Genomic DNA, 220,152 nt, shown 5'->3' on the forward strand with positions numbered 1-220,152 from the left:
AACGGCAAGGCCCCGTCCGCCGTGACGGGCACCGAATTCGGCTCGGACGGCGTCGTCTACGCCACCTATGCCGACGGCACCCGCCTCGGGGCCTTCAAGATCCCGCTCGCCGAGGTGAAGAGCCCGGACAACCTCAACCCGCGCGCCGGCAACGTCTTCCAGACCACCCTCGAATCCGGCGACCTCCAGATCGGTTTCGCGGGGCTCGGTGGTCTCGGGAACGTGAAGTCCAGCGCGCTCGAGCAGTCGAACGTCGATGTCAGCTCCGAGCTGACCACGATGATCGAGTCGCAGACCGTCTACACCGCCAACTCGAAGGTGTTCATGACCGGCAACGAGCTGCTCGAGACCCTGATGAACCTGAAGCGCTGAGCGCGCTCCGCAGGGTTCTCCCTCCGAGGGTCCATGCACCGAACTCCTACCGCCGCCCGGCCCGGGCGGCGGGCCGCGCCGCCCGCACCAGGACACGACAGATGGGCCTCGCCCTCGCCCTCAACTCCGCCCGCACCTCCCTCGCCGCCACCTCGACGCAGATCGCCGTGACGGCGCGCAACACGGCCGGCGCGAGCGACCCGTTCTACACCCGCAAGATCGCCAACCTCGTGGCGGCCGGCGGCGGCAGCGCGGTCTCGATCCAGCGCGCCACCGACACGGCCCTGTTCGACCGCAAGCTCGCCGGCACCTCCTCGGTCGCGGCGAGCGAGGCGGTGCTCGACGGGCTCACGACCCTGCAGAACACCCTCGGGGATACCGCCGACGGCACCTCGCCGGCCGCCCGCCTCGGCGCCCTCACCGCCGCCCTGAAGATCGCGGCGAACCAGCCCGACGACGCGGCCCTCGCCCGCAGCGCGGTCGACCGGGCCCGCGATCTGGCGGCGAGCCTCAATGCCGGGGCGGACGCCGTCCAGACCGTGCGGGCCCAGGCCGATGCCGGGCTCGCCGACTCGGTCACGCGGATCAACGACCTCCTGAGCCAATTCGAGGCCGCCAACCGCATCGTGACCAGCGGTACCGGGGCCGGCACCGACGTGACGGACGCCCTGGACGACCGCGACCGCATCCTCGCCGGCCTCTCGGAGGAGATCGGGATCTCCACGGTGGTCCGTGCGGGCAACGACATCGCGATCTACACCGACAGCGGCGTCCCCCTGTTCGAGCGCGGCGCCCGTAAGGTCTCCTTCTCGCCCACCGCCGCCTTCGCGTCCGGGACCACGGGCGCCGCCGTCATGGTCGACGGCGTGCCGGTGACGGGCGCGGCTTCGCCGATGCCGGTGCATTCGGGCCGCATCGCCGGCCTCGCCGAACTGCGCGACAACCTCGCGATCCGCTACGAATCCCAGCTCGACGCCATCGCCGACGGCCTCGTGGATGCGTTCACGGAAACCGGCCTGTACGCGTCGGGCCAGGGCGGCAGCGTGGTCGCGGCCGGGACCGCGCTCACCGGCACGTCCGTCTTCCGGCCCCTCGCGGCGCCCGGGACGGCGGGCACGGCGGATTTCAGCGGCACGAACCAAGCCGCCTTCACCCTGACCCTCGCCGACGGCTCCACCGCGAACATCGTGATCGACAAGGCCGCGATGGCCGCGCGGGCCGCCGACCCCGCGAAGGTGACACCGGCCGAGTTCCTCGCCGCCATCAACGCGCAGATGTCCGCCGACACCGCGACGACGCCGCTCGCCGGCAAGGTCACGGCGTTCCTCGACGTCTCCGGGCGCCTCGCCTTCGCCACCGACGCGACCTCCGGAGCCGCGGCGCGGCTCACGGTCGGGAATCTCGCGGCGACGCCGGGCGCGACCCCGGTCAATATCGGCTTCAGCACCGCCTCGGGATTGCCGCCGCGCGCGGCGGGCCTGTTCACCGCTTCCGACGTGAGCTCGGCGGGCCTCGCCGCCCGGATCCGGGTCAACGGCTCCGTCGATCCGCAGCAGGGCGGCGACGTCACGCTCCTGCGCGACGGCGGCATCGCCGGCACCGGGTACCAGTCGAATCCGGCCTCGTTCGCCGGCGCGGGTTTCCCCGACCGGCTGCGCGCCCTGTCCACCGCCCTGGCGGCGGACCGGGCCTTCGACCCGTCGAGCGATCTGGCGAGCAACGGCACCCTCCAGGACTTCGCCTCGGCCTCCACCGGGTGGCTCTCGGCCAAGCGTCAGGCCGCGACCTCGGAGTCGAACTACCAGTCGACGCTGCTCGCCCGCGCCTCCACGGCCTATTCGAATGCCACCGGCGTCAACATGGACGACGAGACGGCCACCACCCTCGAACTCGAACGGTCCTACACCGCCTCGGCCAAGCTGCTGACGGTGATCAACGACCTCCTCAAGACCCTGATGGATGCGGTGCGCTAGACATGAGGACCAATGCTCTCTCCACCCTGAGCCTCTGGAGCACGCCGCGCACCGGGGTCTCCCGCATGCAGGCGGACATCGCCCGCGCCAACGAGGAACTCGTCACCGGGCGCTTCCAGGATGTCGGCCTGGAACTCGGCAGCCGCACCGGCCTCGCCGTGGGCCTGCGCCAGAAGACCGCCGAGCTGTCCGCCCTGCGGGACAGCAACGACGCCGCCTCCCTGCGCCTGAGCACGAGCCAGGCCGCCCTGAAGCAGATGCAGGATGCGGCCGACGGCACGCTCAAGGTTCTCCTGGGCGCGCCCGAGGACAAGCGCGCCGGCGTCCTCAAGGACATGGCGGCCGCCCAGCTCACGACGCTGACCAGCCTCCTCAACACCTCCGCCGCCGGCCAGTTCGTGTTCGGTGGGACGAACACGGCGCGCGCGCCGCTGGAGGCCTACGCGACCTCGCCGGCCTCGGCGGCCAAGACCGCCCTCGACGACGCCTTCCGCCTCGCCTTCGGGACCACGCAGGACAGCGCCTCCCTCGGCGCCATCTCGGCGGACGATCTGTCGGCCTTCCTCGACGGCCCCTTCGCGGACCTGTTCGACGACGCGTCCTGGTCCGCCGACTGGTCCGATGCCGGAAACGCGCCCCTCACCAGTCAGATTTCCTTAAGCGAGACCGTGCAGACCTCCGCCAGCGCCAACGCGCCGGCCCTGCGCAAGCTCGCCATGGCCTACGTCATGGCCTCGGACCTCGGGTCGTCCTCGTTCTCGGCGGCGGCCCAGACGGTCCTCACCGAGAAGGTGGCGAAACTCCTGGGCGAGGCGAGCCAGGGCCTCGTCACCCTCCAGGCCGACCTCGGCCGTTCGCAGGCGGCGATCACCGGGGCCAACACCCGGATGGAGGCGCAGAATTCCGTGCTCACCAAGCAGATCGGACAGATGGAGAGGGTGGACACGGCCGAAGCCAAGACCCGGCTCGACCAGCTCACGACGCAGGTCCAGATCTCCTACGCGCTCACGGCGCAGCTGCGTCAGCTGAACCTCGTCGCCTACCTCTGAAGCCGGCTTCGCCGGCGCCACCGGCCCGGATCCGCGCTGGCGCGCGGCGGGTCGCGGATCCACGGGACAGGACCGTCATGTACCAGTTTTCCTACGCCGAAATCCTGGAGGAGGCACCCGCCGTCGAGCGCGAGCGCGAGCGCGCCGCCTTCGACCGGGCGATCGACCTGCTTCGGATCGCCGACCGGCCGGATGCGCAGCAGTCGGACCGCGCGACGGCAGCCGGCTACCTGCAGAGCCTGTGGGGCGTGCTGATCGATGACCTCCGGAGCGAGGAGAACGCGCTCCCGCCGGAGCTGCGCGCCGACCTCGTCTCGATCGGCCTGTGGAGCATGCACGAGGCCAACGCGGTGATCGCCGCCCCCGAACGGGGCCTCTCCGCGCTCATCGCGGTCAACAGCTCCATCCGGGACGGCCTGCGGTGAGCCGACCGCTGCGCCTCTCACTGCGGGCTGGCGAGCGCGTCTACGTGAACGGCGCGGTCCTGCGCGCCGACCGGAAGGTCGCCCTCGAACTCCTGAACGACGCGAGCTTCCTCCTCGAGGCGCACGTGCTCCAGGCCGAGGCCGCGACCACGCCCCTGCGGCAGCTCTACTTCGCGGCGCAGACGAGCCTGATCGAGCCCGCCCAGGCCGAGCGCGCGCGGGCCCTCTTCCACACCCTGCGGTCCGGTATCCTGGCCGCCGTCGCCGATCCGGCCATCCGCGATGGCGTCGTCGAGGCGGGCGGACTGATGGAATCCGGGCGGCTGATCGAGGCGCTCAAGCTGATCCGCGGTCTCTATCCGGCAGAGGCGGCGCTGCTTGCGAACCCGGCACCGAACGAAACCGTACCGGCCGCTCCGGCGCGGGCGCTATCCCCCACCTGTCCGGCCTGAGGGCCACCCTACCGAGGAGGCCCGCCGATGAGCGTCGCCAGCGTCACCAGCACGGCCACATCCCAGACCGCCACCACCGCCGCCGCGACCAAGACCGCGACGAGCGTCGCCGCCTCCATGAACGCCGACACGTTCCTCACCCTGCTGATGACGCAGCTGAAGAACCAGGATCCGACCAAGCCGATGGATTCCACGGCCTATGTCAGCGAACTGGCGACCTTCTCGCAGGTGGAGCAGGCGACGAAGACGAATACCAAGCTCGACTCGCTGCTCTCGTCGAGCTTCCTCTCGCAGGCCGACCAGATCATCGGCCGCACCATCACGTCTTCCGACGGCACCACCACCGGCGAGGTCCAGTCGGTGAAGATCACCGGCGAGGGCGCGCTCGCCCGCCTCACCAACGGACAGGACGTGCTGCTCACCGAGGGCATTTCGCTGTCGCGCTGAGGGCTTGCCGGGTTAAAGAGCCCTGACGCAGACCCTCGCAGGATAAGGCCACTTCCCGGATGAACGAGGTCGACGCCCTCGAACTCGTGCGCGCCGCGATCTGGACCGTGATCGTCGCGGCCGGCCCCGCCATCGCCGCCGCGATGCTGATCGGCATCGCCGTGGCACTCCTCCAGGCGCTCACGCAGATCCAGGAGGTGACGCTCACCTTCGTGCCCAAGATCGTGGTGATCCTGCTGGTGCTGCTCGTCACCAGTTCGTTCATCGGGGGCCAGATCTACGCACTCGCCGAGGCCACCTACGGGCGCATCGTCACGGGTTTCTGAGGAGGCCCGCCCGACCCGCCGCGCGGCGCCCCGTCGGCCTCGGCGGTCGGCACGCGATTCGAGCATCGCGCGCACCGTACCGCCATTCCCGACAAGGCTCTCCGGCAGGCGGACTCAGGCCTGATCGAGGCCGCCGACACCGTGTAACCATTCCGCGCGACTGCACCCCAGGGGCGAGTTGGCTGACAATCATGCCGCTGCTGACAGGCATTCGTCCGGTATCGCCCCGATGGCGGCAACGGACCCGGTCAGATTGACATATGATGGTTTCTGGCAAAGAGTTTTCCCTACGAATCGTAGCTTGCGGAAAACATTCCTGTCCGTGGCTGACCACGTCGTCTCGGAAGACAACAGAAACCTCAATGAAATGACTCAACCTATGGTAGAGTTGGAGGCGTGTTTCTCCCTGTTTCCGCGCGAAGATCGGGCTGAGGATACGAGGCTGGGAGACAGCGTCGCCTCCCATGCCGACCCGGCCGCCTCGGGCGCCGGAGCGGGCGATGCGCCTGCGCCGACATGCGCGTCGGCTGTCCCGGGAGCATCCGTATCGGATCGCGACATTCCGGACCCGACGTCAGGGACCGGCGCCGGCGAGCTGGGACCGGACCCGGACGATCCGCGGACCCCGGTGACGGCCTCCCGTGTCGCCGAGCCATGCCGGAAACCCGGCGCGGCCTTCGCCCACCGCGACGAGGTCTGTCAGGCGACCCCGACCGTGCTGCTGGGCTACGACGCCACGAGGGCCATCGACAGCCACCACCTGCGTGCCGCCCGCGCCCTGCTCGGCTGGGCGATGTCCGATCTCGCCCGGGTCAGCGGCCTATCCCTGTCGACGATCCGGCGCCTGGAGCAGAACGCCCAGGCCGTGAGCGTGCGCAACCATCAGGCGGCCGTCGATGCCCTGCGGATGGGGGGCATCCGCTTCCTCACCCTGGATGACGGGACGACGGCCGTCGCCGAACTCGGTCACATGCCCGCGCTGCTGCGGGTGGGAAGCCCGCGCGGGGATTCCTCGCCGCGTTGAGGCTCCGCGCGGTCCCCAGCGGCTACCGCGTTCCCTTCTCGCGCCTGTAGGCGCTGATCGCCTGGGCGCAGGGGGGCGAGAGCTTGCGGAGATTCGCCTTGAAGCAGGCCTCGACCTCAGGGCCGCCCGGCGCATGCATGCTGCAATGCTCGAGATAATCGCCGGTGCAGGACAGCTTGAGGAGTTCGCGGATCGAGGCGGGCTCGGCGCTGGCGGCGACCGGCATCACGAGCGCACCGAGGAGGACGAGGACGAAGGGGGTGTCGGACATGGGCCGCCGATACTCTGGAAGGGGACGTCGGGAACCCGACAACGCCGGAAGGGCGCATCCCGTCGCATCGGTAGGCGGCCGGACCGGTGAAAGCCAGCGGCCCGGGGCCCGGGACGGGGCCGCCCGGCGATCCCGGATGCCCTTATCCCACGTAAACCTGCGCGGACCACGGGAACGCCGCCGGACCAGCCGCCGGGCAGAAGCGCCGCCGCGGCGTCACACCAGCGCTGGTGCGCACCCACCGGCCCATCGGCCGCGTGGCCCGGAGGGGGCCGGGGTTGTCCAACGGGATTCAGGCCGTCGCGACCGCCCCGTTTTCGCCGGGCGACCCTCGCGCAAGCTTGCCGCGCGACAAGCCCCCGTTCATTCACGGGGTTGACCAACCGCCATGGCGGCAAGCGAAGCGATCGCACCGGAGCGCCGCTCCCAGCGGGATATCGGGTTCGCGGCGGGCATCGTCGCCATCCTGGCGATCCTGTTCCTGCCCGTACCGGCGATCCTGCTCGATATCGGGCTGGCCTTCTCGATCGCCCTGTCGGTGCTGATCCTGATGGTGGCGCTCTGGATCAAGAAGCCGCTCGAATTCTCGGCGTTCCCCACCGTGCTCCTCATCGCGACGCTGCTGCGTCTCGCGCTCGGCATCGCCACGACCCGGCTGATCCTGGCCAACGGCCAGCACGGCGTCGCGGCCGCCGGCCACGTCATCCAGGGCTTCTCGCAGTTCGTGATGAGCGGCGACTTCGTCATCGGGATCGTGGTCTTCCTGATCCTGATCACGGTGAACTTCCTCGTCATCACCAAGGGCGCCACCCGCATCGCCGAGGTCGGCGCCCGCTTCACCCTCGACGCGATCCCCGGCAAGCAGATGGCGATCGACGCCGATCTCAACGCGGGGCTGATCGACGACAAGGAAGCGCAGCTGCGCCGCCGCGAACTGGAGGAGGAGAGCGCCTTCTTCGGCTCCATGGACGGTGCCTCGAAGTTCGTGCGCGGCGAGGCCGTCGCCTCGCTGATCACCATCGCGGTCAACGTCTTCGGCGGCATCATCATCGGCACCACCCGCCACGGCATGCCGCTCGGCCAGGCCGCGGAGGTGTTCACCAAGCTCTCCGTGGGCGACGGCCTCGTCTCGCAGATCCCGGCGCTGATCGTCTCCCTGGCCGCCGGCCTCCTTGTCTCGAAGGGCGGCACGCGCGGCACCGCCGAACAGGCGGTGATGGGCCAGCTCGGGGCCTACCCCCGGGCGCTCTCGGTGGCCGCCGCGCTGATGTTCCTGTTCGCCCTGGTGCCGGGCCTGCCCTTCCTGCCCTTCATGGTCCTGTCCGGCCTGATGGCCTTCATCGCCTACGCGATCCCGAAGAAGCTGGCGGCGCAGAAGGCCATCGTCGAGGCGAAGGCGGTGGCCGACGAGGAGAAGAAGCAGGTCGCGGTGCGGGAATCCGTCAAGGAGTCGCTGAAGACGCCGGAGATCGAGCTCTGCCTCGGCCGGCAGGTCTCGGCGCAGCTCCAGGGCGTGCAATCCGACCTGTCGCACCGGGTCGCCAAGATGCGCCGCAAGTTCGCGCGCCAGTACGGCTTCGTGGTGCCCGACATCAAGCTCACCGACAGCCTCGCCGTGCCGCCGAAATGCTACCAGATCCTCATCCACGGCACGGTGGTGGCGTCCCAGGAGCTGCGCCCCGGCGAACTCCTCGTGGTGGTCGGCGACGGGCCCGTGCCCGACGTGCCGAGCGACGAGGTGCGCGAGCCCGCCTTCGGCATGAAGGCGCGCTGGGTGCTCGATGCCTATGCGGGCGAGGTCCGGCGCGGCGGCTTCGAGCCCATCGACGGCGACTCGGTGCTCCTGACCCACCTCTCGGAGGTCATCCGCAACAACCTGCCCACGCTGCTGTCCTACAAGGACATGCGCAACCTGCTCGACCGGCTCGACCCCGAGTACAAGCGGCTGCTGGACGAGATCTGCCCCTCGCAGATCTCCTATTCGGGGCTGCAGGCGGTGCTCAAGCTCCTGCTCTCCGAGCGGGTCTCGATCCGCAACCTGCACCTCATCCTCGAGGCTGTGGCCGAGATCACCCCCCATGCCCGCCGGGCCGAGCAGATCGCCGAGCACGTCCGCATGCGCATCGCCCAGCAGATCTGCGGGGATCTCGCCGAGAACGGCGTGCTGGCGGTGCTGCGCCTGGGGAGCGCCTGGGACCTCTCCTTCCACCAGAGCCTGAAGCGCGACGGCAAGGGCGAGGTCATCGAGTTCGACATCGATCCGCGCCTCGTGGAACAGTTCGGCACCGAGGCCTCGGAGGCCATCCGCAAGCAGATGCGCGAGACCCGCAACTTCGCCCTCGTGACCGCGCCGGACGCGCGCCCCTACGTGCGCATGATCATCGAGCGGCTCTACCCGACGCTGGCGGTGCTCTCCCACCTCGAGATCGCGCGGGGGGTCGAGATCCGCTCCCTCGGGACGATCTCGTGAACGTGCTGGCGGCCGCGAGCATTCTGGCGCCCGAGAGCGTCCTCGGCGTCTTCCTGATCTTCTGCCGCGTCGGCGCCTGCCTCCTCGTCGTGCCGGGTTTCTCCAGCCCGCGCGTGCCGGCCCAGGTCCGCCTCCTGATCTCGCTGGCGGTGTCGCTGGCCCTCAGCCCGCTGCTGCTGCCCCTGTTCCAGGGCAAGCTTGGGGCCCAGGACCCGGGCGCGACGCTCGGCTGGATCGTCACCGAGAGCCTCACCGGCCTCGTCCTCGGCTTCCTCGGCCGGATCTTCTACGTGGTGCTGGAGACGGTGGTGAACGCCGCCGTGACGATGGTGGGCTTCGGGGGCATGCCGGGGTCCGTCGCCGAGGGCATGGACCCGGTGCCGGCGGTCGAGGCCATGATCATGATGGCGGCGGCCGCGCTGCTGTTCGCCGCCGACCTGCACTGGGAGCTGTTTCGCGGGCTCATCGATTCCTACGCGCGCATTCCCCCCGGCGAGGGCATCGGTTCGCAGGCGGCCCTCGTGCGGATCGTCGATCAGATCACGAGCGCCTTCGTGCTCGGCCTGCGCATCACCTCGCCCTTCCTCGTCTACGCGGTGGCGGTGAATCTCGCCGCCGGCTTCATCAACAAGCTCGTGCCGCAGATCCCGGTCTACTTCATCGCCACGCCCTTCATCATGGCCGGCGGGCTGCTGCTGCTCTACGCCATCACCAACGAGTTCCTGATGCAGTTCGTCATGGGCTACTTCGACTACCTGCGCCGGGGCTGAAGCGGATGACCACGCGCCTGCGTCTCCAGCGCGCCCAGCGCCTGCTCAAGGTCCAGGAGCAGATGCGGGGACTGGCCGAGCGGGACCTCGCCCAGACGCGCGCGCGGGTTGCCAAGGTGGAGGCCGACCGGGCCGCCATGCTGGCGACGCTCGCGGGCGAGACCCTGCACGGCCTGTTCCTCGAATCCGCCGCCCGCCGCCTGCGGGCGCTGGCCGGGGAGGCCGGCGACCTCGCCGCCACCGCTGCCCGGCAGGCCGAGACGGTGCGGGAGCGGGGGCTCGCCGAGAAGCGGGCCGAGCGTCAGGCGGAGGGGCTCGCGACGCTGCGCGCCCGCGAGCGCGAGCAGGCCGAGATGCGCGACCAGCTCGACCTCATGGTCGCCCGCGCCGGAACGCGTCCGGACTGACCCCGTCCGCCGACGCAAGCCTGCCGAAAGCCACGCGGTCTATCCCTTCCGGCAACCGGCACCTCTCGAACCCCCGCCTGCCATGAGCATCTCGCCCCCCACCGATATCGTCCTCGACGTGGCCCGCGCCGCCGATCCGGGCCGCGTGCAGGAGGCCGCCGCCAAGCTGTCGGCGCCGGGCACCGATCCGGCCGCGTTCGGCGACGCCTACCGCATGGCCGGCACTTCCGTGCACATGCCGCTCGACGCACGGGGCGCGCTCACCGCCCTGCAGACCGACAATGCGGTCTCCGGCGCCGGCAAGGCCGGCGACCCCTACAAGCAGTTCGAGGCCTTCGTGCTGCGCCAGTTCGTCGAGACGATGATGCCGTCGAAATCCAATGCCGTGTTCGGCAAGGGCAATGCCGGCGGCATCTGGAAGTCGATGCTGGCCGACCAGGTCGGCACCCAGATCGCCAAGGCCGGCGGGCTCGGGATCGCCCGGATGCTGGAGGCGGCCCGTCCGCTGACCCCGCCCGCCGCGACCGTGGCCCCCGCCGCCAAGACATCCGCCACCAAGACATCCGAGGTTTGAGGCGCCCCCCATGCTGATCGCTTCCCTGAAGCGCCTCGAAGCCACCGTGGTGGCCGAGACCGAGGCGCTCTTGGCCCATCGCCCCATCGACCAGGAGGCGGTGAACCGGCGCAAGAGCCAGAGCCTGCTCGAACTCACCCGCCTGACGCGGGGTCTCGACCCCGACCTCCTCGACCCCGCGGCGGTGGACCAGCTCCTGCACCTGCGCGGCGTCCTGGAGCGCAACCAGGACGCGGTCGGGCTGCACCTGCGTGCCGTCGAGGAGATCTCCGGCATCGTCGCGGATTCGATCCGCGAGGCGGAATCCGACGGCACCTATTCCGCCCACGTCCGGCGCTGAGGTCCGTTGCCCCCCATGCGCATCCTCATCAGCGGCCTGTGGATCTGCGGCCTCACCATCCTGTCCTGCTACGGCGCGGTGACGTGGGGCGCCGGGTTGTTCACCAAGAAGGCGGAGCCCTACCTCGAAGGTCTGCAGTATCAGAAGCTGCCGCCCATCAACGTTCCGATGGTCGTGGACGGGAAGATCCAGGGCTACATCATCGCGGTTCTGGTCTTCACGGCGGATGCGCGGCTGATGCACACGCTCTCGGTGCCGCCCAACGCCTTCGTGGTGGATGAGACCTTTCGGCAGATCTACACGGACCCGGCGATCGATTTCAAACGTCTGTCCCGCTACAACGTCACCCAGCGCCTCGCCGAGATCCGCAAGCAGGTCAACGCGCGCCTCGGCTCCGAGGTCGTGAAGGACGTGCTGGTGGAGGAGTTCAACTTCGTCCCCAAGCGCGAGGTGCGCTCGTAAGGAACGTCCGCCCGCGGCTCGGTTGACCGGCTCCCGGACGACCCCTATCACGCCCCCCGCGAGGCCACGTCCTCCCCCGTTCGCGGGTCCAAGTCCGGGACGGCCCGGCCCTTTCAGGAGGGTCGCCATGGCCTGGTTCTATCTCATCGTCGCCGGCCTCCTCGAGGTCGTCTGGGCCTATGCGATGAAGCTCTCGGACGGCTTCACGCGTCCCTGGCCGACCCTGCTCATGGCGGTGGCCATGGCTGGCAGCGTCGGTCTCCTGACGCTCGCCATGCGGACCCTGCCGCTCGGAACGGCCTACACGATCTGGACCGGCATCGGCGCGGTCGGCGCCTTCGTGGTCGGCATCGCCGTGCTGGGCGAGCAGGCAAGCGCCACCCGGCTCGCCGCCGCCGCCCTGATCGTCTCCGGCCTCGTCCTGATGAAGCTGTCGAGCGCCCACTGATCCGGCCCGATCGGCGCGCGTCGGGGGCGGCTCAGACCACCGGCGCGATCCCCTCCAGCAACGCGGTCAGGCGCCGGTCGGCATCGGCGTCGGCCGCCAGGGCGAGGCCGCCGCAGACCGTCCCCGTTCCGGCGAAGGCGTAGCGCAGCACGCTGGTGGGCTGGAGGCCGCCCTTCGGCGCCGAGACGAAGCCCCGCAGGGCGCCCGGATGCGCGTTGCAGCCGTTCTGGATCGTCAGACCGGCGGCGCGCCCCGCCAGGGTCACCGGCGAGAGGGAGAGGCGGGCGCGGCCCGCCTGCGCCATGGCCCGGCGCGGGCCGGCCAGGGCCACCAGGATCTCGGGCGACAGGTGGACCGCGCCCTCGAAGGCGACCGGCCGGTCCGCCACGGCGAAGCGGTCGATCACGGCGAGGCCCGAGAGGTCGTCGAGCACGAGGAACAGGCGCCGGTGCACGTAATCCGGCCCGTGCACCCCCGTGGCGAGGCGGTGGAGCGTGGCGCCGGTCAGGCGCTCGGCGCCCAGATAGCGGGCCGGGCCGGAACCGGCCGGGCGCTGGTCCGGCACCGCCACGTTGTGGCCGGCCTCCGAGAGCAGGTGGTGGCGGGCGGCGCCGGCCTCGATCAGGCTCGAACCGCCGGCCTCGACGATCCAGCGGACCCCCTCGCAGGCATAGGTGAAGGAGCCCGCATCGCGGTGGCCCGGCCCCTGGCCCTGGCTCGCGAAGGTGCAGGCGAAGTGGCCCCAGCCGCGTCCCGGCGCGTCGTTGCGCAGGGCGATCATCCCCGCCGCCGGATCGACGCGCCCGCTCGGGGCTTCGGTTTCGGCACGCGGCTGGCTCGGCCGCTCGCGGCTGGGCCGCGCCTGCCCGGACCAGCGCTCCGCCGTCAGCACCAGGTTCGCGCCCGTGCCGAGGCGTCCGATCCAGCCGGCGGCATCCTCGCCGTGGGGGGTGTCGCCGAAGGGCGGCAGGCGCCCGCCCGGATCGAGCATGCCCGAGACGCGGGGAAGTCCCGCCGCCACCGCTCGCTCGAGGCGCGCCTTCAGGGCGGCCTCGCCCGCCTCCGCCGGATCGAGGGCGAGGCCGAGGGCGCGCAGCAGCGTCAGCAGTTCGAGGCGCTGGTGCAGGGACGGATCGGCGAACCGGCCCTCCTCGTCGAGGAGGGGCGCGATGCCGGTCCCCAGGGCGGCCCGTGCCAGGGAGAGCCAATGCGCGGAGAGGGGCAGCAGCGGCAGGGCGAGGGCCACGAGCCTCAGGGTCGCGGCCGCCTGGACCTGATGGATCGAACGGCCGAAGGTGTTCTGGCCCACGATCTCGGCCAGCGCGAAGCCGTGGCGCACAGCCTCGCCGGTAAGGGTGAGGGAAGCCGGGCCGCCGGGCCGTCCGGCCCTGGCCAGCAGCCGCACGAAGGTTTCGGTGCGCGCGCTGAGGGCCGAGGGATGCAGGGCGAGCCCGTCCGCCGGCGCGCCCCAGGGATTCGCCCGCGACCACGAGAGGGCGAGCGCGAGGGCGCCGGTCGCGCCGCCCGGCGCCTCCGCCATGGCCCCGAGCCAGCCGAGCGACTGGTACTCCAGCCGCCAGGGCACCGAGCGGAACGGGTCCTCGCGCCAGTCCGGCGCGTCGGGCAGGGTCCAGGCCGGGCCCGCGCCGAGGCGCAGGACCCGGTCGAGGCCGGCGGCGCGGTGGCCCTCGCCGCGCTGGAGCGCGCGCGCGCGGGCCAGCACCGGGGCGAAGGCCGCAACGGCGTCCGGCTGCGGGCACCAGCCCGCCAGCGCCGCGCCGGGCAGCGACAGGCGCTCGGCGAGGCGGGCGAGGAAATCCGTCGCGTCGAGGAGGTCGTCGGCGCACAGGCTTTCCAGCCGCATCCGCTCGTCCAGGGCGACCTCGGGCGCGGCGAGCAGTTCCGCCTCCGGGCCGTCCGCCTCCCAGGTGGCGAAGCCGACCGCCACCCGCGCGGCCCCGGCCGGGGGCTGAAGTTCCAGGGTGAAGCGGCGCGCCTGCTGATGGGCGGACAGGTCGATGAGCGCGCCGAGCGCCGGCACGGAGATCGTTCCGGGATAGGGCGGGGGGAGCTCCGCCCCGGCCCGGTCGCGGTAGACGATGCGCGCCAGCGCCGCGTGGCTCCCCGGTTCCGGGGTGTAGAGCTGGCCTCGCAGCACGAGGCCGCAGCCGGGGACCAGGGCGTGGTCGATCCAGAGGGGCTCCGGGCCGAGCCGGTGCCGGGCTCGGGGGATCTGGGTGGGAGCGGGCGGTTCCGCGGCCCCCTGGCGCAGCGTCGCCTCCGACACGCAGAAGGCGCGCGTGTTGCGCCAGGACCGGATCGTGACCGTGACCCGGCTCGCCGGCGCCGGCACCCGAAAGGCGAACTGGACGAGGCCGGCCCGCGCTCCCTGCGCCTCGGCCGGCAGGTAGGCAGGACCTGCGATCCAGACGCCGTGCGGATCGAGCAGGGTCCGGTCGAGACCCGGCACATGCTCGAAATCGAGGCTGGATCCGTCCTCGGACAGGACATCGATGCCCGCCAGGGCGAAATCGAGGGCGGCCCCGGCGGCTTCGTCCGCATCCCAGGCGAGGCGGAAGGCGAGGTGGCACCACGCCTCCGGCACGAGGCCGTCGAACGGCAGGACCACCCGCGACCAGCGGTTCTTGGCCGGCACGCGGTGCTCGCCCTCGCCGGGGCCGGGTCCGGCGCCGCCGGCATACCGGACGGAGTCGGGCGATAGGATGCGCACGGTCGCGTCCGCCTCGCTCAAGGGGCAGGCCCGGTCTGGAGCGGGGAATGGGACATCGGCGGATCGGGCGTGGGAGTGGGAGCGGGAACCGCCCAGTCAGGGTCACTGAGGGGACCGGGCCACGCCCTGTCAAGCCGCGCCGGACCGGCGGGACCCGTCAGCTTCGGACAAGATTGGCTCCCTAAGGATCGGTCATGAACGATCGGGACCGGAGCCGGCTGTGACGGGCATCTATCTCCTCAACCTCGCCTCGCAGCAGGCCCGCTACCTGGGCGTGCGCCAGGCGACCATCGCGAGCAACGTCGCGAACGCCAACACGCCCGGCTTCAAGGCGCGCGACGTGGTGCCGTTCTCCGAGGTGATGGCGCAAACCGCCTCCACGGGCATGACCATGACGGCGGCCATCCACGTGACCGAGGGCGTGGGCCGCATCCCGACCAAGCCGATCCCGGGCACCGAATCCTGGGACGCGCTGGCGACCTCGAGCAGCGTCAGCCTGGAGCAGGAGATGCTCAAGGCCGGTGAGGTCAGCCGCCAGCACAATCTGAACATGGGCATCACCAAGGCCTTCGACCGGATGCTCAAAGCCGCCGTGAGGGGCTCCTGATGATCGACCCGCTCTCCGCCTCGACCCGGCTCGCCAGCGCCGGGCTGGAGGCGCAGTCCCTGCGCCTGCGCATCGCCGCCGAGAACGTCGCCAATGCCCAGTCCGTCGGCGACGGGCCCGGCGCCGACCCCTACGTGCGCAAGACCGTGACCTTCCGGGCGGCGATGGACCGCGCCCTCGGGAGCGCCTCGGTGGCGGTCCAGAAGGTCGGCACCGACGACGCGCCCTTCCGCATCGAGCGCGACCCCGGCAACCCGGCCGCCGATGCCGAGGGCAACGTGAAGCTGCCCAACGTGAACATGCTCGTGGAGATGGCCGACATCCGCGAGGCCAACCGCTCCTACGAAGCCAACGTGCAGGTGATCAAGCAGGCTCGCGCCATGGTCGCCAGCGTCATCGACCTCCTGCGAAACTGAGCCTCCCGATGATCGACGCCCTCACCTCGCTCGCCGCCTTCGACCGCGCCGCCGGCATCACACGCGCCGATGCGGCCGCGCCGGTCGCCCGGGCCAGCTTCCCCGCGATGCCGGCCACCGCCGGCGCGGGCACCGATTTCGGCGACGTCATGGCCCAGCTCGCCACCGGCCTGCGCACCTCGCTGCGCACCGGCGAGGCCGCCGCCATCTCGGGGATCCAGGGCAAGGCCACGACCCAGCAGGTCGTCGAGGCGGTGATGGATGCCGAGCAGAGTCTGCAGACGGCCATCGCCGTGCGGGACAAGGTGGTGGCCGCCTATCTCGAACTCAGCCGCATGCCGATCTGACGCCTGATCCGAACACGTCTCGCAGAATCTGACAGAAGCGACGGGAATCCGCCGACATGAGAGCGCTCGCCATCGCGGCCACGGGCATGAACGCCCAGCAGATGAACCTCGAGGTCATCGCCAACAACATCGCCAACCTGAACACCACGGGGTTCAAGGGCGCGCGGGCCGAGTTCACCGACCTGCTCTACCAGGCCGAGCGCCAGCAGGGCGTGCCGAACCAGGCCGGCCAGGAGCCGGTGCCCGAGGGCGCGATGCTGGGCCTCGGCGTGCGCACCGCCGCCATCCGCAACCTGCACCGGCAGGGGCCGCTGGCCAACACCGCCAACCAGCTCGATCTGGCGGTGAACGGCCGGGGCTACTTCCAGATCACGAACCCCAACGGCGAGATCAACTATACCCGCGCGGGCTCGTTCAACCGCAACAACACCGGCCAGATCGTCACTCTCGAAGGCTATGCCCTCGACCCGGCGATCCTGATCCCCAACGGGGCCGTGGACGTGGTCATCAACCAGTCGGGCCAGGTCTTCGCCAAGATCGACGGACAGGTCCAGGCCCAGAACCTCGGCCAGATCACCCTGGCCAACTTCGCCAACGATTCCGGCCTGGAGCCGCTCGGCAACGGCCTCTACCGTGAGACGGCGGCCTCCGGCCAGCCGGTCACCGGCGTGCCGGGCGACCCGAGCTTCGGCAAGCTCCAGCAGGGCTACCTCGAGAGCTCGAACGTCGATCCCGTCAAGGAGATCACCAACATGATCACGGCCCAGCGCGCCTTCGAGATGAACTCGAAGGTGATCCAGGCCGCCGACGAGATGGCCGGTACGGTCTCCAAGGGCATCCGGTAGCCAAGGGCCTCCGGTAGCAGAGCATCGTTCGTCGGGGCCTTCACCGGGCGCCATCCGACTTCTCCGAACCCCACATCCGCGCGGCGACGACGGGAGGCACCTCGCCCCCGCCGGACCTCGCGGCCGCCCGTCCGGGCATCCTTCAAGGGCGCGACTTCGTCATGGGTTTTCTCAAGCGCGCCGGGCGGCACCTCGCGGCCCTCGGTCTCGTCCTCGGCGCCGGCGCGGCCAGGGCCGACGACCTGCTGCTGCCGGTGCCGACGGTGACGATCTATCCCGGCGACACGATCAAGGCCGCGATGCTGCGGATCCAGGCCTATCCGGAGACCTTCAAGGCGCGCTCCGCCGTGGTCGATGCGCCCATGGCGATCGTCGGCCGGGTCGCGCGGCGGATGCTGCTGCCCGGCGAGCCCGTGCCGGTGAACGCCATCGACGACCCGCGCCTCGTGAGCCGGGGCACGCCGACGCAGATCGTGTTCGAGGAACAGGGCCTGCTCATCACCGCGGTCGGCGCCCCGCTCCAGAACGGCGGGCTCGGCGACGTCATCCGCGTGCGCAACACGGACACCAACCGCATCGTGCTCGGCACCGTGATGGCGGACGGGCGAATCCGGACCGGGGACCGCTGATGCGCCGCTTCCTGGCGCTTCTCGCGGCCCTCCTCCTCGCGCTGCCGTCGCCCGCCCACGCGGGCACCCGGATCAAGGACATCGCCACGCTGAAGGGCGTGCGCGACAACCAGCTCGTGGGCTACGGCCTCGTCACCGGCCTCCAGGGCACGGGCGATACGCTCCGCAACGCGCAGTTCACCGAGCAGTCGCTGCAATCGATGCTCGACCGCATGGGCATCAACGTGCGCGACGCCCGCCTGCGCACCCGCAACGTCGCCGCCGTGATGGTGACGGCCGACCTGCCGCCCTACACCGGCATGGGCTCGCGCATCGACGTGACCGTGACCTCGCTGGGTGACGCCACCTCGCTGAAGGGCGGCACCCTGCTGATGACGCCCCTGATGGGGGGCGACAGCCTCACCTACGCCGCCGCGCAGGGGCCGCTGGCCGTCTCGGGCTTCACGGTCGCCGGCCAGGCCGAGAGCGTGACGCAGGGCGTGCCGACGGCGGGGCGCATCCCCAACGGCGCCCTGATCGAGCGCGAGGTCCCGGGCACCTTCCGCGACCTGCCCGAACTCGTGTTCGAATTGAAGAACCCGGACTTCAAGACCGCCACCATGGTGGCCGACGCCATCAACGCCTACGCGGTGAGCCGGTTCGGCCGCCGCGTCGCCGCCCCGCGCGACCAGCGCGCCATCGCGCTGACGCGCCCGCACAACATCGCCCAGACCCGCTTCGTGGCCGAGATCGGCGACCTGACCATCAACCCGGACACGCCGGCCCGCGTGGTCGTGGACCAGCGCACCGGCACGGTGGTGATCGGCCGCAACGTCCAGATCTCCACGGTGGCGGTCACGCACGGCAACCTCACCGTGCGGGTGACGGAGGCGCCCGAGGTCTCGCAGCCGGCGCCGTTCTCGAACGGGCAGACCACGGTCGTCCCGCGCACGGAGGTGGCGGTGAACGAGCAATCCGGCCGCATGGCGATCATCGGCGGCTCGGATCTGCAGACCCTGGTGCGCGGCCTCAACAATGTCGGGCTGAAGCCCAGCGACATCATCTCCATCCTCCAGGCGGTGAAGACCTCCGGAGCCCTCCAGGCGGAGCTCGTGGTGCAATGAGCCGGGTGACCACCCTGAGCCTTCCGGGCGAGCCGGCCCGGCTCGTCGTCCACGGACGGATCCAGACCGGGACCGGTCGCTGGCTCGCGCTGATGGCCTTGCGCGTGCTCGTGGTCCTCGCGATCCTGGCCGCCGCCTCCCTCGCGCTCGGGACGGCGCGCGCCGTCGACGGGCCCCGGGTGGTCTCGGGCACCAATCCCGGACCGTTTCCGAAGGCTGCCACGCCGAAGCTCTCCGTCGCGGCCAAACCCGTCGACAAACCCGTCGAGAGATCCGTCGAGACCACGGGCGCGATCGAAGCCCGGGCCGACGCGGCGAAGCCGGCCGAGCCGGCGCAGGCGGCCGAGGTCAAGGTCGCGGAGGTGAAGGTCGCGGAGGCGGAGCCGGCTAGGCCGGTCGCCGGTCCCGCGCCCAAGCCCCCCGCCTATTGCGCCAGCATCGCGGATGCGGCCGCCGATGCCCGTTTCACCTGGCAGAAGGAGCAGCTCAGCCTCCTGGAGAAGCAGGTGGAGGAGCGCATCGCCAAGCTCGAAGCCAAGCGCGCCGAGTACGAGACCTGGCTCGCCCGCCGCAACGCCTTCCTGGCCAAGGCCGACGAGGGCGTGGTGGCGATCTACACCAAGATGCGCGCGGATGCCGCCGCGCTCCAGCTCGCCAACATGCCCGACGAGGCCGCCGCCGCGATCCTGACCAAGCTCAACGCCCGCACCGCGAGCGCGATCCTGAGCGAGATGGAGGCCGCGCGCGCCGCGCAGCTGGCCCGCATGATGACCGAGATGGGCAAGAACGATTCGGGCAAGAAAGCCCGCGAGAGCGAGAAATCCTGATGATCTCCCCCAAGGCGGTACGGGCCGGCTGTCTGGCGGCGCTCCTCGCGCCGGCGCTCGGCGCCTGCAATTCCAACCTCGACCGGATGGGCCAGCCGCCGCTGCTGACCCCGATCGGCACCGGCCTGCAGCCGCCCCGCGAGGCCCTGCCCACGACCTACGGCGCCCTCGGGCGGCGCAGCTACCACTCCACCTGGTCGCCCACCAGCGCCGAGATGTTCCAGGATCCGCGCGCCCGCAACGTCGGCGACGTCATCACGGTGTCGATCCTCATCGACGACAAGGCGCAGTTCGGCAATTCGAGCGACCGCTCGCGCAGCCAGAAATCGAGCCTCGGCTTCGATTTCAGCTACGGCGTCTCGGCCCTCACGGACACGGCCACCGCCGATACCGGCATCCGCTCGGGCACCGAGACCAAGGGCGCGGGCAACATCGACCGTTCCGAGGTCCTGCGCCTCCAGGTCGCCGCCATCGTCACCGAGCAGATGCCCAACGGCAACGTGGTCATCAGCGGCTCGCAGGAGGTGCGGGTGAACAACGAGGTCCGCGTGCTCACCGTGGCGGGCATCGTCCGGCCGCGCGACATCTCGCGCAAGAACACCATCGACTACGACAAGATCGCGGAAGCCCGCATCTCCTACGGCGGGCGCGGCCGCATCACCGACGTGCAGGGCCCGAGCCTGGGCCAGCAGGTCTTCGAGACCCTGGCGCCGTTCTGACGGCGCGGACCCGGGACGGAGGACGCGCGCATGGCGGCCAAGGACACCAAGACCGACGACAAGACGGATGGGAAGAAGGGGGGCGGCAAGGGCTGGATCGCCGCCCTCGCGCTCACCAGCCTGGTCGCCATCGGCACCGGCGGGGGCTTGGGGATGTACCTCCTCTCCACCGTCGAGAAGGCAGTGGACGTCAAGAAGAAGGACGAGGAGGACCGGGCGGTGAAGGTGTTGAAGTACACCGGCGACGTGGCGCTCCGCAGCGTCGGCTCGGTGGTGACCAACCTCGCCGACAGCAGCGACGCCTGGGTCCGCCTCGAATCCTCCGTCGTGTTCCAGGCCGGCGCCGTGCCGAACCCGGACGTGGCGCTCGCCGAGATCCGCGCCGACATCGTGGCCTACCTGCGCACCGTCACGATGCGGCAGATCGAGGGCGCCAGCGGCCTGATGCACCTGCGCGAGGACCTCAACGAGCGCGTCGCCCTGCGCACCAAGGGGCAGGTGCGGGAGCTGATCGTCGAGATGTTGGTGGTGCAGTGATGGCGCGCGATCCGCACCGCGACCTCCCGAAACTTGCTGGGCCTTCGTGCTGGCCCGGCGACGGTCTTCGCGCACCGCGTGGTGCCGTGCGGCCTGCGCTGCGACGGGCGGGAACACCCCTGAAACGCCTCATTCTCGCGGGCCTCGCCCTCACCGCCGCCCTGGCGCTGACCGGCGCGGCCGCCGCCCAGTCCGCGACGGGTCTCCCGGCCCTCGACGCCCTGCTGCCGGCCGGCAACGGGGCGGCGAGCGGGCGCATCCTGCAACTCGTGGCACTGCTCACCGTGCTGTCGCTGGCGCCGGGCCTGCTCGTGATGGTGACGAGCTTCACGCGCTTCGCCATCGCGTTCTCGTTCCTGCGCTCGGGGCTCGGCCTCCAGAGCACGCCGGCCAACATCTTCCTCGTCAGCCTGTCGCTGTTCATGACGTTCTACGTCATGGCGCCGACCTTCGACCGGGCCTACAACGAGGGCCTGAAGCCGCTCACCGAGAACCGCATCTCCGAGGAGGAGGCGATCCCCAAGCTCGTGGAGCCGTTCCGCGAGTTCATGGTGCAGCACGTGCGCCCGAAGGACCTGCAGACCTTCACCGATCTGGCGAGCCGCAACATCCCCAAGGCCGAGGGCGGCGAGAAGATCGACCTGCGCATCCTGATCCCGGCCTTCATGATCTCGGAACTGCGCCGCGGCTTCGAGATCGGCTTCCTGATCGCGCTGCCCTTCCTCGTCATCGACATGATCGTCTCCACCATCATCATGTCGATGGGCATGATGATGCTGCCGCCCACCGTGATTTCGCTGCCGTTCAAGGTGCTGTTCTTCATCCTCATCGACGGCTGGAACATGCTGGTGGGGGGATTGGTGCGATCGTTCTTCTAGGGTCTGGGTCGAGCGCGCTTGGCGGAGTGCGGGCGGGTTTCGACCCGTTGCGGAAGCCTGGACCGTCCGCTTGCAGGCTGCAGGGTGAGACAGTGCCCTACGGTTGGAATGGTTAGATTCTCGTCGGCCGCTTCCGAGTACGGGTGGAGAGCGTGCCGCAGGGACCGGCGTTGCGCGGTCGCAACGCGGCCGACGAAGCGCATTGATGTCAGGCCGCGAAGGCAAGCTCAGAGGTGGTGGCGGCCTTGCAGGCGCGGACGCAGGCACGGGCGAGCGCCTCTGTCGCGTCCACCAGCTTCGTGCGCAACGTCTCTTCGACCGATGCCAGTGCCACGGGGATCTCCGTGCAGGCCATCACGACTTGGCTGCAGCCTGCATCAATCAAGGCTTCAGCCTGCACCTGAAGGATATCCGCGGCCCCGGCGATCTGCCCCGCCTTCACCAGACGGATCGCCTGCATCACCGCGTCCTGACCGACCGCGTCAGGCACGCGGCACGACAAGCCTTTGCAGGATAGACGCTCCTCATAGAGCCGGCCCTCGATGGTGCTGGTTGTGCCCAGCACACCAATGGAGTCGCCCTTCTGCGCGATCAGCTCGCAGGTCACTGCGTCCACGATGTGCAGGATGGGAAGCGGCGTCTCATACTGGAGGTCGCGGTGCCACATGTGCGCGGTGTTGCAGGGGATGGCAATGCAGGTCGCACCTGCAGCCTCCAGCCGCCGCAGGGCGTCGCGCATGGCAGGAAGCGGATCGGCTCCCTCACCCCGGAGCGCGGCGTTGCGGTCCGGGATGTTCGAGGCGGAGCACACAACCATCGGGATGTGGTCCTGATCGCAAGCCGCAGGGGTATTACGAACGACCTTCGCCATGAAATCGACCGTCGCCATCGGACCCATTCCACCAAGCACACCGAGCATCGCCGCCTCCTGTTGTGCAAGCACGATGCGCGGCGCCAACGGGCGGGTCCAATGCCGTCTCAGTCCGGCCTATTCCGATCCTGCATAGTTCCGGCGATAGCCTCTGCCGCCTCCCAGACGGCCGACACAGCGGCGCGGCGATGACCGGCATTCCTGTAGAGGCGCACCTCGAGAGGCATGGCCTCGCCCAATGCGATCAGCCTGCCTTCGGTCAGTTCAAGCCCGACGAGGCTACGCGGTAGCCACGCCAGTCCATGACCCTCCAGAGCCATGAACTTTAGCGCCTCGGCCATCGCATTTTCGTTCGTGTGGGCGATCACTGCGGCCGGTCCGCCGGCCTGCGCCTGGGCGAAGGTCGCCACGCGGCCCAAGAAGGAGTTCTGCGAGTAGCTCAAGAGCGGCAACGGCGCGTCCGCCGCCGCCGGGCTCCGCACGGCCACAAGGCTGTCGGCCCCGACCACCCGGTGTGGGAACTGCACAGGGTCGAGCAAGATCGGCACGCTCGGATGGTGGAAGGTTAGCAAGAAGTCGTAGCCGCCCTCAACAACGGCCTGGATGCATGTGTGGAAGTCGTCGGGCAGCAGTCGGCTTCCCAAGGGCCCGGTCCGAGCCTCGATCTGCCGGAACCAGCGGGGGAAGAAGCTCAAGGCCAGGGTGTGAAGCGCGGCAACCGCTACGGTCTGCTTGTTCGGTTGGACGCTGGCCTGCAAGGCGGCGCGGCTGCCGTGAAGCATGCGCACGGCTTCCTCGGCCGTCTCGCGGAACTCCCGCCCGGCTGGCGTCAGCGAGGTCGGATAGGTGCTTCGGTCGATAAGGGCGACCCCGAGCCAGGTCTCCAGTGCCTGGATCCGACGGCTGAAGGCGGATTGGGTGATGTGGCGCTCCCCGGCCGAGCGCGAGAAATTGCCAGTGCGGGCGAGGCTGACGAAGTCCTCAAGCCATTTCAATTCCATGATCGTTCGAGACTAACGCGATGGCGGGGCTGTGACCAACCTCCTGCCGTGCCCAGGAGTCAGGATGATCGACCTCGCACGAATGACTGCTTGCGGAACAGAGGCCAAAGCCCGCTTTCCCACCCAGGCCGGACCTCGACAGGGTCAAGCTGAACAGGACCAACGCGGAGAAATCTCGCATCTGAGCCCGCCCCAGGGTAGCGGGGCGCTTCGGATCCGGGTCCACCGCCTCTGGTCCGGCCCCCGCCATCGCACCACGGCGCAACCTTCACGCAAGGCTGGCGGGTGAGAGGACTGGATCGGATCGCGGATCCGAAGGGGAGCAGCCCACCGAATGTCCGGTCTTCAGCACGCCGAACGGCTCTGGAACAACATCCTCGCGCTCGGCGGACGGCGCATCGCCGCCCTGTCGCTCATCGGCGTGGTGGTCTTCCTCGCCGTCGGCCTCGGCGCCTATTACCTCAGCCGTCCGGCCCAGGAGCCGCTCTATACGGGCTTGAGCCGCGAGGATGTCGGGCGCATCGGCAGCGTTCTGAAGGACGCCAACATCCCCTTCGACGTCAGCGCCGACGGCGCCGCCGTGCTCGTGGCCTACGGCCACACCGCCAATGCCCGCATGCTGCTGGCCGAGAAGGGCCTGCCGCAGAGCTCGAAGTCCGGCTACGAGCTGTTCAACGATCTCGGCTCGCTGGGCATGACCTCGTTCATGCAGGAGGTGACGCGGGTGCGCGCCCTCGAGGGCGAGATCGCCCGCACCATCCAGGGCATGAAGGGCGTGAAGGCCGCCCGCGTCCACATCGTGCTGCCCGACCGGGGCTCGTTCCGCCGCGACCAGCAGCCGCCCTCGGCCTCCGTGGTGGTGCGCACCGAGCCCGCCGACGACATCAGCGGCGCCCAGTCGATCCGCCACCTCGTGGCCTCCGCCGTGCCCGGCATGAAGCCCGACCGCGTCACCGTGATCGGTTCGGACGGTTCGCTCCTGCTCTCGGGCGACGACGCCAACGCGGTGCCCACCGGCAAGATGGCCACCCTGGAGAAGACCATCGGCAACGAGGTCCAGGACAACATCCGCCGGACGCTGACCCCCTATCTCGGCGTGGGCAACTTCGAGGTCAGCGTCGCGGCGCGCCTCAACACCGACAAGACGGTGCAGAACGAGACGATCTTCAACCCCGACCAGCGCGTCGAGCGCTCGACCCGCGCCGTGCGCGAGACCGAGAATTCGCAGAACCGCAACGCCGCCCAGCGCCCGACCTCGGCCCAGGCGAACCTGCCCGACCAGCGCGCCCGCTCGGATGGCAACGACTCGGCCAGCAACGAGACCCAGAAGCGCGAGGACCTCACGAACTACGAGATCTCCTCGAAGACCATCCAGACGGTGAGCGACGGCTACAACATCAAGCACATCTCCGTGGCGGTCCTCGTCAACCGGGCGCGGCTGGCCTCGCTCGCCGGTCCCGAGGCGAGCAAGGCCGCCATCGACGCGCAGGTCGCCGAGATCGAGCAGCTCGTCGGCTCGGCCGCCGGCTTCAACAAGGAGCGCGGCGACAACGTGAAGGTCGCCGCCGTCGGCTTCGTCAACGACGGCCAGCCCCTGGAGCCCGTGGCGCCGCTGAGCCTCACCGAGGTGCTGATGCGCCAGTCGGCCACCCTCATCAACGCCGGCACCATCCTGCTCGTGGCGGGCCTGCTGATCTGGTTCGGCCTGCGCCCGGCCATGCGCGCCATCCTGGAGATCCCGGCGGCGCAGCAGGAGGAGGCGCTGGCGCTCGCCGCCACGGAGGCGCAGGCGCTGGCGGCGAACGGGCCGAACGCGGCGCTCGCCGCCCCCGGCGCCCCGGCGCAGGTCGGCCTCAACGGCGACGCGCCCGGCCTCCCCGCACCGGGCCAGAGCCCCGTCGCCAGCATGATCGAAGACCTCGCCGAGAAGCTGAACCGCACGCCGCAGAAGAGACTGGAGCAGATGATCGAGTCCGACGAGGCCCAGGCCGCCGAGATCCTGAAGCGCTGGCTCCAGCGTGAGGCCGCGTGATGGCCGCCGCGATCGCACGCTTCCTGCCCGACTTCTCCGACGCCGCCGCGCCGGCGCCCGCCAACCCGCTCGCCCGGCCCGCGTCGCGCGCCACGGACGGGCTCGCCGCCCTGCTGCGCAAGCCGCCGGCCCCCGTCGAGGCGCCCGAGGACCGCGCGGCGCAGCTTCGCGCCGCCGAGGCGAAGGGCCTGGAACGCGGCCTGGAGCGGGGCCGTGAACTCGGCCGGGCCGAGGCGGCCGCCGAGGCCGCTTCCCTGCTCGCCGGCCTGCAGGCCGACCACGACGCCCGCCTCGCGGAGATGCGCGAGGCCTGGTGCACGCAGGAGGGCGACCGCCTCGCGAGCGGCTTCGCCGACGCCCTCCAGGCCCTCGGCGCCGGCCTCACCGACCGCGTCGGACACCTCCTCGTGCCCGTGCTCACCGAGTCGCTCCGGCGCCAGGCCGTGGACGAACTCGCCCAGAGCCTCGCCCGCATCCTCGGGGATGCCCGCGCGCCCGTGCGGGTGAGCGGTCCGGCGGACCTTCTCGACGCGGTGGCGGGCCGGCTCGGGCCCTTCGAGCCCGCCGTGGAATTCGTGGCCGCCGACACCGCCGACGTGGCGGTCCAGGCCGACCAGACCGTGATCGAGACCCAGCTCGGCGCCTGGGGCAGCCTGATGGCGGACGCGGTGCGGGGATCCTGAGGCATGGCCGACGACGCCCACCACGAGATCATCATCATCCGGCGCCACGGCGACCACGAGGACGGGCACCACGGCGGCGCCTGGAAGATCGCGCTCGCCGACTTCATGACGGCGATGATGGCGCTGTTCCTGGTGCTGTGGCTGATCGGCTCCACCACCAAGGAGACGAAATCGGCCATCGCCGAGTACTTCAACCCGGTCAAGCTGGCCGATGTCAGCTTCGACCGGAAGGGCCTGCGCGATCCGCAGAACAAGCCCGGCGAGGCGACACCCGAGGAGGGCAAGCCCGATGGCGGAACCGGCGAGGGCCGCACGGAGGGCAAGGGCGCGTCCGGGCCGCCCGGCAGCCGCTCCCGCGAGGCCGCCCTGTTCCAGGACCCCTACGCGGTGCTGGCCAAGCTCGCGGCCGAGGTCGAGCCCGGTCCGGAGACCGCCTCCGCCGATGCGGTGGTGACCGAGAACGGAGAGGCCGGCATCCGGGGCGGCGAGGCCGCGCGCGATCCCTTCGACCCGCTCTACTGGCAGGTCGCGCCGCTGGCCAAGACCCGCACCGAGCAGGCCGGCGCCACCGGCACGGTGACGCCCCAGCCGCAGGAGAGCCGCCCCGACGCCCGCTCGGCCTCGCCCGGCGCGAAGCCGGCGCCGATCAAGCTCGCCTCGGCGCTGCCCGGCGAAGGGGACACCAAGATCCTGGCCCTGCTGCCCAAGCCGGCGCCCAAGCCCGAGGCGACCCCCGCCGCCAAGGAGGCGAAGGCCGACACGGTCTCCAAGGAGGCGAAGGCCGACACGGCAGGCAAGGAGGCGAAGGCCGACACGGCGGGCAAGGAGGCGAAGGTCGATCCCGTCACCAAGGAAGCCAAGGCCGATCAGGCCGTCCGGGACGCCAAGACGGCCACCGACGCGGCCGAGGACGCCGCGATGGCCGAGATCAAGGCCGAGATCGCCCGGATCCTTCCGACGCAGGGCACCCCCGCACCCCGGGCCGAGGTCCGGCGCACCGGCGAGGGCATCCTCATCAGCCTGACCGACGAGGTGAACTTCACCATGTTCGGCGTGGGCTCGGCCGAACCCCAGGCCAAGGTGGTGCGTGCCCTGGAGCAGGTCGCCCGCATCCTCAAGGACCGTCCCGGCCGGATCGTCGTGCGCGGCCATACCGACGCGCGCCCCTTCCGCTCGGAGGTCTACGACAACTGGCGCCTGTCCTCGGCCCGCGCCCAGATGGCGTCCTACATGCTCGTGCGCGGCGGCGTCGCGGATGCGCGCCTGGAGCGCATCGAGGGCTATGCCGACCGCCAGCCGCGCAACCCGGCGGACCCCAAGGCCGCCGAGAACCGCCGCATCGAGATCCTCCTGCGGGGACGGCCCGAATGATGCGCGCCGCCCTGGAGGGCCTGGTGCGGATCCTCGGCGCGGCCTGCCTGATCGCGGCGGTCGCGGGCCCCGCCCGGGCCGCCGATTCCCACGGGAGCGGCGCCGGCGAGGCCGCGGCCCCGATCGAACCGCTTCCGGTCAAGCCCTATCCGGTCCCGGTCGAACTCCTGCGCACCCTGCAACTGCTGCAGGACCGGATCGCCCAGGGCTCGGCCCAGGCGCATCACGGCCAGCGGGCGCTGCTGGCCCATGCCGAGTCGCGCATGCTCGCCCTCGAGCCCGAGACCTGGGCGGAGGTCGTGAACCTGCGCGCGGCCGTCACCTTCGCGCTCAGCGGCGGCGGGCCGACCCTGCTGCGCCACCTCGTCGCCTCGGGCAAGGTGCAGGAGCCCGAGACGAAGCTGCTCTTCGGCGCGCTCGCCTACCTGGAGGGGCGCGAGAAGGAGGCCCGCGCCCTGCTGGTCAAGATCGACCCGCTCTTGATGCCCGTGAGTCTCGGCGCGCAACTCGCCATGGCGCAATCCGCCCTCGTCGTGCGCGACGACCCGACCCAGTCGATCCGCCTCCTCGACCTCGCCCGCCTGCTCGCGCCCGGCACCCTGGTGGAGGAGGGCGCCCTGCGCCGCGAGATCTTCGTGCTGGCCCAGGCCAACGACCTCACGAAGTTCGAGGCGCTGTCGATCCAGTACCTGCGCCGCTTCCGCCACTCGGTCTATGCGGGCAACTTCCGCCAGCGCTTCGCCGCCGCCCTGACCCGCCTCGACTTCACCGGCGAGGACGCGCGCTTCGGCCGCCTGCAGGCCATGCTCGACGAGGTCGAGGTCGAGGGCCGGCGCGAACTGTACCTCCTCGTCGCCCGCGCCGCCGTGGACCAGGGCAAGACCGGAACGGCGGTGTTCGCCGCCGAGCGCAGCCTCACCCTCGCCGGGACCGGCTCCGTGGAGGCGATGCGCGCGCGGCTCTACCGGGCCGCCGCCCTCATCGTGACGGAGGGGCGCTTCGAGGAATGCGTCGAGACCCTGCGCATGACCGACCGCGGCCTGCTGGAGCCCGCCGACCGCGACCTCCTCGACGCGGCCCTGTCCACCGCCCGCGAGATCCGCGCGGCGGCCCCCGGCCTCGCGGGCTCCGAGGGCGAACCCACCGGGCCCCGCGTGGTGCCCGTGGCGCCCGCCATCGCCCGCGCCCAGGGCGCCATCGGGCGCATCGACGAGATCATGCGGAGGAGCGAGCGTTGAACACCCTCGGTGCCACCAACCCCGGACGTAACCCCACCCTGGAGATCGCGGCCGCGCGCGGACCCGACCCGGAGGCGGGGGAGGGCGCCTCCGGCGTCTTCGGGGCCGTGCTCGGGGCCCTGCGGAGCGCGGCCGCGTCGGACCCGGCGGCGGTTCCCTCGAATCCCGACCGCCCCGCCGGACGGCGCGAGGAGGCGGCCGAGGCCGCGGTCCCGCCGGGGCCGGGTGAGGCGGTGGATCCGCTGTTCCTGCTCGCCGCCGTGGCGCCGTTGCTGCCGGGCGCCGCCGCGCCTCAGCGTCTGCCGGATTCCCTCGCGACCCTCGTCGCCCGCGCCGTGCCGGCCGGCCTTCCGGGGGGCCCGCCCGCCGCAGGGACGCCCGCCGCGACCGGTTCGACGGCTCTGCTCCCGACCTCCGCGGAGGCCGTGGGCACCGTGGCCCAGGAGACGCGGACCCGCGTCACCGTCCTGCGCCGGGAAACGCATTTCGCGCCGGTGCTGCCCCAGACCCTCGCGACCCCTTTCGCGACACCCTCGCCAGCCTCCTTGTCGGCCTCCTTGGCGGCCCCCGCACAGGCCGGTGCCACGATGCCGGTCCTCGGCGGGCCGCCTGAAGGGCTCCTGCCATCCTTGCCGCAACGCGCCGGCCTCCTGCCAGAGGCCGGAGCCGATCCGCTGCCGATGCCGGCCGCGATGCCGGCCCTCGCGCAGCCCGGACCGGCCGCGTCGGCGGCGCTCGGGGCCCGCGTCGCGATCCCGGCCGCCGCTGGATCGACCGAGGCTACCGGGGACACCGCGGCGACGCTGGCTGCCGGCGTGCCGATCCCGCCCGTGACACCGCCCTCGAACGCGTCCGCCACCGACGCGGGCGCGACGCGGGATCCGCGTTTTCCGCCGGTGGCCCATGCTTCTCCGATGTCCGCATCCCCGATGTCCGCCTCCCCGATGTCCGCATCCGCCACGGCATCCCTGGCGCCCGCATCCCTGGCGCCGGATGGGCGGGCAACCGCGATGTCCCCCGGTTCGCCGGAGAAAGCCGTCCCGGAATCCGTGCCTGCCGAACTTGCTTCCTCCGGGGACGCATCGGACCGGGACGCGGCCGCGCACCTGACGGGGATCCGGCCCTCGACCGTCGCCGGCCCGACGCCTCCTCCGAGCGCCACTCCCACCGAGCCGCCGGCCGTGCTTCGGTCGGCGTTCCCCCAGACCGAGCCGGCAGCAGCTCCGGCGACCCTCGGATACGGGCCCGTGCCGGGCTCCGCAGACGCCGCCACCGCCGCGCAGGATGCACCGGTCGGGGATGTGCCGGTTCCGGCGCCCGGCGTGATGCGCCACGCCGATGCCGTCCCGGTTCGCCCGCCCGGCCAGATCGTGAGCGGCGTGCCGGCGCCCGCCTCACCATCGCACGGCCTGGACGTCGGCTCGCGCCGCTCCGCCGAGGCCGGATCCGCGACGCCGGCTGAGACCGCCGCGACCGTTCCGGCACCGGGTGGCGCCTCCGGCCAGCCGGCCGCGACCCTGCTCGATGCGGCGCCGGCCCTGAGCCTGCCCGGGACCGCGCCCGCCGCGTCGGCGCCGGCGCAGCAGGTCGCGGCCGCCGTGCTGGGGCAGCTGCCGCGCGGGCTCGCCGCTGCGACGCCGGGCGCCTCGGGCCTCGACGGCCCCCTGCGGCTCCTCACGCTCCAGCTTCATCCTGCGGATCTCGGGACCGTCCTGGTGCGGATGCGCCTGCGCGACGGCCAGCTCGAGATGAGCCTGCAGGCCAGCCGCGAGGACACGGCGGCCCTGCTGCGGGAAGGGGGCGAGATCCTCACCGAACTCCTGCGCCAGGGCGGCTACCAGCCCGAGCGCCTGACCATCGTGGGCGGCCCGCCGCCACCCACCGTGGCGAGTGAGGCGCAGGCCTTCGCGCCGCGCGCCGATGCCGGCCCGAACCAGTCCCTGCCCGACCCGTCGGGGCGCCGCCAGCCCGAGGGCCGTCCGGCCCCCCCGTCCGAAACCCGAGAGCGGATCCATGAGAGCGTTTCGACTAACCCTGACCGCAGCGGCGTTTACCTCTAGCCTCGCGGGGGCCGCGGCCAACAGCGCGCCGCCGGTCCCGCCGAAGGCGGCGGCCCTCCCGGCCTCGGCCAACATCTGCGAGCGCGAGATGGCCGGCGCCTCGGCCCGGCACGGCGTGCCCCTCGGCGTGCTCTACGCGGTCGGGCTCACCGAGAGCGGCAAGCGCGGCTCCCTGCAGCCCTATGCGATGAACATCCAGGGCCGGGCCTATTTCGGCAGCAGCGCGGCCGACGTGATGGGGCAGCTCGCCCAGGCTCGGGCGAGCGGGATCAAGCTCGTGGATCTCGGCTGCATGCAGATCAACCACCATTACCACCGCGAGAAGTTCGCCAGCCTGGAGGCGATGATCGATCCGCGCCAGAACGTGGACTACGCCACCCTATTCCTGAAGCAGCTCAAGGCGCGCGAGGGCAGCTGGACCCTGGCGGTGGCGCGCTACCATGCGGGGCCGAACAACAACCCGGCCCAGAAGCTCTACGTCTGCCGGGTCATCACCAACATGGTGGCCTCGGGCTTCGGGGCCTGGACGCCGGGCGCGCGCAGCTTCTGCCAGTGAGCGGGGCGCGCCAGGGCGTCACCGTCGGTCCAAGCGAGGTTCTCGGCTCACGCGAGCTTCTCAGCCGATGAAGGTGTAGCCCATGAAGCGCTTGGCCTCGATCGGGTCGTAGCCGAGGCGCTCGCTGAGCTTCTTGCGCAGCTTGCTCACGTGCCCCTCGATCACGCTCTCCTCGACGCCATTGCTGTAGACCCCGTAGACGATGTTGTAGATCTGGGCCTTCGTCATGCGCCGGCCCCGGTTGCGCACCAGGCATTCGAGGATGTGGCGCTCACGGCGGGGCAGGGCCAGCTTCTCGCCGTCCACCTCGGGGTCGCGCCCGTCGAAGTGCACCTTCAGGCGCTCGGCCTGCGCCGGGGCGGCGGGGGCGGCCTGCGCGTTGACCCGGCGCCAGATCGCCTCCGAGCGCGCGAGGATCTCGCGGATATGCACGGGCTTGGGCAGCACGTCGTCGATGCCGGCCTCGAACAGCTGGAGCGTCTGGTCGAGGGAGCGCACGTCGCTGAGCGCGATGATCGGCGCGCGCGACATCTTGCGGATCAGGCTCGCGCATTTCGCCCGGCCCTCGAAATCGCCCAGCAGGAAGCCCTGGATCGCCTCCCGGTCGACGCGCGAGGAAGATTGAAACCAGTGGGTGAATTCCTGCGGGTCGAGGCCGAGGGACGAGATCCCCTCGCGATCGAAGCTGGCCTTGTACCCGGAATTCACCGATGGCCGGGCATCCACCAGGACATACATCTCTCTAGGCTCCCGGGCGTCCCGCGTAAGCCGGAGGATTAGCGAATCCGGCGGTAAACGCAAGACAACCGCAGGTTTGATCCATCTTTAACCTATCGCGAGCTTGCAACTACACAAGATGTAGTTCAACAATCGTGTCGACAGATTTCAAACTTGCGATGCATTGGCGATGATCTCGCATTCGCACGAACCCGTGATCGAACGCGGGCGGTTGCATGAAGACGATGCAGGCCAGCGATGGGGGCCCTGTTATCTCGCCCGATGTGAGAGTCCGCCATCACGAAGACTTCTACCGCAGCCACCCCGCCTTGCGAGGGACGTGGGCTGCGCCGTGCTCTTGCTTCAGCGAGCGGAATCCAACGCCCATTCGGGCATCACATGCAGGATGTCGCAGGCTCCGGCCGAAGCGGGCGAATCCCGGATCAGGCCGAGGCGTGGGAGAGGCGGGCCCCGGCGAGCGCGGTCTCGAAACCGCCGAGGCAGAAATCCGGGCCGACCTGATCGGCGAGGATTCGCTGGATGGCGACGCCGACATAGACCCCGTCGAGGATGAGCTTGAAGAACACGGTCACGGGTTCGGTGACGAACTCCATGTCGAGGACGACGGTGAGCGAACTGCCCCACTCGAAGCGCATGTCGGCCCCGTCCGCGTAGGCGATGGTGGCTTCCTTGAAGAAGGGTTCGGCGGAGGAGGCGACGAGGTCGGCGATGTTGCCGTGGCGCGCCGCCTGGACCCAGCCGATCAGGATACCGCCGTCGAGGAGGCAGAGTTCGGCGATGAAGTCCCGGATCGCCGTGGCGAAGACACGCTCGGCGTCGGCAAGGATGCCGGCTCCGGGTGCGAATTCCGTCGCAGGAAACGCCTCGGTCATCATCGGGCCTTCGAGAACAGGAAGAACAGGATCTGAGCCACTGCGCTGTAGAACTCCGCCGGAATCATCTGGTCCACCTCGACACTGTCGTACAGGGACCTTGCGAGAGGCTTGTCTTCCACGACAGCGATGCCGTTCGCCTCGGCGATTTCTCGGATGCGCAGGGCCACGAGGTCCTTGCCCTTGGCCATGACCAGGGGGGCGGGCTGCTCGTCGCGGGCGTAGCGCAGGGCGATGGCGTAGTGCGTGGGGTTCGCGATCACCACCGTGGCCTGCTTGACGTTGGCGAGCATGCGCTTGCGCGAGCGGTCCTGCGCCAGCGAGCGCAGGCGGCTCTTCACCAGGGGATCGCCCTCGGTCTGCTTGTGCTCGTCCTTGAGGTCCTGCTTCGACATGCGCAGGGAGCGCTGCCAGCGCATGCGCGACCAGACGAGGTCGGCCGCCACGATGACGATCGTGGCGATGCACACGACCGAGATGAGCCGGACCGAGACGGTCAGGATGAGATCCGGGATCTGGCTCGGGTCGGCGAACATGGCACTCACGGCTTTGCCGCCCTCCGAGCGCAGGAGTAGCAGGGCGATGAGACTGACACTTAAAAATTTAAGGAGCGATTTCAGGAACTCGACCTGACCCGCCTTTCCGAAGATCCGTCCCCAGCCCGCCGCCGGCGAGATGCGCGACCATTGCGGGCGGATCCGCTCGCCGACGAGGCTCGGCACGTTCTGGATCAGGGACGCGACGAGCCCGCAGCCCCCGATGATCAGCACGATGGGGATGAGGAAGCGCGCGGCCGCCATCGCGGTCGCTTCGAGGAGGCGCGCCACATCCTGGTTGTTCTCCAGGGCGAAATCGCGGGGATGGTCGAGGAAGGGCGCGAGCGCCTGGAGCAGGGGGGCGACCCCGTCCCGGACCACGAAGCTGAGGGCGATCAGCAGCCCGAGGATCGAGGCGAAGACCGGCGCCTCGCGGGAGAACGGCACGTTGCCCTTGTCGAGGGCCTCGCGGATCTTCCGCTCGGTGGCGTCTTCGGTCTTGCTCTCCTGGTCTTCGTCGGACATCGCAGCATCAAGCCGGCCACGGTGGCGCTAGCGCACCAGGGCTTCGGCCTCGCCCCCGCCGTTGATCTCGATGTCGCCGCGCCCCGCCATCTCCAGGGCGAGGTCGGTGATGCTGCGGCGCGCCTCGGTCACGTCCTTCTGGGCCGCCGGCTCGCCGCCGTTCAGTTCGTGCTCCACCATGCGGCGTACACGGGCCGAGAGCGCCCCGAGGATGACCCCCCGGAACTCCGCCTCGGTGCCCTTCAGCGCCAGGATCAGGCGGTCGTTGGGCACGGCGTCGAACAGGGTGGTGCGGGCGCGCGGCGCCAGCTTGACGATGTCGTCGAAGGTGAAGAGCAGCCCCTTGAGGATCTCCACCGATTTCGGGCGCGATTCGGAGAGGCTGGAGAGCACCTCGTCGATCTGGGTCCGCTCCATCTTGTTGATGATGTCGGCCATTTTGGCATGGGTGTCGGCCCCGGCGTTGCGGGCGCCGTTGGCGAGCAGGTCCTCGTGCAGGGCCTGCTCGATGATCGCGATCACCGCCTCGCCCACCGGCTTGAAGCTCAGCATCCGCCGCATCACCGTGTTGCGGGTGGGCTGGGGCAGGTGGGACATCACCTTGGCCGCCGCCGCCGGCTTCAGGCGCGACAGGATCAGGGCCGCCGTCTGGGGGTGTTCCTTGACGACGTAGCTCGCGATCACCGATTCGCCGACCTCGGACATGCGCTCCCAGACCGAGCGCGTGGCGCCGCCCCGCGCGTCGGCGAGCATCTCGGCGACCTGATCCGCCGGGAGCAGCCCGGAGAACAGCTTCTCCACCTCGGAGGCGGTGCCGACGAGGCGGCCGTCGGCGGCGAATTCGTGGGAGAACATCTCGACGATGTCGTCGAGCTGGCCCGCGCTCACGGTGCCGAGCTGCGTGGCCGAGCGGGTGATGCGCTTGATCTCATCCGGCTCGAAATACTTCAGCAGGCGGCCGGCGGCGGGCTTGCCCATGGCCAGCAGCAGGGTCGCGACCTCGTCCACCGGCTTGAGGGACCGGTGGGGGCCTGGAGCCCGGAGGGGGATCGGCACGCTCGCCACGCCGGGGTCCTCAGCCGTTCTGGCCGGCGTCGGCCGGGCCGACGATCTCGGTCAGCGAGACTCCGAAGCGCGAATTGTCCTCCTCCACCACCACGATCTCGCCGCGCGCCACCACCCGGCCGTTCACGGTGACGTCCACGGGCTCGCCGACCCGGTGGTCGAGGGGCACGATGGCGCCGCGCCCGAGCTTCATCAGGTTCGCCACCGGCATCGTCGCCGAACCCAGGACCACCTGGATCAGGACGGGGATGCGCAGGATCGAATCGAGGTTGCGGCCGTCGCCGATCCGCGCGTCGGGCGACGCCGCCTCGGGGGCCGAAGCGGCGGCCGAGACGGTCGGGAAGACCGGCGGGGCAGCGGAGGACGCGAGGTCCGCATCGTCGAAGGGGCTGTTGCTCATCATCCGCTCGTGAGGGGCTGCGATCGAACGTCGGGGGAGGGATTCGGCCGTCAGCGGAAAGGGGAAGGATCGGGGAAACGCGGTCGCGGCGCAAGCGGATCAGCGCCGTTCGGCTGACCCCTCACCGCACGTGGCGCTCGTGTGTGGCGACAAGATCGCGCCGGCTGGCCTCCAGCTCCGCGAGGGTCTGGCGCGCCTCGCCGATGCGCTGGTCGAGGGCCTCCAGGATCTCGCGGCCCTCGGTGCTGAAGCTGCGCACCGCGTCGCCCGCCTGGGTGAGCGCGTGGCCGGACCGGGTGAGGATGCGGCCGTACTCGGCCTGGGTCCGGTCGAGGCGCTTCAGCTTGAGGTACATCGGCACCACGCAGGCGCTCGTGCCCACGAGGGCCAGGAGGAGGATGGTGTCAGCCCACGGCGTCATCGCCCGCGCCTTCCTTACCCGGAGTGATGGCTTCGTCGACGCGCAGGACGTAGGAGCCCTGCGCCTGCCCCATATGGCACCAGAACAGCGGCCTGTCGTTGCCCTCGAGCTTCACCCGCGTCGCGGGCGTCGCGTCGAGGCCGATGACCTGGCCGACCTTGAGGCCGGCGATCTCGCCCAGGGTCAGGGTGCGTTCCTCGAGCACCGCCCGGAGGGTGACCTGCGCCTTCTGCACCTCGGTGGCGATCTGCTGCGTCCAGGCCGGGTCGCGGGCGGCGGAATCGCCGGTCAGCACCTTGGCGAGGGCGGGGCGCATCGGGTTGAGGACGGATTGGGGCAGGATCAGGAAGAGTTCGCCGCCGCGATTGAGGGCCTGGATCGAGAACTTGGCCTCGACGGCCTTGTTGCTGCGGCCGCCGATTACGGCGAATTCCATGCGGGTCTCGGTGCGCTCCAGCCGGAACGGCGTCGCGGAGACCAGGGAGAACGAGGATTCCAGGGCCTTGCCGACCTGTTCGAGGATGGTCTGGGCGAGGCGGATCTCCAGGGCCGAGAAGGCGCGCTCGTCCTCCACCGGCGGCTCGGCTCCGTCGGCGCCGAACAGGGCCTCCACCATGGTGAAGAGGAAGTCCCGGTCGAGGCCCACCAGGATGTGGCTGTCCCATTCGGGGGCGTGGAAGATGCCCGCCACCGCGTTGCCCTCGTAGGCGTCGAGCATCTCGCCGAAGCGACCGCTCGCGAAGCCGTTGAACGCAAAGTAGACCGGTGAGGAGACGAGCGGCTTCAGGTTGTCCGAGCAGCCCGAGGTGAGCCGGTCGAACACCACGTTCAGCATCGGCATGCGGTCGAGGGAGAGCCCCCCGGCCTCGATCAGGCGGGCGCGGATGTCGGCGGCGTTGCCGGTGGACGCGTCCATGCTCAGGCGGCCTCCCTCTGCGCGCCGCCGTTCACGGTGGCGTTCTCGACCTCGTCGATGGTGGGCCGGTCGGCGAGCGAGATGCCCTTGCGGCCATACTCGACGGCGATCTGCGGCACCGCCCCGCTCATGTAGGCGATCAGGGTCTGCTTGACGACGACGTAGACGTGGTTCTGCTTCTCGCGGACCGCCTTGATCTTGATCGCGAAGGGGGCGAGCACGCCGTAGGACATGAACACCCCGAAGAAGGTGCCCACCAGCGCCGCGCCGATGAGGCCGCCGAGGATCTGGGGCGACTGGTCGAGGGCGCCCATGGCCTTCACGATGCCGAGCACCGCCGCCACGATGCCGAGCGCCGGCATCGCCTCGGCCACGGTGGTGACCGCCGCGTAGGGCTTGAGCCGGTCCTTGCGGTAGCCCGAGATCTCCTCCTCCATCAGGGCCTCGATCTCGTGCGCGCGGGCGTTGCCGATCAGGATGAGCCGGGCGTAGTCGCAGATGAACAGGACGAGGTCGGCATCCTTGGCCACGTCCGGATAGGCCTTGAAGATCTCGGAATTGGCCGGGTCGTCGAGGTGCGGCTCGACCTCGTTGCGGGGCTTCGTCTTCAACTCGCGCACGAGGGCGTGCAGCAGGCCGAGCAGGGCGAGGTAGTCCTTGCGCTTGGGCACCTTGCCGGTGAGCGCGTCCATGCTCGCCTTACCGGAATCCACCACCGTCTTCATCGTGTTGGCCATGATGAAGCCGCCGGCTCCCATGCCCCCGATGATGACGAATTCCCACGGTTGCCAGAGCACGACGAGGTGGCCGCCCATGGCGACGAAGCCGCCGAGCATGCAGGCGATTGCGATGACGAGGCCGATGAGAACGCCCAAGGCTCGACGCCTCCGCTGGGGACAGAATGGATCGTTGTGGCGGACCTAAGCCGGGAGGCTTGCGCGGGGCTGGATCGCTCTTTCGCCCCGCCGCGCGTTGACGCGCAGGGAGCCCGCGCGGCGCGGGCCCGACCCCATGAGGAGCCACATGAGCAGCAGCGCGACATCGGGCAACCAGCACCAATCGAGCAACGAGCACGAGCCCGCCACCGTCAACGTCTCCGAGCCCTGGACCCTGGCCTACTGGGCGCGCCGCTTCGAGGTGCCGAGCGAGGACGTGCAGGCGGCGGTGGAGGTCGTGGGCCACGAGCCCGCGCGGGTGGCCGCCCATCTCGGCCGGCCCTGGCCGTTCGAGGGCAGCGGCATCGTCTGAGCGCGCCTCAGCGCCGCCCCGTGGAGCCGAAGCCGCCGCTGCCGCGCCCGCCGGGCGCCTCGACGGCCTGGTCCTCGGTTCGTGGCGCCTCGGCGGCCTTCACCGTCAGGGTCGGCCGCGTCACCCGGGTGAAGACGAGCTGGGCGATGCGGTCGCCGGGCTCGATCCGGATGCCGGCCCCGCCGGGGTTGCGGTTCCAGGCCGAGATCAGCAGCGGTCCCGCGTAGTCGGCGTCGATCACTCCCGTGCCGTTGCCGAGGACGAGGCCCTCGCGATGGCCGAGACCGGAGCGCGGGAAGATCAGCCCGCACCAGGCCGGATCGCCGATCGCCAGGGTGAAGCCCGCCGGAATCAGGGCCGGCGGCCCCTGCGGCGGCAGGTCCAGTGCCGCGTCGAGGCAGGCGTGCAGGTCGAGTCCGGCGGCGTCCGCCGAGCCCCAGCGGGGAAAGCCCCAGCCGGCGAGGCGGGCATCGAGCAGACGGATCTCGACGGAGAGGTCGCGGCTCACGCGCCTCGCGCCGCGATGGCGTCGGCGAGCGCCACGGTCCGTCCGGCCTCGACCGCGTGCAGGCGCTCCACCATCTTCCCGTCGAGGGCGATGACGCCGCGCGCCCGGTTCTCCGGCTCGGCGAAGGCGGCCAGGATGCGCCGGGCCCAGGCGACTTCGTCCGGGCTCGGGCCGAAGGCCGCGTTGGCCGGGCCGATCTGGTCCGGATGGATCAGCATCTTGCCGTCGAAGCCGCAATCGCGCCCCTGCGCGCACTCGCCTGCGAATCCCTCCGCATCGCGAAAATCGTTGTAGATGCCGTCGATCACGTCGATCTCGTAGGCCCGCGCCGCCGCGATCACGCTCATCAGCCAGGGCATCAGGGCCGGGCGGCCCGGCACCCCGAGGCGCAGGCGGCTGGCCTTGGCGAGATCGTTCGGCCCGACCATGAGGCAGGCGAGCCGCGTGTCCACGTCGCGGGCCGAACTCGCGATCTCGGCCAGATGCAGGATCGCCATCGGGCTCTCGATCATCGCCCAGGTCCGGGTCCGGTCGGGCGCGCCGAGGCGGCGCAGGCGCGAGCCCACCGCCACCAGGGCGTCCGGCCCCGTCACCTTCGGCACCACGATGGCATCCGGGCCGGCCGGCGCGATGGCGGCGAGGTCCGCCTCGCCGTAGGGCGTGTCGAGGGCGTTGATGCGCACCAGCACCTCGCGCGGGCCGAAGCCCCCTTCCGCGACCGCGCGGGCGACGGCCTCGCGGGTCGCGGCCCGGGTCTCCGGCGCCACGCCGTCCTCGAGGTCGATCATCACGACGTCGGCCGGCAGGGTGCGGGCCTTCTCCAGGAGCCTGGGATTGGAGCCCGGCATGGCGAGGACGCTGCGGCGGGGGCGGATCTCGGTCATGGCGCATCCCTTGGCGTCGGTTCGAGGATCGAGCCCCGGGGGAGGCCGGACCCGGCGGCGATGTCGGCAGGGGCGATGCCCCGGCCCACGACGACTCACATCCCCAGAGCCCGGCGATAGCGCCCCGGGTTTGCGGATTCAAGGCGGCGGGGCCCGCCCGCGGCCGCTCCGGATCGGCGCGCCCCGTCCCCGGGAAACTGCGCAGATCGCGGTGCGCCCACCGACGGCCCCGGCGGATGTCATCGAACTGTCGCGCAATCGTCATACCGCCTTGCCTGAACCGGACGTATGGCGCGGTGCACAACGGAGGGCGGGCTCAACCCCGGCCTCTCGCGCACGCTCCTCCAGGAGACCAGCACATGAAGTTCACCACCCTCGCTGCCCTCGTAGGCCTCGGCCTCGCCACCCTCGCGCCCGCCCAGGCGGCCGACATCACCGGCGCCGGCGCGACCTTCCCGTTCCCGGTCTATTCGAAGTGGGCCGAAGCCTACCGCAAGGACAGCGGCATGGGCCTCAACTACCAGTCGATCGGTTCGGGCGGCGGCATCAAGCAGATCCAGGCCAAGACCGTCGATTTCGGCGCCACCGACGCGCCGCTGAAGGGCCCCGCCCTCGAGAAGGACGGCCTCGTCCAGTTCCCGACCGTCATGGGCGGCGTCGTCACCGTGGTGAACATCCCGGGCGTCGAGCCGGGCAAGCTGAAGCTGACCGGTGAGATCATCGCCGAGATCTATGCCGGCAAGATCGCCAAGTGGTCGGACGCCAAGATCGCCAAGCTGAACGAGGGCCTGAAGCTCCCCGAGGCGAACATCACCCCGGTCTACCGCTCGGACGCCTCCGGCACGACCAACATCTTCACCACCTACCTCTCGCAGGCCTCCGAGGCCTGGAAGAAGGAATTCGGCGCCGCCACCACGGTGAGCTGGCCGGTCGGCCAGGGCGGCAAGGGCAACGAGGGCGTGACCGCCACCGTCAAGCAGGTCCCGAACGCCATCGGCTACGTCGAGTCGGCCTACGCCAAGCAGAACAAGCTCAGCCACACCCTGATCCAGAACAAGGCCGGCAAGTTCCCGCAGCCCGACGACAAGGCCTTCCAGGCCGCCGCCGCCAGCGCCGACTGGAAGTCAGCCCCGGGCTTCGGCATCTCCCTGACCGACCAGGCCGGTGACGATGCCTGGCCGATCACCGCCGCCACCTTCATCCTGGTCCACAAGGACCCGGCCGACCCGGCCAAGACCGCCGACGTGCTGAAGTTCTTCAACTGGGCCTACAAGAACGGCGACAAGCTCGCCATCGACCTCGACTACGTGCCGCTGCCCGACGCCGTCGTCGGCCAGATCCACGACGCGTGGAAGGAGATCAAGGGCAAGGACGGCAAGCCCGTCTTCAACATGTGAGCCCGACCCTCGCGGGCTCCGGCCCGCGAGCCCGGGGACGAGCCATCGCGTTCCCGCGCGACCGAAACGAACGGGCCCGGCGCCGATCCGCCGGGCTCTACCCCTGGCAGCGACCCGGCGATCCCCTCTCGCGTCGATGATCGGCGCGCGCTAGGACGCCGCACGGTGAAGAGAAGACATTCGGATGGCCGCCTTGACTGATCAGATCGCCCTGACGCGCGACGGCGCCTCGGCCCGCAAGAAGCCCGGCGGCCTCGGCGACAGCCTGTTCCGCGCGGCCTCCTACGGCTCGGCGCTCCTGGTGCTGCTGGTGCTCGCCGGCATCCTGGCCTCCATCGCCTACGGCGCCTGGCCGGCCTTCAACGAGTTCGGCTTCGGCTTCATCACCTCCAGCGCCTGGAACATCGGGCAGGAGCAGTACGGGGCCTTCGTCGCCATCGTCGGCACCCTGGCCTCCGCCTTCCTCGCCCTGCTGATCGGCGTGCCGCTCTCGCTCGGCATCGCGGTCTACCTGACGCAGCTCTGCCCCGGCTGGGCGCGCAAGCCCGTCTCGATGACCATCGAGCTCCTCGCCTCGGTGCCGAGCATCATCTACGGCATGTGGGGCCTGTTCGTGTTCGCGCCGCTCTTCGCCCGCTTCGTGCAGGTGCCGGTCTCGAACGTGGTCGAGGGCATGCCCATCGTCGGCACCCTGTTCTACGCCCGCGTCCCCTCGGGCGTCGGCATCCTCACCGCCGGCATCATCCTCGCGATCATGATCGTGCCCTTCGTGGCCTCGATCACCCGCGACATGCTGGACCAGATCCCCACCGTGCTGCGCGAGAGCGCCTACGGCATCGGCTGCACCACCTGGGAGGTCGTGCGCCACGTGCTCGTGCCCCAGGCCTCGGTCTCGATCATCGGCGCGATCATGCTCGGCCTCGGCCGCGCGCTCGGCGAGACCATGGCGGTGACCTTCGTGATCGGCAACGCCAACCGGCTCTCCGGCTCGGTCTTCGATCCGGGCTCCACCATCGCCTCCCGCATCGCCAACGAATTCAACGAAGCCGACGGCCTGCAGCTGAACTCCCTGATGGCGCTGGGCTGCATCCTCTTCGTCATCACCTTCTTCGTCCTGATCATCGCCCGCATCCTCACCCGCCGCGCCAAGGTCGCCTGAGACCTCCCCCTCACCGAGACGTCAGGAACCGCATCATGGACGCCGCCAACCCCATCGCCACCACCGCCGCCCCGGCCCATGTCAGCCGGGTCCGGTCCGGCCGCCGCATCGCCGACCGCACCCTCATCCTGGCGAGCACCCTCGCCACCCTGATCGGCATCGTCGTGCTCGGCTCGATCCTGTTCATGCTGGTGGTCGAGGGCGTGAAGGGCTTCTCGCCCCTGCTGTTCACCGAGCCGACCCCGGGCCCCGGCTCCGAGGGCGGCGGCATCGCCAACGCGATCCTCGGCAGCCTCGTGCTGACCTTCCTCGGCATCATGGTGGCGACGCCCGTCGGCGTGATGGCCGGCACGTTCCTGGCCGAGTACGGCCGCAACTCGAAGCTCGCCGACGTCATCCGCTTCCTCAACGACATCCTGCTCTCGGCGCCCTCCATCCTCATCGGCCTGTTCGTCTACACCCTGATGGTGCGCCCGATGGGGACCTATTCGGGCTGGGCCGGCGCGGTGGCGCTCGCGATCATCGCCACCCCGGTCATCGTGCGCACCACCGAGGACATGCTGCGCCTCGTGCCCTCGACCCTGCGCGAGGCCGGCGCGGCGCTCGGCGCGCCCCCCTCCATCGTCATCAAGAGCATCACCTGGCGCGGCGCCAGCGCCGGCATCGTCACCGGCATCATCCTGGCGCTCGCCCGCATCGCCGGCGAGACCGCGCCCCTGCTGTTCACCGCGCTCAACAACAACAGCTGGTTCCGCGCCGACCTCATGGGCGGCATCCCGAACCTTCCGGTGATGATCTACCAGTTCGCGCTCTCGCCCTACCCGAACTGGCAGCAGCTCGCCTGGGCCGGCGCCCTCCTCATCACCATCACGATCCTCGCCCTGTCGGTCGTGGCCCGCTTCGTCATCAAGACCGATCGGTCGCGCTGACCCTCAGCGCGCCGCCTTGCCCTCTCCCATCTTCGATCGACAGGATGCCGAACCGATGAACGCCGCCCCCGCGATCACCCAAGCGCAGCTCACCGGACGCCACAAGGCCGACGAGAATTCCCCGGTCCGCATCGCCGTCAGGGACCTGAACTTCTACTACGGCAGCTTCCACGGCCTGAAGTCGGTCAACCTCAACTTCCACGATCGCCAGGTCACGGCGCTGATCGGCCCGTCGGGCTGCGGGAAGTCGACCCTTCTGCGCACCTTCAACCGGATCTACAGCCTCTATCCGGAGCAGCGCGCGGAAGGCGAGATCCTCCTCGACGGCCAGAACGTCCTCGATGCCAAGGTCGACCTGAACGAGTTGCGCTCGCGTATCGGCATGGTGTTCCAGAAGCCGACGCCCTTCCCGATGTCGATCTACGACAACGTCGCCTTCGGCCTGCGCCTCTACGAGAAGCTGCCCAAGGCCGACCTCGACGTCCGCGTCGAGGAATCCCTGCGCAAGGCCGCCCTCTGGGACGAGGTCAAGGACAAGCTCAAGCAGTCCGGCATGGGCCTGTCCGGCGGTCAGCAGCAGCGCCTCTGCATCGCCCGCACCGTGGCCCAGCGCCCCGAGGTCATCCTGTTCGACGAGCCGACCTCGGCCCTCGACCCGATCTCGACGGGCCGCATCGAGGAGCTGATCGAGCAGTTGCGCTCCGAATTCACGATCGTCATCGTGACGCACAACATGCAGCAGGCCGCGCGCATCTCGCAGTTCACCGCCTTCATGTATCTCGGCGAACTCGTGGAGTTCGGCCCGACCACGCGCATCTTCATGAACCCGGAGAAGCGCCAGACCCAGGACTACATCACCGGCCGGTTCGGCTGATCCACGGCGGCCCGTGGCGGACCTTTCCCCGGTCCGCGCCCGACCCCATCGCCCTGGCGGCCCCCGGACAGGCGGGCCCGATCGCGGAGTGCGACCCCCATGTCCGACCACATCGTCAAGTCCTACGACACGGACCTTGAAAATCTGCGCCGCTCGATCTCCGAGATGGGCGGCATCGCCGAGAAGATGATGGCGGAAGCGAGCCAGGCCCTGGTGCGCCGGGACGCCGTCCTCGCCCAGGCGGTGATCGGCGCCGACGTGCGCCTCGATATCCTCCAGCGCGAGATCGAGGAGCGGGCGATCCTGCTCATCGCCCGGCGCCAGCCCCTGGCGATCGACCTGCGCGAGACGGTCACGGCCATCCGCGTCTCGAACGACATCGAGCGCATCGGCGATCTCGCCAAGAACATCGCCAAGCGCGTGGTGGCGATCGCCGACCAGATCCAGCCGCAGAAGATCGTCATCGGCGTCCAGCACATGAGCGACCTGGTGCAGGAGCAGCTCAAGGACGTGCTCGACGCCTATGCGGGCCGCGACACCAAGGCGGCGCTCGACGTGTGGGAGCGGGACGACGCCATCGACGCGCTCTACAACTCGCTGTTCCGCGAGCTCCTGACCTACATGATGGAGGATCCGCGCAACATCTCGTTCTGCACGCACCTCCTGTTCGTGGCCAAGAACATCGAGCGCATCGGCGACCACACCACCAACATCGCCGAGACGATCCACTACCTCGTCACCGGCGAGAACCTGCTGGCGGAGCGGGAGCGTCCGAAGAACGACGCCTCCAACTACGCGACGGTGGAGATGCCCGGCGCGGTCTGAGGATCGCGCCGCACGGAAAGCACACGGATGAGTACGCGTATCCTGATCGTCGAGGACGAGGAGGCCCTGACCCTCCTCCTCCGCTACAACCTCGAGGCCGAGGGCTTCATCGTCGACTCGGCCGCGCGGGGCGACGAGGCCGACCTGCGCCTGCAGGAGCAGGTGCCCGACCTCGTCCTCCTCGACTGGATGCTGCCGGCCCTCTCCGGCATCGAACTGTGCCGGCGCATCCGGGCGCGGCGCGAGACCGAGCGCCTGCCGGTGATCATGCTCACCGCCCGGGGCGAGGAGGGCGACCGCATCCGGGGCCTCGGCACGGGGGCGGACGACTACATCGTCAAGCCGTTCTCGGTGCCGGAACTGCTCGCCCGCGTGCGCGCGCTGCTGCGCCGGGCGAAGCCCGCGCACGTGGCCAACCTGCTGGTGGCGGGCGACATCGAGCTCGACCGGGTCAGCCACCGCATCCGTCGCGAGGGCCGGGAGATCCATCTCGGACCCACCGAGTTCAAGCTCCTCGAATTCCTGATGCAGAGCCCCGGCCGGGTCTTCTCCCGCGAGCAACTCCTCGACGGGGTCTGGGGCCACGACGTCTACATCGACGAACGCACCGTGGACGTCCATGTGGGCCGCCTGCGCAAGGCGCTGAACCGCCCGCGCCAGAGCGACCCGATCCGCACCGTACGCGGCTCGGGCTACTCCTTCGACGAGATGTTCGAGGGGGAGTAGGCGGCAACATTTCCGGCTGGCGTTGACCCCCGCGGCCGGACCCTGATCCCGCGTGCGCGGAAAAAGTCCGGCATCGGGCCCGTCCGCGTTCAGACGATGCTGCGCACCGTGCCGCCATCGACCCGCAGGGCCGCGCCGCTGGTGGCGCTGGCGGCCGGGCTGCAGACGTAGGCCACCATGCTGGCCACCTCCTCGACGGTGGCGAGCCGCCCGATCAGCGAGGTCGGGCGGTGTTCGGCCACGAAGGCCCGGCCCGCCGCGTCGAGATCGACCTCGCCGCCTCCCGATGCCGGCGCCATGCTCCGCATGAAATCGGCGACGCCCTCCGAGAGGGTCGGCCCGGGCAGGACGCTGTTCACGGTGACGCCGCTGCCCGCGACCGTCTCGGCGAGGCCGCGCGCGACGGCGAGTTGGGCCGTCTTCGTCATGCCGTAATGCACCATCTCCACCGGGATGTTCACGCCCGATTCGCTGGAGATGAAGACCACGCGGCCCCAGCCGCGCTGGACCATGCCGGGCGTATAGGCACGCGACAGGCGCACCCCGCTCATCACGTTGGTCTCGAAGAAGCGGTGCCAATCCTCGTCCGGGATCTCGAAGAAGGGTTTCGGCTCGAAGATGCCCGTGTTGTTCACCAGGATGTCGATGTCCGGCAGGCCCGCGACCACGCGGGCGGTGCCGTCCGGGTTGGCCACGTCGCCCGGCGCGCCGATGAAGCCCGCATGGCCCGTCTCGCGCTTGAGGCGGTCGATGGCGTCGCGGACCCGGTCCTGCGTGCGCCCGTTGATCGCCACGGTGGCGCCCATCTCTGCGAGCGCCCTCGCGATGGCGTAGCCGATGCCGCCCGTGGAGCCGGTGACGAGGGCGCGCCGGCCCGACAGGTCGATGTTCATGGACTCGTCCTCGCGTGGGAATTGCCGGGTCAACGCCCGGCGCGACCGTTGGTGCGATCGGCGGTCATGCCTCCGGCGCAAAGCCTGCGCGCTCCGCCGTCACCCCTCCGGCTGGCGCCGCAGCACGCTCGCCACCGCGCCGAAGGCGGCGAGCCCCACGGCGCACCACAGGGTGGCGGAGACCGGCCCGGCGGGGGGCGCCCCCTGGTGCAGGCCGAAGATCACCGCCACCAGGGCGGCCCCGAAGGACTGGCCGGTGAGGCGGGCGGTCGATTGCATGCCGCTCGCCCCGCCGCTGCGGTCGCGGGGCGCGCTCGTGATGATGACCTTGTTGTTGGGGGATTGGAACAGACCGAAGCCGAGGCCGCACAGGGTCAGGCGCCAGCCGATGTCGAGGTGCGAGGCGCCCTCCGGCAACAGCGCGATGGCGGCGAGCCCCGTGGCCATCAGGGCGAGGCCGAGGCCGCCGAGCAGCCCCGGCGCGTAGCGGTCGGCGAGGCGCCCCGAGATCGGCGCCGTCAGCGCGATGGCGATGGGCCAGGGCGTCATCAGGAAGCCGGTCTGCGTCTCGGAGAGGCGCAGCACGTCCTGGAAATAGAAGGGCAGGGCGACGTAGGCCATCATCTGCGCTCCGAACGCGGCGATGGAGGTCGCCATCGAGAGGGCGAAGGCGGGAATCCGCAGGAGGTCCACGGGCAGGAGCGGGCGGGCGAGACGCGTCTGCGTCCAGACGAAGACCGTGCCGACGGCGAGCGCCGCGCCGATCTCCGCCAGCGCCAGGCCCCGCGTGGCCGGATCGCCGAGGCCGTCGACGCCGATGATGAGGAGGCCGAAGGTCAGGGCGTTGAGGAGCGCGCTGCGGACATCGAAGCGGCCCCCGCTCCGGGGCGTCACCGGCAGGGTGCGCGCGCCGACCGTCAGGGCGATGAGCCCCACGGGCAGGTTGACGAGGAACAGCCAGGGCCAGCTCGCCACGGAGAGGATGCCGGCCGCCACCGTCGGCCCGGCCGCCGAGGCCATCGCCACCACCAGGGCGACGTTGCCGACCCCCCGCCCGATCAGCCGGTGCGGGTAGATGAAGCGCACCAGCGCGATGTTGACGCTCATGACGCCGGCGGCGCCCAGTCCCTGCGCGATCCGCGCGGCCACCAGCCAGTCGAGGGAGGGCGCGACGGCGCAGGCCAGGGACGCCAGCGTGAACAGGACCAGACCCGTGAGGTAGACCCGGCGATAGCCCAGGATGTCCCCGAGCGAGGCCAGCGGCAGCAGGGAGGCGGTCACGGCGATCTGGAAGCTGTTGGTCACGAAGATCGCGGCCGAGGGCTCCACCCCCAGATCCTTGGCCATGACCGGCAGGGCCACGTTGACGATGGCCCCGTCGAGCACCGCCATGGTCATGGCGAGCCCGATCGCCAGCAGCGCCAGCATGCGCTCCCGCACCGGCAATCCGTCCATCGCGGGTGGCGGGACGGGCTTCGGGGAATCGTCGGTCATGCATGGACCCCTGGGACGCCGCCGCGTGTTTCGCAAGGGATGCGGGTCTCGCAGGTGTCCTATGTCACCTCGCGCCCGTCGCCGCGCGCTAAACCCTGCGGACCCTTCTCGCGCGCGCGTCGCGCCTCGTCGCCAGGATCGCCCATGATCGGATCTCGTATGACCGGATTGCCCGCCGCGCTCGTTCGCCTGTCCGTCCTGCTCCTGGCCGCCCAGATGTCGCTCGCGCCCCTCGCCGCCCGCGCGGCGGACGACACCACGCCGCTCGGCATCGGTCTCGAGGGCTTCGCCTACCCGTATCCGGTCCGGTTCCTCGAGCGGACCCGCGACGGCGAGCGCCAGCGGCTCGCCTACATGGACGTGCCGGCGCAGGGGCAGCCCAACGGGCGCAGCGTGCTGCTCCTGCACGGGCGCAACTTTCCGGCGAGCTACTGGCAACCGGTGATCCAGGCGCTCGCGGGCGCCGGATACCGCGTGGTGGCCCCCGACCAGCTCGGCTTCGGCAAGTCGTCGAAGCCCGTGAGCCCGTTCAGCTTCGACACCATGGCGGCCGACACCGTGGCGCTCCTCGACGCCCTCGGCCTGCCCCGCGTCGACGTGGTGGCGCATTCCATGGGCGGCATGCTCGCGGTGCGCCTGACCCGCAACGCGCCGACCCGCGTCAACAGCCTCGTCCTCGAAGCGCCGATCGGCCTGGAGGATTACCGCTTCACGGTGCCGCCGGTCCCCGACGCGACCCTGCTGCGCCTGGAGGGCGATGCCACGGCCGAGTCCTATCGCCGCCAGCTGATGACGAGCTATTCGCTCTCGCTGCCGGCCTCGGCCATCGAGCCCTTCGTGTCCCTGCGCGAGCGGGTGAAGGGCTCGGGCGAGTACCCGCGCTGGCTCCAGTCCTTCGTCAATTCCTACCAAATCATCTGGGGCCAGCCCGTGGTGCACGAGATCCCGCTGATCGCGGTGCCGACGCTGTTCGTCATGGGCGAGAACGACCACAACGCTCCCGGCAAGCCCTTCGCGCCGGAGGCCCTGCGCGCCGGCATGGGCCGCAACGCGGAGCACGCGCGGGCGCTGGCGGCGCGGATGCCGAATGCCCGCGCCGAGGTGCTGCCCGGCATCGGCCATCTCGTCCACATGGAGGCGACGGACCGCTTCAACGGGCTGACCCTCGAATTCCTCAACGGCCATTGAGCGCCGCGCGAAGACAGGAGCGGATATGCAGGCGGACAGGATGGATGTGGGTGTGATCGGCCTCGGCCGGATGGGACGCGGCATGGCGGCGAGCCTGGTGCGCGCCGGGCACCGGGTGCGGGTCTGGAACCGCTCGCCCGGCGCGGCCGAGGGGCTCGCGGGCGCGATCCCGGTGGCCGAGGCCGCCGAGGCCTTCGCCGGGGATGCGGCGATCACCATGCTGGCCGACGACGCGGCCCTGCGCGCGGTGATCGTCGAGGGCGGCCTCCTCGACAAGGCCGATCGCCCGGGGCTCCATCTCTCGATGAGCACGATCTCGGTCGCTCTGGCCGGTGAGCTCGCGGCCATCCATTCCCGGGCCGGCGTGCCGTACATCGCCGCGCCCGTCTTCGGGCGGCCCGACGTCGCCGAAGCGGGCGCGCTCAACATCGTGGCGGCGGGCGATCCCGAGGGCATGGCCCGGGCCCGGCCGCTCTTCGAGGCCATGGGTTCCCGGACTTGGCCGTTCGGCGACGCGCCGCAGCGGGCCAACGCGGTCAAGCTCGCGGGCAACTTCATGCTGGTCTCGGCCATCGAGGCCATGGGCGAGGCGGCGGCCTTCGCCGAGGGGCACGGCGTGTCGGGGGCCGACCTCCTCGACCTCCTCACCAACACCCTGTTCGCCAGCCCGGTCTACAAGAACTACGGCGCCCTGATCGCGGCGCAACGCTACGAGCCGCCGGGGTTCAACCTCAAGCTCGGCGCCAAGGATATCGGTCTGGCGCTCGCGGCGGCCGAATCAGCGGGCGTGCCGATGCCGTTCGCCGAGGTTCTGCGCGACAACCTCGTCGCGGCGATGGGCCAGGGCGACGCCGACAAGGACCTCGCAGCCCTGGCCGAAGTGGCCCGACGCGCCGGCGGGCCGCGAAGCCCTACCGGTTGAACAGGAACAGCGAGACGCCGACCACCACCGGCACCATCGCGGCGAGCCCGATGAAGAGCGGCATGATCCAGCGGTTGTGCCCCTCCGGCTTCGCGGCCTCCCGCACCTTGGGCGGCGCGGCCTCGGTCTTCCGGGCCAGGGCGATGCGCTCGTGGGAGGGGGCGTTGCCGGCCGCCTCGTCGTCGGTGCCGAGCTGCGACAGGCCGGTGTCGTAGTGGGAGATCTTGTCGCCGGTGCGCCCGCTGTCGATGTCCGCCTTCAGCATCGCGGTGGTCGGCTTGTCGGAGTCCGGCGGAGGCTTCACCGCGAGGTTGGCCGGGGCGGGCGGAGTTTCGGATCGCAGTGCCATCGGGGCCTCCTCGCATCTGTGGCGCACCAACGCGTCATCCGTCCGGGTGTTCGCCGACGCCGCACGACCGGGCTGCCATGACGCAGCCCGGCCGCACGTTACGCCCGGACTGTAGGGCTCAGCGGCCGCCGCTGCTGCCGCCCGCGCTGCCGTTCGGGATGGCCCGCTCCGGCAGGTTGGCGTTGCCGCCGGCCGCCGAGTTCGTGGTGGCGGTGTCGGCGCCGGTGGCGCCACGGGCGATCACCAGGTCGGAATCGTTGCCCGTGGTGTTGGGCTGCTGCTGGATGATGGTCCCGCTGCGGGGGCCGCTGCCCGGGACGGGCACGGACTGGGCCCAGGCCGGCAGGCCGGCGGCGGTCAGGAGAAGTGCAGACGCGAGAAAGGGCTTCATGTGCTTCATGATGGTCTCCGTATTGTCGGGTATACGGAGAGAACCGGAGTGCAGGGCCCGCGTTCCGAAGTCTTTCGGTCGCACGGGGCTTCGTCCTTAATCGTACGATGATGAATTCGTTCGGGTTTCGCGGCCGGAACAGGCGTCGAAGAACCGGGGTTCGCCTGTCGTCAGGGAACGACGATTCAGGAGCGACCGATGACCCAGGGACACCCGAGCGATCGCAACGCCGCGACGCCCCCCGCGAAGCCCGGTGACGAGGCGACGCCCGGCGCCCCCGGGACGGGCGAGAACGTCTGCCGGGCCTGCGAGGGCCGGGGCACCGTGGAAGCCGGGACCTGTCCGGAATGCCAGGGCACCGGGATCGTCACCAGCGGCATCGGCGGCGGGTAGGGGCGGGCCCTATTGCGGGGGAAGCGCCGCGGGGATGCTCACGAAGTAGATCGTGTAGGCGATCAACGCCGCGACGAGCAGGCCGCCCATGATCAGGCCGTAGCGGTTGGTGCGGACCGGGCTGGGCTTGTGGTCGATGGGTGGCACGACGGGACGACTCCTCGGTTGTCCTGGGGATCGGCGGCGGTGGGACGAGGCCGGCTAATGGGTCAGCGCGGTCAGGCCGACCGCGAGCACCGCGCCGACGACGGCGAGCCCCAGCAGCGTGACGCTGCTGACCTGATCGACCCGGTCGACGGTCTGGCCATGATCGTGGGACGGGGCCGGATCCGGGTTCAGAACCTGCGTCGTGGTTTCCATTCGGTGATCCTCTGCCGGGTGATGTTTCGCGAAGGGTGTTCCGGGGCGCGACGATCCCGTGACGGAATCGTCGTGCCGGTCGGTCAGGTCAGTCCTTGGTCTGGCTGGCGAGGCTGCTCTCGGCTCCGGAGAGGTCGGTCTTCGGGCTCGCCAAGCCCGTGGTGTTGCCCGAGACGCCGGATTCGATCGCGTCGGGGTCGATCTCGCGATTGCCGGCGTGGTCCTGGTACTGCTCGGTCTGGACCATCTTGCTGTCGAGGCCGCGCTCGTCGTTGTGACGGGACTTGTCGCGGTTGCTCAGCACCATGTTCTCTTCCAGGATGCCGTCGGGCAGGTCCGTCATCGCACCGGTCCCGGTGCCCTTGCCCTGGGCGGCGGAGCCCATCTTGTGGCGGTCGGCATTGGCCATTCTGGCTCTCCCTCGGATGGCTGGAACCCGCCCGCGTCAGTGCGAGCGGTCGGCGGATTTGCCGGCGGCGTCGTGCGTGTGGTGACGGTCGCGCTCGCCGCCGCCGCCGGAGACGTGCGACTTCGAGTCGTTGGTGGGGCTGCCGGGCGTCGGGCCGGAATGCGCCTCCACCTGCGGCTTCGAGGCGTCCTGATGACTGCTGCCGGGGCCGCCGTGGTGACGGTCGGCGGCCGGCGTCTTCTTCGAGGTGCTCATTAGCGATCCTGCTGATAGCCCTGGTGCGTGGTGTTCACCTTGGAATTGCCGGCCTGCCCGACCTTGTCGGGATTCTGGGTCTGGGACCCCTTCGCGCCCGTGGCGACCGGCGTCTCCGGCGCGCTGCCGGGGCCCTTGTCGGACTGGTTGGCCGGAGGAACGGGCGGTGGCTTCGCCGTCATGCGGGGCTCCTGTCGCTGTTGGTGTATCGCAGGTATCAATCGCGCCCGGCGAAAGCTGTTCCGCCGGCGGGAGTGTTTGTCGCGGCGAGGCTATAGCTTGCGAATTCTGTCCTCGATACGTTTGGCCTCAGCCTCGTCGACCTGGACGGGTTGGCCGCTATCGTCGGGAATACCTTCGCCGGTCTGTGCGATGGTGGTGTCGCGCGGCCGGGAATTCGGTCCGGTGGAATCCGGCTTCTCCGGGGGCGGTTCGGCGGGTTCGCGTGGCATGGGGGCTCCTTCCTGGGCTCCTGTCTGGGCATCGCCGCCGACGTGGAGGCCGGTTCGGCGTAGCGCCTCTGAAGAACGATCGGCGCTAGTGCCGATGCGCGCTCCTGAGGGTGGCGTCGCGAGGCGCGTCGCGGTCGCTCGCCGCGATGAGGGCGAGTTCGGCGAGCCCCAGGGCCGCGAGCAGGAGGCGGTCCCGGGCCGGCTCGTCCTGGAGGAGGGCGGCCGCCCCGACGAAGGTGAGGGCGCCCACCGCGTCGCAGGCGAGATGCGTGCGCATGCCGAGGGCCGGGACGAGGCCGCCCTCGTAGCGGGTGAGCAGCGTGTAGCCGTAGTGCCAGACCGGGCCCACCCGCATGATCCGCCGCGTGGCCCGGCCGCGCCGTGGCGCGAGCGAGAGGGCGGCGATGCCCGCCGGAAACAGGTAGTCGGTCAGGGCGTGCAGGCGGGTGGGGATCATCGCGGGCAACCTCGTGTCAGGACGCGGCCTTCGGCGTCGGGCTCGGATCGGAGATGTGGCGCAGGTTCTCGGCCGGGGTCTCGGCTTCCGTCGCCTCGACGCTGGCGATGCTGCCGCCGCCGGTGGAATCGAGGCGCTGGAAGTCCGAGGCGACCCGGGCGGTCTCGGCCTGCCAGCTCGGGTCCGATTCGAGCTCGCGCTGCAGGGTCTCGGGCCGGCCCACGTCGCGGGCCTCGTCCTGGCCGAAATCCTGGCCGTTCCGGTCGGTGTAGGGATCGAAGTCGCGCAGGTTCGGGCGCTTCGTCCCGGCCGCCTCGGCGCGGGGCTGATCGGGTTGGGGCTTGTCGGTCTCGTCCATGGTCGCTCCCGCATGGTTTCGGAGGATCAGGAGATCACAGGATCAAGGGATGTGCCTCAGATGATGGGCTTGCCGCCCGTCACCGCGATGGTCGCGCCGGAGACGTAGCTCGATTCCGGGCTCGCCAGCATGACGTAGACGGGGGCGAGCTCGCAGGGCTGGCCGGGGCGCTGCATCGGCACCTGCGAGCCGAAGCTCCGGACCTTCTCCATCGGCATGGTGGAGGGGATCAGCGGGGTCCAGACCGGGCCGGGCGCCACGCAGTTCACACGGATCTCGCGCTCCGCCAGCATCTGGGCGAGCCCCCCGGTGAAGTTCTGGATCGCCCCCTTGGTGGTGGCATAGGCCAGGAGTTGCGGGCTCGGGGTGTCGGCGTTCACCGAGGTGGTGTTGATGATGGCGGCGCCCGGCTTCATGTGCGGCAGGGCGGCCTTCACGAGGTAGAACATCGCGTGGATGTTGGTGGCGAAGGTGACCTCCCACTCCTCGTCCGAGATGTCCTCCGGCTTCGCGAAGGTCTTCTGGTGCGCGGCGTTGTTGACGAGCACGTCCACCTTGCCGAACGCGGAGACCGCTTGGTCGATGATCGCCCGGCAATGCTTGGCGTCCTTGATGTCGCCCGGCACCGGCACGGCCGTGCGGCCGGCCTCCTCCACGAGGCGGCAGGTCTCCTTGGCGTCCTCGTGCTCGTCGTAGTAGCTCACCAGCACGTCGGCCCCCTCGCGGGCGAAGGCCAGGGCGACCGCCCGGCCGATGCCGCTGTCGGCGCCGGTGATCACCGCCTTGCGCCCGGTCAGGCGCCCCGAGCCGCGATAATGCGCCTCGCCGTAATCCGGGCGCGGATCCATGTCGGCGTCGCGGGCCGGGGGCGTGAGCTGGCGCTGCCGGTCGAAGGGCGGCTTGGGGAAATCCGTCATCGCGGCGGGTCCTCATGAGATCGAGTGCGGGATGGGGGCGTGGCGCGGACGCGTCCGGGCGTCCGGCCCAGGTGTCAGGGCGTCCTGCTCAGGGTCAGGGTGCCTTGGAAAGGCGCGCTCTGCTTCGAGACGCTGGTGCAGCCGTAGGGATACTGCCCCTCGGCCAGCGTCCGGATGCGAAGCATGCCCTTGCCGTTCTGCTTGATAAGGTAGCCGTCGTTGCTGGCCACGTGGACGAGGTCGCCGTCATGGTGAAGCACGTGCCGGTTCTCGAACTGGCGCGGCGCCGTCAGGGTGACCTGGTTCCTGGTGGTGTTGTGGATCGTGAGTTCGACGTTGCTGTCGGCGGGCAGGCGCAGGTCCGCCGGCGAACATCGGACGGCGCCGTCCGCCTCTTCCACCGTCAGGGCGACGGGGGGCAGCGCGTCGGCGTTCCGGGGCGCGCCCGTGGGTTTTTCCTCGGCCATGGCCGGGCCGAGGAGCAGGAGGCCGAGAAGGACGAAACGGGGCAGCATGGGTGGCATGGAGGGCAGGTCCGGAATCGTTCGGTCTGGGATCGACCGCGACGGCGCAGGGCAAGGCTCCCGACGAAGCCGTCCGGCGCATCACGGTCGCAAAGGTGTCGGCTCTGACACGACAACCGGGCCCGGATGGGTTTGTTTCGAGATCCTTCGGAACGACGCTCCCGGATCCGCCCGAGGGCGGGACAATACGCTCAAGCTCTTCGGGCGGTGCCATGTGGAGGACGAAGAGGACTTGGCCGACGAGGGCTTGGCAGGCGAGGACTTGGCAGTGGCACGCGGTGTTTCGCGCGCGCCCGGCCGTCGTGACGGCACCGGTTTGCCAAAGGGCGTCGGCAAGGCCGATTCCGCAGGCCGCGCCGCGTTATTCCCGAGGTTGCATTGCCTTGCGGATGGCCCTTGGGACGTGCAGGAACGGCTCTGGTCCCGCTCATGCTTCCCGGCAGCCGGGACGGGCACGGAGGATCGAGGCGGCATGCGGGGCGAGAACGCGGGAGGCGGGGAATCGCGGCCGGCCGGCGCCGGCCGGGAGGGTGCGCAGGACGGGATCGCGCGGGAGACCCGGGACCGGGTCGGCGCCATCTGCCGCTCGCTGCGCCGGGCGATCGTCGAGCAGGCGATCCGCCCTGGAGACCGCCTGCCGGAGGATGCGCTGGGCGAGCGCTTCGGCGTCAGCCGCACCATCGCGCGTCAGGCGCTCGGGCAGCTCGCCGGAGAGGGGCTGGTGGAGCTGCGGCGCAACCGCATCGCCGTGGTGGCGACCCCGAGCTGGGACGAGGCGCGCGACACCTTCGATGTCCGCATCAGCCTGGAGCGGCTGGTGGTCGCCCGCCTGGCCGGACGCCTCACGCAGGCGCAGCAGGCGGAACTCGCGGCCCATATCGCGCGGGAGGAGGCGGCCCGGGGCGGCTCCGAGGCGGCCTCGATCCGGCTCGCCACCGAGTTCCACCTGCTCCTGGCGCAGATGACCGGCAGCCCCGTGCTGGAGCGCTACGTGGCCGAACTCGGCTATCGCTGCGCCCTGGTGCTCTCGCTCTACAGCCGGCCCCATTCGGCCGAATGCGGCGTCAGCGAGCACCGCGCCCTGGTGGCGGCCCTGGTCGCGGGAGACGCCGAGCGCGCGGTCGCGTTGATGGACCATCACCTCGACGCGGTGGCCGAGCGCGCCCGCATCGTCGCGGCCCCGCCCCGCGAGCGCGACCTCGGGCGGCTGCTCGCCCCCTATGTCGAGGCCGCCGAGGGCTGACGACCGCTCAGGTGTTGAGGTCGTGCCGGCTCAGGATGCGCTCGGCGCTGTCGTTCCAGACCTCCATGGTCACGATCAGGCCGTCGCGCACCGTGAAGCGGTCGACGTAGCGGTTGCCCTCGAAGGGCGTCCCGTCTGGCCAGGCGCCGTAGAGGGTGCCGAGGCTGTAGACCGTGGTGACCCCGTCCCCGGGCACCACGTCGAGGCGCTCCATCCGCTTCTTCACCCAGGCATAGCGACCCGCGTTGAAGGCCGTGACCTCGCGCGGATGCGCGAAGCGGCGCCCGCCGGTGAACACGATGGTGATGCCCGGCGCCATGTAGGTGGCCGCCCGCTCCGGGTCCGGCACCATCGAGGCTTCGAGATAGGCGGTGACGTTGGCCGCGTCGCGGGCGGTGGTGTCGGTGGGCGTGGCAGCAGTCATGGGCGGGACTCCGTGGGACCAGGGTTCACTGCCGCAAAGGCGCGGCAAGTGCATGCAACAAGTGTATGCACTTTGGCGCATCGGCAGGCAGTGCAGGCCGGGTGCGCGGAATTCCGTCAGCAATTTCAAGGCCGAAGCGGCTGGCACGGGCATTGCGCGAGTCAGCGCAGATCCGCCGCCGGAGAGACCCCATGCCCACCCGCGTCCTGCCGCCACTCACCCGCCGCCTCGCCCTGGGCGCCTGCCTGCTCCTCGGCCTGCCGCTGGCGGACCCGGCCCGCGCCGCGGAGCCGATCCGGATCGGCCTCGTCACGGCGCTGAGCGGACAGTCGGCGAAATCCGGCGAGGCGATCTCGCGGGGCATCGGCCTCGCGATCGACGAGATCAATGCCGGGGGCGGCGTCCTCGGGCGGCCCCTCGAACTCGTGGCGCGCGACGACGAGGCCAACCCGTCGAAGGGCGTGCTCGCCGCCCGCGAACTCATCCAGCGCGTCGGCGTCGTCGCCCTGGTGGGCGGGCTCGACACGCCGGTCTCCATGGCGCTGGTGCCCATCGCCAACCAGATGAAGGTGCCGTTCCTCGGGCCCTGGGCCGCCGGCACCGGCATCACCCGCAACGGGGCCGCCGACAACTACGCGTTCCGGGTCTCGGCGGTCGACGCCCTCGTGGACGAGGCTCTGGTGGCCTACGCGGTGAAGACCCACGGGGCGAAGAAGCCGGGGATGATCCTCGTCAACAACGCCTGGGGCGAGTCGAACCAGCAGGGCCTCACGGCGGCCTTGAAGAGCGCCGGCCTGCCCGCCGCCGGCATCGAGAAGTACGAGGCCGCCGACCTCGACATGGTGCCCCAGCTCACCCGCCTGCGGGAGGCCGGCGCCGACACCCTGTTCCTCGTGGGCAATGTCGGCCCCTCGGCCCAGGTGGTGAAATCCCTCGACCGGATGGGCTGGAGCGTGCCCGTGGTTTCGCATTGGGGCCCGGCGGGCGGACGCTTCGACGAGCTCGCCAGCCCGGGCGCGGCCCGGGTCCACTTCATCCAGACCTTCACCTTCGCGGGCAACACGAGCCCGAAGGCGCTCGCCGTCCTCGACGCGCTCAAGGCGAAGTACCCGGCCATCAAGTCCATGGCCGACGTGACCCCGGCGGTCGGCATCGCCAACGCCTACGACGCCACGCACCTGCTGGCGCTGGCGATCAAGGCCGCCGGTTCCACCAACGGGCCGGAAGTGCGCGACGGCTTCTACAAGGTCGCGACCTATCCGGGCCTGATCAAGACCTACGACGCGCCCTTCGCGCCGGGCCGGCACGACGCCCTGGGGCCGCAGGACTACGTCTTCACCCGCTTCCAGAACGGCGAGATCGTCGCCGTGGCGAACTGAAGGCGTCGCGATGCTCACCGGCACCCTCATCACCGGCCTCGGCCTCGGCAGCATGTACGGGCTGGTGGCGCTCGGCTTCCACATCACCTTCGCGGTCTCGGGCACCGTGAACTTCGCGCAGGGCAGCGCCGTCACCCTCGGGGCGGTGCTGGGCTACGCCCTCGGCGTCACCCTCGGCTGGCCGATGCCGGTGGCGATTCTCGGCGCGCTCACCGGTTGCGCGCTCCTCGGCCTCGTCGTCGAGCGCCTGCTGGTGCGCCCCTTCGTGGAGAAGGGCTCCGATGCCTGGCTGCTCGCCACCGTGGCGGGCGGCATCGTCCTCGACAACGCGATGCTGTTCACCTTCGGGAAGGAGCCGCGCAGCCTGCCCTCCGCGCTCGCGGTGAAGCCCATCGAGATCCTGGGCACCGGCATCTACCCGCTCCAGCTCCTCATCCCCGTGGTGGGGCTCGGCGTGGCGATCGCGATCCGGACCCTGTTCCGGCGCACCGACCTCGGCCGGGTGCTGCTGGCCGTGGCGCAGAACGCGGATTCCGCCCGGCTGATGGGCATCGATGTCCGCCGCACGGTGGCCTACGCCTTCGCGCTCTCGGCCCTGCTCGCGGGGGCGGCGGGCCTCCTCATCGCGCCGCTCTTCTCGGTCTCGGCCGAGATGGGGGCCCTGTTCGGGATCAAGGCCTTCGCGGTGGCGATCCTCGGCGGCATCGGCTCGGCCACGGGCGTGGTGCTGGCCGGCCTGCTCTACGGCGTCCTGGAGGCCGGCGTCACCGCGACCCTCGGCTCCACCTACACGCAGCTCGTCGTGTTCTCGGTCATCATCCTGGCGCTGGCCCTGCGGCCGGACGGGCTGCTCGGCCGCGCCGCGATCAACAAGGTCTGACGCCCGATGCACGCGTTCCACGGGCGGGCCGCGATGCCCCTCGCCATCCTGGCGCTCACGCTGGCGGGGCTCGGCCTCGTCGGCGCGACGGGCGGCTACAGCCACTTCGTCATCGCGCTGGTGGCGCTGACCACCGTGGCGGGGACCGGGCTCAACATCCTCCTCGGCCTCACCGGGCTGATCTCCTTCGGCCATGCGGGCTTCTACGCCGTCGGCGCCTATGCGAGCGCGATCCTCACCGGGGCGGGCCTGAGCTTCTGGCTCGCCCTGCCGGTCGCCGGCCTGCTCTCGGGGCTCGTCGGGGCCGCGCTCGCGGTGCCGGCCATGCGCGTGAAGGGGCCCTACCTCGCCATGGTCACGATCGCGTTCGGCTTCATCATCGAGCACGCGCTGATCGAGGGCGGGGCGCTCACCGGCGGCCAGAACGGCCTCGTCGTCACCGCCGGGCCGAGCCTGTTCGGCTACGCCCTGGTCGAACGCGACCTCGCGATCCTCGCCGTGCTCGGCGCGGGCGCGAGCCTCTACGGCTTCCACCGCCTCGCCCAGAGCCGCCTCGGCCGGGCGATGCGGGCCGTACGCGACGCGGATGTCGCCGCCGCCTCCCTCGGCTTCGATCCGGTGCGGGTGAAGACACTGGCCTTCGCGCTCTCGGCGGCGCTGACGGGGCTGGCCGGGGCGGTGCTGCCGCCCCTGATGCTGTTCATCGCGCCGAGCTCGTTCCCGTTCTCGCAATCGATCCTGTTCGTGCTCTCGGTGGTGGTGGGCGGCGCCGGCACGGTGCTCGGGCCGCTGCTGGGCGCCCTCGTCACCGTGCTCCTGCCCGAGACCCTGGCGGGCCTCGCCGAATACCGGCTGCTCTTCTTCGGGCTCGCGACCCTGGTGGTGCTCTGGCTGGTGCCCTCGGGCCTCGTGGGCAGCCTGGCCCGGCTGCTTCCCCGTCGCCCCGGCGCCGCGCCCCGGCCCGCCACGGACCTCTCGGTCCTGCTGGGGCAGCGCGGCGGCGAGGCCCTGGTGGTCGAGGGCATCGGCATCAGCTTCGGCGGCATCCGCGCGGCCGAGGGCGTCTCGGTCAGGGCCGAGGCCGGGGCGGTGACGACCCTCATCGGCCCCAACGGCGCCGGCAAGACCACGGTGCTCAACATGGTCTCGGGCTTCTACCGGCCGCAGGCCGGCGCGATCCGCCTCGGGGACCGCAACCTCGCCGGCGCCCCGGCCCACGTCATCGCGCGGGCCGGCATCGCCCGCACCTACCAGACCACGCGCCTGTTCGGGTCGCTCAGCGTCCTCGACAACGTCGCCCTCGCGATCGCGCCGGGCCGCCTCGGGCGCCGCTCCGGCGTCGCGGACCCGGCCGCGGCCGCCGCCCTCCTCGCCTTCGTGGGCTATGACGGCGACGGGGACCGGCCGGCCTCGGAACTGCCCCATGTGGACCGCCGCCTCGTGGAGATCGCCCGCGCCCTCGCCGGCCGCCCCCGCGTGCTGCTGCTGGACGAGCCCGCCGCCGGCCTCACCCGCGCCGACACCGACCGCCTGAGCGGCCTCCTGCGCCGGATCGCCGGCCAGGGCATCGCCGTGGTGCTGGTCGAGCACGACATGCCCCTGGTGATGGGCGTCTCCGACCATATCCTGGTGATGGATGCGGGCCGGCCGATCGCCCAGGGGGCGCCCGCCGCCATCCGCCGCGACCCGGCGGTGATCCGCGCCTATCTCGGCGGGGCCGACACGCCCGCGCGCCCCCGCGCCGCGCCCTGGCAGGGGGCCGCCGACGCGGTGCTCTCGACCCAGCGCCTCACCGCCGGCTACGGCGCCGCCCCCGTCCTCGACGCCGTCTCCCTCGAGGTGCGCCCCGGCGAGACCGTGGCCCTCCTCGGCGCGAACGGGGCCGGCAAGTCCACCGCCATGCGGGCGCTGGCCGGGCTGCTGCGCCCGGTGGCGGGTGACATCGTGCTGGAGGACCGCGCCATCGCGGGGCTGCCGGCCCATGCCATCGCCCGGCTCGGCCTCGCTCTGGTGCCGGAAGGCCGGGGGGTGTTTCCCGAGCTCACCGTCATCGAGAACATCCGGCTCGGCGCCCATGGCCGCGCGGCGCCCATCGACCCGGCCGAGATCGAGGCCCTGCTCACCCGGTTCCCGCGCCTGCGCGACCGCGCGACGAGCCGGGCCGGCCTGCTCTCGGGGGGCGAACAGCAGATGCTCGCCATCGCGCGCGGGATGATGGCGCGACCGCGCATCCTCCTCCTCGACGAGCCGTCCCTGGGGCTGGCCCCGGCGATGATCAACGCCCTCTACGCCGTGGTGGCGGACCTGCGCGACCAGGGCGTCACCATCCTCATCGTCGACCAGATGGCGGCCCTGGCGCTGACGGTCGCCGACCGGGGCTACGTGCTGGAGCAGGGACGCGTCGTCACCGCCGGCACGGCCGCCGAACTCGCCGCCGACAAGGGACTGGAGGCGGCCTATCTCGGCGCCGCCTGATCGCCGTCCGGCTCGGGAGCGCCCTCGCGCAAAACCGCTTCGGCGAGCGCGCGGGCCTGCCCCCAGCGCCGCCACTCGCGCCTTGCATCCGACAGGGCCCGGTGCTCGGGGGCGGGATCGTCCTTCGCCTCCTGGCGCAGGGCCGTCATCAGCCGGCCCGCGACCGCGTCGCGCCGCTCCGGCGCCAGCCCGCCGGCCGTCAGGACGTCGAGGATGACCCGGCGCTGCGCATCCGCCGTCGCCTTCAGGCGCAGGGCGTGCCGGGGCAGGCCGCCCGCGCGCAGGAGCCGGCTCAGCCAGCGGCCGTCCCAGGAGGGCGCCGAGGCGTAGAGCCCAACCTCGCGCAGGGTCGTGAGCATGTGCAGGGCCACCCAGTCGTGCGGCACGCCCTCCCGGACGAGGCGCTCGCGCGGGATGCCGTGGACCGCCTCGGCGCCCGGCGCCCAGTCGGTCCAGGCGGGGGCCGGCCGGATCAGGAAGCTCTCGCCGGTGCCGTCCGCCAGCACCCACGCGACCTCGACCGGGTAGCTGGCCTTGCCGAGGGACGAGGCCTCGAAGTCGAGGAAGGCGACGCGGCTCACCGGCACGCGCTCGGACGGACGCAGCACAGGTCGAAACTCATCACGGGTCGGAACTCATGGCGTCTGGCCGGGGGCGGCGTCTGTGGGAAACCGCGGTGCGAACGCACCGGCCGGCAACCAACGGCCCCACCGTCGAGTTCCGGCTTCGACGGACCAGCGAAGGATCACGGGTGAGCGACGCAACACCGATCTCCCTGCCCAGGCGCGGGGAGCGCACCGGGATCATCCGGACTCCCTTCCCGGCCCGATGGGCCGCCGCCGCCCCATCCCTCCCGCTCGCTCTTGCCGCGCCGCATCCCGGATTCTGGGCCCTGGCGCTGGCGATCGCCCTCCTCGACGCCGTCTGGCTGGCGCGGGCCGGCATCGCCCTGGCCCCGTTCGGGTTCGCGGTCTCGGCCGGCCTCGTGGCGGTCCTGCTGGGGCTCGCCGTGCTGTTCGGGCCCGTGAAGTCGGAGCCGAGCCTGCGGGCCATGGCGCTCGCGAGCGCGGCGCTGATCGCGATCACCCTGCCCATCGCGGTGCTGCACTACCTCACCGCCACCTGGGCCCTGCCGCTGGCCGATGCGCGGCTCGCCGGCATCGAGGCCGCCCTCGGCTTCGACTGGCCCGGCTATCTGCGGTTCCTGGAGGCGCATCCGGATCTCGCCCGGGGGCTGGCGCTCGCCTATCACACGAGCGGGCCGCAGGTCGGCCTCGTGGTGATCGTGCTCGCCGCCACGCGCCGCCTCGGCCGCCTCTGGGCCTTCGTTCGGATGTTCGGCGTCTTGCTCCTCGCGGTGGTGGGCATCGCCGCCCTGGTGCCGGCGGCCGGGCCCTTCGCGCATTACGGCGTGACGGCCTTCGCGCCGGGATCCCTCGAGACGATGGGCGCCCTCTGGCACCTCGACGCCCTGGAGCACCTGCGGGCTGGGACGCTGCGCACCCTGGCGCTCGGCGACATCCGGGGGCTCGTGACCTTCCCGTCCTTCCACGTCTGTCTCGCGGCCCTGACCGCCTGGGCCCTGGCGCCGGTCCCCGTCCTCGGCCCCCTGGTCATCGCCCTCAACGCCCTCGTCATGGTCGCGACCCTGGGGGCGGGGGGGCATTACCTGCCCGACCTCCTTGCGGGCGGTGCCCTCTCGCTCCTCGTCATCGGCGGACGCGACGTCCTGCGGCGCCGCGCCCGGCGCTCCGCTGAACTGCCCGCGCGCGCCCCGCGTTACCCTGTGTGAAACGCCCGGCCCCGCGACGCGACCGCCGGTGCCGTCCGATTCCCGCCCGACCGGAGAGGATCGCCCATGCGCGTCCCGACGCTCGCCCTGATCGCCGCCCTCGTCTGCGTCGGCGCGCCGCTGCCCGCCACCGCGCAGAGCACCGGCTTCGTCACCGGCTTCCCGGGCAAGGACCCGGCCGGCGACGACGAAATCGGCTGGGGCCCGGCCTACCGGCCCGAGACCAGCTTCTCACAGCCCGGCACGCCGCCGACCCCGGGGGATTTCGCGGGCGCGGCCGCCCGCGCCCGCACGGGTCGCGGTTCCTACGATGCGGTTCAGGGCGGCGGCCTGCGCGGCGCCCGCTACGCGCCGGAAGCCGGGAGGGACGCCGCACCCCGTCACCCCCGGCGCCCGGCCCGCCACCATGCCCGGCATCCGGATCGTCACCGCTGACGCGCCCGTCCGTTCGGATCGCCCCGATACGTTGCCCCCACATGCGTTGCCCCCACATGCGTTGTCACTTGGCGCTCCGCACCCCAGGTCGTGTGCCGAGGCGCCCGCCGCGCACCACACCGGATCACCCCCGTCGATGACAGCCGCCATCCCCTTCGCCATTCCCTTCACGAACACCTATGCGCGCCTGCCGGAGCGGTTCTTCGCGCCCGTCGCGCCGACGCCGGTGGCCGCGCCCCGGCTCATCCGCGTGAACCGCGATCTCGCCGGACTGCTCGGGATCGACCCCGACTGGCTCGCCGGTCCGGAGGGCGTCGCGGTGCTGGCGGGCAACGGGGTGCCCGAGGGCGCCGAGCCCCTGGCGATGGCCTATGCGGGGCACCAGTTCGGCAACCGCGTGCCCCAGCTCGGCGACGGCCGCGCGATCCTGCTCGGCGAGGTGATCGGCCGCGACGGGCTGCGCCGCGACATCCAGCTCAAGGGCTCCGGGCCGACGCCGTTCTCGCGGCGCGGCGACGGGCGCGCGGCCCTCGGCCCGGTCCTGCGCGAATACGCGGTCAGCGAGGCCATGGCGGCGCTCGGCATCCCCACCACCCGGGCGCTCGCGGCGGTGCTCACCGGCGAGACCGTCCAGCGCGAGACCGCCTTGCCCGGCGGCGTCCTGGCCCGGGTCGCCTCCAGCCACATCCGCGTCGGCACCTTCCAGTTCTTCGCCATGCGGGGCGATGTCGACGGCGTGCGCGCGCTGGCCGACCACGTCATCGGCCGGCACGACCCGGACCTCGCCCAGGCCGAGAACCCCTATCGCGCGCTCCTCACGCGGGTGATCGAGCGGCAGGCGGACCTCGTGGCGCGCTGGCTCCTCGTCGGCTTCATCCACGGGGTGATGAACACCGACAATTGCGCGGTGTCCGGCGAGACGATCGATTTCGGCCCCTGCGCCTTCCTCGACGCCTACGACCCGGCCGCCGTGTTCAGCGCCATCGACGAGAACGGCCGCTACGCCTACGGCAACCAGCCGGGCATCCTGCACTGGAACCTGACCCGCTTCGCCGAGGCCCTGCTGCCCCTGCTCGCACCCGAGACGGAGGACGGCATCGCGGTGGCGCAGGACCTCCTGGCCGCCTTCGGGCCGCGCTTCGAGGCGGCCTATTACGGGGGCCTGCGGGCGAAACTCGGCCTCGCCACGGTGCGGGACGAGGACTTGGAGCTTGCCGGCGCCCTGCTGCAGGCGATGAGCGCGAACCGCGCCGACTTCACCCTGACCTTCCGCCGGCTCGGCGACGCGGCGCTGGGCCCGGAGGGCGACGCCGCCCTGCGCGCCCTCTTCGCGGACCCGGCGGCCTACGATGCCTGGGCGACGCGCTGGCGCGCGCGCCTCGCCGCCGAACCCATGGATCCGGCCGCCCGCCGCGCCGCGATGAACGGCGTGAACCCGGCCTTCATCCCGCGCAACCACCGGGTCGAGGCCGTGATCGAGGCGGCGATCGCGCGGGACGACTTCGCGCCGTTCCACGAACTCGTGACGGTGCTGGCCCGGCCCTACGACGACCAGCCGGCCTTCGCCGCCTATGCCGAGCCGCCGCAGGCGCATGAGCGCGTCCTGCGCACCTTCTGCGGCACCTGAGGCCCGCCATGCGGGCGAAGCGGTGACCGGCGACGCGGAGCGGCCGGCACGCGGGTGGCGCCTCGCGGCCATCCTGGCGCTCGCCGGACTCTTCGCGGGGCTGGCCCTGCTGTTCGTCCGGGCGCCGTCCGCCGGGGCGGTCCTCTTCGGGCTGCCCGCGCCGGAGGGCGGGGCGCTCGCCTATGTTCAGGCCATCGGGTTCCGCGACGGCGCGCTCGCGCTGGCCCTGGCGGGCCTCGGCTGGCGCGCGCCCCGCTCCGCCGTCGCCCTGGTCCTGCGGGTCGGCCTCGTCATTCCGGCCTGCGACTTCGCCCTCGTGGCCCTGTCGGGCCCTGTGGCCTGGCCCCTCGCGCTCCACCTCGCCAGCGGCCGCGTGCTCCTCGGGCTGTCGCTCTGGCTGAGCTCCCCGGCGGGCGGCCGCGAACCGGGCGCGCGGCCCGGAGGTTGATCATTCGATAATGGAGATCAGCCCATGGCCGTCACGCATGAGACTCCCCCCGCTTCCCGGGCGAACGCTGCATCCGGGGCGAAGACAGCCGGCGCGGGCGGGCTCGCGACCGGCCCGCGCGACACGGTGAGCGGCGCGGTGCAGGAAACCCCCACTGAGCCGATGGAGCGGCCCGGCACCGAGAATGCCGAGGACGCCCGCAAGACCGAGGATACGGAGAGCACCATCGACGGGCCGCGCCTGACGCCGCAAGGGCGCACCGGAGAGGATGCCTCGGGCGAGGACGAGACCGACCCCATGGGCGGCGCGAAGACCGGGCAGGTCGACCCGGCGGAAGGTTGAGGACGCGGCCCGCCCGGCGGACCCCAGGCGGACCGCCGCGATCGCGCTTTGCAAACGTACTGGTATATCGTATTCCTAAGAGGAGGTCGGGTCATGCCAGCAGGTGCATCGATGAGCCAGACAGTAAAACCGGATCGTCCGATCTGGCCGCCCGTTCCCGAGACCATCGTCCCGCCCGACACCAAGCGCACCAAATCCGAGGACGCGACCGAGGATTCCCGGCGCTCCGAGCACCCGGTCGCGGAGAACGCGGCCGGCAAAGCGCTGAGCTTCGAGGGATTCGGATCCTTCGCGGGCTGAGGATGCTCCCGGCCCGTGCGTGGTCGGCAACAGGTTTCGATCCCTGTCGGCGTGCTCAAGTCATCCTGCAGGTATCGGTTCACACGACGAACACCCGGTGCGGGGTTGGGAATCCGCTCCCTACGTGTGTCGATCGCAGCTTTCCGTGTGGGCTCCGTGCTCTGGCCTCGAGCTTCATCGCAGCCGATGAGGGACTCGGGGCATCGTCGGCTGACGATTGCAGGCGCGCAGTCCCCCTTCGTGGCTTGGCGCGACGGCGAGGCGCTTCCGGTGGCGCAGCACCCGGACGGTCCCGCGGCCGCGCCCGGCCTCACGGCATCAGGAACGGCGGTGGCCCGGCCGGTGCCGCGGCCATCGCGGGGTCGGCCTCGTCGTCCCAGGTCACCGCGTACAGGGTCAGGTCGCGGGTGTCGCGGCATTCCGAGGGCGGCATGCCGTCGAGGCGGAGGCCGGAGCGGATGCCCGGGCTGAGGAGGTGGATCACCGCATCGGAGGCCGCGAGCGTCAGGTTCGCGGCCTTGGCCCGGGCCTCGATCCGGGCGAGGCGGTTCATCGGGGTGCCCAGCACGGTGAACTCGGCCCGGTGGCCGTCATCGAAGACGCCGACCAGAACCTCGCCGGCATGCAGCGCCAGGGTGATCCGCAATTGCGGACGGCCCTCGCCGCGCCGCTCGGCATTCAGGACGGCGAGCCGGTCCCGGATGGTTCGGGCGCAGGCGAGGGCGGCGTGCGCCTGTGCCTGCGGGCGCCCGACGATGAACTGCGCCAGGATGCCGTCGCCCACGTACTTGTCGACGATCCCGCCCTGCGCGGTGACGGCGACATGGGTCAGGGCGCGCACGTCGAGCAGCGCCCGCACCACCTCCTCCTGGGAATGCTCCCGCGAGAAGGCCGAGAATCCCCGCAGGTCGAGGCCGAGCAGGCAGGCGTGGCGCGACTGCACCGTGCCGAGGCCGCCGGCCTCAGCGAGTTCGCCCGCCACCCGGTCCGGCACGAAGCGCGCGAGGCGCGTGCGCTCCCCTTCGATCCGCAGCGCCGTGGTCACCGCCGACCGCAGGCGCCGGACCCCGTCGATGACCACGAGGCCCGCGGCCAGGAAGGTGAGGAGGCCCGGCACCTCCTCCTCGAGGGTCACGTGGGGGCCGAGCAGGGCACTGTCCGGGTCGAGGTAGGCGAGCAGGATGGTGCCGCCCCAGCCCAGGCTCACCAGGCCGGCGAACGCGGCCGTGTGCCAGGCCCGCATGCTCAGGCCGGTCTGGAGCAGCAGTAGGAAGGCCGGCAGGCGGCTCACCGCCGCCGCGGTCTCCTCCGTCGTCACCGCGCCGAGGAGCATGTGCTCGACCAGCAGGAACAGCGCGACGCCCGCGTTGAGCAGGGTCGCGGCCCAGGCCAGCCACTCCGTCAGCCGCTCGGTGCCGCCCCGCTGCGCGGAGCGCCAGTCGGCGAGCCCGAGGCCGAGGGAGACGAGGGCGTAGATTCCGAGCCCGACCCAGTGGTGGGCGGAGTGGTTCGAGCCGTCGTAGCCCTGGGCCGTGACGAGCAGCACCAGGACGATGAGCAGGTGCAGGAGCAGGGACCGGCGCCCCGACGCCTTCTGCAGGTGGCGCAGGAGGGCGGGATCCTCCCCGTTCGCGGGGCGGCGCGAGGGCAGGCGCATGACGGGGGCGATCGGTGTGTGGGGCGGCTGCGCGTGCCGGCGGCGACCGGCGCGCCTGCGCGACGCGATCCCGCGCGGCGGACGCGGTCCGGCCGCCGTCAGAGCGCGCCTTCGCGGATGGCGCCGGGATCGGCGAGCGCGTGCAGCAGGCGCGCGGCGCTGTGGGCGAAGCGCAGGGTCACGGCCTTGCGGCGGGCGCCGCTCAGGGCATGGTCGGCCGGGTCGCGCAGGATCGCGGCGCCGAAGGCGTCGGCGACGATGAGGCCGGCATCCTCCGGGGTCAGGGTGGTGGAGAGCGTCTCGGGAATCGCGAAGTAGAAGCGGTCGCAGTAGTCGCGGTAATCCGGCCATTTCCGGTCGGCCCGGAAATCCGCCACGCTCGACTTGATCTCCACGATGGTCAGGCGCCCGGCCGGGCAGAGGGCGATGACGTCCGCCCGCCGGCCGTTGGCCAGGGAGAATTCCGGGATCGTGACGTGCCCGAGTTCGGCAAACAGCCGCCGGACGCCGCGCTGGATCTGGAGCGCCGTGGCCGACTGGCGCCGGTCGGGGGGCAGGATGACGTTCGCGAGGGCTGCTGACATACGGCTCTGATGGGTCGCGGATTCTGTCCCGAATCGAGATCGCGCCCACCAAATCAGCCGCCGCCGGCCTTGTCACCTGCGACCCCTTGGTCACCTGCGACCCCTTGCGCGCGTCCGGCGACGCGCCCGGCTCAACCCTTGAAGTAGCTCAGGATCCCGGCCCCCGGCGCCAGCATCAGGAAGGCCCAGGCCAGGGCCGAGGTCACGTTGGCGATCTGGAACGGCAGCCGCTTGACCCCGAACACCCCGGCGATCAGCGGCACCACGGCCCGGGCGGGCCCGATGAAGCGGCCGATCACGATGCCGCCGGCCCCCCACTTGCGGCAGAAGTCCTCCGCGCGGGCGACGAGGGTGGGGTAGCGCCGCATCGGCCACATCTGCTTGGCGCCGTCCTTGTAGTGGTGCCCGAACTCGTAGGAGAGCCAGTCGCCCAGCGCCGCGCCGAGGGCGCCGGCCAGCATCACCGGCCAGAACGGGATGCCGACCGCCCCCATCATGGCGCCGATGCCGAGGAGCAGGAAGGTCGCCGGCACCAGGAGCGACAGGAAGGCCAGGGATTCGCAGAAGGCGAGCACGCCGACGATGAGCGGCGTCCAGCCCTGGTTCGCTTCCACGAAGGCGAGGGTGCTGGCGCGGAGGGCGTCGAAATCCATCGGTCTCGCTCGTCGGGTCGGGAGGACCCGCTGTGGCCGAGGCCGGGCGCCAGGGCAAGCGGGTCGGGCGGGGCAGGGTGCTTAGAGCCGGGTGCTTAGAGCCGGATGCTTGGGACAGGGTGCTCGCGACCGGGAAACTGGGTTATGGGCCTTGCGCGAGAGATCCTTCGCCGCGCGGCACCGAGGAGAATCCGGCTTGAACATCCTCTCGATCCAGTCGCACGTGGCCTACGGCCATGTCGGTAACGCTTCGGCGGTGTTTCCGATGCAGCGCCTCGGGGTCGAGGTCTGGCCGATCCACACCGTCCAGTTCTCCAACCACACCGGCTACGGCGCCTGGCGGGGCCGGGTCTTCGACGGCCCCGCGATCGAGGACCTCGTCGCCGGCATCGCGGAGCGCGGCGTGCTCGGGCTCTGCGACGGGGTGCTGTCGGGCTACATGGGCTCGGCGGATATCGGCACCGCGATCGTGCGGGCGGTGGCCACCGTGCGCGGCCTCAACCCGGACGTGCTCTATGCCTGCGACCCCGTGATGGGCGACACCGGCCGGGGCATCTACGTGCGCCCCGGCATCCCCGAATTCATGCGCGACCAGGCGGTGCCGGCGGCCGACATCGTGACGCCGAACCAGTTCGAGCTGAACCACCTGTCGGGGCTGCCCACCGGCACCCTGGCGGAGGCGCGGCGCGCGGTCGCCGCCGTGCAGGCGCTCGGCCCCCGCGTCGTCCTCGTCACCTCGCTGATCACCGACGACACCCCCGCCGACGCCCTCGACCTCCTGGCGGGGGAGGGCGGCCAGTTCTGGCGCCTGCGCACGCCCCGCCTGCACCTCGACGTGAACGGGGCCGGGGACGCCATCGCGGCGCTCTTCCTCGTGCATTACGCCCGCACTCGGTCGGCGGCCCTGGCGCTCGGCATGGCCGGGGCCTCGGTCTACGGGCTCCTGCGCCGCACGGCGGAGGCCGGCTCGCGCGAGATCCTCACCGTGGCCGCGCAGGACGAGTTCGTGGCGCCGAGCGAGACCTTCCCGGTGGAGACGGTCTGAGACCCGACCGCGACGGGCCGGACCCCGGCGCGGGGCCCGACCTGATATAAGCGCCCGACCCGACGCAACCCCGGAGACCCCGCCCATGCCGCGCCGCTTCGTGACCCTCGACGTGTTCACCGACACCGCGCTCACCGGCAACCCGCTCGCGGTGGTGCTCGATGCCGAGGGCCTCGACACGCCCGCGATGCAGGCGCTCGCCGCCGAGTTCAACCTGTCCGAGACGGTGTTCGTGCTGCCCCCCGAGGTGCCGCGCCACCGGGCCCGCCTGCGCATCTTCACCCCCGTCGCCGAACTGCCCTTCGCCGGCCATCCCACCCTCGGCACCGCCGTGCTCCTCGCCCTGCAGGACGGGAAGGCGGCGCTGACCGACGCGGTGGCCTTCGGCCTGGAGACCACCCTCGGGACGCTGGCCTGCGTGGTCGAGCCCGGCGACGGGCGCGGCACCGGGCGCTTCAAGATGCCGGTCCTGCCGGAATATCTCGGCGCGGGGCCCGAGGCGGAGGCGCTGGCCGCCGCCCTGGGGCTCGATCCCGCCGAGATCGGCTTCGGACGCCACGTCCCGAGCCGGCACGGGGCGGGCCCGCGCTTCCTGTTCGTGCCGGTCGCGAGCCGCGAGGCCCTGGACCGGGCCCGCGTGGCCCCGGCCGCCCTCGACGCCCTGGGCGATCCGGCCGCCCTCTACTGCTATGCGCCGGACCCGGAGGGGCTCGGGCACCGCTACCAGGCCCGGATGTTCGCGCCCCATCTCGGCGTGGCCGAGGATCCGGCGACCGGTTCAGCGGCGGCGGCCTTCTCGGGCGTGATGATGCAGTTCGAGCCCCTCGGCGACGGCGAGCACGACATCGTCCTGCGCCAGGGCGTCGCGATGGGCCGCCCGAGCACCCTCGGCGTGCAGCTCTGCATCGAGGCGGGCGTCCTGCGCTCCGTGGAGATCAGCGGCGGCGCCGTCCTGGTCAGCGAGGGACGCCTGCTTGTCTGAGGCGTTCACGCAGACGCCGCTGCGGCGCCTCGACGCCCGCCGCGTCGCCTATGACTGGCCCTGGGCCCGGGACAACCGCACGGCCATTGCGGAGAACTGGGCCCGCCGCCGCGCCGCCGCGCCCGCGATGTTCGACGGGCGCGTCCTCCTGGCCGGGGCCTGCCGCGTCGCGGCGGGGGCCTGCGCGATCGACCTGTTCGAGACCGCCTATTCGAGCCTGATCGCCTTCCGGGATGCCGGCTCGCCCGACCCCGCGGTGGCCAACGCCTTCGCGGCCGTGGTGCCGTGGACGGCGGACGGCGCCGCCATCCTGGGGATCATGGGGGGCCACACCGCCAATGCGGGCCAGGCCTATTTCCCCTGCGGCACGCCCGATCTGAGCGACGTGCGCCCGGACGGCGCGGTCGACCTCGCCGGCAGCGCGCTGCGGGAATTCCACGAGGAGACCGGCATCCGGCTGCCCCCCGACGGGCCGGAGGGATGGGTGCTGGTGAGCGGCCAGAGCCAGCGCGCCTTCCTGCGCCCCGTCCGCCTGCCCGAGGACAGCGCGACGCTGCTCGCCCGCATGGAAGCGCATCGCCGGGCGGAGAGCGCCCCGGAGCTCGCGGGCTTCCTGGCGGCGCGGGGACCGGACGACATCGACCCCGCGCGGATGCCCGGCTTCGTCTGCGCCTACCTCGCGCGCGCCTTCGCGGGCGCCTACGGGTAGCCGTAGCGGGCTTTGGCCGCCGCGAGCAGGCCGAGCGCCTCGCGCTCGCGCCCGCCCTGGCAGGCGGCGGCGGCGTTGCGCAGGTCCGCGCCGAAGCGCTCGCCCACGGGCGCGTTCAGGTTGCCGGTGGCGACGTCGCTGTCGACCACGGCCTGGGTGCGCGCGATGGCGGGCCCGCAGCCGGTGCCCTGCGGCAGCGGGGCGAGGACCGGCGCGGCGGCGACGGGTGCCACGGGCGGCGCCGACGCGTGCGGCTTGCAGGCGCCGAGGGACGCGGCGGCGAGGAGGGCGGCGACGGCGAGGCTGACGCGGGACACGGGGGCTCCTGACATCACGACGTGCCGAATGAACGGCACAGCTTGGTCCGGACTGGTTCTGGCCCGCGCCGCGCGGCGGGTCAATCGGAGCGCGGGACCGGAGGCCGGACCGGCGGTGGAGGGCGGCGCCTTACTTCGGACGTTGAGGCGCTTTTGGCGATCTGGTTCGTGGGAACTCGGGAGCGGCGTGCCGGCACCCCCACCCTGACCCTCCCCGCAAGGGGGAGGGGACGCCGTTGTGGTTCGAGCGCCGTATAGCGCCAGCCTTCACATTCGCACCTGAGCAGGAAAACCGATCGCACGAGCGCAAGCCTACACAGGTCCAGCACCGCTCTCCTCCCCCTTGCGGGGAGGAGGCGGAGGTGGGGGTGCCGGCGCCTTACTTCGGACGTTGAGGCGCTTTTGGCGATCTGGTTCGTGGGAACTCGGGAGCGGCGTGCCGGCACCCCCACCCTGGCCCTCCCCGCAAGGGGGAGGGGAGGCCGTTGTGGTTCGAACTCGGGACATCGCTCGCCTTCACAACCGCGCTCGGGCAGAAGAGGCCGATCGCACGAGCGCAAGCCTACACAAGTCCAGCGCCGCTCTCCTCCCCCTTGCGGGGAGGAGCCGGAGGTGGGGGTGCCGGCGCCTTACTTCGGAAGCTATGGCACCCTTGGCGATCCGGTTTGCGGAAACTCACAACCGGCGTGCCGGCACCCCCACCCTGACCCTCCCCGCAAGGGGGAGGGGAAGCCGTTGTGGTTCGAACGCGGGACATCGCTCGCCTTCACAGCCGCGCTCGGGGCAGGGAAACCGATCGCACGAGCGCAAGCCTACAAAGGTCCAGCACCGCTCTCCTCCCCCTTGCGGGGAGGAGCCGGAGGTGGGGGTGCCGGCGTCCTACTTCGGAAGTTAAGGCACCCTTGGCGATCCGGTTTGCGGAAACGCACAACCGGCGTGCCGGCACCCCCACCCTGACCCTCCCCCCAAGGGGGAGGGAACTCGGTGGCGCTTCATGACCGAACCGGATTTGTCGTCATCCCCGCGTTCCGCCGGAAGGCTCAGGAAGCCGGAGCCATCGCGAGCCCCGACCCGAGGTCGGAGCCCGCCAGCCCGGTCCTACTGCGCCTTGTCGGCGATCGCCTTGAGGCCGGATTCGTAGATGCCCGAGATCGCATCGACCGCCACGGCGTCCGGCTGGCCCTTGGCCTTGAAGCTGCCGCGCCAGCTCACCGTGGCGCCCGTGCCCTTCGGCGCGACCGAGAGCGTCGAGGTGTAGTCGCTCACCGGCAGCGGGCCGGAGACGATGGCGTAGGTGTAGGACAGGGCCTTGTCGTCGCGGGCGGCCTGCGCCTCCACGAGGGTGCCGCCGCCCTTGAGGCCGAGGGTGCGCAGGGGCTTGCCCCCTTCCAGCGACGGGGTGCAGGTCGCGATGGCCGGGTGCCACTGCCCGATGCCGCAGAAATCGCCGATCGTCGCCCAGACCTTGGCCGGCGGCGCCGCGACGTCGATGGACTTGGCGGCTTCGAGGGCGAGACCCGGCGCCGTGCCGGCGAGAAGGGCGAGGGTCGGCAGGGTGAGGGTGCGCGAGAACATCCGCAGCATGGTGGGGTTCCTTCCAGATTTTTTCTTGAGGTCAGCGGACGAAATCCGCAGCCGGACCGTGTGGGTCACGCAACCAAGCTAGGCGGCCAGGCGTGCACGGCAATGCGCGGGGCCGACACAATGCGATCCCGATCGCGGACGGTGGCGCGAAAGCTTGTCAAGCCGCCCCCCAGGGTCTAGGACAACCGCCTTCGCAATGGTCCGCGCGCCGCATCGACGCGCCCTTGCCCCTCGGGAGAGACGAGCCTTGGCCAGCGCCGGCTCCACGCGCCGCTCCGCCGACACCGCTTCCGCGGTCGCCCGGTCGCGCGTGTCCCTTGCCGCCCTGCTCCTCCTTAGCCGCCCCTGAGGGCCGTCCGGGCGCGTGCGCCTGGGCTCTCAGGGGGTGCATTTCGCGAGACCCGCCCCGGCACCCACGCGGCCGCGCGGGCCCCCTCGATTCCCAGGCGCCGCCTCCCGACCGGAGCCGCGCCGTGACAGGATCCCCGACATGACCGCCAGCCCCGTTCCGGCCTCCAAGGACCGCGTCCTCATCTTCGACACCACCCTGCGCGACGGCGAGCAGTGCCCCGGCGCCACCATGACCCTCGACGAGAAGCTGGCGGTGGCCGAACTCCTCGACGCGATGGGCGTCGACATCATCGAGGCGGGCTTCCCCATCGCCTCGAACGGCGATTTCGAGGCCGTGGCCGAGATCGCCCGCCGGGCCAAGCGCGCCACCATCGCGGGCCTCGCCCGGGCGATCCCCGCCGACATCGCGCGGGCCGGCGAGGCGGTGCGCGGAGCCCGGCGCGGGCGTATCCACACCTTCGTCTCGACCTCGCCGATCCACCTCGCGCACCAGATGCGGAAATCCGAGGACGAGGTCGTCGCGATCATCCTGAAGACCGTGGCCCAGGCCCGCGACCTCGTCGAGGACGTGGAATGGTCGGCCATGGACGCCACCCGCACGCCGATCGACTACCTCTGCCGCTGCGTCGAGGCGGCGATCCGCTCGGGCGCCACCACCATCAACCTGCCCGACACCGTGGGCTACGCCACGCCCGACGAGTACCGGCGGATGTTCCAGGACGTCCGCAACCGGGTGCCGAACGCCGACAAGGCGATCTTCTCGGTGCATTGCCACGACGACCTCGGGCTCGCCATCGCCAATTCGCTGGCCGGCGTCGAGGGGGGCGCCCGGCAGGTGGAATGCACGATCAACGGCATCGGCGAGCGCGCCGGCAACGCGGCCCTGGAGGAGATCGTCATGGCGATCCGCACCCGCGGCGACGTCATGCCCTACGAGACCGGGATCGAGACCACGATGCTGACGCGGGCCTCCAAGCTCGTCAGCCACGCGACGAACTTCCCCGTGCAGTACAACAAGGCGATCGTCGGTCGGAACGCCTTCGCGCATGAGAGCGGCATCCACCAGGACGGCATGCTCAAGCACACCGAGACCTACGAGATCATGACGCCGGCCTCGGTGGGCGTGGCCAAGACCTCGCTGGTCATGGGCAAGCATTCGGGCCGTGCCGCCTTCCGCTCCAAGCTGGAGGAGCTCGGCCTCGTCTTGAGCGACAACCAGATGCAGGACGTGTTCGAGCGCTTCAAGGCGCTCGCCGACCGCAAGAAGCACGTCTACGACGAGGATATCGAGGCGCTGGTCGACCAGAACCTCGCCACCGCGCATGACCGCATCCGGCTCGTCTCCCTCTCGGTGATCGCCGGCACGCGCGGGCCGCAGCGCGCCACCCTCAAGCTCGACATCGAGGGCCGTGTCGTCACCGAGGAGGCCGACGGCAACGGCCCCGTGGACGCGGTCTTCAATGCGATCCAGGCCCTGGTGCCCCACGCGGCCGACCTCGAACTCTACCAGGTCCACGCGGTCACCGAGGGCACGGATGCGCAGGCGGAGGTGTCGGTGCGCCTGAAGAGCGGGGAACGCAGCGTCACCGCGCGCGGCGCCGACCCCGACACCCTGGTCGCCTCGGCCCGGGCCTACCTCTCCGCCCTCAACAAGCTCTCGGCCTCGGCCGTGCGCCTGCACGCGCAGAGCCCGGCCTCGGTTTAGCCGAGAAAACTTCGCGCCGGGGGTGGACAACCCCCGGAGCCCTTTGCTATCAGCCCCCTCGTCGCGGCGGACTTGGTGGCCGCAGCGACCGCCGCAAGGCGCGGGTGCATAGCTCAGTTGGTAGAGCAGCTGACTCTTAATCAGCGGGTCCAAGGTTCGAACCCTTGTGCACCCACCAAATCCTCCCAGAACGATCTTCGGACCTGACGAAGCATCGGGTCTCCGCTGGAGCCGGGCATCCCTGCCCCGTTCGCGGAACGGGTGACGACACCGCGATCCGACCGGTTCCACGAACGCTCCGTCGCGACCCTGTGAATGGTGGTCGCGAGACTTGTGGGGCCGGTGCGGATACAGCGCGCGCTTGTATTCTTCTCACGCGCGAGGCCGCCATGCCGGTCACCCCACACCAGATCATGATCGGCCGAAAGCTGACCCGGCTGACGATCGGCGAGCTGAGCCGCAGCGCGGGCGTGAGTCCCGGCACCCTGAGCCGCGTCGAATCCGGTTTCTCGACCCAGAAGCTGACCCTGTACGTCCTTCGCAAGGCGCTCGAAGACGCGGGCGCGGAATTCCTCTTAGACGGTCGTGTGACGATCCGGACCAGCAAGCTCGCGGACGCGACAGCTTAGCTTTTGTTGTGTTAAGACTGGTTCCAGAATACGGGCTGGTCTTCGCCAAAGGAATCTTAACCGCATCGTGGCATTCGACCCGCGAAGGCGCCGTCGTCCGGTCCGAGACACGCGACGTGGCTCGGTTGCCTCGGATTGGGTCGGAACAGGTTGTCGATGCGCAACGATCCCAGGGTGTTCAGCCTCCCGCGCTGGCGTCCGATCCGCTGGCTCACCGATGCCGGCCCGGACGTTCCCCAGGAGATCCGTGCCGCCCTGATCCGCAGCCTGTACGGCACCCTGCCGATCTTCGCCGGGGGCGTGCTGAACACCCTCGCGGTCTCGACCCTCGTAGCCTACCGGATGCCCCGGCCGGAATTCCTGCTCTGGTGCGCCCTCGAATACACCATCTGCCTGGCGCGCTTCGTCGTGCTGATCGTCGCCCAGCGCGCCGCCGGCGAACGCCGGCGCACCCCCACCGACCTCTACATCCTGCTCGGTCTCGCCTGGGCCGGCAGCGTCGGCTACGGCACCTTCATCAGCCTCGTCAGCGGGGATTGGGTGGTCGCGACCCTGGCCTGCCTCTCGGCCGCCGCGATGGTCGGCGGCATCTCGTTCCGGAACTTCGGCGCGCCCCGGCTCGCCGGCGCCATGATCGTCCTGACGCTCGGCTCCTGCTGCCTCGCCGCCCCCTTCACGGGCGAGCCGCTGCTGCTGATCACCTTCCTGCAGATCCCGTTCTACCTCGCCAGCATGAGCGTGGCCGGGTTCCGGCTGAACAAGATGCTGATCGCCACCATGCGGGCGGAACGCGAGAGCGCCTTCCGGGCCATGCATGACAGCCACACGGGCCTGCGCAACCGCGCCGGGCTCGCGGAGGTCATCGCGGTGCGCAGCCATGGTCTCGCGGCGCTGCTCTACCTCGACCTCGACGGGTTCAAGGCGGTGAACGACACCCACGGCCACGGCATCGGGGACCGGCTGCTGCAGGCGGTGGCCGACCGCCTGCGCGCCGGAACGCGGGCGGGCGACGTGGTGGCCCGGCTCGGCGGCGACGAGTTCGTCATCGTGACCGATCTCCTCGCCCCCGCGGCCCTGACCGCGTTCAGCGCGACGCTGATGGGCGAGATCTCGGCGCCCTACGACCTCGGCCTCGAGCATCCGGTGACGATCGGCGTCAGCATCGGCATCGCGCTCGCGCCCGAGCACGGCACCGACCTCGACAGCCTGCTCGGCGCCGCCGACGCGGCCCTCTACGAGGCGAAGGCACTGGGCAAATCGCGCGTCACCCTCGCGGCGCCGCGCAAGGTCGCCTGAGCGCGCGGGCAGGTCTATTCCCGGGCAAGTCTTCCCCGGGCGTCTATTCCCGCGCCAGGAGCCGCGCCGTGCGCTGCTGGCGCCGGAGGATCCCGCGCAGGTGGTCGATCGCCCCCGCCTGCATCCCTCGGAGCGCCTCCGGGTCCGTCTCCGCGTCCCGCCGCATCGAGACCGAGAACTCGAACCCGCCGGGCTCCGTGGCGGCGATCCGGTTCAGCACCATCGGGAAGAGTCCGAGCCGCGCGGCCGCCTCGAGGGCGTCGAGGAAGGCGAGGGGCGTGAACACCCAGCAGTGACAGCCCGGATAGGCCCCGGGGGCGAGGGCTTCGACGGCCTGGGCGTGCGCCCGGGTCAGCGCGGCGTCGCCGCAGAGGCGGGGCGCCTCCGCCGGGTCCGCCTCCTCCCAGATCCGCTCGGGGTCGATGGCCAGCGCCTGGTGGGTGTGGGCGAAGATCTGGCGCGGGCTCGGGCGGGTGTAGGCGAGGAGGTCCGCCTCCACCAGTTCGGCGAGGGTGCTGTCGGGCCGGCCCGCATCGAACATGAAGCGGCGGTCGGGCAGCGTGAGGTTGAGCACGCCTCCGGGCCGCAGGGCCCCGTGGATGCCGCGGAACCAGCCGAGCAGGTTGGGCACGTACTGCGCCACCTGGGCGGCGATGGCGAAGTCGAAGCCCTGGCGCCCGAGCCCTTCCACCAGCGAGCCCGAGCCCGTCCAGGCGTGGTCGATCGGCACCGCACCCGGCCGGTCCGCCCCGGCCCCGAGAGCGTGGTCGACGTACAGGACCCGGATGCCCTCGGGGAGGGCGGTCGGGTTGTCCGCCGGCCCGAATTCGAGGCCCTGCGCCTCCGGCAGGGGGATGTCGTGCGTGAGCCGGGCCAGACGCCGGTCCGTGGAACGGCGCGCCAGGAAGGCGTCCAGCGACAGGGACCCGGAATGCATGCCGTGCTTCGCCTCGATCCGGAAGGCAGGGGATTCGGACACGGAAATCATGCCGGACCGTGCCGGCTCCGACCAGGCGGCGGGGCCGGTGAGACGCGATACAGGCCGGACGGGCCCCGGCAGCCGCGCACCGGTTCAGGCGGGCGTGCTGTTCCGGTGCCAGTCCGCGCCCTGGCTGTGGACCGAGGCGCGATCCGCTTCCACCATCTCGCGCACGAGTTCGTCGAACGGGATCGTGTGGCTCCAGCCGAGCTTCGTCCGGGCCTTGCTCGGATCGCCGAGGAGAAGGTCGACCTCGGTCGGGCGGAAGTAGCGCCCGTCGATGCGCACGAGGACGTCGCCGGTGCGCGCGTCGTACCCCTCTTCCGCGACGCCGGTGCCCCGCCAGGCGATGGTCCGGCCGGTCAGGGCGAAGCTCTTCTCCACGAACTCGCGCACGGAATGCAGTTCGCCGGTGGCGAGGACGTAATCGTCGCCCGCGTCCTGCTGCAGGATGCGCCACATCCCCTCGACGTAATCCCGCGCATGGCCCCAGTCGCGCTTGGCGTCGAGGTTTCCGAGGAAGAGCGTGTCCTGGAGCCCGGCCTCGATGGCGGCCACCGCCCGCGTGATCTTGCGGGTCACGAAGGTCTCGCCGCGGTTGGGGCTCTCGTGGTTGAACAGGATGCCGTTGGAGGCATGCATGCCGTAGGCTTCGCGGTAGTTCACCGTGATCCAGTAGGCGTAGAGCTTGGCGACGCCGTAGGGGCTGCGCGGATAGAACGGCGTGTTCTCGGTCTGCGGGGTCTCCCGGACCTTGCCGTAGAGTTCGGAGGTCGAGGCCTGGTAGAACCGCGCACGGTCGGTCAGCTTCAGGATGCGGATCGCCTCGAGGATCCGCAGCGTCCCCATCGCGTCCGAGTTCGCGGTGTATTCCGGCGTCTCGAAGCTGACCTGGACGTGGCTCTGCGCGCCCAGATTGTAGATCTCGTCGGGCGAGGTTTCCTGGATGATGCGGATGATGTTGGTCGAATCCGTCAGGTCGCCGTAGTGCAGGAAGAAGTTGTTCCCGTCGATATGCGGGTCGCGGTAGAGGTGATCCACCCGCCCGGTGTTGAAGGAGGAGGAGCGGCGCTTCACGCCGTGGACCTCGTAGCCCTTCTGCAGGAGCAACTCCGCGAGATAGCCGCCGTCCTGCCCGGTCACGCCGGTGATGAGCGCAATCTTCTTGGCCATTCGCTGTCCCCCTCCGGCCGTCAAGGGGTCCCGCCGGGTTCCGGTCCGTCATCGGGCGGTCACGGGCGCGGACGGCTTTCCCCAGTCTCGAAGGCGGTTGTTACGGGCAAGCGCCTAACAGAGTTGTAACGGCTCCGGCGAAGTTGTCGCCGGGCACCGCTGACGGTCGAAGCCCGGGATTTCAGCCGTGCGAGGCTGTTCCCCCGCGAGCGGCTTTCGCCGGCACCGATCGGCCCCGGCCGGCGTTGGAGCCCCAGGGATGCGCGACGCGCCGGCCGCGCCCGGTTCGCGCAAGGGCCGATCCCCCGTATCCTGTCGGTTCGGGGATGGTCGGGCAATACCGGGTGTTCCCCGTCACGGAGATCCACATGGCATTCAAGGCGAAATCCGCCTCCGAGACGAAGGCGGCCGAACTGGCCTCCGCCCTCATCCGCATCGCCGACCGGGGACAGGCGCCCCTGACCATCGGGGTGGACGACCTGCGGCAGGGCAACCCTCGCCTGACCCCCCTGGCGATCGGCCAGATGTACCGCAAGCACCGCGACCTGCTGGAGGAGGCCCTGAGCGCGCGCGGCTACAGCCTCGTGGACTACGCGGACCAGGGGCCGGGCCTCGGGATGGCCTTCGCGATCGACGCCGCCTGAGCCGCAGCCGACGAGACGGAACGCCGATCAGGCCTCCTCCCGAAAGATCAGGTCGACCGCCTGCGCCACCACCGCCGGATCGTAGGCGTGGGGGCCGTCATACTCGATCGCCGCCACCGCGTAGCCGGCCTCGCGCAGTTGGGCCGCGTGGATCCGGGCGCTGCGCGCGATGGGGATCTGCTCGTCGCGGGTGCCGTGGGTGATGACGATGCGCGGGGCGCCCGATTGCAGGTGCACCGACAGGAACCCCGCCGACGAGACAAGGAGGTGGGTGGCGACGTGGCCGTTGGCCAGCCCGAGGGACAGGGTGTAGCTGCCCCCGTCGGAATGGCCGGCGAAGACGAGGCGGCCGGGATCGAGCAGGAAGCGGGTGCCGACCTCCGCCAGCGCCGCGTCGACGCGCTCGCGGTCGGGCCCGTGCCCGCCGATCACGAGGTCCCAGGTCGGGAACACCGATTGCGGCAGGAGGAGCAGGAAGCCCCGCGCCGCGGCGTGGTCCCGCAGCATGGGCAGGATCTTCTCCGCGCTGCCGCCGCCCCCGTGGAACAGCACCACCAGGGGGGTCGGCCGGCGCGGGTCGATGCCGTCCGGCACCAGCAGCAGGGCATCCCGCTCGGGCGCGAGCCCGAGGGGATGGAGGCCGGGCGGCAGCGGCGCCCGGGTGGGGAGACGGTGCGCGAAGGCGAGCCGCCCGGCGAGTTGCGGATTGATCATGCGGGGAGCCGCCTCAATCCGCCTTGCCGGCGGTCGCCGGCTTGATCTTCAACTGGTCGATCAGCCAGCGCCAGCCGCCCCCCGCCTGGCGGCGCGCGGTCTCGGCCGAGATCGTGCCGTTGGGCAGGCGGGCGAAGGTCATGGCGAGGTCGCCGTTGCGGATCGCCGGCAAGGTCTCGGCGGCCGGAAACGCGGAGCGGCGCGCGAGCAGGTCCGTGTAGAACGCCCGGATCTCGGCGTGCCCCGTCGCCACCACCTTGCCGGCGGCCAGCACCGCATCCGGTTCGTAGAGCGCCACGAGGCCCTCCACGTCGCCCGCATTGGCGCGTTCGTTGAACAGGCGGGCGAGATCCTCGGGCTCCTCGGCGTGCACGGCTGTCGACATGGCGGAATCCTTTTCGGTTGGCGGGAGATGGATCGAGGTAGGGCTCAGGTCAGCAACGTGCCGGCCGCGTCGCGCACGGACACCGACACGGGGATGCCGGCCTGGACGCTCTCGGAGACGGTGCAGAAGCGCTGGAACTGCTCCAGCACCCGGTCGATGCGCGGCACCGCCTCGGCGCTCGCCCCGAGGGTGATGCCCACCGTGATGCCGGTGATGCGCAGGCGGTTCTCGGCGTTGCGGGTGACCGCGCAGCGGGCCTCCGCCCGGAGGCCGCCGGCCTCCTGCTTGAACTTGGCCAGCGCGAAGACGAGGCTGGCGCACAGGCAATTGGCCACCGCGCTCACCAGCAACTGTTCGGGGAACGGGCCCTCGCCGTTGCCGATCGGCGGGGCTTCATCGACGAGGAGCTGCGGCAGCACGCCCCCGAAATCGACCGCGAACCGGTAACCCTCGATCTGCGTGATCGTGATGCTCGGGCCCTCGCCCATGACGTCTCTCCCTTGTCGGCACCGGTCTTGTCGCGACCCGTCCGTTACTGATGGAACGTCCCGGGATCGGCCCCCGCTCCCGCGTCGCGTCTGACAATCCGTGGGCCCCGTCACCGGACCGGCCGGATCGGGACGCCGAGTCCGGCGGCCTCTGTTGACACCCCCGGATCGTTGGCATACCAAATACCAACGACGGAAGCAGAGAAAAAGCAAGTCGCCCAGCAAGTCGTTCGGGAAGTCATCGAGCCCGCTCATCGCGGTTCTGCGGCTTTCCCGAAAGCAAGTCCTCACGACGCTACCGGGCAGGGAGAGCCTGACGGTAAACAGAGGAGCGTTCCATGCCACTCCAACCCATCAGCCGTTCGCGACGTCTCGGTCCCTGCGTACCGTGAGGTCCGCCGGGGAGGGGCAGGTCGAGGGCCAGGGCCCGCAGGGCGCGACCTCGGCTCCCGAGATCGATCACGCGGGACTGATCGCGGCGGCGGGCGACGCCATCGTGGTCTCCGATCCGGACGGCGCGATCACCCTCTGGAATCCGGCCGCCACGCGCATCTTCGGCTACGCGGCGGAGGAGGCGCTCGGCCAGTCCCTCGACATCATCACGCCGGAGCGCCAGCGCCGCCGCCACTGGGACGGCTACGCCAAGACGATGCGGACGGGGGTGACCAAGTACGGCGCCGACGTCCTGCGGGTGCCGGCCATCCACAAGGACGGCCACGCCCTCTCCATCGCCTTCACGGTCGCGCTGCTGCACGGCCCCGACGACCAGGTCACGGGCATCGCCGCGATCATCCGCGACGAGACCCAGCGCTGGAACGACGAGCGCGACCTGCGCCGGCGCCTCACCGAACTCGAATCCCGCGTCGCCTGAGGGCGGCGCGTCGGACCCCGGCCAAGCCCAAGAACCCGGATCGACCGGGCAGACGTCACATCCCCCAAACAGACGTCACATCCCCAAGAAACATCGCAACACGACAGGGAGAACGCCACGATGACCAAGCCGCTCGAGGGTACCAAGATCATCGATTTCACCCACGTCCAGGCGGGGCCGGCCTGCACGCAGCTGCTGGCCTGGTTCGGCGCCGACGTGATCAAGGTCGAGCGCCCCGGCGCCGGCGACGTGACGCGCACCCAGCTCCGCCACGTGGAGGATGCGGACGCGCTCTACTTCACGATGCTTAACTCCAACAAGCGTTCGCTGACGCTGGACACCAAGACCCCCGAGGGCAAGGAAGTCCTGGAGACCCTGATCAAGCAATCCGACGTCATGGTCGAGAATTTCGGCCCCGGCGCTCTCGACCGCATGGGCTTCTCCTGGGCCCGCATCCAGGAACTGAACCCGGGCATGATCCTCGCCTCGGTGAAGGGCTTCTCGGACGGCCACCATTACGAGGACCTGAAGGTCTACGAGAACGTCGCTCAGTGCGCGGGCGGCGCCGCCTCGACCACCGGTTTCTGGGACGGCCCGCCCACCGTCAGCGCCGCCGCCCTCGGTGACTCGAACACCGGCATGCACCTCGCCATCGGCATCCTCACGGCGCTCCACCAGAAGAACAAGACCGGCAAGGGCCAGAAGGTCGCCGTCTCCATGCAGGATTCGGTGCTCAATCTCTGCCGCGTGAAGCTGCGCGACCAGCAGCGCCTCGACGCGCTCGGCTACCTCGAGGAATACCCCCAGTACCCGCACGGCGAGTTCTCGGACGTGGTGCCGCGCGGCGGCAACGCGGGCGGCGGCGGCCAGCCGGGCTGGGTGCTGAAGTGCAAGGGCTGGGAGACCGACCCGAACGCCTACATCTACTTCACGATCCAGGGCCATGCCTGGGCCCCGATCTGCAAGGCGATCGGCCGCGAGGAGTGGATCGACGATCCGGCCTACAACACGGCGCGGGCCCGCCAGGACAAGATCATGGACATCTTCGGCACCATCGAGGAGTGGCTCGCCGACAAGACCAAGTTCGAGGCCGTCGACATCCTGCGCAAGTTCGACATCCCGTGCTCGCCGGTGCTGTCGATGAAGGAACTCTCCGTCGATCCGTCCCTGCGCGCCAGCGGCACCATCGTCGAGGTCCAGCACCCGAAGCTCGGCTCGTACCTGACGGTGGGAAGCCCGATCAAGTTCTCCGACATGCCGGTCGAGGTGAAGGCCTCGCCGCTCCTCGGCGAGCACACCGACGAAGTCCTGCTCGACCTCGGCTACACCCAGCAGCAGATCGAGCAGCTGCACCAGTCCCGCGCCGTCTGAGGCGGACGCGGCGCCGGGAGCGCCCGACGAACACCACGGCGCGCCGCGAGGCGCGCCGTCTCTCGTTCAAGGGGACCGGGCCCGCGCGGTGGGGGCTTGCCCGGACGGCGTCCGGTGAGGCAGGCGCGGTCCCGGTCTCGAAGGTGAGGTCGACCCTCCGATGCGATTTGCCCTGCGCACCCTGATCCCCGAAGCCGCGCCCCTCAGCCTGCGCGAGCGCCTGCGCGCGGCCGGCGGGGCGCTCGTCGGCATCCTCGCCACGGGGCTGGTCTGCCGCGCGGCGCTGGGGCCCGAGACCGCCCTGCCGATCCTGATCGCCCCGATGGGGGCCTCGGCGGTGCTGCTGTTCGCGGTGCCGGCGAGCCCCCTGGCCCAGCCCTGGTCGATCGTCGGCGGCAACGCGGTGGCGGCCCTCGTCGGCGTCACCGCCGCGCTGCTGGTGCCCAACCCCTACGTCGCCGCCGCGCTCGCCATCAGCGTCGCCATCGCGCTGATGATGGCTTTGCGCTGCCTGCACCCGCCGAGCGGCGCCGTGGCGCTGACGGCGGTGCTCGGCGGCGCCCCGATCCGCGAGCTCGGCTACGGCTTCGCCCTGTGGCCGGTGGCGGCGAACTCGCTGCTGCTGCTGGCGGTGGCGCTGCTGTTCAACAACCTGACGGGGCGGGCCTACCCGCACGTCCTGCCGAAGGCGCCGGCCGGCCACGGCACCGGCGACCCGGCGCCGTCCGCGCGGGCCGGCATCACCGCCTCCGACCTCGACGCGGTGCTCAAGGATTTCGACCAGGTCCTCGACGTGCGCCGCTCCGACCTCGAGGCGATCGTGCTGCAGGCGCAGATCCACTCCTACCGGCGCCGCACCGGCCAGGCGACCTGCGCGGAGATCATGTCCCGCGACGTCATCGCCATCGGCCCCGAGGCGCCCCTGCACGAGGCCCTCGACCTCCTGCGGCGCCACCACATCAAGGCCCTGCCGGTCACCGACGAGGGCGCGCGGGTGCTCGGCATCGTCACCCAGACCGACCTCCTCGACAAGACGCGCTGGGATCAGGCCGGGCCGCGCCTCGGCCCGCGCCGCCGCCTCAGCCTGACGCTCAGCCGGGGCCGCGCCCCGCATGGCTGCGTGGAGGACATCATGACGGCGCCCGTGATCAGCGCGCGCCCCGACACCCCCATCGCCGACCTCGTGCTCTGGATGTCGGATGCGGGCCTGCACCACCTGCCCGTGGTGGGGCCGGACGAGCGCCTCGTCGGCATCGTCTCGCAGACGGACCTCGTGGCCGAACTCCTCGCCGATGCCGCCGAGCGCCACCGGCCCGCCGGCGATGCGAAGCGGGATTCGGGGATCCACCCGGTGGGGCGGCAACCCGCGACGCCTCTGCCGGTCTGATCCCGGAAGGCTCTCGCCGCCCCGCCTTTCCGGGAACCCGCGGGTCCCCTCTCCTTCGGGCGGAGGACAGGGTGAGGGACGTGGCCTCTCCGGGGATGGACGATCCCTCACCCCGAACCTCACCCGAAGAGGAGGGAGCCCCGCGTCGGGCGTCTCGGCCTTGCGAACCCGTCAACCGAACGCCGCATGAGGCCGCCGCGTCGGCGCCCGGAGGCATGCGGGGCGCTCAAGGCCGGGTGGCGTCCGGCCAGTTCGCGTGAACCGAAGCCGGGCTCCGGCGGTATCCGCCGCGAAGGAGTCCGCATGAGCACCGAGACATGATGAGCACCGAGACATGAGCACCGAGACCAACCGCCGCGACGGAGCCGACCTCTCTCGCTCGGACCTGCTGCAGCGTCCGCCGCACGGCCGCCTCGTCGGCGCGACGACGAAGCCCCTGATCGTGACGCCGACCTTCGTCTCGCGCACCGACGCGACCCCGGAGGCGGTGCGCCCGCACGATGCGGGCTCGGGCGTGAACCGCTCCGGCGCCGAGGTCGCCCATCCGGACCGGCACCCGAGCGCCCTGGCCCTGGAGCCGGACCCGAACCGCGCCTTCGAGCATTTCGACGAATACTGGCGCAAGGTGCACGGCCCGAAATTCGCCTATGCGGAGCCCGGCGCCGCCAACGACGCGGTGCTGCGCTACGACCAGCTCCACCGGATCGCCTCCGGCCCGTCCTCGGCCTTCCGGCCGCCCTACCGGGCCATGGTGGACGGGAGCGGCCGCCTCGTCGGCGACCCCGCCGCCCGCGTGCCGGCCTATCGCCGCCCGCGCTGGGATGGCCTCGCCTACATCGCCTACGGGTCCGAAACCGAGATCACGGCGGTGCTCGGTCAGGAGCAGTACGCCAGGCGCATCATCGCCGACGAGCAGGTCGCCTTCCGGATGGTGACGCGCGAAGTCGCCCGGGAATACATCATCATCCCGAGCGAGCGGCACCGCGACCCGGTCAGCCTCGTCAAGATCCACCGCCGGCGCCCGGACCTGACGCGCGCCGCGTTCCAGGAACGCTGGCTCGGGGTCCATGCCGACCTCGTGGCCGGCAAGGCGGCGAGCGCGGCCTATGTCCGGCGCTACGCCCAGCTCCACCCCTTCGGATCGACCCAGGACGATCCCGAAGGCTCCCGGATCGACGGCATCTCGGTCCTGTCCTTCGCTTCCCTGAACGACGTCGAGGATTACCTGATCACGCCCGACCACGCGGCCATCGAGGCGGACGAGGCGGACTTCACCGATCCGGCCGCCTCGGAGTTCTGGACGGCGGTGACCTACGCCGTGATCAACCGCCTGATGCCGGAACTTGCGACCGAGCGCTGACGCCGCCTCCGCCCGCCCGCGGGACGGAGCGGCGTCGCTCGGGCCGCGCGGCCGGGGCTGGTGAACCGCCTCAGGGTTGGACGGTGAAGCGCTGGCTGTATTCGACGGGGCCGTCGTTATGGCTCACGTCGACCCGGTACAGGCCCGGGGGCCAGCCCGCATCGGGCTTGCTCAGGCTGGACGAGACGGTGGGACTCGCCCCCAGCGGGATCGAGGTGGTGGCGATCGTGTAATTCGCCGGTGCGCCGTCCGCCTTCTCGGCGATCCAGGCCGTCGTCAGGCTGTCGCCGGTCTTGACCGCGCGGACCGCCAGAGCCAGCAGGATCTTGGGCGTGGTGCGGGCGAAGACCGTCTGGGGCGGGACGTCGCCGTCGCCCGGGAAGGTCATGGCCTTCGCGACATGGGCCGAATCCGACGGTGACGGGGCCGAGCCCGCGAAGGCCACCGACGCCGCGGCGGCCGCCATCGGCGCGGCCGCGGCGGGCACCGGCGCGACCGGCGACGGAGCCGCGGCGACGGGCGCCCTGGCCGGCGCGCTGTCGCAGCGGCGCAGCGACTCGTAGGCCTCGGGGAACCCGGCGAGCTTGAAGTCCGCGTCGGCGCCGTCGAGCTTGAGCACCATGATCTTGGCGGCCAGGAGGTTCGGCACGATGGTGTCGGGCAGGAGCGCCGTCAGGCTCTGGCCGTCGCCCGTCCAGGCCGATTTCGCGATGACGACCTTCTTGTCGAGGACGAACGGCACCCGGAGCTTCTCGTCCTTGTCCCAGGTCCAGTGCTCGTAGACGAAGCTCAGGAGGGCCTGGTCCCCCGCCAGCGCGAAGATCAGGGCGTTCACGGCGTCGTCGTCGTCGGGGTCCTTGTAGGACTTGCTCATCAGGCAGACCGGCCCCTTCGTGCCGGGCGCCGTGCGCTCGATCTCCCAGCCCTTGACCGTCTCGAACGGGGTCTCGCCCGCCGCCCGCGCGGGGCCGGCGAGCAGGAGGGCCAGGGCCGTCACGGTGGCGATGCGTCTCATGGTGTCCTCCGGGCGACGGGGGCGTCGCCATGGCCATCGACCTGCGCGGCCGACAGGAGCGCGGAGGCAGTGCGGACGAAGCTTAGCGGCCAAGTTCCGAATATAGCCAGGACGCGGCGGGGCCCTCTTCGAAGATCGGTAAACAATCCCTCGCTGCGGCGGAGGGTGAGGACCCGCGGGGATTCCCGGCGCGCAGGCCCGTCCGATCCGCCGGTGCCTGCGCCGCGCAGGGCAGCCGTGGGCCCGCGATCCCATCCTCCGCCCGGTCTCCCGCCAGCGCCTCGAACGGCAACCAGCCGGTGAACGGATCGAGCGCCGCGGGATCGGCCGACCGGTACCAGCGCCAGACCTGATGCGCCGCGTTCGGCGCGTACCAGCGCCCGCGCCGTCCCTCCGCCAGGATGGGGCCGAGGGTAAGATGGTTGAGCCAGATCCGCGCTACCGTCTCCGGGGCGGTGGACATCGGGTGCCAGGGGGCGGTGGGCGGCATCGAGCATCTCCGGTGCGACGGGCGGGGCTTCGACGTGTAGAGCGGGGCTTCGAGGCGTGAGCCCGGCTCCGAAAACGGGCGCGGGGGCCTGGACGTGGTGTCCGGCCCCCGCGCGTCGTGGCGACGGTGATCCCGTCAGTCCGGCCTCACGCCACGGCGACGCGGGGGGCGGGCTTCGTCTCGTCGGAGACGGCGAGCGCCTGGGCGACGACCCGCTTGCGCCAGGGCTTCAGCACCGCGATGGCGAGCAGCGAGGCCAGCACGTTGGCGCCGGCCGCCACCAGGAACACGCCGTCCCAGCTGTTGGTGGCCTGCTGGAGATAGTTCGCCACCGGCACGAGGAGGGCCGCCGTGCCCTTGGCGGTGTAGAGCAGGCCCGCATTGGTGGCGGCGAACTTGGTGCCGAAGGTGTCCGTGCAGGTCGAGGGGAAGAGGGAGTAGATCTCGCCCCAGGCGAAGAACACGAACCCGGACAGAAGCACGAACCACAGCGGGTCATGACCCCAGAGGTAGAGCATGTAGATGCCGAAACCTTCCATGGCAAAGGCGATGAACATGGTGTTCTCGCGGCCGATCTTGTCCGAGACCCAGCCGAAGAACGGACGCGTCAAGCCGTTGAGCACGCGGTCGATGGTGGCCGCGAAGGTGATCGCCACCATGGTGATGCCCATGATCGTGACCGGGACCTTGTCGACGCCGATGTCGGAGGCGATGGGCTTGAGGTTGGCGGTGATCATCAGGCCGCCGGCGCCGACGATGACGAACATGAAGTACATCAGCCAGAAGATCGGCTGGCGGGCGACCTCGCCGGGGGTGTAGTTGCGCCGGGTCTGGATGATGTTGGCATTCGCCACGACTTCCGGAACCTGGCCCTTCTTCGGCGAGGTGAAGAAGAACGCCAGCGCGCAGACGACGATGCCCTGGCCGATGCCGAAGTTGAAGAACGCAGCCTGGAAGCCGTGATCGGCGATCATCCACTGGATCGGGGCGACGGTCAGCGCCGAGCCCGCGCCGAAGCCGGCGGCGATGATGCCGGCGGCCAGACCCCGCTTGTCGGGGAACCACTTCAGGGCCGAACCCACGCAGGTGCCGTAGACCGCGCCCGCGCCGATGCCGGCGACGACCTGGCCGAGATAGAACATGTTCAGCGAGGTGGCGTAGGAGTTGATGACCCAGCCGATGCCGCAGAGCAGGCCGCCGAACAGCACCACGACGCGCGGGCCGTACTTGTCCACGAACCAGCCCTCGACCGGCACCAGCCAGGTCTCGAACAGCACGAACAGGGTGAAGGCCCACTGGATGGCGGCGCGGTCGAAGCCGAACTTCTTCTGGATGTCGGGGACGAAGAACGTCCAGCCGTATTGCAGGTTGGCGATCATCACCATGCAGATGACGCCGATGACGAGCTGTCCCCATCGATAACCGTCGGAGACGGGTTGGCTCGCAGTCTCTACCCTGGACATGGCATTCCTCCGGAAAGCTTGGTTGAAACGTGGGACGCGCGCGGTTCTTCGTCCGTCTTCGCGTCAAGGCCGTGTGTGCCGAACGTGACGTCGGCTTGGTATGTGGAATACCAGGGTCTCTCGCGACGCGGCACCCGTCAAGAGTAGGATTTCGGGAATTCGATGCCGCGCCGCAGCAAAACTGCGGGATTCATCACATTCGTCGGGACTTTCGAAGCTTTTCGAGGGGCGCGCGCAGTAGAGATCACGGGATCGCCGCCGGTGATAGTCGTGCGGGAAACGGCCGGGATCGCCGCGCCGCGCAGGCGGTCGGATCGCGCAAAATGCATGATCCTGCATCCTCTTAAGGCGGCCCGTACAAGGGAGCTTCCGGGGACTCGACCGGGCCGATCGGCCCTGTCCGGGACCGTTTCGGGGTGCAATGCAGCAGGAAATTTCCTTCGACGGGCGGGTTTCGACGTTTGGTCCCGAAGCGTTCGAAGGCGCCGCAGGATTGGCTGCCAACAAATCGTCGACTCTGTCAGGCGCGGCGGCAGGATATTTCAGATCGCCGGTTGACGGTTGAAATTCTGTATACCAGTGTCGCTGCAACAAGAATTCATGGGTTCGGAGGGGCCGCGCCATGCCCGAAGGCCAGCAAGCGCGCAGCGATGGCGCGCGTGTGCGAACGATCCGCATGCATCATTCGGTGCGCGATGCCATTCGGATTCTGTCGCAGCCGGATGTTGATGCCGTGATCGTCGTGGACGGGGAGCGCGACGACAGCGGCGGCTTCATCGGAATCCTGACGGAGCGCGAGATCTTCCGTGCGATGGCCGATCAGGGACTGGATGTCCTCGACCATCTCGTCTGGACGTTGACCACGGGCGAATTCGCCTCCGTGGACATCCAGGCGACGCCCGCCGACCGCCTGCAGGCCTTCTGCGCGCACAAGGTCAACCACCTGGCGATCATGGACGGCCTCTGCCTGCATGCGGTCGAGAGCATCTGGGACTGTGTCGCGCAAGGTTCAGGCGGGGCGATGTCGAGCGGAGCGCCGGTGGACGAAGCTTACGGTCGGTCTTGAGCGCTGCAACGCAGAATTGCGACGGGTTTCCCTGATCATCTCTCAGGTGGCGGGTGCGTCGTCTCTGCAAGGCTCCGGATCATGCACTGCAAAAAGCGGCGTTCGGCGCGCAAATACTTTTGCGTCTGGGTTTATCTTGACCCCATGCGACATGGAATACACTTTCAATCGGTGTCCTCGGCGCTTCCCGGCGCGGCGGGCCCCGCGGCCCCGCAGCGGCCGGTTCTGACAGGAAGGAAACGGGACTGATGCGTTATCTGGCGATCCTCGACTGCCCCGTGACCTTCAGCGGCGAGAACAGCTACGGGATGACCAGCGTCGACATGTGCCCGTCCGCCGGGATCACGCGCGGCCTCATCAGCCGCCACGTGAAGGTGGTCGACGGCCGCCTGATCGCGGTCTGCATCTGGACGAGCGAGTTCTGCAGCCGGGTGTTCTTCGACACGGCCTGGTACGAAAAGGCCGGCGAACTCTGGGGCGACCAGTACCAGCTCCGGCTCGAGGCCATCGACGAAGAGACCCAGGCGGCCTGAACACCAAACCTGGTGGGGAGCAAGGCGCATGCCGAATCGCGCCGGGTCGCTCCCGCCGGACCCGGACGATGCCGCGCCTTACGGCCCCTGGAACCCTGGAATCGAGTCGAGCCTGCCCCGGGCGATCCTGCCGCTCGCCACGGTGTTCCGGCCCGAGAACGTCGAGACCTCCCTCGCCGACGCGTTCGAGATGAGCGACGTCAGCGGCCTGCCGCTGACCCACCTCGTGCGCTTCCGGGCCGGTCGCCTCGTCATCCACGAGGTCCTGATCCGGGTGATGGCGGATCTGTCCGTCCCGGTGGGGCAGACCTACGGCGACCTCGGCGTGAACTTTCGCGCGATCGTCTCGGCGATCCTGCGGGGTGAGATTGCTACACAGGCCCTGCCGCTTGATGCACGTCTGGCGGTCCTCCGCGCGCATACTGATGCACTCTTGGAAACCGAGATTTCCGCGATGCTCGGGGAGGGCGCGCGCGGCGAGGCCCCGTCCCGACGCCGGGGTTGGGCGGCGCTCTTTCGACGGGAAACGGTCCCCGGCCGGCACCCCACCGCATCTCTCGACCCGGAAACCCGCGCCGCACGGCACCTGGAGGATTGGGAGCAGCGAGCCGCCGCCTCGGGCGATCCCCGGGCCATCGCGGCCTGCGCCGCCCTGGGAAACGTGGTCGCGAGCCTGATCGGCCGGCGCGGATTCCTCGTTCGCGACAAGGCTTTGCTGAAGCAGCTCGCGCTCACCCTGGTGTCGAACGGCTATGGCAGCCGCGTCCTCGGCGAGTTGATCGAGCCCTGGGTGCAGGCGGTGATCGAGCGCGAAGGTTTCGTGCGCCTCACCCCGCAGGCCTCCCCGGTCATCATGAACGTGAAGGGCTCGTCCGCCTCCGGCAAGAGCACGATCCGGCCGTATCAGCGTGCGCTGACGCAGGCGCTCGGGCTGGACTGGGCTGATTTTGCGCTTATCACACCGGATGTCTGGCGGAAATACCTGCTCGATTACAACAGCCTCGGCGACGCCTGGCGCTATGCCGGGCCGCTCACCGGGCACGAGGTCGAGATCATCGATCGAAAGCTCGACGGATACATGGCGCGCAAGGCCGATGCGGGGCGCATTTCGCACCTGCTCATCGATCGCTTTCGGTTCGACAGCTTCGCGGTCAATCCCGGGACCGAACTCGGCAGCCAGCTCCTCACCCGCTTCGGACGCCAAGTCTACATGCAGTTCATGATCACCCCGCCGGACGCGACGGTGGAACGGGCCTGGAAACGCGGCGAACAGTTCGGCCGCTACAAGGCCGTGGAGGACCTCCTCGCCCACAACGTCGAAGCCTATACGGGCATGCCACGGCTGTTCTTCACCTGGGTTCTACGCACGGACAAGGAGGTCCACTTCGAGTTTCTCGACAACAGCGTGCCCGAGGGTGAGCGGCCGCGCACGATTGCTTTCGGCACGAATGGCGAAATGAACATCCTCGACGTGCGATTCCTGTTCGACATCGACCGCTACCGGGCCATCAACATCCAGGCTCGCGCTCCCGAGGAGGTCTATGCCGGCCTGCCGCCGCGGGACGCGCCGGGCGACATGCGCTTCCTGCGCGATTGCCTGCGCCGGATGACCACGATCCGCTTCGCCGATCACGCCACGGGACGGGTCCTCGCCCGGCTCGACCACGGTCGCCTGACCGGTCTCGAGGAGGACGCCGCAGCGATCCACGGGGTCCTCGCAGCCCTGGAATTGCTGCCGACGGCGCGGCCGGTCGCCACCTGCGGAGAGACCCTGTGCCAGCGTCAGGCCCGCACCCTCGGCGCCTGGGGGCAGGGCGGCAGGCAACGGATCCCCGTTGAGGCAGCACCGCGCCATTTCGCGTAAGCAACTCACTTTGTTGAGGTATCGACGCTAGGGTTTCCCATCGCGGATGGGCCCGGCGGTGGCTCGGGCCGGTCCCCGGTCTGGTGTGCCAGCTTACAGCCATGCTTTCGGAACAGCCCTGATGGCTGGAATGTGATATATCCAATCGCAGTGCAACATGGCACAACGGCACCGCACCATCCCGGGAGGCCCGCCATGCTCGCAACCGTTCTCGTCTCGACCGTCAGCCTGATCGCCCTGCAGGTCATCCTCGTGGTCAAGCTGGCGGATTGGATGTCCCGGGCCACCGGCAAGGTCGAGGGCCGCAACCCGGTCGTGTCCGGCAGCGTCAACGGCCGCTTCGCGGGCATCGCCTGAAGCGCGACGACATTCCCATAAAAGAATGCGCAGTATCGAGGAAATCGATACCGCGCGAGGTGGGAGAAGAGACCTTAGGTGAAGTGTAACGGGTGGGTGAGCGCGCCTCCTATTCCGCCGCGATCTTCCGGACGCCCCCAATGGCTCCGGATTCCGCGATCCTGAGGCAGTCCGCGTCCGAGTAGCCGAGGACGGACCGCAGGATCTCGTCGGTGTGCTCTCCCAGCAGCGGCGACCGGGTGATCTCGGTCTCGCTCGCCGAGAGCCGGATGGGGTTGCCGACGGTCAGGTACTTGCCCCGCGTTGGGTGATCGACCTCCACCACCGTGCCGGATTTGCGCAAGGACTCGTCCTCGGCGATCTCCTTCATCGACAGGATCGGGCCGCACGGCACGTGCAGGGCGTTGAGGATCTCCATTGCCTCGAACTTGGTCTTCGACATCGTCCAGGATTCGATCCGGGTGAAGATCTCGTTGAGGTGGGGAAGACGGGCTTTCGGTGTCGCGTAGTCCGGGTGGGTCGCCCAGGCCGGCTCGCCGATCACGTCGCAGATCTGCGGCCAGACCGCGCCCTGCGTGATGAAGTAGATGTAGGCATTGGGATCGGTCTCCCAGCCCTTGCACTTCAGGATGCGGCCGGGCTGTCCGCCGCCGGAATCATTTCCGGCGCGCGGCACGGAATCGCCGAACGGAATACCTTCGCCGTACTGGCTGTACTCAGGCAGGGGGCCGCGCTCCAGGCGCTGCTGGTCGCGCAGCTTCACCCGGCAGAGATTGAGCACCCCGTCCTGCATGGCGCAGTCCACGCGCTGACCGAGGCCCGTCTGGGTCCGGTGGAAGAGGGCGGTCACGATGCCCAGCGCCAAGTGGAGGCCGGTGCCGGAATCCCCGATCTGGGCGCCCGTCACCATGGGGATGTCGGTCCGGAAGCCCGTCGTCGAGGCCGCGCCGCCGACGCATTGCGCGACGTTCTCGTAAACCTTGCAGTTCTCGTAGGCGCCGGGGCCGAAGCCCTTCACGGAGGCCAGGATCATGCGCGGATTGGCGGCGTGGATCGCCTCCCAGGTCAGGCCCATCCGCGCCAGCGCGCCGGGCGCGAAGTTCTCGACCAGTACGTCGCACTCGTCGATCAGCCGCCAGAGCACCTCGATGCCCTTCGGGTTCTTGGTGTCGAGGGTGATCGAGCGCTTGTTGTGGTTCAGCATCGTGAAATAGAGGCTGTCCACGTCGGGAATGTCTTGCAGTTGCTGGCGCGTGGCATCGCCGACACCGGGCCGCTCGACCTTGATCACGTCGGCGCCGAACCAGGCCAGCAACTGGGTGCAGGTCGGGCCGGACTGGACGTGGGTGAAGTCGAGGATCTTGACGCCTTCGAGGGCTTTCATGGGGCTCACCCGGTTCTGGGGCGAAGGGGGCGACGGCCGTCTTCACGGCCGTCGCGTCCGACGTGAGCGGGGCGGGAGAGCGTCCCCGCGAGGGGAGGGGAGCCCGCGCCGGGTCCCTTGGGTCAGGCGGGCTTCTTGCGCACCGTGCTGGTCGGGTTCAGGCTGCCGATATTGCCGCTCTCGGTGCCGGCGGCGGGGTCGATCACCGCGTTGATCAGGGTCGGACGCCCTGAGTCCATCGCCGCGTTGACAGCCTGCGAGAGTTCGTCCGGCGTGGTGACGTTGACGCCGACGCCGCCGAAGGCCTCCATCATCTTGTCGTAGCGCGAGTCCTTCACGAAGACCGTGGTGCCGGGGTCGCGCCCGGTCGGGTCGATGTCGGTGCCGCGATAGATGCCGTTGTTGTTGAAGACCACGATGCAGACCGGCAGGTCGTACCGGCAGATCGTCTCCACCTCCATGCCGGAGAAGCCGAAGGCGCTGTCGCCCTCCACCGCCAGCACCGGCTTGCCGGTCTCGACGGCGGCCGCGACGGCGAAGCCCATGCCGATTCCCATGATGCCCCAGGTGCCGACATCGAGGCGCTTGCGGGGCTGGTACATGTCGATGATGCCACGGGCCAGATCGAGGGTGTTGGCGCCCTCGTTGACCAGGATCGCGTCCGGCCGCTCCTTGATGATGGTGCGCAAGGCCCCGAGCGCACCGTGGAAGTCCATCGGCGTCGAGTTCTTCTTGAGCTTCGACGCCATCTTGGCGAGGTTCTCCTCCTTCTTGGCGCTGATCGCGTCGGTCCAGGCGGCGGGCGGTGCCTGCCAGTTCTGGCCCATGCCATCGAGGAGGGCGGAGACGCAGGAGCCGATGTCGCCGACCACGGGGGCGACGATCTCGACGTTCGAATCCATCTCCTTCGGCTCGATGTCGATCTGGATGAACTTCTTCGAGCCCGGGGCGCCCCAGGTCTTGCCCTTGCCGTGCGAAAGCAGCCAGTTCAGGCGCGCGCCGACCAGCAGGACGACGTCGGCTTCCTTCAGCACGAGCGAGCGCGCCGCGCCGGCGGACTGGGCATGTGTGTCGGGCAGGAGGCCCTTGGCCATGCTCATCGGCACGTACGGGATGCCGCTGCGTTCGACGAGGTTCCGGATCTCCTCGTCGGCCTGGGCGTAGGCCGCGCCCTTGCCGAGTACGATGAGCGGCCGCTTGGCGCCCTTCAGCACATCGAGGGCGCGGGCGATGGCGCTGGGCGCCGGCAGCTGCGCCGGGGCGGCGTCGATCACCTTGACCAGGGACTTCGCACCGGCCTCGGCGTCCATGACCTGGCTGAATAGCTTGGCGGGGAGGTCGAGATAGACGCCGCCCGGGCGGCCCGACACGGCGGCGCGGATGGCGCGTGCCACCGCGATGCCGATATCGGCGGCGTGCAGCACCCGGAAGGCGGCCTTGCACAGGGGCTTGGCGATGGCGAGCTGGTCCATCTCCTCGTAGTCGCCCTGCTGCAGGTCGACGATCTCGCGCTCGGAGGAGCCCGAGATCAGGATCATCGGGAAGCAGTTGGTGGTGGCGTTGGCGAGCGCCGTGAGGCCGTTGAGGAAGCCGGGCGCGGACACGGTCAGGCAGATGCCCGGCTGCTTCGTCAGGAAGCCCGCGATCGCGGCGGCGTTGCCGGCGTGCTGCTCGTGGCGGAAGGAGATGACGCGCATGCCGGCGGCCTGTGCGAGGCGGCCGAGATCGGTGATCGGAATGCCGGGCACGCCGTAGATGTTGGTGATGCCGTTCAGCTTCAGCGCGTCGATGACGAGGTGGAAGCCATCGGTCTGCTCGCGCTCGTGAGCCTCCGTGCCCTGTGCGTCCGACGCGTGGTCGTGGACGGCGTGCGCGTGATCGGTGCCAGCGGTTCTATCCATGGTGATTTCCTCCGGTTGTGGCGCTTCTTGTTTGTTTGTGCGCCGTTCTTGATTGCGTCGGTCGCACCGGGCGTCAGGGCCCATCGACCCGTTCATCCGGCGATAGGCGCCGGGACGCGGTTCGCGGCCCGGTCTTCGCGCAAGGTGCGGGTCAGTCATGGCCGGCGATGGCTCACCGGATCACTTGACGGTCCACCATGCAGGGCGAGGTCTTGTACGACGAAGGCTGATTCGAGCGCCGTGCCGCCGGTCCTGGCCTTCGATTTGTCAGTATCAGAATGGTGGCATACCAAATACCAAGTGTCAAACCGGATCGCGGCCCTCCTATGCCGGAGCGTTGCGGACCGCCCGTCGCTCGCGATGTCGGGGACGCGGACGAGAGACCATCCGGTCGGTCGGCAGACGCGGGCGTGTTCACGCTTTCGCGGGCTGATTCAGCTATGTCGTTGTCGCAGGGGGGCTATTCAGTTTTTGTCCCGGACGAACGCTTCCTGTTTCCTTGTATTCCGGGAACGGGTTCGGCATGCTCCGGACCAAATGTGCGCAGCGTCGGCGTTCCTGAACTTGTTCCGGGTGTAGAGATGGTTGAGTCCACGACTTTTCAGATCAAGCCGCTCGCCGCGACGTCGAGCTTGCGGGCCTTGGCCTATGATGCGCTGAAAGAAGCCATCACCAACATGAACATCTACAGCCAGCGTGAAGAGGTGCGGCTCGACGAGCGCAAGCTCTCGCAGGATCTCGGGGTCAGCCGCACGCCGGTACGCGAGGCGCTGACCGTCTTGGAACAGGAGGGATTCGTCCGCTTCGAGGCCCGGCGCGGCGTCTTCGTGATCAAGAAATCCAAGAAGGAGATCGTGGCCATGATCCAGGCTTGGTCCGCCCTGGAGAGCATGGCCGCCCGCCTCGCCTGCCAGCACGCGACGGACGAGCAACTACGGTGCCTGCGCGAGCATTTCCCCGAATTCTACGAGGGGCGCCCGTCCGACCACATGGACGAGTACTCGGACGCCAATATCCGCTTTCACCAGAAGATTATCGCCCTCGGGGGCTGCGAGGTGATCAAGGACATCACCAGCAACCTGCTGATGCATGTCCGTGGCATCCGGAACACCGCCCTGCGGCAGGGGGAGCGCGCCGCGAACTCGATCAAGGAGCACGTCGAGATCATTCAGGCGCTGGAAGCGCGGGATGCGGAGCGCGCCGAGCGTCTGGTGCGCGAGCACGGCCTCGGCCTCGCGCGTCACGTCGAGAAGTACGGCGATTACCTCGATTGAGCACCCGCCCGGCCCTCAGTAGCTGGGCACAAGTCGCTCCTCCGGCAGCGGCGCATCCATGCGGAAGTGCAGGCCCGTCTCGGCGTAGTCGATCGCCACGGTGGCATTGCATTGCTGCGCGAGCACCCGCTGCAGCAGGGTCGAGCCGAACCCCTTGCGCTGGGGTGGTGCCACGGACGGGCCGCCCGATTCCAACCAGTCGAGGGTGAGGCGGCGGCCCCTCTCCTCCATCGTAACGGTCCAGGCCACGGTGATCCGCCCGGCGGGCAGCGACAGGGCGCCGTACTTGGCCGCGTTGGTGGTCAGTTCGTGAAAGGCCATGCCGGTCGGCACCGCGAGATCGGCGGCGAGTTCGAGTTGCGGGCCATCGAGGCGGATGCGCTGCCCGTCGGCATCGTTGTACGGGTTGAGTTCGTTCTCGAGAAGTTCGTGCAGCGGAGCGGTCTGCCAGTAATCCTCGGTGAGCAGGGTATGGGTCTTACCCAGCGAGACGATGCGGTTCGAGAACGAGTGATAGAACGTCTCGACGTCGCTGGTGGAGCGGGCGGTCGCTCCGAGCAGGCCCTGGACGGTGGCCAGCGTGTTCTTCACCCGGTGGTGCAGTTCGCGGATCAGGAGGGCCTGGCGTTCGTGCGTCCTCTGCCGTTCCTCCAGGTGCGCCGCCACCTCCCATTGCCGGCGACGGGCGCGCAGGGCCGACCGTACGGCATTGGCGAGCACGGCAGGGTGGAACGGCCGCTCCAACAGGGTGACGTTGCCGAGAAGCCCGGTCAGGCGTTCATCCGGCGAGGCGCCGCGATGGTTCAGGAGGATGAAGGGGAAGTCCGACCAGGGCGGCTGGCGCTCGGACCATTCGGCGAGCGCCCGGCGATCCGAACGCAGCAGGGCTTCTTCGGTGACGACGGCGCAGGCCGCCGCATCGAGATCGGCAACGAGGTCGGGGAGGCTGTCCTTGACGCGGGCAGCGATGCCGACTTCCGCCAGGATCGCGGCGGCGACCCGCGCATCCCGGCCGCCCGGCGCAAGGATCAGGGCGATGGGATCAGGCTGCGGCATCGGGGCCCGATACGGGGTTGGTGTTCGGCTCCGCCGAAGTGGGGCGGTCGTCGAGAAGGTCCACGCGTTCGCCCTCGAAGGTGGGCACCCCGGTGAGCACACCGCGGAACTGCGTCAGGGCGTTGCCCACCCGCAGCCCGTGGGCGTCGATCCGGAACTCGCGGATGCTGTCCTCGTGGGCCCCGGTGCGCTTCTTGAGCACTGAGAGCGCTCGGCGCACGCGTCCGCCCGCCTCGAAGAAGCGCAGCATCACCACCGCGTCGCTGACGTAGGTGAGGTCGACCGGCGTCTCCATCCGCCCCACCATGCCGTGCTGGGCCAGGACGAGGATCGTCACCACCCCCTGCTGGTTCAGGTAGGTGGTCATCTCGTGCATCTGCATCACGAGGTGCGGCTGACCGCTCATCGCGCTCATGTACCCGGTGAGGCTGTCGATCACGACGACACGGGCCTTATCGGCGCGGACAGCGTCGCGGATGCGCCCGGCGAACGCGCCCGCCGAGATGTCGGCCGGATCCATCTGCTCGATACGCAGGAGGCCGGATTCCAGGTGCGGGCTCAGGTGGAAGCCGACGCTGGCGGCCCGGCGCAACAGGATTCCGACGGTCTCGTCGAAGCTGAGGACGAGCCCAGCCTCCCCCCGGTCCAGGGCGGCCGCAAGATAGCCCATCGCCAGGGTGGACTTGCCGGCTCCGGAGGGCCCGATGATGAGGTTCGTCGTGCCCCGGTCGAGGCCTCCGCCGAGGACGGCGTCGAGTTCCGGCACGCCCGAGGCGATGGTCCCGGGCGTGAAAGCGGTGTGATGGTCCGCCGCCACGAGGCGAGGGAAGACGCGAAGCCCGCCACGCCGGAGCTCGAAGTCGTGATACCCGCTCTCGTAGGGCGTGCCGCGCATCTTGATCACGTGGAGGCGCCGGCGCCCCGCTCCGTAGCTCGGCGTGACCTGTTCCAGGCGCAGCACCGCGTGGCTGATCGAATGCAGGTTGAGGTCGTCGTCCTCGGTGCTGAGGTCGTCGAGCATCAGCACCGTGGCGTTGTTGAGGAGGAAGTAGCTCTTCAGCGCCAGCACCTGCCGGCGGTAGCGCAGCGAGCCCTGGGACAGCAGCCGGATTTCCGACAGGCTGTCGAACACCACCCGTTCCGGGTTCACCCGTTCGATCGCCGCGAGCGCCATGCGCACGGTTTCTCCGAGTTCGAGATCCGAGGCGTGGATCAGGCTCTGCTGCTGCTCGGAATCCAGGCTGAGTTCGGGAGGCACGAGTTCGTAGATCTCGACGCCGTCGAGGGACCAGCCGTGACGCTCGGCCACGGAGAGCAGTTCGCGCCGGCTCTCCGACAGGGTGATGTAGAGGCCCCGCGCACCGCGGCTCGCTCCATCGATCAGGAACTGCATGCCGAGCGTGGTCTTGCCGCTGCCCGGACGCCCCTCGACGAGATGGGCGCGCTGCGCGGCGTATCCGCCGTGAAGGATCTCGTCGAGCCCGGTCACGCCGGTCGGGACCGGCGCGGCGTCGCCCGCGGTGGGATCCTGCAGGGGCGGGGCGAAGTCCTGAGACATGCGGTTCACCATCGGCGCGACACCCTGGGGCCCGATGCGGATGGCACGGGTGATCAAACATCAAGCTGGAAGGCCCCGAAGGGGCATACGGGATCGCGCCGATCATCGGAAGCCTCGAGGTCGCGCGAGGGCAAGCCCGAACGGTCACCGCGCGACCTGCCCTTTGCAGAACCCCGAGCCCTTTGCAGAACCCCGAGGGCACCGTATCAGGGCGGGCCCCACCGCGTGGCCGCATCGTCCAGCCCGCTGAACCCCTGTCCCTTCGAAGTGCCGGAGAGCGGAGTCCCGATGCGCGAACCGAACGCGGTCGATTTTTGGCGGGGGCTCGCCCTCATCACGATCTTCGTGAACCACATCCCCGGCAACACCTTCGAGCGCTACACCTACTCCCAGTACGGCATCTCGGACGCCGCTGAGCTTTTCGTGTTCCTCGCCGGGTGGTCCATCGGTATCGCCACGCGCAACCGCGACGGCAGCCCCGAACCCCGTCTGCGGACCGTCCTGCGGCTGTTGTCGCGCACCATCGAGGTCTATCGGGCGCAGATCACCACCATGGCCCTGGCGCTCGCCATGATCGCCGGGACCGCCCTGGTCCTCGACAACCCGCTGCTGCTCGAATGGCACAATGCCGGTGGGTTCTTCGCCGACCCGATCCAGACCATGGTCGGGTTCGTGCTTCTCACGCACCAACTCGGCTTCTTCAACATTCTGCCCCTCTACGTGGTGCTGCTCGGCATCGCGCCGGTCTTCGTGCTCATCGCGCGGGAGAGCCGGCTGACCGCGCTGATGCTCTCCTTCGGCCTCTATGCGGCGAGCCTGGTCTTCGAGTGGAACCTGCCCTCCTGGCCCGGGGAGGGCGACTGGTTCTTCAATCCCCTGTGCTGGCAGCTGCTCCTCGTCCTCGGTTTCACGGCACAGGATTGGAGCCGGACATCGCCGTGGCTGAAGCGCTGGGCGCACCGCCTCGTGCCGGCGGGCGTCGTGATCGTGCTCACCGGGATCGTCCTGTCGGTCCTGGAGTTGCGGCCCGATCCGCTCCTCGTGCCCGACCCGCGCCTCGTCTTCACATTCGACAAGACCTACCTGTCGCCGGCCCGGCTGATCCACTTCCTCGGCGTGCTCCTGGCCTTTCAGACGCTCTATGCGCTCCTCGCCCCACGTCTGGGCTGGGTCACGGCCTTCCTGGCCAGCCTCGGGCGTAATTCACTGGCGGTCTTCTCGATCGGTTCACTGTTGAGTCTGGCCGCGCAACTTGTGAGGTTCTGGGCTGGCGGCGGTGTCGTTGTTGACATTTTCGTCGTAGGGTCAGGCGTGTTCGCACTGGGTTTTACCGCATGGTTCGTCGAATGGCGCTCCCGCAAGCCACGGCTCTCCTCGCCTTGAGCCTGACGCTCGCCTGCATCGCGGGCGGGCGGGAAGCTCTGGGACAACAGCCCTCGGCACATCAGGCGCTGCCATCGGGCGATGTGCCGACGACGAAACCGGCACCTTCAACGCCGGCGAAGATCGTTTCACCGCCCGGGGTCGCCGCCGGAATGGGGCCCGACGCGGAGGCGGTCGACGTCGCGCTGTCACCGGAATGCCGGGTTCCGGGTTCCAAGCTCTATACGCTGGCACGCCTCGGCGCCGTGAAATTGGCCCTGAAGGACAAGCGTCCGGTCCGCGTCCTTGCCATCGGCGCCTCCACGATGGGCCTGGGGGCCTCGGCCACCTATCCGGTCAAGCTTGAAACGGCGCTCGAACGCTCGCTGCCCGATGTCGATGTGGTGGTGGAAAGCCGGGGCCTGCAGGGCGAGATCGCATCCGGCGCCGGCGAGCGCCTGCGCAGCATGGTCGCCGAGTTGGAGCCCGACCTCGTGATCTGGCAGGTCGGCTCTCACGATGCCCTGGCCCGCGTCGATCTGGATGCCTTCGGGGAAGCCCTCGACGAGACCGTGCAGTGGATCAAGGGTCACGAGATCGACGTCGTGCTGGTCAGCCCGGTCTACACGGCAAGCCTGGCGGCCGACGATTACTACACTGCCCTGGTGCGCAAGGTGCAGGCGGTGGCCCTGCGCGAGGCCGTGCCCCTGGTGCAGCGCTACGAGGCCATGCGCTATCTGGCCCATCGGAACGATAAGGGGGAGGGGCACCTGCTCGGCACCCAGTTCCGCCTGAACGACCTTGGCCTGCGCTGCATGGCCGAACATGTCACCCGCGCCATCACCCTCTCTCTGCTGCAGCCCGACCCGGCCGCGACCGGTAGCGCCGGCCGGCCCGCGCTCACCCTCGCGCCACCGCCCGCACCCGCATCGCCCTGAACGCGAAGCCTTAACCTCGGCGCTTAACCGGCCCGCAAGGCCGGACCCGCTAACTCCGGTGGGAGGGCGGGGGTGTCACGGTTGAGCATCGCGGCGGACAGGATCGGGGCGTCCAGGTTCCGGAACGGCATGGCGCGCCTACGAACCGGCGCCACCGGCGCGGCCGTCGAGGTCTTCGCGATCCGCATCGCGGCTGCCGGCTTCGCTTACGTCGCACAGGTCCTGATGGCCCGCCTCATGGGCGGCACCGAGTACGGTATCTTCGCCGCCATCTGGGTCTGGATCGCCATTCTCGGTCATTCGGCGACCCTTGGCCTTTCCCAGGGTGCCTGCCGGTTCCTCCCGGCCGATCAGACGCGGGGCGACGAGGCGGCCGTGCGCGCCTACGTCTTCGGCGGTCTCGCCGTCACCTTGGCCACTGCCAGCGCCGTCGCGCTCCTCGGTCTGGCCCTGGTCTGGGCCGAAGGCTCCCTCCTCGACGGCCCCTACGCCGCACCTCTCCTCGTCGCAGCCCTGGTCCTGCCCCTCTTCGCCCTGCAGGATTACTGCGAGGGAATCGCCCGCAGCCAGAACTGGGCAGTGCTCGCCATCGCGCCTCCTTACCTGCTGCGCCAGGGCCTGATCATGGCCGCGATGCTGCTCGCGGTCGGACTCGGCGCACCGGCGGAGGCGCGCGTCGCCGTGTTGTGCACACTGGTGGCCACGGGCGCAGCCGTCGCGATCCAGGCAGGCCTGTTGGCGATGCGCCTGCGCCGGACCCTCTCGGCCGGCCCCCGGCGCTACGAATGGCGTCGCTGGTTCCGGGCCTGCCTGCCCATCGCCGCGAGCGATCTCGCCAGCGCCGGCTTCAATTTCGTCGATGTCGTGGTGCTGAGCCTCCTCGCCTCGCCCGCCACCGTGGGGCTCTATTTCGCCGCGACCCGCATCCAGCAATTCGTGGTCTTCGTTCATTTCGCCGCCACCGCGGCGACCGCCCAGCGCTTCACCGCCGCCCATGCCGCCGGGGACGGGGCCGGGCTCGCCGCGCTGGTGCGGATGCAGGCCCGCCTGACCCTGGCGGCCACGATCCTCGTCGGGATTGCGGTCCTGGCTGCCGCGCCGCTGCTGCTCGGCTTGTTCGGCCCCGAATTCCGGGACAGCCTTCCGATCCTTGCGGTCCTCGTGGCGGGCAGCATCCTCGCCAGCGCCTTCGGCCCCGGAGAGGATCTGCTCAACATGCTGGGTGGCGAACGGCTGGCGGCCCTGGTCACCGTGGCAATGCTGGTCCTGGCAGCGGGCCTCTGCCTCGCGCTGGTGCCGGTGCTCGGGGTGCTCGGCGCTGCCCTCGGCATGGCGCTCGCCACGACCGTGCGGGCTATTGCCATGGCCGGAGTGGCCAAGTCCGTCCACGGGCTGACGACACCGGTCCAACTTCCCTCGTTCGGTCGGAATCCGCGATGATCGCCACTTCGATCGGCACGGCCACGCCGGCTTTTACTCCCGCGATCCTCACGTTGGCCGATCTCGAAGCCGAGGCGGGGGCCTGGGATGCACTCTGTATGGGTGCTGAGGACGCTCACCCCTATTACGGGCGCCAGGTGATGCTGGCGCATGCGGCAGCAGGCCTCGCAAGTGCCGACTTGTCGATCCTGGTAGTGCGCGGGCCGCAGGGCCTGGCGGCCCTTCTGCCCTTCCGCATGTCCTACGACATCTGCGGTCTGGGCTGGCCCGTGGCCCTGCCCTTCGTCTCACCCTTCATCACCACGACGGCGCCGCTCGTCGCCACCGGGGCGGAGCGCCCCGCCATCCTCGCTGCGCTCGTCGAGGGCTTGCGCGAGGCCTCGGGCGGGCGGCCCTGGCGCTGGCCGCTCCTCTCGTCCGACACCCGGCTCGGCCGGGACCTGCTCGCCGCGCTCCGAGCCGCCGGATGGGAGTGCGGGGAGGTCGCCCGCTTCGAGCGCCCGGTCCTCGACAGGCGCCCCGACCACGCCGCCTTCCTCGACGGACATCCCCATCGCTCCCGGCTGAAGGATTTGCGCCGCCGCCAGCGCCGGCTCGCCGAGGGGGGCACCGTCTCCTTCGACGTGGCCACCGGCGGCCCGCGCCTCGCTGCAGCCCTCGAGGCTTTCCTGGTTCTCGAAGCGGCGGGCTGGAAGGGCGAGACCGGTACCGCCATGGCGTGCCGCCCCGCCCACACGGCCTTCGCCCGCGCGGTCTTCGCCGGGACCGCCGGACCGGTCGGGGTGCGAGCCGACATTTTGAGCCTGGAGGGGCGTGCCCTGGCGATCAGCCTCGCGCTCGTCTCGGCCGGCACCGCCTACCTCTTGAAGACCGCCTATGACGAGGGGGCCCGGGCCCTGGCACCAGGCTTGGTGCTGGAGGTGGAGATCGTACGGGCCCTGCACGCCGACGCCTTCGCCGATCGGCTCGATTCCGCCACGACGGCCGGATCCGCGCTCGAGAGCCTTTACCGGGAGCGGGAGACCGTGGCCGAGATCGTGGCCGTGCCGGGCGGGGTGCGCCACTTCGTGAGCCTGGAGCGTCGCCTGCGTCTCGCGCGCCTGGAAGGTGAAGCGCGCGCTGAGGCCAAGCGCCTGTTGGGGCGCCGGACGGGCGCGACCCCCTGACCGAGCCGGGCAAAGGCGCTGACGGCGTAGGCCGTCCGTGCTACTGGCCGGCCTTGGTACGCCAGACTAGGACCTCAGCACCCATGCGCCGTCCGCTCTACGCCCTCACCGGAGCCCTGATCCTCGCCATGACCGCATCCGCTTCCGCCGAGACCATCACCACGCCCTCGGGCCTGCAGTACCGCGACGAAGTCGTCGGCACCGGCGCCGAGCCCAAGGCCGGCCAGAAGGTCAGCGTCCACTATACCGGCTGGCTCGACGAGGGCGGCAAGCCGGGCAAGAAGTTCGATTCCTCGCGCGATCGCGGCACGCCCTTCACCTTCACGCTCGGCGCCGGTCAGGTCATCGCCGGTTGGGACACGGGGGTCGCCACGATGAAGGTGGGCGGTAAGCGCACGCTCATCATCCCGCCGGACCAGGGGTACGGCCCGCGCGGCGCCGGTGGCGTGATCCCCCCCAACGCGACGCTGATCTTCGACGTCGAACTGCTCGGCGCGCGCTGAGATCCATCGCCCGCCCGCTCGACCGGGATCGTCAGGACCCCGGCCGGGCAGCGGGCATCGGCCTCATTCCGGCTCGGATCCGGGGTCGCCGGCGGGTGGCTCGGCCGCTCCCTCGCGGTACAGGAGGGCGACCTCGCCTGGCGCGGTGGTGACGAAAGCGAGTCCGGCCGCTTCCAGGGCGGAGCGGATCGCATCCCGGGTTCGCGGGCGCAGGGCGGTTCCACCACCCTCCTCGAAGCGCTTGACGCTGGAATCAGAGACCTTGGCGGCCGCTGCGAGTTCCGGGATCGACCAGTTCAGCATCGCCCGCCCGCTTCGAACCAGGGACCCGGTCACGTTCTCGAGGCGCGCGGGAGTGGGTTGCGCCATGGCGCTGGCGGAACTCGTCATGTCGAGGATGAGGCCGATCCATTCGCGGGTCGTCTGATCGGCGTTGAACAGCGGAACGGCACGGCTGCTCATCCACCGATACTGTCCGTCCGCGCACCGCAGTCGATAATTGGCCTCGTACGGAGCCCGACGCTCGAAGGCGATCGCCCAAGCCTGGGCTGCACGGGGCCGATCATCCGGGTGGATGGCGAGCGTCCAGCCCCCCTTGCGCCAGACCGCTTCGGACATGCCGGTCAACTCGCACCAACTGGGGCATGGCCAGTGCACGCCATCGCTGTTCACGATCCAGACCACGGCGGCAATGGCCTGAACGAGCCCTTGGTAGCGTGCCTGACTCCAGTCGATCGATTGCGCGGCTTCCCGACGGCTCGTGATGTCGATGACGATTCCGTCGATCCGCGCCGGTCGGCCGTTGGACCCGAGCACGACGTCGGCCTTGATCTCGATCCAGCGGACGGTCCTGTCAGGCCGAAGGATGCGCAGTTCACGATGCACGGACAGGCCGGACGTGAGCGCGGCCCACATCTCCTCGCGGATGTTCCAGTCCGCCGGATGAACGAGGTCCAGCACCGCGCCGCCGTCGCTGCTCGGGTACGGCAGCCCCGCGATCCGCAGGAGTCCTTCCGAAAGGGCGATCGCGGTATCCTGCAGATCGATGGACCAGACGCCGATCTGAGCCTGGTCTTCGATCAGCCGGAGCATGTGGCGCGCCGATGCGGCAGCCTGGGAGTCAAAACGATTGTTCAACAGGGGGACTCTGACCCGATCAGGTTCGCGGTGAACAAAGGTTTCTCCTGACAGGCCCGAAGGCTGGTGCGTGTAGGGTCCTAGAGGCGCAGCCTCGAAATCCAGGGCTCAGATATACTGGTTTCATAGAGCAAGACAAGACTTCTGGCAGCAACTCATTGAGGTTGTCCCTCGGCAAAGCGTGCAAGTAGACGAGGATTTTCAACAAATTGTGTATTCGATCTTGTTCCACTGCAGGCAGTGTCATATAGGTTTCAGTGTTTCTTGGCGTGGGGCACGTCTGTGAGGAGCGAATAGTCCGTGTCAAAAATCGCAATGTCCGGAAGCTGACTGCTCGGAGCGAAAAATCGGCATGATCGGGCCGTTGGCCGAAGCCCCTGAGGGCTGGGGACGGGCAGGCGTGAATACTACGGCCTGCCTTGCTGAGGCGGGATCCGGAGCGATCGTGCCGGATATCGCCGCACCCCGCCCGGCCCCGCGGACGTGAGCGTTCTGCGCGCAGGGCGACGGCAAATCAGCGAAGCCCAGAAACGATGAGATGCTGGAGTTTCCATCCTGGCGTATGGGCGAGTCGCTATCCAGGATTTCCAATTCATGCGCGAGCATGTTCTCAAGTATTTCGTGGCGTGCTTTGTAAAATATTCGTGACCGAGTGCGTTTATGGGGCGGCTCCGTTTTCGAGAACGGGATCGACATCCTGATATCTGTTCACGAGTGGTTTCTTCACCGGCCGTATGGCTCGGCCCGATCCGATGGGGTCCGCCAACGTCGTAGCCGGCGGACGATATTGACCGACGCGCTATCCTGGCTGGAGCGGGCCGTCGAAGCGGCGATCCCTCCGGCCCACCCCGAAATGCCTGACACACGCTGCGTGTCGTAGCTTCTCCCGGGCAAATGGCACGGGCACGGATGGAAACTCGGATCAGCCGATGCTCAAGTGCGGCCCGACTCGGCGGGGCAACCGCAGGGTCATGCGTCCGTTGCGGGGGCGGCAGGTACGGCACGAGGGTCGTTCGCGACGCCACGTGGGTGTTCCAGCGCTGCATGACCGAAACGGTCCGACATCTGGGGTCTGGTCGGCTCTGTCCGCCCGCCCCGAGGTTGATCGTACAAGGAGAGCATCGCATGGCTCTGGAACGGAACGCAGCCCTCTCCAGCCCGGAGGCTCGGGGCGCCGCCAAGGATCTCCTGGGCGCGGCCGCCGAGAGAGTCGAGGCCCGAAGCGGTCCCGGCGGCTTCGTCGCCGATCTGTTCGGGCGCGTGCCGCCGGAGGATCTCGCGCCCTATACCGCGCAGAACCTCGCGGATCTCGCCCTGGCGGCGCGCGCGCGTCTGGCCGAGCCCCGCCGGATCGGTTCGGCCGCCGCCTTGTCGGTGAGCGATCGCGTGGTCGAGCGTGACGGTCGTTCCGCTGAACTGACCGTGGTCGAAATCGTCAACGACAACCGGCCTTTCCTCCTCGACTCGACCCTCGCCGAACTCACCGGGCAGGGGCTCACGCCGTACCTGGTGGCGCATCCGATCCTCGGCGTCGAACGTGACGCCTCCGGTCGCCTTGTCCGTGTGGTCGGGGAGACGACCGCCGACACCAACGCGGGCTTCGCGCGCGAGAGCTTCATCCATATCCACCTCGACCGCCTCGATGCGGGCGCGGCCCGCACCAGCCTCATCGAAGGCCTCGACCGGGTCTACCAGGACGTGGCGCTCGCCACCGACGATCACGATGCGATGGCCGAGCGTCTCCGCGCGATCTCGGCGCTCTACGCGAGCGCACCCCCGCCGCTGCCCGGCGACGAGGTCGCGGAGGCGCGCGCCTTCCTCGACTGGATCCAGGAGGGACACTTCACCCCGCTCGGCCTGCGCGAGCACGATCTCGACGGAGCGGAACCGTCGCTGGTCGAAGGCTCGGGCCTGGGTCTCCTGCGCGACCCCGCCGTCGCGGTGCTGCGGCGCGGCAGCGCCCTCGTGGACATGACGCCCGAGATCCGTGCGTTCCTGGACGGGCCGCAGGCCCTCATCATCACCAAGGCCAGCGTGAAGTCGCGGGTCCGCCGCTCCGCCCACCTCGACTACATCGCCTGCAAGCTGTTCTCCGCCGAGGGCACGCTCGTCCGCGAGGTCGGCATCGTCGGCCTGTTCAATGCCAGCGCCTACACCCTGCCCACGCGGGACATCCCCTATCTGCGCGAGAAGGTCGCGCAGGTGGCGGCCCGGGCCGGCCTCGACCCGACGAGCCATGCGGGGCGCGGACTTCTCGACGTGCTGGAGACCTATCCGCGCGACGACCTGTTCCAGATCGACCACGACCGGCTCTACCGCTTCAGCCTTGCCATCGCGCACCTCGCCGACCGGCCGCGCCTGCGCGTGCTTTCGCGTCCGGACCGCTTCGGTCGCTTCGTCTCGCTCCTCGTCTACGTGCCGAAGGACCGTTACGATTCGACCGTCCGGGTCCGGATCGGCGCCTATCTCGCCGCCGAATATGGCGGCCGGGTCTCGGCCGCCTACCCGTACTTTCCGGACGGTTCCCTCGCGCGCACCCACTACATCATCGGCCTGCCCGAGTCGGGGGCGCCCGAGCGTGACCCCGCTGCCCTGGAGGCGGGCATCGCGACCCTGGTGCGCACCTGGGCCGACGAGCTTCGCGTGGTCCTGGCCGAATCCGTGGCGGGTTCACAGGCCCGCGCCCTCGCTGCGCGCTACGCGGAGGCCTTCTCGGCCGCCTATCGCGAGAGCTTCACGCCGCGCGCGGCGATCGCCGACATCGCGACCCTCGAGCGCCTGAGCCCCGCGCGCCCGCGCGCCGTCGATATCGTCCGGCGCGCCACGGACCCGGAGGCGCAGATCCGCCTGAAGGTGTTCTCGCTCGGGGCGTCGCTCTCGCTGTCGGAGCGGGTTCCGGTGCTGGAGAACCTGGGCTTTCGCGTCATCAACGAACGGACCTACCGCATCCTGCCGCCCGGCAGCGAGGACGGGGCGCGCATCTGGCTTCACGACATGCTCTTGGAGCGTGCGACCGGAGCGGCCATCGACCTCAATCGCCTGGAGCGTCCCCTGGAGGACGCGCTGCTGGCCTACGGCGCGGGTCAGGTCGAGTCAGACGGCTACAATCGCCTCGTCCTGGAAGCCGGTCTGAGCTGGCGCGACGCCGCGTTGCTGCGCGCCTTCGGCCGCTACCTGCGCCAATTGCAGATCCGCTACGGCCAGGACTACCTGGCCGCCACACTCGCCGTCCATGCGGATCTCGCCCGCTCCCTCGTGGATCTGTTCTACGCCCGCTTCGACCCCGCTGTGGCGGGTGACCGCGATGCACGCGAGGCAGAGATTCGCACCGGCATCGAGACGGCCCTCGCTGCCGTCACGAGCCTCGATGAGGACCGCATCCTGCGCCGCTTCGTCAACCTGATCGAGGCCGCCGTTCGCACGAACTTCTTCCAGGTGACGGCGGAGGGCGGCGCTCGCGAGACGATCGCGTTCAAGTTCGCGTGCGCCCGGGTCAGCGGAATGCCGCTGCCGCGCCCGTTCTTCGAGATCTTCGTGTATTCGTCGCGCGTCGAGGGCGTGCACCTGCGCTACGGCTACGTGGCGCGCGGAGGGCTGCGCTGGTCCGACCGGCCGGAGGATTTCCGCACGGAGATCCTGGGGCTGGTCAAGGCCCAGCAGGTCAAGAATGCCGTCATCGTGCCGGTGGGCGCCAAGGGCGGCTTCTTCCCCAAGCGCCTGCCGCCCGCCTCGGACCGGCAGGCCTGGCTGGAAGAGGGCACCGAGAGCTACCGGATCTTCATCCGCACCCTCCTCGAACTCACCGACAACATCGTCGGCGATGCGATCGTGCCGCCCGCAGATACGGTGCGTCACGACCCCGACGATGCCTACCTCGTCGTCGCGGCCGACAAGGGGACCGCCACCTTCTCCGATATCGCCAACGGTCTCTCGGCGACACGGGGCCACTGGCTTGGCGATGCCTTCGCCTCGGGCGGTAGCCAGGGCTACGACCACAAGGGCATGGGCATCACCGCGCGCGGCGCCTGGGAGGCAGTCAAGCGCCACTTCCAGGAGATGGATGTCGACACGCAGAGCGACCCGATCACCGTCGCGGGCGTCGGCGACATGTCCGGCGACGTCTTCGGCAACGGCATGCTGCTGTCGCGGAGCCTGCGCCTCGTCGCCGCCTTCGACCACCGGGACATCTTCCTCGACCCCGATCCCGACGCCGCCGCGAGCTTTTCCGAGCGTCGGCGCCTGTTCGACTTCGGGCGCTCGTCCTGGCGCGACTACGATCCGGCTCTGATCTCGACCGGCGGCGGCGTGTTCGCACGCAGCCTGAAGACCATTCCGCTCTCGCCCCAAGTCCGGGCCGTCCTTGGGATCGATGCCGTCGAGGCGACTCCGGCGGAACTCATGCAGGCGATCCTCAAGGCACCGGTCGACCTGCTCTGGTTCGGCGGGATCGGCACCTATATCCGCGCGACTTCGGAGACCGACGAGGAGGCCGGCGACCGCGCGAATGACGCCGTGCGCATCACCGGTCGGGCGCTGCGGGCCAAGGTCATCGGCGAGGGGGCGAATCTCGGTGCCACCCAGCGCGGCCGAATCGAGGCGGCGCGCCAGGGCGTGCGCCTCAACACCGATGCGATCGACAACTCCGCCGGCGTGAACACCTCGGATGTCGAGGTGAACATCAAGATCGCCCTGATGACGCCGGAGCGCGACGGCCGGTTGGACGCGGCTGCGCGCAACGCTCTCCTCGTCGCCATGACCGACGAAGTCGCCGCCCTCGTCCTGAGCAACAACCAGCTCCAGACGCTGGCCCTCTCGCTCGCCCAGCATCGCGGCCTCGGCGAGACCGGGTTCGCCATGCGCACCATGCAGGCCCTGGAGGCGGAGGGCCGCCTGGACCGAACCGTCGAATTGCTGCCCGACGACGCGGCGCTCGCCGAGCGGATGCGCAAGGGAGAGGGGCTGACGCGGCCGGAATACGCGGTCATCCTGGCCTACGCCAAGCTCGCGTTCTACGATGCATTGCTCGCGAGCGCGGTGCCGAACGATCCGTACTTCGACCGCGAATTGCAGCGCTACTTCCCGGCCGCCCTGCGCCAGCAATTCCCCGACGCGGTCAAGGGCCACCGCCTGCGCCGGGAGATCATCAGCACCGCCCTGTCCAACATCATCGTCAACCGCGGCGGCCCCTCGCTGGTGACCCGGCTCGTGGACGAGACCGGCGCGGATGCCGCGTCCATCGCCAAGGCCTACGCGATCACACGGGATGCCTACGGGCTGATGGAGCTGAACCAAGCCATCGACGGGCTGACGGGCACCATCGGGGGGCAGGCGCAGATCGCCCTCTACGCCGAGGTTCAGGACCTGCTCATCGGGCGTATCGTCTGGTTCATCCGCAACCTCGACCTGTCGGGCAACATCGCTCCCATCGTCGCTCGCTACCGGGAGGGGATCGCCGCGCTCCAGGCGGTGCTGCCGGAGGTAATGGGGGACGCCGTGAGTGAAGCGCTGGTGCGCCGCGAGGCCGAACTCGTGGGGCAGGGCATGGGCGAGGGTCCGGCCCGGCGCCTCGCGGCACTGGTGGCCCTGACCTCCGCCCCGGACATCGTTTGGGTGGCTGAGACCGGCGGCGCGGCGATCCCCGATATCGCCGCGACCCATTTCGCCCTCGACCGGGCGTTCCACCTGTCGGACCTCGCGGCGGCCGCGCGCGGGGTCGCAACCGGCGACACCTTCGACCGCATCGCCCTTGAGCGCGCGGTGTCCAACATCGCCACCGCGCATCGGCAACTCACGGCGGAGATCATCGATACGGTCGGGGCCGGAGCCGAGGCGGTCGACGCCTGGAGCAGGAGCCGGGGTTCCACCCTCGACCACACCCGTGCCACCCTCGAGGCCGTCAGCGCCTCCGGTCTCACGGTCTCCAAGGCGACGGTCGCCGCCAGCCTCCTGGCGGATCTGGCCCGGCCCCGGTGAATGAGCCCGCGCATCGCGAGAGTCTCTTCCGATCGCATTGCGATTGGAGGCGGCCCTGAGCCTTGATTTTGAGGCGATCTTTCCCGCTGGATCGGTATCCGTTTCGGCGGAAATTGCTCTAGCGGGCGAGGACGCGGGCAGCGTCCTTGGTCGTCGCAACGGCCTGTCCCACGCTGACGATCGATTGCGAGATCGATTGGATGTTCTGGGAGATGGCCGCGACCGCACCCGCCGCGTGTTGCATGTTGCCCGACATGTCCTGCGTGACCACGCTCTGCTCCTCCACGGCCGCGGCCGTGCTGACCACGTAATCCCGCATCTGCTCGACCGAGCCCTGGATGGCCTGGAGCGCGGTCCCGACCTGTTTGGATACGGCCTGCACGTGGTCGATCTCGCCGGCGATCTGCCCGGTGGCCCGCGCCGCCTGGTTGGCGAGGCTCTTGACCTCCTGCGCCACCACGGCGAAGCCGCGCCCCGCCTCGCCGGCTCGGGCGGACTCGATCGTCGCGTTGAGCGCCAGCAGGTTGATCTGCCCGGCGATGTTCTGGATCAGGCCGACGATGCTGCTCATCGCTGTGGCGGCCTGCGTCAGGGTCTGGGTGAATTCCGCCGCGGCGGTGACCTGGCCGTGGGCGAGATCGGTTGCTGTCCGGGAATGGGCCATGCTCTGCGAGATCTCGGCCACGGAGGCGGCAAGCTCCTCTGAGGCGGCCGCCATGGTCTGAACGTTGCTGGCGGTCGTCTCGGCCGCCTCGCTGGCGGCGCCGGTCTTCGTGCCGGACAGTCGTACCGCCCCGTCGATCTCGCCGAAATTCCGCTCGATCAACTGGCGCAGCTCGGCCAGGAGGTTCACCTGCGCGGTGATGTCGGTGGCGAACTTCACGACCTTGTAAGGCCGGCCGCTCGCGTCGAGGATGGGATTGTAGGAGGCCTCGATCCAGATCTCGCGTCCCCCCTTGGCGATGCGCCGGTACTGCGCCGCCTGGAATTCGCCGTGGCGCAGATTGGACCAGAACGCCGCGTATTCGGGGCTTTGGCGCTCGTCCGGGTCTACGAACAGGCTGTGATGCCGGCCGACGAGTTCGTCCAGCGTGTAGCCCATGGCCGCCAGAAAATTGGTGTTGGCGTCGAGAATTTGCCCCTCGAGGTCGAACGAGATCACCGCCTGGGCCTTATTGAGGGCGGTGATCTGACCTTCCCGATCCGCGTCCAGCATCCTCCGGCGCGTGACGTCGGTGGCGAACTTGACCACCTTGTAGGGTTGGCCCGACGTATCGAAGAGCGGGTTGTAGGTAGCTTCGATCCAGATCTCGCGGCCCCCCTTCGCGAAACGTCGGTACTGCGCTGCCTGGAACTCGCCCTGACGGAGCTTGGACCAGAAGGCGGCATATTCGGGCGTGTCGCGATCGCTCGGGTCGACGAAGAGGCTGTGGTGTCGGCCCTTGATCTCGGCGAGTGTGTACCCGACGACGTCGAGGAAGTTCGGGTTGGCGGTAATCACCGTCCCGTCGAGGTCGAACTCGATGATGCCTTGTGATCTGTCCAGTGCCGCGAGCTTCGCGTTCGTCTCAAGGGTCGCCTTCGTCCGTAAGCCCAACATCGAACGCCCCGTCGATGGAGCCTGGACGGCTCCCACTGCCATGTCGTGGAGCCGTCGCTTTGAAGAGCGATCATGTTCCTGTCTCAAGTTTTCTGCAAAATGTTAAAAATTTGCTTTCGGTAGGGACTCCTGAATTCATGATGGCTATCCAGGTCGAAAAATCAGGTAGATATCCTTTTAAGTTGTGGGGTGATATTTTTGTTTTCTAGAAATCTCCTTTAAGTTGTTGTTATAACTCGATCTAGTCTGAATTTAGGGTGGTCTGTCTCTTGTTCGGTGGTGCGGCTCGGTTCTCCCGTCGCCGCATCCGATGCTCGAGGCAAGGGGCGATCCAGTCCGGACGCCTCGGCACCGATCGCGCGATATTGTCATTCGAGCCTGTGCGGCGTGTTGGAACTCGCGATCGGTTGGTGTATGAGCCTGCCCCTAGTGCAGTTTCTGCGCCGATTCGAGGCCGTCTGACGGACGTCCCGCCCGGGTGAGATCCCGGGTCCGGGACGTTTTGCAGTTCGCGTCGAGGGGCTCCGCGAGGGTCTCAGGGTCGGCGCCGCCCAACAAACACCGTTTCAGAGGATTGAAACCGTTGCAGGTACTCGTTCGCGACAACAACGTCGACCAGGCCCTCCGCGTGCTGAAGAAGAAGATGCAGCGTGAAGGCATCTTCCGTGAGATGAAGCAGCGCAAGGCTTACGAGAAGCCCTCCGTGCGCAAGGCGCGTGAGAAAGCCGAGGCCGTTCGCCGCGCCCGCAAGCAGGCGCGCAAGACCGCCATCCGCGAGGGCCTGATCGCCGCTCCGAAGCCGAAGCCCCGTTTCGGTGCCGGTGCGCCCCGTCGTCCCGGCGGCTCGCCGTTCGCGCCTTCGGCTCCCTCCGTGGCACCGGCTCCCGCCAGCGCCTAACCATCTCCGTTTCGGAGCGTCATCACGGCGCTCCGATCGTGAGACGTGGCTCCCAAAAAAGCCCGGTCGCACTGCGACCGGGCTTTTTCGTCATGGGCGAACGACACAGCCTCGGGACGACGCCCGCCCGCCGGGACACGGCTACGTGTCGTCCCGGGAGTACTGCATCCCGTGGACGATCAGGGGAACCGGGTTACGCCGCCCGCGCGGCCATCGTCGCGTGCTCGGCCTGAACGAGGACATCGAGGGCTCGCCAGGGCTTCTGCATGAACACCGCCTGCGCCGACAGGCTGTCGACGGCGGGGGCATCGCCGCCCGACGTCAGCACCACCCGCACGTCCGGCCAGCGCCGTTCGACCGTCGTCGCCAGGGCGACTCCGTCCATACCTGGTCCGAGGCGAACATCGGCGAAGAGCAGCGCGACCTGCCAGCCCGAACGCTCAAGGACCGTGATCGCGGCCTCCGCACTGGCGCAGGCGATGACGTCGAGGTCGGTCTCCTCGAGAACGGCGGCGGCGAGGTTTCGCACCTCGGCATCGTCTTCCACCACGAGGGCGATCGGACAGTCGGCGTGTAAGCGATCCATGGAGTCTCCTCTGCGCGTATGGGGCAGCGCGAGCCGGGCGGGGGTATAGGGACGCCACAGGCGGAGCGCCACGCCCCGGACGCTCCACACGATCCGCGCTGATTCTTCCGCACCGATGCTGCGCCGACACATCATGCTCGGCAAGAGTCCGAATCGCTGACCCGGCAATGCGGTTCCCACATCCGCTTTCGAGACCGCCGCCGCATTCCCGCCGGCGTCGCGTGCGCAATGTCTGCCGGCCCGTTCGGGGTAAATCTCTCCAGCCGGCGATGCGGTGCGCCTCTTGCATGGCGCGGGGTCGAAGGCCGCGGAACGCACGGTGTGTTAACTTTTCATTCACCGCGTCGGGTCGAAGCTCTTCGGCGAAGAAGTTCAAAGGCTTGGGGAAGTTCAATGCCCCGGAGAAGTTCGAGGCCTTGCCGTCGACGGGCGATGCTTCGCGGGGCTGGACGGAGGCATCCGTCCCATGATCGGGACGTCGTCGGAAACTGAGGGGTGTTTGCCAGTCATGTGCCGTTTTCTCGCCTATTCCGGTGAGCCGGTTTTCCTGACCGACCTCGTCTGCGCACCGACGCACTCGCTGGTCCATCAGTCGCTCCACGCGGCCGAGGCTAAGACGGAAACCAACGGCGACGGCTTCGGCATCGGCTGGTACGGCGAGCGGGTCGATCCGGGCCTGTATCGGGACGTCTGCCCGGCCTGGTCGGACGAGAACCTCGTCAACCTCTGTCAGCAGGTTCGCGCGCGGATGTTCTTCGCCCATGTCCGGGCGTCCACCGGCACCGCCACCACCCGCGCGAACTGCCACCCCTTCGCCCATGGCCGTCACCTGTTCATGCACAACGGACAGGTCGGCGGCTATCATCGCATCAAGCGGCGGATCGAGGCGCTGATTCCCGACGCGCTCTACGACGACCGGCGCGGGACCACCGATTCCGAGGCGATCTTCCTCCTGGCCCTCGCCAATGGCCTCGCTGAGGATCCGGTCGGCGCCATGGCCAAGACCCTGTCCACCGTGCGCGACCTGATGCGGGCGGCCGAGGCCAGCGAACCCCTGCGCTTCACCGCCGTGGTGACGGACGGGGAAACCCTGACCGCGTTCCGCTGGGCCTGCGACGGCTCTCCGCCGAGCCTCTATTATCGCCAGACCGAGACCGGCCTCGTCGTCGTCTCCGAGCCGATCGACGGCTGTCGGGACGGCTGGCAGGTGGTGCCGAAGGGCGCCACGCTCCAGGCCCGGCGCGGTGGCGCCGTGATCGTCAGCCGGTCCGAGACGGGAGCCGAGCGCATCGCTGCCTGAAGAGGCTTGCGGCAGCCGCGGGATCGGCGGACAAGCCGGGCTCCACGTCCAGACGGGAGCCGCCGATGACGTATCCGAACGTGACCCTGCACATCGCCGGAGCCTGGGCCGATGGTTCCGGCGGGCAGACCCTTCCGGTACTGAATCCGGCCACGGGCGAGACCCTCGGCACGCTCGCCGTCGCGACCCGGGAGGACCTGGACCGGGCGCTGGCCGCCGCCGAGCGCGGCTTCGCGGCTTGGCGCAAGGTCTCGGCCTTCGAGCGGTCGAAGGTCCTGCGCCGCGCCGCCGACCTCCTGCGCGCCCGGGTCGAGGATATCGCGCGCATCATGACTCTGGAGCAGGGCAAGCCGCTGGCCGAGGCGCGGGTGGAGACCCTGGCGGGAGCCGACGTCATCGACTGGTTCGCGGAGGAAGGCCGGCGCGCCTATGGCCGGATCATCCCGGCCCGCGCCGACGGTGTCGTCCAGATGGTCTTCCGCGAGCCCATCGGTCCGGTCGCCGCCTTCACGCCCTGGAATTTTCCGATCAATCAGGCGGTACGCAAAGTGGCGGCCGCCCTCGGTGCCGGCTGCTCGGTCATCCTGAAGGGGCCGGAGGACACTCCGGCCAGCTGTGCCGCGATGATCCGCGCCTTCCTCGATGCCGGCGTGCCGGGTGACGTGCTCTCCCTGGTGTTCGGCGATCCGGCTGCGATCTCGGGCTACCTCATCCCGCACCCGGTCATCGCCAAGATGTCGTTCACGGGTTCGACCCCGGTGGGCAAGGAACTCGCGGCGTTGGCGGGCCGGCACATGAAGCGGGCAACGATGGAGCTCGGTGGCCACGCCCCCGCGATCGTGTTCGAGGATGCCGACGTCGAGACCGCTGTGGCGGTGCTCGGGGCCAACAAGTTCCGCAACGCCGGCCAGGTCTGCGTCGCGCCGACCCGGATGCTGGTGCACGAGGCCGTCTATGACCGGTTCCGGGACGGCTTCGTAGCCTTCGCGGAAGGACGCCGGGTCGGCGACGGGCTCGACCCGGAGACCACGATGGGTCCGCTGATCCATGCTCGCCGCCTGGAGGCGATGGAGGCACTCTGCGCTGATGCGGTGGCGCGGGGGGCCGATCTGCGCACCGGCGGCAAGCGGATCGGCAACCGGGGCAACTTCTTCGAACCGACCGTGCTCTGCGACGTGCCGCAGAGCGCTCGCATCATGAACGAGGAGCCGTTCGGCCCGGTCGCGCTGATCCAGCGCTTCACCGTCGACGAGGCCGCCTACGCGGAAGCCAACCGGCTCCCCTACGGCCTGGCGGCCTACGCCTATACCCGCTCGGCGACCCGAGCCGTCACGGTCGCGGCACGGGTGCAAAGTGGAATGGTGGGCATCAACCATCACGGCCTCGCCTTTCCGGAAACGCCCTTCGGCGGCGTCAAGGATTCCGGCTACGGCAGCGAAGGCGGCGCGGAGGCGTTGGAGGCGTATCTCACGACGAAGTTCGTCAGCCAGGCGAGCGTCGCGGGGTAGGCTTCCCACCCTCGAGGCCGGCTCGCGATCCGTCGAGTAAACATCGGCCCCGATGCCTCCCCACCTGGCCGCTTTCCGCATAGGGGGGAGGGGCCGCGCCTTGGCCCGAAGAAAGCCTCGTGCCCGCTCAGTAATGCGGGGGCGGGGGCTCCGGTGCCCCCGTGCCGGGGCGGCTGGCGGCAGCCTCCACCTCTTCGACGAGCTTGGCCATCTGCCGGGTGAGGGCGTCGATCTGGCGCCACTGCGCGGTGATGGTGGCGTTGAGGTCGTCGATGGTGACCTCCTGCTCGGTCACCCGCATCTCCAGCGCGTCGATGCGGGCAACGAGATCGTTCGGCTCTGTCATCGCAGGGTCTCCGGCGCGTGGTCCGGGCGCTCCACCAGGGCGGGGCCCAGCGCAATGCGCCCGTCGAAGACGAAGCAGTCGCCGCGCCAGCGGTTTTCGGCATCGGGTACGGTTTCGAGGTAGCGCAGGATTCCGCCTTCGAGGTGGCGCACATCGGCAAATCCCCGCGCCCGCATGTAGGCGCCGGCCTTCTCGCAGCGGATACCGCCGGTGCAGAACATCGCCACGCAGGGGTAAGCCGCCGGATCGAGCCGGTCGACGTAGTCGCGGAACGCGCTGAACCGGGTGATCCCCGGATCGACCGCGCCCGGAAACGTGCCGAGCGCCACCTCGAAGGCGTTGCGCGTGTCGATGAGGAGGAGGCCCGGCGTGTCGAGGAGCGCGTTCCAGGCGTCCGGCGCGACGGGAAGGCCGGCCTGCGTCGCATCGGTGGCGCCGTCGTCGAAGGTGACGATCTCGCGCTTCACCCGCACCTTGAGGTGACCGAACGGCGCCGCTTCGGCCCGCGAGAGTTTGACATCCAGGTCCTGCAGGCGGCCGCTGAAGAGCGGTCCGGTCCGCAGGGACTCCAGCAGCGCGTCGATCGCGCCGGGGGCGCCCGCCACGGTACCGTTGAGGCCTTCACGCGCCAGCAGCAGCGTGCCGGTGATGGCCAGATCCGCGCACAGGGTCTGGAGCGGCGTCCGCAACGCTTCCACGTCGGGCAGGGCGACGAACTTGTACAGGGCGGCGACGGTGCACGGCATTGACGATCAGGCAATCGCGAGGGGGGGCGGTCAGGGTGCGGCGGCATCCACCCGACGCAGGATGAAGGTGGTGCCGACCTCCGGGTCGCGGCGCCAGCGTCCATCTTCCGTGGGCACGAGGGAAACCACGTGCCCCCGTCGGGCGATCAGGGTGAGGCGGCCCTTGTCGAAGCGCCAGGACACCGGATCGAAGACCGACAGGCCACTGTCGCGGCACGCGTCGAGGATACGCACCGGCGCCGGCGGGGCGGCCTCCGTCAGTTCGATGCGGCAGACATCCTGTTCGCGGAAGCGGTCGAGGGCGTAGGTTCCGGGGCGCGGGGCGTCGCCCGTCGCGCCGGTCTCCGCCCGCGCTGCGACGGGGACCCGCGTGTCCGGCGCGGCGCTGCCCGCTCCCGGACTCGTCGGCACCGCCTCGGTCGGCGGCATCATGGCGATGATTTGGAGCGGCACGAGGCTGAAGCTTTCGTCGCCCGCGCCCGGCGCGACGAGGCTCCGGGCATCGGCCCGCCGGGTAAACTGAAGCACCGGACGCACATCCTTGTCCACGAGCCGGATGTTTCCGTCCGTGAACAGCCATCCCGCCACTCCGGAAAGGATGGGCAGCGCCCGTCGGCAGCCGGCGGGGAAGGACAGGCGCCGGCCCGCCGGCCCACTCTCTCCCGACAGAGTCATGACGCAACGCCGGGTGCTGCCGTCCCGGGACAAATCCCAGGTCCCGGGCACGCCCGCGATGTCGGCCGGTAGGCTCGCGACGAAGGGCGCCTGCGGAGCAGCCTCCGGATCTGGTGCCGTCTCCTGGGCGGCGGCCGAACCCGTGAGAAGCGCGAGGATGAGGGTGAGCGGGATGCGGTTCATGGCCGGGTGGTCCAGGGCGTCTCCGGCACCGGCGTCAGCGGCCCGCGGCCGTCGAACCAGGCCGTCAGGTTGTCCACGACGAGCTTGCCCATGGCGGCGCGGGTGTGGACGGAGGCCGAGCCCACATGCGGCAGCAGCACCACGTGTTCCATGGCGATGAGTTCCGGAGGCACGTGCGGTTCGCGCGCGAACACGTCGAGTCCGGCCCCGAGGATCGTCCCTGCCTGTAGCGCCTGGATCAGCGCCGCCTCGTCGATGATGCTACCGCGCGCCACGTTCACTACGAGGCCCTGTGGTCCGAGGGCCTCCAGCACCGCCGCGTCCACGAGGCCGGTCGTCTCCGGGCCGCCCGGGGCCACCACGAGGAGGACGTTGACGGCTTCGGCCAAGCCCAGCAGGGTCGGATGATAGTCATACGCCACCCCCGGCTGCCGGCGCCGGCCGTGATACGCGATGGCGACGCCGAAGCCTTCGAGGCGCGTGGCGATGGCCCGCCCGATCCGGCCAAGACCCAGGATGCCGACGGTGCGCCCGCGCAGGGTCGGGGTGAGCGGATAGGTCTGGCGCGGCCAGTGGCCGGCCCGCAGGTAGCGATCGGCCTGCGGGATCTGGCGCACCGTCGCCAGCAGCAGGCCGAGGGCGAGGTCCGCGACCTCGTCGGTGAGCACGTCGGGCGTGTGCGTCACGACGATGCCGCGCTCGCGCGCCGCCCCCGTGTCGATGGTGTCGTAGCCGACGCCGAGGCTCGCGACGATCTCCAGCGTCGGCAGGCGCGCGATCAGGGCTCGGTCCACGGGGGCCTGTGCGCCGGTGGCGAGGCCCCGGATGCGCGGGCCGATCTCCTGGAAGAACGCCTCGGGGTCCGGAGCCAGATCCAGGCGGTGCAGGGTGAAGCGCGCCTCGACCGCCGACATCACGCCGGGATGCATCGCCTTGAGCATCAGGATGTCGACGGGCTGCATGGGCGGGGGTCTCGACGAAAGGGGCTCGCGGGCACCAGTGAATTCGGTCGCGCAGCCGACCCGGGGAGCTTTAAGCCGGGCATTGGATCCGGTCCAGTGAGCAGGCCCGGTGCGGCGCTGTAGCCCCGCGCCCATGATCCCGGAGTCCATGCGGGCGGTTCCGGGCTGCGATCCGTTGCGTGCAAGCGGCCGTTCTCTTTCGCAGGGCCCCCACTTTCGCCGGGCGACCTGGAACATTACTAAAGGGAGACCCAAACCCTTTCCCGTTCGACAACCAGAACAGTCCCGCCATGACCGCCCCGCGCACCCTCTACGATAAGATCTGGGACGACCACGTCGTCGATGTCGAGCCCGATGGCACCAGCCTCCTCTACATCGACCGGCACCTCGTCCACGAGGTCACCAGCCCCCAGGCCTTCGAGGGCCTGCGCGTGGCCGGGCGCCGGGTGCGCCACCCCGAGAAGACCCTCGCGGTGGTGGATCACAACGTGCAGACCTCGGATCGCAGCTTCGGCATCGAGGATCCGGAAAGTCGGATCCAGCTGGAGGCGCTGGCCGAGAACGTGCGCGACTTCGGCATCGAGTTCTACGATGCGCTCGATCGCCGGCAGGGCATCGTCCACGTGATCGGTCCCGAGCAGGGCTTCACCCTGCCGGGCCAGACCATCGTTTGTGGTGACAGCCATACCTCGACCCACGGCGCCTTCGGAGCGCTCGCCCACGGCATCGGCACCTCCGAGGTCGAGCACGTGCTCGCCACCCAGACGCTGCTGCAGAAGAAAGCCAAGAACATGCGCGTCACGGTGGACGGCATCCTGCCGCCCGGCGTGACCGCCAAGGACATCATCCTGGCGATCATCGGCGAGATCGGCACCGCCGGCGGCACCGGCTACGTCATCGAGTATGCCGGCTCGGCGATCCGCGCTCTCTCGATGGAGGGCCGTATGACGATCTGTAACATGTCGATCGAGGGCGGTGCCCGCGCCGGGCTGGTGGCGCCGGATGCCACCACCTACGCCTATGTCGAGGGTCGCCCGAAGGCTCCGAAGGGCGAGGCCTTCGCCCGGGCCAAAGCCTACTGGGAAAGCCTCGTAACCGACGAGGGTGCGCATTTCGACCGCGAGGTGCGCCTCGACGCGGCCAACCTGCCCCCCATCGTCAGCTGGGGAACCAGCCCCGAGGACGTGGTCTCGATCTCCGGCGCGGTGCCGGACCCGGCCCAGATTCTGGACGAGAACAAGCGCCAGTCGAAGGAGAAGGCCCTGGATTATATGGGCCTGACCCCCGGCACCCGGATCACCGACATCACCCTCGACCGGGTCTTCATCGGCTCCTGCACCAATGGCCGCATCGAAGACCTGCGCGCGGTGGCCAAGATGGTCGAGGGCCGCAAGGTCCACGCCAACGTCTCCGCCATGGTGGTGCCGGGATCCGGGCTGGTAAAGCAGCAGGCCGAGGCGGAAGGCCTGGACCAGATCCTCAAGGCGGCCGGCTTCGACTGGCGCGAGCCGGGCTGCTCCATGTGCCTCGGCATGAACGCCGACCGCCTGAGCCCGAACGAGCGCTGCGCCTCCACCTCGAACCGCAACTTCGAGGGCCGCCAGGGTCATCGCGGCCGCACCCACCTCGTCTCCCCCGCTATGGCCGCGGCGGCGGCCGTGGCCGGGCGCTTCGTGGACATCCGTGACTGGCGCAACGAGGCCTGAGCCACAATCGAAGGGCCGGCCGAAAAATCCCGACGGAAGCGGCGAGAAACCCCGCGGAAGCGGATTGACGGCTGGCCCCACCCCGCCTAAACGAAACCCGCGTCGGCGCCGCAAGCGGCCTCGGCGAGCCCAGGTGGCGGAATTGGTAGACGCGCTGGTTTCAGGTACCAGTCTTGCAAGAGGTGAAGGTTCGAGTCCTTTCCTGGGCACCATCAGCTGGCTAAGCCGCTGATCCGCAGAACGAAATAGCAAAGCCAGAGACTTAGGGTAGCCCGAGTGATACAGTCGGGCGCTACAAATGGCATTGTGAGCCGCTAAGTTTTGGAAATACCTTAAAATCGGTATTTCTGGTTTTGGTACGCTGTGCTTAGGGGTCTGCGCGACCGCTTTGGCAAGCGGGAAGAGTTTGGTATCCCTGATGCCAAGTATTCCGTCGAGGCTCTGTTTGCTAACCCAAGGTTTTTGCCGAGCTGTCCCAAAAATGCGGACGGAGCGCGAAGCTCGTGCTCTCGCTGGCGCCGATCACGTTGAGCAGATACACACTCCCCAAGCGCGCCTGACCTTTCAATTCGATTGGCATACTCATCTATACCCGACCCTTTTGGGCGGCCGTACCTCTGCCGGCACTTGTTGAACAAGAGGGCGTGTCGGGCGAGCGGCCATAATGAACGTGTTCTCCCGCTGAATGCGGCGCAGGTGTTTCGATGAGGCCGACGGTCTCCTGACCCGACCTGGCCTCGTCGTTGATGACGAGGGTCACGGACAGTTGGCGAGAGCCGGTGGTGCCGCGTTGCAACGGGCTAGCCTGAACCCTCAACTGCACGGCTCGAGGGAAAATTGCTTTGAATGACCTGCCCAGTGATCGTCCCGTCGATATCGGCAACGGTCAGGCTGGCATTCCAGCAACTGTACCTCCAACACCCTTGCGCCTTCCGACGTAGTGGGACAGAGCAAGGCCGTAGGTCACCGACAGCCCGATGGTATAGGATCGAAGGCTAATCCTTTATCGCCATTGCAATGTTGACCAATTCCGCGAAGTTTTGCGCTCCGGACTTCCGTCGGACAGCAGAGATCATGTTTACAACCGTCTTGTACTTCATCGCTAATTTATCGGCGATCGTACGATACGAATGTCCGTCCTTGATCAATGACAGAACCTGGAGTTCCCGTTCCGTAAGCGTTGAGACGGGCGACTGACCGGTGTTGGCGTTGAGCATGGCCACACCCAGGGCGAGGTCGTGATCGATGTAGCTCCTGCCGCTCCGGACCTCGTCGAAAGCCCTGAGGAACTCCGAGGTCGGGGCGTCCTTGAGGACATAACCGCTCGCCCCGCTCTCCAGGGCGCGTGCGACGATCGTCGGATCGTCGTGCATGCTGAAGGCGAGGATCCGGGTTCTGCGATCCAGGCTTCGAATGCGTCGGATCAGGGACAAGCCCGTCACACCGTGAGCGCCGAAGGTGAGGTCGGCGAGGACCATTCCAGGGCGTTGTCGATAGAACGCCCGGTAGGCTTCCACGATGGTGGTGGCCTCGTGGATCGTTTCAATTCCCACATCCTCCATGAGGGTCCGGAATCCTCTCAGGATCACCGGATGATCGTCCACGATGAGGATGCTCGTCGCGGGAGACGTCATGGAACGGCGTTCGGAGCGGCAGGCTTCGCAGCATAGCGCTCGGTCAGGCGTGCGAGGGTCTGGGTGCGCCCCAGGCCTTGGCGGCGCGTGTTGTAGTAGTGCTGACACAGTTCGCCATAGAGCTGTTTTCGCCGGGTCGTGGCTGCCGCCGCCGCCAGACCGTCAAGAAGGTCGTTGTAGGATTCGGGTTGGCCGGCTTCGGCCAGCATCTGCCCGAGTTGTACCGTGCGGTTTGCGATCATGCGCGGATCTTCGATGAAGGTCTCCTTCGCCCGTGCAAGACTGTGGCGCAGCTGGTCGCTCCGCGCCGCGGCGCGCGTCGTGGGCTGGCCGGGCTCCCGCCGGGCGAGCCAGAGTGCCGGCTCCATGCCGTCCGTCGGCGAGAGCCAGATCGGGACCTCCGCATCGGACTTCGTCGCGACGACGGCCGTCTCCTGCACCGGCTCGCCGCCATCGCAAGCCGTCAGGGCCAGGAGAAGGGTGAATGAGAGTCCGGCGCTGGGCTTCATCGGGCTTGCCCGAGCGCGAGGCTGCGAGGGCCGTCCGGCACCGCGATCCGGGCCGTCTCACGCAGGCTCGCCAGATCGATCACGGACACCGAATCGGAGAACCAGTTGGCGACGTAGGCCTGTCCCGCGGTGACGGCGACGCCTTCCGGATAGCGGCCGACCGGAACGGTGGCGCTTATGGCTCCATCGGCCGCCCCGAGGACCACCAGGGTCCCGGCCTGCTGGTTGCTCACGAGGATGCGGGCGCCGTCCGGGGTCACGGCGACACCGTAGGGCATGCCGCCGACCGTGAAAGTCGCGATGGTCCGTTTCTCGGCCGTATCGATGACGCTGACGTCGCCGCTGCGCACGTTGGCGACGTAGAGCCGGTCCTCGGCCGGGTTCAGCGCCAGAGCGAAGGGCGCCTCGCCGACCGGAATCGTCCCGATGCGCTTCATGTGCGCGGTATCGACGACACTGACCTGCCGGCTCTCCCGGTCCGCCACGTAGAGCGTTCCACGCCTGTCGAGGATGATGCCGGCGGGCTCGTGGCCGACCGCCACCGCGCCTTCCAGCGCTCCGGTTTCGGCACTGAGGCGCATCACCCGGTTGCCGGCCCAGTCACTGACATAGAGCTGCGTGCCATCGGCGGAGACCGCGATCCCGAAGGCCTGCCCGGGCACGGAATACGTCCGCAGGATCGCGCCGCGGGCTCCGTCGACCGCCGTGATCTGCCGCGTGTCGGGATGGGTGAGATAGAGCCGTCCATGGGGGCCGGGCGCCAGCTGGGCGGGGCTGCGCGCGACCACGAGGTGGGCGCCGGCCGCTATCGATCCGGGCGCAAGAGCGACCAGGGTCCCGGCGCCCTGGCTCGCCACGTAGACGCTCTGCGCCCCGGCCGCACCGGGCAGGAAGCCGAGGAGCAGCCCGACCAGGACATGCCGTTCGATCATCGCCCTCCGGATCATCACCCCACGAATCATGGCGCGGCCTTCCCCTCGACCTTCGCCTTCAGGCCCCTCAGCCCATCCGCGAAGTAACGGTTCATGGCGTTGCGCCCGGCCGCATCGCTCAGGTCTTCGGGCGGCTCGTTGCCGGTATCGCCCCGGTAGAAGCGGCCGAGCCACTCGACCTTGGAGCCATCGCCCTCGGCGGACACCGTGAGGGTCGCCGAGTAGGACGAGACCGGGAGCGCCTTCAGGTCGGGATCGGACAAGCGGTACGAGTAGCTCCGCCCGGAGGCGTTCATCTCATCGAGCCCCTCGTCCAGAGTGCCGCCCGCCTTGAGCGTGATCGTGCGTCGGCCGCCCGATGTATTGCCTCCGCTGCCCTCGCTCCTGGCGACATCCGGATGCCAAGCGCCGATGCCCGCGAAATCGCCGACCACCTTCCAGACGGCGTCTGGCTTGGCCGCGATCACGATGCTCTGGTCGACCTTCTGCGGCGTCGGGCCGTGGGCGAGGGCCGCGCCGGAGAGAAGGGTCAGGACGAGGGCGGGGATACCGAGACGCATTGATCAGGCCTTTTTCCAGGTCGGGATTTTGCGGACGCGAAGGTGAGGGGCGAGGAACGCCGCGAGCAGGAGCAGCAATGCGACCCCGCCGAGAACAGGACGCAGGTCGAAGTGGCCCGGGACCGGGCGTGGCGTTGCGGTAGCCGTGAGCGCAGCGCCGAGGCTGGCCGGTCCATCGAGATGCGCGTAGGTCAGGCCGGTCTCACCGGCGAGCTTGCGCAGGTAGGGCTCGCGCACCGAAGACAGGTGCTCGGTGCCCCCGGCAGCGGCGGCGCCGAAAGGTGCGTTGCGGGGGTTATAGCCCTCGCGGCTCTCGGCATCCGCCGGGGGCGGTCCGAAGCGGTTCTCCTGCTGGACGTCGCCCGCTCCGTAGAAGCCGGTCTCGCGCCCCCGGTCATCGTAGCGCGGGATCGGCGACAGGCCGGGTGCGCCCGCGCCCACGATGAGCCCCCGCACCGCTCCCGGCCTGCCCTCGAAGGGCGGCCCGCCGCGGCTCGGCAAGGGCGGCGCCTCCTGCCCGTCCGTGATGAAGACGAGGTCGGTGCCCAGTTCCTCCGCCATGGCGATGCTGCGGAAGAGGCCGGCAGAGATCCGGCTGTCGCCCTCCCAGGCCATGCGCCAGTCGATCCCCGCGAGGGCGCCGTCGAGGGGCGCGAAGCCGGAGCACGTCTCGATGGGGGTGAACAGCAGGAAGGGCCGGCGTTCGGTGAAGAGGCCGAGCGCCAGCCGCGATCCGCAGGGCAGGCCAGCGACGACGCTGCGCAGCGCCGCCTTCGCGGTGTCGAGCCGGCTCGCGGGCATTCCGTCAGTGCCGGCATAATCGCGCACGTTCATGCTGCCGGTGATATCGACGATCGCCAGGACAGCGACGCCGTCGCGGGTGAGTGGGAACGGACGCGCTACGAAAGACAGCGCCACCAGCCCGAGGGCTCCGGCGAGGAGGCGCAGGCGTCCGTCCGACAGGTTTCGCAGGATCAGGGCGCCCAAGGTCACGGCTCGCCCCGCGGCTGACCGGGAATGTCGGTCCAGATCTTCTTCGGCTCTGCCGCCAGTGCATCGCCGGACTTGCGGTCGAAGTCGGGGAAGTCGCGCATCAGGCGCGAGGCCACGTCGAGGTTGAACTTGGCGTCCCAGTAATCCGGCCGGCCCTGGAGGGCTCGCCGGTACTCCTGGCGCGCGAGGGTGATGCGGGGGCCGGCCGGATCGAGGTCGCCGCGCTCCAGGTGGTCGAAAGCCTGACGCAGATGGGCGTTGGCCAGGGCAAAGCGGGCGCGGGCCGCGCGTTCGGTCTCACCGAACCGGTCGAGGGCGTCGATGAGGGGCTCGATCGCCTCCACCGCGCCGCGCCGGGCGAGATACTGCACGCGCGCGAGCAGAAGCGTCGGCGCGGCGTCCACCGGAACCGCGAGGTCTTGTCCGGCGGCGAGAGCCCGGATCGCGGCGTTGTCACGGGAGATCCGCCAGCCTCCGGAGGCACAGCCGACCGCGATCGCGACGAGCAGGATCGGCAGCAGGATCAGGAGGTGCGGGCGGGACCGTCGCCAACCCGTGCCCAGCCCGGTTCGAAGAACCGTGGATCGGCCGGTGCTCAGGGGCCGGGAGGCGTGCCACGGCAGGGTATTGGGCGACGTCATGCGGCGCGCTTCGCAGGGTCGGATGCGGTGGCTTGGGACCGCATGACGGGCGCGCCGGTGCGGCGCAGGTCCGCCTCGCCGAGCTTGGCCGCGACGAGGATCACGAGTCCGGCCAAGCTGGCAGCGTAGGCAAAGCCCGCGAGGTCCCGGCGCGGGCGCTGCTCTGTGTAGGGGATCGGGTCGCGTTCCAGCCGCTCGAGCTGGGCAATGGCCTCGGCGACGGCCTGCGCTCCCTCGGCCTCGAAGGCGCGGTAGGGCGTCCGCAGGCTCTTGAAGAACAGGTCGAGGTGGCGCTCGGGCGCCGCCTGCGGGGTGTCCTCGCCCGCTGGCCTGTCCGCGATGGAGGGAGAGCCCTTCGTGCGCAGGAAGAGCCAGTAGAGGTTCGGCCGCAGGCGGGCGAATGCGGCCCGCAAGGTATCCTGCACGCGCGGATCGATGACCGCCGCTCCATCCGACACCAGCAGCAGCGCACGGGACGTGGCGGGGCTCGCCGGCCCGAACTGCGACAGCCCCATGGCGAGGCCACGCGCGATGTTGGTGTAGTCGAGCCCCGGCCGGTCGATGGCGCCGATGGCGGCCCGGACCGCCGCGTGCCTGTCGGTCATCGGGATCACGAGCATGGGGGCCGTCGAGAAGGCCGTGACGGCGAACTGGTCGTGCGCCCGGCTCCCCACGAAGGCGGCGAGCAGGCGGCGCGAGGCTGCGGCCTTCGACTCCTCGACGCCGGAGGGCTGCCGCCCGGCGAAGGTCTCGTTCATGCTGCCGGAGCGGTCGATGAGGATCGAGACCTGGGCTCCGATCCCGGTCCGCGTCAGGGGCTCGCCCTGGCGGTGGGGGCCCGCCAGGGCGAGGATCAGACCCGCGATGGCGATGATCCCGGCGGCGCGCAGGATCGCACCGATCACCCGTGACGGGCCGTCGGCCGGCCCAGCCGCGATGGAGGCCACGGGTACCCTGCGCTGGGCCGAGGCCAGGAGCGGCAAGAGGGCGAGGGGAAGCAGCCAGAGTACGGCCGGGTGGTCGACCGAGAGCCGGGCGAGCGCATCGATCATGCTGAGCGCTCCGCGCGGGCGAGGCGCTGCGCGAGGGCGGCGAGGTCGGGCAAGGCGAGCGCGCCGAGCCCCGCCTCCGGGCCGGGCCCGAAGAAGGTTCGGCGGGAGGCCTCGAAGAACCGGGCGAGCGCCGGACCCTCGACCGCATAGGCAGGATGGGCCCTCAGGAACGCGCCGAGGTCGTCGGCCAGCACCCGGCGACCGGCGGCGGCATCGAGAGCCTGATGGAGCGCCAGCAGCGCGTCGCGGTGATGCGACGCCGGATCGGGCCGACGCGACAGGCCGCGGAGGCGACGGGCGGCCAAGCCGAATGGGCGCCCCGGCCTGCTCCGGAACGGCCACCAGGTCCGGTCCCGGGCCAAGCCGACGAGCGCCAGGAGCGCGAGGGTGGCGGAGCCGGCCGCACCAAGGAGCAGGGGGCGCGGATCGCCGGGGCCGACCTGTCCGTCGGGACGCATGTAGTCGCGCGCGTCCTCCCGGGCGGGCGGCTGGACTTCGCGTAACGGCGAGACGTTGAACGACCAGGCCGGCACCTCGGTCTTCACGGTGGTGGCCCCGTGATCGCTCTCGCTGACGAATGTGACGGTGAAGCCCGGGATCTCCAGGGCACGCGCATCGAGGGCGGCGTAGAAGGTCTGGTAGGTGAGCGCGAGGCGTACGCGCTGCGCGTCACCGTATCGCGACGCCGTCGCATCGAGGTCGCGCAGATCGAGCCAGTAGGTGAGCGCCCCGGGCCTCGGTAGCGAAGCGGTCTGGAGGCGGAAGCCCGGCTCGACCACGAGGTGGATCTCGGCTCGCACGAGGTCTCCGAGGAAGTAGCCGAACGGACGCGGCGTGCGGACTTCGACGGAGCGCACCTGAGCTCCGACCGGGCCGGACAGGAGGAGGCCGGCGAGGACCAGGGCGAAGGAGTGGGCGCGCATGATCCGCCTCATGCGCCGAGGAGGTGGCGGCTGACCGCATCGGAATCGAAACGGCCGGCGAGGTGGAAGGGCGATCGGCCATGGGCCGTCGCGAGGCGCTGCAAGATCCCGAGCCGCTCAGCCTCTCGGGCGATCCAGCGCCGGCGCAGCGCCGGGCGCATGAACACGATCCGGCGCCCGGCGCCTTCGAGGTCGTCGAGTTCGAGCAGGCCCCAATCCGGCAGGCCCTCCGCCTCGGCGGCGTCGCCGAGCACGATCGGGATGAGATCGTGCCGGCTCAGGGCCGAGAAGACCTCGGTGATCAGCGCCTCAGACCAGCGAAAATCCGAAAGAAGGAAGACGATCTTGGGGCGCCCGGCGAGGCGACGGGATGCCAGGGCCATGCCTCCAGTACCGCGCCCGGTGCAGGCGACTGTCGCGAGGCACGAGGCCACTTCGGAAGCCCGCGTCGCGGCCCGGCTGGGGGCGAGGAACACGTCCTCCCGCAGGGTCTCGTCGCAGCCGATCAGTCCGAACCGGTCGCCGATCCGCGTCGCCGAGGCGGCGAGGCCGACGCAGAAGGCCGAAGCCAGGTCCATGCGGTCGGCTTCGCCGGAAAATCGCATGGAGGCGGACAGGTCGAGGAGCGCCCAGACCTCGACCGGGGTGCGCGTCTCGAAGCGCCGCACGACGGTGCCCTCGAAGGGATCGCGCAGGGTGGCGCGCACGTCGATGCGCCGCGCGTCGGGCATGCGCAGGAAGGCCACCTGATCGCGGAAGGTGCCGAGCCCGCCGGCCTCGCGGCCCCGATGCGCGCCGGGGCGGGTGCCGGGCAGGCGTCCGCGCGGACGGTAGACGATGTCGGGCTGGCTCATGTCCATCATGGCGCCGGCACGGTCTCGAACACGGCCCGACACAGCTTGGGCATGATCGCGGACCGGCGCATCTCGTAGACCGGTTCCAGGAAGACCCGGTGGGCCATGACCTCGGGGAAGACGGCCCGGATGTCCTCCGGCACCATCCAGTCGCGCCCCTCCAGCCAGGCGCGGACGCGGGCGGCCCGGACCAGGAAGGCGACGCCGCGCGGCGAGGCTCCGCCCTGGACCAGGGCCGCCATGTCGAGGCCGGGCAGGCGAATGCCGGCGTCCGCCGGCCGCACCAGCGTCTCCCAGAGCCCGATCACGTAGGCTTCGATCGCCGGGCTCGCCTGGACGCCGTGCTGGATCGCGGCCCCGATGCCCGCCATCGCGGCGTGGTCGAGGACGCTCGCATCGATACCGGCGATCAACGCGTCGGTGTCGTGGAAGCGTGGGTCGAAGACCAGGGCGCGCCGGCTCTCCGCGTCGCGGGGCGCCTCCAGCCCGATCTCCATCAGGAAGCGGTCGCGGGCGGCGGCCGGCAGCTCGAAGGTCTCCTCGCGCTCGACGCGATTGCGGTCGGCGAAGACCTGCAGGTTGGGAAACCGGTACTCTCGGTTGAACGCTGTGAGCGTGCGCTCGGCCATGAGGCGCAGGAGCAGCGCGTGGACCTGCGGCCGGGCCCGGTTGATCTCGTTGAAGAAGAAGATCGACAGGTCCTTGGATTGCCGCAGCACGGGGCCGGGCTCGACGCGGGGGCGCCCGTCCTCGGCGAGGTAGGTGTGGTAGACGAGGTCGGTGGGCATCATGTCGACGGTGCCCTCGACGCGCTCGTAAGCGCCGCCGAGGGCCCTCGCCACGGCGCGCAGCAGGGTGGTCTTGCCCACGCCCACATCGCCCTCGAGGAGAACGTGGCCGCGCGCGAACAGCGCGATGGTCAGGAGCCGGATTGCCCGGTCCTGGCCGAGTACGGCGCCCGAGACCGCGCGTTCGAAGCGGACGGCGGCCTCGCGCCAGTCGGTCAGCATCGCGTCGCCGGAGCGGAACTGGTTCATGGACTGCCTTCGGAGGACCGAATCCTGGTCCCGCCTTCGTGGGAGACGATGGCCTGCGAGCCGGATCGGATGGGCGCGACCTGTTTCGAAGCGGCCGCACCCGCTCTCGCCTGCACCGCAGCCGCCCTCTCCCGAGGCGGGGAGAGGGCGATCGCGCCGACGCGCGTCGAACGGCGCGGTTAGTTCGAGGAGAGCTTGGTGACGTCGTACTCGAACTTGCCGGACTTCTTGGCGGCTTCGATGCGCTTCTTGTTGCGCTCCTCCATCGCCCGGATCGACTCGGATTGCTTGTTCAGTTCCTTGGGGTCGTGCTTCGGGTCGTACTTGGTGCCGGCGATCTTCTCGGGGAAGCCGGGCTTGGGCTCCCAGCAATTGCCGGCGGCCTTGCACTTGGTGCCGTCATAGGCCAGCGCCGGAACCGCGAGCAGGGCGCCTGCACCGATCGCCAGGGCCGTGATGAATGTCCGCATGGTCGTCTCCTCTATCGATCGCTTGTGCGTTGATCGTCGTTGCGGCTGTGCGCCGTGGTCGCTCACGGATGGCGCCGTGACTTCCTGGGACATCAATCGGCCAGCGGGGGGCACTGGCCCTTCACGTCCTTGGGGAAGATCTCACCCTGCTTGTAGGGCGTGTAATTCTTCTTCTGGTCGGCGTTGAGCCAGACCGCATCCTTGACGGGACCTGTATAGAGGTGTCGGATCCAGGCGATGACCTGGATCATCTCATCCGGCGTCAGATTTTCGTTGTGCGGCCCCATCATCCCGTTGGCGCCGCCGAAGATCGTGGCGAAGAGGCCGGTATCCTCGGTGTTGGACGGATAGGTCCAGTAATTGTCGTTGAGTCCCGGCCCGAGCTTGCCCTCGGCGAGATGGCCGTGACACCCGGAGCAAGAGGTTGCGAAGAGCGATTCACCGTTCCGTAGGCAGGACTTGTCGTCGATGTATGCGTTCTTACCGGTCTGGAGGAACTGCTTGACCGCCGGCGTATCGCGACCGCCCTCCTTACCCTGAGCGATGTCGAGTTGCTCCCCTGTGACGGTGTTGCGGAAGACGAAGCCGCTCTGGGGGCCTGCGGCGGGCTGCGCCAGGGCGGCGACCCCGCCCAGGACCGCGACGAGACTGAAGCAGACGGCTAGGATGCCGTGGAAATCACGCATGAAATCGACCTGATGGCGCCGGTCGTCTGAAGCGACCGGGCTCGGCTGTGCCGGACTCCTTCGCGGGGTCCGGCGATGAAACGGGGAGGGGTTCTCGACGGTGTCGCGGACGGACCTGACGTCAGTTCGTTGCAGCGACGACGGGCACGCCGTCCTGCTTCAGGATGGCCTCGATCTGCGGCTTGGCCTTCGCGATCGCCGCATCGAGGGCAGCTTTCAACGCCTCGTCGCCGCGCCGGACGCCCATGGACTGGTCGAAGCTCTGAGGCATCTTGCGGCCGTCGCTGCGGGTGGTGTCGTCCGGGACCAGGGTCATGCGCAGGGCCTGACCGGAATCCTTGACATAGCGAGCGACATCCGGGCCGAAGGCGACCGCCACATCGGCCTTGTTGTTCACGACCTCGCTTACCATCCGGGCCGGATCGATCTGCGTGTAGGTGTTGCGCGCCGCGCGGAAGTTCACCAGCGAGTAGAGGTAGGCCATATCCTCCTCGTAGCGGCCAATATCCTTCAGCATGACCTCGCCCGGCGTGCCGAAACCGACCACCATGTGGTCGACGGTCTTGAGGCGCGGGTCCGCCCAGGACTTCACGTTGAGGTCGCGGTCGGCGCGCGTGATGAAGACGTAGCCGCTGCGGTAATAGGGCTTCGTGGTCAGCACGCGCTGGTCGTCGCTGTCGAGCCCCACCACCACGTCGCAGAGCTTCTTGTCGAGGCTGTCACGCACCAGGTAGATCGCCGCCTTGTCCGACCAGACGAACTCGGCCTTGCGCCCCATGGCGTCGGCGACCGCGGACGCGATCCGGTTCTCGAGCCCACTGCCGTCCTTCAGGGAGAGCGGTGGCTGGTTGGCGGCGCAGACCCGGAGCACCCTGTCGTCGGGCGCGGATTTCGTGCCGGCTTGCGTGGTGCCTTGCGCGAATGCGGCCCCGCCGAGGGCGAGGAATGCGGCGACGGACAGGCATCCTTTGGCGAAGGACATGAGAGTGTTTCCGTTGTTCTCGATGGTCGGATCGTTTCCGGACTTTCGCGCAGTCCGCGTCCCAGCGGATCTCGAGCTCGTCCAGGGTCGACCGGCGCGTTCAGTTGATCTCGCAGGATGCGCGGGTCCCCTCTCCTGGGAGGAGAGGGACAGGGCGAGGCGCGCGGATTCTCCGGAAAGCTCACACACCTCACCCCAACCCTCTCCTTTTAGGAGAGGGAGTCCTCTGGTGCCCCCCACACGCGGAACCCGGAGTAGGCCCGCGGGGGGAGGAAGCGCTCGGCCTACTTGCCGGCCGACTCGCCGGACTACTTCGCGGCCGCCGTCTGGTACTCACCGACGTTCGGATCGTCGTAGGGGCCCTTTCCGTTCAGCGAGAACACCATCACGCCGCCGCCCATCTGAGTGTAGTTCGCGAGCTTCTTGAACGCGCCCACTGCGCCGAGACCGGCGGTCGGGTCCTGAAGGTCGAAGACGAGGCCGACACCTGGCCAGCCACCGACGCCATAGTAGATGGCAACGAACTGCTCACCCTTGTGGGTATAGGTGATCGGGTAACCGATGGCGCCGGACGGCATCTTGAACTTCCAGAGAAGGTCTCCGTTGTCCGAGTTGCGCGCCTTGATGTAGCCGTCGAGCGTTCCGTAGAACACCAGGCCACCGGCCGTCGCCGTGGTCCCGCCCCAAACGGCGAAGCGCTCCATCTTCTCCCATTTGAACTCGCCGGTGATGGCGTTGTAGCCCTTAATCTGGCCTAGACCTTCGTAGTTCTGGCGATCGCCCTTCGGGCCGGGATACATGTTCAGTGTGGCACCGACGAAGAACTGGCCGGCACGGTAAGGCAGCATGAAGGGCTCCCAATCCATGCAGATGTGGTTGATGCCCATGAAGAAGAGCTTGCGCTCCGGGTCGTAGGAATCGTGGCCCTGGTTGTGGTAGCCCATCGCGGAGGGACAGATGTCCTTGCCGAGATGGTCCATGCGGGTGCCGTATTCGGGATCGCGCACCGGCTGGCCGGTCTTCAGGTCCACCGACTTGAACACGTTGACGGTGTCGTCGATCTTGTTGGCGGAAACCAGCGAGCCGTCGGTGCGGTCGAGCGTATAGACGATGCCGTTGCGGTCCGGATGGGTCAGGAGCTTACGGTCCTTGCCGTCCTTGTCCTTCTGGTTCGAGAGCATCATCACGTTGACGCCTGCGTAATCCCACTCGTCATGCGGAGTCTTCTGGTAGCCGAACTTGGCCTCACCCGTATCCGCGTCACGACCGAAGATGGTCATGGTCCACTTGTTGTCGCCGGGACGCATGGTTTCGTTCCAGGGCGCCGGGTTGCCCGTGCCGAAGTAGATCAGGTTGGTGCCGGGATCATAGGCGTACCAGCCCCAGTTGGTGCCGCCGCCGATCTTCCAGGCATCGCCCTCCCAGGTGGAGGTGCCAAGACCCTTCTGGCCGTAATGGGCATTGCGGATGTTGAAGTCGTCGGCCAGCAGCAGGTCCTTGTCCGGGCCGGTGGCGTAGGCGCGCCAGACCTGTGAACCGGTCTTCACATCGTAGGCGGTGAGATAACCGCGCACGCCAAGTTCAGCCCCGGACGAACCGATGATGACCTTGTCCTTGACCACGTAGGGCGCGATCGTGAGCGTCGAGCCGACCTTGATGTCGGAGTTCTCGACCTTCCAGACCGTCTCGCCGGTCTCCGCGTTGAGCGCCATGACGTTGCCGTCGAGCAGCGTCTTCAGAATCAGCGCCGGGGTCTTGCCGTCGCCGGGCCAGTAGGCCAAGCCGCGGTTCACGAGATCGCAGCAGGCCACCGCGCGGGCGGCAGGGTTCTGCTTGGGCTTGTCCTGCCACAGGATCTTGCCAGGATCGTCGAGACCGAGCGCGAAGGTGTTGTTGGGAAAGGAGGTGTGAACGTACATCTTCCCGTCCACGACCACCGGGGCGCCCTCGTGGCCGTTGAGGAGGCCGGTCGAAAACGACCACGAGACCTTCAGGTCCTTCACGTTGCTGGTGTTGATCTGCTTGAGCGGGCTGTAATTGTCCGAGTCGTAGTTCTTACCCGGCATTACCCAATTGGCATCATCCTTTGCCATCGCGATGAGCTTGTCGTTCGCCGAGGCGATGCTCGGCAGGCCGACGGGCGCGAGGGCGCCGATGGCCAGTACCGAGACCGAAGCCAGAAACCTGTTCATCCGAACGTCTCCTACCCTGATTGCCGCATCCGTTGACCGGTTGAGGTCCGGCACAGCCTTTGATTTCGCCGGGTCAGGACAAGACTCTGTATTCTTCTCAGTGTCTCGTCGTATTCATAAGAAGTTATTATGATGCTGTTCTTCTTATGAAAGTTTTATTACTGACCGGCTGGCTATTTATAAAAGCACTTGCTTGTCGGAATGTCTGCCGCCAGATGGCACTTTTTTCTTGGGAGCATTCGGCAATCGGGCGTTTGCGATCCGGAATGGGAAAAGGCCGAATATCCCTCCGTCATGCCGCAGGAGAAGATAATTGACAGACGTGCGTCGGCAGATTGATGCTTAGGACGATGGAAACCCTTCCCAGGCGAGCAAGAGCCTTGTGATGATAACCTTTCGTCTTAGTTTTTTATTATGTCTGATCGTCGGGGCCGGATCGCCCGTCGAGGCCGCCCGGCTGACCCTGGATGATCCGGTCGCGCTCTGGCCGCGGACGCCGACGGCGGACAGGGTCGAGTTCGCGACCCGGATGGGAAAGGCGTTCTCCAGCCTCTCGCCCCGACTCGACAGGGAGTACTTCGTCCGCTGTCTCGAAGAGACCGCCAATATCGGCAATCCGCGCGACACCAAGCTGGAGCAGGCTGTGAAGATCTGCGTGTCGGTTCATCAAGCGGCCGACGAGTAAGCGCTTGGCCGACGGGAACGGAGCGATGCGGGTCATCCGGACAAGGCGGCGCCTGCCCACCGCCGCTGCGCAGGTCTTGCTCGGGTTCGCTTGGCTTGGGTTCGCGCTCGGTTTGGCTCATCGCGGACTGGCGGACGACGGGCCGCGATGGGCAGCCCTCTATCCGCAAGACGCCCGGCGCGAGATCGAGGGGGCGGATTATGAGCGCTATCCCGGTGCCGGCGTGCTGTACTGCCGATCGGACGGCCTTCCCCGGAAGGCCGCCGCCGCCTGGTTGATCGGCAGCCGGAGGCTCGTCGTCATGAACGCCCACAATGTCCGCAACCGGCACCTGGCGCCGATACGCGACATCGCAGAGTGCTTCTTTCAGATCGGCGGCCGGAACTACGACTTCGCGCCCGATACGCTTCGGCTCGGCACCGTGCCGGGGGCGATGTCGCTGCACATCACCGACGACTGGGCGCTGGTCGACCTCGCGCAACCCGCCGAGGGCGTTCGCCCGCAGCCGGTCCCGGCTGCCCCCGATCTACCCAGCGGATCCGAGGCGGTCCCGGTCGTTATGGTCTCGCCCGGCGGCCACGCCAATTATCCAGGTCAGAGCAGCCTCGAGGTCTGCAAGATCCGCCAGGTCGACCCGCCGAGCGAGGATGCGATCCGGCGCGTCCGCCACGATTGCAATAACGGCTACGGCGGCTCCGGTTCGGGCCTATTCGACGCGAACGGCCGTCTCCTCGCCCTCCACAGCGCCTCTCTCGCCATGAATTCGCGCCGCGCCTTCGACATCGAATACCATTACGGCTCGGCCCTGATGTTCGAGGGCGGCCTCCTGGATGCTATCCGCGCCCGCATCGCGGCGGAGCCGAACACCCGCTGACACCGGCAATGACACCGCGGGATCATAACACCGGGCGAAAGCCCGCTTCTCGCGTCCCTCTGGGACGCCCTGCAACGGCCGAGGTGGGTGGGCACCAGATAGGCCCGCCTGTGCGAATCGGAGGCGTTCATCTTCCCGACGTGAGCCGTTTATGCAGAAGCGGTGATTGAGATGGGAACGGGCAGACCGGGAACGCCGTCCCGTCGAGCCCCGTTTTGCTTCTGTTGCGCCGCCCACCGCGCCGCGCGCCCGCGGAGTGGCAGACGAGAGGTGTGCTGTTGCAGAGGCAGCGGAATCTTGGTTCCGGCCGTTCGAAGCTCGCAAAAAGGAAGCGCCTTTACCGGGACTCAGCGGGGACCTCGGATGGCGTCCCATCCAGAGTGGGTTGTCCGGAGAGCTGCTTGCGGATGTCCGCGAGTTTGTTCTGTGTGTCTGCGAGTTCGATGCGGGTAGAGCCGAGGCGGCTCTCCAAGTCGGCCACCTCCTTGTTACGGGTCGATACATTCTCAGTAAGTGTCGCGAGCTGCGCCTGTGCCTCGGTCTGCTGCTTCCTTAAAGCATCCAGTTCGGCTGCACTGCGCTTCCGTTCGGCATCCAGTTTCGCAACCACAGACTGCAATTGGCTGCTCTGAGACGCCAATTCCTCACGCTGAGCCTGCGAACGCGTGATCTCCTGCTGCGCCTTGCTCAAGCCATCGCGGCTTTTCTGGAGTTGTTGGTTGGCTTGCGTCAGAGCTGCGGCGAGTTTGTCTCGATTGGCCGTCTGATCGGCAATCGCTTTCTCGAGCTGTGCCTGCTCGGCGACGAGCCTGTCTCGACGCCCTTGGGCTGCGTCCACGTCCTTCTGGATGGCCGTCAGGTTGAAACGCACCTGTTCAAGTGTTTGATTGGCTTCGGTGACGCTCGCACTCAGGTGCTCGCGTTCGACGCTCAGAGCCTTGAGGGCGTTCTGGGCCTCCGCGCGCTGGGCCATGAGGCTGCCCCTCTCGGCTTGCGCACGGGACAGGTCGTCCTGCGTGAGGGTGAGACTCCGACGAGCCTGATCGAGCTGCTGGTTGGTCTGGGTCACGGTGGCGGCAAGCTGGTCGCCTTTTGACTTCAGTTCATCGAGGGCCTGCTCGGTATCCTGGCGCTGTTTGGCGGCTTGCGCGCTTCCGGCCTTCGCCTCGGAAAGCTCCTTCTTTGCAGCAGCGGCGGCCTCTTGCGCCTGCTGCTGCGATTGCTCGAACTTCGCGTTGTTCGCAGCCTTCGTTTCGACGTCCTGCGCCAAGCCCTTGAGATCAGAGCGCAGCTTGGCCTCCTGCTGCCGAGCGGCCTCGATCATGCGGTCGAGATCTGCAAGCTCCTGAGTGCGGGTCGCCGCGCCCTGTTCGGCTTCGGAGATCGCTTGGCGCAGAGGTTCGAGCGTCTGTGCCTTTGCCTGAAGATCCGCGTAGCGCTTGGCTTCCTGTTCAGCGGCTTTTCCGGCCTCGGCCGCACGCGCCTCCGCAGCAGCCTGGGTCGCCTTCAGGGCGGCGATCTGCGCCACCGCCTCGGCAACCAACTCGCTGCCCCGTCGCCGCTGAGCCTCGACCAGAGCTGCCTTTTCCTGCAACTCGCTCACTGTCCCTAAAGCGTTGCGCTGCCTAGCGAACTCTCCCTGAAGGGCAATCTGGCTTTCCATCTGTGCCGCGAGCTGCGCCTCGTAGGCGCGCCGCTGTCTGCCGTGAACCACCGTCACGATCAGCAGCCACAGCAGCAGCACGAGAGCCACAACCCCGAGGCTGAACGTGAGAGGGCGACGCAGTTCCGAGCGGAAATCGACTGCCATTAGAGCGCCTCGTGTTAGGCCGGGGTGGCGGTGAGTAACGTTTGAGGGTTCGCGTTGTTCGAGACGGCGGCCACGTACCAATCGCAAGCCGCTGCGGGCTGCACGATGCGCCGCCGAGTGCTCAAAACAGCATGAGGGTGGCCGATGCTCCGGCGAGGACTATCGCCTCATCGTCTGAGGCCGAAGGATCCCGAACCCAAATCAGTATATTTATAATTTCACCGTTTCCTGAGAATGCCCGGATGGCCAACGCGCGGGGAACAATCCTTTGCACGCCGCTGGGCGACCAGCACGTTCCTGCCCTCACAGGAAGCTGTAGATTGACTTGCGCTCATGGCCGATGATTTTGACGAAACGAAAATGCCATAAGAACGACGTATGACGGCTTCGCGCCGTTTCCGGAGGTGGCCCATGATCAATGGATATTCGTTCGACCCATCTTCGGCGCTGATCGCCTTCTTCGCGTTGCCGACTTGGGTGCAGATTGCGCTTCCAGCCATGGCTGGCGTCATCGTGCTGATGAACAGCGTTGTCGGGACGGCCCTGTACTCTCGGCGCAAAGCGCTGTCGAAGGCCAAGGATTTGGCGATCGAACTGGCTGACGTGAAGGCGAAGCTCAGTTCGGAAACGCGTTGGCGCCTGGCGGATGAGAGGTGCAGAGCAGAAGTGTCTCAAGCCACCACGGAAACCCCCGGTGGCCACACCGTGGCAGTGCCTGCGATCTAGAATTGCGAGCGGTGGCGCATAGAGCCCTTAAAGCGCGAGCACCGCGATTGGCGCATCCCAGCACCGGGTATCCTCCTCGCTCGTCCGTATCCCCGGCGGAGTCCGATCCCGTACTCGGGCATCCGCCCGACCTGAACGCGGCAGAGGCCAAGGCCTGCATCATGAGTGCTATGGTCGGTGGAGAGCCGGCAAGATGGCAGGGTACGGGAAGATGGGCGTCGCTGTCGGGTGCGCTGTCGGCCACGACGAGGCCAGTAAGAAGAGCAGGGTGGTCGCCAGCAGCCTCGGGCGCAGTCGCCGAGGTGGGGATCATCTCGTCCTGCCGTGAAGTTGCCGTGTCGCTGCACCACCGACGTTCCCGGCTGGGCGTCCTTCGAGGCGAGGTCGGTCTTCGGTGGTGCGCATGGTGGCACCGAAACGGGAGACCGAAATGGCCGACATTCAATCGCGCGATCCGCTCGGGAAATCCTCAGGACAGCCGGGATCAAGCAAACCGCAACTCGTCAGCGACGGGCCCGGAGCGGCAGATCAGGCCCGTGAGGCCCTTCGTACCGTCTCGGATCGGGCATCCGAGACCTGGGACGACGTTTCCAGGCGCGGCGCCGACTACTACCGCCAAGGCAGCCGCGCCATCGGCGACGCCGACAGCACCACGGTCGCCAGCCTGTTCATCGCCGGGGCGATCGGATTCGGCATCGGGTGGCTGGTCTTCGGGCAGCAGTCCTATTCCGGCGACTACGTCGCGCGGCGCATGAGCGATAGCAGCGAGCGCGGATACTGACGGAAAGCATGCACGAGGGTGTGCCGTGATCGTACCCCTCGTGCCCCCTATGGGACCTCAGGCGGCCCGGACGGTGTCCGTCTCCCGGCTCGACCCTGCATCCGAATCAGAGACTCGCTTGGCCTCGGCGGCCAGCCCACGAAGAGCCGCCACCATGGCATCCGTCTGTTCATCGAGGTCTGCGGAGTCCTGCCACTCCGATCCACGCTGACGTGCGATGTAGAACGCAGCCAGGAGTGTGCCGAGACCGGCACCGAAAGGGGTCGCGATCACAGCCGTGAGAGCACCGAGCGGCGCCACGACCGACGCTGTCGCGAGACCGCCGCCAAGCGCTGCAAACATCAAGGGGATCATTGAGGTAGCTCCGGTGAGCCGTGAGTATGCCCGATTGGTCGGCCGCGTTGTTGTCCAAATCAGGATATGGATTGTGCTTCGTTAAGGCTACGCATCGCGACGTTTAACGCCCCCGCCGGCGGTACGCCAACAAGGCAATCACACTCCCCGGCGCCGCGAGGACGAGCACCTTCAAGGAACGCGGTGCGGCAATAGGCGAAGACCTGCCCGATCGACGAGGTCCACATCGATGCGGCCCAGGTCAGTACGGAACCGGGCAAGCTCCACCTCTTTCATTTCACCGATCGGGCGAGCAGGCCGGAGCCGAACATCAGGCAGCGCGCACGGTATCGAGGAAGCGGGTCACCTCGCGGGTGAGATGCGCCGATTGCTGTGAGAGGTCGGAGGCGGCACCCAGGACCTGCGAGGCGGCTGTGCCCGTTTCCTCGGCAGCTCCGGCGACACAGGCGATACTGACCGTCACCTCGCCCGTCCCCATGGCCGCCTGGGAGACGTTGCGGACGATCTCCTGTGTGGCCGCACCCTGCTCTTCGACAGCGGCTGCGATCGAGGCCGCGACGTTATCGATCTCGCGGATGCGAGCTGCGGTCACGCCGATCGCGGAGACCGCCTGGTCGGTGGAGGCCTGGATGCGCTGGATGTGCAAGGTGATCTCCTGCGTCGCCCGCGCGGTCTGACCGGCGAGTTCCTTGACCTCGGTGGCGACCACCGCGAAGCCACGTCCCGCCTCGCCGGCGCGCGCCGCCTCGATGGTCGCGTTGAGGGCCAGCAGGTTGGTCTGCCCGGCGATCGTCGAGATCAGGCCCACGACATCGCCGATTCGGGACACGGCCTGTGACAGTTCCTGGACCAGACGGCCGGTCTCGTCGGCCTCGCTGACGGCATCCCGGGCCAGGCCGGCGGATCCGTCGACCTGCCGGGCGATCTCCTGCACGCTGGCTCCGAGCTCCTCGGCCGCCGCCGCCACGGCGCCGACATTGGTCCCCGCTTCCTCCGCCGCCGCGGCAACGCTCGTTGATTGAACCGCAGTCTGGGTCGCTGTCGCTGTCATGGACTTGGCGGTGGCCTGCAGTTCGGAGGCGGAGGACGACACCGTCGCGAGGATGTCGCCCACCGCGCCTTCGAAGGCATCGGCCATCGCGTGCATGGTGGCCTTGCGCTGCTCCTCGGCCGAGGCTCTGGCCTGAGCGGTCGCCGCCTCGATCTCGCGGGTTCGGATCAGGTTGTCCTTGAACACCTGGACGGCGGAAGCCATCGAGCCGAGTTCATCGCCGCGGCCGGCCAGCGGGACCGCGACCTCAGTGTTGCCGGCCGCGATGTCGCGCATGCCGGCCGCGAGCGTCGTGATCCCGCGCACGACGCGAAGCTGCACGATCAGCACGCTCGCCACGATGAGAACGAGACCGAAGGCGGCGACCGCGAGGTAGAACAGGAAGTTGCTTTGCTCCCGCTCGGCGTGACGCTGGGCTCCGGCGGCGAGCTCGCTCATGATTTCGGCCGCGGTATCCACGATCGCCGACATGGCCGTGTAGTTGCCCTTCATCCACGTATCGACGGGGAAGTCCAACGCATCTCCGGCGGCGATCCTGCGGACGAGGTCCTGGCGCATGGCATCGAACGACCCGCCGAAATACGCTTCGCTGCCACGCTTGTAGGCCTGGGTGACGGTGGGCGACCTGCCCGGCTCTTCCGCCGTCCGGCCCACGACGGCCCAGAGCGTCCGGGCGCGCACCTCGGCATCGTGGATGACGTTGCGCTGCGCATCCGTCGCGGGCTGGCGGCTGCCGATCACCACGTTCACGGCCGTGCCGAGCTCCCCGGTCGCATCCCGTGTCGCCCAGGCATTCGCACGGGCATTGAGCATCGGAGCTGTGGACGGATCGAGGGCCTTGATCTCGAAATCGACGATCCGGGCGGATCGTTCGACCCGTTCGATGATGCGCCCGCCGAGGTCGAACATCCGCTTCTTCAGATCGGGGTTGCGACCGCCGAGCGGTCCATCGATGCTCGCATCGATTTCGGATCGCATCTGACGGAAGGTCGCCACGAGCGGTGCGATCTCGCCCGCCAGGGCCTGCAACTCTGGCTTGGAGGATGCGGCCAGCCCTTGTGCGGCCGCGTCCAGCGCACGATCCACGGGTGCGCGAGCGGCCAAGGTATACTCGCGTGCTGAGCGATTGGCGGACGGCTCGAGGTTCAGGGCGATGAATCCGTACCCACGCTCGTTGCGCATCTGCGAGAGGCTCTGGAACAGATTCAGCGAGAGCGCCGCAGAGCGGGCGACGCCATCGGCAGCAGACTTTTTATTCAGGCTGTTGATGAGTGCCGATGTGATGAGGCTGGCCAGGACCAATCCTATGACGGCGACCAGCGACGTCAGGGTTCGCGCAATTGTAATTTTCGGCATGGATCATCGCCTTGCGAATATCGGCCCCACGCCGGATGGCCATATATTGGCCAGCGTTACTGGAGCTAAATCAGATTAAACCGCCTCCATTTAAAATAGAGTTTAAAAATATCGTATGTTATCTGCAATCCCTGGTTGTAATGCTTGGGTCTGATTTGCGTGCAAAATTACCTTGGCTGCCGGGGACCCATCGTCGTGGATGAAGGCCGCATTCAAGCCAAGCCCGTCGATGTCCTCGAATGCCGGGTCGATGAGGGCGGGAAGGCCAACTGCACGATATTGGATCTCTGGCGTGGCCACCCGCAGATCGGCGGCATACGGCTGGATTACTGCAGAGGCATGACGAGAGGGGCGCTGGCGTCATCGGTATCGCGAGGGGCCCCATTTTCGCCGGGCATGCTCAACGCCAAGCGTTGCTCCGGCGGGGCCAACAGGATCGCGGTGCGCGATGCCGTCACCTTACGGTGTTCGCTGACTTGGTTCGTTCCAGGATCGTAGGCGCATGGTCGTCCACGGGCAACGTTGTTGCCAATAAGTATTATTCGAAAATTGTAATGATAAAATCCTTTCTCATATCATTATGGAAGACAAGCCGCATCTTGATTCAATAAATCGATCTATGGATACTCAGATAATGCATATCATTCGAGGGCCTCCGAGCCGTGCATACGGCTCGCCAGAGCTATTGCCTGGCTAATTAATTTAAACGCGATCGATTTTTCCTCCCATAAAGGGATTGTTCATCTTTTCACACCTTTTCTATCACAAGCTGTAAATCGCGGGTGATAGTAAGTGTTCAATTCTGAAGGTAAACCGGGAATCAGATCAGGTCGGGTGCGTCGGCGTCTCGGGGTTTCAGGTCGAGCGACCTTGGCGATCCTGGGTATCGTCAGTGCAACCTTTGTTGCTTGCTCAATATATATCTATGTTTCGCAATCGGCGGCTTTACGAACAGGTATCAACGCCAGGATGTCGAGCTTGAGCACGACTGCCTCGCGGGGCGTCGGCAATTGGCTGCGGGGTAAACTCGATCTGACCCAGGGGATGGCGCAAGTGATCGCCATCGGGGGGGCGGGACCGGAGGCAGACGGAGTCCTTGGCGCGCCGATCGCGCGAGAGACCTTCCTGCTCAGTTCCTTCGGACGGGCCGACGGTTTCTACACGAAGATGCCGAAAGGGCCGATCGCCGCCGGCTACGATCCGCGCCAGCGCCCCTGGTACAAGGGTGTCGTGAGCGCCAACGGCCCGATCCTGACGGAACCTTATGTGGCCGCGACGACGCGGACGCTGACCATCACGGCATCGGCACCGGTCCTGGACGATAAGGGCACTTTCCTCGGGGTCGTTGGAAGCGACTTCGATCTCGGCGCCCTGACCCGCATGATCAACGAGGTCGATATCGGTGCGAACGGCTACGCCTATCTTGTGTCCAACACCGGCAAGCTCCTGATCCATCCGCGCGCTGAGCTGATCGGCAAATCCCTTTCCGACCTGATATCGGGTCCTGTCCCCAAGCTCGGATCGGGGCCTGCGGAAACGATGGAAGGTGATCGCGCGACTTTGACCGTCTTCGTTCCCGTGCCGAATCTGCCCGCGACACTGAACTGGTACATCGCCCTGTCCGTGGACAGCGCCGAAGTCTTTGCCCCGGTGCAACGCCTCGGTCAGATCATGGCCGTCGCGACTCTGATCGTGCTGGTGCTGCTGGCGGTCGTCGTCAGTCGCCTGATGGCGGTCACCGTTTCGAGGCCGATGAACCGCTTGGTGGGCGTTCTCCAACGCATGGCTCAGGGCGAGATCGACGCCGACATCGCGGAGGCACGTCGTTCAGACGAAATCGGCGATGTCGGCAAGGCGGTCCAGAGCATCAAGGCGATGGTGGCCCAGAAGGCCCTCGCGCAGGCCGAGATCGCGCGGCTCGCCGAGGAGGCGGCGGCGATGGAGCGTCGGCGCACGATGCTGGAACTCGCGGATGATTTCGAGAAGGCTGTGGGCGGTATCGTCGGCATGGTGTCCTCGTCCGCCACGGAATTGCAGGCCACCGCCCAGACGATGACGGCGACCGCGGAGCAGACGGCAGCCCAGTCTTCCAGCGTCGCGGCCGCGGCCGAGGAGGCCGCCATCAATGTGAGCACCGTTTCGGCCGCAACCGAGGAACTCGGTGCGAGCGTGCACGAGATCGCCCGCCAGGTGTCCGGTTCTTCCAGCCTCGCGAACGCGGCAGTCAACGAAGCGGATCACACCGGACGACTGGTTGCGGAACTCTCCCAGGCGGTCACCCGGATCGGTGAGGCCGTCGGCCTGATCTCGAACATCGCCTCGAAGACGAATCTGCTGGCCCTGAACGCGACGATCGAGGCCGCGCGGGCGGGCGATGCGGGCCGCGGCTTCGCCGTGGTAGCCGTCGAAGTCAAGGATCTCGCCAACCAGACTGCGCGCGCGACCGAGGAGATCACCGGGTACATCACCCGCATCGAGGGCTCGACGGGTCAGGCGGTCGCGGCGATCAACGGGATCGTCGTGCGCATCCGCGAGATCAACGGGGTGGCCGCCTCGATCGCAGCGGCGGTTGAGGAGCAGGGGGCGGCAACCCAGGAGATCGTACGCAACGTGGCGGAGGCGGCCAGCGGAACCAGCGAGGTGACGAGGAACATCACCGGCGTTGCCGGCGCGGCCGAGCGCAGCGGAACGGCCGCCGTCCAACTCCTCGACTCCGCCTCCACGTTGTCACGTCAGTCGACCCATCTCGGCCACGAAGTCGCGCGCTTCCTGCACAGGGTCCGCGCCGCCTAGGGTGACCTCGTCGCCGAACGGTTCGACCGGATCACACCCCGTCTCACTGATCTCGACCTACGGTCGGGAACAGTGGTGGGCAGCGGAGGATCTCGAGCAAGCTTTCAGTGTGACGCGGGATTCGGTGCCGCATTGTCGCTTTCCGAATGCCGGGCGACGGCAGCGGCGATGCCGCATGGCTGCTCGCTGAGCGACCCACTTCAGTAGAACTCATCGCGCAAGCCATACGCGTCGCCGGGGCCGTAGATATCGGGCGCATCGTAGCGATCCGAGGGGCGATGGGCCCGGCGCACCGGGGACGGTGCGCCCCAATGGGTAGGGGTCTCCCGTCCCATCTGCATGCCGGCCGACATCAACCCCGAGGCACCGGGATTCCCGCGACTTCGGGACCGCGTGCCGTCTCCGCGACCACTCGCCAGGAGGGAGCCGCTGCCCGCGATCACCACCCGGGTGTTGGCCATGCCCTGGGCCGTCACGAGACTGTACAGAGCCGCGGCATGTTGCGGGGAAAGCCGCACGCAGCCATGCGAGGCGGGGCTGCCCAGCCGCCGGGTGTGGTTCGTGCCGTGAATGGCGTGCCCTCGCCCCGTGAAGAAGATCGCGTTCGGCATCGGCGCATCGTCGAACTCGCGTGAGACATGCCTGCGCGCCATCCGAAATGGGCGGTAGGCGCCGGTCGGCGTCTCGAAGCGGGCGAGACCGGTGGAGACCGGCCAGGCGTGGCGCGCCTGTCCGTCGACGGTCACCGTCATGCGCTGCGCATCCGTGTCGACGGTGACTAGGAGGTCCGCCGAAGCTGGCAGAGGCAGTCCGAAGGTGAGGAACGCCGCCGTCAGGATGGCTGTCGCGGGAAGGCGCATCGGAGCCTCGCATGGGGACTGGGGTGTATACGAAGTGTGGAGCACGTCGGTAGCGTTACGCTGATCCCTCTCCGAGGTTCCTCTGCGCCGCCCTGCGGTTGCTGGCGGGACGTGTCCCGGATCGCCGCCGGACCGCGCGGCTTGGAGACCGACAAGGGAGCCCTATGTTGTGGGACATGACCGAACCCGACGACAACCTCGATCACTACACCCTTGGCCTCTCCGCGCCCGGCAAAGGCCTGAAGCGCGAGGCCTGTCCCTATGCGGAGGGCACCGAAGCGCATGCGCAATGGATCGCGGGATACGATGCCGCCGTGACTGCGGGTGAGAGCAAGTCGGACAAGACTCGCTGAGAACGCGCCGACCGGCGGGACTTCAGCGCGTGGTCCCTGGGCGACGATGGGAAGCCGGCGGCAACCGGGCGCAGTGCCGGTTTGCGCATCGTACGGAAGTGGACAGCAACATCGCTGAGGTTCCGGCGTTGGCGACCTATGCCCCGCTATTTCCTCAATATTCGCGATGGTTCCGAATTTATCCAGGATCATGAGGGCAGTGTTCTGCCGGATATCGAAGCGGCGTGCCGCGAAGCGATCGCGGCTGCGCGTGACATCCTCGCCGCAAAGCTTCGTGCCGGCGAAGTCGTGAATGGTCAGATTTTCGAGATCACCGACGAAACGGGACTCGTGAGGGTGCGTCTTCCGATGCGGGATGCCATTCGGACGACTTGACCGATACGGAAGTCTGACTTGAACCGGACCTTGGTTGGGCTCGACACAGTGAGATGGTCCTCCGTCGCGCCCTTCCGCAGAACTTCGCGGGCCTCCACCAGCGGCTAGAAACCATGAGGCCCGTCACGAGATCGAGCACGCGCGGATTGCAACGCGAAATCTGATGCTGCGTCATCATTGATCCCCCGTGAGGCTCTTGCCTGCTCAGATTGCGCTGCGGTCTTGCACCGAGGGGCCGGGGCGTCATCCTGCGTACCTGCACAATCTGGATCGCGTTCACGACACGACGAATCGGTCTGGTGGATTGCTGTCCGGTGCGTTCGGGACATCGAGGACAGTTGCGTCGGCCGAGCGCATTCCACAACGCGACGATACCATTGCGTTGGTTCTATTGGTGGACCTCTTGCAAGCGCCCTTACCATCTCTTAAGACCATAGCATGAAGATGGTGGCGGAACCGCCCTTGCCTTCCTAAATTACCAGTTCAGACGTCCAGCATTATCAGATAGCGAGCTTCCGTTGCGTAAACAGGGACGACAGTCGTTCACCGTCGAAGTGAAGACTGGCCCAATGGGGAGTCGTACGTCGATTCCCGCCAAGCCATCGCGCGTGCCACGCAAGGGGATGCGGGCAGTTGACCCCGCCAGCCCGATCGCGGCGGTCTTCGCCCAGGAGGTGTTCCGACCTCTGGAGAGCGGGAAAGCCGAGACATCCCGGCGTATCCTGCCCAGCCTCATCGCGTGGGAACCGGCGGCACCGGAGGCCGAGCCGGAACTGGTCCGGGAGCCGCCGCTGCCGCGCGTCCGCCGCGTCCTGCCCGCTCCGGTCGCCGAGGAGGCTCCACGCCGGAGAGGCCGCCCCCGGAAGGTGGCGACGCCTGTGGCGACGGATCCCGACATTGCGCGCGCGGCTCCGACCGAACCCACGAACCATTCGCCATCGGCACCGGTGGCGGCTGTCGCAGAGATGCCGGTACGGCGCAGTCCCCGGATCGAGGCCGCGGGCCTGTCCCGCGCGGACCGTTGGAAGCGGCGCCTGCCACGCGCCTGCTGGTAAGAGGATCAAGGCTCGACGATTCCGGCCCGTGGTCGGAGTCGTGAGACCCGCGGGACGGCCGTCGCCTTCCCACCGGGTGAGAAGATGTCGATGAGTCGGGTGCATCGAAGTCCGGCGTAGATCGCAACTAGCCGAGGCTTTCTCGAAGTTCCGATCGGGGCGGACCGCCTGTTGTTCCGATGGCCGGACAGCATCGATCCTTTGGCGGGTCGTGACCTGATCCTCGCCCTTGATCCGCCTTCGCGGAATAAACGCCGACCTGGGACATCCCCGATGCCGACTCCGGCATCCGCGCACAGCGGCGGAGGTGTGCTTGGCGACTCAATCTTCATCGCGGCCGCGCGTTTTACCGGCCGTTCAGGGATGGCCCGGTCAGCCGCCCGCCACTGGCCTAGCTGCCGTTGCTCTCTCATCCGAGCCGATACCGCGAGCGACGGGTCCGACCGGCTGGCGTCGATATCCGCCGCCTGAACGTGGCCTCGCCCATCCGGCCGTCTTTCGACCATCCAACATGTTCTTCGCGAGGGCCGATCCGCCGGGGCGACGCTGTTCCGCCGCGACCCTTGTTGACCGCGCGGGAAAGCGCGTACTAAGAGATATAGCATCAGCTATAACTCGGGTTAGAGCGTTGCGGACACGTCAATCCCCCGGGGGCCACCCCGCAATCGCCCTGTTCCTTATGCTCGCTGCCCTGACGGCTGGGACGGTGCGCCTCGCGTCTCCGGCTGTTGCCCAAGCCCTTCCGACGGCCGCGGAGAACCTGACGCCGGGTGACATCGACAGCGAGCACCTGTTCGGCTTTACGGAGGGCAGCGACCTCGGCGTGCCCGGCGAAGTGGAACTGGAGTGGGAGACGACGGGTCGCGTCGGTAAGCGCCTCGGGCGGTTCGTTGCCCTGGACACCGGGCTTGCCCTGAAGGTGCCGCTTGCCAACGATTTTCGGCTCGCACCCGGCGTCACCTTCAACGCCTACGAAATCGGCGCGCCCGGTCTTCCCGCTCGGCTCGACGGCGGCGTCAATGGCGGATTCCTCGAAACGCGCCTGCGTCTTCTCGACCGCCGCACGGGGCAGTTCGGCCTCACCCTCAACATCGTCCCGGCCTATAGCAGCGTCGATGCCGGCTCCGGTGCGGCCGCGCGGAGCTTCGGCACGGAGGTCGGCCTCCTCGCGGATCATGAGGTGATCCCGGGCAAGCTGGTGGCGGCCCTCAACACGAATTTCTCCTTCGCCGCCACGAGCCTCGGCAACGGGGATGAACGGGTGCGTGGATCGGGCTTCGAAGTGGCCGGCGCCCTGGCCTGCCGCCTCGGCGCCGGCGTGTTCGTGGGCGGAGAGGCACGCTACGCACGAACCTATGACGGCCTGACCCTCGACCGGTTCGCCGGTCATGCGGTCTATCTGGGGCCGACGGTCTACACGACCCTCTCCCCCCATGCCTGGGCCTCGTTCACCTGGAGCTTCCAGGTGGCCGGAAGGGCCGAGGGTGAGCCGGGTCCCCTCGACCTGACAGGCTTCGACCGACATCAGATGCGTCTGCGCGTGGGCTACAGCTTCTGAGCTCGCGGGTCAGGCGGTCGGTTGCCTCGGATGCCGGATGACCGGAGGCGAACCGAGGCCTTCGTCGCGGCGCTGCTCGGAATGCGCGGCGGCCGTTGATCCCGGCCGCGTTGCCGACGTGAGGGACGCCTAAGGGCTGCAGCCCCGGCAGATCCCCTTCGAGAGGCCGACCCTGGCCGGAGCCGGCCGGCGCCGGCTCACCTTCCCGGGCCTTTCCGCTGCAATGCGCAGCCGAACCGCCTCGCGCCCGATCGGATCGTCCTGCCGCGGAATCGCCGCGTGGGCACCGGCCTGATCGCGCTGAACCTCCCGCAGGAGGGCTCGGCCCTCCCGCCCGGCCTCGGCGATCCTGCGGTCCGAGGCGGATAGGGCCCGTCCCCCGCTGGCGGAGGGAGCGACCGAGCCGCACAGGATGACGGCCACCAGGATGCCGGGCGTGGACCACCCCCCTCGAACCCGCGTGTCGCGCCGCGCTGAAACGCCCATGCCCATCGTGCTGCCCAGCCGTTCCGTTCGATGCTGCCGCTCAACGTGTACGCGGCCCGCGCCGTGAGGTTTCCATCCCGTCGCGGCGCGCGCGCTTGCCCGCCCGATCAGCCGAGAGCGCGGAATCGAACAGGCCGGCATCGCGCCGCGTTGCTCCTGGCGCAGGGAAGCGAGGGTGCCATGGATGGTGGTTTGATCTGGCTCGGCATCATCGGCGGCACCTTGCTGATGGGTGGGTTCGCCTACCTCTTCGCGGCCCGGGCGAAAGCACGCCGGCGATAGGGTTCCGGCGTTGGGAGGTATTCCGCGCCGATCCCGAGGCCGGCCGTGACCGAAGAGGCAGGCCCGCTCTCCCCCGGCGGCATGGCTGGGGCGGCGCCGGCTCCCCTCGCTCCCGCCGCGGCCGCCTGATACGCCGATGGGCCCGCCGCCGTGCCGACGCGGGTGCAGCCGAACGGAGTCCCGATGAGCGTCGTCACGCCTGAGCCCGAACTGGACGTCGCCGTGGTCGGGGGCGGGATGGTCGGCCTCGCCTCGGCCATCGCCCTGCGGGAGCGGGGTTTGCGGGTCCTCCTCCTCGATCCGGGCGAGGCCCGGGCCCGGACCTCCTACGGCAATGCCGGGGTGATCAGTCGCGGCTCCATCTTCCCCATGTCGAGCCCGGCCCTCTGGGCGAAGCTCCCGACCTATCTGCGTAACGCCGACCGGGGATTGCGCCTGCGCCACAGCCACGTCGCGCGCGTCATCCCCTGGACCACGCATTTCCTCGCCGCCGCCCGCGCCTCCGCATGGGAACGGGCCGCGGCGGCCCTGCTCCCGCTGACGAGCGCGGCGTTCGCCGAACATGCCCGGCTGGCCGAGCGGGCGAACGCCGCGCACCTGCTCACCCGCCCCGGTTGGATCAAGCTCTATCGGACGGAGGCCGATTTCGCAGGCGCCGCCCTGGAGCGGAGCATCCTCCAGCGGCACGGCGTCGGTCTCGAGATCCTCGATTCCGACGCGATCCGCGAGGCCGAGCCGGCCCTCACGCGGACCTATGCACGCGGCATGCTGCTCCCCGAGACGGGGGCCGTGAGTGATCCCGGCGGGCTCGTCGAGGCCTACGAGCGGCTTTTCCGCGCGCTCGGGGGCCAGATGCTCCATCGGGCCGTCACCGACATGGAGCCGGGGGAGGGCGGCTGGTTGGTGCGCCACGCGGACGGCGCGGTACGCGCGCGGCAGGTCGTGCTCGCGGCCGGCGCGGCCTCGGGTGAGATCGCCCGCCGCCTCGGCTATCGCTTCGCCTTCGCGGCGGAGCGCGGCTACCATTGCCATTTCGCCCTGCATCCGGACAGCCCGCCGCTCACCCGGCCCGTGCTCGACACCGGCGCCGGCTCCATCCTCGCTCCGATGGGGGAGGGGCGCGTGCGCGTGCTCTCGGGGGTGGAACTCAATGCCCGCGACGCGCCGCCGGACTATCTCCAGATCGAGGCGGCCTCCCGTGAGGCCGCCGGCACCCTGCGTCTCGGGGCGCCCCTCGACAACCGGCCCTGGATGGGGGCGCGTCCCTCGACGCCGGACGGCCTGCCGGTGATCGGTCCGGCCCCCCGGCACCCCGGCCTGATCTTCGCGTTCGGCCACGGCCATATCGGTCTCTCCACCGGCGCGATCACGGGGCGTCTGGTGGCCGACCTCGCCACCGGCCAGGCGCCCGCCATCCCCCTGGCGTCCTTCGCGCCGGAGCGCCTTCTCGGCTGGCCGCGCTGGCCCGGGCGGGCGGAGCGACGCTCCGCGTAACCACCCGATTGACGCGTTCCCCGCGAGGCGTCATGCCGGAGCGCGCGAGGCCGCCCGTCGCGCCCTCCCGATCCAGCGCACGCGAGACCCGACACGCCATGCGCCTGTGCGTTCGCCTCGACGGGGGCATGCCTCGGCGCTGGCATCTCCGCCTGCTCGAACGCCTCGCACGGCGTCCCGGCCTGTCGGTCTGCGTCGATGCACGGCCCGGCCCCGGAGTCCTGCCGGTCAATGCCGCGCTGCTGTTCGGGCTGGAAGCGTTGCTGCGGCGCCTGCCCCGCGACGGTCCCTCCGCGCCCCTGACGCCGGCGGAACGCGATGCGCTCCCGCCCGAGGGGCAGGACCCGCCCGATCTCATCCTGGACCTCTGCGGCGATGCCGAGGCCGGGACCGGCACGCCCGTCTGGCGCCTGCGCTACGACGGCGCCGGCGGGGAGGCGTCCCTGCTCGCCAGTCTGCTCGCCGGACGGACGCCGGTGGTGACCCTGTCGGACGGCGAGCACATCCTCGCTTCGGGCCGGGTCGGCACCGAGGCGCGCGGCGTCATGCTCACCGCCTTCGAGGATGCTCTCGTGCGGACCATGAGCCTGATCCTGGCGTCACTCGGCGGCGCCGGACCGCGCCTCGTCGATGGGTCGACCTTCGCGCGGGAAGTCCCGGCGAGCGCATGGTCGGCCCTCGATCTCGGCGCCCGCGCCGCCCGCCTGGGCTCCCGGATGGTGGCCCGGCGGCTCCTCGACCTCTGCACCCGTGCGCCCCATTGGCGGATCGGGTGGCGGCGGCTCACCGGCCCCGACGTCATCGACCTGCGGGCGCATCCCGAGGGCGGCTGGCGGACCTTGGCGGATGATGGGCGCCGCTACTACGCCGATCCGTTTCCCGTCGCGCATGCGGGCGGCACGATGCTCTTCGTGGAGGAGTACGGCTACGCGCACGACAAGGGCCTGATCTCGGCCGTTCCCTTGGGTCCTGATGGCCCCATTGGTACGCCGGTGCCGGTGCTGGAAGCCGCGCACCACCTTTCCTACCCCTTTGTCTTCGAGGTGGACGGCACGCACTGGATGGTGCCGGAGAGCGGTACCACCGGGACCGTCGACCTCTACCGGGCCACGGCCTTCCCGGGCGGCTGGGTGAAGGAGGCGACCCTGCTCAGCGGCCTCAGCGCCAGTGATCCCACCCTGCTCCGACAGGACGGGCGCTGGTGGCTGTTCGCCTCGGTACGGGACGACGGTGAGCGGGATGGGCCGTTCGCCGCCTGGGGCTCCTATTCCGATGCGCTCCACCTTTGGTCGGCCCCTGACTTTCGCGGGCCCTGGACGCCGCATCCGGCGAACCCGGTCCTCATCGATGTCGCGTCCGCACGCTCGGGCGGGCGCATCGTGGCGCGTGGCGGGGCACTGTTCCGGCCCGTCCAGGATTGCCGGGACGGCTACGGCTCGGCCCTCGGGCTCGCCCGGATCGAGCGGCTCGACGCGGAGGGCTATCGGCAGCACGTGGAGACGATCCTGCGGCCGGGTCCATCGTTTCCCGGCACGGGCCTCCACAGCCTCAACCGCTCGGCGGACTTCGAATTCATCGACGGCGCCGGACGCGTGCCACGGCGTCTCCGCCCCTAGCCGGAGCATCCGATCGGCACCCACGCGCAACCGGCACGGGATCACGCCGATTTTAATCCCGTTCCCGGAACGAAGTGTCGCGCGCCCGCTTGTGACAGCACTCGACGGATAGGGGGTGCGGTAGCGCACCGTCTCCTGTCCGGTCTGCCGAGCCGTCTGAAGCTTCCGAGAGTCACCGATGACCGCGCCGATCCCCTCCCGGCCCGCAGCCGCGCGCGCCCCGTCCGCGCAGGTCCTGCGTGGGCTCGACGCCCTCAACTTCTTCCTAGCCGATGTCCGTGACGGGCTGGGGCCGTACCTTGCGATCTACCTCATCGCGGTCCGGGGACCGGACCAGGGCTGGAACGAGGCCACCACCGGTCTCATCATGACCATCGCGGGCATCGCCGGCCTGATCGCCCAGACCCCGGCCGGCGCCCTCATCGACCGGACCAGCGCCAAGCGGGCCGTGGTGATCGCCGCAGCGATCGCCGTGACCCTGAGCTGCCTCGTCCTGCCCTTCATCGGAAACTTCTACCTGGTTGCCGCCACCCAATCGGTGGCCGGTATCGCTGGAGCGATCTTTCCACCCGCGCTCGCCGCGATCACCCTGGGCGTCGTCGGGCCGAAGATGTTCGCCAAGCGCATCGGCCGCAACGAGGGCTTCAACCATGCCGGCAACGCCGTCTCCGCGGCGATCGCGGGCGCCACGGCCTACTTCTTCGGGCCGATCGTGGTGTTCTGGCTGATGGCGCTCCTGGCGGTCTGCAGCGTCGGCGCCATGCTGCTGATCCCGGCGGACGCCATTGACGACGACCTCGCGCGTGGCCTCGACCAGACCGAGGCCGACGCGAAGCCAGAAGGCCAGGAGGAGCCGTCCGGCCTGACCGCCCTCCTCAGGAACAAGTACCTGCTGCTCTTCGCCGTGCTCGCGGCCCTGTTCCACCTGTCGAACGCCGCGATGCTGACCTCCGTCGGCCAGTTGCTCACGCATCTGGCGGGCAAGGACAATGCGACCTCGCTCATCGCTGTCTGCATCGTGGCGGCCCAGTGCGTGATGGTGCCGGTGGCGGTGTTCGTCGGAGCCAGGGCCGACGCGATCGGGCGCAAGCCGATCTTCCTCGTGGCGTTCGGAGTCCTGGCAGCCCGGGGCGTCCTCTACACCCTGTCGGACAACCCGTTCTACCTCGTGGGCGTGCAACTCCTCGACGGGATCGGCGCCGGGATCTACGGAGCCCTGTTCCCCGTGATCGTCGCCGACCTGACGCGGGGCACCGGGCGCTTCAACATCTCGCAGGGGGCTGTCGCGACGGCTCAGGGGCTCGGTGCCGCGCTGAGCGCGACGCTCGCCGGCGTCATCATCGTCTCGGCCGGGTATTCCGCCGCCTTCCTGGCGCTGGCGGCGATCGCGGCGGCGGGCTTCATCCTCTACCTGTTCGCCATGCCGGAAACGCGCGGCTTCGAGCCGGGCCGGTCCGATGCCGACGGGGGTGGGATCAGCCCGATCCCGGCTCCGGCGGCCTGAGGCGATGGCGCTTCCGGACGAACTCCACGTCTTCGCTTCCGTCAGCAGGCTGTCCCGCCGATGACGCCTGTCCTCACGCCCCAACTCGCCACCTGGGTGATCGCCGGGTTCGCCACGCTCGGCGTCATCGTGCGGCCGTTCTCCTGGCCCGAGGCGGTCTGGGCCGTGCTCGGCGCCCTCACACTGCTTCTCCTCGGACTGATCTCGCCCGCCGCCGCCTGGGCGGGCGTGGCCAAGGGATTGGATGTCTACCTCTTCCTCGTCGGCATGATGCTGCTCGCCGAGATCGCCCGGAAGGAGGGGCTGTTCGACTGGCTCGCGGGCATCGCCGCGCGTCAGGCCCGGGGCTCGGCCACGCGGCTCTTCGCGCTGATCTACGTCGTCGGCACGGTGGTCACGGTCTTCCTGTCGAACGACGCCTGCGCGGTGGTGCTGACGCCGGCGGTCTACGCCGCCACCAGGGCCGCGAAGGTCGAAAACCCGCTGCCCTACCTCTTCATCTGCGCTTTCATCGCAAACGCGGCCAGCTTCGTGCTGCCGATCTCCAACCCCGCCAACCTCGTCGTCTATGCCGCGCACATGCCCCCGCTGATGCAGTGGCTCGCACGCTTCGCGCTCCCCTCGGCGCTGGCGATCCTGACGACCTACGCGGTGCTGCGCCTGACCCAGAATGCCGTGTTGAAGCAGCAGCGCGTCAGCGTCGAAGTCGAGACCGCGGACCTGTCCCGCACCGGCAAAGTCGCGGGGCTCGGGATCGTCGCCACGGCGGGCGTTCTGATGGGGGCCTCCGCCTATGGTCTCGAACTCGGCTTGCCGACCTGTGCGGCGGGCCTCGCCACCACGATCCTCGTCTTGGTGCTCCGGCGCGGCGGCGCAGTGGCTGTCGTCAGGGACGTGTCGTGGAGCGTCCTACCCCTCGTGGCCGGCCTGTTCGTGCTCGTCGAGGCCCTGGAGAGGACCGGCCTGCTCCAGGCCCTGGCCGCGCAGTTGAAGCTCGCGGCGCAGGCTTCGCCCGGTGGGGCGGCCTGGGGCGGCGGAATCCTCGTCGCCGTCCTTTCCAACGCGGTCAACAACCTGCCGGCCGGCCTCATCGCGGGGGCGGCGGTTCAGGCGGCGGATGTCTCCGACCGGGTCGCGGGGGCGATCCTCATCGGCATCGATGTGGGTCCCAACCTCTCGGTGACGGGCTCGCTCGCGACCATCCTCTGGCTCACCGCGATCCGCCGCGAGGGCCAGGACGTGAGCTTCTGGCGCTTCCTGAAGCTCGGATGCCTCGTGATGCCGCCGGCACTCCTGTTGGCGCTGGCCGGCCTTCTCCTCGTCTGATCCGCCTCGCACCTCAGGATGCCCGTGAACCCGGCTCTGCTCTATCCCTTCATCCTCGTCGCGGGCGTCCTTCAGGCCCTCGGCAATTCCATGAACGCGCAGTTGCGCGGACGCCTCGTGAACCCATGGCTCGCCGCCTCGGTCTCGTTCCTGCCCATCGTGTTCGTGTTCGCGACGCTGTTCCTCGTCATGCCGACGCCACTCCCCACCCTGGAGACGCTCGGCACGATGCCCTGGTACGCGCCGCTCGGCGGGGTGGCGGGTGCGGTGGCGGTGTTCGGCGGCCTCGCCTTCATCGACAAGGTCGGTGCCGGGCCGTTCAACGGCTTGACACTGACCGCCAACATCCTCGCCTCCCTGGCTATGGATGCGTTCGGGCTGTTCGGGCTGCCGGCCGGCGGGTTCAAGGTGATGCCGTGGCTCGGGGGCCTGCTGATGGCGGTCGGCGTCGCCTTCATCGCGCGCAGCACGGCCGCCGAGGATCAGAAGGAACCCGGTGCGGGGAAGGAGGCCGGGCACGGTCTCAATCCGAAGCTCCTCTACCCCTTCATCGTGGTGGCGGGCATCCTGCAGGCGGTGGGCGTCGTCTGGAATTCCCAGTTGCGCGGCGCCCTCGTGAACCCGTGGCTCGCCGCCACCGTCTCCTTCCTGCCGGTGGTCTTCGTGTTCCTGCTGGTGTTCCTCGTCCGGCCGACGCCGCTCCCGAGCCGCGCGGACGTGGCGGGCGTGCGGTGGTGGATGCCGCTTGCCGGCCTCACCGGGGCGGTGGCGGTGTTCGGCGGCCTGCTGTTCGTGGACACGGTCGGCGCGGGGGCCTTCAACGGCCTCCTCATCACCGCCAACCTCCTGACCTCCGTGGCCCTGGACCACTTTGGCTGGGTCGGCATGAAGCGCGTCGAGGCCGGCCCGTCGCGGCTCGGCGGCGCGGCCCTGATGATCGTGGGAATCGTCCTGATCTCGATCTTCTGAACCGGCTTCCGGCGCGAAGCTTGAGGACAACCGGGCGCAGCCAACGGGAGACGTTGGCGTTTTCGGCGTGCGGCGTGCTAAAGGTGTCACGATCCCGCCCGGAGCCGATCCGCGTCAAGGGTGTGTGGACTGCCTCTCGTGTCGCCCGATCGCCGTGCCTCGGCAGATCCGGTGCGCGTCACGACCTCGACGGTCAACCGGGCCTCCGGAGCCCTGCCGCCCACGTGGGCGCGCCTTCGGCGATCCAGGACGCCGCGCCCCGCGCGCGTGGGAGGGTTCAAGGATAGGAATGCAATGAGCGACGAGACCGACGCCCGGACCCGATCCGAAGAGCGTGCCGAGCGGGCCGAGCGGATGGCCAAGGAAGGGGCCCAGGCCATGGCCGAGCACCTGGCCTCGGTGAAAGCCGTGGACGAGCGGACGGTGAAGTTGCGCGCCCTGCGCCTCGCCAAGGAAGCCGCCGATGCCGAGGCCAAGGCCGCCGCGCCGCCGGCCCCCAAGCGCAAGCGCTCCTGAGGCGGTCTGGCGAAGGAAACAGCCATGGCATTCGATCGCTCCCGTCGTCCCAGCGACCCGCGACAGGCGGCCGAGGCCGCCTTCAAGGCCGCGACCACCAAACCCGTCGCGGCCGCCAAGCCGCCGGCGCCCGCCGCACCCTCGGCGGTGCCGGGCGCGCGCGAGATGGTGAGCCTGCGCATCGACCGCGCCGTGCTGGAGCATTTCCAGAAGGACGGCCCGGGCTGGCAGGACCGCATCAACGCCGCGCTGAAAGCCGCTGCCGGTCTCTAGACCCGTCACCGATCGCACCGCCGGAAACGGCGCCACGGATTTCACTCGACGCTTACGCCTGCGTAGAATCCGCATCCGCGGCGTATGTGCTAGCCGAAGCCGGCGCGCTTCAGGCGAACCACGATCCGGTCGAGGGCGCCGAGGAAGGCGGAGCGGTCGCGGGCTGAGAACGGCTTCGGCCCGCCCGTGATAGCACCGGCTTCGCGCAGGTCCTGCATGAGGTTGCGGGTGGCCAGCGCCATGCCGATCCCGCTCTCGCTGAACGGCTTGCCGTTGGGGCCGAGGACCTCCGCCCCCGCCTTTACGCAGCGGCTGGCCAGCGGCACGTCGGCCGTGACGACGATTGCGCCGGGGCGCGCCCGCTCCGCGATCCAGTCGTCGGCGGCGTCGAAGCCGTCGCTCACCACCACGCGCTCGATCCAGGGTTCGCGCGGCAGCGCCATCACGCTGTTGGCGACGACGAACACGTGCAGTCCGTAGCGAGCGGCCACGCGGTAGGTCTCGTCCTTCACCGGGCAGGCATCGGCATCGATGTAGACGACGATGGGGTTCGGCGTGTCCGGCGTCGTCATTGCGCGGCGACCGCGAGGGGCACGCCAGCCGGTACCGCCGGCGCGCGCTCCAGGGTCGAGACGCTCAGCGGCTGGCCGCGCCCCCGCAGGGCATGCGCCCCCAGGGACCGGGCCTGGATGCCGTCGGGCAGGCGGTCGAGGCGGGCGAGGAGGTCGTCGGAGACCAGGATCTCGGTTCCGAGCGGACGGCAGAGGGACTCGATGCGCGCGGTGACGTTCACGGCATCGCCGAAATAAGCGATCTTGTGCCGGTCAATCCCGACTTCGGCCGTGACGATGGAGCCCCCGTGCAGGGCCGCGCGCAGGCGCGGCACCGTGCCGAAGCGGGCGGTCCAGGCCTCGGCTTCGGCCTCGAGCCGGTCCATCACGTCGAAGACACAGGCGACGCAACGCGCGCCCTTGAGGCCGCGCGCCATGGGCCAGGTCACCATCGCCATATCGCCGATATAGTCGTCGATGGAGCCCGCATTGCGCCGGACGGGTTCCGCCAGCGCCGCGAACACCGCGCCGAGATAGGCCTGGGCCTTGAGGTCGCCGTGGGTCTCGGCGAAGGCCGTCGAGCCGACGACGTCGAGGAACAGAAAGATGCGCTCCTCCCGCACGGGCTGGTGGTAGCGCCCGACGAGGAAGTTCACGAAGACCTCGCCGCCGATGAGGTCGCGCATGCGGATGACGAAGACGAGGATTGCCGAGACCGCGAGGCAATAGGCCAGCACGCGCGGCGTGATCCGCACGGCATGGACGAGGTCGTCGTCCGTCAGGCCCATCGCCCAGACCAGCAGGCCGCCGAGCGCGACGCCCGCCGCGATCATCAGCACATAGGCGAGTTCGGCGGCCGGGACGTAGAGCTTGGCCGGCATCCGGCGCATCCGAGTCTGGAGCCCGCCGAGGATCATGCCCCGGTCGAAGGCCAGGGTCGTGGCGCCCACCGCGAGACCGTAGGTCAGGCCGGCGAGCGGCGTGGCGCCGCCGGCGAACAGCACGTTGTAGAGGAGGCCGGCTCCACCGCAGGCGACGAGAATGAGGAGCCAGAACCAGCGGTGCTGCGGCAGCATCAGCGTGCGTCCCCGCGACGGCGACCGGCGCGCGGTCCCGTCTGCGAACCGGATCGGGGGGGAGCAGCCTTGCGCAACGGAACGTTTCCCCTCCGGGATCGGTCGCGGCATCGCGCATCATCCTGCGCGCCCGAGCCCCGGCCCCGCGCCCTGATCACCGCCGCATGATGGCGCGAGTAAGGCCAAGGTGACGCAGCCGTCGGAATCGGGGACGGGTGTTGCCGCTGCGCGTTGTCGACGGGAGTCACGGGAGACATCACGGCATGCGCGTCAGGACATTCGGCGGGACGGGACGCGAGGTCCCGGTGATCGGACAGGGCACCTGGCACCTCGATGCGGCCGACCGGGCCACCGCCGTGGCGACGCTGCGGGCCGGGCTGGAGGCCGGGATGACGCATATCGATACCGCCGAGATGTACGGCGAGGCCGAGCCCCTGGTGGCCGAGGCCATCGCCGGACGGCGCGCCGACGTGTTCCTCGTCTCGAAGGTGGTGCCGGACAATGCCAGCCGGGCCGGGGTGATCGCGGCCTGCGAGCGCTCCCTGAGACGCCTCGGCACGGATCACCTCGACGTGTACCTGCTGCACTGGCCGGGCCGCCATCCCCTGGAGGAGACCATCGCGGGGTTCTCGGCGCTCAAGGCGGCGGGCAAGATCCGCGCCTGGGGCGTGAGCAACTTCGACGTCCCGGACCTCGACCGGGCACTCGCGATCGCCGGCCCGCGGCAGATCGCCTCCAACCAGGTGCTCTACCACCTGCAGGAGCGCGCCATCGAGCACGCGGTCCTGCCCTGGTGCCGGCGCAACGGGGTCGCCCTCGTCGGCTACTCGCCCTTCGGCAGCGGGGATTTCCCGGACGCCGGCAGCGCGGGCGGCCGGGTGCTGGCGCGCCTCGCCGAGGCGCATGCCTCCACCCCGCGCGCCGTCGCGGCGGCGTTCCTGACCCGAGGGGAGGATACCTTCACGATCCCGAAGACGGCGCGTCCGGAACGCGCGCAGGCGAATGCGGCAGCGGGCGCACTCACCCTCACGGATGCGGATGTGTCCGCCCTCGACGCGGCGTTTCCGCGTGGGCCGAAGCCGCGCAGGCTGCCGATGTTGTAGCGCCGGACCCGAAATTCGGCCACAGCCTCGGGGAGGGGAGGCCCGGGAGCGGGCGGGCCGGGAGGGATGCGGCGTGTCGGACACACGGCTCGGAACACTGTGCGTCACCCTGTCGGGCATCGCCCTGTCCGGCCTTCTCGGCACGTCCGGAGCGGCGACGGCGGAGGCCCCGTCGCCGAAGCGCGGGTCCGGTCAGCCGAACGGCGAGACCCTGACCATCGATGACAAGGGCATCACCCTGACGTTCCCCGAGGATGTCGCGAAGCTGCGCATCGGCGGCAAGCTGCAACTCGACTTCGGCGCCGCCGGGATCCGCCAGCCCGGCTTTCCCGAGCCGTTCCCCGAGAACGTCGCGGTGCGTAGGGCCTGGATCGAGAGCTACCTCACCCTGGCGAAGACCTTCGCCTTCGCGTTCCAGTACGACTTCGCCGACCCCGAGCGGCCGATCAACGATGCGGCCGCCGCCTACAAGGGCTTCGCGGATACGCTGCTGACGGTCGGCAATATGAAGGAGCCCTTCAGCCTCGACCAGCTCATCAGCGACAACGCCACCCTCTTCACGGAGCGCTCGCTGGTGGATGCCTTCGCGCCCGCCCGCAACGTCGGCTTCGCGCTGGGCCGGCACGGAGAGGACTGGACCCTGGTCGCCAGCGTGTTCGGTGGCAACGCGAACACGGGCGTTTCCCGCGAGGGCATCGCCGCCACCGCGCGGGCGACCTACGCGCCGATCCGCACGGAGGACCGTGTGCTGCATGTCGGGCTCGCGGGCAGTGTTCGCGACCTGCCCCGCGACGGCCAGGGCCTGTCGTTGTCGAGCCGCTCTGAGGCATTCCTGTTCCAGCGCAACTTCGTCGATACCGGCGACATCCGCGACGCGTCGAGCGTCGGCCGGATCGGCGTGGAGGCGGCCTGGCGCGAGGGGCCGTTCCTGGTGCAGGCCGAGTATATCCGCACCACCGTGGAGCGCTTCGGTGGCGCCAGCCCCGCTCAGTTCCAGGGCGGCTACGTGCAGGCGAGCGTGGTCCTCAACGGGGCGGGCCGCGCCTATGCGCTCGCCCCGGAATACGGCACGACCTATGCGACCTTCTCCGGGGTCCGCGTTCCTGAGGCGGCGCGAGTCTCGCGCGGCGGCCTCGGCGTGTTCGAACTCGGCACCCGCTTCAGCGCCATCGACCTCGACGATGCCGGCGTCCGGGGCGGCATCGAGCGCGACGTGACGGTGGGGCTGAACTGGTACCCCGACCGCAACATCCGGATCATGGCGGACTACGTCCGCTCGCGCGCCAGTCCCTCCGCCCTCCAGGGTGGCCGGACCATCGAGGCCGACACCTTCATCGGGCGGTTTCAGCTGTACTGGTGATCCGGGCTCCGCTTGATCGAAGCGGACACCGTCTCGGATCTGCCCACGCGGCGCCCGAGGGGAGCCCGAGGGGAGCCCGAGGGGAGCCCGAGGGGAGTCCACTGCGGAACAGCGGGCGGGGTTCCGTCGCGCCGGGCGGCACCGGGGAGACCCAGCCAAGCGACACTCATATGTCGTTCACCAGCCGGGCATATCCTTTGTTATAGATTGAGCGATAATCTGTCTCGACGTGAGTTTGTCTGCACGCCGATGGCGATGTTCCAATGCAATTCAATCGTTTCATCGGCTTATACAAAAGCTTGCGTCCGGCTCCGTCGGACTCGAGCACTGCCGCCTCGCAGGACTTCCGCCGGCAGTTCCTCCATCTGCGCTCCGACATCGAACCCGGCGATGGCGATCAACCTGCCGACGGGCCGGCCTGTCCTCCGGGGCCGGATCAGGTTACAGCCGGAGCGGGCTCGACATCTTGGACTGTTCAACCGCGCGTCAGGGACTTGCGGCTTGCCCTGGCCGCGGGCGAGTTCGCGCTCGTCTATCAGCCCTACGTCTGCGCGCGGACCGGTGCGGTCACGGGCTGCGAGGCGCTGCTGCGCTGGCATCACCCGGTCCTGGGACGGGTCTCGCCCGCCACCTTCATACCCCTGGCTGAAAAGACCAACGCGATCATTCCGATCGGGGCCTGGGTCCTGAGGACGGCCTGCCGCGAAGCGGCGGCTTGGCCGGAGGCCTGCCGGGTCTCGGTGAACGTGTCGTCGGTTCAACTGCACGCGCCGGGCTTCGCGACCGAGGTCGCCGCCGCCCTCCAGGCCGGGGGTATCCCGGCCTCCCGCCTCGAACTGGAACTGACCGAGGGGGTCCTCATCCGCGATGCCGAGGCCGCGCAGGCCTGCATCGCGGAGATCCGGGCGCTCGGCGTCAGCGTCGCCCTCGACGATTTCGGGACGGGCTTCTCGTCGCTGAGCTACCTGCAGCACTTCACCTTCGACCGGGTCAAGATCGACCACTCGTTCACCAAGGGTCTGCTGGAGATACGCCAGAGCGAAGTCCTCGTTCGCGCGATGCGGGACATCGCGCGTCAACTCGGGATGTCGGTCACGGCCGAGGGCGTCGAGACCGAGGCCGAAGCCGGCCTGCTGCGCGAGATCGGAGCCGATGAACTTCAGGGCTTCCTGTTCAGCCGCCCCCTCGACGCCACTGCCGCCCGGATCGTCCTGAGCGAGAACACCCGGGCATCGGATGGGCATCGCCCCGCGCCCGTCCAAGACTTCCGCTCCGGTGAGGACTCTCGCTCCGGTGAGGACTCTTGCTCCGGTGAAGACCCGCACTCCGGTGAAGACCCGCGCTTCAGCGAAGACTCGGCCCCTGGTGCCGGCGCCGTGCCGCAACGTGGGACTACGACCGGGCGTGGGAGGCGCTGAATGACCACGCTGGATTACGATACTCTGCAGGTCGCGAGCATCTGCAGCCGCCTTGCCTTCGTCGGTGTGTTCCTGGTGACCCTGCTGCGGCATCCGGGCGAGACCTGCTTCGCGGTCTGGGCGGCTGCGCTCGGCTGCTCGCTGGTCGCTTCCTTGATGATGCAGGGAGACCTCGCCTCCGTCTCGCTGAGCGCCCACCGGGGGGCCTTCGTCTACACCCTGTACGGCGCGAGCCTGGCCCTGTCCTGGGCCGGGCTTCGCCTGTTCTATGAACGACCCGTCATCGGAGGTCGGATCCTTGCCCTGGCTGTCGCGCCCGGGCTGTTCTACGGGCTGCTGGTGACGTTCGGAATGCCGATGACGGGGAGCATGAGCGCCGTCTTCGTCTGCATCGCCCTGAGCACGGGCCTGTGCATCCTGGAGATCCTGAGGACGCCCGCCTCGGCGCGGCTCTGGACACAGTACATCGTCCTGCTGGGTTTCAGCGGATACTTCCTGGTCTTCCTGCTCGCGATCGCCGCCATGCAACTCGGGGAGATACGCCCCAACCCGACGGAGAGCGGCATCCACGCGCTGCTGTTCGATCAGTCCTGTGGCGTCTTCCTGCAGGTCGGGTACCTGGCCATGATGAGCGAGCGCGCGCAGCTGAAGCTCCAGCGCCTCGCCGAGACCGATCCGCTCACCGGACTGGCGAACCGGCGCGGATTGTTCTCGACGATGGCCCGGATGTCCGGCCCCGATCGCGCGTTTCCCCGTTGCGCGGTCCTTCTGACCGACATCGACCATTTCAAGTCCGTCAACGACACCCATGGACACGAAGCCGGTGATCGCGTCCTCGTCGAGTTCGCCCAGCGGTTGCGCGCTGTGATGCGCAGGAACGACGTCGTCGCCCGCTGGGGTGGCGAGGAATTCCTGATCGTCCTCGACGCTGCGGACGCCCCCGATGCCGTCGGCGTGGCCGAGCGCCTGCTCGGTGCGGTGTCCGGCCAGCCCTTCACGATCGACGGCTTGGCGCTGAAGATCACGGCGAGCGTCGGGGTTTCGGCTCCGGCGGCCGGGGAGTTGCGGATCGACGACGCTCTGGCCCGGGCCGATTCCGCCCTCTACGCGGCCAAGACCGGCGGCCGGAATCGCGTCTGCCTCACAGGCCCTCCGGTCGCACCCGTCTCGGACGAGACCGGATCGCCGAACACCGCCACCCGGCTCGGCGCGGCCGTGCAGGCCATCCAGGCCGGTATCCAGCCGCAACCGGACCCGGCCTGAACGGCCCGCCCACCGCACGTCCGATGTGCACGACGAATTTACCGATCCTCACCCCCGATCCTCGCCCCCCAGACGCCTGCCCTGCAGGCCTGCCCTCGAACACGAAAAGCACGGGACCATGTCCGGCCGTTTCCCACGCTCCACCGACTCGTGCCCTTCGCATGCGCCTCGCCCGAAACCGTCCGGACGCCGGATGGTGTTTCGCCGTACGCAGACCGTGCTGGCGGCCTCCCTCGGTGCGTTCGTGCTCTCCGCACCCGGCCGGGCGGCCGACGCCGCGCCGGAGGCGCGAGACACCGGCGGGCTCGTCGCCGGCAGCATCCTCGTGCGTGGCCGGGCCACGGGCCTGATTCCCGTCAACCAGCATTCGCAGGTCGATTTCGTGGGCGGGCGCGTGGTGACGCCGATCCGCATCCTGCCCGACTTCGACGCGACGTACTTCCTCAGCGACCATTTCGCGGTGTCGGGTCAGGCCGGCATCGTGGCGACCCGGAGTGCGTTGCACGGATCGCTCGTCGGCAACCTGCCGATCGGCCGTACCTGGAGCTTCGCCGCCACCGGGGCGATCCAGTTCCACCTCTTTCCCGACGCGGCCTTCAACCCTTATGTCGGTGCGGGCGCCGCCTATACGCATCCGCTCGCCTACGAGCCGGCCAAGCCGTTCATTACCGCGATGAAGGCCGACCCGCAGGTGGGACCGGTGATCCAGGCGGGTTTCGATTATCACCTCGGCGGACGGTGGTACGCCAACGTCGAGGTCAAGCAGATCTTCCTGCCGACCCAGGTCTCCCACATCGGCCCCGTCGGCGCGCGGGTAAAGCTCGACATGCTGATCGTCGGCGCCGGCCTCGGCTACCGTTTCTGAGCGCCGGCTCGTGGGGCGGAGGGTCTACTCCCCCACCCCGAACAGCTTCTCGAGGAAGTTCCGGTCGTCCTGGCTCGGGCCACGGCTCGCATCCGCGTGGCGCGCCGCGGTGCGGGGCGGCGGGGCTGCGGCCTGGGGCTCGCCCAGGAGCGCGCCGATGAGGCCGCCCGGCGCGCTGCCGGTGGCGGCCGGCTCGGCCGGTGCACGGTTGCGCCAGCGATTGGCGCCGGGCAGCATCGCGGGCGATTGACCCTTCAGGGCCACCGTCATGTAGGCCTTCCAGATCTCACCCGGCAGGTTGCCGCCGGACACCTTCTTGGTGGATTCGCCGTCGTCGTTGCCGAGCCAGACGCCCGTCACCAGGGTCGACGAGTAGCCCACGAACCAGGCATCGCGGAAATCCTGGCTGGTGCCGGTCTTGCCGGCGAGATCCCAGCCCGGAACCTCCGCCTTCTTCGCCGTCCCGGTCACGAAGGTCTCGTGCATCATCGCGTTCATCATCGAGACCGCATTGGCGTCGATGACGCGGCCGAGCCCCGCATCCTTGCGCTTGTAGAGGAGCTTGCCGTCCGCGCCCTTCACGCTGGCGATGACGTAGGGGATCACCCCCGTGCCACCATTGGCGAAGGCCGCGTAGGCGCCCACCAGTTCCAGCGGCGTCACCTCCGAGGTGCCGAGCGCGATCGAGCCGTTGGCCTGGAGCGGAGAGGCGATGCCGAGGCGCTGGGCCGTCTGCACCACGGTCTTCGGGCCGACCTCCTGGCCGAGGCGCACCGCCACGGTGTTGAGCGACAGGGCCAGCGCGTCCCGGAGCGTCACGGGGCCGCGATAGTCGCGCGAGTAGTTCTCGGGGTTCCAGCCCTTGATGCTGATCGGCGCGTCGTCGCGCACCGAGTCGGGGGTCAGGCCGTGCTCGACCGCCGCGAGGTAGACGAAGGGCTTGAAGGAGGAACCGGGCTGGCGCTTGGCCGTGGTGGCGCGGTTGAATTGGCTCTGCGCGTAATCGCGCCCGCCCACCAGGGCGCGGATCGCGCCATCGGGCCTCAGGGAGACGAGGGCGCCCTGGGCGACGTTGTAGCGGGCGCCCTTCTGGTTCAGCTCGTCGACCAAGGCCTTCTCGCCGGCCGCCTGCAGGCCGGTATCGACGGTGGTTGCGATGACGATGTCGCTCTCGAATTTCGGCAGGAAGTCGTCGAGCACGTCCATGACGAGGTCGGCGACGTAGTTGGCCGATCCGCCGCCGCGCGCGCCCGCGGGGCGGGCCGGGTTCGCCAGGGCCAGCTTGGCGTCCGCGGGCTTCGCGAAACCGAGCTCCTGCATCGCGGCGAGGACCTGGGCGGCGCGGGCCTGGGCGGCGGGCAGGTTGCGGTTCGGGGCCAGGCGCGAGGGCGCCTGCACGAGGCCGCCGAGCATCGCGGCCTCCGCCAGGGTGACGGCCTTGGCGGGCTTGCCGAAGTAGCGCTGGGCGGCTGCCTCGACGCCGTAGGCGCCGGCGCCGAAATAGACCCGGTTGAGGTAGAGTTCGAGGATCTCGTCCTTGGTATACGTGTGCTCCAGCCACAGGGCGAGGATCGCCTCCTGGATCTTCCGCGAGGCCGAGCGCTCGGGCGTCAGGAACAGGTTCTTGGCGAGCTGCTGGGTGAGCGTCGAACCACCCTGCGAGACGCCGCGCCGCGTCACGTTCTGGGCGACCGCGCGGGCGATGCCCACGGGGTCGACGCCGAGATGGCTGTAGAAGCGCCGGTCCTCGATCGCCACGAAGGCGCGGGGCAGGTAGGGCGGCAATTCGCGGATGCTGACGACCCGGCCGCCGGTCTCGCCGCGATTGGCCAGCAGCGAGCCGTCGCTCGCCAGGATCGCGATGTTGGGCGGACGCTTCGGGACCGCGAGCTGGTCGATCGGCGGCAGTTGCGAGGCGTGATAGGCCACGAGCCCGGCGATGCCGATCACCGCCCAGAGGCCGAGGACGAGGCCGAAATAGACGAGCCGCCCGAGGATGGAGCGGCGCGCCCGGCGCGGCGCCTTGCGGAGCGCCTGCACCGGAGCCTTACGCGCCCCCTTCGAGCCTGATCCCCCGCCTCTCGCCACGCCGCCTCCCGCGCGATCGGCCCGCGACAGGCGCAGATCGAGGTCGGCCGGATCCCCGGCGCGCCCCTCGGGCACGTCGAAGTTCGGCTCACCCCGGCCTACGCGTCCGCGTCCCTTCGCCATCAGTCCCGTCTGTCCCAAGGTTCGTTCGCGATTCGAGCGACCCTGCAAGCGCACGGTAAATGCGGCGGGTTTAAGGGGTGTTAACCGATGGTTTTTTCAAAGGCTTGAGAAACAAGGGAAAAATCTGCCGCGGTGGAATTCCGTCCTCCCAGCGTTCGAGTCGGAAGCCCTTCGGATCAGCTCTTCTTGCGTAAGGGGCGGACCATCACGGTGCCGCCGCCGAGGAATCCGGTGGCGTCGGCGAAGGCGTGCAGCGTGGGCTGCTCGGGGTCGATCAGCAACTGAAGCGCGCCGCAACCGGCCGAGCGCGCCGCCTGCGCCCCGGCCTTGAGGAGGAGCCGGCCGATGCCGCGTCGGCGCTCCTCTGGGCCCACCAGAAGGGTGGTGACCTGCGCGACCGGCAGGTCCGCCTCAAGGGTGCGATACCAGTGCAGGAGGATGAGCCCGCTGGGCGGTCCCCATTCCGCGGCGACGAGGGCCGCGCCCGAACCCTGCCGCAGGGCGTCGAGCCGCTCGGCCAAGACCTCGGGGGCCGTGGGATACCCGGCCGCGCGCAGCAGCACGGACAGCCCCGCCGCGTCGGTGCCCGTCGCGGCGCGGATCTCAAGCCCGTAACGGCTCGCCAATCTGATCTCCGATCGGCTCGTCCCGGCGGGTCACGCCGGGAGAGCGAGGGGCGGAAGCCGGTTCAGTCCCGCCGCATCAGGCCGAACAGGGCGAAGCCCGCCAGCGCCGCGAGGCCGAGCGCCAGCCCGCGATTGCCGCGGAAGTGGTCCGCCGCCGCTTCTCCTGCCTCGCGCAGGTCCTGGGCCAGGGGCGAACCGGTGAGGATGCGCTCGGCGCGGGCGTGATTCTCGGGCCGCGTGGCGATCGACACCGCGAAGGAGCCGTCATCCACCCGGTCGATCTCGACGCTGTTGCGCGCGAAGCCCGCGCGGGACAGGCGCTCGCGTGCGGATCGCGCGGCCTTGAGGGAGGGAACGGTCACGGAAGCCAACACGCTGTCGGACATTGAGTTTTCTCCTTGGTTTGGCAAACCAAACCACGGCCGTACGAAGGTGGTTCCGCGAAAGTGGGCCGCTGCCCCCGGGGGATGCGCCCTTAAGCTCCCGGCAACCGACGTGGTCCTAAGCCCGGGGTGTCTCGCGTCGGGCCGATCCCGCGCCGTCGCATCAGGAGCTTGCCAGGCTTGCGCGATCCGTTCGTTCCCGCCGCCCTCGCCGACCGCCTCCGGCAGAAGGGTCGCGAGGCCCGGTCCCGCGCGGCGCTCGTCTACGAACCGGCGAAACCGGTCTTCGCCGAACTACTGGACACGCGCGGCCACGGCACCGGGCAATTCGTGCGCCTGTCCCAGGGGATGGTCGAGGCAATCACGCGGGGGACGAAGGCGGAGGGCTGACGGGCAGGTGCGCCGTCCGTTCGGGACTTCGCGCGAACGCTGTCGGGAAGGCGGACCTACCCAACCTTGATGGGACGTGCCTTCACGCCCCGTCGGCATTCACGTCGGAATGCGGCGCGCTACCGGTCACAGCCGATGCAGATGTCGCGGACCACCCTGTCGCGGGCCGGGCCGGTGCGCTGGTTCGGCAGCGTTCCGGCGAAGGCGTGTTCCGCCGCGCGTCCCTGGGGTGCGACGGGCTTCGGCGCGGCCGGCGCGAGCGTCCGGGATGGGTCGGGCATCGGCGGGGTCAACGCCATGTACTGCGCCGGGGCCGTGCTCGGGGCAAACGCGAGCCCGGCCATCAGGCAGGGGATCACGCGTTTCGGCAGCGCCGCAGCCGCAAGAGCAGCCGCAAGACATCGCAGGGCCATCCGAGCCTCCGGTCACGTGCCCAGGGTGTGCGACGCAGATTCCTGCGGCGATGCAGATTCCTGCGGCGATCCGGCCACCCCTCCACCGGGAACGAGGGGGCGGCCGGATCGTTCCTCGTCCCATTTTCCGGCCTCGCGGCCGAAGGGGATCGGACATCCATGCTCACACTCCTCGTCGCGGACGGGAACGACCGGGAGGGACGCGCGAGCCACTTCGCGGGCACCGGCGTCACCTCGGCGGAGGCCTATGCGGCCATCCTGCGCGACCTCGCGCCGGGGATGGCCTGCACGCTGATCAATCCGGCCGATGCCGATGCGACGCTGCCTCCCGGCGCGGCGCTCGCCGATTACGACGGCCTCGTGGTCACCGGCTCCACCCTGCATGTCGGTGACGACACCGACGCCGTCCGGCGTCAGATCGCCCTGGTGCGCCGGGCGCTCGCGTGCGGCCTGCCGGTCTTCGGCTCGTGCTGGGGTGTCCAGGTGGCGGCGGTGGTGGCGGGCGGCGACGCGGGCCCGAATCCGAAGGGACCGGAATACGGGTTCTCGCGGGATCTGACCCTCACCGAGGCCGGACGCGCCCACCCGCTCCTGGCCGGGCGACCGGCGCGCTTCGATGCGCCGGCCATGCATTTGGACGCGGTCGTCACGCCGCCCGCCGACGCCACGGTGCTGGCGGGGAACCGGCTCCTCCCGGTTCAGGCGATCGAGATCGTGTACGGGCCGGGGGTGTTCTGGGGGACGCAGTACCATCCGGAACTGGACCTCGACGCGCTCGCCGCCATGCTGCGGCTGAGCGCCGACGACGTGGTCGCGGCGGGAGTCCTGCCCGATCCCGCGGCGGTGGAGGCCTTCGCGGCCGATCTCTGCCGGGTCCATGCCGATCCAGAGGGTGAGACCGGGCGCGTCGCCCTGCACCGGCTCGGGCCCGACCTCCTCGAACCCGCCCGCCGGCGCACCGAGATCGCCAACTTCCTGGAGCGTCTCGTCCGCCCCCGCGTCGTCGCGGCGGCCTGACCGCTCGGGTGAGCGCCGCGCGACGTCCTCAGGCCGTCCGCAGGGCGGCGTCGGCCGGGCGCGGGCGTTCGCCCACCAGCTGGAACGCCCTGGGGCGCTTGAACAGGAAGGACGCCCGGGTGTGGCGGATCGCCCGCTCGAAGGCGAGGGGCACCAGGATCGCCACCACGGTGACGGTCACGCTCGCCCAGCCGATATCCGTGACGGCGCCGGATTTGACGATGAGCGTCCGGGTCAACGCCATCGGCAGGAAGAAGGCGAGGTAGATCACGATCGAGCGCTGGCCGCAGGCCCGCAACGCCGCCGTGACCGGTCCGCCGGCCCGGCTCATCAGGGCGCCGATGGCCACGATCGCCAGGGCGCCCGCCCCGCTGAGAGCGAAGCCGAGACCGGGCAACTGCGCCAGGGTCGGGATCGCGGGGTTGCCGGTGGGGAGGAAGACCAGGGCGGCGTTGACCAGCGCCCAGAGGGCGAGGCCCGCCAGGGCGGCGCGGGCATGGCCCTGCACCGCGTCGGCGAAGGAGAAGATGCGCTCGGCGAACAGGTAGCCGACGAGGAACCAGACGTAGCGGTCGCAGAACTCGTCCACGAGGTCGAGGCCGGTCTCGATCGGCAGGATCTCCAGCAGGGTCGCCGCCGCGAGGATCAGCGGGGCCGGCACTCGGCGCAACAGCTTGGTCAGCACCGAGAACACCGCCAACAGGTAGATGAACCACAGCGTCGAGTAGGGTTCCACCAGGGCCAGCGCGAGATGGGCGAGGAACGCACCGGGGCCGCCGCCGTCGACGATCTGTCCGTACCTCGCCGCCGACTGGATCAGCACCCAGAGCCCGTAGAAATAGGCGAAATGCACGAGGCGGCGGTCGAGGAAGAGGCGCCAGTCCCGGTCGATGACCCGGCCGAGGAACAGGCCCGACAGGAGGAAGAAATCGGGGATCCGGAACGGGCGCGCGAAGGCGACGAGGGTGTGGAGGAAGCCCTCGCCCTCCATGGCGATGCCGGTGCCGATGGTCGAGTGCATCATCACCACGAGGATGATGCAGAGCCCTTTGGCGACGTCCACCCAGGCGAGGCGGCCCGCTTCCACCGGTCCCGCTGCCAAACCCACCATCTTCCCGCCCCCCACCATCTTCCCGCTCTCCCTCCTCGATCGTGCGCGACACTCCGGCCAAGAGTCTTAAGGGAGCGGGTACGCGGGGCGCCCGCCCGCCGATCATGCCGAACGGCGGGTAAAGCGGGTTCGGCGAATACGGCGCATCCCCCCGTCAGTACGGGTCGCGCTTGGCGCCGCGCCGGTCTCGGGTCATCCGCGTCGCCGCATGGAAGTCGTCGGGCTTGGTCCGGACCCAGGCCAGGAACTGGGCCATCTCGGGGTCCGTCCGCAGGGCATCGACATCGGCCAGCCGGCGGGCGATCTCGGCCTCGCTGAAGCGGGCATGGATCGCCGAGTGGCAGATCTGGTGCAGCCGCACCGTGCCGGCTCGCGCCCCGCCCTTCAGCTTCGGGGTGAGGTGGTGCAGGCTCGACTTGGCGCGTGGCGGGATCGGGCGTTCGCAGAGCGGGCAGATGACCGGGGCCTTCGCCGCCGGCCCCTGCGTCGTCGGATCGTCCGCGCGCCACATCCGGTCCCGTCGTCCCATCGGGGTTTCCCTAAGGTGCCTGCGCGGACGCGTGACGGCAGGGCGTGGCCGAGCTGTCCGCCGGGCGGAACAGGGCCTCCGCCTCCGCGTCCTGCGCGCCGAGGATCGAGACGTGGTCGCCGTCAAGGACGACGAGGCGGACGCGCGCGCCGCCCCGCTCGGCCAAGCGCCGGGCATGCGACAGGGGTACGACCCGGTCTCGGGTGCCGTGGACGATCAGGACCGGGCCGCCGGCTTGTCCGAGGCGCTCATCCGAGCGGAAGGTGTCGCGCAGCAGGAGGCCGGTCGGCAGGTAGGGAAAGCGGGCCGCCGCCACCGCTGCGAGAGAATCGAACGGCGCCTCCAGGTAGAGGCCGAGATGCGGCACCGATGCCGCGGCCGCCACCGCCACGGCGGCACCGAGGGAATGGCCGTGCAGCAGCACCGGGGCCCCAGGGGCCCGCGCCGCGATCGCCCCGTAGGCCGCGGCGGCATCGGCGATCAGCCCGTCCTCGCTCGGGCTGCCCGTCGAGCCCGGATAGCCCCGATAGGCGATGGCGAGCAGACCCCAGCCCCGGTCCCGCCAGGGCGCGCCGGCAAAGCGCGCGGCCGCCGGCTCGGGCCGCGAGCCGTTGCCGTGGAAGCTGAGGACCACGGCGCAGCCCGGGGCGGGCGGGCGCCAGAAGCCGAGGAGGCGCTCGCCATCCGCAGTTTCCAGGCTGATCGCCTGCGTTCCGGCTGGGGCCTCGCGGCTCGAGGCGGGCGCGGGGCTGCGGAACGCGCCCGGATAGATCAGGTGGCGCTGGAACACGCCGAGCAGGAGCAGCACGACCGCGTAGAGCGCCAGCGGCACCGTGAGGAGGAGCGAGAGGAGGAAGCGCATGCGTCCGGGCTCGAGGGCGTTCCAGCGATGGAGCCGTGATCCCGGTGGCCAGGAGGGGTCCGGAAGGAACCCCGTAGCTAGGGACTGGACATTGGCGTGTCACCAGCGATGTTGCGTCGCGTGATAGCCCTGGCTCCCTTCCCCCTCCCAGATCCCGCGAGCGGGACCTCCCCTCGTACCGCGCGGACGCCCTGCCGACGCGCGGGGGACCGTCCGGCCGCGCCGGGCCTCGCATGAGCGGGACCCCACGCGAGGCGGTGATCGGCCTCAGCGCCAATGTGCTCCTCGTCGGCCTGATCGTCGGCGTCCTCGGCTTCGGCATCGGCGCCGGGGCCCTGGATGGGTCGGGGGCGGCCTTCAGCTTCGTGATGGCGGTGTGGGTCCTGGGCCTGTGCGTGCATGCGTTCGGCCATGCTCTCGCGGCGCGGCGCTGGGGCCTGCCCGGGACCGAGGCCCTGACCCTCGATCCAAGGCGCCTGCCCAATCGCGTGGCGACCCTGCTCCTGCCGGTCGTCCTCACGGTCCTGGCCGGGTTCGGCTTTCCCGGCGGGGTGTCCGATGCGGCGACCGAACCCGACCCGGGGCGGCGTTCGGCGACGGCCCTGGCGGGACCGGCGATGAGCCTCGCCTTCCTGCTCTTACTCGCCGCCCTCTACGCGCTGGCGCGTCCCGAGGCCGAGACCCTGCGGGCGGTGCTCGCGGTCTCGGTCCTCTTCCAGGGTACCGCCCTCATCCTCGGCCTGATGCCGGTGCCGGGACTCGACGGCTACGACATCCTTCGCCCCTGGCTCCCCAACGCCTGGGCCTGGACGGAGCGGATGGCCCGGCACTCCGGGTTCGTGCTGCTGGGACTGTTCCTCGTCTCCAGCGCCTTCAGCCGCCCGCTCTTCGGCGCCAGCCTGCGCCTGACCGCCGCCCTCGCGATCGATCTCTCCGACGTGATCGCCGGCTACCGGCTCATCCGCCTCTGGTGAAGAATGGGCAGCCCGCTTCACGGAGAATGTGAGATCGCTCAGTACAGAAATGGTCTCGCGAGCTTGTGACCGCTGCCGTATGCTGTCGTACGATAGGGAGCCGACGCGGGCGTCCTGGTCCGGGCCGATTCTGACGCGCATTGCGCGGAGGCGATCCTTCACGCGAACAGTTGGTCATGACGGACGCCGCACCAGCCCAGATGCCACCGAACTCCTACCGCGTGCGCCTGCTGGATGGGGCCGGCCGCGTGCTGCGCACGAAGGTCATCCCAGCCCGCGACGAGGCCGAGGCCATCGAGCGGGCACGGGCCTTCATGGATGGCCGGTCCGTCGAGCTCTGGGCGGGGGATCGCCTGGTGCTGCGCCTCGACGCATCCGATCCCGCTTGAGCTGACGGTCCACTGCGATCCGTGGGACAGCCGCCCGGGCCAGGGCGCAAAACCACTGTCCCGCCGCGTGAAACCTGATTAGGTGCACGCCGGATTCGGACCGGGCCGTTGGCGTGCCTCGGGGCCGCTGGAGACCCCTCATGGCCCTCAAGACGACTTTCCTGGTCCAGACCTTCGTGCTGAAGCGCAAGCGGCTCACCCCCGGCGACCGGGAGGTCGCCGTCACCGAGAGCGGTGCCCTCAAGAAGGCCGAGGCCATGGCCGCGCGCTTTCCCGGGACCGCCGCGATCAAGGTCGTGGCCGACGACGAGACGGGGGAGCTGGAGAGCGCCGCCATCCTGGCGAGCTTCGGCGAGGTGCCGGACGATTTCGCCGAGAGCCTCCAGGGGGGCTGAGGGACCCGAATCGACAGAAGGCCCCGCCCGCGCGGGGCGGGCGAGGCCTTCGATTCCGTGTGGCCGGTCAGCCGTTACGGGCAGGCGTGGCGCTGGCCGTCATTGCCGAGATAGGTCCCGCTGCGGCGGTCGTAGGACCGGAAGCGCTGGACGCAATAGGCGACGTCGTTGCCGGTCGGGGCGACCTCGGTGGTGGTCTCAGTACCGTAGCCGGCCGGGGCATAGCCGCCGCCGTAACCCGTGCCGTACCCTCCGTAACCACCCCCGTAATAGGCTGGTGCGTAGCCGCCGGCGTAGTAATCGTCGCCGTAATAGCCGCCATAGGCGCTGCCGAGGCCGTAGCCGATGCCGGCGCCCGCCAGCCCGAGGCCGACACCGAGCCCGATGCCGCCATAGCCACGACGGTAGCCATAGCCCCGCCCGCCGTAGCCGGCCCGGTTGAAGCCGCCGCGATTGAACCCGGCGACGCCGCCCCGGAAGCCCCTGCCGCCGGCCAGCCCAACGCCGCCACCGAAGCCGGCGCGGTTGAAGCCGCCGCCGCCGAGACCGTTGCCCCGGAAGCCGCCGCCCGCGAGGCCGCCCCGGAAACCACCGCCACCGAGGCCGCCCCGGAAGCCGCCACCGCCGAGCCCACCACCGTGGAACCCGCCGCCACCGCCCCGGAAGCCACCGCCGCCCGGACGGGCATCGGCGGTCACGGGAATCATCGCGAGGGCGCCGACCAGGGCGGCCGACGCCAGAAGAATGCGCTTCATGGGAGAACCTGTGGTTTGTGCGCCGGCCCAGACGGCCGGACTCGTGGGGGGAAAACGCCGGCCTCGTCCGTAAAGTTCGTTCAGGCGCAGTTTCCGCGTCGGTTTGTCAGTGCGGCGATTGACAAAGCCGCTCGGGAGATCGAACCTGGAACCATTCCGAGGGGAGCCCCGAGTCCGGGGGCTGAGATTGGGCGCGTCGCCCCGACCCTTGAACCTGATCCGGTTCGTACCGGCGGAGGGACGGGAATCCTCTTAAAAACGGCGCGCCCGCACAAGCGTCGTCCCATCCAGAGCCGTCGTCCCCGAACCGGATCGCCTCCAACGCCAGGAGCGAACCGATGAATGCACCCGTTCTCCCGAAGGATCTGCCGCAGGGCCCGCCGCAGGCGGTGACCACGGGCCCGATCATGGGCTCGCGCAAGGTCTATGCGGCGGTCGCCGGCCATGACGACGTGCGGGTGCCGTTCCGCGAGATTACCCTCAGCGATCCGAAGGAGGCCCCCGTGCGGGTCTACGACCCGTCCGGCCCCTACACGGAGACGGATGCGCGGATCGACCTCCATGCCGGCCTGCCCCTGGTGCGCGAGCCCTGGATCGCCCGGCGCGGCTACGCCACGGTGACGCCCCGCGCGGTCAAGCCCGAGGACAACGGCTTCGTGCCCGAGGACAAGCTCGTGGCCCCGTGTCCGGCCACCCGCGAGATCCGCAAGGCCGGCCCCGGCCAGATGGTGACGCAGTACGAGTTCGCCCGCGCCGGCATCATCACCGAGGAGATGATCTACGTCGCCCACCGCGAAAACCTCGCCCGCGAGACGATGCTCGAAGGCGCGCAGGCGGCGCTTGCCGACGGCAACAGCTTCGGCGCCTCCCTGCCGGGCTTCATCACGCCCGAGTTCGTGCGCGACGAGGTGGCCCGCGGCCGCGCGATCATCCCGGCCAACATCAACCACCCCGAGGTGGAGCCGATGGCGATCGGCCGGAACTTCCTCGTGAAGATCAACGCCAACATCGGCAATTCGGCCGTGACCTCGTCCGCCGCGGAGGAAGTCGAGAAGCTGGTCTGGGCGACCCGCTGGGGCGCCGACACGGTGATGGACCTGTCCACCGGCCGCAACATCCACAACATCCGCTCGTGGATCGTGCGCAACTCGCCGGTCCCGATCGGCACGGTGCCGATCTACCAGGCGCTGGAGAAGGTGGGCGGCGATCCGCTGAAGCTCGACTGGGAGGTCTTCAAGGATACCCTCATCGAGCAGGCCGAGCAGGGCATCGACTACTTCACCATCCATGCGGGCGTCCGCCTCGCCCACGTGCCGCTCACCGCGCGCCGGGTCACCGGCATCGTGAGCCGGGGCGGCTCGATCATGGCGCGCTGGTGCCTCGCCGGGCACCGCGAATCGTTCCTCTACGAGCGCTTCGACGAGATCTGCGACATCATGCGGGCCTACGACGTGTCGTTCTCGCTGGGCGACGGCCTGCGTCCCGGCTCCATCGCGGATGCCAACGACGCCGCGCAGTTCGCCGAACTGGAGACGCTCGGTGCGCTGACGAAAATCGCCTGGGACAAGGGCTGCCAGACCATGATCGAGGGCCCCGGCCACGTGCCGATGCACAAGATCAAGGTGAACATGGAAAAGCAGCTGGAGGAGTGCGGCGAGGCGCCGTTCTACACCCTCGGCCCGCTGACCACCGACATCGCGCCGGGCTACGACCACATCACGTCCGGCATCGGCGCGGCCATGATCGGCTGGTTCGGCTGCGCCATGCTCTGCTACGTCACGCCGAAGGAGCATCTCGGCCTGCCCAACCGCGACGACGTCAAGGAAGGCGTGATCACCTACAAGATCGCCGCCCATGCCGCCGATCTCGCCAAGGGCCACCCGGCGGCGCAGCTGCGCGACGACGCCCTCTCCCGCGCCCGGTTCGATTTCCGCTGGGAGGACCAGTTCAACCTGTCGCTCGATCCCGACACGGCGCGCGCCTACCACGACGAGACCCTGCCGAAGGACGCCCACAAGGTCGCGCATTTCTGCTCGATGTGCGGCCCGAAATTCTGCTCGATGAAGATCACGCAGGATCTGCGCGCCGAGGTTCTGGCGATGGAGGCGGCGGGTCAGGTGCTCGGCGAGGCGAAGCCCATGAGCGAGGCGGAGCGCGCGGCCGGCATGGCGGCGAAGTCCGCCGAGTTCCAGGCGGAGGGCGGCAAGCTCTACGTCGACGCGGCGGAGTAGGTATCCCCGCCCCGGGTCGGCCGAGGTCGACCCGGGAAAACTCATGCGAACAGCCCGTGCACGAACCAGCGCGCGGGCGTGTCCATGGTGAGGAAGCCCTCGCGGTAGACCCAGAGGCGGCGGCCGGCCTCGTCCTCCACCACGTAATAATCCCGCGTCGGCCCGGGCGCCCGCCACCATTCGTCGGCGATGCGCTCGGGGCCGTCCGCATGGGCGACGCGGTGAACGCGGCGGCGCCAGCGGAAACGATGGGGCGGCCCGTCGGGGGCGAGTGCGATCACGTCCTCTGCGACCTCGCCTCGGCGCAGGAGCACGAGGGGGCGGGGCGGCAGGCGGGGGACGCTCCCGTCGGGGTTCGGGCGGCCCGTGCGCCAGGGCTCCGCCGTCCCGGCCTGCTCGGGCAGGTGGCTCGCGCGGAAGCCGAGCCGCATCATCCGCCGGCCGATGCGCTGGCGCAGGGCATCGCCCAGATGTTCGGCTCCTTCGGCAGCGCCGGGCGCCTCCACCAGTATTCCCTGATGCGCCGCGATCGTGCCCGTGGCGGTCACCGCGAGCTCTACGGTCTCGAAGCCGAAGCCGGCATCGAGGGCTGGGCCGAGGCGGTCGAGACGCAGGGCGAGTAGGCGCGCGACCTGGGCCGGGCAGCGGATCGGCAGGCTCATCCCGAGGTCGAGGGTGCGCACCACCCCATCGACCCGGGTCAGGGACAGCCGCAGCGCCCGCGCACCGAGGCCGGCCGCGTCCAGTCGGGGCGCCAGTTCCTCCATCAGCCGCGTGGCCGTGGCGACGATGGTTTCCGGCTGTCCGATCGGTTCGAGGAAGCCGCGCGCAGCCTGGAAATCCCGCGGGTCCCCGGTGGTGACGAGGGGTTCGGGCCGATGGCCGAGGGCCTGGTCGAGCCGCAGGAGCAGGGCCTCGCCGAAGCGCCGGGCCAGCGGCGCCCGGGGCGCGGCGGCGAGGTCGCCGATCCGTCGCAGGCCAAGGCGAGCCAGGGCCTGCGCCGTGGCGGGGTCGAGGCGCAGGGCCGCGACGGGCAGGGCGTGCAGCGCCCGGGCGTTGCCTCCGACCGGAACCAAGATATGCGGGCCACGCCAGTGTTCCCCCGGATACGGCGCGGTCCGGCCTCCCGATGGAAGATCCAGGGCGCCACGAGAGTCGCCGTCCTGGCAGACCAACGAATTTGCGCCCTTCGGGCTGCGCCGGGGAGCATCGCCAGATCGGATGCCGACGAGGCTCCGATCGTCCGCCAGAGGCGCAACCGTGCCCCCTCTCCTGGAAGGAGAGGGCTGGGGTGAGGTGTGTGCGCTTTCCGGAGATGGACCACACCTCACCCTGTCCCTCTCCTTCCGGGAGAGGGGACCCGCGCTGCCCGTCGGATGCGTGAAACCCGTCGTTTCGTCCGGGACAGGGGGCGCGACCAGTCCGCCTCCGCCGTGGCGGGCCAGGGCGAAGGCGCAGGCGGGCGTGTCGGCGAGCGCGATCCGGGCCGGGATCGCGTGCTCGGCGAGCCGCCGGGCGAGATCGGCCAGCAGGGCGGCCTCGCCGCCGAGCAGGTGGCTCGCCCCCGCGATGTCGAGGAAGAAGCCGTCCCCGCCCTCCGCCGGACCGAAGGGGGCGACGACGGGGGTGTAGCGCTTGGCCCAGAGGCAGAGCCGGTGCAGGGCGGCGGCATCCGCCTCTGGGTCGCCGGCATGGACGGCGATGGGCGTGCCGATTCGTGCGCGGGCCCGCGCCAGGGTCTCGCCGGGGGCGAGGCCGAGGGCGCGGGCGAAGGGATCCACCGCGATCAGGCGCAGGCCGTTGGCCTCCATCGCGGCCACCACCATCGGGCCGTCATCGGACGCGCCGGAGGCGCCGCTCTCCGAGGGGCTCGCCCGGGCCCGCCTCAGCCGCGTGATCGGCCAATGCTCCAGCCAGACCGAAACGATGCGCGGCATGATCCCACTCCAGGAGCCAGTGTCCGGTCCGCCCGTTGCGGCTCCGCTCGAGGGTGGCCTGCCAGCACGGCCGCTCGATGCAGCCGAAGCGGTCACGCAGGGCCTTGCCGGCGGCGATGCGCCAGCGCGTCGTCGCCACGTTGGGGCTCTCCGCCCCGGGTGGGCGCAGGACGAGGAGCAGCAGATCCGTGTGCCCGGCCGCCAAGTGGAGCCGCCGGCTCTGGGCCAGGGGCAGGGCGGCGTCCACGAGACCGGCCACGGCGGCCAGCCCCTGCGCGCGCAGGGCCTCTTCCAGGGCGCGGTAGGCGTCGCCGTCGCTGCCGACCTCGAACAGCAGCAGGCGCCCCGGGTCGAGCCCGAGCCCGGCCAGTCCATGTCCGTAGGGGAGGGGATGGCCCTGGCCCGCCACGAGGAGCGCCTCGCCCCGCACGCGGGCGAGGTGGCGCGCCACCAGCGCCAGGGCGAAGCCGAGGGCCGCCGGCTCATCGCCCGCCGCCAGGGGAGAGATCTCGTGCAACTGCCCGAGAGCGAGCCCCCCGCCCGCGAGACGTGCGTCGACATCGTGGATCCCGAGGGGCAGGGCACCCCGCGCGATGCGGGTATCCTCCTGTGCCGCCACGCGGGCCCGCAGGGCCGCCAGATCCACCGGCAGGCCGTCCGCCGCCCGCGGACGCGTCCGTTCCGATGCTTCCGTCGGGGGATCGGGAGGTTCTTCGGGTCTGTGACGCATCGGCTCCGCTCCTGTCCCTTCACGATAGGAACAAAGCATGAACACACTCAACCGGTTTCCGGGAGCGTCGGGATTTTTTCGGGTGGCCAACGCGTTGGCCTGTGGATGCCTGTGGACAGGTGTGGATAGGGCTTGCGCGCACCGATCCGGCCGTGAGGGGCGACACCCGACGCGCCGAAGCTTGACCCTGTGCCGTGGGCAGGGCAGCACACCTCACCTGCCGCGCAGCAGACGCGGACCAGCCGGGAGAACTCCATGCGCTTCGCTCGTGCCCTCGTGGTCCTGTCGGGCCTGATCACCGTCGCGGGGGCGCTGCCCGCCGCCGCGCAGCCGGCCCCGGAACAGTCCCGGCAAGGCCGGCCCGCGAACGACGCCGCCAAGGCCCGGCGCGCGCAGGGCGTGTCGCAGCCGATCCAGATCTACGACGCGCGCTTCGAGAACGGCGACCTGCGCATCTCCGGCAGCGTGCGCAAGGCCGGCACCGTGGTGGTGCTCGACGAGGACATCTCGGTGATCGCCGACAGCCGGGGCCGCTTCGTCTTCCGCCTGCCCTACGTGCCCACCAACTGCATCGCTCATCTCAAGGCGGGCGAGGACGAGCGCGAGGCGACGGTCGCCAATTGCGGCCCCGCCGGCCAACCCGGACCGAAGGGCGAACCCGGCCCCACCGGCCCGCAGGGCGTGACGGGTCCGCAGGGTTTGGCGGGCCTGCCCGGCACCCAGGGGCCTCAGGGCGAGGCTGGCCCGAAAGGTGAGACTGGCTCGAAGGGTGAGGCTGGGCCCAGGGGCGAGCCGGGTCCAAAGGGCGAGCCGGGTCCGAAGGGCGAGGCGGGCGCCATGGGCCAGCCCGGCGAGCGCGGACCGGCGGGCCCCGCCGGTGCGCCGGGCGCGAAGGGGTCTCCGGGGCAGAAGGGCGAGCCGGGTCAGGCGGGGCTCGCAGCCAGCGCGCCCGCCGCGCCGTTCCGGGTGGTGCGGCAGGAGACCTGCCCGGCCACGGGCTGCAGCGTGACCTGCGACGGCACCGAGATCCTGGCCTCCGCCCTCTGCCTCAAGGGCGGCAGCGCCATCGTGACGGCGGCGCCGGACGGGACCTTGAGCGCCGCCTGCCCCAGTGAGAGTCAGGGCCTGGTCGGCCTCTGCGCCCGGCGCTGAGCGCATCCCCTATCGCCGAAGCGGAGGCGTCCGGTGTAAGGACGCGCTCCGCTTCGCGCCGATCTCGATCCAGCCCCATGACGTTCTCGTGTTGACCAACCTTCTCGTGTTGACCCGCCCGTGTTTCATGACCGATCCCCGCACCCACGGGAGTTGCCGATGAGCGTGGGAATCTGGGGCAAGCTCGGGGGCGCCGGCCTCGGCCTGGCCATCGGCGGGCCCCTGGGCGGCCTCGTCGGCGGTGTCGCCGGACATTTCCTGTTGGATCGCGAGGGGGCGCTGTTCGGCGCCACCCCCCGGGATGTGGTCTTCACCACCGGACTCGTGGCGCTCGCCGCCAAGATGGCGAAATCCGACGGCGTGGTGACGCCGGCCGAGGTCGAGGCCTTCGCCAAGGTGGTGCAGGTGGATGAGCGGGCGCGGCCCGGCGTGCAGCGCCTGTTCGATCTGGCCAAGGGCACGGCGAACGGCTTCGAGGCCTATGCCCGGCAACTGGCCACCACCTTCCACGACGAGCCGGCCCTGCTGGAAGACGTGCTCGACGGCCTGTTCCACATCGCCAAGGCGGACGGCGCCATCCACGAGGCGGAGGAGCGTTATCTCCGCGCGGTGGCCGAGACCTTCGGCTACGACGAGGCCGCCTTCCGGCGCATCGCCGCCCGGCATGTCCGGCTCGCGGACGACCCCTACCTCGTACTGGGCCTCGACCCCGACGTGGACGACGCCGCCCTCAAGGCGGCGCACCGTGCCCTGGTGGTGGAGAACCACCCCGACCGCGCCATCGCCCGCGGCCTGCCGCCGGAGGCGGTGGCCATCGCCACGAGCCGCCTCGCCGCCATCAACGCGGCCTATGACCGGATCAGCGCCGAGCGGGGTCTCCGATGAAACCGACGCCCGAGAGCCCCGCCGCCACCAGCGTCCATCCCTCGCCGAATCACGGCGAGCGGCGCGGCGGGCCGGTGGACCTCCTCATCCTGCACTATACGGGCATGGAAAGCGCGGCCGCCGCCCTCCAGCGCCTCGCCAATCCGGTGGCGGAGGTCTCGGCCCACTACGTGGTGCTGGAGGACGGGCGCGTCGTGCAGATGGTGCCGGAGGGCCGCCGGGCCTGGCATGCCGGCCAGGCGTCCTGGGCGGGGATCAGCGACGTCAATTCGCGCTCGCTCGGCGTCGAGATCGTCAATGGCGGCCATGCGGGCGGCCTGCCGCCCTATCCGGAGCCACAGCTCGCGGCCGTGATCGCCCTGTGCGGCGACCTCGCGAAGCGCTGGAGCCTCGCCCCGCACCGGGTGCTCGCCCATTCCGACATCGCGCCCGAGCGCAAGGAGGATCCCGGCGAGCACTTTCCCTGGGAGCGGCTCGCCCGCGACGGCATCGGCCACTGGGTGCCCCCGGCCCCGATCCGGGACGGGCGCTTCTTCGCGCAAGGGGATGCGGGCCCGCCGATCGAGGCACTCCAGGCGATGTTCGCCCTCTACGGCTACGACCTGCCGGTGACCGGAACCTTCGACGCCCGCATGGCCGCGGTGGTGACGGCGTTCCAGCGCCATTTCCGGCCGGCCCGGGTCGACGGTGTCGCCGATGCCTCCACCATCACGACCCTGCGGGACCTGATCGCGGCACTACCGCGCCGAGGCTGAGAGACCACCCGCACAATCCCAGGGAGACATCCGCATGCCCCCACGCCGTGTCCCGAGCCTGGGCCTCTTCGGACTCGCGGTCCTCGTTGCCCCGGCGGCCGCGGCGCAACCGGCGGGCACCTGCCAGGGCACACCGGATTTCGAACAGCCCGCCGGCCTCGCCACCGTGATCGGCCCCGAGCGAGTCCCCTTCGTAAAGTCCCAGTGGCAGGACAGGACCTGCCCCTCGGTCGCCGCATCCTGCCGGGAGGCGGCCTACCTCGTGGCGGGCAACCGGGTGCTGGTGAACGGGACGCTGCGGGATTTCGCCTGCGCCACCTACCAGGGCGCCAAGGGCGCGACGCGCAGCGGATGGATTGCGCGGGCGGCCCTCAAGGCCGAGCCCGCCGCCGAACCGGGCCTGTCCGACTGGGCCGCAACCTGGGTGAGCGGACCCGAGCAGACCATCACCATCGTGCCGAAGGGCGACAGCCTCGTCCTCGTGGGCGAGGCGACCTACGGTCTGCAGGATCCGGATCGCGTGCGGCGCGGAGGCGTCCATCTCGGACAGTTCCAGGCCACGGCGCGGCCGACGGGCCCGAACCTTGCCTTCACCGAGGGGGAGGACGGTGGCCGGACGCGTCCCTATGGCCTGCCCGACGACTTGTCCTGCCAGGTCCGTCTCCGGCTGGTGCCGCCGTTCCTGCAGGCGCAGAGCAACACGGCCTGCGGCGGCATGAACGTCACCTTCTCGGGTCTCTACCAACGCAAGGACTGAAGCGCGGCGCAGAGACCTCGACGATCGCATGCCCGATCCGATCGATCCCTCCGGGATGGCGGGCCCGGGCTTTCGACGAACGCCGTGCGGGCCTGCCCGAAACGAGCTCCGGTTCGATCCAGCGGCGCCCGTATCGGACGCGCTCGCTCACGGGCGTGAGGAAGCGCGGATGGATCGCTCAAGCCCGGTGCTGCACGGCCCCGCCGCCATGTCCGTGCGCTTCCTCCGTCACCGCGCCGCGGGTGCGCCACAGGCTGTAGCTGACGCCGGCGATCAGGAAGACGACGGTGACGGCCAGCGACACCCACGGCGGCACGTGGACGAGGTCGAAGGTGTCGGCGACCACGATCTTTCCGCCGATGAAGATCAGGATGAACGCCAGTGCCGTCTTGAGATAGGCGAAGCGGTCCACCATCGCGGCCAGCGCGAAGTAGAGGGCGCGAAGCCCGAGGATCGCGAAGATGTTGGAGGTGTAGACCACGAAGGTGTCGGTGGTGATGGCGAAGATCGCCGGCACGCTGTCGACGGCGAAGATCACGTCGGCGCCGTTCACGAGGATCAGCGCCAGGGCCAGGGGCGTCAGCCAGAGGGCGGTCTTGCCGGTCTTCGGGTCGGGCTTGCGCACCACGAAGCGCTGCCCGTGCAGCTCGGGGGTGATGCGCAGGACGCGCTGCAAGAGGCGCACGGCCCGGTTCTCGCGGATGTCGCCCGGCTCCTCGTCCTTCGAGACCAGCATCTTCACGCCGGCGAAGATGAGGAAGGCCGCGAAGATCGACAGGACCCAGGCCGCCTGATGCACCAGGGCCGCGCCGAGGCCGATCATCAGGCCGCGCAGCAGCACGGCGGCGAGGATGCCCCAGACCAGCACGCGATGCTGCGAGGCGCGCGGGATGCCCAGTGAGGTGAGGATGACCGCAATGACGAAGACGTTGTCCATCGACAGCGACTTCTCGACCACGAGGCCGGCGACGTATTCCTGGCCCGCCTGCGGCCCGAGGTACCACCAGACCCAGCCGCCGAAGATCATCCCGAGGGTGAAGTAGAAGGCGGTGAGGAGAAGACTCTCCTTCACGCCGATCTCGTGGTTCTTGTCCCGGTGCAGCAGCCCGAGATCGAAAGCCAGCAACCCGGCGACCAGGGCGTGGAACCCGAGCCACATCCACACGGGCTTGCCGAGCCAGTCGTAATACAGAAAATCGATCATGACGCAGGACCGTCGATGCTTCTTGAGGAGAGAAAGCATCGGCTCCGACATCACGGAACGCAGCACACAGCGTCCCGCCAGAGGGGCCCGCAGCCGATGGGGCGCAGTTGGGGCTCGGAACCGGGCGAATCAAGGGCGGAGGGCCGCCACGCTTGACAGGGCCGCTGCGCAACGGCTTCCCAGGACGCATGACTCACAGCGATTGGAACGGCCCGGCCGTGATCGGCGGCGGACCCGCCGGCCTCGCGGCGGCGGAGGTGCTGGCCCGTGCCGGCCACGCCGTCACGCTCTACGAGCGGATGCCGAGCGTCGGGCGCAAGTTCCTCATCGCGGGGCGCGGCGGCCTCAACCTGACCCATTCGGAGCCGCTCCCCGCCTTCCTGGGGCGCTACCACCCGCAGGGCGGCACGCTGGCGCAGGCCATCGCCGACTTCCCGCCCGAGGCCCTGCGCCGCTGGTGCGACGACCTCGGCGAGCCCACCTTCGTGGGGTCGAGCGGACGGGTGTTTCCGGAGCGCTTCAAGGCCTCGCCACTGCTGCGGGCCTGGCTGCGGCGCCTCGACGGCCTGGGCGTCCGCATCCGCACCCGGCATCGCTTCACCGGCTGGTCGTCGGAGGGCGGCCCTGTCTTCGAGGCACCGGACGGCCCGGTCGCGACCGCGCACCGCCCGGTCCTGCTGGCGCTGGGTGGCGCGAGCTGGCCCCGCCTCGGCTCCGACGGCGCCTGGGTGCCCCGGCTCGCCGCCGAGGGCATCGCCGTGGCGCCGCTGAAACCCGCCAATGTCGGGTTCACGGTAGCGTGGTCGACGGTCTTCGCCGAACGCTTCGCCGGGGCGCCCCTGAAACGCATCGCCCTCTCGATCGACGGGGCCTCCGTGCGGGGCGAGGCCGTCATCAGCGCCGACGGAATCGAGGGTGGCGCAATCTACGCCCTCTCGCGAACCATCCGGGCGGCGACCGAGCGCGGCGCCGCGCGGCTGTACCTCGACCTGCGCCCGGATGTGAACGAGGCCGCGCTTGTCAAAGCCCTGGGCAACCCGAAGCCGGGGCTGTCCCTGGCCAACCGCCTGCGCAAGGACGCGGCCCTGCCGCCGGTCGGCATCGGCCTGCTACGCGAGGCCGCCCATCCGCTCCCCGTCGCGGCCGAGGCGCTGGCGGCGCTGATCAAGGCCGTGCCGCTTCGGCCCGAGGCCGCGCGCGGGCTCGACCGGGCGATCTCCACGGCGGGCGGCGTCCGCTTCGAGGGCCTCGACGCCCGCTTCATGCTGACGCGCCGGCGCGGCACCTTCGTGGCCGGCGAGATGCTGGACTGGGAGGCCCCGACCGGAGGCTACCTGCTCCAGGGTGCTTTCGCCTCGGGCCGCGCGGCGGCGGCGGGCATGCTGGACTGGATGGATCGGAGCGGGGCGCCCGGCCCATGAACTGAGCCATGAACTAACCCAAAGAAAAGGCTCCCTCTCGGGGGAGAGGAAGCCTCGTGGTCCGGCGCGGCCGGAAGGGCCGCGCGGGCGCCGGGACTCAGCGGCAGTACACGTCGCCGTAGGCGTCGCGGTAGGTGCCGTAGGGGCAGCGCGGGGCGGTGGCCGCACCCGCGATGGCGCCGCCGGCTCCACCGATGGCGGCACCCGCAAGAGCTCCGCCGGCGCGGCCGGTGGCGGCTCCACCGATGGCGGCACCCGCCAGGGCGCCGAGGCCGGCGCCACCGAGGGCACGGTCCTGCGGCGTGTTGCAGGCACCGAGCGAGAGGGCGAGGGCGCCGGCGAGGCTGGCCGCGATGAGCTTCTTCATGGTTCCGAGACTCCCTTGTGCGTTGTGATCCGGCCTTCGGCCGTTCTCTTCGTCGCGCCCGAGCTTAAGCATTCTGCCGCAGAAATGCACGCTGAACGGCCAAGGTTCCGCCACACCTTTCCGTTTCCCGCAAAAACCCTCTAGTGGTGCGGGCATCACGGTCCATCGCGGCGGACCGATCGCCGCGAGGCCTGCCACCCATCCCGACACGAGGAATCCATGCTGCGTGCCACCACCCTCGTCCGCAAGGTCGCCGTCCGGACCGATGCCGTCGTCGACACCGTCGTCCTCGATCACGCCGCCCGGCAGACCCCGCCGGACCAGCTGACGGGGGAGGGCGGCCTGACCCTCGACCTCGCCCTCGCCAAGGCGGCGGCCCTCGAGGATGGTGATGCCCTGCGCCTCGAGGATGGCCGCCTCGTCGCGATCCGCGCCGCCGGGGAGCCCCTCCTCGAAGTGCGGGCGGAGAACCCGGCCCGCCTCCTGCGCCTCGCCTGGCAACTCGGCGGCAGCCACGTTCCGGCCGAGATCGCTTCGGAAGTGCTCTACGTCCCCCGCAGCGCCGCCGAACTCGTGCGCGGGCAGGGCTGCGCCGCCACCCCCGTCACCCGGGCCTTCAAGCCCGAGCGGGCCGCCCACGACCACAGTCAGTGCGGACACGATCATCACGCCCACGATCATCATGCGCACGAACATCACGCCCACGATGATCACACCCACGATCAGCACGCTCACGATCACAGGGCGCACGAGACCCGAGCGCATGGACATGAGCACGGCCATGTCCACGGTCCGGATTGCAAACACGATCATTGAGGCGCGCGAACCCGCCGCGTCCACGCTCCGATCGGGAAGTCCGGCCGCCGCCGCGTGAAGGCGTGGCCGGCCTGGGCTCCGGGTGAGACGCCTGAGGCGAAGCACCCGCAATTTCGTCTTGATCCGACGTCAAGGACACCGGAACTTCCGGAGAGGCGCCCGATGGCCGTTGCAGCCGACGAAATCCTGCGAGCCCCGAGCAAGCTCGAAACCTACGCCCACGTCATTCGCGCCCTCGTCCTGCGCGACATGCGCACGCGCTTCGGTGGCTCTCACTGGGGTTACGCCGTCCTCGTCCTGTGGCCGGTGGCCCACATCTTCGTCATGGTCGGCGTCATGGCATTTCGCGGCCAGCCGTCGCCGATGGGCGACAGTCCCCTCCTGTTCGTCGCCACGGGCTGCGTCCCCGCCCTGACCTTCCAGTACATCTCTCGCGAGGTCATGAAGGCGGTCAGCGCGAACAAGCCGCTGCTTTACTATCCGCAGGTGAAGATCTTCGACGTCATGCTGGCGCGGCTGATCGTGGAGATCGTGAAAGGATTCACGGGTCTCCTGATCGTCATCTGCATTCTCGCGAGCTTAGGTGTCAATCCGATCCCGGTGGAGCCGTCGATGGCGATCGGCGCTTATTGTTCTGCAATTCTGATCGGGGTCGGCATCGGAGCCGTCAATATCGGGATCGTCTCCTTCTTTCCCGGCTGGCAACTGGGCTACGTCATCGTCACCATCTCGGTCTATCTGACCTGTGGCATCTTCTACCTGCCGCATTTGCTGCCCGATCAGCTCTACGACATTATGAAGTGGAACCCCATGGTCCAGATCGTCGAGTGGACCCGGCTCGCCTACGAGCCCAATCTCGGCGTCGAGGTCGATTACATGTATGTCTTGCTGTTCGGCCTGTCGGCGCTCTCCATCGGCTTGCTGATGGAGCGGACCCTGGTGCGGCGCCTGACCTGAACCGCGTTCCACCGACGGGTGACGGGTTCGCCGGGACGCGATCGGCGATGGTCCCACCCGTGGTGCCCCCGGACCCTCATCGGGGGAACGGCGCGCGGATTCGATATGCGTTTCCGGTTAGGGACACGCGTGGACCGGGCTGATGTTGAATGAAGCAGGGCGGAGCGTCGAGCAGGTGACCGGATCAATCGTGACAAGCCCCGGTTCAAGTCCCTGGCGCTTTTCCATCGCGCCCATGATGGATTGGACGGATCGGTATTGCCGCGCCTTCCACCGCACCCTGTCGCGGCGCGCCCGGCTCTACACCGAGATGGTCACCACCGGCGCGGTCATCCACGGCCCTCGCGAGCGCCTTCTCGGCTTCGACGCCGGGGAGCATCCGGTGGCCGTGCAACTCGGCGGATCGAACCCGGCCGATCTCGCGCGGGCCGCGCGCATCGCCGAGGATTTCGGCTACGACGAGGTCAACCTGAATGTCGGCTGCCCGTCCGACCGGGTTCAGGACGGGCGATTCGGCGCCTGCCTGATGCGCGATCCGGGCCTCGTCGCCGATTGCGTGGCCGCCATGAAGGGGGCGGTGTCGGTGCCCGTCACGGTGAAGTGCCGGATTGGCGTCGACGATCAGGACACCGAGGTCGCCCTCGATGCCCTTACGGAGGCGGTGGTCGAGGCCGGGGTCGACGGCCTCGTGGTGCATGCGCGCAAGGCCTGGCTCCAGGGTCTCTCGCCCAAGGAGAACCGTGATGTGCCGCCCCTGGATTACGGGCGCGTGGCCCGTCTGAAGCGGGCCCATCCCACGCTTCCCGTCGCCATCAACGGCGGCATCGCCACGATCGCGGCCGCGGCCGCCCACCTCGCGGCGGTCGACGGGGTGATGATCGGCCGGGCCGCCTACAGCGATCCGGCGATCCTCCTCGACGTCGATCCGGTCCTGTTCGGCGAGGCCGCCCCGGTAGCCGACCCGTTCGCGGCGGTGGCGGCGTTCGAGCCGGTCCTCGCCGGGTTCCTGGCCGAGGGCCTGCGCCTGCACACGGTGACGCGGCACATGCTCGGCCTGTTCAACGGACGCCCCGGAGCACGCGCCTACCGCCGGCACCTCTCCACGCACGGAACGCAGGCCGACGCGGATCTCGCCACCCTGCGGGACGCGGTGAACCTCGTGGTGCAGGCGGAGCATCGACGGGATGCGGCGGAGACCCGCGCCGCCTGATGCGCAGCGGCGCCCGACCGCGCAGGGACACCGCCTCAGCGCCCCCGCAGGATCAGGCGATCGCCGCGGACCTCGAAGGAGGCCAGCCGGTCGAGGAAGCTCATGCCGAGGAGGTTCTCGCGCAACGCGCCCGGGCGGCTCACCAGGGCGGGAACCCTTCGTTCCACGATGTCGCCCACCCGCAGGGTGTCGAGAAAGGCGGGGGCCGCCACCGTGACCCCGTTGGCGGTGGAGACGCGCACGCTGAACTCTGAGGCGGAGGGGCGGATTCCGAGGCTGGCCGCGCTCTCGGCGGTGAGGACCACGGAACTCGCGCCCGTGTCGAACTGAAAGCCCTGGGCCTGGCCATTCACCTCCGCGCGGACGTGGAAATCGCCGTCCGCGCGGCGGGTGATCGTGACCGTGCCGTCCGAGGCGACCACCGCGCTGCCCGGGCGTACGGCCCCGAGCATGCGGTCGCCGATCCGGCGCGCCTCATCGCGATAGGCATAGCCCGCCACCAGGGCGGCCCCGAGGGCGCCCCAGGCCATGAGCGCGGTCAGGTTCGCTCCCATCCGGTCCCGGAACTGGTGCCAGAACCCGGCCACGATCACGGTCAGGAACCCCGTGGCCATCGCGAGCTGCGCGAACTGGTCCGGGTCCATCCCCAATACGGGCCGGTCGTCGCCCGAGAGCAGGAGCAGGGCGAGCGCGCCACCCAGGATGACGAGGCCGAGAACGAGCCTCATGGCACGGCCGGTGCCGGGACGCGCGCCGGGTAGGCGGCGCGCAGGCGCTCCTCCAGCGTCGCCATCACGGCCCGGCGCCGGGGCTCCGGCATCGACCCCCACAGGGCGATCTCATCGCGCGTGCGGCCGCAGCCCTCGCAGAGGCCGGTGGCGGCGTCGAGGATGCAGAGCTTGGTGCAGGGGCTGGAGGGTTTGGGGCGAAGCGGGCTCATCGCGCCGATCCATGCCAGGGGAGCCCGCTCCGGATCAAGCCCGGCCGGCGTCACGGTGCGGTTCAGGCCGGCAGCGCCGCCACCAGTCCGAGGAGCGCGGCGATCTCCGCCCCCTGCTGGGCGGCGCCCACCACGTCTCCGGTCTGGCCGCCGATCGACCGGCGCGCGAGGGCCGTGACGCCGAGGGCGGCGAGCGCGGCGAGAACCAGCATCAGGATTCCGCCGAGGAGCGGGAGCCCGAGGGTGAGGCCGAGCAGCGTCAGGCCAAGGGCGAGCGCACCGGCCGTGGACAGGGTCCTGCGGCTCGGACGGCCGACGGCCGCGCCGGCCCCGTCGAGGCGTGCGGGCGGCAGCAGGGCGAGCGGCGCCAGGGCAGCGGTGCGCGAGAGCGCGGCGGCGAGCACCAGGGCGAGGACCGCGAGATGTCCGCCGCGATCGAGGAGCGTCGCCAGGGCGCCGATCCGCAGAGCCAGCGACAGCATCAGGGCGACGCCGCCATAGGCGCCGATGCGGCTGTCGCGCATGATCTCCAGGCGCCGGGCCGGCGTTGAACCGCCGCCGAACCCGTCCGCCACGTCGGCGAGGCCGTCCTCGTGGAGGGCGCCGGTGACCAGCACCCCCGCCGTCAGCGCCAGCGTCGCGGCGAGGAAGGGCCCGAGCCCGAGGCCCCAGGCCGCCAGCATCACCAGGGCTCCCGGCAGTCCGAGGACGAGGCCGGCGAGGGGGAGCATCCGGGGCAAGGTGCGGAAGTCCGGCACCGCATGCGGGTCGCCCTCGCCGGGGAGGGGTGGCACGGGCAGGCGCGAATAGAAACGCAGGCAGCCGGCGAGATCGTAGGCGAGGGTGGCGCCCGGAAAGGCGGGATCGGCATCCTCGTCCATCGCGACCCCGCCTCGCCTTCACCACCGTTGCGCCCACCGTTATAGCTCCGGCCACGGGCGGGCCGCCATCCTGGCGCCGGGCCGGCCACCGGAATAGCCACGCATGACCGATCGCGACACCGACGCCACCCCCTTCAGCGACATCCGCCGCCTTGTCACGTCCCTGCCGGGGCCGGACCGGGACGCGGTGGCGATGGTGGCGGAACGCGACGCCACCCTGACGAAGCCCGCCGGATCCCTGGGACGCCTGGAGCACCTCGTCTCCTGGCTCGCCGCCTGGCAGGGCAAGGGTCAGCCGACCCTGGACCGTCCCCTGGTCTGCGTCTTCGCGGGCAGCCACGGCGTCACGGCGCGCGGGGTCTCGGCCTTCCCGGCGGCGGTGAACCGCCAGATGCTCGACAACTTCGCCGCCGGCGGCGGGGCGATCAACCAGATCTGCGCCGCCTACGGCCTCGGCTTCAAGGTGTTCGATCTGGCCATCGACATGCCGACCGGGGACATCACGACGCAGGCCGCCTTCGATGAGAAGGCCTGCGTCGCCACCATGGCATTCGGCATGGAAGCGGTGGCCGCCGGCACCGATTGCCTGGCGCTCGGCGAGATGGGCATCGGCAATACCACCATCGCGGCTGCGATCTATGCCGCGCTCTACGGCGGCGAGGCCGCGCACTGGGTCGGGCGCGGCACGGGCGTCGACGAGGCCGGGCTCGCCCGCAAGGTCGCGGCGGTGGAGGCCGCGCTCGCCCATCACGCCGGCCACCTCGACGATCCCCTTGAGATCCTGGCGCGTCTCGGCGGCCGCGAGGTCGCGGCGATCGCGGGTGCGATCCTGGCCGCCCGGCTGCAGCGCGTGCCCGTGGTGCTCGACGGCTACGTGGCGACGGCCGCCGCCGCGATCCTGCATGCCCTCGACCCGTCGCTCCTCGACCATTGCCTCGCCGGGCACGTCTCGGCGGAGGGCGCACATGCGGATGTGCTGGAGCGTCTGGGCCTCGTGCCCCTGCTGGCGCTCGGCATGCGGCTCGGAGAGGCCTCCGGCGCCGCCCTGGCGCTGGGCCTCCTCAAGGGTGCGCTCGCCTGTCACCGCGACATGGCGACCTTCGCGCAGGCGGGTGTCTCCGAGCGCGGCGTCGGGTAGGGCGCCGTCAGGCGGCGCGGGCGCGCCGCTCCTGGGGCGCCGCCACGGCGGGTTCGCCCGGAACCTCGATGGCGGGCAGGGTCTCCATGACCCGGCTCGCGGGGAAGATCACCACGACCTCGGTGCCCTCGCGCGGCTTCGACTTGAGCTGGAAGTGGCCCCCGTGCAGGTCCACGAGGCCTTTCACGATGGGCAGGCCGAGGCCCGAACCCTGTTCCGCGGTCTTGATCGCGAGCGACCCGCGCCCGAACGAGGACATGACGGTGCCGATCTCGTCCTCCGGGATGCCGGGACCGCTGTCCTTCACGCTGACGTACTGGCCGCCCGACGAGGTCCAGCCGACCTTGATGGTGATCTCGCCGCCGGGGGGCGTGAACTTCACGGCGTTCGAGAGGAGGTTCAGCACGATCTGGCGCAGGGCCCGCTCGTCGGCCCAGAGGCGGGGCAGGGTGCCGTCGATGAACTCGTGGATCGTCTGGTTCTTGCCCCGGGCCCGCAGGCCCATCATGTGGCGGCATTCCTCCACGGCGTGACCGAGCTGGATGGCCTCCTCGTTGAGCTCGTAGCGCCCGGCCTCGATCCGCGACAGGTCGAGGATCTCGTTGATGAGGTTGAGGAGGTGCAGGCCGCTGTCGTGGATGTCGGAGGCGTATTCCTTGTACGAGGGGGCCACGTGCGCTCCGAACACCTCGTTCTTCATGACCTCCGAGAAGCCCAGGATCGCGTTGAGCGGCGTGCGCAGCTCGTGGCTCATGGTGGCGAGGAAGCGGGATTTGGCAAGGTTCGCCTCCTCGGCGCGTCGCCGCGCCTCGTCGGAATTGGCCTTGGCCTGTTCGAGCTCGCCGAAGATCGCGTCCTTCTCCGCCTGCGACTGCAGCGCCTCGACGGTGGCGGCGTAGACGCGCCGCGCCAGGCCCAGGAAGAACACCTGCGCGCCGACCACCATGGTCACGAGCATCATCGTGTCCATGTCCTGCGAAACGGCGAGGAGCGACAGGGCGGCGACGCAGAGGGGGACCAGGGCCGCCACGGCGGCGGCCGGCAGGGTGGCGGCGAGCATCGCGGCGATGGCCGCCACGATGACGAGGCCGAAGAGCACGAAGGTGCGTGCGCCCGAGGCGCCCACCAGCACCATCATCGCCCAGGCCGTGCTCTGCAGGAACTCGGCGGCCATGAAGGCGCGCCGCCAGCGCCGCACCGAGACCTGCGCCGGGTCCTGCGCCAGGAAGCCGCGCGTCAGGAGCTTGGTGAAGGTGACTGTGGCGACGATGCAGACCCCCCAGGCCGCCGCGAGGACGGGTGGGGTCCACAGGGCGGCGATGCCGGCCACTGCGAGGCCGAGGAGTGCGAGCGGGATCGCCGCGCCGGCACGGTACTGCGCGTAGACGCGGACAAGTTCGTAGTCGAAGGCGCGTTCGAGCCCGCTCGTGGAGGTGAGCCGCTCCCGGGCCGAGCGCATGTCGCGCGCGACATCTCGACGACGCGCGGCCTCCTGCACCGAGGGCCCACGGCCGCGTTGGATCATCTCCGCAGTCAGGTCGGTCATCACCGTCTTGAGATTTCGGGGCGGGCGTCGCGGTCCGGGCTTGGACCGCCGAGAGGCCGGGATACGACCGGACCGAGACTGATCCCGATGTGTTAAGAACCGCCTGCCGGGATGCGCAGCATTGTCGCGGTTTCCGCACCATACCTTTGGCCCCACAGGCTTGATCTCGCTTGCGTGTCCGCCGGACCACGCTGGTTCCGCGGCGGGTCCCGGATCACGTGCGCCGGCGCACATGGTTTCCGGGGATCAAGGATTAGCGTAGTTCCAAACTGCGCATCGGGAGGCCGTGATGCTGAAACTCACCGTCAACGGAGTCGCCCACGAGGTCGATGCCGATCCGGACATGCCGCTCCTCTGGGCGCTGCGCGACCACCTCAACCAGACCGGTACCAAGTATGGCTGCGGCATCGCTCAGTGCGGCGCCTGTACCGTCCACCTCGACGGTCAGCCGGTGCGCGCCTGCCAGACCCGCATCGGGGATATCGGCACGGCCAAGGTCACGACCATCGAGGGCGCCTCCGGCAAGGTCGCCGAGGCGGTACGCACGGCCTGGCGCGGCCTCGACGTGGTCCAGTGCGGCTACTGCCAGTCCGGCCAGATCATGTCGGCGATCGGGCTGCTCTCCGAGAACCCCAAGCCCACGGATGCCGACATCGACGGCGCCATGGACGGCAACGTCTGCCGCTGCGGCACCTACCAGCGGGTGCGCGCCGCGATCCACGAGGCGGCACGCAGCCTCGCCTGACGATCCCCGCGCCGTTCCGATCCCCGTCCCCGACTTCGCGTCTGCACTGGAGCCCCCCATGCTGAAGGTTCGTCAGGCCAAGCCGCCCGCGCCCTCCCGCCGCGCCTTCCTCGGCGGCGCCACCGTAGCCGCCGGTGCCCTCGTCATCGGCTTCACCCTCGATCCGGCGAAACTCGCGAAGGCGGCCGCCGGCCCCGACCTCTCGGCCCTTCCGGCGATGCCGAACGCCTTCGTGCGCATCGCCGCCGACGACACCGTGACGGTGGTGATCAAGCACCTCGACATGGGCCAGGGCAACACGACGGGCCTCGCCACGATCCTGGCCGAGGAACTCGACGCCGACTGGGCGACCATCCGCACCACCTTCGCGCCGGCCGACGCCACGCTCTACAACAACTTCGCCTTCGGCCCCGTCCAGGGCACGGGCGGCTCTACTGCCGTCGCCAATTCCTGGTTCCAGCTGCGCAAGGCCGGCGCGGCGGCCCGGGCCATGCTGGTCGCGGCGGCCGCCGAGAAGTGGAAGGTCCCCGCCTCCGAGATCACGGTGGAATCCGGCACCGTCCGGCACCCGGCATCCAACCGGCAGGCCCGGTTCGGAGAACTCGCCGAGGCGGCGGCCGCGCAGCCCGTGCCGAAGGAGCCGCGCCTCAAGAATGCCAGCCAGTTCAAGCTGATCGGGAGCAAGCTCCCCCGGCTGGATTCCGCCGCCAAGACCGACGGTACCGCAATCTACTCCCTCGACATCCGGCGCCCGGGCCAGCTCACGGCCGTGGTCGCCCATTCGCCGCGCTTCGGCGGCACGGTGAAGAGCGTGGACGACAAGGCCGCCCGCGCGGTCGCGGGCGTGGTCGATGTCGTGACGATCCCCACCGGCGTCGCGGTGTTGGCACGCGACACCTGGTCGGCCATGAAGGGCCGGGACGCCCTCAAGGTGACCTGGGACGACGCGGCCGCCGAGACCCGCTCCTCCGACGCGATCCTCGCCGACCACCGCCGGCGCCTCGAGACGCCGGGCCTCGTCGCGTCCAACAAAGGGGACGCCAAGGGCGCCATCGCCGGCTCGGCCAAGGTGCTGGAGGCGGAGTTCACCTTCCCCTACCTGGCGCATGCCGCCATGGAGCCCCTGAACGTCACCATCGAGCGCGCCTCGGACGGCAGCTACGACGTCTTCGCCGGCTGCCAGTTCCAGACCGTCGAGCAGGCCGTCATCGCCGCCAATCTCGGCGTCACCACCGACAAGGTCCGCCTGAACACCCAGTGGGCCGGCGGCTCCTTCGGCCGGCGCGCGACGCCGAGCGCCGACTACTTCGCCGAGGTCGCCACGATCATGCGGGCGACCGGGGGCAAGGCGCCCGTCCACCTCGTCTGGACCCGCGAGGACGATATGGCCGGCGGCTACTACCGGCCGATGGTGGTGCACCGCCTGCGCGCCGGCCTCGACGCCAAGGGGGCGATCACGGGCTGGGAGCACCGGATGATCGGCAAGTCGATCATGATCGGCACCCCGTTCGAGACGGTGATCGTCAAGGACGGCGTCGATGCCACCACGGTGGAGGGCGCCTCCGACACGCCCTACGCGCTGCCCGCCTACCACTTCGAGGTCCACAATGCCCGCGAGGGCGTCCCCGTGTTGTGGTGGCGCTCGGTCGGCCACAGTCACACCGCCCAGGCGATGGAAGTGTTCATCGACGAACTGGCCCATGCGGCCGGAGCCGACCCGGTCGCCTATCGCCTCGGGCTGCTCGGCGGCGCGCCGCGCCTCTCTGCCACCCTGAAGCTCGCCGCCGAGAAGGCGGGCTGGGACCCGAAGAAAGCGAGCGACAAGGGACGCGGCCTCGGCGTCGCGGCGCACGAATCCTTCGGATCCTACGTGGCCATGGTGGCGGACGTCACCGCCGAGGCCGGCAAGGTGAAGGTGAACCGCATCGTGGCGGCGGTCGACGTGGGGGTGGCCGTCAACCCGGACGTGATCCGGGCGCAGGTGGAGGGGGCGGTGGGCTTCGCCCTGTCCTCGGTCCTGCGCAACAAGATCACCCTCAAGGACGGCGTGGTGCAGGAGCGCAACTTCGATTCCTACGCGCCCACCCGCATGAGCGAGATGCCGGTGGTCGAGGTTCACATCGTGCCGTCCCAGGCGGCCCCCACCGGCATCGGCGAGCCCGGCGTCCCGGTGATCGCGCCCGCGATCTCGAACGCGATCTTCGCCGCCACCGGGCAGCGCCTGCGCTCGCTGCCCCTCGACCTCGACGGACTGAAGGGCGCCTGAGCGGGGGCGACGATCCGGGGCCTCGCCCTGACGGTGAGCAGCGCCTATCTCGGACGGCATCATGCCCTCCGAGACATCCTTCGATGCCACCGCGGCGCGTCTGCGGGCCTGCCGCCTCTGTCGCGACGCGCCGCTCTACGGTGCACCCCTGCCGCAGGAGCCGCGTCCCATCGTGCAGGGCCGCGCCTCCGCCCGGCTCTGCGTGGCGAGCCAGGCCCCCGGCAACCGGGCGGACAAGAGCGGCGTGCCGTTCATGGACCCCTCCGGCACCCGCCTGCGGGACTGGCTCGGCCTCGACGAGCCGGCCTTCTACGACGCGACCCGGCTCGCCATCGTGCCGATGGGCGCCTGCTTCCCGGGCTACGATGCCAAGGGTGGCGACAGGCCCCCGCGCCGGGAATGCGCCGAGCGCTGGCGCGTCGAACTCTTCGCCGGTCTGCCGAACCTCGAGCTCATCCTGGTGATCGGGCAATACGCCCAGAACTGGCATCTCGGCCGTTCGAAGGCCGGGCTCACCGACACGGTGCGGCGCTGGCGCGCGATCCTCGACTCGCCGGGGCATCCGCGCGTGCTGCCGCTGCCCCATCCCTCCTGGCGCAACAGCGGCTGGCTCAAGGCCAACCCCTGGTTCGAGGCCGAACTCCTGCCCGTACTCAAGGGGGAGGTGGCGCGGGCGATGGCACCCCGTTGACAGGAGCCTCCGCCCACGTGATCGCTCGCGCCCGAACCGGAGAGACCCATGACCGAGATCCTGGACCCGCGCGACCGCCTGATCGTCGCCCTCGACGTGGAGAGCGTGGCGGAGGCCGAGGGCCTGGTGGACCGGATCGGCGATGCGGCGACCTTTTACAAGATCGGCTACCGGCTCGCTTATGCGGGCGGGCTCGCCCTGGTGCCGCGGCTGGCCGCAAGCGGCCGCAAGGTCTTCCTCGACCTCAAGCTGCATGACATCGGCAATACCGTGGAGGAGGGTGTGCGGGCGCTCACCGACCTCGGCGCGACCTTCCTCACCGTCCACGCCTACCCGCAGACCATGCGGGCGGCCCTGCGCGGACGCGGTGTGAACGGTCCGCGCATCCTCGCCGTGACGGTGCTGACCTCCTACGACGACGCCGATGCGGCCGAGGCCGGCTACGCCATGCCAGTGGCCGACCTCGTGGCGCGTCGGGCGGCCCAGGCCGCCGAGATCGGAATCGACGGGATCGTGTGCAGCGCCGCCGAGGCCGCCTCGGTGCGCGGCCGGATCGGTCCGGACCGCGCCATCGTCACCCCAGGCATCCGTCCCACCGGGGCCGAGGCGGGCGACCAGAAGCGGGTGATGACGCCGGGCGAGGCGCGTCGGATCGGGATCGACCACGTGGTGGTCGGACGCCCGATCACCCGGGCGCAGGATCCGCGTGCGGTGGCGCAGGGCATCGTGGCGGAGATGGGGTAAGTCGCTCTCGCTTCAGCGCCGGCGACGAAGACTCCCCAGGAGGAAGTCGATCATCGTGTCGATCGGCGGGACGCCCGCATCGGGATATTGGCTCACGAAGCCGGGATGGCAGTAGCGCATGATGGCGGTGTGCAGGCAGCCAGCCGCGACGGCTGGGTCGCACGCCGCGAACTCGCCTGCCTCGATGCCCTCGCGCACGAGCCGCTCGAATACTAGCCCGAGCTGCTCGATATGGGCGCGGCACACGTCCCAGCTCTCGGATACCGCCGCTTCCACCATCTCGTGCAGGCGCGGGTTTGCCTCGCAGCGTTCCACGCAGGAATCGTGCATCGCCGTGATCACGTTCGCGACCCGCTGCTCCACGTTGAGGCCCGGAGCACGCGCGGCCGCGGTCACCCGCCGTTCCGTGTCTTCCATGAGCCGGCGGATCACGGCCTCGTGGATCGCCTTCTTCGAGTCGAAGAAGCGGTACACGTTGGCGGGGCTCATCCGCAGGGTCTTTGCGATGTCGGCGACGGTGGTCTTCTGGTAGCCGATCAGGCGAAAGGCCTCTTCGGCCGTGGCCAGGATGCGGCAGCGGGTGGTGGGAGCCGCTTCCTCGGGGATGTCGCGGTCGAGGGCCGCCAAATGGATCATGGACCTAAACTAGGCTGTTGCCGTGCCGACGTCAAAAGAACCGCGCCCGGCGCACAGGGCATCGACGCGGTCCGGAATGTGAACGCCCGGACCCGCGCTGACCGAATGCCGTCCGCGTCAGGAGCCGAACTGTGAGCCAAGCTGCTCCAAGTATTCCGCCAGATCGACGCCGCCGATCCGCTTGCCGTAGTCGAAGCGCATGCCCTGGCGAATATCGACGCTGCTGCTCTTCGTCGTCAGCGTGAAGGGCTTCACGCAGACCCACGCTCCGTCCCGGCGGTGCTCGAAGAAATTCAGAATCTCATGCTGGGCCATGGCGCACTCCGTCTCGTCTGTCCGAACAACGAGGAGGGGCGGCAACGGTTGCGTGCACGCTGAACGAAGTTCGACATCACGAAGCTTAAGCGTGGCGGTAAGCCCCGACTTGCTTTGCGGTGCGTCGCTCTGTTTTGCGGTGCACTTGTCGGAATGTCCCCGGGCGTGGCCGGAGGTCGGGCGCCGGAGGGCCATAGCCCTCCGGTGGGCTCGTCGCCGTTCAGGCCGCGCTCTTCAGCGCCCCGGTCTTCTCGTGGAAATCCGGCCCGTTGATGGTCCGGGTCACGTAGCCGTCGCGGATGAGGTAATCGCCGAAGCGCTCGCCGGACTGCTTGTTCCGGGCATAGGCCGCGAAGAGCGGGTCGAGGATGGTCTTGATCTCGGAGGCCGTGACGTCCTCGGCGTAGAGCTTGCCGAGGCGCGAACCGTCGAAGGCCGCGCCGAGATAGAGGTGGTAGCGCTCGGGGCCGCGGCCGACGAGGCCGATCTCGGCGATGAAGGGCCGGGCGCAGCCATTGGGGCAACCAGTCATCCGGATGGTGATCTCGTCGTCCTGCAACCCGTGGGAGGCGAGGCTGGTCTCCAGCTCGGTCATCAAATCGGGCAGGTAGCGCTCGCTCTCGGCAAGCGCCAGGCCGCAGGTCGGCAGCGCGACGCAGGCCATGGAGTTGCGGCGCAGGGCACTCGCCCCCTTGGTGAGGCCGTACTGGTCGACCAGCGCCTCGATCTCGGCCCGCTTCTCGGACGGGACGTTGGCGATGATGACGTTCTGATTGCCGGTGAGCCGGAAATCGCCCTCGTGAACCTGCGCGATCTTGCGCAGGCCCGTGAGCAACTGCGGACCGTCCACGATGTCCTTGATCCGGCCCGAAGCGATGTAGAGCGTGAGGTGGTGGCGCCCGTCATCGCCTTCGGTCCAGCCGTAGCGGTCGCCGTTGTTCGTGAAGGTGAAGGGCTTCGGGTCGGCCAGCGGCTTGCCGACGCGCTTCTCGACCTCGGCCCGGAAGGCGGCCAGGCCGTAGCGCTCGATGGTGTACTTCAGGCGCGCGTTCTTGCGGACCTTGCGGTTACCCCAGTCGCGCTGCACCGTCATCACGGCCTCGGCCGTCTTCAGGGCGTCTTCCGGCTTGACGAAGCACATCACGTCGGCGGTGCGCGGGAAGGTGTCGGTCTCGCCGTGGGTCATGCCCATGCCGCCGCCCACGGTGACGTTCCAGCCCGTGACCTGATTCTTCTTGTCGAGGATGGCGATGAAGCCGAGGTCGTGGGCGAAGATGTCGACCTCGTTCGAGGGCGGCACCGCGACCACGGTCTTGAACTTCCGGGGCAGGTAGGTCTTGCCGTAGACCGGCTCGACTTCGGCCGCGTCCTCGCCCCCGACCACGCGCTCGCCGTCGAGCCAGATCTCGCGCCAGGCGCTGGTCTTCGGCAGGAGCGAGTCCGAGATGTCCTTGCCGAGCTGGTAGGCGGCCTTGTGGGCGCCGCTCTGGGCTGGGTTCGTGGCGGCCATGACGTTGCGGTTGACGTCGCCGCAGGCCGCGATGGTGTCGAGCAGGGTCGCGTCGATTGCCGCCATCGTGCGCTTGAGGTTCGACTTGATGACGCCGTGGTACTGGAAGGTCTGGCGCGTCGTCGCCCGCAGGGCGCCGCCCGCATAGGTCGTGGCGATGTGGTCGAGGGCCAGCCACTGCTTCGGGGTCACGACGCCGCCGGCGATACGCAGGCGGATCATGAAGCTGAAGGCCTTCTCGAGCTTCTTCTTCGTGCGTTCCGCGCGGATGTCGCGGTCGTCCTGCATGTACATCCCGTGGAACTTCACGAGCTGGCCGTCATCCTCGGAAATCGCGCCGGTGGCGTGCTTGAGGAGGCCGTCGGCGAGGGTGCCGCGCAGGTAGCCCGAGGCGATCTTGAGGTGCTCGTTATGCGCGAGCCCGGCCGTCCGGGCGGCTTCCGCCTCGGTGATCGGGCGATCGGTCGGCGGGGTCTCGTAGGTGCGGGGCGGGGTCTGCTCGGCCATGGCGGGATTCCGGTTCGTTCGCGTGTTCTCGGTATCGTCTGTGCGCGTCCCTCTTCCCTCCGTGGGAGAGGGGGGCCCGCGAGGCGGGCCGGACGAGGGGAGCGCCGGTTCCGGATCGGGTGTCCCCGCTCCCGCCTGCTCCGCAGGCACCCTCCCCGCAGAGGGGAGGGCCGTGCTCGGACTAGTAGACGTCCTGCTGGTAGCGGTGGGCGCGCTCCAGGGCGGCCACCGCCGCCTCGGCATCGGCGGGGCTGAGCGCCTTCACGTCCTGATAGGCCTTCACCACCGCGTTGCGCACGTCCTTGGCCATCCGGGTGGCGTCGCCGCAGACGTAGAGGCTGGCGCCGCCGTCGAGCCAAGCGACCACCTCCTTGGCGTGCTGGGCGATCCGGTCCTGCACGTAGATCTTCTCGGGCTGGTCGCGGGAGAAGGCTACGTCGATCTGCGTCAGCGACCCGTCCTCCAGGGCCTCCTGCCATTCGAGCTGGTACAGGAAGTCGTGGGTGAAGTGGCGGTCGCCGAAGAACAGCCAGGAACGACCGGGCGCCTCGACGGCGCGGCGCTCCTGCACGAAGGCGCGGAAGGGCGCCACGCCCGTGCCCGGTCCGACCATGATGATGTCGGTGGCCGGGTCCTGCGGCAGGCGGAAATGCCGGTTCGGCTTCAGCTTCACCCGAAGCTTGGCGCCGTTCTTGATGCGGTCGGCCACATGCGTGGAGGCGACGCCGGTGCGCGCCCGCCCGTGGGTCTCGTAGCGCACAGCCACGATCACGAGATGGACCTCGTCGCCCACCTCCTTGCGCGACGAGGCGATGGAATAGGCGCGCGGCGGCAGCGGCCGGGTGATGGTGTTGAGGTGCTCGGCCGTGAGCGTGGCCGGGAAGCCCTGGATCAGGTCGATGAGGTGGCGGCCCTCGATCCAGGCCTTGGCCTCGCCGCTGTCGATCAGCTTCTGCGCCTCGGCGTGGCCCGTCGCCTTGACGAAGCGTTCCACCGTGGTGGCCGACAGGGTGGTGATGTCGCGCTCGGCCAGGAGTGCCTGGCGCAGGGCGGCGTCGCCCGAGAGGCCGGTGGCGGCCAGGATCTCGTCGACCAGGGCCGGGTCGTTCTCCGGATAGATCTCGAGGGAATCGCCGGGCTCGTAGGCGGGGGCTCCGTCCTCGAACTCGAGGGCCAGGTGGATCGTCTCCTTGTCGGAGCGCGAGGAGTTCAGGTTCACGTGGTCGACGACCTCGACCACGCGGGGCTCGCGGCTCGGCTCGGCGTCCTCATCCGCGTCGTCGGCGGAGCGGGGGGCGAAATCGACGGCCACGACATTGTCGGCGCTGACCGCGGGGGTCAGGGCCTTGAGGGTGTTCTTGATCCAGTCGGCGGCCGGCTTGTCGAAGTCGAGGTCGAGGTCGGCCCGCTCATAGGCACGCTTGGCGCCCAGCGCCTCGAAGCGGGCGTCGAGCGCCTTACCGATGGCGCAGAACTCGGCGTAGGAGGTGTCGCCCAGCGACAGCACGGCGAAATCGACGCCCTCCAGGCGCGGCGCGCCGTCGCCCATGAGTTCGCCGTAAGCCCGCGTCGCCCGGGCCGGGGGCTCACCCTCGCCCCAGGTGGCGGCGATGGCCACCACGTGCTTTTCCTGCGCGAGGCTGGCGACGTCGAGGTCGAAGAAATCGACCACCTTCGGCTTGAAGCCGCTCTTGCGGGCGAGCTTGGCCACGTCGCCGGCGAGCTTCTCGGAATTGCCCGACTCGCTGGCGAACAGGATGGTCAGCGGCTCGGCGGCCTTCGGCGGCGCGGCCGGGACGGCGGCGGCCTGCGGCGCTCCGCTGGCGTCGAGGCCCGCGAGGAAGCCCGCGAGCCAGGCGCGCTGGATCGGGGTCGCCGCGCCGAGGACGGCGTCGAGGCTCGCGCGTTCGGTGTCGCCGAAGGGAGCGGTGCGGGGAAGGATCGCGTGTCGTGCCATATCGGAAGCCATGTCGTCCTGAGGGGGCGGCTGTCAACGGGGTGTCCGTTTTACAGAACGACCTCACGGTAGAAGGAGCTGCCTGCGGGTGCAGGGCAAAAGAAAAGATTATTCTCCGGCGACCACCGACAGGGTCGGGGTGAAGCGTCCGTTGGCGGGCGGCGCCGGGAGGGGCAGTGCGGTGGTGGACTTGACCTTCTCCATCGCGAATCGGGAGGTCACGTTCTTGAGCGGCAGCGTCGCGATGAGATGCTTATAGAACGTATCGTAGGCGCGCATATCGGCGACGACGACGCGGAGCATGTAATCCACGTCCCCCGCCATCCGGTAGAACTCCAGCACCTCGGGCATGGCCGAGACGGTCTCGGCGAAGCGCTCCAACCATTCGCGCGAGTGATCCGCCGTCTCGATGGAGACGAAGACCGTCAGGCCCAGGCCCAGCTTCACCGGGTCGAGCACGGCGACACGCCGGTCGATGACGCCATCGGCTTCGAGGCGCTGAATGCGCTTCCAGCACGGCGTCTGCGAAAGCCCCACCCGCTCGCCGATGGTGGCGATGGAGAGGGTGGCGTCGTGCTGGAGCAGCGCGAGGATCTTCAGGTCGATCGAATCCAAGGCCGGCCTCGTGGTTCGCGGGCCGGGACGGCGTGCGGGGCGGCACGCGGCGGAGGCCCTGGGGGAAAGATCTTTCTTCGCTCGGCAACGGATTCGTGAACGTGGCCGTTGCGACGGCGCGTGGGTCGCGGATGGGGATTGCCCCAGCGGGATAGCCGCCATGCCTTGACAGCGTTCGTTATAGCGAACATTTCACGGTCCAGACAAGTCAGCTTTGCAAAGTCTCTCATGACCTCTCAACTGGAAAACGCGGCGCGGGACCTTGCGTCCGCGATGGCGGGCCTGGACCTGAAGGGCCGGATCGCGCTGATCGAGGCGACCGTGCCGGGACGCCTCGTGTTCACCACGAGCCTCGGCATCGAGGATCAGGCGCTCACGCACGCGGTCGCCATGCACAAGGGACGCACCGAGATCGTCACCCTCGACACCGGGCGCCTCTACCCCGAGACCTACGACACTTGGAGCGAGACCGAATCCGCCTACGGCATCCGTATCCGCGCCTATGCGCCGGAGCGTGAGGCCGAGGAGCGCTTCGTCGCCGAGTCGGGCATCAACGGGTTCCGCCATTCGATCGAGGCGCGCCAGGCCTGTTGCGGCTTTCGCAAGGTCGAGCCCCTTGGCCGCGCCCTCAACGGCGCCGCCGGCTGGCTGACCGGCCTGCGCGCCGGACAGTCGGCGAACCGGGCCGACACGCCCCTCGCCGAGGCCGACCCGGCGCGCAACCTCATCAAGATCAACCCGCTGGCCGACTGGACCCGCGCGGATGTCGACCGCTTCGTGCGCGACAACTACATCCCCTACAACGTCCTGCACGATCGCGGCTTCCCGTCGATCGGTTGCGCGCCCTGCACCCGTGCGATCCGCGTCGGCGAGGACGAGCGCGCCGGACGCTGGTGGTGGGAGCAGGCCTCCAAGAAGGAGTGCGGCCTGCACGTTCATGCGCCCGAGGAGAACGTGGCGCCCGGACAGGAGGCGGCCGCCTTCGAGACTTCGACCCTCGCGAAACCCCTGGAGATGGCCCGATGAGCGCCGCACCCGTCACCGCCCCTGCGGCAAGCCCCGCCCATGCGGCAAGCCGGTCCGAACGGCTCACCCACCTGCAGCGTCTGGAGGCCGAGAGCATCCACATCATGCGGGAGACGGTCGCCGAGACCGAGAACCCGGTGATGCTCTACTCCATCGGCAAGGATTCCTCGGTGCTGCTGCACCTGGCGCTGAAGGCCTTCGCGCCGGGGCGCCTGCCGTTCCCGCTGATGCACATCGACACCACCTGGAAGTTCAAGGAGATGATCGCGTTCCGCGATCAGCGCGCCAAGGATCTCGGGCTCGACCTCATCGTCCACACCAACCAGGAGGGGCTGGCGCGCGGCATAGGCCCCATCAGCCACGGCTCGGAAGTCCATACCGACGTGATGAAGACGCAAGGGCTGCGTCAGGCGCTGGACAAGCACAAGTTCGATGCGGCCTTCGGCGGCGCGCGCCGCGACGAGGAGGCCTCCCGCGCCAAGGAGCGGATCTTCTCCCTGCGCACCGCCCAGCATCGCTGGGACCCGAAGCGCCAGCGCGCCGAGCCCTGGCATCTCTACAACCTGCGCAAGCGGCGCGGCGAATCCCTGCGGGTCTTCCCGATCTCGAACTGGACCGAGCTCGACGTCTGGCTCTACATTGAGCAGGAAAACATTCCGATCGTGCCCCTCTACTTCGCGAAACCCCGCCCCGTGGTGGAACGCGAGGGCCAGCTCATCCTGGTGGACGACGAGCGCCTGCCCCTGGAGCCCGGCGAGACGCCGCGCGACGTGTCGGTGCGCTTCCGGACGCTCGGCGACTACCCGCTCACCGGCGCGGTGGAGAGCGAGGCCGCGACCCTGCCGGAGATCATCGGCGAGACCTTGGCCGCCCGCACCTCGGAGCGGCAGGGCCGCGTCATCGACAAGGACGGCGCCGGCGCCATGGAGCGCAAGAAGCAGGAGGGCTATTTCTAAGATGACGATCCATCAGGCACCCCAGTCCTTCGGCTACGACGACTTCCTCACTGCGCACCAGAACAAGGAGGTGCTGCGCTTCATCACCTGCGGCTCCGTCGATGACGGCAAGTCGACGCTGATCGGTCGCCTCCTGCACGACACCAAGCAGATCTTCGACGATCAGGTGACGGCGCTGCAGCGCGATTCGCGCAAGCACGGCACGCAAGGGGCCGAGATCGACCTCGCGCTCCTCGTCGACGGACTCCAGGCCGAGCGCGAGCAGGGCATCACGATCGATGTCGCCTACCGCTTCTTCTCCACGGACAAGCGCTCCTTCATCGTCGCCGACACGCCCGGCCACGAGCAGTACACCCGCAACATGGCCACCGGTGCTTCCACGGCCGATGTGGCGGTGATCCTGGTCGATGCCCGGCAGGGGCTCACTCGGCAGACCCGGCGCCACGCGCTGCTCGTCTCGCTGCTCGGGATCAAGCGGGTCGCCCTCGCGGTGAACAAGATGGACCTCGTCGGCTGGTCGGAGACCCGCTTCGAGGAGCTTCTGGCCGCGTTCAACGACTTCGCCGCGCCCCTCGGCTTCACGGAGGTGCGGGCGATCCCGCTCTCGGCCAAGAACGGCGACAACGTCGTCCTGCCGGGCGCCGCCGCGCCCTGGTACACGGGTACGCCGCTGCTCCAGTACCTCGAAGAGGTTCCGGTGCGCGTCGAGGAGCAGGCCGCGCCGTTCCGCCTCGCGGTGCAGTGGGTCAACCGGCCGAACTCCGACTTCCGGGGCTTTTCCGGCCTCATCGCCAGCGGGCGCGTGGCCCCCGGCGACGCCGTGATCGTCGAGCCCTCGGGCCGGACCTCGACGGTCGCCCGCATCTACACCGCCGACGGGGACCTGCCCCACGCGGTGGAGGGCCAGTCCGTCACCCTGGTGCTCGCCGACGAAATCGACGCCTCGCGGGGATCGGTGATCGTCACGGCCGATGCGCCGATGCGGGTCACCGACAGCCTCGACGTGCGCCTGTTCTGGGCGGCCGAGACCGACCTGCTGCCCGGCGCCACGCTGCTGGCCAAGATCGGCACCGTCACGGTGAACGCCGTGGTCTCGGCGATCCGGACCCGGATCGACCCCGAGACGGGCAAGCCCGAGCCGGCCGCGCGCCTGACCGCCAACGACATCGCGGACGTCACCCTCAGCCTCGACCGAGCGGTGGCGGTGGATGCCTACGCGGCCAACCGCGACACCGGGGGCCTCATCCTCATCGACCGCGAGACCACCGACACGGCGGCCCTGGGCCTGATCCAGGCCGATTCCGCCGCGAGTTCGGTGAGGGACGAGCCGGAGGAGGTGCGGGCGAAGCGCTCGGGCGGCGGCTTCCTGTCGAAGCTGCGTTGGGTCTTCGGCGGCATCTGAGCGGCGCCCGACACCTGCGATCTGCGCGTAAGAACGCCGGCCCGGTCATCCTGGGCCGGCGTTTCTTCTCGGCGACCGGGCGAGCCTACGCGTCGGTCCCGAGTTCGGCGCCGAACCGGTCGGCCACGTAGGCGTCGAGGTCGAAGGTGTCGTCGGGCACCTGGAACATGAAGCGCTCGGCGATCTGCGTGACCAGGATGTCCGGCAGGGTGCGCTCGATGTAGCGCCAGTCGAGGGAGGTCGACCAGACGAAGTGCACCTCGCGAAACGTCTCCGCGAGCATGATCGTCAGCATCACGGGCGCGAAATGCGCGTAGGAATCCCCGAACACGACGATGCGCCGGGGGTCGGCCCCCGGCGACGGATTGCGGTAGATCACGTGCGCGCCGACATGCAGCGTCCCGATCGCGCCCGCCGCCTCGCGGGCTTCGACGATGGGGCTCGCGTAGTGCCGCACCGCGTCCCGCTGAAGCTGGTAGACGCGCACGGTTTCGGCCTGCGGCGGCAGGAGTTGCCCGCCGAGATCGCCCTGGAACCGCTCCTCGTGCGAGGGGCGCTCCGCCAGGTCCTCCCGCGGGGCGACCCCGAGCGATGCGCAGAGGGCGCGATACGCCACCATGCGTCCGGCGAAGGACCAGTGGCTGTCCGTGCGGTAGTAGAGGTCCTCGCCGGCGCGCCGTGCCCGGAACGCCGCCACGAGGTCGGGGCAGGCGCGGCGGAGCTGCGGATGCCAGACCAGGCTTCGGCGCAGGCGCACGGCCGGCGACAGCCGCTGATCGATGTCCAGGCCCTGGAGCCGGTCATCGTAGACCGTCAGCTTCTCGGGCACGATCAGGTGGCGGTAGGTCGTTCCGAGGCGCGCGCACCGGCGGCTGCGCGCCAGGAGCAGCGCCCTCCAGCCCGCGAGCCGCTTCTTCATGGCCGGCGTGTCGCTGAACTGTCCGATCACGTTGTTGCTGCCCGCCGTCAGGAACAGCCAGCCGTCGCGCCCCTCGTGCACGAAGGCCGCCAACTCATCGGGCATCCACGATCCTCTTCCGGCCTGACGTCGCGCGCCGGCAGCGCTTAACGCGGCCCGGGAGCCTCGGCAACCGAGGCCCGGGCCACAGCCGTCCGCGACTTGCGGGCCTTTGCCCCCGCTGCCCCGGCCTTGCTCCGCCGCGACGGCGACACTAGGGTCCGCGCGCCGCGCGGGGCCGAAACGACCGTTTCACCCGTGCCATCGAATTCCAACCTATCAGGAGCACCCCGCCATGGGCTTTCTGGCCGACGCCTTGTCCCGCGTGAAGCCGTCCGCGACCATCGCGATGACGCAGAAGGCGCGCGAGCTGAAAGCGCAGGGCATGGACGTGATCAGCCTCTCGGTGGGTGAGCCCGATTTCGACACGCCGCAGCACATCAAGGATGCCGCCATCGAGGCGATCCGCCGTGGCGAGACCAAGTACCCGCCGGTCTCCGGCATCGTCCCCCTGCGCGAGGCCATCGCCCGGAAGTTCAAGCGGGAGAACGGCCTCGACTACAAGCCTTCGCAGACCATCGTCGGCACGGGCGGCAAGCACGTGATCTACAACGCCCTGCTGGCGACGCTGAACCCCGGCGACGAGGTCGTGATCCCGCGTCCCTACTGGGTGTCCTACCCGGAGATGGTGGTGCTCTGCGGCGGCACGCCCGTCTTCGCCGAGACCGACATGGCGAACGACTTCAAGCTGCAGCCCGAGGAACTGGAGCGGGTGATCACCCCCCGCACCAAGTGGATCATCCTCAACTCGCCCTCGAACCCCTCGGGGGCCGCCTACGCGCGGGACGAGCTGAAGAAGATCACCGACGTGCTCATGCGCCATCCGCAGGTCTGGGTGCTCACCGACGATATGTACGAGCACCTCACCTATGGGGACTTCGATTTCGTGACCCCGGCCCAGATCGAACCCGGCCTCTACGAGCGCACGCTGACCATGAACGGCGTCTCCAAGGCCTACGCGATGACGGGCTGGCGCATCGGCTATGCCGCCGGGCCCGAGCACCTGATCAAGGCGATGGATTTCGTCCAGGGGCAGCAGACCTCCGGCGCCTCGACGATCTCGCAATGGGCGGCCGTGGCCGCCCTCGAGGGACCGCAGGACCATCTCGCCGAATTCCGGGCCGCCTTCCAGACGCGGCGCGATCTCGTCGTCTCGATGCTGAACCAGACCAAGGGCCTCAAGTGTCCGACGCCGGAGGGGGCGTTCTACGTCTATCCCTCCTGCGCCGAGACCATCGGGCGCAAGACCCCGTCGGGCAAGGTCATCGCGACCGACGAGGATTTCGTGGTCGAACTGCTCCAGGCCGAGGGCGTCGCCGCCGTGCACGGTTCGGCCTTCGGGCTCGGGCCGAACCTGCGCATCTCCTACGCGACCTCGAACGCCGCGCTGGAGGAAGCCTGCACCCGCATCCAGCGCTTCTGCGGCTCGCTGAGCTGATCGAGCAGATGAACGCGCGGCCGTGAGCGTCCAGGCTCACGGCTTGCTTCGGCACTGACCGCATCACCGGCCAGACGCCGGAACACGGTCTTTCGCGCTTCGAGAGGACACGCCCATGACGACGATCGCGATCCTGGCCGCCGGCGCCATGGGCAGTGCGATCGCGGCGCGCCTCTCGGAGAACGGCGCCCGGGTTCTCACGACCTTGGACGGGCGAAGCGCCGCAACCCGGTCACGCGCCACTGCCGCTGGGATGGTCGACACCGATCTTGCGTGCCTGATGCGGGCGGACCTCTTCCTTTCCATCGTGCCGCCGGCAGATGCACTGGGGCTGGCGGATCGCCTTGCGCCCGTGTTCGCGGGAGCGGAGCGGAAGCCCGTCTACGTCGATTGCAACGCGGTCGACGTGGAGACGCTGCGCAGCGTCGCGGATTGCCTCGCTCCGACCGGGACCGCCATTCTCGATGCTGCGATCATCGGCTTGCCGCCCAAGCCCGGCGAGCCGGGACCGCGCATCTATGTCGCGGGCGACGCCTGCGAGGCGATGTCGCCTCTGCGTCCGCTGGGTCTCGACATCCGTCCCATGGCCGGCGGCATCGGCGCCGCCTCGGCCCTGAAGATGTCCTATGCCGGGATCAACAAGGGGCTGACGGCGCTGGCGGCCCTGATGGTGCTGGCAGCGGAGCGGGCCGGTGCCGGCGAGGCCCTCGGGGCGGAACTCGCCGAGAACGAGCCTCACCTCTTCGCACGCTTCGGCCGCGGACTGCCGGATATGCTGCCGAAGGCGCGGCGTTGGGTGGCCGAGATGGGTGAGATCGGTGCTTTCCTCGGTGATGATCCGGCCGGACGCCAAGCCTTCGCCGGCTTCGCGGCCTTGTACGATCGACTGTCTCGCGAAGACGGCGCCGAGGATGCCGCAACCCTGCGCGCCTTCGCGAAGGCGTGCGGATCGTCGCAGCCGGGATGACGCGGGCGATCTTGGTTGCCGGCTTCCTCCCGGCTCCTTACATCGGCCTTCCCGGCTGCCGAAGCGTCCGATGGTTTCGCGAACCCTCTCGGACTTGGCATGGTGGCCGGGCTTGTCGTGACGGGGCGGTGCGGACCAGTTCTCTGCACGGTTCCTGTGAGGCCTAGTGGGCCGGGTCGCGGCAAGCGTGTCACGGAAGCGGGGAACAGGAACCGCCGCCTTGGCGCATGGCCCACCACCATCCGGTGAGCGTACCGAACCGGGACACGGTTCGCGGGCCCCTTGAAGCCGGTCGTTAAGGCTCCTGGGCAAGTGTAGGTGTGGGCCGGGGAACCGGTCGCGTCCCACTGCGTAGTTTCGGGCCTGACCATCATGAGACGCCTTCTCACGGGCGGCATCAAGGCAATCCTCGCGATCGCCGCGCTCTCCACCGCCGCTCACTGGGTCCTGCGCCTTCAGCGCGAACCCGCCCCCACGCCGCGCATCGTGGCGGAACTCTCCGACCCGGTGACCACCGGATCGATCGGACCGCGCAAGGCGGACACGGTCCCGGCGGCCCTCAGCGAGGCGGACGTGACCAAGGGTCTCGACCAGCGCCGCCTGTCTGAGTTGTTCGCCGGCGCATCGCCCGACAAGGCCAAGGTCCAGAAGGCCGTCGCCAAGCGCTGATCCGGGCTGGGGGAGCCACCGTGGCTGGAACCCGTCCGGTCCCGCCGTGTTGGTCCGCTGATCCCCACACCGCGACAGGAGGCGCCGCATGGCGAGTCTCGATATGGCCAATCCCGGCTTACCGATCCCCGAGCCGCTGCCCGGCGGCATTCCCGGCGATCTCCCGACGCCGCCCATGCCCGACGAGGAGCCGGATATCGGTCCCACGGGACCGCGCACGCCCTATCCGGTGAACGATCCGGGCATCGATGAGCCGGCCGGCCCCGGCTCAGAGCCGGATTACCTCCCCGGCGGACCGACGGATCCCGGCGTGCGGATGTGAAGTGTCAGTGATCGCCGTGCGATGCGCGCACGTCGCGCGGTGCACTGAGAATTTCCGAGAGGCTCGTCACCACGTGGCGGGCCTCTTCGTCAGTCAGGCGCAGCTGGAAGGGCGGCAGGGCGCCGGCCTGAAGAGCGACCACGGGCTGGCCCTGCTCGTCCGTCCCGACCTCGATGGCCGATGAGGTGACGTCCAACATGGCGATATCCTCGTCGCCGAGGTCGTCCGGCAGATCGCCGTCGTCCGGCTCGTCCATGGCCGTGAGGAGCTGCCCGACCGCGCGCACCAGGGCGCGGGCCGCACGGGCATCCATGACGACGGCCGTTGCCTGATCGTCCTTCTGAAACGACAGCTGAATGTTTGCGCCTTCGAGGGAAACCGAGATGCCCGCCATGGATCGCCTAAATGCCTGCTCAGGAACTCTTATATGCGCTCAGACCATCAAAGAACACAGGGGCGGGCGGTTCCGGTGGGGCGGCATGCGGTCGTTCGGTCGGGTAGGGTGCCTTGTTGCGGCCGCACGATCGGACTACATATGTAGCCAGCGGGTATCGGTGAGCTGAGAGCTTGTACCAAGAAGCTTCTCACATCCTGCTGATTCCGTCAGGCCTACCGAAGAGGATCCGCCGCTTGCGTCGAGCAGACGCAGGTTGTTGATCGACGAACGATACGAGGATCTATTTCGTGAATACCGGCACTGTGAAGTGGTTCAACGAGACCAAGGGCTACGGCTTCATTCAGCCTGACGACGGCGGCAAGGATGTGTTCGTGCACATCTCCGCTGTCGAGCGCGCTGGCATGCGCAACCTCATCGAGGGTCAGAAGATCTCCTACGAGATCCAGACCGACAAGCGCAGCGGCAAGGACTCGGCTGGGAACCTCCAGGCGGCCTGATGCTCCCGGCGCCAGCCTCCGGGCTGGCGTCACCTGACCGCCTCATGCGAGGCGTTCCGCCGCCGGTGGCCGAGACCCGTTCGGGGAGAACGGCGTTCGCGGGCCGGCTTCCCTGCAGCACCAAAGACCTATCGAGCCCCAGAGGGGCCTGCACATCAAAGTCTCTGCAAGTTTCTGAAAGCACATAAGAAAAATATGTTGTTCGAATACACCCGGCGCCGCGGCGTCCGTTCACCCGTGACCGATGCGACGACCTTCAAGGTCGCCCGACTGAAGCAGAGGATCGGCCAGGGCGCGAAGCCCGAGGCCAAGGCTCAGGACGGCAACACCATCGACCTCAGCCATCTCATCGACACTTCCTACAACTACCACTCGCCGCGCGAACTGCGTTGGCATCTCGCCGAGCGGTTCGGCATGGCCCCCGAGGCCGTCGCCCTGCGCGAGCACGCCTGAGGTATCGCGCCTCGGCGGATCCGGCCTGAGCGTCCCGAGGGGCGCCCGGCACCGGTCGCCCTCTGCAACGAGAACCGCTCCGACATCCGATCCCGACCCGGTCCACCGGTGTCGGGCCCCGGATGTCGCATTCCTATTTCCATTCATCCGTCAGGTGCGGCCCATCGCCGTCACGACCGCGTCGCGCAGGCCCCGGGACACGGCGACGAGTTCGCCATGGACAGGGTCCGGGCGGTTGTAGGTCGTCGCGCGGCCCTGAAGGTCGCAGACGGAGCCGCCAGCCTCCCGCAGGATCAGGTCGGCACCGGCCAGATCCCAGTCCCGCGCGTTCGGCGAGACCAGTCCCACGTCGATGGATCCCTCGGCCACGCGCACCACGCGCAGGGCGAGGGACGGCACGCGCTCGACGGCGACGAAGTCGGGCATCACGCCGTCCTCGGCCGCACCGCGTGCGAGGCGGTCCATCATGGGCTTGGGGCCCGTCACCCGGGCTCCCGCGATGCCGGCCTGCGGGGAGACCGCGATGGTCTCGCCGTTGCGGGTCGCGCCCGCGCCGGCCGTGGCCTCGTAGAACGTGTCCGTTACAGGCGCGTGGACGAAGCCGAGCACGGGCTGGCCCGCCGAGAGCAGCGCCACCGCGATCGACCAGTCCGGATGCCCCGACATGAAGGCGCGGGTGCCATCGATGGGGTCGACGATCCAGACGAGGCCGGCACCCAGGCGCACCGCGTCGTCGCTGGTCTCCTCGGACAGCCAGGCCGCGCGCGGCAGCAGGGCGCTCAGCCGAACCTTCAGGAAGGTGTCCACCGCCACGTCGGCCTCGGTCACCGGCGAACCACCGGATTTGGACCAGACCCGCGCGCCGGTCTGCCGGCCGGCCTTGTAGAAGGGCAGGGCGAGGGCGGCCGCCTCGCGGATCGTCTCGCGCAGGGCGGGGACGAGCGCGTGCGCGGCCTCCGCTGAGATCGGGTCGGACATGCGTCTCCGTACGGCTGTGAAGGTCTGTCTCTGTGCTTTGAGACGCTCGCGCATCTCGCACGCGCGATGTGTGGAGGGTCGGCTGGCCACCCCGTTGTAGGGTGACCCGGGACTTGTCACAAGCTGAGCCGCGCAGATGTCGATACGCTGGAATGTCGACGATCGCAGCAAGGAAGCATTGAGCATTCCGAATGCTTCACCCGCGTCCATACTCGCTTAACGCTCACTTTTAAGGTGGTCTGAGGAGATTGGACGCAAATCTGCTTGTCATAGACGGGCGGTCCACAGAGGTCGCTGGCGCCAACAGGGTGTACGAGCCATGAACTCTTTCGCGAACATGAACTGCCTCTCGGAAGAAGCCTCGTCGGACGTCGCGTCGGTCTCTCCGGTTTCCGTCTCGGTCACCCTCTCGGCCTTGCCGGTGTTCGGCCGCGACAAGGGCCGTCGCCCGACCGGCATCGCCCTGGCCTTCTCAGAGGACGAGGCCGACCTCTGCGGCGAGGATCGCTTCGACCTTCTCCTGGTCGACTCGGACGGCGCGGTCATCACCCGCCTTGGCCCGTTCTGCGAAGAGGAGGTCGTGGCCCTGTGGCGGGATTGCGCAGCGAAATCCGGTCTGCCCCGGATGATCGTCAAGGAGGACGGCGTCCTCGCGGTCGTCTCGGCCCAGCTCGGCCCGGTGGCGCTCGGCCGCACCCGCATGCGCCGCCGCATCGGCCTTCTCAACGGCCGTCGCCCGCGCTTCCTGGTCCGGCGCAAGACCGGCGCGCTGCCGGTGCGCCCGCTCATTCACCGGGGCGAGAGCGAGATCATCTCCGGTGCGCGCTGCTGATTGCGCGACCGGTCAGGCGCCGATGAGGTGCCGCAGCACGGCTTCCGCCGTCAGCCCCAGGAACAGGATCAGGCCCGCATCCCGATTCGAGCGGAACAGGGTGAGCGCCCCGCGCCCGTCTCGCGTATCCAGGCGGACGACCTGGGCAGTCAGATGGGCCCCGAACAGCCCCACTCCCAGGAGACCGACCGGACCGGAACCCGCCAGCACGGCCGCCGCGGCGATGAACGCGACACTGGCCCCGTAGCAGAGACCGACCGCAGCGCGCATCCGGCGCCCGAAGAAGCGGGCCGATGAGCGGATCCCGGCGATCTCGTCATCCTCGATATCCTGCACCGCGTAGATCGTGTCGTAGCCGACGACCCAGGCGATGGTGCCCGCGTAGAGCAGCAGGGCCGGCGCCTCGAGCCGCCCGAACACCGCGACCCAGCCCATCAGGGCCCCCCAGGCGAAGGCGAGGCCGAGGACCGCCTGCGGCACCGGCATCACGCGCTTCATGAACGGGTAGATCGCCACCGGTACCAGGGAGGCGATGCCGACCAGGATGGCGGTGGTGTTGAATTGCAGCAGCACCGCGAGGCCCACCAGGGCCTGGGCCACCAGGAACAGGGCCGCGTGGCGCGCCCGGATCTGCCCGGAGGGGAGGGGACGCGAGCGCGTGCGCTCCACCTGCGCGTCGAGGTCGCGGTCGGCGATGTCGTTGTAGGTCGAGCCCGCTCCCCGCATGGCGACCGCGCCGACGAAGAACAGCGCGAGATGGGCGGGATCGGGATAAGCCGCGCCCGAGGCGATGGCGGCCAGCGCCGCCGACCACCAGCAGGGCAGCAGGAGCAGCCACCAGCCGATGGGCCGGTCGATGCGCGCCAGGCGCAGGTAGGGCCTTGCCCGCCGTGGGGCGAGCCGGTCGACCCAGTGTCCCGTCACGGCGTCGGCGACGCGGTGGTCGGCGTGCGGAGAACTCACGCGGCCCCTCGCGGGGCCGCGTCAGGCAGGACCATCAACGAGCCGTGCAGCACCGGATCAGAGCGCGCCCTGGGGCATCTTCAGGCTGCCTGTGAGGCCCGGCCCGCCGAGCAGGCCGCCGCCTCCGCCGCCGTTCTGGGCCTGCGCCTTGGCCTGCGCTTCCATCTTGGAGGCCTGGGCGGCGATGCCGCAGATCTTGGTGCGGATGCCGGAGACCTTGGTGTGATCGGCCTTGAAGCCCTCGGCGAAGGAATCCGGGATCGAGCACCATTCCTTGTTGGCGGAGATCCACTTCATCCCGGCGACGCCGTTGGCCTGGAGCTTGCCGAACAGGGCGCAGGCCTCGGCGGGCGTCATCTTCTTCTTCGAGTTCGACGCGGAGTTGGCCTTGGCGACGAGGTCCTTGCGGTCCTGAAGCGTCTGCTGGATCTCGCCGCATTGAGCGGATTGCGCGAAGGCCTGGCCGCTGACGAGGAAGGCCTGGCCGCCGAAGAGGGCGGTGCTGACGACGGCCAGGGCCGCCACGGTCTTGAACGACATGCCTTGTGTTCCTTTTCCCCGACCTGCGCCCGGCGGGCGGAGCCGGTCGTGGCTTGCGGATTATTTCCGATTCGCGTCGGAGCGCGCCCGCTCGCGTCGCGCGGTCCGTACCTGATTCCCGTTTCGGCATAGGAATGTGGCGTCTTTCAAGCCGCAAACGCCCGGGCGCGATCGTATGGGGATTCGTAACGCAATATGAGCCGGTGTTGCCGTTCCGCATCGGGTCCGAGGCGAGGGCGCGGCGGCCGCGTTGACAGGGCCGGTGCGGCACGCGACCACCCGGGGCATGGCCGCCTACGATTTCACCGCCCCCCGCCTCCATGTCGAGGCCGACCTCGCGTCCGGGACGACGCTGCCCCTCGACAGGGCCCAGGCGAACTATCTCCTGAACGTCCTGCGGCGGGGCCCCGCCGATCCGGTCCTGCTCTTCAACGGGCGGGATGGGGAGTGGCGGGCGGAGATCGCGCCCACCGGCCGCAAAGGCGCCGACCTCGTCGTGCGCGAGCGCACACGCCAGCAGCCCCCGCGCCCGGACCTGCATTACCTGTTCGCGCCCCTCAAGACCGCCCGGCTCGACTACATGGCGCAGAAGGCGGTGGAGATGGGAGCCGGCACCCTGCGGCCGGTCTTCACGCGTTACACGCAAGGCGAGCGGCTGAACGC

At 69.8% G+C, this 220,152-nt stretch carries 228 protein-coding genes, 2 tRNA genes, 1 pseudogene and 1 riboswitch (2 of these 232 cut by a window edge); of the genes and pseudogenes, 130 read left to right on the plus strand and 101 right to left on the minus strand.

Going from position 1 to position 220,152, the window contains the following annotated elements:
- From OF380_RS10705 to OF380_RS10740, 8 genes are all read left to right on the plus strand, one after another.
- A protein-coding gene (locus OF380_RS10705) for a flagellar hook protein FlgE (protein WP_264050735.1) crosses the window boundary here: on the plus strand, positions 1 to 372 show its final stretch. Its footprint begins 885 nt before the window's first position; only the last 372 of its 1,257 coding nucleotides appear in the window; the start codon falls outside the window, past its left edge; it ends in the stop codon at positions 370 to 372.
- A 101-nt stretch (positions 373 to 473) separates the two neighbouring features.
- A complete protein-coding gene (flgK, locus tag OF380_RS10710; protein WP_264050736.1) occupies positions 474 to 2,345 on the plus strand; it encodes a flagellar hook-associated protein FlgK in 1,872 nt (623 codons plus the stop codon).
- 2 nt (positions 2,346 to 2,347) lie between these two features.
- A complete protein-coding gene (locus OF380_RS10715; RefSeq protein WP_264050737.1) occupies positions 2,348 to 3,394 on the plus strand; it encodes a flagellar hook-associated family protein in 1,047 nt (348 codons plus the stop codon).
- A gap of 77 nt (positions 3,395 to 3,471) precedes the next feature.
- Positions 3,472 to 3,819 carry a flagellar biosynthesis regulator FlaF gene (gene flaF, locus OF380_RS10720; protein ID WP_264050738.1) on the plus strand — a complete coding sequence of 116 codons (348 nt, stop codon included), beginning with the start codon at positions 3,472 to 3,474 and terminating at the stop codon, positions 3,817 to 3,819.
- A complete protein-coding gene (gene flbT / locus OF380_RS10725) occupies positions 3,816 to 4,271 on the plus strand; it encodes a flagellar biosynthesis repressor FlbT (RefSeq protein ID WP_264050739.1) in 456 nt (151 codons plus the stop codon). Before flaF ends, flbT begins: the two co-directional genes overlap by 4 nt.
- A 27-nt stretch (positions 4,272 to 4,298) precedes the next feature.
- A complete protein-coding gene (flgD, locus tag OF380_RS10730) occupies positions 4,299 to 4,718 on the plus strand; it encodes a flagellar hook assembly protein FlgD (RefSeq protein WP_264050740.1) in 420 nt (139 codons plus the stop codon).
- 59 nt (positions 4,719 to 4,777) lie between these two features.
- Complete coding sequence (locus tag OF380_RS10735; RefSeq protein ID WP_264050741.1) at positions 4,778 to 5,044, plus strand: flagellar biosynthetic protein FliQ; 267 nt, start codon at positions 4,778 to 4,780, stop codon at positions 5,042 to 5,044.
- A 628-nt stretch (positions 5,045 to 5,672) separates the two neighbouring features.
- A complete protein-coding gene (locus tag OF380_RS10740; RefSeq protein ID WP_264050742.1) occupies positions 5,673 to 6,068 on the plus strand; it encodes a helix-turn-helix domain-containing protein in 396 nt (131 codons plus the stop codon).
- A 22-nt stretch (positions 6,069 to 6,090) separates the two neighbouring features.
- On the opposite strand, the gene OF380_RS10745 is transcribed toward OF380_RS10740, so the two are convergent.
- Positions 6,091 to 6,339, minus strand: coding sequence for a hypothetical protein (locus OF380_RS10745; protein ID WP_264050743.1), 249 nt, complete (start codon positions 6,337 to 6,339; stop codon positions 6,091 to 6,093).
- Positions 6,340 to 6,727: 388 nt separating this feature from the next.
- On the opposite strand from OF380_RS10745, the gene flhA reads away from it, so the two are divergent.
- From flhA to OF380_RS10780, 7 genes are all read left to right on the plus strand, one after another.
- Complete coding sequence (flhA, locus tag OF380_RS10750; protein WP_264050744.1) at positions 6,728 to 8,809, plus strand: flagellar biosynthesis protein FlhA; 2,082 nt, start codon at positions 6,728 to 6,730, stop codon at positions 8,807 to 8,809.
- A 2-nt stretch (positions 8,810 to 8,811) separates the two neighbouring features.
- Positions 8,812 to 9,579 carry a flagellar biosynthesis protein FliR gene (gene fliR / locus OF380_RS10755; RefSeq protein ID WP_264051285.1) on the plus strand — a complete coding sequence of 256 codons (768 nt, stop codon included), beginning with the start codon at positions 8,812 to 8,814 and terminating at the stop codon, positions 9,577 to 9,579.
- 5 nt (positions 9,580 to 9,584) lie between these two features.
- Positions 9,585 to 9,986: a hypothetical protein gene (locus OF380_RS10760; protein ID WP_264050745.1), complete on the plus strand. Its 402-nt coding sequence runs from the start codon at positions 9,585 to 9,587 to the stop codon at positions 9,984 to 9,986.
- A gap of 82 nt (positions 9,987 to 10,068) precedes the next feature.
- Complete coding sequence (locus OF380_RS10765; protein WP_264050746.1) at positions 10,069 to 10,560, plus strand: rod-binding protein; 492 nt, start codon at positions 10,069 to 10,071, stop codon at positions 10,558 to 10,560.
- 10 nt (positions 10,561 to 10,570) lie between these two features.
- On the plus strand, positions 10,571 to 10,900 hold the full coding sequence (locus OF380_RS10770; RefSeq protein ID WP_264050748.1) for a flagellar protein FlgN: 330 nt from the start codon (positions 10,571 to 10,573) through the stop codon (positions 10,898 to 10,900).
- Positions 10,901 to 10,915: 15 nt separating this feature from the next.
- A complete protein-coding gene (locus tag OF380_RS10775; RefSeq protein ID WP_264050749.1) occupies positions 10,916 to 11,362 on the plus strand; it encodes a hypothetical protein in 447 nt (148 codons plus the stop codon).
- 127 nt (positions 11,363 to 11,489) lie between these two features.
- Complete coding sequence (locus tag OF380_RS10780; protein WP_264050750.1) at positions 11,490 to 11,810, plus strand: DMT family transporter; 321 nt, start codon at positions 11,490 to 11,492, stop codon at positions 11,808 to 11,810.
- 31 nt (positions 11,811 to 11,841) lie between these two features.
- On the opposite strand, the gene OF380_RS10785 is transcribed toward OF380_RS10780, so the two are convergent.
- Positions 11,842 to 14,541 (minus strand): heparinase II/III-family protein, encoded by a 2,700-nt coding sequence (locus OF380_RS10785; RefSeq protein ID WP_264050752.1) that lies wholly within the window; start codon positions 14,539 to 14,541, stop codon positions 11,842 to 11,844.
- 220 nt (positions 14,542 to 14,761) lie between these two features.
- Here OF380_RS10785 and OF380_RS10790 point away from each other — a divergent pair, with 220 nt between their 5' ends.
- The 10 genes from OF380_RS10790 to fliP all read left to right on the plus strand — a co-directional run bounded on the left by OF380_RS10790 (position 14,762) and on the right by fliP (position 21,449).
- Positions 14,762 to 15,148 carry a flagellar basal body protein gene (locus OF380_RS10790; protein ID WP_264050753.1) on the plus strand — a complete coding sequence of 129 codons (387 nt, stop codon included), beginning with the start codon at positions 14,762 to 14,764 and terminating at the stop codon, positions 15,146 to 15,148.
- On the plus strand, positions 15,148 to 15,564 hold the full coding sequence (gene flgC / locus OF380_RS10795; protein ID WP_264050754.1) for a flagellar basal body rod protein FlgC: 417 nt from the start codon (positions 15,148 to 15,150) through the stop codon (positions 15,562 to 15,564). The genes OF380_RS10790 and flgC overlap by 1 nt, the downstream gene beginning before the upstream one ends.
- 8 nt (positions 15,565 to 15,572) lie before the next feature.
- The gene (locus OF380_RS10800; RefSeq protein WP_264050755.1) at positions 15,573 to 15,911 is read left to right on the plus strand and encodes a flagellar hook-basal body complex protein FliE; all 339 of its coding nucleotides are present in this window, start codon (positions 15,573 to 15,575) and stop codon (positions 15,909 to 15,911) included.
- 56 nt (positions 15,912 to 15,967) lie between these two features.
- Positions 15,968 to 16,756 (plus strand): flagellar basal-body rod protein FlgG, encoded by a 789-nt coding sequence (flgG, locus tag OF380_RS10805; RefSeq protein WP_264050756.1) that lies wholly within the window; start codon positions 15,968 to 15,970, stop codon positions 16,754 to 16,756.
- Positions 16,757 to 16,917: 161 nt separating this feature from the next.
- Complete coding sequence (flgA, locus tag OF380_RS10810) at positions 16,918 to 17,385, plus strand: flagellar basal body P-ring formation chaperone FlgA (RefSeq protein WP_264050757.1); 468 nt, start codon at positions 16,918 to 16,920, stop codon at positions 17,383 to 17,385.
- A complete protein-coding gene (gene flgI, locus OF380_RS10815; RefSeq protein ID WP_264050758.1) occupies positions 17,385 to 18,488 on the plus strand; it encodes a flagellar basal body P-ring protein FlgI in 1,104 nt (367 codons plus the stop codon). Before flgA ends, flgI begins: the two co-directional genes overlap by 1 nt.
- A complete protein-coding gene (locus OF380_RS28765) occupies positions 18,485 to 19,315 on the plus strand; it encodes a MotE family protein (RefSeq protein ID WP_264050759.1) in 831 nt (276 codons plus the stop codon). The genes flgI and OF380_RS28765 overlap by 4 nt, the downstream gene beginning before the upstream one ends.
- A complete protein-coding gene (flgH, locus tag OF380_RS10825; protein ID WP_264050760.1) occupies positions 19,315 to 20,034 on the plus strand; it encodes a flagellar basal body L-ring protein FlgH in 720 nt (239 codons plus the stop codon). The genes OF380_RS28765 and flgH overlap by 1 nt, the downstream gene beginning before the upstream one ends.
- A gap of 30 nt (positions 20,035 to 20,064) precedes the next feature.
- Positions 20,065 to 20,571, plus strand: coding sequence for a flagellar basal body-associated FliL family protein (locus tag OF380_RS10830; protein ID WP_264050761.1), 507 nt, complete (start codon positions 20,065 to 20,067; stop codon positions 20,569 to 20,571).
- Between the two features lie 86 nt (positions 20,572 to 20,657).
- Positions 20,658 to 21,449 carry a flagellar type III secretion system pore protein FliP gene (fliP, locus tag OF380_RS10835; RefSeq protein WP_404810575.1) on the plus strand — a complete coding sequence of 264 codons (792 nt, stop codon included), beginning with the start codon at positions 20,658 to 20,660 and terminating at the stop codon, positions 21,447 to 21,449.
- Positions 21,450 to 21,657: 208 nt separating this feature from the next.
- Here fliP and OF380_RS10840 read toward each other — a convergent pair whose 3' ends face one another.
- Complete coding sequence (locus tag OF380_RS10840) at positions 21,658 to 22,407, minus strand: cysteate racemase (protein WP_318784601.1); 750 nt, start codon at positions 22,405 to 22,407, stop codon at positions 21,658 to 21,660.
- Between the two features lie 20 nt (positions 22,408 to 22,427).
- Positions 22,428 to 23,321, minus strand: coding sequence for a LysR family transcriptional regulator (locus OF380_RS10845; protein WP_264050763.1), 894 nt, complete (start codon positions 23,319 to 23,321; stop codon positions 22,428 to 22,430).
- Between the two features lie 334 nt (positions 23,322 to 23,655).
- Here OF380_RS10845 and fliF point away from each other — a divergent pair, with 334 nt between their 5' ends.
- From fliF to OF380_RS10875, 6 genes are read left to right on the plus strand one after another with little or no spacing between them, the layout of a single operon-like run.
- Positions 23,656 to 25,353, plus strand: a complete 1,698-nt coding sequence (fliF, locus tag OF380_RS10850; RefSeq protein ID WP_264050764.1) for a flagellar basal-body MS-ring/collar protein FliF — start codon at positions 23,656 to 23,658, stop codon at positions 25,351 to 25,353.
- A complete protein-coding gene (locus OF380_RS10855; RefSeq protein ID WP_264050766.1) occupies positions 25,353 to 26,036 on the plus strand; it encodes a hypothetical protein in 684 nt (227 codons plus the stop codon). The genes fliF and OF380_RS10855 overlap by 1 nt, the downstream gene beginning before the upstream one ends.
- A 3-nt stretch (positions 26,037 to 26,039) precedes the next feature.
- Positions 26,040 to 27,407 carry a MotB family protein gene (locus OF380_RS10860; protein WP_264050767.1) on the plus strand — a complete coding sequence of 456 codons (1,368 nt, stop codon included), beginning with the start codon at positions 26,040 to 26,042 and terminating at the stop codon, positions 27,405 to 27,407.
- Positions 27,404 to 28,645 carry a chemotaxis protein MotC gene (locus OF380_RS10865; RefSeq protein ID WP_264050768.1) on the plus strand — a complete coding sequence of 414 codons (1,242 nt, stop codon included), beginning with the start codon at positions 27,404 to 27,406 and terminating at the stop codon, positions 28,643 to 28,645. The genes OF380_RS10860 and OF380_RS10865 overlap by 4 nt, the downstream gene beginning before the upstream one ends.
- On the plus strand, positions 28,642 to 30,705 hold the full coding sequence (locus tag OF380_RS10870) for a flagellar hook-length control protein FliK (protein ID WP_264050769.1): 2,064 nt from the start codon (positions 28,642 to 28,644) through the stop codon (positions 30,703 to 30,705). Before OF380_RS10865 ends, OF380_RS10870 begins: the two co-directional genes overlap by 4 nt.
- Positions 30,659 to 31,261, plus strand: a complete 603-nt coding sequence (locus tag OF380_RS10875; protein ID WP_264050770.1) for a transglycosylase SLT domain-containing protein — start codon at positions 30,659 to 30,661, stop codon at positions 31,259 to 31,261. Before OF380_RS10870 ends, OF380_RS10875 begins: the two co-directional genes overlap by 47 nt.
- A gap of 60 nt (positions 31,262 to 31,321) precedes the next feature.
- Here OF380_RS10875 and OF380_RS10880 read toward each other — a convergent pair whose 3' ends face one another.
- The 8 genes from OF380_RS10880 to motA all read right to left on the minus strand — a co-directional run bounded on the left by OF380_RS10880 (position 31,322) and on the right by motA (position 37,609).
- Positions 31,322 to 31,999: a response regulator transcription factor gene (locus OF380_RS10880; protein ID WP_264050771.1), complete on the minus strand. Its 678-nt coding sequence runs from the start codon at positions 31,997 to 31,999 to the stop codon at positions 31,322 to 31,324.
- Between the two features lie 422 nt (positions 32,000 to 32,421).
- Entirely contained in the window at positions 32,422 to 32,874 is a 453-nt protein-coding gene (locus tag OF380_RS10885) for a hypothetical protein (protein ID WP_264050772.1), read from the minus strand.
- On the minus strand, positions 32,871 to 33,932 hold the full coding sequence (gene flhB / locus OF380_RS10890; RefSeq protein ID WP_264050773.1) for a flagellar biosynthesis protein FlhB: 1,062 nt from the start codon (positions 33,930 to 33,932) through the stop codon (positions 32,871 to 32,873). Before flhB ends, OF380_RS10885 begins: the two co-directional genes overlap by 4 nt.
- A 27-nt stretch (positions 33,933 to 33,959) precedes the next feature.
- Complete coding sequence (locus tag OF380_RS10895; protein ID WP_264050774.1) at positions 33,960 to 34,997, minus strand: flagellar motor switch protein FliG; 1,038 nt, start codon at positions 34,995 to 34,997, stop codon at positions 33,960 to 33,962.
- A gap of 10 nt (positions 34,998 to 35,007) precedes the next feature.
- Positions 35,008 to 35,397 carry a flagellar motor switch protein FliN gene (gene fliN, locus OF380_RS10900; protein WP_264050775.1) on the minus strand — a complete coding sequence of 130 codons (390 nt, stop codon included), beginning with the start codon at positions 35,395 to 35,397 and terminating at the stop codon, positions 35,008 to 35,010.
- Positions 35,398 to 35,518: 121 nt separating this feature from the next.
- A complete protein-coding gene (locus OF380_RS10905) occupies positions 35,519 to 35,818 on the minus strand; it encodes a hypothetical protein (RefSeq protein ID WP_264050776.1) in 300 nt (99 codons plus the stop codon).
- Entirely contained in the window at positions 35,802 to 36,734 is a 933-nt protein-coding gene (locus OF380_RS10910) for a flagellar motor switch protein FliM (RefSeq protein ID WP_264050778.1), read from the minus strand. The genes OF380_RS10905 and OF380_RS10910 overlap by 17 nt, the downstream gene beginning before the upstream one ends.
- 2 nt (positions 36,735 to 36,736) lie before the next feature.
- Positions 36,737 to 37,609 (minus strand): flagellar motor stator protein MotA, encoded by an 873-nt coding sequence (motA, locus tag OF380_RS10915; RefSeq protein ID WP_264050779.1) that lies wholly within the window; start codon positions 37,607 to 37,609, stop codon positions 36,737 to 36,739.
- A 148-nt stretch (positions 37,610 to 37,757) separates the two neighbouring features.
- Between motA and OF380_RS10920 the strand changes: the two genes are divergently transcribed.
- Positions 37,758 to 37,982, plus strand: a complete 225-nt coding sequence (locus OF380_RS10920) for a DUF3606 domain-containing protein (RefSeq protein ID WP_264050780.1) — start codon at positions 37,758 to 37,760, stop codon at positions 37,980 to 37,982.
- 7 nt (positions 37,983 to 37,989) lie between these two features.
- On the opposite strand, the gene dut is transcribed toward OF380_RS10920, so the two are convergent.
- Together dut and OF380_RS10930 are read right to left on the minus strand one after the other, a co-directional pair.
- Entirely contained in the window at positions 37,990 to 38,490 is a 501-nt protein-coding gene (dut, locus tag OF380_RS10925) for a dUTP diphosphatase (protein ID WP_264050781.1), read from the minus strand.
- Positions 38,487 to 39,374, minus strand: a complete 888-nt coding sequence (locus OF380_RS10930) for an HpcH/HpaI aldolase/citrate lyase family protein (RefSeq protein ID WP_264050782.1) — start codon at positions 39,372 to 39,374, stop codon at positions 38,487 to 38,489. Before OF380_RS10930 ends, dut begins: the two co-directional genes overlap by 4 nt.
- A gap of 359 nt (positions 39,375 to 39,733) precedes the next feature.
- Here OF380_RS10930 and pstS point away from each other — a divergent pair, with 359 nt between their 5' ends.
- The 6 genes from pstS (at position 39,734) to phoB (ending at position 45,284) form a co-directional block, all read left to right on the plus strand.
- The gene (gene pstS / locus OF380_RS10935; RefSeq protein ID WP_264050783.1) at positions 39,734 to 40,771 is read left to right on the plus strand and encodes a phosphate ABC transporter substrate-binding protein PstS; all 1,038 of its coding nucleotides are present in this window, start codon (positions 39,734 to 39,736) and stop codon (positions 40,769 to 40,771) included.
- Positions 40,772 to 40,955: 184 nt separating this feature from the next.
- Positions 40,956 to 41,930 carry a phosphate ABC transporter permease subunit PstC gene (gene pstC, locus OF380_RS10940; RefSeq protein ID WP_264050784.1) on the plus strand — a complete coding sequence of 325 codons (975 nt, stop codon included), beginning with the start codon at positions 40,956 to 40,958 and terminating at the stop codon, positions 41,928 to 41,930.
- 35 nt (positions 41,931 to 41,965) lie between these two features.
- Positions 41,966 to 42,859 carry a phosphate ABC transporter permease PstA gene (gene pstA, locus OF380_RS10945; RefSeq protein WP_264050785.1) on the plus strand — a complete coding sequence of 298 codons (894 nt, stop codon included), beginning with the start codon at positions 41,966 to 41,968 and terminating at the stop codon, positions 42,857 to 42,859.
- Positions 42,860 to 42,914: 55 nt separating this feature from the next.
- Positions 42,915 to 43,733, plus strand: coding sequence for a phosphate ABC transporter ATP-binding protein PstB (gene pstB, locus OF380_RS10950; protein WP_264050786.1), 819 nt, complete (start codon positions 42,915 to 42,917; stop codon positions 43,731 to 43,733).
- Positions 43,734 to 43,832: 99 nt separating this feature from the next.
- Complete coding sequence (gene phoU, locus OF380_RS10955) at positions 43,833 to 44,558, plus strand: phosphate signaling complex protein PhoU (RefSeq protein ID WP_264050787.1); 726 nt, start codon at positions 43,833 to 43,835, stop codon at positions 44,556 to 44,558.
- Positions 44,559 to 44,585: 27 nt separating this feature from the next.
- On the plus strand, positions 44,586 to 45,284 hold the full coding sequence (gene phoB, locus OF380_RS10960; protein WP_264050788.1) for a phosphate regulon transcriptional regulator PhoB: 699 nt from the start codon (positions 44,586 to 44,588) through the stop codon (positions 45,282 to 45,284).
- Between the two features lie 89 nt (positions 45,285 to 45,373).
- Here phoB and OF380_RS10965 read toward each other — a convergent pair whose 3' ends face one another.
- Both OF380_RS10965 and OF380_RS10970 read right to left on the minus strand, forming a co-directional pair.
- Complete coding sequence (locus OF380_RS10965; protein WP_264050789.1) at positions 45,374 to 46,177, minus strand: SDR family NAD(P)-dependent oxidoreductase; 804 nt, start codon at positions 46,175 to 46,177, stop codon at positions 45,374 to 45,376.
- A gap of 99 nt (positions 46,178 to 46,276) precedes the next feature.
- Positions 46,277 to 47,671: an MFS transporter gene (locus OF380_RS10970; RefSeq protein WP_264050790.1), complete on the minus strand. Its 1,395-nt coding sequence runs from the start codon at positions 47,669 to 47,671 to the stop codon at positions 46,277 to 46,279.
- Between the two features lie 144 nt (positions 47,672 to 47,815).
- Between OF380_RS10970 and OF380_RS10975 the strand changes: the two genes are divergently transcribed.
- Positions 47,816 to 48,859, plus strand: coding sequence for an alpha/beta fold hydrolase (locus OF380_RS10975; protein ID WP_264050792.1), 1,044 nt, complete (start codon positions 47,816 to 47,818; stop codon positions 48,857 to 48,859).
- A gap of 40 nt (positions 48,860 to 48,899) precedes the next feature.
- Positions 48,900 to 49,781 carry an NAD(P)-dependent oxidoreductase gene (locus OF380_RS10980; RefSeq protein ID WP_264051288.1) on the plus strand — a complete coding sequence of 294 codons (882 nt, stop codon included), beginning with the start codon at positions 48,900 to 48,902 and terminating at the stop codon, positions 49,779 to 49,781.
- On the opposite strand, the gene OF380_RS10985 is transcribed toward OF380_RS10980, so the two are convergent.
- Together OF380_RS10985 and OF380_RS10990 are read right to left on the minus strand one after the other, a co-directional pair.
- Positions 49,771 to 50,130, minus strand: coding sequence for a hypothetical protein (locus OF380_RS10985; protein ID WP_264050794.1), 360 nt, complete (start codon positions 50,128 to 50,130; stop codon positions 49,771 to 49,773). The two genes, OF380_RS10980 and OF380_RS10985, sit on opposite strands and share 11 nt — an antisense overlap.
- A 118-nt stretch (positions 50,131 to 50,248) precedes the next feature.
- Positions 50,249 to 50,521, minus strand: a complete 273-nt coding sequence (locus OF380_RS10990) for a hypothetical protein (protein WP_264051289.1) — start codon at positions 50,519 to 50,521, stop codon at positions 50,249 to 50,251.
- 198 nt (positions 50,522 to 50,719) lie between these two features.
- On the opposite strand from OF380_RS10990, the gene OF380_RS10995 reads away from it, so the two are divergent.
- On the plus strand, positions 50,720 to 50,914 hold the full coding sequence (locus OF380_RS10995; RefSeq protein ID WP_264050795.1) for a hypothetical protein: 195 nt from the start codon (positions 50,720 to 50,722) through the stop codon (positions 50,912 to 50,914).
- A 9-nt stretch (positions 50,915 to 50,923) separates the two neighbouring features.
- Here OF380_RS10995 and OF380_RS11000 read toward each other — a convergent pair whose 3' ends face one another.
- The 10 genes from OF380_RS11000 to OF380_RS11045 all read right to left on the minus strand — a co-directional run bounded on the left by OF380_RS11000 (position 50,924) and on the right by OF380_RS11045 (position 54,646).
- The gene (locus OF380_RS11000; RefSeq protein WP_264050796.1) at positions 50,924 to 51,061 is read right to left on the minus strand and encodes a hypothetical protein; all 138 of its coding nucleotides are present in this window, start codon (positions 51,059 to 51,061) and stop codon (positions 50,924 to 50,926) included.
- A 54-nt stretch (positions 51,062 to 51,115) separates the two neighbouring features.
- Positions 51,116 to 51,274 (minus strand): hypothetical protein, encoded by a 159-nt coding sequence (locus OF380_RS11005; protein ID WP_264050797.1) that lies wholly within the window; start codon positions 51,272 to 51,274, stop codon positions 51,116 to 51,118.
- 88 nt (positions 51,275 to 51,362) lie between these two features.
- On the minus strand, positions 51,363 to 51,683 hold the full coding sequence (locus OF380_RS11010; protein WP_264050798.1) for a hypothetical protein: 321 nt from the start codon (positions 51,681 to 51,683) through the stop codon (positions 51,363 to 51,365).
- 36 nt (positions 51,684 to 51,719) lie between these two features.
- Positions 51,720 to 51,938 (minus strand): hypothetical protein, encoded by a 219-nt coding sequence (locus tag OF380_RS11015; RefSeq protein WP_264050799.1) that lies wholly within the window; start codon positions 51,936 to 51,938, stop codon positions 51,720 to 51,722.
- The gene (locus OF380_RS11020) at positions 51,938 to 52,120 is read right to left on the minus strand and encodes a hypothetical protein (RefSeq protein ID WP_264050800.1); all 183 of its coding nucleotides are present in this window, start codon (positions 52,118 to 52,120) and stop codon (positions 51,938 to 51,940) included. Before OF380_RS11020 ends, OF380_RS11015 begins: the two co-directional genes overlap by 1 nt.
- 90 nt (positions 52,121 to 52,210) lie before the next feature.
- The gene (locus tag OF380_RS11025) at positions 52,211 to 52,390 is read right to left on the minus strand and encodes a hypothetical protein (RefSeq protein WP_264050801.1); all 180 of its coding nucleotides are present in this window, start codon (positions 52,388 to 52,390) and stop codon (positions 52,211 to 52,213) included.
- Between the two features lie 85 nt (positions 52,391 to 52,475).
- Complete coding sequence (locus tag OF380_RS11030) at positions 52,476 to 52,847, minus strand: hypothetical protein (protein ID WP_264050802.1); 372 nt, start codon at positions 52,845 to 52,847, stop codon at positions 52,476 to 52,478.
- Positions 52,848 to 52,863: 16 nt separating this feature from the next.
- Positions 52,864 to 53,205: a hypothetical protein gene (locus tag OF380_RS11035; RefSeq protein ID WP_264050803.1), complete on the minus strand. Its 342-nt coding sequence runs from the start codon at positions 53,203 to 53,205 to the stop codon at positions 52,864 to 52,866.
- Positions 53,206 to 53,261: 56 nt separating this feature from the next.
- Positions 53,262 to 54,122 carry an SDR family oxidoreductase gene (locus OF380_RS11040; RefSeq protein ID WP_264050805.1) on the minus strand — a complete coding sequence of 287 codons (861 nt, stop codon included), beginning with the start codon at positions 54,120 to 54,122 and terminating at the stop codon, positions 53,262 to 53,264.
- Positions 54,123 to 54,196: 74 nt separating this feature from the next.
- The gene (locus OF380_RS11045; protein WP_264050806.1) at positions 54,197 to 54,646 is read right to left on the minus strand and encodes a cupredoxin domain-containing protein; all 450 of its coding nucleotides are present in this window, start codon (positions 54,644 to 54,646) and stop codon (positions 54,197 to 54,199) included.
- 472 nt (positions 54,647 to 55,118) lie between these two features.
- Between OF380_RS11045 and OF380_RS11050 the strand changes: the two genes are divergently transcribed.
- Positions 55,119 to 55,889, plus strand: coding sequence for a GntR family transcriptional regulator (locus tag OF380_RS11050; protein WP_264050807.1), 771 nt, complete (start codon positions 55,119 to 55,121; stop codon positions 55,887 to 55,889).
- Between the two features lie 7 nt (positions 55,890 to 55,896).
- Here the strand turns inward: OF380_RS11050 and OF380_RS11055 are convergent, their stop codons facing one another.
- Entirely contained in the window at positions 55,897 to 56,313 is a 417-nt protein-coding gene (locus OF380_RS11055; RefSeq protein WP_264050808.1) for a nuclear transport factor 2 family protein, read from the minus strand.
- 191 nt (positions 56,314 to 56,504) lie between these two features.
- Here OF380_RS11055 and OF380_RS11060 point away from each other — a divergent pair, with 191 nt between their 5' ends.
- Genes OF380_RS11060 through OF380_RS11070 form a run of 3 tightly spaced genes read left to right on the plus strand, consistent with a single transcriptional unit; the run spans position 56,505 to position 61,047 of the window.
- Positions 56,505 to 57,692: an ABC transporter substrate-binding protein gene (locus OF380_RS11060; RefSeq protein WP_264050809.1), complete on the plus strand. Its 1,188-nt coding sequence runs from the start codon at positions 56,505 to 56,507 to the stop codon at positions 57,690 to 57,692.
- 10 nt (positions 57,693 to 57,702) lie between these two features.
- Positions 57,703 to 58,572, plus strand: a complete 870-nt coding sequence (locus tag OF380_RS11065; protein WP_264050811.1) for a branched-chain amino acid ABC transporter permease — start codon at positions 57,703 to 57,705, stop codon at positions 58,570 to 58,572.
- A 6-nt stretch (positions 58,573 to 58,578) separates the two neighbouring features.
- Positions 58,579 to 61,047 (plus strand): branched-chain amino acid ABC transporter ATP-binding protein/permease, encoded by a 2,469-nt coding sequence (locus tag OF380_RS11070; RefSeq protein WP_264050812.1) that lies wholly within the window; start codon positions 58,579 to 58,581, stop codon positions 61,045 to 61,047.
- On the opposite strand, the gene OF380_RS11075 is transcribed toward OF380_RS11070, so the two are convergent.
- On the minus strand, positions 61,029 to 61,655 hold the full coding sequence (locus tag OF380_RS11075) for a 3'-5' exonuclease family protein (RefSeq protein WP_264050813.1): 627 nt from the start codon (positions 61,653 to 61,655) through the stop codon (positions 61,029 to 61,031). The two genes, OF380_RS11070 and OF380_RS11075, sit on opposite strands and share 19 nt — an antisense overlap.
- A gap of 143 nt (positions 61,656 to 61,798) precedes the next feature.
- Here OF380_RS11075 and OF380_RS11080 point away from each other — a divergent pair, with 143 nt between their 5' ends.
- The 6 genes from OF380_RS11080 (at position 61,799) to OF380_RS11105 (ending at position 65,991) form a co-directional block, all read left to right on the plus strand.
- On the plus strand, positions 61,799 to 62,839 hold the full coding sequence (locus OF380_RS11080) for a phosphatase PAP2 family protein (RefSeq protein WP_404810576.1): 1,041 nt from the start codon (positions 61,799 to 61,801) through the stop codon (positions 62,837 to 62,839).
- Between the two features lie 66 nt (positions 62,840 to 62,905).
- A complete protein-coding gene (locus OF380_RS11085) occupies positions 62,906 to 63,274 on the plus strand; it encodes a hypothetical protein (RefSeq protein WP_264050814.1) in 369 nt (122 codons plus the stop codon).
- A gap of 136 nt (positions 63,275 to 63,410) precedes the next feature.
- Positions 63,411 to 64,901, plus strand: coding sequence for a protein adenylyltransferase SelO (locus OF380_RS11090; RefSeq protein ID WP_264050815.1), 1,491 nt, complete (start codon positions 63,411 to 63,413; stop codon positions 64,899 to 64,901).
- Positions 64,902 to 64,923: 22 nt separating this feature from the next.
- Positions 64,924 to 65,349: a DUF4267 domain-containing protein gene (locus OF380_RS11095; RefSeq protein WP_264050816.1), complete on the plus strand. Its 426-nt coding sequence runs from the start codon at positions 64,924 to 64,926 to the stop codon at positions 65,347 to 65,349.
- Between the two features lie 24 nt (positions 65,350 to 65,373).
- Positions 65,374 to 65,691, plus strand: a complete 318-nt coding sequence (locus OF380_RS28770) for a hypothetical protein (protein ID WP_404810577.1) — start codon at positions 65,374 to 65,376, stop codon at positions 65,689 to 65,691.
- 111 nt (positions 65,692 to 65,802) lie between these two features.
- Positions 65,803 to 65,991, plus strand: a complete 189-nt coding sequence (locus OF380_RS11105) for a hypothetical protein (RefSeq protein WP_264050817.1) — start codon at positions 65,803 to 65,805, stop codon at positions 65,989 to 65,991.
- Between the two features lie 310 nt (positions 65,992 to 66,301).
- Here OF380_RS11105 and OF380_RS11110 read toward each other — a convergent pair whose 3' ends face one another.
- From OF380_RS11110 to OF380_RS11120, 3 genes are all read right to left on the minus strand, one after another.
- Positions 66,302 to 67,648: an adenylate/guanylate cyclase domain-containing protein gene (locus tag OF380_RS11110; RefSeq protein ID WP_264050818.1), complete on the minus strand. Its 1,347-nt coding sequence runs from the start codon at positions 67,646 to 67,648 to the stop codon at positions 66,302 to 66,304.
- Between the two features lie 98 nt (positions 67,649 to 67,746).
- Entirely contained in the window at positions 67,747 to 68,232 is a 486-nt protein-coding gene (locus tag OF380_RS11115; protein ID WP_264050819.1) for an MmcB family DNA repair protein, read from the minus strand.
- A gap of 131 nt (positions 68,233 to 68,363) precedes the next feature.
- Complete coding sequence (locus tag OF380_RS11120) at positions 68,364 to 68,885, minus strand: DedA family protein (protein ID WP_264050820.1); 522 nt, start codon at positions 68,883 to 68,885, stop codon at positions 68,364 to 68,366.
- A gap of 196 nt (positions 68,886 to 69,081) precedes the next feature.
- On the opposite strand from OF380_RS11120, the gene pdxY reads away from it, so the two are divergent.
- The 3 genes from pdxY (at position 69,082) to OF380_RS11135 (ending at position 71,621) form a co-directional block, all read left to right on the plus strand.
- Positions 69,082 to 69,930, plus strand: a complete 849-nt coding sequence (gene pdxY, locus OF380_RS11125; protein ID WP_264050821.1) for a pyridoxal kinase PdxY — start codon at positions 69,082 to 69,084, stop codon at positions 69,928 to 69,930.
- An 85-nt stretch (positions 69,931 to 70,015) separates the two neighbouring features.
- Complete coding sequence (locus OF380_RS11130) at positions 70,016 to 70,912, plus strand: PhzF family phenazine biosynthesis protein (protein WP_264050822.1); 897 nt, start codon at positions 70,016 to 70,018, stop codon at positions 70,910 to 70,912.
- On the plus strand, positions 70,905 to 71,621 hold the full coding sequence (locus OF380_RS11135) for an NUDIX hydrolase (RefSeq protein WP_264050823.1): 717 nt from the start codon (positions 70,905 to 70,907) through the stop codon (positions 71,619 to 71,621). The genes OF380_RS11130 and OF380_RS11135 overlap by 8 nt, the downstream gene beginning before the upstream one ends.
- On the opposite strand, the gene OF380_RS11140 is transcribed toward OF380_RS11135, so the two are convergent.
- Both OF380_RS11140 and OF380_RS11145 read right to left on the minus strand, forming a co-directional pair.
- The gene (locus OF380_RS11140) at positions 71,612 to 71,953 is read right to left on the minus strand and encodes a hypothetical protein (protein ID WP_264050824.1); all 342 of its coding nucleotides are present in this window, start codon (positions 71,951 to 71,953) and stop codon (positions 71,612 to 71,614) included. The genes OF380_RS11135 and OF380_RS11140 overlap by 10 nt on opposite strands.
- Positions 71,954 to 73,036: 1,083 nt before the next feature.
- Positions 73,037 to 73,522, minus strand: coding sequence for an SRPBCC family protein (locus OF380_RS11145; protein WP_264050825.1), 486 nt, complete (start codon positions 73,520 to 73,522; stop codon positions 73,037 to 73,039).
- 490 nt (positions 73,523 to 74,012) lie between these two features.
- On the opposite strand from OF380_RS11145, the gene OF380_RS11150 reads away from it, so the two are divergent.
- From OF380_RS11150 to OF380_RS11165, 4 genes are all read left to right on the plus strand, one after another.
- Entirely contained in the window at positions 74,013 to 75,578 is a 1,566-nt protein-coding gene (locus tag OF380_RS11150; protein WP_264050826.1) for a 2-isopropylmalate synthase, read from the plus strand.
- 102 nt (positions 75,579 to 75,680) lie between these two features.
- Positions 75,681 to 75,756 (plus strand) — tRNA-Lys (locus OF380_RS11155).
- Positions 75,757 to 75,967: 211 nt separating this feature from the next.
- A complete protein-coding gene (locus tag OF380_RS11160) occupies positions 75,968 to 76,207 on the plus strand; it encodes a helix-turn-helix domain-containing protein (RefSeq protein WP_264050827.1) in 240 nt (79 codons plus the stop codon).
- Between the two features lie 156 nt (positions 76,208 to 76,363).
- Positions 76,364 to 77,503 (plus strand): GGDEF domain-containing protein, encoded by a 1,140-nt coding sequence (locus OF380_RS11165; protein WP_264050828.1) that lies wholly within the window; start codon positions 76,364 to 76,366, stop codon positions 77,501 to 77,503.
- Positions 77,504 to 77,546: 43 nt separating this feature from the next.
- Here OF380_RS11165 and OF380_RS11170 read toward each other — a convergent pair whose 3' ends face one another.
- Entirely contained in the window at positions 77,547 to 78,482 is a 936-nt protein-coding gene (locus OF380_RS11170) for a class I SAM-dependent methyltransferase (protein ID WP_264050829.1), read from the minus strand.
- 93 nt (positions 78,483 to 78,575) lie between these two features.
- Positions 78,576 to 79,655: a GDP-mannose 4,6-dehydratase gene (gmd, locus tag OF380_RS11175; RefSeq protein WP_264050830.1), complete on the minus strand. Its 1,080-nt coding sequence runs from the start codon at positions 79,653 to 79,655 to the stop codon at positions 78,576 to 78,578.
- A 368-nt stretch (positions 79,656 to 80,023) separates the two neighbouring features.
- Between gmd and OF380_RS11180 the strand changes: the two genes are divergently transcribed.
- Positions 80,024 to 80,299 (plus strand): adenylosuccinate synthase, encoded by a 276-nt coding sequence (locus OF380_RS11180; protein WP_264050831.1) that lies wholly within the window; start codon positions 80,024 to 80,026, stop codon positions 80,297 to 80,299.
- Between the two features lie 27 nt (positions 80,300 to 80,326).
- Here the strand turns inward: OF380_RS11180 and OF380_RS11185 are convergent, their stop codons facing one another.
- From OF380_RS11185 to OF380_RS11195, 3 genes are read right to left on the minus strand one after another with little or no spacing between them, the layout of a single operon-like run.
- Positions 80,327 to 81,013, minus strand: a complete 687-nt coding sequence (locus OF380_RS11185) for an alpha/beta hydrolase (RefSeq protein WP_264050832.1) — start codon at positions 81,011 to 81,013, stop codon at positions 80,327 to 80,329.
- 13 nt (positions 81,014 to 81,026) lie between these two features.
- On the minus strand, positions 81,027 to 81,398 hold the full coding sequence (locus tag OF380_RS11190) for a YybH family protein (RefSeq protein WP_264050833.1): 372 nt from the start codon (positions 81,396 to 81,398) through the stop codon (positions 81,027 to 81,029).
- Between the two features lie 44 nt (positions 81,399 to 81,442).
- Positions 81,443 to 81,886: an OsmC family protein gene (locus OF380_RS11195; protein ID WP_264050834.1), complete on the minus strand. Its 444-nt coding sequence runs from the start codon at positions 81,884 to 81,886 to the stop codon at positions 81,443 to 81,445.
- A 454-nt stretch (positions 81,887 to 82,340) separates the two neighbouring features.
- Here OF380_RS11195 and OF380_RS11200 point away from each other — a divergent pair, with 454 nt between their 5' ends.
- The 4 genes from OF380_RS11200 (at position 82,341) to OF380_RS11215 (ending at position 86,875) form a co-directional block, all read left to right on the plus strand.
- A complete protein-coding gene (locus OF380_RS11200) occupies positions 82,341 to 82,757 on the plus strand; it encodes a PAS domain-containing protein (protein WP_264051292.1) in 417 nt (138 codons plus the stop codon).
- Positions 82,758 to 82,877: 120 nt separating this feature from the next.
- A complete protein-coding gene (gene frc / locus OF380_RS11205) occupies positions 82,878 to 84,128 on the plus strand; it encodes a formyl-CoA transferase (RefSeq protein WP_264050835.1) in 1,251 nt (416 codons plus the stop codon).
- A gap of 160 nt (positions 84,129 to 84,288) precedes the next feature.
- Complete coding sequence (locus tag OF380_RS11210; RefSeq protein WP_264050836.1) at positions 84,289 to 85,515, plus strand: HPP family protein; 1,227 nt, start codon at positions 84,289 to 84,291, stop codon at positions 85,513 to 85,515.
- A 334-nt stretch (positions 85,516 to 85,849) separates the two neighbouring features.
- Positions 85,850 to 86,875: an EthD domain-containing protein gene (locus OF380_RS11215; RefSeq protein ID WP_264050837.1), complete on the plus strand. Its 1,026-nt coding sequence runs from the start codon at positions 85,850 to 85,852 to the stop codon at positions 86,873 to 86,875.
- Positions 86,876 to 86,945: 70 nt separating this feature from the next.
- Here OF380_RS11215 and OF380_RS11220 read toward each other — a convergent pair whose 3' ends face one another.
- From OF380_RS11220 to OF380_RS11235, 4 genes are all read right to left on the minus strand, one after another.
- Entirely contained in the window at positions 86,946 to 87,890 is a 945-nt protein-coding gene (locus OF380_RS11220) for a hypothetical protein (protein ID WP_264050838.1), read from the minus strand.
- A gap of 82 nt (positions 87,891 to 87,972) precedes the next feature.
- The gene (locus OF380_RS11225) at positions 87,973 to 88,380 is read right to left on the minus strand and encodes a hypothetical protein (protein ID WP_264050839.1); all 408 of its coding nucleotides are present in this window, start codon (positions 88,378 to 88,380) and stop codon (positions 87,973 to 87,975) included.
- 146 nt (positions 88,381 to 88,526) lie between these two features.
- On the minus strand, positions 88,527 to 89,843 hold the full coding sequence (oxlT, locus tag OF380_RS11230; protein ID WP_264050840.1) for an oxalate/formate MFS antiporter: 1,317 nt from the start codon (positions 89,841 to 89,843) through the stop codon (positions 88,527 to 88,529).
- A 137-nt stretch (positions 89,844 to 89,980) separates the two neighbouring features.
- Positions 89,981 to 90,172 carry a hypothetical protein gene (locus OF380_RS11235; RefSeq protein WP_264050841.1) on the minus strand — a complete coding sequence of 64 codons (192 nt, stop codon included), beginning with the start codon at positions 90,170 to 90,172 and terminating at the stop codon, positions 89,981 to 89,983.
- 293 nt (positions 90,173 to 90,465) lie between these two features.
- On the opposite strand from OF380_RS11235, the gene OF380_RS11240 reads away from it, so the two are divergent.
- The 4 genes from OF380_RS11240 (at position 90,466) to OF380_RS11255 (ending at position 93,663) form a co-directional block, all read left to right on the plus strand.
- Complete coding sequence (locus OF380_RS11240; protein ID WP_264050842.1) at positions 90,466 to 90,909, plus strand: CBS domain-containing protein; 444 nt, start codon at positions 90,466 to 90,468, stop codon at positions 90,907 to 90,909.
- Positions 90,910 to 91,157: 248 nt separating this feature from the next.
- Positions 91,158 to 91,442 carry a hypothetical protein gene (locus OF380_RS11245; protein WP_264050843.1) on the plus strand — a complete coding sequence of 95 codons (285 nt, stop codon included), beginning with the start codon at positions 91,158 to 91,160 and terminating at the stop codon, positions 91,440 to 91,442.
- Positions 91,443 to 91,470: 28 nt separating this feature from the next.
- On the plus strand, positions 91,471 to 93,306 hold the full coding sequence (locus OF380_RS11250; protein ID WP_264050844.1) for a hypothetical protein: 1,836 nt from the start codon (positions 91,471 to 91,473) through the stop codon (positions 93,304 to 93,306).
- A 195-nt stretch (positions 93,307 to 93,501) separates the two neighbouring features.
- Positions 93,502 to 93,663, plus strand: a complete 162-nt coding sequence (locus OF380_RS11255; RefSeq protein ID WP_264050845.1) for a hypothetical protein — start codon at positions 93,502 to 93,504, stop codon at positions 93,661 to 93,663.
- 109 nt (positions 93,664 to 93,772) lie between these two features.
- Here OF380_RS11255 and frc (OF380_RS11260) read toward each other — a convergent pair whose 3' ends face one another.
- Both frc (OF380_RS11260) and oxc read right to left on the minus strand, forming a co-directional pair.
- Positions 93,773 to 95,047: a formyl-CoA transferase gene (gene frc, locus OF380_RS11260; RefSeq protein ID WP_264050846.1), complete on the minus strand. Its 1,275-nt coding sequence runs from the start codon at positions 95,045 to 95,047 to the stop codon at positions 93,773 to 93,775.
- Positions 95,048 to 95,169: 122 nt separating this feature from the next.
- Positions 95,170 to 96,948: an oxalyl-CoA decarboxylase gene (gene oxc, locus OF380_RS11265; RefSeq protein WP_264050847.1), complete on the minus strand. Its 1,779-nt coding sequence runs from the start codon at positions 96,946 to 96,948 to the stop codon at positions 95,170 to 95,172.
- A 581-nt stretch (positions 96,949 to 97,529) separates the two neighbouring features.
- Between oxc and OF380_RS11270 the strand changes: the two genes are divergently transcribed.
- Complete coding sequence (locus tag OF380_RS11270; RefSeq protein ID WP_264051293.1) at positions 97,530 to 98,222, plus strand: GntR family transcriptional regulator; 693 nt, start codon at positions 97,530 to 97,532, stop codon at positions 98,220 to 98,222.
- 15 nt (positions 98,223 to 98,237) lie between these two features.
- Here OF380_RS11270 and OF380_RS11275 read toward each other — a convergent pair whose 3' ends face one another.
- Entirely contained in the window at positions 98,238 to 99,278 is a 1,041-nt protein-coding gene (locus OF380_RS11275) for a sensor histidine kinase (RefSeq protein WP_264050848.1), read from the minus strand.
- Positions 99,265 to 100,836: an ATPase domain-containing protein gene (locus OF380_RS11280; RefSeq protein WP_264050849.1), complete on the minus strand. Its 1,572-nt coding sequence runs from the start codon at positions 100,834 to 100,836 to the stop codon at positions 99,265 to 99,267. The genes OF380_RS11275 and OF380_RS11280 overlap by 14 nt, the downstream gene beginning before the upstream one ends.
- 288 nt (positions 100,837 to 101,124) lie before the next feature.
- Between OF380_RS11280 and OF380_RS11285 the strand changes: the two genes are divergently transcribed.
- The 5 genes from OF380_RS11285 (at position 101,125) to OF380_RS11305 (ending at position 106,245) form a co-directional block, all read left to right on the plus strand.
- On the plus strand, positions 101,125 to 102,219 hold the full coding sequence (locus tag OF380_RS11285; RefSeq protein ID WP_264050850.1) for an OpgC family protein: 1,095 nt from the start codon (positions 101,125 to 101,127) through the stop codon (positions 102,217 to 102,219).
- Between the two features lie 152 nt (positions 102,220 to 102,371).
- The gene (locus tag OF380_RS11290) at positions 102,372 to 103,136 is read left to right on the plus strand and encodes an SGNH/GDSL hydrolase family protein (RefSeq protein WP_264051294.1); all 765 of its coding nucleotides are present in this window, start codon (positions 102,372 to 102,374) and stop codon (positions 103,134 to 103,136) included.
- An 87-nt stretch (positions 103,137 to 103,223) separates the two neighbouring features.
- Positions 103,224 to 104,576: a lipopolysaccharide biosynthesis protein gene (locus OF380_RS11295; RefSeq protein WP_404810612.1), complete on the plus strand. Its 1,353-nt coding sequence runs from the start codon at positions 103,224 to 103,226 to the stop codon at positions 104,574 to 104,576.
- Positions 104,573 to 105,742, plus strand: coding sequence for a GNAT family N-acetyltransferase (locus OF380_RS11300; RefSeq protein ID WP_264050852.1), 1,170 nt, complete (start codon positions 104,573 to 104,575; stop codon positions 105,740 to 105,742). Before OF380_RS11295 ends, OF380_RS11300 begins: the two co-directional genes overlap by 4 nt.
- Positions 105,743 to 105,825: 83 nt before the next feature.
- Positions 105,826 to 106,245, plus strand: a complete 420-nt coding sequence (locus OF380_RS11305; RefSeq protein ID WP_264050853.1) for an FKBP-type peptidyl-prolyl cis-trans isomerase — start codon at positions 105,826 to 105,828, stop codon at positions 106,243 to 106,245.
- A gap of 63 nt (positions 106,246 to 106,308) precedes the next feature.
- On the opposite strand, the gene OF380_RS11310 is transcribed toward OF380_RS11305, so the two are convergent.
- Complete coding sequence (locus tag OF380_RS11310) at positions 106,309 to 107,337, minus strand: PAS domain-containing protein (RefSeq protein WP_264050854.1); 1,029 nt, start codon at positions 107,335 to 107,337, stop codon at positions 106,309 to 106,311.
- A 1,170-nt stretch (positions 107,338 to 108,507) separates the two neighbouring features.
- Between OF380_RS11310 and OF380_RS11315 the strand changes: the two genes are divergently transcribed.
- A complete protein-coding gene (locus tag OF380_RS11315) occupies positions 108,508 to 113,355 on the plus strand; it encodes an NAD-glutamate dehydrogenase (RefSeq protein WP_264050855.1) in 4,848 nt (1,615 codons plus the stop codon).
- Between the two features lie 118 nt (positions 113,356 to 113,473).
- On the opposite strand, the gene OF380_RS11320 is transcribed toward OF380_RS11315, so the two are convergent.
- Positions 113,474 to 114,955, minus strand: coding sequence for a methyl-accepting chemotaxis protein (locus tag OF380_RS11320; RefSeq protein WP_264050856.1), 1,482 nt, complete (start codon positions 114,953 to 114,955; stop codon positions 113,474 to 113,476).
- Positions 114,956 to 115,538: 583 nt separating this feature from the next.
- On the opposite strand from OF380_RS11320, the gene rpsU reads away from it, so the two are divergent.
- On the plus strand, positions 115,539 to 115,853 hold the full coding sequence (gene rpsU / locus OF380_RS11325) for a 30S ribosomal protein S21 (RefSeq protein ID WP_264050857.1): 315 nt from the start codon (positions 115,539 to 115,541) through the stop codon (positions 115,851 to 115,853).
- 193 nt (positions 115,854 to 116,046) lie between these two features.
- Here the strand turns inward: rpsU and OF380_RS11330 are convergent, their stop codons facing one another.
- On the minus strand, positions 116,047 to 116,439 hold the full coding sequence (locus OF380_RS11330; RefSeq protein WP_264050858.1) for a response regulator: 393 nt from the start codon (positions 116,437 to 116,439) through the stop codon (positions 116,047 to 116,049).
- 508 nt (positions 116,440 to 116,947) lie between these two features.
- On the opposite strand from OF380_RS11330, the gene OF380_RS11335 reads away from it, so the two are divergent.
- Together OF380_RS11335 and OF380_RS11340 are read left to right on the plus strand one after the other, a co-directional pair.
- The gene (locus OF380_RS11335) at positions 116,948 to 117,739 is read left to right on the plus strand and encodes a class II glutamine amidotransferase (RefSeq protein WP_264050859.1); all 792 of its coding nucleotides are present in this window, start codon (positions 116,948 to 116,950) and stop codon (positions 117,737 to 117,739) included.
- A gap of 65 nt (positions 117,740 to 117,804) precedes the next feature.
- Positions 117,805 to 119,247, plus strand: coding sequence for an NAD-dependent succinate-semialdehyde dehydrogenase (locus OF380_RS11340; protein ID WP_264050860.1), 1,443 nt, complete (start codon positions 117,805 to 117,807; stop codon positions 119,245 to 119,247).
- A gap of 127 nt (positions 119,248 to 119,374) precedes the next feature.
- Here the strand turns inward: OF380_RS11340 and OF380_RS11345 are convergent, their stop codons facing one another.
- From OF380_RS11345 to OF380_RS11360, 4 genes are read right to left on the minus strand one after another with little or no spacing between them, the layout of a single operon-like run.
- Complete coding sequence (locus OF380_RS11345) at positions 119,375 to 119,593, minus strand: SlyX family protein (protein ID WP_264050861.1); 219 nt, start codon at positions 119,591 to 119,593, stop codon at positions 119,375 to 119,377.
- Complete coding sequence (gene trhO / locus OF380_RS11350; RefSeq protein WP_264050862.1) at positions 119,590 to 120,339, minus strand: oxygen-dependent tRNA uridine(34) hydroxylase TrhO; 750 nt, start codon at positions 120,337 to 120,339, stop codon at positions 119,590 to 119,592. The genes OF380_RS11345 and trhO overlap by 4 nt, the downstream gene beginning before the upstream one ends.
- A 30-nt stretch (positions 120,340 to 120,369) precedes the next feature.
- Positions 120,370 to 121,197, minus strand: coding sequence for a protease inhibitor Inh/omp19 family protein (locus tag OF380_RS11355; protein ID WP_264050863.1), 828 nt, complete (start codon positions 121,195 to 121,197; stop codon positions 120,370 to 120,372).
- Positions 121,194 to 122,159, minus strand: a complete 966-nt coding sequence (locus OF380_RS11360; RefSeq protein WP_264050864.1) for a 2-hydroxyacid dehydrogenase — start codon at positions 122,157 to 122,159, stop codon at positions 121,194 to 121,196. Before OF380_RS11360 ends, OF380_RS11355 begins: the two co-directional genes overlap by 4 nt.
- Before the next feature lie 290 nt (positions 122,160 to 122,449).
- On the opposite strand from OF380_RS11360, the gene leuC reads away from it, so the two are divergent.
- The gene (gene leuC / locus OF380_RS11365; protein WP_264050865.1) at positions 122,450 to 123,865 is read left to right on the plus strand and encodes a 3-isopropylmalate dehydratase large subunit; all 1,416 of its coding nucleotides are present in this window, start codon (positions 122,450 to 122,452) and stop codon (positions 123,863 to 123,865) included.
- A gap of 127 nt (positions 123,866 to 123,992) precedes the next feature.
- Positions 123,993 to 124,077, plus strand: a tRNA-Leu gene (locus OF380_RS11370).
- A 783-nt stretch (positions 124,078 to 124,860) separates the two neighbouring features.
- Here the strand turns inward: OF380_RS11370 and OF380_RS11375 are convergent.
- The 14 genes from OF380_RS11375 to OF380_RS11440 all read right to left on the minus strand — a co-directional run bounded on the left by OF380_RS11375 (position 124,861) and on the right by OF380_RS11440 (position 137,330).
- Positions 124,861 to 125,499: a response regulator transcription factor gene (locus OF380_RS11375; protein ID WP_264050866.1), complete on the minus strand. Its 639-nt coding sequence runs from the start codon at positions 125,497 to 125,499 to the stop codon at positions 124,861 to 124,863.
- Entirely contained in the window at positions 125,496 to 126,008 is a 513-nt protein-coding gene (locus OF380_RS11380; protein ID WP_264050867.1) for a hypothetical protein, read from the minus strand. The genes OF380_RS11375 and OF380_RS11380 overlap by 4 nt, the downstream gene beginning before the upstream one ends.
- Complete coding sequence (locus OF380_RS11385; RefSeq protein ID WP_449818675.1) at positions 126,005 to 126,937, minus strand: YncE family protein; 933 nt, start codon at positions 126,935 to 126,937, stop codon at positions 126,005 to 126,007. The genes OF380_RS11380 and OF380_RS11385 overlap by 4 nt, the downstream gene beginning before the upstream one ends.
- Positions 126,938 to 126,966: 29 nt before the next feature.
- The gene (locus tag OF380_RS11390) at positions 126,967 to 127,500 is read right to left on the minus strand and encodes an SRPBCC family protein (RefSeq protein ID WP_264050869.1); all 534 of its coding nucleotides are present in this window, start codon (positions 127,498 to 127,500) and stop codon (positions 126,967 to 126,969) included.
- 3 nt (positions 127,501 to 127,503) lie between these two features.
- A complete protein-coding gene (locus OF380_RS11395) occupies positions 127,504 to 128,487 on the minus strand; it encodes a vWA domain-containing protein (RefSeq protein ID WP_404810578.1) in 984 nt (327 codons plus the stop codon).
- A 2-nt stretch (positions 128,488 to 128,489) separates the two neighbouring features.
- Positions 128,490 to 129,134, minus strand: coding sequence for a tetratricopeptide repeat protein (locus tag OF380_RS11400; RefSeq protein ID WP_264050871.1), 645 nt, complete (start codon positions 129,132 to 129,134; stop codon positions 128,490 to 128,492).
- Positions 129,131 to 130,186, minus strand: coding sequence for a vWA domain-containing protein (locus OF380_RS11405; RefSeq protein WP_264050872.1), 1,056 nt, complete (start codon positions 130,184 to 130,186; stop codon positions 129,131 to 129,133). The genes OF380_RS11400 and OF380_RS11405 overlap by 4 nt, the downstream gene beginning before the upstream one ends.
- Positions 130,183 to 131,109: a nonribosomal peptide synthetase MxaA gene (locus tag OF380_RS11410; RefSeq protein WP_264050873.1), complete on the minus strand. Its 927-nt coding sequence runs from the start codon at positions 131,107 to 131,109 to the stop codon at positions 130,183 to 130,185. The genes OF380_RS11405 and OF380_RS11410 overlap by 4 nt, the downstream gene beginning before the upstream one ends.
- A gap of 8 nt (positions 131,110 to 131,117) precedes the next feature.
- Positions 131,118 to 131,963: a DUF58 domain-containing protein gene (locus OF380_RS11415; RefSeq protein WP_404810579.1), complete on the minus strand. Its 846-nt coding sequence runs from the start codon at positions 131,961 to 131,963 to the stop codon at positions 131,118 to 131,120.
- A 5-nt stretch (positions 131,964 to 131,968) separates the two neighbouring features.
- Positions 131,969 to 133,000, minus strand: a complete 1,032-nt coding sequence (locus OF380_RS11420; RefSeq protein ID WP_264050874.1) for an AAA family ATPase — start codon at positions 132,998 to 133,000, stop codon at positions 131,969 to 131,971.
- A gap of 179 nt (positions 133,001 to 133,179) precedes the next feature.
- A complete protein-coding gene (locus tag OF380_RS11425) occupies positions 133,180 to 133,470 on the minus strand; it encodes a methanol dehydrogenase [cytochrome c] subunit (protein ID WP_264050875.1) in 291 nt (96 codons plus the stop codon).
- Positions 133,471 to 133,562: 92 nt separating this feature from the next.
- Positions 133,563 to 134,156: a cytochrome c(L), periplasmic gene (gene moxG, locus OF380_RS11430; protein WP_264050876.1), complete on the minus strand. Its 594-nt coding sequence runs from the start codon at positions 134,154 to 134,156 to the stop codon at positions 133,563 to 133,565.
- Between the two features lie 121 nt (positions 134,157 to 134,277).
- Positions 134,278 to 135,138: a methanol oxidation system protein MoxJ gene (gene moxJ, locus OF380_RS11435; protein ID WP_264050877.1), complete on the minus strand. Its 861-nt coding sequence runs from the start codon at positions 135,136 to 135,138 to the stop codon at positions 134,278 to 134,280.
- A 308-nt stretch (positions 135,139 to 135,446) separates the two neighbouring features.
- The gene (locus OF380_RS11440; RefSeq protein ID WP_264050878.1) at positions 135,447 to 137,330 is read right to left on the minus strand and encodes a methanol/ethanol family PQQ-dependent dehydrogenase; all 1,884 of its coding nucleotides are present in this window, start codon (positions 137,328 to 137,330) and stop codon (positions 135,447 to 135,449) included.
- Positions 137,331 to 137,715: 385 nt separating this feature from the next.
- On the opposite strand from OF380_RS11440, the gene OF380_RS11445 reads away from it, so the two are divergent.
- On the plus strand, positions 137,716 to 138,015 hold the full coding sequence (locus OF380_RS11445; protein ID WP_264050879.1) for a hypothetical protein: 300 nt from the start codon (positions 137,716 to 137,718) through the stop codon (positions 138,013 to 138,015).
- A 4-nt stretch (positions 138,016 to 138,019) separates the two neighbouring features.
- Positions 138,020 to 138,889 (plus strand): trypsin-like peptidase domain-containing protein, encoded by an 870-nt coding sequence (locus OF380_RS11450; protein WP_264050880.1) that lies wholly within the window; start codon positions 138,020 to 138,022, stop codon positions 138,887 to 138,889.
- A gap of 337 nt (positions 138,890 to 139,226) precedes the next feature.
- Here OF380_RS11450 and OF380_RS11455 read toward each other — a convergent pair whose 3' ends face one another.
- On the minus strand, positions 139,227 to 140,699 hold the full coding sequence (locus tag OF380_RS11455; protein ID WP_264050881.1) for a coiled-coil domain-containing protein: 1,473 nt from the start codon (positions 140,697 to 140,699) through the stop codon (positions 139,227 to 139,229).
- Positions 140,700 to 141,110: 411 nt separating this feature from the next.
- On the opposite strand from OF380_RS11455, the gene OF380_RS11460 reads away from it, so the two are divergent.
- Both OF380_RS11460 and OF380_RS11470 read left to right on the plus strand, forming a co-directional pair.
- Complete coding sequence (locus OF380_RS11460) at positions 141,111 to 141,425, plus strand: hypothetical protein (protein WP_264050882.1); 315 nt, start codon at positions 141,111 to 141,113, stop codon at positions 141,423 to 141,425.
- A 430-nt stretch (positions 141,426 to 141,855) separates the two neighbouring features.
- The gene (locus OF380_RS11470; RefSeq protein ID WP_264050883.1) at positions 141,856 to 142,206 is read left to right on the plus strand and encodes a hypothetical protein; all 351 of its coding nucleotides are present in this window, start codon (positions 141,856 to 141,858) and stop codon (positions 142,204 to 142,206) included.
- A 57-nt stretch (positions 142,207 to 142,263) separates the two neighbouring features.
- On the opposite strand, the gene OF380_RS11475 is transcribed toward OF380_RS11470, so the two are convergent.
- Positions 142,264 to 142,548: a hypothetical protein gene (locus tag OF380_RS11475; RefSeq protein ID WP_264050884.1), complete on the minus strand. Its 285-nt coding sequence runs from the start codon at positions 142,546 to 142,548 to the stop codon at positions 142,264 to 142,266.
- A gap of 210 nt (positions 142,549 to 142,758) precedes the next feature.
- Between OF380_RS11475 and OF380_RS28775 the strand changes: the two are divergent.
- Positions 142,759 to 142,857: pseudogene (locus OF380_RS28775) on the plus strand (IS481 family transposase); the annotation flags it as partial.
- Positions 142,858 to 142,870: 13 nt separating this feature from the next.
- Here OF380_RS28775 and OF380_RS11480 read toward each other — a convergent pair.
- Positions 142,871 to 144,967 carry a methyl-accepting chemotaxis protein gene (locus OF380_RS11480; protein ID WP_264050885.1) on the minus strand — a complete coding sequence of 699 codons (2,097 nt, stop codon included), beginning with the start codon at positions 144,965 to 144,967 and terminating at the stop codon, positions 142,871 to 142,873.
- Between the two features lie 969 nt (positions 144,968 to 145,936).
- On the opposite strand from OF380_RS11480, the gene OF380_RS11485 reads away from it, so the two are divergent.
- On the plus strand, positions 145,937 to 147,760 hold the full coding sequence (locus OF380_RS11485; RefSeq protein WP_264051296.1) for a methyl-accepting chemotaxis protein: 1,824 nt from the start codon (positions 145,937 to 145,939) through the stop codon (positions 147,758 to 147,760).
- A gap of 200 nt (positions 147,761 to 147,960) precedes the next feature.
- On the opposite strand, the gene OF380_RS11490 is transcribed toward OF380_RS11485, so the two are convergent.
- Positions 147,961 to 148,620: a L,D-transpeptidase gene (locus OF380_RS11490; protein WP_264050886.1), complete on the minus strand. Its 660-nt coding sequence runs from the start codon at positions 148,618 to 148,620 to the stop codon at positions 147,961 to 147,963.
- A 176-nt stretch (positions 148,621 to 148,796) separates the two neighbouring features.
- On the opposite strand from OF380_RS11490, the gene OF380_RS11495 reads away from it, so the two are divergent.
- The 10 genes from OF380_RS11495 (at position 148,797) to OF380_RS11540 (ending at position 160,427) form a co-directional block, all read left to right on the plus strand.
- Positions 148,797 to 148,973 (plus strand): Rmf/CrpP family protein, encoded by a 177-nt coding sequence (locus OF380_RS11495; protein WP_264050887.1) that lies wholly within the window; start codon positions 148,797 to 148,799, stop codon positions 148,971 to 148,973.
- 138 nt (positions 148,974 to 149,111) lie between these two features.
- A complete protein-coding gene (locus OF380_RS11500) occupies positions 149,112 to 149,348 on the plus strand; it encodes a DUF6894 family protein (protein ID WP_264050889.1) in 237 nt (78 codons plus the stop codon).
- A 1,734-nt stretch (positions 149,349 to 151,082) separates the two neighbouring features.
- Positions 151,083 to 151,961: a hypothetical protein gene (locus OF380_RS11505; RefSeq protein ID WP_264050890.1), complete on the plus strand. Its 879-nt coding sequence runs from the start codon at positions 151,083 to 151,085 to the stop codon at positions 151,959 to 151,961.
- Between the two features lie 951 nt (positions 151,962 to 152,912).
- Positions 152,913 to 154,223: an NAD(P)/FAD-dependent oxidoreductase gene (locus OF380_RS11510; protein WP_264050891.1), complete on the plus strand. Its 1,311-nt coding sequence runs from the start codon at positions 152,913 to 152,915 to the stop codon at positions 154,221 to 154,223.
- A 98-nt stretch (positions 154,224 to 154,321) separates the two neighbouring features.
- Positions 154,322 to 155,839: a glucosamine inositolphosphorylceramide transferase family protein gene (locus tag OF380_RS11515; RefSeq protein WP_264050892.1), complete on the plus strand. Its 1,518-nt coding sequence runs from the start codon at positions 154,322 to 154,324 to the stop codon at positions 155,837 to 155,839.
- A 178-nt stretch (positions 155,840 to 156,017) separates the two neighbouring features.
- Positions 156,018 to 157,343 (plus strand): MFS transporter, encoded by a 1,326-nt coding sequence (locus OF380_RS11520; protein WP_264050893.1) that lies wholly within the window; start codon positions 156,018 to 156,020, stop codon positions 157,341 to 157,343.
- A 60-nt stretch (positions 157,344 to 157,403) separates the two neighbouring features.
- Positions 157,404 to 158,669, plus strand: coding sequence for an arsenic transporter (locus tag OF380_RS11525; protein WP_264050894.1), 1,266 nt, complete (start codon positions 157,404 to 157,406; stop codon positions 158,667 to 158,669).
- 24 nt (positions 158,670 to 158,693) lie between these two features.
- Positions 158,694 to 159,638, plus strand: a complete 945-nt coding sequence (locus OF380_RS11530) for a DMT family transporter (protein WP_264050895.1) — start codon at positions 158,694 to 158,696, stop codon at positions 159,636 to 159,638.
- A 294-nt stretch (positions 159,639 to 159,932) separates the two neighbouring features.
- Positions 159,933 to 160,154, plus strand: a complete 222-nt coding sequence (locus tag OF380_RS11535) for a hypothetical protein (protein WP_244010050.1) — start codon at positions 159,933 to 159,935, stop codon at positions 160,152 to 160,154.
- A 24-nt stretch (positions 160,155 to 160,178) separates the two neighbouring features.
- On the plus strand, positions 160,179 to 160,427 hold the full coding sequence (locus tag OF380_RS11540; RefSeq protein WP_264050896.1) for a BrnA antitoxin family protein: 249 nt from the start codon (positions 160,179 to 160,181) through the stop codon (positions 160,425 to 160,427).
- Positions 160,428 to 160,516: 89 nt separating this feature from the next.
- Here OF380_RS11540 and OF380_RS11545 read toward each other — a convergent pair whose 3' ends face one another.
- A complete protein-coding gene (locus OF380_RS11545; RefSeq protein ID WP_264050897.1) occupies positions 160,517 to 160,999 on the minus strand; it encodes a YaiI/YqxD family protein in 483 nt (160 codons plus the stop codon).
- The gene (locus OF380_RS11550) at positions 160,996 to 162,054 is read right to left on the minus strand and encodes an adenylate/guanylate cyclase domain-containing protein (protein ID WP_264050898.1); all 1,059 of its coding nucleotides are present in this window, start codon (positions 162,052 to 162,054) and stop codon (positions 160,996 to 160,998) included. The genes OF380_RS11545 and OF380_RS11550 overlap by 4 nt, the downstream gene beginning before the upstream one ends.
- 263 nt (positions 162,055 to 162,317) lie before the next feature.
- Between OF380_RS11550 and OF380_RS11555 the strand changes: the two genes are divergently transcribed.
- The 5 genes from OF380_RS11555 to OF380_RS11575 all read left to right on the plus strand — a co-directional run bounded on the left by OF380_RS11555 (position 162,318) and on the right by OF380_RS11575 (position 168,063).
- Complete coding sequence (locus OF380_RS11555) at positions 162,318 to 163,157, plus strand: aldo/keto reductase (protein ID WP_264050899.1); 840 nt, start codon at positions 162,318 to 162,320, stop codon at positions 163,155 to 163,157.
- Positions 163,158 to 163,230: 73 nt separating this feature from the next.
- Positions 163,231 to 164,517 carry an OprO/OprP family phosphate-selective porin gene (locus tag OF380_RS11560; protein ID WP_264050900.1) on the plus strand — a complete coding sequence of 429 codons (1,287 nt, stop codon included), beginning with the start codon at positions 163,231 to 163,233 and terminating at the stop codon, positions 164,515 to 164,517.
- A 494-nt stretch (positions 164,518 to 165,011) separates the two neighbouring features.
- Positions 165,012 to 165,935 carry a putative bifunctional diguanylate cyclase/phosphodiesterase gene (locus tag OF380_RS11565; RefSeq protein WP_264050901.1) on the plus strand — a complete coding sequence of 308 codons (924 nt, stop codon included), beginning with the start codon at positions 165,012 to 165,014 and terminating at the stop codon, positions 165,933 to 165,935.
- Positions 165,936 to 167,198: a GGDEF domain-containing protein gene (locus OF380_RS11570; protein ID WP_264050902.1), complete on the plus strand. Its 1,263-nt coding sequence runs from the start codon at positions 165,936 to 165,938 to the stop codon at positions 167,196 to 167,198.
- A gap of 193 nt (positions 167,199 to 167,391) precedes the next feature.
- A complete protein-coding gene (locus OF380_RS11575) occupies positions 167,392 to 168,063 on the plus strand; it encodes an OmpW/AlkL family protein (protein ID WP_264050903.1) in 672 nt (223 codons plus the stop codon).
- Between the two features lie 24 nt (positions 168,064 to 168,087).
- Here the strand turns inward: OF380_RS11575 and OF380_RS11580 are convergent, their stop codons facing one another.
- The 3 genes from OF380_RS11580 to OF380_RS11590 all read right to left on the minus strand — a co-directional run bounded on the left by OF380_RS11580 (position 168,088) and on the right by OF380_RS11590 (position 171,286).
- Positions 168,088 to 170,274 (minus strand): transglycosylase domain-containing protein, encoded by a 2,187-nt coding sequence (locus OF380_RS11580; RefSeq protein ID WP_264050904.1) that lies wholly within the window; start codon positions 170,272 to 170,274, stop codon positions 168,088 to 168,090.
- A gap of 176 nt (positions 170,275 to 170,450) precedes the next feature.
- Positions 170,451 to 170,900, minus strand: coding sequence for a GNAT family N-acetyltransferase (locus OF380_RS11585; RefSeq protein ID WP_264050905.1), 450 nt, complete (start codon positions 170,898 to 170,900; stop codon positions 170,451 to 170,453).
- Positions 170,901 to 170,962: 62 nt separating this feature from the next.
- The gene (locus OF380_RS11590; RefSeq protein WP_264050906.1) at positions 170,963 to 171,286 is read right to left on the minus strand and encodes a hypothetical protein; all 324 of its coding nucleotides are present in this window, start codon (positions 171,284 to 171,286) and stop codon (positions 170,963 to 170,965) included.
- A gap of 177 nt (positions 171,287 to 171,463) precedes the next feature.
- Here OF380_RS11590 and OF380_RS11595 point away from each other — a divergent pair, with 177 nt between their 5' ends.
- A complete protein-coding gene (locus tag OF380_RS11595; RefSeq protein ID WP_264050907.1) occupies positions 171,464 to 171,673 on the plus strand; it encodes a hypothetical protein in 210 nt (69 codons plus the stop codon).
- 119 nt (positions 171,674 to 171,792) lie between these two features.
- On the opposite strand, the gene OF380_RS11600 is transcribed toward OF380_RS11595, so the two are convergent.
- Positions 171,793 to 172,086, minus strand: a complete 294-nt coding sequence (locus OF380_RS11600) for a hypothetical protein (RefSeq protein WP_264050908.1) — start codon at positions 172,084 to 172,086, stop codon at positions 171,793 to 171,795.
- A 159-nt stretch (positions 172,087 to 172,245) separates the two neighbouring features.
- On the opposite strand from OF380_RS11600, the gene OF380_RS11605 reads away from it, so the two are divergent.
- Positions 172,246 to 173,103 (plus strand): type 1 glutamine amidotransferase, encoded by an 858-nt coding sequence (locus tag OF380_RS11605; RefSeq protein WP_264050909.1) that lies wholly within the window; start codon positions 172,246 to 172,248, stop codon positions 173,101 to 173,103.
- Positions 173,104 to 173,131: 28 nt separating this feature from the next.
- Here OF380_RS11605 and OF380_RS11610 read toward each other — a convergent pair whose 3' ends face one another.
- The 3 genes from OF380_RS11610 to OF380_RS11620 all read right to left on the minus strand — a co-directional run bounded on the left by OF380_RS11610 (position 173,132) and on the right by OF380_RS11620 (position 175,605).
- The gene (locus OF380_RS11610) at positions 173,132 to 174,232 is read right to left on the minus strand and encodes an acyltransferase family protein (RefSeq protein ID WP_264050910.1); all 1,101 of its coding nucleotides are present in this window, start codon (positions 174,230 to 174,232) and stop codon (positions 173,132 to 173,134) included.
- Positions 174,233 to 174,368: 136 nt separating this feature from the next.
- The gene (locus OF380_RS11615; RefSeq protein WP_264050911.1) at positions 174,369 to 174,743 is read right to left on the minus strand and encodes a restriction endonuclease; all 375 of its coding nucleotides are present in this window, start codon (positions 174,741 to 174,743) and stop codon (positions 174,369 to 174,371) included.
- Between the two features lie 10 nt (positions 174,744 to 174,753).
- The gene (locus OF380_RS11620) at positions 174,754 to 175,605 is read right to left on the minus strand and encodes an alpha/beta hydrolase (RefSeq protein WP_264050912.1); all 852 of its coding nucleotides are present in this window, start codon (positions 175,603 to 175,605) and stop codon (positions 174,754 to 174,756) included.
- Between the two features lie 233 nt (positions 175,606 to 175,838).
- Between OF380_RS11620 and OF380_RS11625 the strand changes: the two genes are divergently transcribed.
- From OF380_RS11625 to OF380_RS11635, 3 genes are all read left to right on the plus strand, one after another.
- Positions 175,839 to 176,579, plus strand: coding sequence for a zinc metalloprotease (locus OF380_RS11625; protein ID WP_264050913.1), 741 nt, complete (start codon positions 175,839 to 175,841; stop codon positions 176,577 to 176,579).
- 176 nt (positions 176,580 to 176,755) lie between these two features.
- Entirely contained in the window at positions 176,756 to 176,968 is a 213-nt protein-coding gene (locus tag OF380_RS11630; RefSeq protein ID WP_264050914.1) for a hypothetical protein, read from the plus strand.
- A 140-nt stretch (positions 176,969 to 177,108) separates the two neighbouring features.
- Positions 177,109 to 177,363, plus strand: a complete 255-nt coding sequence (locus OF380_RS11635; protein WP_264050915.1) for a hypothetical protein — start codon at positions 177,109 to 177,111, stop codon at positions 177,361 to 177,363.
- A gap of 74 nt (positions 177,364 to 177,437) precedes the next feature.
- Here the strand turns inward: OF380_RS11635 and OF380_RS11640 are convergent, their stop codons facing one another.
- Positions 177,438 to 178,118, minus strand: coding sequence for a BA14K family protein (locus tag OF380_RS11640; RefSeq protein ID WP_264050917.1), 681 nt, complete (start codon positions 178,116 to 178,118; stop codon positions 177,438 to 177,440).
- Between the two features lie 149 nt (positions 178,119 to 178,267).
- A riboswitch (TPP riboswitch) is annotated at positions 178,268 to 178,376 on the plus strand.
- 80 nt (positions 178,377 to 178,456) lie between these two features.
- On the opposite strand from OF380_RS11640, the gene thiC reads away from it, so the two are divergent.
- Complete coding sequence (thiC, locus tag OF380_RS11645; protein ID WP_318784614.1) at positions 178,457 to 180,349, plus strand: phosphomethylpyrimidine synthase ThiC; 1,893 nt, start codon at positions 178,457 to 178,459, stop codon at positions 180,347 to 180,349.
- Between the two features lie 41 nt (positions 180,350 to 180,390).
- Here the strand turns inward: thiC and OF380_RS11650 are convergent, their stop codons facing one another.
- The gene (locus tag OF380_RS11650; protein WP_264050918.1) at positions 180,391 to 182,286 is read right to left on the minus strand and encodes a Y-family DNA polymerase; all 1,896 of its coding nucleotides are present in this window, start codon (positions 182,284 to 182,286) and stop codon (positions 180,391 to 180,393) included.
- Positions 182,183 to 183,016 (minus strand): ImuA family protein, encoded by an 834-nt coding sequence (locus OF380_RS11655; RefSeq protein WP_264050919.1) that lies wholly within the window; start codon positions 183,014 to 183,016, stop codon positions 182,183 to 182,185. Before OF380_RS11655 ends, OF380_RS11650 begins: the two co-directional genes overlap by 104 nt.
- Before the next feature lie 255 nt (positions 183,017 to 183,271).
- Here OF380_RS11655 and OF380_RS11660 point away from each other — a divergent pair, with 255 nt between their 5' ends.
- The 4 genes from OF380_RS11660 to OF380_RS11675 all read left to right on the plus strand — a co-directional run bounded on the left by OF380_RS11660 (position 183,272) and on the right by OF380_RS11675 (position 186,565).
- Positions 183,272 to 184,168 (plus strand): collagen-like protein, encoded by an 897-nt coding sequence (locus tag OF380_RS11660; RefSeq protein WP_264050920.1) that lies wholly within the window; start codon positions 183,272 to 183,274, stop codon positions 184,166 to 184,168.
- Between the two features lie 159 nt (positions 184,169 to 184,327).
- Positions 184,328 to 185,053: a molecular chaperone DjiA gene (locus OF380_RS11665; protein WP_264050921.1), complete on the plus strand. Its 726-nt coding sequence runs from the start codon at positions 184,328 to 184,330 to the stop codon at positions 185,051 to 185,053.
- On the plus strand, positions 185,050 to 185,808 hold the full coding sequence (locus OF380_RS11670) for an N-acetylmuramoyl-L-alanine amidase (RefSeq protein WP_264050922.1): 759 nt from the start codon (positions 185,050 to 185,052) through the stop codon (positions 185,806 to 185,808). Before OF380_RS11665 ends, OF380_RS11670 begins: the two co-directional genes overlap by 4 nt.
- Before the next feature lie 34 nt (positions 185,809 to 185,842).
- Complete coding sequence (locus OF380_RS11675) at positions 185,843 to 186,565, plus strand: hypothetical protein (RefSeq protein ID WP_264050923.1); 723 nt, start codon at positions 185,843 to 185,845, stop codon at positions 186,563 to 186,565.
- 178 nt (positions 186,566 to 186,743) lie between these two features.
- Here the strand turns inward: OF380_RS11675 and OF380_RS11680 are convergent, their stop codons facing one another.
- Entirely contained in the window at positions 186,744 to 187,769 is a 1,026-nt protein-coding gene (locus OF380_RS11680) for a TerC family protein (RefSeq protein WP_264050924.1), read from the minus strand.
- A gap of 188 nt (positions 187,770 to 187,957) precedes the next feature.
- Here OF380_RS11680 and OF380_RS11685 point away from each other — a divergent pair, with 188 nt between their 5' ends.
- Positions 187,958 to 189,190 (plus strand): TIGR03862 family flavoprotein, encoded by a 1,233-nt coding sequence (locus tag OF380_RS11685; RefSeq protein ID WP_264050925.1) that lies wholly within the window; start codon positions 187,958 to 187,960, stop codon positions 189,188 to 189,190.
- 97 nt (positions 189,191 to 189,287) lie between these two features.
- On the opposite strand, the gene OF380_RS11690 is transcribed toward OF380_RS11685, so the two are convergent.
- Positions 189,288 to 189,557 carry a hypothetical protein gene (locus tag OF380_RS11690; protein WP_264050926.1) on the minus strand — a complete coding sequence of 90 codons (270 nt, stop codon included), beginning with the start codon at positions 189,555 to 189,557 and terminating at the stop codon, positions 189,288 to 189,290.
- 219 nt (positions 189,558 to 189,776) lie between these two features.
- Here OF380_RS11690 and OF380_RS11695 point away from each other — a divergent pair, with 219 nt between their 5' ends.
- The 3 genes from OF380_RS11695 to dusA all read left to right on the plus strand — a co-directional run bounded on the left by OF380_RS11695 (position 189,777) and on the right by dusA (position 192,540).
- Positions 189,777 to 190,373, plus strand: coding sequence for an urease accessory protein UreE (locus OF380_RS11695; protein WP_264050927.1), 597 nt, complete (start codon positions 189,777 to 189,779; stop codon positions 190,371 to 190,373).
- A 162-nt stretch (positions 190,374 to 190,535) separates the two neighbouring features.
- Complete coding sequence (locus OF380_RS11700) at positions 190,536 to 191,330, plus strand: ABC transporter permease (protein ID WP_264050928.1); 795 nt, start codon at positions 190,536 to 190,538, stop codon at positions 191,328 to 191,330.
- A gap of 235 nt (positions 191,331 to 191,565) precedes the next feature.
- The gene (gene dusA / locus OF380_RS11705) at positions 191,566 to 192,540 is read left to right on the plus strand and encodes a tRNA dihydrouridine(20/20a) synthase DusA (RefSeq protein ID WP_264050929.1); all 975 of its coding nucleotides are present in this window, start codon (positions 191,566 to 191,568) and stop codon (positions 192,538 to 192,540) included.
- Positions 192,541 to 192,575: 35 nt separating this feature from the next.
- On the opposite strand, the gene OF380_RS11710 is transcribed toward dusA, so the two are convergent.
- The 3 genes from OF380_RS11710 to cobS all read right to left on the minus strand — a co-directional run bounded on the left by OF380_RS11710 (position 192,576) and on the right by cobS (position 194,361).
- Entirely contained in the window at positions 192,576 to 193,268 is a 693-nt protein-coding gene (locus OF380_RS11710; RefSeq protein ID WP_264050930.1) for a retropepsin-like aspartic protease family protein, read from the minus strand.
- A complete protein-coding gene (locus tag OF380_RS11715) occupies positions 193,265 to 193,480 on the minus strand; it encodes a DUF1289 domain-containing protein (RefSeq protein ID WP_264050931.1) in 216 nt (71 codons plus the stop codon). The genes OF380_RS11710 and OF380_RS11715 overlap by 4 nt, the downstream gene beginning before the upstream one ends.
- A gap of 62 nt (positions 193,481 to 193,542) precedes the next feature.
- Positions 193,543 to 194,361: an adenosylcobinamide-GDP ribazoletransferase gene (gene cobS / locus OF380_RS11720; protein ID WP_264050932.1), complete on the minus strand. Its 819-nt coding sequence runs from the start codon at positions 194,359 to 194,361 to the stop codon at positions 193,543 to 193,545.
- A 103-nt stretch (positions 194,362 to 194,464) separates the two neighbouring features.
- Here cobS and cobT point away from each other — a divergent pair, with 103 nt between their 5' ends.
- Positions 194,465 to 195,499, plus strand: coding sequence for a nicotinate-nucleotide--dimethylbenzimidazole phosphoribosyltransferase (cobT, locus tag OF380_RS11725; RefSeq protein WP_264050933.1), 1,035 nt, complete (start codon positions 194,465 to 194,467; stop codon positions 195,497 to 195,499).
- Positions 195,500 to 195,506: 7 nt separating this feature from the next.
- On the opposite strand, the gene OF380_RS11730 is transcribed toward cobT, so the two are convergent.
- Positions 195,507 to 197,045: a sensor histidine kinase gene (locus tag OF380_RS11730; RefSeq protein ID WP_264050934.1), complete on the minus strand. Its 1,539-nt coding sequence runs from the start codon at positions 197,043 to 197,045 to the stop codon at positions 195,507 to 195,509.
- 289 nt (positions 197,046 to 197,334) lie between these two features.
- Between OF380_RS11730 and OF380_RS11735 the strand changes: the two genes are divergently transcribed.
- The 4 genes from OF380_RS11735 (at position 197,335) to pyrF (ending at position 201,491) form a co-directional block, all read left to right on the plus strand.
- A complete protein-coding gene (locus OF380_RS11735; protein ID WP_264050935.1) occupies positions 197,335 to 197,790 on the plus strand; it encodes a (2Fe-2S)-binding protein in 456 nt (151 codons plus the stop codon).
- Between the two features lie 58 nt (positions 197,791 to 197,848).
- Complete coding sequence (locus OF380_RS11740; protein WP_264050936.1) at positions 197,849 to 200,056, plus strand: xanthine dehydrogenase family protein molybdopterin-binding subunit; 2,208 nt, start codon at positions 197,849 to 197,851, stop codon at positions 200,054 to 200,056.
- A 61-nt stretch (positions 200,057 to 200,117) separates the two neighbouring features.
- Positions 200,118 to 200,747, plus strand: coding sequence for a uracil-DNA glycosylase family protein (locus tag OF380_RS11745; RefSeq protein ID WP_264050937.1), 630 nt, complete (start codon positions 200,118 to 200,120; stop codon positions 200,745 to 200,747).
- A 48-nt stretch (positions 200,748 to 200,795) separates the two neighbouring features.
- On the plus strand, positions 200,796 to 201,491 hold the full coding sequence (pyrF, locus tag OF380_RS11750) for an orotidine-5'-phosphate decarboxylase (RefSeq protein WP_264050938.1): 696 nt from the start codon (positions 200,796 to 200,798) through the stop codon (positions 201,489 to 201,491).
- 12 nt (positions 201,492 to 201,503) lie between these two features.
- Here pyrF and OF380_RS11755 read toward each other — a convergent pair whose 3' ends face one another.
- From OF380_RS11755 to OF380_RS11775, 5 genes are all read right to left on the minus strand, one after another.
- Positions 201,504 to 202,127, minus strand: coding sequence for a TetR/AcrR family transcriptional regulator (locus OF380_RS11755; protein WP_264050939.1), 624 nt, complete (start codon positions 202,125 to 202,127; stop codon positions 201,504 to 201,506).
- A 117-nt stretch (positions 202,128 to 202,244) separates the two neighbouring features.
- Positions 202,245 to 202,442, minus strand: coding sequence for a hypothetical protein (locus tag OF380_RS11760; protein WP_264050940.1), 198 nt, complete (start codon positions 202,440 to 202,442; stop codon positions 202,245 to 202,247).
- A 220-nt stretch (positions 202,443 to 202,662) separates the two neighbouring features.
- Positions 202,663 to 204,459, minus strand: coding sequence for an NADPH-dependent assimilatory sulfite reductase hemoprotein subunit (locus OF380_RS11765; RefSeq protein WP_264050941.1), 1,797 nt, complete (start codon positions 204,457 to 204,459; stop codon positions 202,663 to 202,665).
- Positions 204,460 to 204,640: 181 nt separating this feature from the next.
- Positions 204,641 to 206,416, minus strand: coding sequence for a diflavin oxidoreductase (locus OF380_RS11770; protein WP_264051298.1), 1,776 nt, complete (start codon positions 206,414 to 206,416; stop codon positions 204,641 to 204,643).
- Positions 206,417 to 206,524: 108 nt separating this feature from the next.
- Positions 206,525 to 207,031 carry an Lrp/AsnC family transcriptional regulator gene (locus tag OF380_RS11775; protein ID WP_264050942.1) on the minus strand — a complete coding sequence of 169 codons (507 nt, stop codon included), beginning with the start codon at positions 207,029 to 207,031 and terminating at the stop codon, positions 206,525 to 206,527.
- Positions 207,032 to 207,259: 228 nt separating this feature from the next.
- On the opposite strand from OF380_RS11775, the gene OF380_RS11780 reads away from it, so the two are divergent.
- The 3 genes from OF380_RS11780 to cysN are packed head-to-tail and all read left to right on the plus strand — an operon-like array spanning position 207,260 to position 210,415.
- Entirely contained in the window at positions 207,260 to 208,057 is a 798-nt protein-coding gene (locus OF380_RS11780; protein ID WP_264050943.1) for a phosphoadenylyl-sulfate reductase, read from the plus strand.
- The gene (gene cysD, locus OF380_RS11785; protein WP_264050944.1) at positions 208,054 to 209,013 is read left to right on the plus strand and encodes a sulfate adenylyltransferase subunit CysD; all 960 of its coding nucleotides are present in this window, start codon (positions 208,054 to 208,056) and stop codon (positions 209,011 to 209,013) included. The genes OF380_RS11780 and cysD overlap by 4 nt, the downstream gene beginning before the upstream one ends.
- Before the next feature lies 1 nt (position 209,014).
- Positions 209,015 to 210,415, plus strand: a complete 1,401-nt coding sequence (gene cysN, locus OF380_RS11790; RefSeq protein WP_264050945.1) for a sulfate adenylyltransferase subunit CysN — start codon at positions 209,015 to 209,017, stop codon at positions 210,413 to 210,415.
- A gap of 85 nt (positions 210,416 to 210,500) precedes the next feature.
- On the opposite strand, the gene OF380_RS11795 is transcribed toward cysN, so the two are convergent.
- Entirely contained in the window at positions 210,501 to 211,439 is a 939-nt protein-coding gene (locus tag OF380_RS11795) for an alginate O-acetyltransferase AlgX-related protein (RefSeq protein ID WP_264050946.1), read from the minus strand.
- A 229-nt stretch (positions 211,440 to 211,668) separates the two neighbouring features.
- Between OF380_RS11795 and OF380_RS11800 the strand changes: the two genes are divergently transcribed.
- The 4 genes from OF380_RS11800 to OF380_RS11815 all read left to right on the plus strand — a co-directional run bounded on the left by OF380_RS11800 (position 211,669) and on the right by OF380_RS11815 (position 214,829).
- Complete coding sequence (locus OF380_RS11800) at positions 211,669 to 212,871, plus strand: pyridoxal phosphate-dependent aminotransferase (RefSeq protein WP_264050947.1); 1,203 nt, start codon at positions 211,669 to 211,671, stop codon at positions 212,869 to 212,871.
- Positions 212,872 to 212,986: 115 nt separating this feature from the next.
- Entirely contained in the window at positions 212,987 to 213,838 is an 852-nt protein-coding gene (locus OF380_RS11805) for an NAD(P)-dependent oxidoreductase (RefSeq protein ID WP_264050948.1), read from the plus strand.
- 372 nt (positions 213,839 to 214,210) lie between these two features.
- Entirely contained in the window at positions 214,211 to 214,507 is a 297-nt protein-coding gene (locus OF380_RS11810; RefSeq protein WP_264050949.1) for a hypothetical protein, read from the plus strand.
- 103 nt (positions 214,508 to 214,610) lie between these two features.
- The gene (locus tag OF380_RS11815; protein WP_264051299.1) at positions 214,611 to 214,829 is read left to right on the plus strand and encodes a hypothetical protein; all 219 of its coding nucleotides are present in this window, start codon (positions 214,611 to 214,613) and stop codon (positions 214,827 to 214,829) included.
- A 4-nt stretch (positions 214,830 to 214,833) separates the two neighbouring features.
- Here OF380_RS11815 and OF380_RS11820 read toward each other — a convergent pair whose 3' ends face one another.
- Positions 214,834 to 215,223: a hypothetical protein gene (locus OF380_RS11820; protein ID WP_264050950.1), complete on the minus strand. Its 390-nt coding sequence runs from the start codon at positions 215,221 to 215,223 to the stop codon at positions 214,834 to 214,836.
- 290 nt (positions 215,224 to 215,513) lie between these two features.
- On the opposite strand from OF380_RS11820, the gene OF380_RS11825 reads away from it, so the two are divergent.
- Both OF380_RS11825 and OF380_RS11830 read left to right on the plus strand, forming a co-directional pair.
- A complete protein-coding gene (locus OF380_RS11825; RefSeq protein ID WP_055956856.1) occupies positions 215,514 to 215,723 on the plus strand; it encodes a cold-shock protein in 210 nt (69 codons plus the stop codon).
- Positions 215,724 to 215,918: 195 nt separating this feature from the next.
- Complete coding sequence (locus OF380_RS11830) at positions 215,919 to 216,176, plus strand: AsnC family transcriptional regulator (RefSeq protein WP_264050952.1); 258 nt, start codon at positions 215,919 to 215,921, stop codon at positions 216,174 to 216,176.
- Positions 216,177 to 216,326: 150 nt separating this feature from the next.
- On the opposite strand, the gene OF380_RS11835 is transcribed toward OF380_RS11830, so the two are convergent.
- Positions 216,327 to 217,154 (minus strand): 3'(2'),5'-bisphosphate nucleotidase CysQ, encoded by an 828-nt coding sequence (locus OF380_RS11835; protein ID WP_264050953.1) that lies wholly within the window; start codon positions 217,152 to 217,154, stop codon positions 216,327 to 216,329.
- 319 nt (positions 217,155 to 217,473) lie between these two features.
- Here OF380_RS11835 and OF380_RS11840 point away from each other — a divergent pair, with 319 nt between their 5' ends.
- Complete coding sequence (locus tag OF380_RS11840) at positions 217,474 to 217,986, plus strand: DUF6101 family protein (RefSeq protein WP_264050954.1); 513 nt, start codon at positions 217,474 to 217,476, stop codon at positions 217,984 to 217,986.
- A gap of 12 nt (positions 217,987 to 217,998) precedes the next feature.
- Here OF380_RS11840 and ubiA read toward each other — a convergent pair whose 3' ends face one another.
- Together ubiA and OF380_RS11850 are read right to left on the minus strand one after the other, a co-directional pair.
- Positions 217,999 to 218,949, minus strand: coding sequence for a 4-hydroxybenzoate octaprenyltransferase (gene ubiA, locus OF380_RS11845; RefSeq protein WP_264050955.1), 951 nt, complete (start codon positions 218,947 to 218,949; stop codon positions 217,999 to 218,001).
- A 57-nt stretch (positions 218,950 to 219,006) separates the two neighbouring features.
- Positions 219,007 to 219,489: a hypothetical protein gene (locus OF380_RS11850; RefSeq protein WP_264050956.1), complete on the minus strand. Its 483-nt coding sequence runs from the start codon at positions 219,487 to 219,489 to the stop codon at positions 219,007 to 219,009.
- Positions 219,490 to 219,775: 286 nt separating this feature from the next.
- Here OF380_RS11850 and OF380_RS11855 point away from each other — a divergent pair, with 286 nt between their 5' ends.
- Positions 219,776 to 220,152: the 5' portion of a 16S rRNA (uracil(1498)-N(3))-methyltransferase gene (locus OF380_RS11855; protein ID WP_264051300.1), read on the plus strand. 373 nt of this gene lie beyond the right edge of the window; only the first 377 of its 750 coding nucleotides appear in the window; it begins with the start codon at positions 219,776 to 219,778; the stop codon falls past the right edge of the window.

This window comes from Methylobacterium sp. FF17 (genome assembly GCF_025813715.1).
Taxonomy (GTDB): Bacteria; Pseudomonadota; Alphaproteobacteria; order Rhizobiales; family Beijerinckiaceae; genus Methylobacterium; species Methylobacterium flocculans.

Coding starts and splice junctions, on each gene's coding strand:
- flgK (WP_264050736.1), top strand. CDS start 474: ATGGGCCTCGCCCTCGCCCTCAACTCCGCCCGCACCTCCCTCGCCGCC.
- OF380_RS10715 (WP_264050737.1), top strand. CDS start 2,348: ATGAGGACCAATGCTCTCTCCACCCTGAGCCTCTGGAGCACGCCGCGC.
- flaF (WP_264050738.1), top strand. CDS start 3,472: ATGTACCAGTTTTCCTACGCCGAAATCCTGGAGGAGGCACCCGCCGTC.
- flgD (WP_264050740.1), top strand. CDS start 4,299: ATGAGCGTCGCCAGCGTCACCAGCACGGCCACATCCCAGACCGCCACC.
- OF380_RS10735 (WP_264050741.1), top strand. CDS start 4,778: ATGAACGAGGTCGACGCCCTCGAACTCGTGCGCGCCGCGATCTGGACC.
- OF380_RS10745 (WP_264050743.1), bottom strand. CDS start 6,339: ATGTCCGACACCCCCTTCGTCCTCGTCCTCCTCGGTGCGCTCGTGATG.
- flhA (WP_264050744.1), top strand. CDS start 6,728: ATGGCGGCAAGCGAAGCGATCGCACCGGAGCGCCGCTCCCAGCGGGAT.
- OF380_RS10760 (WP_264050745.1), top strand. CDS start 9,585: ATGACCACGCGCCTGCGTCTCCAGCGCGCCCAGCGCCTGCTCAAGGTC.
- OF380_RS10765 (WP_264050746.1), top strand. CDS start 10,069: ATGAGCATCTCGCCCCCCACCGATATCGTCCTCGACGTGGCCCGCGCC.
- OF380_RS10770 (WP_264050748.1), top strand. CDS start 10,571: ATGCTGATCGCTTCCCTGAAGCGCCTCGAAGCCACCGTGGTGGCCGAG.
- OF380_RS10775 (WP_264050749.1), top strand. CDS start 10,916: ATGCGCATCCTCATCAGCGGCCTGTGGATCTGCGGCCTCACCATCCTG.
- OF380_RS10780 (WP_264050750.1), top strand. CDS start 11,490: ATGGCCTGGTTCTATCTCATCGTCGCCGGCCTCCTCGAGGTCGTCTGG.
- flgC (WP_264050754.1), top strand. CDS start 15,148: ATGATCGACCCGCTCTCCGCCTCGACCCGGCTCGCCAGCGCCGGGCTG.
- OF380_RS10800 (WP_264050755.1), top strand. CDS start 15,573: ATGATCGACGCCCTCACCTCGCTCGCCGCCTTCGACCGCGCCGCCGGC.
- flgG (WP_264050756.1), top strand. CDS start 15,968: ATGAGAGCGCTCGCCATCGCGGCCACGGGCATGAACGCCCAGCAGATG.
- flgA (WP_264050757.1), top strand. CDS start 16,918: ATGGGTTTTCTCAAGCGCGCCGGGCGGCACCTCGCGGCCCTCGGTCTC.
- flgI (WP_264050758.1), top strand. CDS start 17,385: ATGCGCCGCTTCCTGGCGCTTCTCGCGGCCCTCCTCCTCGCGCTGCCG.
- OF380_RS28765 (WP_264050759.1), top strand. CDS start 18,485: ATGAGCCGGGTGACCACCCTGAGCCTTCCGGGCGAGCCGGCCCGGCTC.
- flgH (WP_264050760.1), top strand. CDS start 19,315: ATGATCTCCCCCAAGGCGGTACGGGCCGGCTGTCTGGCGGCGCTCCTC.
- OF380_RS10830 (WP_264050761.1), top strand. CDS start 20,065: ATGGCGGCCAAGGACACCAAGACCGACGACAAGACGGATGGGAAGAAG.
- OF380_RS10845 (WP_264050763.1), bottom strand. CDS start 23,321: ATGGAATTGAAATGGCTTGAGGACTTCGTCAGCCTCGCCCGCACTGGC.
- fliF (WP_264050764.1), top strand. CDS start 23,656: ATGTCCGGTCTTCAGCACGCCGAACGGCTCTGGAACAACATCCTCGCG.
- OF380_RS10855 (WP_264050766.1), top strand. CDS start 25,353: ATGGCCGCCGCGATCGCACGCTTCCTGCCCGACTTCTCCGACGCCGCC.
- OF380_RS10860 (WP_264050767.1), top strand. CDS start 26,040: ATGGCCGACGACGCCCACCACGAGATCATCATCATCCGGCGCCACGGC.
- OF380_RS10865 (WP_264050768.1), top strand. CDS start 27,404: ATGATGCGCGCCGCCCTGGAGGGCCTGGTGCGGATCCTCGGCGCGGCC.
- OF380_RS10875 (WP_264050770.1), top strand. CDS start 30,659: ATGAGAGCGTTTCGACTAACCCTGACCGCAGCGGCGTTTACCTCTAGC.
- OF380_RS10880 (WP_264050771.1), bottom strand. CDS start 31,999: ATGTATGTCCTGGTGGATGCCCGGCCATCGGTGAATTCCGGGTACAAG.
- OF380_RS10885 (WP_264050772.1), bottom strand. CDS start 32,874: ATGATGACCGAGGCGTTTCCTGCGACGGAATTCGCACCCGGAGCCGGC.
- flhB (WP_264050773.1), bottom strand. CDS start 33,932: ATGTCCGACGAAGACCAGGAGAGCAAGACCGAAGACGCCACCGAGCGG.
- fliN (WP_264050775.1), bottom strand. CDS start 35,397: ATGAGCAACAGCCCCTTCGACGATGCGGACCTCGCGTCCTCCGCTGCC.
- OF380_RS10905 (WP_264050776.1), bottom strand. CDS start 35,818: ATGACGCCGTGGGCTGACACCATCCTCCTCCTGGCCCTCGTGGGCACG.
- OF380_RS10910 (WP_264050778.1), bottom strand. CDS start 36,734: ATGGACGCGTCCACCGGCAACGCCGCCGACATCCGCGCCCGCCTGATC.
- OF380_RS10920 (WP_264050780.1), top strand. CDS start 37,758: ATGAGCAGCAGCGCGACATCGGGCAACCAGCACCAATCGAGCAACGAG.
- OF380_RS10930 (WP_264050782.1), bottom strand. CDS start 39,374: ATGACCGAGATCCGCCCCCGCCGCAGCGTCCTCGCCATGCCGGGCTCC.
- pstS (WP_264050783.1), top strand. CDS start 39,734: ATGAAGTTCACCACCCTCGCTGCCCTCGTAGGCCTCGGCCTCGCCACC.
- pstC (WP_264050784.1), top strand. CDS start 40,956: ATGGCCGCCTTGACTGATCAGATCGCCCTGACGCGCGACGGCGCCTCG.
- pstA (WP_264050785.1), top strand. CDS start 41,966: ATGGACGCCGCCAACCCCATCGCCACCACCGCCGCCCCGGCCCATGTC.
- pstB (WP_264050786.1), top strand. CDS start 42,915: ATGAACGCCGCCCCCGCGATCACCCAAGCGCAGCTCACCGGACGCCAC.
- phoU (WP_264050787.1), top strand. CDS start 43,833: ATGTCCGACCACATCGTCAAGTCCTACGACACGGACCTTGAAAATCTG.
- phoB (WP_264050788.1), top strand. CDS start 44,586: ATGAGTACGCGTATCCTGATCGTCGAGGACGAGGAGGCCCTGACCCTC.
- OF380_RS10965 (WP_264050789.1), bottom strand. CDS start 46,177: ATGAACATCGACCTGTCGGGCCGGCGCGCCCTCGTCACCGGCTCCACG.
- OF380_RS10970 (WP_264050790.1), bottom strand. CDS start 47,671: ATGACCGACGATTCCCCGAAGCCCGTCCCGCCACCCGCGATGGACGGA.
- OF380_RS10975 (WP_264050792.1), top strand. CDS start 47,816: ATGATCGGATCTCGTATGACCGGATTGCCCGCCGCGCTCGTTCGCCTG.
- OF380_RS10980 (WP_264051288.1), top strand. CDS start 48,900: ATGGATGTGGGTGTGATCGGCCTCGGCCGGATGGGACGCGGCATGGCG.
- OF380_RS10985 (WP_264050794.1), bottom strand. CDS start 50,130: ATGGCACTGCGATCCGAAACTCCGCCCGCCCCGGCCAACCTCGCGGTG.
- OF380_RS10990 (WP_264051289.1), bottom strand. CDS start 50,521: ATGAAGCCCTTTCTCGCGTCTGCACTTCTCCTGACCGCCGCCGGCCTG.
- OF380_RS10995 (WP_264050795.1), top strand. CDS start 50,720: ATGACCCAGGGACACCCGAGCGATCGCAACGCCGCGACGCCCCCCGCG.
- OF380_RS11005 (WP_264050797.1), bottom strand. CDS start 51,274: ATGGAAACCACGACGCAGGTTCTGAACCCGGATCCGGCCCCGTCCCAC.
- OF380_RS11010 (WP_264050798.1), bottom strand. CDS start 51,683: ATGGCCAATGCCGACCGCCACAAGATGGGCTCCGCCGCCCAGGGCAAG.
- OF380_RS11015 (WP_264050799.1), bottom strand. CDS start 51,938: ATGAGCACCTCGAAGAAGACGCCGGCCGCCGACCGTCACCACGGCGGC.
- OF380_RS11020 (WP_264050800.1), bottom strand. CDS start 52,120: ATGACGGCGAAGCCACCGCCCGTTCCTCCGGCCAACCAGTCCGACAAG.
- OF380_RS11025 (WP_264050801.1), bottom strand. CDS start 52,390: ATGCCACGCGAACCCGCCGAACCGCCCCCGGAGAAGCCGGATTCCACC.
- OF380_RS11030 (WP_264050802.1), bottom strand. CDS start 52,847: ATGATCCCCACCCGCCTGCACGCCCTGACCGACTACCTGTTTCCGGCG.
- OF380_RS11035 (WP_264050803.1), bottom strand. CDS start 53,205: ATGGACGAGACCGACAAGCCCCAACCCGATCAGCCCCGCGCCGAGGCG.
- OF380_RS11040 (WP_264050805.1), bottom strand. CDS start 54,122: ATGACGGATTTCCCCAAGCCGCCCTTCGACCGGCAGCGCCAGCTCACG.
- OF380_RS11045 (WP_264050806.1), bottom strand. CDS start 54,646: ATGCCACCCATGCTGCCCCGTTTCGTCCTTCTCGGCCTCCTGCTCCTC.
- OF380_RS11050 (WP_264050807.1), top strand. CDS start 55,119: ATGCGGGGCGAGAACGCGGGAGGCGGGGAATCGCGGCCGGCCGGCGCC.
- OF380_RS11055 (WP_264050808.1), bottom strand. CDS start 56,313: ATGACTGCTGCCACGCCCACCGACACCACCGCCCGCGACGCGGCCAAC.
- OF380_RS11060 (WP_264050809.1), top strand. CDS start 56,505: ATGCCCACCCGCGTCCTGCCGCCACTCACCCGCCGCCTCGCCCTGGGC.
- OF380_RS11065 (WP_264050811.1), top strand. CDS start 57,703: ATGCTCACCGGCACCCTCATCACCGGCCTCGGCCTCGGCAGCATGTAC.
- OF380_RS11070 (WP_264050812.1), top strand. CDS start 58,579: ATGCACGCGTTCCACGGGCGGGCCGCGATGCCCCTCGCCATCCTGGCG.
- OF380_RS11085 (WP_264050814.1), top strand. CDS start 62,906: ATGCGCGTCCCGACGCTCGCCCTGATCGCCGCCCTCGTCTGCGTCGGC.
- OF380_RS11090 (WP_264050815.1), top strand. CDS start 63,411: ATGACAGCCGCCATCCCCTTCGCCATTCCCTTCACGAACACCTATGCG.
- OF380_RS28770 (WP_404810577.1), top strand. CDS start 65,374: ATGGCCGTCACGCATGAGACTCCCCCCGCTTCCCGGGCGAACGCTGCA.
- OF380_RS11105 (WP_264050817.1), top strand. CDS start 65,803: ATGAGCCAGACAGTAAAACCGGATCGTCCGATCTGGCCGCCCGTTCCC.
- OF380_RS11110 (WP_264050818.1), bottom strand. CDS start 67,648: ATGCGCCTGCCCTCGCGCCGCCCCGCGAACGGGGAGGATCCCGCCCTC.
- OF380_RS11115 (WP_264050819.1), bottom strand. CDS start 68,232: ATGTCAGCAGCCCTCGCGAACGTCATCCTGCCCCCCGACCGGCGCCAG.
- OF380_RS11120 (WP_264050820.1), bottom strand. CDS start 68,885: ATGGATTTCGACGCCCTCCGCGCCAGCACCCTCGCCTTCGTGGAAGCG.
- OF380_RS11130 (WP_264050822.1), top strand. CDS start 70,016: ATGCCGCGCCGCTTCGTGACCCTCGACGTGTTCACCGACACCGCGCTC.
- OF380_RS11140 (WP_264050824.1), bottom strand. CDS start 71,953: ATGTCAGGAGCCCCCGTGTCCCGCGTCAGCCTCGCCGTCGCCGCCCTC.
- OF380_RS11145 (WP_264050825.1), bottom strand. CDS start 73,522: ATGCTGCGGATGTTCTCGCGCACCCTCACCCTGCCGACCCTCGCCCTT.
- OF380_RS11150 (WP_264050826.1), top strand. CDS start 74,013: ATGACCGCCAGCCCCGTTCCGGCCTCCAAGGACCGCGTCCTCATCTTC.
- OF380_RS11160 (WP_264050827.1), top strand. CDS start 75,968: ATGCCGGTCACCCCACACCAGATCATGATCGGCCGAAAGCTGACCCGG.
- OF380_RS11165 (WP_264050828.1), top strand. CDS start 76,364: ATGCGCAACGATCCCAGGGTGTTCAGCCTCCCGCGCTGGCGTCCGATC.
- gmd (WP_264050830.1), bottom strand. CDS start 79,655: ATGGCCAAGAAGATTGCGCTCATCACCGGCGTGACCGGGCAGGACGGC.
- OF380_RS11180 (WP_264050831.1), top strand. CDS start 80,024: ATGGCATTCAAGGCGAAATCCGCCTCCGAGACGAAGGCGGCCGAACTG.
- OF380_RS11185 (WP_264050832.1), bottom strand. CDS start 81,013: ATGATCAATCCGCAACTCGCCGGGCGGCTCGCCTTCGCGCACCGTCTC.
- OF380_RS11190 (WP_264050833.1), bottom strand. CDS start 81,398: ATGTCGACAGCCGTGCACGCCGAGGAGCCCGAGGATCTCGCCCGCCTG.
- OF380_RS11195 (WP_264050834.1), bottom strand. CDS start 81,886: ATGGGCGAGGGCCCGAGCATCACGATCACGCAGATCGAGGGTTACCGG.
- frc (WP_264050835.1), top strand. CDS start 82,878: ATGACCAAGCCGCTCGAGGGTACCAAGATCATCGATTTCACCCACGTC.
- OF380_RS11210 (WP_264050836.1), top strand. CDS start 84,289: ATGCGATTTGCCCTGCGCACCCTGATCCCCGAAGCCGCGCCCCTCAGC.
- OF380_RS11215 (WP_264050837.1), top strand. CDS start 85,850: ATGAGCACCGAGACCAACCGCCGCGACGGAGCCGACCTCTCTCGCTCG.
- OF380_RS11220 (WP_264050838.1), bottom strand. CDS start 87,890: ATGAGACGCATCGCCACCGTGACGGCCCTGGCCCTCCTGCTCGCCGGC.
- OF380_RS11225 (WP_264050839.1), bottom strand. CDS start 88,380: ATGCCGCCCACCGCCCCCTGGCACCCGATGTCCACCGCCCCGGAGACG.
- oxlT (WP_264050840.1), bottom strand. CDS start 89,843: ATGTCCAGGGTAGAGACTGCGAGCCAACCCGTCTCCGACGGTTATCGA.
- OF380_RS11235 (WP_264050841.1), bottom strand. CDS start 90,172: ATGCATTTTGCGCGATCCGACCGCCTGCGCGGCGCGGCGATCCCGGCC.
- OF380_RS11240 (WP_264050842.1), top strand. CDS start 90,466: ATGCCCGAAGGCCAGCAAGCGCGCAGCGATGGCGCGCGTGTGCGAACG.
- OF380_RS11245 (WP_264050843.1), top strand. CDS start 91,158: ATGCGTTATCTGGCGATCCTCGACTGCCCCGTGACCTTCAGCGGCGAG.
- OF380_RS11250 (WP_264050844.1), top strand. CDS start 91,471: ATGCCGAATCGCGCCGGGTCGCTCCCGCCGGACCCGGACGATGCCGCG.
- OF380_RS11255 (WP_264050845.1), top strand. CDS start 93,502: ATGCTCGCAACCGTTCTCGTCTCGACCGTCAGCCTGATCGCCCTGCAG.
- frc (WP_264050846.1), bottom strand. CDS start 95,047: ATGAAAGCCCTCGAAGGCGTCAAGATCCTCGACTTCACCCACGTCCAG.
- oxc (WP_264050847.1), bottom strand. CDS start 96,948: ATGGATAGAACCGCTGGCACCGATCACGCGCACGCCGTCCACGACCAC.
- OF380_RS11270 (WP_264051293.1), top strand. CDS start 97,530: ATGGTTGAGTCCACGACTTTTCAGATCAAGCCGCTCGCCGCGACGTCG.
- OF380_RS11275 (WP_264050848.1), bottom strand. CDS start 99,278: ATGCCGCAGCCTGATCCCATCGCCCTGATCCTTGCGCCGGGCGGCCGG.
- OF380_RS11280 (WP_264050849.1), bottom strand. CDS start 100,836: ATGTCTCAGGACTTCGCCCCGCCCCTGCAGGATCCCACCGCGGGCGAC.
- OF380_RS11285 (WP_264050850.1), top strand. CDS start 101,125: ATGCGCGAACCGAACGCGGTCGATTTTTGGCGGGGGCTCGCCCTCATC.
- OF380_RS11290 (WP_264051294.1), top strand. CDS start 102,372: ATGGGGCCCGACGCGGAGGCGGTCGACGTCGCGCTGTCACCGGAATGC.
- OF380_RS11300 (WP_264050852.1), top strand. CDS start 104,573: ATGATCGCCACTTCGATCGGCACGGCCACGCCGGCTTTTACTCCCGCG.
- OF380_RS11305 (WP_264050853.1), top strand. CDS start 105,826: ATGCGCCGTCCGCTCTACGCCCTCACCGGAGCCCTGATCCTCGCCATG.
- OF380_RS11310 (WP_264050854.1), bottom strand. CDS start 107,337: ATGCTCCGGCTGATCGAAGACCAGGCTCAGATCGGCGTCTGGTCCATC.
- OF380_RS11315 (WP_264050855.1), top strand. CDS start 108,508: ATGGCTCTGGAACGGAACGCAGCCCTCTCCAGCCCGGAGGCTCGGGGC.
- OF380_RS11320 (WP_264050856.1), bottom strand. CDS start 114,955: ATGTTGGGCTTACGGACGAAGGCGACCCTTGAGACGAACGCGAAGCTC.
- OF380_RS11330 (WP_264050858.1), bottom strand. CDS start 116,439: ATGGATCGCTTACACGCCGACTGTCCGATCGCCCTCGTGGTGGAAGAC.
- OF380_RS11335 (WP_264050859.1), top strand. CDS start 116,948: ATGTGCCGTTTTCTCGCCTATTCCGGTGAGCCGGTTTTCCTGACCGAC.
- OF380_RS11340 (WP_264050860.1), top strand. CDS start 117,805: ATGACGTATCCGAACGTGACCCTGCACATCGCCGGAGCCTGGGCCGAT.
- OF380_RS11345 (WP_264050861.1), bottom strand. CDS start 119,593: ATGACAGAGCCGAACGATCTCGTTGCCCGCATCGACGCGCTGGAGATG.
- trhO (WP_264050862.1), bottom strand. CDS start 120,339: ATGCCGTGCACCGTCGCCGCCCTGTACAAGTTCGTCGCCCTGCCCGAC.
- OF380_RS11355 (WP_264050863.1), bottom strand. CDS start 121,197: ATGAACCGCATCCCGCTCACCCTCATCCTCGCGCTTCTCACGGGTTCG.
- OF380_RS11360 (WP_264050864.1), bottom strand. CDS start 122,159: ATGCAGCCCGTCGACATCCTGATGCTCAAGGCGATGCATCCCGGCGTG.
- leuC (WP_264050865.1), top strand. CDS start 122,450: ATGACCGCCCCGCGCACCCTCTACGATAAGATCTGGGACGACCACGTC.
- OF380_RS11375 (WP_264050866.1), bottom strand. CDS start 125,499: ATGACGTCTCCCGCGACGAGCATCCTCATCGTGGACGATCATCCGGTG.
- OF380_RS11380 (WP_264050867.1), bottom strand. CDS start 126,008: ATGAAGCCCAGCGCCGGACTCTCATTCACCCTTCTCCTGGCCCTGACG.
- OF380_RS11390 (WP_264050869.1), bottom strand. CDS start 127,500: ATGCGTCTCGGTATCCCCGCCCTCGTCCTGACCCTTCTCTCCGGCGCG.
- OF380_RS11400 (WP_264050871.1), bottom strand. CDS start 129,134: ATGACGTCGCCCAATACCCTGCCGTGGCACGCCTCCCGGCCCCTGAGC.
- OF380_RS11405 (WP_264050872.1), bottom strand. CDS start 130,186: ATGATCGATGCGCTCGCCCGGCTCTCGGTCGACCACCCGGCCGTACTC.
- OF380_RS11410 (WP_264050873.1), bottom strand. CDS start 131,109: ATGCGCGCCCACTCCTTCGCCCTGGTCCTCGCCGGCCTCCTCCTGTCC.
- OF380_RS11415 (WP_404810579.1), bottom strand. CDS start 131,963: ATGAGCCAGCCCGACATCGTCTACCGTCCGCGCGGACGCCTGCCCGGC.
- OF380_RS11420 (WP_264050874.1), bottom strand. CDS start 133,000: ATGAACCAGTTCCGCTCCGGCGACGCGATGCTGACCGACTGGCGCGAG.
- OF380_RS11425 (WP_264050875.1), bottom strand. CDS start 133,470: ATGCGGACATTCATCACGGCCCTGGCGATCGGTGCAGGCGCCCTGCTC.
- moxG (WP_264050876.1), bottom strand. CDS start 134,156: ATGCGTGATTTCCACGGCATCCTAGCCGTCTGCTTCAGTCTCGTCGCG.
- moxJ (WP_264050877.1), bottom strand. CDS start 135,138: ATGTCCTTCGCCAAAGGATGCCTGTCCGTCGCCGCATTCCTCGCCCTC.
- OF380_RS11440 (WP_264050878.1), bottom strand. CDS start 137,330: ATGAACAGGTTTCTGGCTTCGGTCTCGGTACTGGCCATCGGCGCCCTC.
- OF380_RS11445 (WP_264050879.1), top strand. CDS start 137,716: ATGATAACCTTTCGTCTTAGTTTTTTATTATGTCTGATCGTCGGGGCC.
- OF380_RS11455 (WP_264050881.1), bottom strand. CDS start 140,699: ATGGCAGTCGATTTCCGCTCGGAACTGCGTCGCCCTCTCACGTTCAGC.
- OF380_RS11460 (WP_264050882.1), top strand. CDS start 141,111: ATGATCAATGGATATTCGTTCGACCCATCTTCGGCGCTGATCGCCTTC.
- OF380_RS11470 (WP_264050883.1), top strand. CDS start 141,856: ATGGCCGACATTCAATCGCGCGATCCGCTCGGGAAATCCTCAGGACAG.
- OF380_RS11475 (WP_264050884.1), bottom strand. CDS start 142,548: ATGTTTGCAGCGCTTGGCGGCGGTCTCGCGACAGCGTCGGTCGTGGCG.
- OF380_RS11480 (WP_264050885.1), bottom strand. CDS start 144,967: ATGCCGAAAATTACAATTGCGCGAACCCTGACGTCGCTGGTCGCCGTC.
- OF380_RS11485 (WP_264051296.1), top strand. CDS start 145,937: ATGTCGAGCTTGAGCACGACTGCCTCGCGGGGCGTCGGCAATTGGCTG.
- OF380_RS11490 (WP_264050886.1), bottom strand. CDS start 148,620: ATGCGCCTTCCCGCGACAGCCATCCTGACGGCGGCGTTCCTCACCTTC.
- OF380_RS11495 (WP_264050887.1), top strand. CDS start 148,797: ATGACCGAACCCGACGACAACCTCGATCACTACACCCTTGGCCTCTCC.
- OF380_RS11500 (WP_264050889.1), top strand. CDS start 149,112: ATGCCCCGCTATTTCCTCAATATTCGCGATGGTTCCGAATTTATCCAG.
- OF380_RS11505 (WP_264050890.1), top strand. CDS start 151,083: ATGCTCGCTGCCCTGACGGCTGGGACGGTGCGCCTCGCGTCTCCGGCT.
- OF380_RS11510 (WP_264050891.1), top strand. CDS start 152,913: ATGAGCGTCGTCACGCCTGAGCCCGAACTGGACGTCGCCGTGGTCGGG.
- OF380_RS11515 (WP_264050892.1), top strand. CDS start 154,322: ATGCGCCTGTGCGTTCGCCTCGACGGGGGCATGCCTCGGCGCTGGCAT.
- OF380_RS11520 (WP_264050893.1), top strand. CDS start 156,018: ATGACCGCGCCGATCCCCTCCCGGCCCGCAGCCGCGCGCGCCCCGTCC.
- OF380_RS11525 (WP_264050894.1), top strand. CDS start 157,404: ATGACGCCTGTCCTCACGCCCCAACTCGCCACCTGGGTGATCGCCGGG.
- OF380_RS11535 (WP_244010050.1), top strand. CDS start 159,933: ATGAGCGACGAGACCGACGCCCGGACCCGATCCGAAGAGCGTGCCGAG.
- OF380_RS11540 (WP_264050896.1), top strand. CDS start 160,179: ATGGCATTCGATCGCTCCCGTCGTCCCAGCGACCCGCGACAGGCGGCC.
- OF380_RS11545 (WP_264050897.1), bottom strand. CDS start 160,999: ATGACGACGCCGGACACGCCGAACCCCATCGTCGTCTACATCGATGCC.
- OF380_RS11550 (WP_264050898.1), bottom strand. CDS start 162,054: ATGCTGCCGCAGCACCGCTGGTTCTGGCTCCTCATTCTCGTCGCCTGC.
- OF380_RS11555 (WP_264050899.1), top strand. CDS start 162,318: ATGCGCGTCAGGACATTCGGCGGGACGGGACGCGAGGTCCCGGTGATC.
- OF380_RS11570 (WP_264050902.1), top strand. CDS start 165,936: ATGACCACGCTGGATTACGATACTCTGCAGGTCGCGAGCATCTGCAGC.
- OF380_RS11575 (WP_264050903.1), top strand. CDS start 167,392: ATGGTGTTTCGCCGTACGCAGACCGTGCTGGCGGCCTCCCTCGGTGCG.
- OF380_RS11580 (WP_264050904.1), bottom strand. CDS start 170,274: ATGGCGAAGGGACGCGGACGCGTAGGCCGGGGTGAGCCGAACTTCGAC.
- OF380_RS11590 (WP_264050906.1), bottom strand. CDS start 171,286: ATGTCCGACAGCGTGTTGGCTTCCGTGACCGTTCCCTCCCTCAAGGCC.
- OF380_RS11600 (WP_264050908.1), bottom strand. CDS start 172,086: ATGGCCCTGCGATGTCTTGCGGCTGCTCTTGCGGCTGCGGCGCTGCCG.
- OF380_RS11605 (WP_264050909.1), top strand. CDS start 172,246: ATGCTCACACTCCTCGTCGCGGACGGGAACGACCGGGAGGGACGCGCG.
- OF380_RS11610 (WP_264050910.1), bottom strand. CDS start 174,232: ATGGTGGGGGGCGGGAAGATGGTGGGTTTGGCAGCGGGACCGGTGGAA.
- OF380_RS11615 (WP_264050911.1), bottom strand. CDS start 174,743: ATGGGACGACGGGACCGGATGTGGCGCGCGGACGATCCGACGACGCAG.
- OF380_RS11620 (WP_264050912.1), bottom strand. CDS start 175,605: ATGCGCTTCCTCCTCTCGCTCCTCCTCACGGTGCCGCTGGCGCTCTAC.
- OF380_RS11625 (WP_264050913.1), top strand. CDS start 175,839: ATGAGCGGGACCCCACGCGAGGCGGTGATCGGCCTCAGCGCCAATGTG.
- OF380_RS11630 (WP_264050914.1), top strand. CDS start 176,756: ATGACGGACGCCGCACCAGCCCAGATGCCACCGAACTCCTACCGCGTG.
- OF380_RS11635 (WP_264050915.1), top strand. CDS start 177,109: ATGGCCCTCAAGACGACTTTCCTGGTCCAGACCTTCGTGCTGAAGCGC.
- OF380_RS11640 (WP_264050917.1), bottom strand. CDS start 178,118: ATGAAGCGCATTCTTCTGGCGTCGGCCGCCCTGGTCGGCGCCCTCGCG.
- thiC (WP_318784614.1), top strand. CDS start 178,457: ATGAATGCACCCGTTCTCCCGAAGGATCTGCCGCAGGGCCCGCCGCAG.
- OF380_RS11650 (WP_264050918.1), bottom strand. CDS start 182,286: ATGCCGCGCATCGTTTCGGTCTGGCTGGAGCATTGGCCGATCACGCGG.
- OF380_RS11655 (WP_264050919.1), bottom strand. CDS start 183,016: ATGCGTCACAGACCCGAAGAACCTCCCGATCCCCCGACGGAAGCATCG.
- OF380_RS11660 (WP_264050920.1), top strand. CDS start 183,272: ATGCGCTTCGCTCGTGCCCTCGTGGTCCTGTCGGGCCTGATCACCGTC.
- OF380_RS11665 (WP_264050921.1), top strand. CDS start 184,328: ATGAGCGTGGGAATCTGGGGCAAGCTCGGGGGCGCCGGCCTCGGCCTG.
- OF380_RS11670 (WP_264050922.1), top strand. CDS start 185,050: ATGAAACCGACGCCCGAGAGCCCCGCCGCCACCAGCGTCCATCCCTCG.
- OF380_RS11675 (WP_264050923.1), top strand. CDS start 185,843: ATGCCCCCACGCCGTGTCCCGAGCCTGGGCCTCTTCGGACTCGCGGTC.
- OF380_RS11680 (WP_264050924.1), bottom strand. CDS start 187,769: ATGATCGATTTTCTGTATTACGACTGGCTCGGCAAGCCCGTGTGGATG.
- OF380_RS11685 (WP_264050925.1), top strand. CDS start 187,958: ATGACTCACAGCGATTGGAACGGCCCGGCCGTGATCGGCGGCGGACCC.
- OF380_RS11690 (WP_264050926.1), bottom strand. CDS start 189,557: ATGAAGAAGCTCATCGCGGCCAGCCTCGCCGGCGCCCTCGCCCTCTCG.
- OF380_RS11695 (WP_264050927.1), top strand. CDS start 189,777: ATGCTGCGTGCCACCACCCTCGTCCGCAAGGTCGCCGTCCGGACCGAT.
- OF380_RS11700 (WP_264050928.1), top strand. CDS start 190,536: ATGGCCGTTGCAGCCGACGAAATCCTGCGAGCCCCGAGCAAGCTCGAA.
- dusA (WP_264050929.1), top strand. CDS start 191,566: ATGATGGATTGGACGGATCGGTATTGCCGCGCCTTCCACCGCACCCTG.
- OF380_RS11710 (WP_264050930.1), bottom strand. CDS start 193,268: ATGAGGCTCGTTCTCGGCCTCGTCATCCTGGGTGGCGCGCTCGCCCTG.
- OF380_RS11715 (WP_264050931.1), bottom strand. CDS start 193,480: ATGAGCCCGCTTCGCCCCAAACCCTCCAGCCCCTGCACCAAGCTCTGC.
- cobS (WP_264050932.1), bottom strand. CDS start 194,361: ATGGACGAGGATGCCGATCCCGCCTTTCCGGGCGCCACCCTCGCCTAC.
- cobT (WP_264050933.1), top strand. CDS start 194,465: ATGACCGATCGCGACACCGACGCCACCCCCTTCAGCGACATCCGCCGC.
- OF380_RS11730 (WP_264050934.1), bottom strand. CDS start 197,045: ATGACCGACCTGACTGCGGAGATGATCCAACGCGGCCGTGGGCCCTCG.
- OF380_RS11735 (WP_264050935.1), top strand. CDS start 197,335: ATGCTGAAACTCACCGTCAACGGAGTCGCCCACGAGGTCGATGCCGAT.
- OF380_RS11740 (WP_264050936.1), top strand. CDS start 197,849: ATGCTGAAGGTTCGTCAGGCCAAGCCGCCCGCGCCCTCCCGCCGCGCC.
- OF380_RS11745 (WP_264050937.1), top strand. CDS start 200,118: ATGCCCTCCGAGACATCCTTCGATGCCACCGCGGCGCGTCTGCGGGCC.
- pyrF (WP_264050938.1), top strand. CDS start 200,796: ATGACCGAGATCCTGGACCCGCGCGACCGCCTGATCGTCGCCCTCGAC.
- OF380_RS11755 (WP_264050939.1), bottom strand. CDS start 202,127: ATGATCCATTTGGCGGCCCTCGACCGCGACATCCCCGAGGAAGCGGCT.
- OF380_RS11760 (WP_264050940.1), bottom strand. CDS start 202,442: ATGGCCCAGCATGAGATTCTGAATTTCTTCGAGCACCGCCGGGACGGA.
- OF380_RS11765 (WP_264050941.1), bottom strand. CDS start 204,459: ATGGCCGAGCAGACCCCGCCCCGCACCTACGAGACCCCGCCGACCGAT.
- OF380_RS11770 (WP_264051298.1), bottom strand. CDS start 206,416: ATGGCACGACACGCGATCCTTCCCCGCACCGCTCCCTTCGGCGACACC.
- OF380_RS11780 (WP_264050943.1), top strand. CDS start 207,260: ATGACCTCTCAACTGGAAAACGCGGCGCGGGACCTTGCGTCCGCGATG.
- cysD (WP_264050944.1), top strand. CDS start 208,054: ATGAGCGCCGCACCCGTCACCGCCCCTGCGGCAAGCCCCGCCCATGCG.
- cysN (WP_264050945.1), top strand. CDS start 209,015: ATGACGATCCATCAGGCACCCCAGTCCTTCGGCTACGACGACTTCCTC.
- OF380_RS11795 (WP_264050946.1), bottom strand. CDS start 211,439: ATGCCCGATGAGTTGGCGGCCTTCGTGCACGAGGGGCGCGACGGCTGG.
- OF380_RS11800 (WP_264050947.1), top strand. CDS start 211,669: ATGGGCTTTCTGGCCGACGCCTTGTCCCGCGTGAAGCCGTCCGCGACC.
- OF380_RS11805 (WP_264050948.1), top strand. CDS start 212,987: ATGACGACGATCGCGATCCTGGCCGCCGGCGCCATGGGCAGTGCGATC.
- OF380_RS11810 (WP_264050949.1), top strand. CDS start 214,211: ATGAGACGCCTTCTCACGGGCGGCATCAAGGCAATCCTCGCGATCGCC.
- OF380_RS11815 (WP_264051299.1), top strand. CDS start 214,611: ATGGCCAATCCCGGCTTACCGATCCCCGAGCCGCTGCCCGGCGGCATT.
- OF380_RS11820 (WP_264050950.1), bottom strand. CDS start 215,223: ATGGCGGGCATCTCGGTTTCCCTCGAAGGCGCAAACATTCAGCTGTCG.
- OF380_RS11830 (WP_264050952.1), top strand. CDS start 215,919: ATGTTGTTCGAATACACCCGGCGCCGCGGCGTCCGTTCACCCGTGACC.
- OF380_RS11835 (WP_264050953.1), bottom strand. CDS start 217,154: ATGTCCGACCCGATCTCAGCGGAGGCCGCGCACGCGCTCGTCCCCGCC.
- OF380_RS11840 (WP_264050954.1), top strand. CDS start 217,474: ATGAACTCTTTCGCGAACATGAACTGCCTCTCGGAAGAAGCCTCGTCG.
- OF380_RS11850 (WP_264050956.1), bottom strand. CDS start 219,489: ATGTCGTTCAAGACCGTGGCGGCCCTGGCCGTCGTCAGCACCGCCCTC.